This is a genomic window from Microbacterium neungamense (assembly GCF_024971095.1).
Taxonomy (GTDB): domain Bacteria; phylum Actinomycetota; class Actinomycetes; order Actinomycetales; family Microbacteriaceae; genus Microbacterium; species Microbacterium neungamense.
Genome location: NZ_CP069717.1, coordinates 283564 through 510772, shown reverse-complemented (window position 1 = coordinate 510772; position 227209 = coordinate 283564). Strand labels below are relative to the sequence as shown.

Annotated in this window: 207 protein-coding genes, 6 tRNA genes and 10 pseudogenes (2 of these 223 running past the window's edge); 67 read left to right on the top strand and 156 right to left on the bottom strand. The window is 71.8% G+C overall.

Annotated features, from left to right (window positions below; all coding sequences use genetic code 11):
• Nucleotides 1-364 carry the 3' portion of a pyridoxamine 5'-phosphate oxidase family protein gene (locus tag JSY13_RS02460; RefSeq protein WP_259607421.1) on the top strand. It extends 38 nt beyond the left edge of the window, so 364 of the gene's 402 nt are visible here — the last part of the coding sequence; the start codon falls outside the window, past its left edge; it ends in the stop codon at nt 362-364.
• Nucleotides 365-432: 68 nt separating this feature from the next.
• On the opposite strand, the gene JSY13_RS02455 is transcribed toward JSY13_RS02460, so the two are convergent.
• Nucleotides 433-1422 (bottom strand): glycerophosphodiester phosphodiesterase family protein, encoded by a 990-nt coding sequence (locus tag JSY13_RS02455; RefSeq protein WP_259607420.1) that lies wholly within the window; start codon nt 1420-1422, stop codon nt 433-435.
• An 87-nt stretch (nt 1423-1509) separates the two neighbouring features.
• Here JSY13_RS02455 and JSY13_RS02450 point away from each other — a divergent pair, with 87 nt between their 5' ends.
• Both JSY13_RS02450 and JSY13_RS02445 read left to right on the top strand, forming a co-directional pair.
• Complete coding sequence (locus tag JSY13_RS02450) at nt 1510-2409, top strand: Bax inhibitor-1/YccA family protein (RefSeq protein ID WP_259607419.1); 900 nt, start codon at nt 1510-1512, stop codon at nt 2407-2409.
• A 222-nt stretch (nt 2410-2631) separates the two neighbouring features.
• Complete coding sequence (locus tag JSY13_RS02445) at nt 2632-2904, top strand: GlsB/YeaQ/YmgE family stress response membrane protein (protein ID WP_259607418.1); 273 nt, start codon at nt 2632-2634, stop codon at nt 2902-2904.
• A gap of 8 nt (nt 2905-2912) precedes the next feature.
• Here the strand turns inward: JSY13_RS02445 and JSY13_RS02440 are convergent, their stop codons facing one another.
• The 8 genes from JSY13_RS02440 to JSY13_RS02405 all read right to left on the bottom strand — a co-directional run bounded on the left by JSY13_RS02440 (nt 2913) and on the right by JSY13_RS02405 (nt 15087).
• Nucleotides 2913-4196 carry an RNA polymerase sigma factor gene (locus JSY13_RS02440; RefSeq protein ID WP_259607417.1) on the bottom strand — a complete coding sequence of 428 codons (1284 nt, stop codon included), beginning with the start codon at nt 4194-4196 and terminating at the stop codon, nt 2913-2915.
• 1 nt (nt 4197) lies between these two features.
• Nucleotides 4198-4626, bottom strand: a complete 429-nt coding sequence (locus tag JSY13_RS02435; protein ID WP_259607416.1) for a YciI family protein — start codon at nt 4624-4626, stop codon at nt 4198-4200.
• Between the two features lie 220 nt (nt 4627-4846).
• Nucleotides 4847-6259 carry a glycosyltransferase gene (locus JSY13_RS02430; protein ID WP_259607415.1) on the bottom strand — a complete coding sequence of 471 codons (1413 nt, stop codon included), beginning with the start codon at nt 6257-6259 and terminating at the stop codon, nt 4847-4849.
• Between the two features lie 44 nt (nt 6260-6303).
• A complete protein-coding gene (guaA, locus tag JSY13_RS02425) occupies nt 6304-7905 on the bottom strand; it encodes a glutamine-hydrolyzing GMP synthase (RefSeq protein WP_259607414.1) in 1602 nt (533 codons plus the stop codon).
• Entirely contained in the window at nt 7902-8372 is a 471-nt protein-coding gene (locus JSY13_RS02420; protein ID WP_259607413.1) for a DUF3817 domain-containing protein, read from the bottom strand. The genes guaA and JSY13_RS02420 overlap by 4 nt, the downstream gene beginning before the upstream one ends.
• A 175-nt stretch (nt 8373-8547) precedes the next feature.
• A complete protein-coding gene (locus tag JSY13_RS02415; protein WP_259607412.1) occupies nt 8548-12966 on the bottom strand; it encodes an ExeM/NucH family extracellular endonuclease in 4419 nt (1472 codons plus the stop codon).
• Between the two features lie 187 nt (nt 12967-13153).
• Entirely contained in the window at nt 13154-13897 is a 744-nt protein-coding gene (locus JSY13_RS02410) for an SURF1 family protein (RefSeq protein ID WP_259608246.1), read from the bottom strand.
• Nucleotides 13898-13968: 71 nt separating this feature from the next.
• Nucleotides 13969-15087 carry a GuaB3 family IMP dehydrogenase-related protein gene (locus tag JSY13_RS02405; protein ID WP_259608245.1) on the bottom strand — a complete coding sequence of 373 codons (1119 nt, stop codon included), beginning with the start codon at nt 15085-15087 and terminating at the stop codon, nt 13969-13971.
• Between the two features lie 65 nt (nt 15088-15152).
• Between JSY13_RS02405 and JSY13_RS02400 the strand changes: the two are divergent.
• Nucleotides 15153-15440: pseudogene (locus JSY13_RS02400) on the top strand (FAD-dependent oxidoreductase); the annotation flags it as partial.
• Nucleotides 15441-15486: 46 nt separating this feature from the next.
• On the opposite strand, the pseudogene JSY13_RS02395 reads toward JSY13_RS02400, so the two are convergent.
• From JSY13_RS02395 to guaB, 3 genes and pseudogenes are all read right to left on the bottom strand, one after another.
• Nucleotides 15487-16197, bottom strand: a pseudogene (locus tag JSY13_RS02395) (ATP-binding cassette domain-containing protein); the annotation flags it as partial.
• Between the two features lie 222 nt (nt 16198-16419).
• Complete coding sequence (locus tag JSY13_RS02390; RefSeq protein ID WP_259607411.1) at nt 16420-16695, bottom strand: DUF2277 domain-containing protein; 276 nt, start codon at nt 16693-16695, stop codon at nt 16420-16422.
• A gap of 196 nt (nt 16696-16891) precedes the next feature.
• Nucleotides 16892-18394 carry an IMP dehydrogenase gene (gene guaB / locus JSY13_RS02385; protein WP_259607410.1) on the bottom strand — a complete coding sequence of 501 codons (1503 nt, stop codon included), beginning with the start codon at nt 18392-18394 and terminating at the stop codon, nt 16892-16894.
• 243 nt (nt 18395-18637) lie between these two features.
• On the opposite strand from guaB, the gene JSY13_RS02380 reads away from it, so the two are divergent.
• Genes JSY13_RS02380 through JSY13_RS02365 form a run of 4 tightly spaced genes read left to right on the top strand, consistent with a single transcriptional unit; the run spans nt 18638 to nt 22822 of the window.
• The gene (locus JSY13_RS02380; protein WP_259607409.1) at nt 18638-19987 is read left to right on the top strand and encodes a branched-chain amino acid ABC transporter permease; all 1350 of its coding nucleotides are present in this window, start codon (nt 18638-18640) and stop codon (nt 19985-19987) included.
• 6 nt (nt 19988-19993) lie between these two features.
• Nucleotides 19994-20971 (top strand): branched-chain amino acid ABC transporter permease, encoded by a 978-nt coding sequence (locus tag JSY13_RS02375; protein WP_259607408.1) that lies wholly within the window; start codon nt 19994-19996, stop codon nt 20969-20971.
• The gene (locus JSY13_RS02370) at nt 20961-21938 is read left to right on the top strand and encodes an ABC transporter ATP-binding protein (protein WP_432806431.1); all 978 of its coding nucleotides are present in this window, start codon (nt 20961-20963) and stop codon (nt 21936-21938) included. Before JSY13_RS02375 ends, JSY13_RS02370 begins: the two co-directional genes overlap by 11 nt.
• Entirely contained in the window at nt 21935-22822 is an 888-nt protein-coding gene (locus JSY13_RS02365; protein ID WP_259607407.1) for an ABC transporter ATP-binding protein, read from the top strand. The genes JSY13_RS02370 and JSY13_RS02365 overlap by 4 nt, the downstream gene beginning before the upstream one ends.
• A gap of 88 nt (nt 22823-22910) precedes the next feature.
• On the opposite strand, the gene JSY13_RS02360 is transcribed toward JSY13_RS02365, so the two are convergent.
• The 3 genes from JSY13_RS02360 to groES form a co-directional block, all read right to left on the bottom strand.
• The gene (locus JSY13_RS02360) at nt 22911-24179 is read right to left on the bottom strand and encodes an ABC transporter substrate-binding protein (RefSeq protein ID WP_259607406.1); all 1269 of its coding nucleotides are present in this window, start codon (nt 24177-24179) and stop codon (nt 22911-22913) included.
• Between the two features lie 266 nt (nt 24180-24445).
• Nucleotides 24446-25372 carry an EamA family transporter RarD gene (rarD, locus tag JSY13_RS02355; RefSeq protein WP_259607405.1) on the bottom strand — a complete coding sequence of 309 codons (927 nt, stop codon included), beginning with the start codon at nt 25370-25372 and terminating at the stop codon, nt 24446-24448.
• A 113-nt stretch (nt 25373-25485) separates the two neighbouring features.
• Nucleotides 25486-25782, bottom strand: coding sequence for a co-chaperone GroES (groES, locus tag JSY13_RS02350; RefSeq protein ID WP_259607404.1), 297 nt, complete (start codon nt 25780-25782; stop codon nt 25486-25488).
• Between the two features lie 474 nt (nt 25783-26256).
• Here groES and JSY13_RS02345 point away from each other — a divergent pair, with 474 nt between their 5' ends.
• Nucleotides 26257-27441 (top strand): THUMP-like domain-containing protein, encoded by a 1185-nt coding sequence (locus tag JSY13_RS02345; RefSeq protein ID WP_432806458.1) that lies wholly within the window; start codon nt 26257-26259, stop codon nt 27439-27441.
• Here JSY13_RS02345 and JSY13_RS02340 read toward each other — a convergent pair whose 3' ends face one another.
• From JSY13_RS02340 to JSY13_RS02290, 11 genes and pseudogenes are all read right to left on the bottom strand, one after another.
• Nucleotides 27442-28233: a hypothetical protein gene (locus JSY13_RS02340; protein WP_259607402.1), complete on the bottom strand. Its 792-nt coding sequence runs from the start codon at nt 28231-28233 to the stop codon at nt 27442-27444.
• 368 nt (nt 28234-28601) lie between these two features.
• Nucleotides 28602-29066, bottom strand: coding sequence for a hypothetical protein (locus JSY13_RS02335; protein WP_259607401.1), 465 nt, complete (start codon nt 29064-29066; stop codon nt 28602-28604).
• A complete protein-coding gene (gene tsaD / locus JSY13_RS02330; protein WP_259607400.1) occupies nt 29063-30121 on the bottom strand; it encodes a tRNA (adenosine(37)-N6)-threonylcarbamoyltransferase complex transferase subunit TsaD in 1059 nt (352 codons plus the stop codon). Before tsaD ends, JSY13_RS02335 begins: the two co-directional genes overlap by 4 nt.
• A complete protein-coding gene (gene rimI, locus JSY13_RS02325; RefSeq protein ID WP_259607399.1) occupies nt 30118-30966 on the bottom strand; it encodes a ribosomal protein S18-alanine N-acetyltransferase in 849 nt (282 codons plus the stop codon). The genes tsaD and rimI overlap by 4 nt, the downstream gene beginning before the upstream one ends.
• Nucleotides 30963-31559 carry a tRNA (adenosine(37)-N6)-threonylcarbamoyltransferase complex dimerization subunit type 1 TsaB gene (gene tsaB, locus JSY13_RS02320; RefSeq protein ID WP_259607398.1) on the bottom strand — a complete coding sequence of 199 codons (597 nt, stop codon included), beginning with the start codon at nt 31557-31559 and terminating at the stop codon, nt 30963-30965. The genes rimI and tsaB overlap by 4 nt, the downstream gene beginning before the upstream one ends.
• 243 nt (nt 31560-31802) lie before the next feature.
• Nucleotides 31803-32300, bottom strand: a complete 498-nt coding sequence (gene tsaE / locus JSY13_RS02315; RefSeq protein WP_259607397.1) for a tRNA (adenosine(37)-N6)-threonylcarbamoyltransferase complex ATPase subunit type 1 TsaE — start codon at nt 32298-32300, stop codon at nt 31803-31805.
• Nucleotides 32297-33403 (bottom strand): alanine racemase, encoded by a 1107-nt coding sequence (gene alr / locus JSY13_RS02310; RefSeq protein ID WP_259607396.1) that lies wholly within the window; start codon nt 33401-33403, stop codon nt 32297-32299. Before alr ends, tsaE begins: the two co-directional genes overlap by 4 nt.
• A gap of 146 nt (nt 33404-33549) precedes the next feature.
• Nucleotides 33550-33894, bottom strand: a pseudogene (locus JSY13_RS02305) (holo-ACP synthase); the annotation flags it as partial.
• A 282-nt stretch (nt 33895-34176) separates the two neighbouring features.
• The gene (gene glmS / locus JSY13_RS02300) at nt 34177-36024 is read right to left on the bottom strand and encodes a glutamine--fructose-6-phosphate transaminase (isomerizing) (protein WP_259607395.1); all 1848 of its coding nucleotides are present in this window, start codon (nt 36022-36024) and stop codon (nt 34177-34179) included.
• Nucleotides 36025-36153: 129 nt separating this feature from the next.
• Entirely contained in the window at nt 36154-37107 is a 954-nt protein-coding gene (gene coaA, locus JSY13_RS02295) for a type I pantothenate kinase (RefSeq protein ID WP_259607394.1), read from the bottom strand.
• 43 nt (nt 37108-37150) lie between these two features.
• On the bottom strand, nt 37151-38287 hold the full coding sequence (locus JSY13_RS02290) for a hypothetical protein (RefSeq protein WP_259607393.1): 1137 nt from the start codon (nt 38285-38287) through the stop codon (nt 37151-37153).
• A 214-nt stretch (nt 38288-38501) separates the two neighbouring features.
• Here JSY13_RS02290 and JSY13_RS02285 point away from each other — a divergent pair, with 214 nt between their 5' ends.
• Together JSY13_RS02285 and JSY13_RS02280 are read left to right on the top strand one after the other, a co-directional pair.
• Nucleotides 38502-39428: a Ppx/GppA phosphatase family protein gene (locus JSY13_RS02285; RefSeq protein ID WP_259607392.1), complete on the top strand. Its 927-nt coding sequence runs from the start codon at nt 38502-38504 to the stop codon at nt 39426-39428.
• 84 nt (nt 39429-39512) lie between these two features.
• A complete protein-coding gene (locus JSY13_RS02280) occupies nt 39513-40259 on the top strand; it encodes an arsenate reductase/protein-tyrosine-phosphatase family protein (RefSeq protein WP_272653580.1) in 747 nt (248 codons plus the stop codon).
• A gap of 192 nt (nt 40260-40451) precedes the next feature.
• Here JSY13_RS02280 and JSY13_RS02275 read toward each other — a convergent pair whose 3' ends face one another.
• The 4 genes from JSY13_RS02275 to JSY13_RS02260 are packed head-to-tail and all read right to left on the bottom strand — an operon-like array spanning nt 40452 to nt 43237.
• Nucleotides 40452-40730, bottom strand: a complete 279-nt coding sequence (locus tag JSY13_RS02275) for a PqqD family protein (protein ID WP_259607391.1) — start codon at nt 40728-40730, stop codon at nt 40452-40454.
• A complete protein-coding gene (locus tag JSY13_RS02270; RefSeq protein ID WP_259607390.1) occupies nt 40727-41776 on the bottom strand; it encodes a hypothetical protein in 1050 nt (349 codons plus the stop codon). Before JSY13_RS02270 ends, JSY13_RS02275 begins: the two co-directional genes overlap by 4 nt.
• Nucleotides 41777-41783: 7 nt before the next feature.
• Complete coding sequence (locus JSY13_RS02265) at nt 41784-42926, bottom strand: tyrosine-protein kinase domain-containing protein (protein ID WP_259607389.1); 1143 nt, start codon at nt 42924-42926, stop codon at nt 41784-41786.
• Nucleotides 42927-42928: 2 nt separating this feature from the next.
• Complete coding sequence (locus JSY13_RS02260; protein WP_259607388.1) at nt 42929-43237, bottom strand: YveK family protein; 309 nt, start codon at nt 43235-43237, stop codon at nt 42929-42931.
• 228 nt (nt 43238-43465) lie between these two features.
• Here JSY13_RS02260 and JSY13_RS02255 point away from each other — a divergent pair, with 228 nt between their 5' ends.
• The 3 genes from JSY13_RS02255 to JSY13_RS02245 all read left to right on the top strand — a co-directional run bounded on the left by JSY13_RS02255 (nt 43466) and on the right by JSY13_RS02245 (nt 47549).
• Nucleotides 43466-43792 carry a S26 family signal peptidase gene (locus JSY13_RS02255; RefSeq protein WP_259607387.1) on the top strand — a complete coding sequence of 109 codons (327 nt, stop codon included), beginning with the start codon at nt 43466-43468 and terminating at the stop codon, nt 43790-43792.
• A 442-nt stretch (nt 43793-44234) separates the two neighbouring features.
• Nucleotides 44235-45677 (top strand): sugar transferase, encoded by a 1443-nt coding sequence (locus JSY13_RS02250; protein ID WP_259607386.1) that lies wholly within the window; start codon nt 44235-44237, stop codon nt 45675-45677.
• A 54-nt stretch (nt 45678-45731) separates the two neighbouring features.
• Complete coding sequence (locus JSY13_RS02245) at nt 45732-47549, top strand: DUF4012 domain-containing protein (protein ID WP_259607385.1); 1818 nt, start codon at nt 45732-45734, stop codon at nt 47547-47549.
• Between the two features lie 5 nt (nt 47550-47554).
• Here the strand turns inward: JSY13_RS02245 and JSY13_RS02240 are convergent, their stop codons facing one another.
• Genes JSY13_RS02240 through JSY13_RS02225 form a run of 4 tightly spaced genes read right to left on the bottom strand, consistent with a single transcriptional unit; the run spans nt 47555 to nt 50824 of the window.
• Complete coding sequence (locus tag JSY13_RS02240) at nt 47555-48583, bottom strand: MauE/DoxX family redox-associated membrane protein (RefSeq protein WP_259607384.1); 1029 nt, start codon at nt 48581-48583, stop codon at nt 47555-47557.
• Nucleotides 48576-48821 (bottom strand): hypothetical protein, encoded by a 246-nt coding sequence (locus JSY13_RS02235; protein WP_259607383.1) that lies wholly within the window; start codon nt 48819-48821, stop codon nt 48576-48578. Before JSY13_RS02235 ends, JSY13_RS02240 begins: the two co-directional genes overlap by 8 nt.
• Complete coding sequence (locus tag JSY13_RS02230; RefSeq protein ID WP_259607382.1) at nt 48818-49672, bottom strand: nucleotidyltransferase family protein; 855 nt, start codon at nt 49670-49672, stop codon at nt 48818-48820. Before JSY13_RS02230 ends, JSY13_RS02235 begins: the two co-directional genes overlap by 4 nt.
• 9 nt (nt 49673-49681) lie before the next feature.
• The gene (locus tag JSY13_RS02225; RefSeq protein WP_259607381.1) at nt 49682-50824 is read right to left on the bottom strand and encodes a glycosyltransferase family 4 protein; all 1143 of its coding nucleotides are present in this window, start codon (nt 50822-50824) and stop codon (nt 49682-49684) included.
• A gap of 157 nt (nt 50825-50981) precedes the next feature.
• On the opposite strand from JSY13_RS02225, the gene JSY13_RS02220 reads away from it, so the two are divergent.
• Genes JSY13_RS02220 through JSY13_RS02205 form a run of 4 tightly spaced genes read left to right on the top strand, consistent with a single transcriptional unit; the run spans nt 50982 to nt 56270 of the window.
• Entirely contained in the window at nt 50982-53045 is a 2064-nt protein-coding gene (locus JSY13_RS02220) for a glycosyltransferase (protein WP_259607380.1), read from the top strand.
• Nucleotides 53045-54160, top strand: a complete 1116-nt coding sequence (locus JSY13_RS02215; protein ID WP_259607379.1) for a glycosyltransferase family 4 protein — start codon at nt 53045-53047, stop codon at nt 54158-54160. Before JSY13_RS02220 ends, JSY13_RS02215 begins: the two co-directional genes overlap by 1 nt.
• Entirely contained in the window at nt 54160-55185 is a 1026-nt protein-coding gene (locus JSY13_RS02210; protein WP_259607378.1) for a glycosyltransferase family 4 protein, read from the top strand. Before JSY13_RS02215 ends, JSY13_RS02210 begins: the two co-directional genes overlap by 1 nt.
• On the top strand, nt 55173-56270 hold the full coding sequence (locus tag JSY13_RS02205) for a glycosyltransferase (RefSeq protein ID WP_259607377.1): 1098 nt from the start codon (nt 55173-55175) through the stop codon (nt 56268-56270). The genes JSY13_RS02210 and JSY13_RS02205 overlap by 13 nt, the downstream gene beginning before the upstream one ends.
• Before the next feature lie 8 nt (nt 56271-56278).
• Here JSY13_RS02205 and JSY13_RS02200 read toward each other — a convergent pair whose 3' ends face one another.
• A complete protein-coding gene (locus JSY13_RS02200; RefSeq protein WP_259607376.1) occupies nt 56279-56806 on the bottom strand; it encodes a hypothetical protein in 528 nt (175 codons plus the stop codon).
• Nucleotides 56807-56942: 136 nt separating this feature from the next.
• On the opposite strand from JSY13_RS02200, the gene JSY13_RS02195 reads away from it, so the two are divergent.
• Nucleotides 56943-58748 carry an ABC transporter ATP-binding protein gene (locus JSY13_RS02195; RefSeq protein ID WP_259607375.1) on the top strand — a complete coding sequence of 602 codons (1806 nt, stop codon included), beginning with the start codon at nt 56943-56945 and terminating at the stop codon, nt 58746-58748.
• 30 nt (nt 58749-58778) lie between these two features.
• Nucleotides 58779-59618, top strand: coding sequence for an alpha-1,2-fucosyltransferase (locus JSY13_RS02190; protein WP_259607374.1), 840 nt, complete (start codon nt 58779-58781; stop codon nt 59616-59618).
• Here JSY13_RS02190 and JSY13_RS02185 read toward each other — a convergent pair.
• Nucleotides 59576-60517: a glycosyltransferase family 2 protein gene (locus JSY13_RS02185; RefSeq protein WP_259607373.1), complete on the bottom strand. Its 942-nt coding sequence runs from the start codon at nt 60515-60517 to the stop codon at nt 59576-59578. The genes JSY13_RS02190 and JSY13_RS02185 overlap by 43 nt on opposite strands.
• A gap of 348 nt (nt 60518-60865) precedes the next feature.
• Nucleotides 60866-61941 (bottom strand): annotated as a pseudogene (locus JSY13_RS02180) (IS110 family RNA-guided transposase).
• A 123-nt stretch (nt 61942-62064) separates the two neighbouring features.
• On the opposite strand from JSY13_RS02180, the gene JSY13_RS02175 reads away from it, so the two are divergent.
• The 4 genes from JSY13_RS02175 (at nt 62065) to JSY13_RS02160 (ending at nt 66257) form a co-directional block, all read left to right on the top strand.
• Nucleotides 62065-63036 (top strand): glycosyltransferase family 2 protein, encoded by a 972-nt coding sequence (locus JSY13_RS02175; RefSeq protein ID WP_259607371.1) that lies wholly within the window; start codon nt 62065-62067, stop codon nt 63034-63036.
• 73 nt (nt 63037-63109) lie between these two features.
• Nucleotides 63110-63961: a glycosyltransferase gene (locus JSY13_RS02170; protein ID WP_259607370.1), complete on the top strand. Its 852-nt coding sequence runs from the start codon at nt 63110-63112 to the stop codon at nt 63959-63961.
• Nucleotides 63958-65016 (top strand): glycosyltransferase family 4 protein, encoded by a 1059-nt coding sequence (locus tag JSY13_RS02165; RefSeq protein ID WP_259607369.1) that lies wholly within the window; start codon nt 63958-63960, stop codon nt 65014-65016. Before JSY13_RS02170 ends, JSY13_RS02165 begins: the two co-directional genes overlap by 4 nt.
• A 53-nt stretch (nt 65017-65069) precedes the next feature.
• The gene (locus JSY13_RS02160; RefSeq protein ID WP_259607368.1) at nt 65070-66257 is read left to right on the top strand and encodes a hypothetical protein; all 1188 of its coding nucleotides are present in this window, start codon (nt 65070-65072) and stop codon (nt 66255-66257) included.
• A gap of 50 nt (nt 66258-66307) precedes the next feature.
• On the opposite strand, the gene JSY13_RS02155 is transcribed toward JSY13_RS02160, so the two are convergent.
• The 4 genes from JSY13_RS02155 to JSY13_RS02140 all read right to left on the bottom strand — a co-directional run bounded on the left by JSY13_RS02155 (nt 66308) and on the right by JSY13_RS02140 (nt 71420).
• Nucleotides 66308-67222, bottom strand: a complete 915-nt coding sequence (locus JSY13_RS02155) for a polysaccharide pyruvyl transferase family protein (protein WP_259607367.1) — start codon at nt 67220-67222, stop codon at nt 66308-66310.
• Nucleotides 67219-68445 carry a glycosyltransferase family 4 protein gene (locus tag JSY13_RS02150; protein ID WP_259607366.1) on the bottom strand — a complete coding sequence of 409 codons (1227 nt, stop codon included), beginning with the start codon at nt 68443-68445 and terminating at the stop codon, nt 67219-67221. The genes JSY13_RS02155 and JSY13_RS02150 overlap by 4 nt, the downstream gene beginning before the upstream one ends.
• On the bottom strand, nt 68429-69364 hold the full coding sequence (locus JSY13_RS02145; protein WP_259608242.1) for a CpsD/CapB family tyrosine-protein kinase: 936 nt from the start codon (nt 69362-69364) through the stop codon (nt 68429-68431). The genes JSY13_RS02150 and JSY13_RS02145 overlap by 17 nt, the downstream gene beginning before the upstream one ends.
• Nucleotides 69365-69899: 535 nt before the next feature.
• Nucleotides 69900-71420 carry an O-antigen ligase family protein gene (locus JSY13_RS02140; protein ID WP_259607365.1) on the bottom strand — a complete coding sequence of 507 codons (1521 nt, stop codon included), beginning with the start codon at nt 71418-71420 and terminating at the stop codon, nt 69900-69902.
• Nucleotides 71421-71559: 139 nt separating this feature from the next.
• Here JSY13_RS02140 and JSY13_RS02135 point away from each other — a divergent pair, with 139 nt between their 5' ends.
• The 6 genes and pseudogenes from JSY13_RS02135 (at nt 71560) to JSY13_RS02115 (ending at nt 76290) form a co-directional block, all read left to right on the top strand.
• A complete protein-coding gene (locus JSY13_RS02135; RefSeq protein ID WP_259607364.1) occupies nt 71560-72870 on the top strand; it encodes a UDP-glucose dehydrogenase family protein in 1311 nt (436 codons plus the stop codon).
• Nucleotides 72870-73967, top strand: coding sequence for a glycosyltransferase (locus tag JSY13_RS02130; RefSeq protein ID WP_259607363.1), 1098 nt, complete (start codon nt 72870-72872; stop codon nt 73965-73967). The genes JSY13_RS02135 and JSY13_RS02130 overlap by 1 nt, the downstream gene beginning before the upstream one ends.
• Nucleotides 73964-74563 carry a VanZ family protein gene (locus tag JSY13_RS02125; RefSeq protein WP_259607362.1) on the top strand — a complete coding sequence of 200 codons (600 nt, stop codon included), beginning with the start codon at nt 73964-73966 and terminating at the stop codon, nt 74561-74563. The genes JSY13_RS02130 and JSY13_RS02125 overlap by 4 nt, the downstream gene beginning before the upstream one ends.
• Nucleotides 74560-74949 (top strand): annotated as a pseudogene (locus JSY13_RS12635) (arsenate reductase/protein-tyrosine-phosphatase family protein); the annotation flags it as partial. The gene JSY13_RS02125 and the pseudogene JSY13_RS12635, both read left to right, overlap by 4 nt.
• 88 nt (nt 74950-75037) lie before the next feature.
• A complete protein-coding gene (locus JSY13_RS02120; RefSeq protein WP_284439533.1) occupies nt 75038-75754 on the top strand; it encodes a hypothetical protein in 717 nt (238 codons plus the stop codon).
• Between the two features lie 248 nt (nt 75755-76002).
• Nucleotides 76003-76290 carry a hypothetical protein gene (locus JSY13_RS02115; protein ID WP_259607361.1) on the top strand — a complete coding sequence of 96 codons (288 nt, stop codon included), beginning with the start codon at nt 76003-76005 and terminating at the stop codon, nt 76288-76290.
• 302 nt (nt 76291-76592) lie between these two features.
• On the opposite strand, the gene glmM is transcribed toward JSY13_RS02115, so the two are convergent.
• The 13 genes from glmM to JSY13_RS02055 form a co-directional block, all read right to left on the bottom strand.
• A complete protein-coding gene (glmM, locus tag JSY13_RS02110) occupies nt 76593-77948 on the bottom strand; it encodes a phosphoglucosamine mutase (RefSeq protein ID WP_259607360.1) in 1356 nt (451 codons plus the stop codon).
• Between the two features lie 17 nt (nt 77949-77965).
• Nucleotides 77966-78451 (bottom strand): 30S ribosomal protein S9, encoded by a 486-nt coding sequence (gene rpsI / locus JSY13_RS02105; RefSeq protein WP_259607359.1) that lies wholly within the window; start codon nt 78449-78451, stop codon nt 77966-77968.
• Between the two features lie 26 nt (nt 78452-78477).
• Complete coding sequence (gene rplM / locus JSY13_RS02100) at nt 78478-78924, bottom strand: 50S ribosomal protein L13 (protein WP_259607358.1); 447 nt, start codon at nt 78922-78924, stop codon at nt 78478-78480.
• 193 nt (nt 78925-79117) lie between these two features.
• On the bottom strand, nt 79118-81043 hold the full coding sequence (locus JSY13_RS02095) for a DUF4012 domain-containing protein (protein ID WP_259607357.1): 1926 nt from the start codon (nt 81041-81043) through the stop codon (nt 79118-79120).
• A gap of 145 nt (nt 81044-81188) precedes the next feature.
• Nucleotides 81189-81857, bottom strand: coding sequence for an endonuclease/exonuclease/phosphatase family protein (locus JSY13_RS02090; protein WP_259607356.1), 669 nt, complete (start codon nt 81855-81857; stop codon nt 81189-81191).
• A gap of 255 nt (nt 81858-82112) precedes the next feature.
• Entirely contained in the window at nt 82113-82991 is an 879-nt protein-coding gene (truA, locus tag JSY13_RS02085) for a tRNA pseudouridine(38-40) synthase TruA (RefSeq protein ID WP_259607355.1), read from the bottom strand.
• A gap of 4 nt (nt 82992-82995) precedes the next feature.
• Entirely contained in the window at nt 82996-84021 is a 1026-nt protein-coding gene (locus JSY13_RS02080) for a HepT-like ribonuclease domain-containing protein (protein WP_259607354.1), read from the bottom strand.
• Between the two features lies 1 nt (nt 84022).
• Entirely contained in the window at nt 84023-84325 is a 303-nt protein-coding gene (locus JSY13_RS02075) for a nucleotidyltransferase family protein (RefSeq protein ID WP_259607353.1), read from the bottom strand.
• Nucleotides 84297-85142: a homocysteine S-methyltransferase gene (mmuM, locus tag JSY13_RS02070; protein WP_336297719.1), complete on the bottom strand. Its 846-nt coding sequence runs from the start codon at nt 85140-85142 to the stop codon at nt 84297-84299. The genes JSY13_RS02075 and mmuM overlap by 29 nt, the downstream gene beginning before the upstream one ends.
• 9 nt (nt 85143-85151) lie before the next feature.
• Complete coding sequence (locus JSY13_RS12515; RefSeq protein WP_336297699.1) at nt 85152-85292, bottom strand: hypothetical protein; 141 nt, start codon at nt 85290-85292, stop codon at nt 85152-85154.
• A 119-nt stretch (nt 85293-85411) separates the two neighbouring features.
• Nucleotides 85412-85485 (bottom strand) — tRNA-Met (locus JSY13_RS02065).
• A 33-nt stretch (nt 85486-85518) separates the two neighbouring features.
• Nucleotides 85519-85590, bottom strand: a tRNA-Thr gene (locus tag JSY13_RS02060).
• A 51-nt stretch (nt 85591-85641) separates the two neighbouring features.
• Complete coding sequence (locus tag JSY13_RS02055; protein ID WP_259607352.1) at nt 85642-86823, bottom strand: M23 family metallopeptidase; 1182 nt, start codon at nt 86821-86823, stop codon at nt 85642-85644.
• 304 nt (nt 86824-87127) lie between these two features.
• On the opposite strand from JSY13_RS02055, the gene JSY13_RS02050 reads away from it, so the two are divergent.
• Nucleotides 87128-87277, top strand: coding sequence for a hypothetical protein (locus tag JSY13_RS02050; protein ID WP_259607351.1), 150 nt, complete (start codon nt 87128-87130; stop codon nt 87275-87277).
• A 232-nt stretch (nt 87278-87509) separates the two neighbouring features.
• Here the strand turns inward: JSY13_RS02050 and JSY13_RS02045 are convergent, their stop codons facing one another.
• The 5 genes from JSY13_RS02045 to JSY13_RS02025 form a co-directional block, all read right to left on the bottom strand.
• Complete coding sequence (locus JSY13_RS02045) at nt 87510-88322, bottom strand: inositol monophosphatase family protein (protein ID WP_259607350.1); 813 nt, start codon at nt 88320-88322, stop codon at nt 87510-87512.
• The gene (locus JSY13_RS02040; RefSeq protein WP_259607349.1) at nt 88319-89440 is read right to left on the bottom strand and encodes a hypothetical protein; all 1122 of its coding nucleotides are present in this window, start codon (nt 89438-89440) and stop codon (nt 88319-88321) included. The genes JSY13_RS02045 and JSY13_RS02040 overlap by 4 nt, the downstream gene beginning before the upstream one ends.
• Nucleotides 89441-89555: 115 nt before the next feature.
• Complete coding sequence (locus JSY13_RS02035; RefSeq protein WP_259607348.1) at nt 89556-90353, bottom strand: enoyl-CoA hydratase/isomerase family protein; 798 nt, start codon at nt 90351-90353, stop codon at nt 89556-89558.
• A gap of 89 nt (nt 90354-90442) precedes the next feature.
• The gene (locus JSY13_RS02030) at nt 90443-90934 is read right to left on the bottom strand and encodes an FBP domain-containing protein (protein WP_259607347.1); all 492 of its coding nucleotides are present in this window, start codon (nt 90932-90934) and stop codon (nt 90443-90445) included.
• 34 nt (nt 90935-90968) lie between these two features.
• Complete coding sequence (locus JSY13_RS02025; RefSeq protein WP_259607345.1) at nt 90969-91478, bottom strand: nucleoside deaminase; 510 nt, start codon at nt 91476-91478, stop codon at nt 90969-90971.
• An 11-nt stretch (nt 91479-91489) separates the two neighbouring features.
• Here JSY13_RS02025 and JSY13_RS02020 point away from each other — a divergent pair.
• Nucleotides 91490-91852 (top strand): annotated as a pseudogene (locus JSY13_RS02020) (carbohydrate ABC transporter permease); the annotation flags it as partial.
• 227 nt (nt 91853-92079) lie between these two features.
• A complete protein-coding gene (locus JSY13_RS02015; protein WP_259607344.1) occupies nt 92080-93198 on the top strand; it encodes a PQQ-dependent sugar dehydrogenase in 1119 nt (372 codons plus the stop codon).
• A 7-nt stretch (nt 93199-93205) separates the two neighbouring features.
• Here JSY13_RS02015 and JSY13_RS02010 read toward each other — a convergent pair whose 3' ends face one another.
• From JSY13_RS02010 to JSY13_RS02000, 3 genes are all read right to left on the bottom strand, one after another.
• Nucleotides 93206-93655, bottom strand: coding sequence for a hypothetical protein (locus JSY13_RS02010; protein WP_259607343.1), 450 nt, complete (start codon nt 93653-93655; stop codon nt 93206-93208).
• Between the two features lie 217 nt (nt 93656-93872).
• Nucleotides 93873-93953 (bottom strand) — tRNA-Tyr (locus tag JSY13_RS02005).
• Nucleotides 93954-94039: 86 nt separating this feature from the next.
• Nucleotides 94040-94963 carry a carbohydrate kinase family protein gene (locus tag JSY13_RS02000; protein ID WP_259607342.1) on the bottom strand — a complete coding sequence of 308 codons (924 nt, stop codon included), beginning with the start codon at nt 94961-94963 and terminating at the stop codon, nt 94040-94042.
• Between the two features lie 98 nt (nt 94964-95061).
• On the opposite strand from JSY13_RS02000, the gene JSY13_RS01995 reads away from it, so the two are divergent.
• Nucleotides 95062-95370, top strand: coding sequence for a putative quinol monooxygenase (locus JSY13_RS01995; protein WP_259607341.1), 309 nt, complete (start codon nt 95062-95064; stop codon nt 95368-95370).
• A gap of 57 nt (nt 95371-95427) precedes the next feature.
• Here the strand turns inward: JSY13_RS01995 and rpoC are convergent, their stop codons facing one another.
• The 7 genes from rpoC to JSY13_RS01960 all read right to left on the bottom strand — a co-directional run bounded on the left by rpoC (nt 95428) and on the right by JSY13_RS01960 (nt 109133).
• Nucleotides 95428-99303 carry a DNA-directed RNA polymerase subunit beta' gene (gene rpoC / locus JSY13_RS01990; RefSeq protein ID WP_259607340.1) on the bottom strand — a complete coding sequence of 1292 codons (3876 nt, stop codon included), beginning with the start codon at nt 99301-99303 and terminating at the stop codon, nt 95428-95430.
• A gap of 38 nt (nt 99304-99341) precedes the next feature.
• Nucleotides 99342-102845 carry a DNA-directed RNA polymerase subunit beta gene (gene rpoB / locus JSY13_RS01985; RefSeq protein WP_259607339.1) on the bottom strand — a complete coding sequence of 1168 codons (3504 nt, stop codon included), beginning with the start codon at nt 102843-102845 and terminating at the stop codon, nt 99342-99344.
• Nucleotides 102846-103215: 370 nt separating this feature from the next.
• Entirely contained in the window at nt 103216-103518 is a 303-nt protein-coding gene (locus JSY13_RS01980; RefSeq protein WP_259607338.1) for a hypothetical protein, read from the bottom strand.
• Nucleotides 103519-103668: 150 nt separating this feature from the next.
• On the bottom strand, nt 103669-105390 hold the full coding sequence (locus JSY13_RS01975; protein WP_259607337.1) for an ABC transporter ATP-binding protein: 1722 nt from the start codon (nt 105388-105390) through the stop codon (nt 103669-103671).
• A 23-nt stretch (nt 105391-105413) separates the two neighbouring features.
• Nucleotides 105414-106376, bottom strand: coding sequence for an ABC transporter permease (locus tag JSY13_RS01970; protein WP_259607336.1), 963 nt, complete (start codon nt 106374-106376; stop codon nt 105414-105416).
• Nucleotides 106376-107380 carry an ABC transporter permease gene (locus JSY13_RS01965; protein WP_259607335.1) on the bottom strand — a complete coding sequence of 335 codons (1005 nt, stop codon included), beginning with the start codon at nt 107378-107380 and terminating at the stop codon, nt 106376-106378. Before JSY13_RS01965 ends, JSY13_RS01970 begins: the two co-directional genes overlap by 1 nt.
• Nucleotides 107381-107453: 73 nt before the next feature.
• Nucleotides 107454-109133: an ABC transporter substrate-binding protein gene (locus JSY13_RS01960; protein WP_259607334.1), complete on the bottom strand. Its 1680-nt coding sequence runs from the start codon at nt 109131-109133 to the stop codon at nt 107454-107456.
• A 255-nt stretch (nt 109134-109388) separates the two neighbouring features.
• Between JSY13_RS01960 and JSY13_RS01955 the strand changes: the two genes are divergently transcribed.
• The 3 genes from JSY13_RS01955 (at nt 109389) to JSY13_RS01945 (ending at nt 111713) form a co-directional block, all read left to right on the top strand.
• Complete coding sequence (locus JSY13_RS01955) at nt 109389-110255, top strand: spermidine synthase (protein ID WP_259607333.1); 867 nt, start codon at nt 109389-109391, stop codon at nt 110253-110255.
• Nucleotides 110256-110383: 128 nt separating this feature from the next.
• On the top strand, nt 110384-110911 hold the full coding sequence (locus tag JSY13_RS01950; protein ID WP_259607332.1) for a hypothetical protein: 528 nt from the start codon (nt 110384-110386) through the stop codon (nt 110909-110911).
• A gap of 313 nt (nt 110912-111224) precedes the next feature.
• Nucleotides 111225-111713: a SprT-like domain-containing protein gene (locus JSY13_RS01945; RefSeq protein WP_259607331.1), complete on the top strand. Its 489-nt coding sequence runs from the start codon at nt 111225-111227 to the stop codon at nt 111711-111713.
• Between the two features lie 120 nt (nt 111714-111833).
• On the opposite strand, the gene JSY13_RS01940 is transcribed toward JSY13_RS01945, so the two are convergent.
• From JSY13_RS01940 to JSY13_RS01890, 11 genes are all read right to left on the bottom strand, one after another.
• Complete coding sequence (locus JSY13_RS01940; protein ID WP_259607330.1) at nt 111834-112208, bottom strand: DUF3054 domain-containing protein; 375 nt, start codon at nt 112206-112208, stop codon at nt 111834-111836.
• Nucleotides 112209-112259: 51 nt separating this feature from the next.
• Nucleotides 112260-112916 carry a 2-phosphosulfolactate phosphatase gene (locus JSY13_RS01935; protein WP_259607329.1) on the bottom strand — a complete coding sequence of 219 codons (657 nt, stop codon included), beginning with the start codon at nt 112914-112916 and terminating at the stop codon, nt 112260-112262.
• 193 nt (nt 112917-113109) lie between these two features.
• Nucleotides 113110-114585, bottom strand: coding sequence for an ABC transporter permease (locus tag JSY13_RS01930; RefSeq protein WP_432806430.1), 1476 nt, complete (start codon nt 114583-114585; stop codon nt 113110-113112).
• Nucleotides 114582-115343: an ABC transporter ATP-binding protein gene (locus JSY13_RS01925; RefSeq protein ID WP_259607328.1), complete on the bottom strand. Its 762-nt coding sequence runs from the start codon at nt 115341-115343 to the stop codon at nt 114582-114584. Before JSY13_RS01925 ends, JSY13_RS01930 begins: the two co-directional genes overlap by 4 nt.
• A 292-nt stretch (nt 115344-115635) precedes the next feature.
• The gene (locus JSY13_RS01920) at nt 115636-116271 is read right to left on the bottom strand and encodes a response regulator (protein ID WP_259607327.1); all 636 of its coding nucleotides are present in this window, start codon (nt 116269-116271) and stop codon (nt 115636-115638) included.
• Nucleotides 116272-116374: 103 nt separating this feature from the next.
• Nucleotides 116375-117568 (bottom strand): histidine kinase, encoded by a 1194-nt coding sequence (locus tag JSY13_RS01915; protein WP_259607326.1) that lies wholly within the window; start codon nt 117566-117568, stop codon nt 116375-116377.
• A gap of 106 nt (nt 117569-117674) precedes the next feature.
• The gene (locus JSY13_RS01910) at nt 117675-118466 is read right to left on the bottom strand and encodes a class I SAM-dependent methyltransferase (protein ID WP_259607325.1); all 792 of its coding nucleotides are present in this window, start codon (nt 118464-118466) and stop codon (nt 117675-117677) included.
• A 50-nt stretch (nt 118467-118516) separates the two neighbouring features.
• Nucleotides 118517-119668 (bottom strand): AMP-binding protein, encoded by a 1152-nt coding sequence (locus tag JSY13_RS01905; RefSeq protein WP_259607324.1) that lies wholly within the window; start codon nt 119666-119668, stop codon nt 118517-118519.
• A 22-nt stretch (nt 119669-119690) separates the two neighbouring features.
• The gene (locus tag JSY13_RS01900) at nt 119691-120608 is read right to left on the bottom strand and encodes a 1,4-dihydroxy-2-naphthoyl-CoA synthase (RefSeq protein ID WP_259607323.1); all 918 of its coding nucleotides are present in this window, start codon (nt 120606-120608) and stop codon (nt 119691-119693) included.
• A gap of 10 nt (nt 120609-120618) precedes the next feature.
• Nucleotides 120619-121623: a permease prefix domain 1-containing protein gene (locus JSY13_RS01895; protein WP_259607322.1), complete on the bottom strand. Its 1005-nt coding sequence runs from the start codon at nt 121621-121623 to the stop codon at nt 120619-120621.
• A 2-nt stretch (nt 121624-121625) separates the two neighbouring features.
• The gene (locus JSY13_RS01890) at nt 121626-122030 is read right to left on the bottom strand and encodes a PadR family transcriptional regulator (protein ID WP_259607321.1); all 405 of its coding nucleotides are present in this window, start codon (nt 122028-122030) and stop codon (nt 121626-121628) included.
• A gap of 141 nt (nt 122031-122171) precedes the next feature.
• Between JSY13_RS01890 and JSY13_RS01885 the strand changes: the two genes are divergently transcribed.
• On the top strand, nt 122172-123152 hold the full coding sequence (locus JSY13_RS01885) for an o-succinylbenzoate synthase (RefSeq protein WP_259607320.1): 981 nt from the start codon (nt 122172-122174) through the stop codon (nt 123150-123152).
• A gap of 2 nt (nt 123153-123154) precedes the next feature.
• On the opposite strand, the gene JSY13_RS01880 is transcribed toward JSY13_RS01885, so the two are convergent.
• The gene (locus JSY13_RS01880; RefSeq protein WP_259607319.1) at nt 123155-123796 is read right to left on the bottom strand and encodes a TetR/AcrR family transcriptional regulator; all 642 of its coding nucleotides are present in this window, start codon (nt 123794-123796) and stop codon (nt 123155-123157) included.
• A 193-nt stretch (nt 123797-123989) separates the two neighbouring features.
• Between JSY13_RS01880 and JSY13_RS01875 the strand changes: the two genes are divergently transcribed.
• Complete coding sequence (locus tag JSY13_RS01875) at nt 123990-126902, top strand: efflux RND transporter permease subunit (protein WP_259607318.1); 2913 nt, start codon at nt 123990-123992, stop codon at nt 126900-126902.
• On the top strand, nt 126899-128872 hold the full coding sequence (locus JSY13_RS01870) for a YhgE/Pip domain-containing protein (protein WP_259607317.1): 1974 nt from the start codon (nt 126899-126901) through the stop codon (nt 128870-128872). Before JSY13_RS01875 ends, JSY13_RS01870 begins: the two co-directional genes overlap by 4 nt.
• An 88-nt stretch (nt 128873-128960) precedes the next feature.
• Here JSY13_RS01870 and ccsB read toward each other — a convergent pair whose 3' ends face one another.
• The 6 genes from ccsB to JSY13_RS01840 all read right to left on the bottom strand — a co-directional run bounded on the left by ccsB (nt 128961) and on the right by JSY13_RS01840 (nt 134214).
• Nucleotides 128961-129950: a c-type cytochrome biogenesis protein CcsB gene (gene ccsB, locus JSY13_RS01865; protein ID WP_259607316.1), complete on the bottom strand. Its 990-nt coding sequence runs from the start codon at nt 129948-129950 to the stop codon at nt 128961-128963.
• A gap of 1 nt (nt 129951) precedes the next feature.
• A complete protein-coding gene (resB, locus tag JSY13_RS01860) occupies nt 129952-131673 on the bottom strand; it encodes a cytochrome c biogenesis protein ResB (protein ID WP_259607315.1) in 1722 nt (573 codons plus the stop codon).
• Nucleotides 131654-132454 carry a cytochrome c biogenesis CcdA family protein gene (locus JSY13_RS01855; RefSeq protein WP_259607314.1) on the bottom strand — a complete coding sequence of 267 codons (801 nt, stop codon included), beginning with the start codon at nt 132452-132454 and terminating at the stop codon, nt 131654-131656. The genes resB and JSY13_RS01855 overlap by 20 nt, the downstream gene beginning before the upstream one ends.
• Complete coding sequence (locus JSY13_RS01850; protein WP_259607313.1) at nt 132451-133101, bottom strand: TlpA family protein disulfide reductase; 651 nt, start codon at nt 133099-133101, stop codon at nt 132451-132453. Before JSY13_RS01850 ends, JSY13_RS01855 begins: the two co-directional genes overlap by 4 nt.
• A 91-nt stretch (nt 133102-133192) precedes the next feature.
• Entirely contained in the window at nt 133193-133816 is a 624-nt protein-coding gene (locus JSY13_RS01845) for a histidine phosphatase family protein (RefSeq protein WP_259607312.1), read from the bottom strand.
• Between the two features lie 2 nt (nt 133817-133818).
• Complete coding sequence (locus JSY13_RS01840) at nt 133819-134214, bottom strand: DUF5684 domain-containing protein (RefSeq protein ID WP_259607311.1); 396 nt, start codon at nt 134212-134214, stop codon at nt 133819-133821.
• A gap of 137 nt (nt 134215-134351) precedes the next feature.
• Between JSY13_RS01840 and aspS the strand changes: the two genes are divergently transcribed.
• Nucleotides 134352-136139: an aspartate--tRNA ligase gene (gene aspS / locus JSY13_RS01835; RefSeq protein ID WP_259607310.1), complete on the top strand. Its 1788-nt coding sequence runs from the start codon at nt 134352-134354 to the stop codon at nt 136137-136139.
• A gap of 70 nt (nt 136140-136209) precedes the next feature.
• On the opposite strand, the gene JSY13_RS01830 is transcribed toward aspS, so the two are convergent.
• From JSY13_RS01830 to JSY13_RS01785, 10 genes are all read right to left on the bottom strand, one after another.
• Nucleotides 136210-137034, bottom strand: a complete 825-nt coding sequence (locus JSY13_RS01830; protein WP_259607309.1) for a sulfite exporter TauE/SafE family protein — start codon at nt 137032-137034, stop codon at nt 136210-136212.
• Nucleotides 137035-137181: 147 nt separating this feature from the next.
• Nucleotides 137182-137937, bottom strand: a complete 756-nt coding sequence (locus JSY13_RS01825; RefSeq protein WP_259607308.1) for an amino acid ABC transporter ATP-binding protein — start codon at nt 137935-137937, stop codon at nt 137182-137184.
• On the bottom strand, nt 137934-138731 hold the full coding sequence (locus JSY13_RS01820) for an amino acid ABC transporter permease (RefSeq protein WP_259607307.1): 798 nt from the start codon (nt 138729-138731) through the stop codon (nt 137934-137936). The genes JSY13_RS01825 and JSY13_RS01820 overlap by 4 nt, the downstream gene beginning before the upstream one ends.
• A 37-nt stretch (nt 138732-138768) precedes the next feature.
• On the bottom strand, nt 138769-139572 hold the full coding sequence (locus tag JSY13_RS01815) for a basic amino acid ABC transporter substrate-binding protein (protein WP_259607306.1): 804 nt from the start codon (nt 139570-139572) through the stop codon (nt 138769-138771).
• A 135-nt stretch (nt 139573-139707) separates the two neighbouring features.
• Entirely contained in the window at nt 139708-140010 is a 303-nt protein-coding gene (locus JSY13_RS01810; protein WP_259607305.1) for a Dabb family protein, read from the bottom strand.
• A complete protein-coding gene (locus tag JSY13_RS01805) occupies nt 140007-140318 on the bottom strand; it encodes a glutaredoxin family protein (RefSeq protein WP_259607304.1) in 312 nt (103 codons plus the stop codon). Before JSY13_RS01805 ends, JSY13_RS01810 begins: the two co-directional genes overlap by 4 nt.
• Nucleotides 140315-140611, bottom strand: coding sequence for a rhodanese-like domain-containing protein (locus JSY13_RS01800; RefSeq protein WP_259607303.1), 297 nt, complete (start codon nt 140609-140611; stop codon nt 140315-140317). Before JSY13_RS01800 ends, JSY13_RS01805 begins: the two co-directional genes overlap by 4 nt.
• A 71-nt stretch (nt 140612-140682) precedes the next feature.
• The gene (locus tag JSY13_RS01795) at nt 140683-140781 is read right to left on the bottom strand and encodes a 30S ribosomal protein bS22 (RefSeq protein WP_003792170.1); all 99 of its coding nucleotides are present in this window, start codon (nt 140779-140781) and stop codon (nt 140683-140685) included.
• 176 nt (nt 140782-140957) lie between these two features.
• Complete coding sequence (locus tag JSY13_RS01790; RefSeq protein ID WP_259607302.1) at nt 140958-141149, bottom strand: helix-turn-helix domain-containing protein; 192 nt, start codon at nt 141147-141149, stop codon at nt 140958-140960.
• Between the two features lie 103 nt (nt 141150-141252).
• Nucleotides 141253-141987: a TetR/AcrR family transcriptional regulator C-terminal domain-containing protein gene (locus tag JSY13_RS01785; protein ID WP_259607301.1), complete on the bottom strand. Its 735-nt coding sequence runs from the start codon at nt 141985-141987 to the stop codon at nt 141253-141255.
• A gap of 21 nt (nt 141988-142008) precedes the next feature.
• Here JSY13_RS01785 and JSY13_RS01780 point away from each other — a divergent pair.
• Both JSY13_RS01780 and JSY13_RS01775 read left to right on the top strand, forming a co-directional pair.
• A pseudogene (locus JSY13_RS01780) lies at nt 142009-142949 on the top strand (ATP-binding cassette domain-containing protein).
• Nucleotides 142946-143734 (top strand): ABC transporter permease, encoded by a 789-nt coding sequence (locus JSY13_RS01775; protein WP_259607300.1) that lies wholly within the window; start codon nt 142946-142948, stop codon nt 143732-143734. Before JSY13_RS01780 ends, JSY13_RS01775 begins: the two are co-directional and overlap by 4 nt.
• Before the next feature lie 227 nt (nt 143735-143961).
• Here JSY13_RS01775 and JSY13_RS01770 read toward each other — a convergent pair whose 3' ends face one another.
• Nucleotides 143962-144378, bottom strand: coding sequence for an ArsR/SmtB family transcription factor (locus JSY13_RS01770; protein WP_259607299.1), 417 nt, complete (start codon nt 144376-144378; stop codon nt 143962-143964).
• A gap of 85 nt (nt 144379-144463) precedes the next feature.
• Between JSY13_RS01770 and JSY13_RS01765 the strand changes: the two genes are divergently transcribed.
• Nucleotides 144464-145891: a TrkH family potassium uptake protein gene (locus JSY13_RS01765; protein ID WP_259607298.1), complete on the top strand. Its 1428-nt coding sequence runs from the start codon at nt 144464-144466 to the stop codon at nt 145889-145891.
• 1 nt (nt 145892) lies between these two features.
• Complete coding sequence (locus JSY13_RS01760) at nt 145893-146555, top strand: potassium channel family protein (RefSeq protein ID WP_432806428.1); 663 nt, start codon at nt 145893-145895, stop codon at nt 146553-146555.
• A gap of 137 nt (nt 146556-146692) precedes the next feature.
• On the opposite strand, the gene proC is transcribed toward JSY13_RS01760, so the two are convergent.
• Nucleotides 146693-147532 carry a pyrroline-5-carboxylate reductase gene (gene proC, locus JSY13_RS01755; protein WP_259607296.1) on the bottom strand — a complete coding sequence of 280 codons (840 nt, stop codon included), beginning with the start codon at nt 147530-147532 and terminating at the stop codon, nt 146693-146695.
• 44 nt (nt 147533-147576) lie between these two features.
• Here proC and JSY13_RS01750 point away from each other — a divergent pair, with 44 nt between their 5' ends.
• Entirely contained in the window at nt 147577-148548 is a 972-nt protein-coding gene (locus tag JSY13_RS01750; protein ID WP_259607295.1) for a cation diffusion facilitator family transporter, read from the top strand.
• Nucleotides 148549-148713: 165 nt separating this feature from the next.
• Here the strand turns inward: JSY13_RS01750 and tadA are convergent, their stop codons facing one another.
• Nucleotides 148714-149169 (bottom strand): tRNA adenosine(34) deaminase TadA, encoded by a 456-nt coding sequence (gene tadA / locus JSY13_RS01745; RefSeq protein ID WP_259607294.1) that lies wholly within the window; start codon nt 149167-149169, stop codon nt 148714-148716.
• 105 nt (nt 149170-149274) lie between these two features.
• On the opposite strand from tadA, the gene upp reads away from it, so the two are divergent.
• Nucleotides 149275-149907, top strand: coding sequence for a uracil phosphoribosyltransferase (upp, locus tag JSY13_RS01740; protein ID WP_259607293.1), 633 nt, complete (start codon nt 149275-149277; stop codon nt 149905-149907).
• A 48-nt stretch (nt 149908-149955) separates the two neighbouring features.
• Here the strand turns inward: upp and JSY13_RS01735 are convergent, their stop codons facing one another.
• The 3 genes from JSY13_RS01735 to nadE all read right to left on the bottom strand — a co-directional run bounded on the left by JSY13_RS01735 (nt 149956) and on the right by nadE (nt 155462).
• Entirely contained in the window at nt 149956-150735 is a 780-nt protein-coding gene (locus tag JSY13_RS01735; protein ID WP_259607292.1) for a hypothetical protein, read from the bottom strand.
• A gap of 249 nt (nt 150736-150984) precedes the next feature.
• Complete coding sequence (locus JSY13_RS01730; RefSeq protein ID WP_259607291.1) at nt 150985-154476, bottom strand: TM0106 family RecB-like putative nuclease; 3492 nt, start codon at nt 154474-154476, stop codon at nt 150985-150987.
• 173 nt (nt 154477-154649) lie between these two features.
• The gene (gene nadE, locus JSY13_RS01725) at nt 154650-155462 is read right to left on the bottom strand and encodes an NAD(+) synthase (protein WP_272653818.1); all 813 of its coding nucleotides are present in this window, start codon (nt 155460-155462) and stop codon (nt 154650-154652) included.
• A 53-nt stretch (nt 155463-155515) separates the two neighbouring features.
• Here nadE and JSY13_RS01720 point away from each other — a divergent pair, with 53 nt between their 5' ends.
• On the top strand, nt 155516-156109 hold the full coding sequence (locus tag JSY13_RS01720; RefSeq protein ID WP_259607289.1) for a phosphorylase family protein: 594 nt from the start codon (nt 155516-155518) through the stop codon (nt 156107-156109).
• Here the strand turns inward: JSY13_RS01720 and JSY13_RS01715 are convergent.
• The 3 genes from JSY13_RS01715 to JSY13_RS01705 all read right to left on the bottom strand — a co-directional run bounded on the left by JSY13_RS01715 (nt 156106) and on the right by JSY13_RS01705 (nt 160731).
• On the bottom strand, nt 156106-159144 hold the full coding sequence (locus JSY13_RS01715; RefSeq protein WP_259607288.1) for an AAA family ATPase: 3039 nt from the start codon (nt 159142-159144) through the stop codon (nt 156106-156108). The two genes, JSY13_RS01720 and JSY13_RS01715, sit on opposite strands and share 4 nt — an antisense overlap.
• 9 nt (nt 159145-159153) lie before the next feature.
• A complete protein-coding gene (locus JSY13_RS01710; protein ID WP_259607287.1) occupies nt 159154-160320 on the bottom strand; it encodes an exonuclease SbcCD subunit D in 1167 nt (388 codons plus the stop codon).
• Between the two features lie 102 nt (nt 160321-160422).
• A complete protein-coding gene (locus JSY13_RS01705; protein WP_336297698.1) occupies nt 160423-160731 on the bottom strand; it encodes a GNAT family N-acetyltransferase in 309 nt (102 codons plus the stop codon).
• Nucleotides 160732-161080: 349 nt separating this feature from the next.
• Between JSY13_RS01705 and JSY13_RS01700 the strand changes: the two genes are divergently transcribed.
• The gene (locus tag JSY13_RS01700) at nt 161081-161779 is read left to right on the top strand and encodes a winged helix-turn-helix domain-containing protein (RefSeq protein WP_259607286.1); all 699 of its coding nucleotides are present in this window, start codon (nt 161081-161083) and stop codon (nt 161777-161779) included.
• A 99-nt stretch (nt 161780-161878) separates the two neighbouring features.
• Entirely contained in the window at nt 161879-162859 is a 981-nt protein-coding gene (locus JSY13_RS01695) for a DNA-3-methyladenine glycosylase family protein (protein ID WP_259607285.1), read from the top strand.
• A gap of 7 nt (nt 162860-162866) precedes the next feature.
• On the opposite strand, the gene JSY13_RS01690 is transcribed toward JSY13_RS01695, so the two are convergent.
• The 4 genes from JSY13_RS01690 to JSY13_RS01675 are packed head-to-tail and all read right to left on the bottom strand — an operon-like array spanning nt 162867 to nt 166704.
• A complete protein-coding gene (locus tag JSY13_RS01690) occupies nt 162867-163622 on the bottom strand; it encodes an iron ABC transporter ATP-binding protein (RefSeq protein WP_259607284.1) in 756 nt (251 codons plus the stop codon).
• Nucleotides 163619-164644 (bottom strand): iron chelate uptake ABC transporter family permease subunit, encoded by a 1026-nt coding sequence (locus JSY13_RS01685; RefSeq protein ID WP_259608238.1) that lies wholly within the window; start codon nt 164642-164644, stop codon nt 163619-163621. Before JSY13_RS01685 ends, JSY13_RS01690 begins: the two co-directional genes overlap by 4 nt.
• A gap of 19 nt (nt 164645-164663) precedes the next feature.
• Entirely contained in the window at nt 164664-165647 is a 984-nt protein-coding gene (locus JSY13_RS01680; RefSeq protein WP_259607283.1) for an ABC transporter permease, read from the bottom strand.
• Nucleotides 165648-165705: 58 nt separating this feature from the next.
• Nucleotides 165706-166704 (bottom strand): siderophore ABC transporter substrate-binding protein, encoded by a 999-nt coding sequence (locus JSY13_RS01675; RefSeq protein ID WP_259607282.1) that lies wholly within the window; start codon nt 166702-166704, stop codon nt 165706-165708.
• A gap of 101 nt (nt 166705-166805) precedes the next feature.
• Here JSY13_RS01675 and JSY13_RS01670 point away from each other — a divergent pair, with 101 nt between their 5' ends.
• From JSY13_RS01670 to JSY13_RS01660, 3 genes are all read left to right on the top strand, one after another.
• Nucleotides 166806-167573, top strand: a complete 768-nt coding sequence (locus JSY13_RS01670) for a siderophore-interacting protein (protein WP_259607281.1) — start codon at nt 166806-166808, stop codon at nt 167571-167573.
• A 78-nt stretch (nt 167574-167651) separates the two neighbouring features.
• Nucleotides 167652-168062, top strand: coding sequence for a VOC family protein (locus tag JSY13_RS01665; protein WP_259607280.1), 411 nt, complete (start codon nt 167652-167654; stop codon nt 168060-168062).
• A 224-nt stretch (nt 168063-168286) separates the two neighbouring features.
• Nucleotides 168287-168694 carry a VOC family protein gene (locus JSY13_RS01660; protein WP_259607279.1) on the top strand — a complete coding sequence of 136 codons (408 nt, stop codon included), beginning with the start codon at nt 168287-168289 and terminating at the stop codon, nt 168692-168694.
• Nucleotides 168695-168731: 37 nt separating this feature from the next.
• Here JSY13_RS01660 and JSY13_RS01655 read toward each other — a convergent pair whose 3' ends face one another.
• Complete coding sequence (locus tag JSY13_RS01655) at nt 168732-169673, bottom strand: LysR family transcriptional regulator (RefSeq protein ID WP_259607278.1); 942 nt, start codon at nt 169671-169673, stop codon at nt 168732-168734.
• Between the two features lie 78 nt (nt 169674-169751).
• Here JSY13_RS01655 and JSY13_RS01650 point away from each other — a divergent pair.
• Nucleotides 169752-171153 (top strand): annotated as a pseudogene (locus tag JSY13_RS01650) (FAD-binding protein); the annotation flags it as partial.
• 19 nt (nt 171154-171172) lie between these two features.
• On the opposite strand, the gene JSY13_RS01645 reads toward JSY13_RS01650, so the two are convergent.
• From JSY13_RS01645 to JSY13_RS01610, 8 genes are all read right to left on the bottom strand, one after another.
• The gene (locus tag JSY13_RS01645; RefSeq protein WP_259607277.1) at nt 171173-171913 is read right to left on the bottom strand and encodes a pyrimidine reductase family protein; all 741 of its coding nucleotides are present in this window, start codon (nt 171911-171913) and stop codon (nt 171173-171175) included.
• A 97-nt stretch (nt 171914-172010) separates the two neighbouring features.
• Nucleotides 172011-172907, bottom strand: a complete 897-nt coding sequence (gene folP / locus JSY13_RS01640; RefSeq protein ID WP_432806427.1) for a dihydropteroate synthase — start codon at nt 172905-172907, stop codon at nt 172011-172013.
• Nucleotides 172904-174031, bottom strand: coding sequence for an NAD(P)/FAD-dependent oxidoreductase (locus JSY13_RS01635; protein ID WP_259607276.1), 1128 nt, complete (start codon nt 174029-174031; stop codon nt 172904-172906). The genes folP (JSY13_RS01640) and JSY13_RS01635 overlap by 4 nt, the downstream gene beginning before the upstream one ends.
• A gap of 25 nt (nt 174032-174056) precedes the next feature.
• Nucleotides 174057-174731, bottom strand: a complete 675-nt coding sequence (folE, locus tag JSY13_RS01630) for a GTP cyclohydrolase I (protein ID WP_259607275.1) — start codon at nt 174729-174731, stop codon at nt 174057-174059.
• Between the two features lie 113 nt (nt 174732-174844).
• Entirely contained in the window at nt 174845-175333 is a 489-nt protein-coding gene (locus JSY13_RS01625) for a metallophosphoesterase family protein (protein ID WP_259607274.1), read from the bottom strand.
• Nucleotides 175334-175351: 18 nt separating this feature from the next.
• A complete protein-coding gene (gene thrC, locus JSY13_RS01620; protein WP_259607273.1) occupies nt 175352-176770 on the bottom strand; it encodes a threonine synthase in 1419 nt (472 codons plus the stop codon).
• A 137-nt stretch (nt 176771-176907) separates the two neighbouring features.
• Nucleotides 176908-177189 (bottom strand): hypothetical protein, encoded by a 282-nt coding sequence (locus JSY13_RS01615; RefSeq protein ID WP_259607272.1) that lies wholly within the window; start codon nt 177187-177189, stop codon nt 176908-176910.
• A 366-nt stretch (nt 177190-177555) separates the two neighbouring features.
• Complete coding sequence (locus JSY13_RS01610; RefSeq protein WP_259607271.1) at nt 177556-178107, bottom strand: BCCT family transporter; 552 nt, start codon at nt 178105-178107, stop codon at nt 177556-177558.
• Nucleotides 178108-178175: 68 nt separating this feature from the next.
• Between JSY13_RS01610 and JSY13_RS01605 the strand changes: the two genes are divergently transcribed.
• The gene (locus JSY13_RS01605; protein ID WP_259607270.1) at nt 178176-178940 is read left to right on the top strand and encodes a transglycosylase SLT domain-containing protein; all 765 of its coding nucleotides are present in this window, start codon (nt 178176-178178) and stop codon (nt 178938-178940) included.
• Nucleotides 178941-179025: 85 nt separating this feature from the next.
• On the opposite strand, the gene JSY13_RS01600 is transcribed toward JSY13_RS01605, so the two are convergent.
• Entirely contained in the window at nt 179026-180348 is a 1323-nt protein-coding gene (locus JSY13_RS01600) for an MFS transporter (protein ID WP_259607269.1), read from the bottom strand.
• Between the two features lie 185 nt (nt 180349-180533).
• Here JSY13_RS01600 and JSY13_RS01595 point away from each other — a divergent pair, with 185 nt between their 5' ends.
• From JSY13_RS01595 to JSY13_RS01580, 4 genes are all read left to right on the top strand, one after another.
• Nucleotides 180534-180992 carry a DUF6153 family protein gene (locus JSY13_RS01595; protein ID WP_259607268.1) on the top strand — a complete coding sequence of 153 codons (459 nt, stop codon included), beginning with the start codon at nt 180534-180536 and terminating at the stop codon, nt 180990-180992.
• Between the two features lie 112 nt (nt 180993-181104).
• Nucleotides 181105-181698, top strand: coding sequence for a DUF305 domain-containing protein (locus tag JSY13_RS01590; RefSeq protein WP_259607267.1), 594 nt, complete (start codon nt 181105-181107; stop codon nt 181696-181698).
• A gap of 73 nt (nt 181699-181771) precedes the next feature.
• The gene (locus tag JSY13_RS01585; protein ID WP_259607266.1) at nt 181772-182395 is read left to right on the top strand and encodes a CueP family metal-binding protein; all 624 of its coding nucleotides are present in this window, start codon (nt 181772-181774) and stop codon (nt 182393-182395) included.
• Nucleotides 182396-182815: 420 nt separating this feature from the next.
• Entirely contained in the window at nt 182816-183871 is a 1056-nt protein-coding gene (locus JSY13_RS01580; protein ID WP_432806392.1) for an IS110 family RNA-guided transposase, read from the top strand.
• A 287-nt stretch (nt 183872-184158) separates the two neighbouring features.
• On the opposite strand, the gene JSY13_RS01575 is transcribed toward JSY13_RS01580, so the two are convergent.
• Nucleotides 184159-185226 carry an IS110 family RNA-guided transposase gene (locus JSY13_RS01575; protein ID WP_061873125.1) on the bottom strand — a complete coding sequence of 356 codons (1068 nt, stop codon included), beginning with the start codon at nt 185224-185226 and terminating at the stop codon, nt 184159-184161.
• A gap of 340 nt (nt 185227-185566) precedes the next feature.
• Between JSY13_RS01575 and JSY13_RS01570 the strand changes: the two genes are divergently transcribed.
• Nucleotides 185567-186963, top strand: a protein-coding gene (locus JSY13_RS01570) for an IS3 family transposase (RefSeq protein ID WP_370428832.1) whose coding sequence is annotated in 2 segments (ribosomal slippage) — nt 185567-185903 and nt 185903-186963 — 1398 coding nt in all. Because the reading frame shifts where the segments join, the coding sequence is not laid out codon by codon here.
• Nucleotides 186964-187320: 357 nt separating this feature from the next.
• Entirely contained in the window at nt 187321-187755 is a 435-nt protein-coding gene (locus JSY13_RS01565; protein WP_259607265.1) for a MarR family winged helix-turn-helix transcriptional regulator, read from the top strand.
• A 208-nt stretch (nt 187756-187963) separates the two neighbouring features.
• On the opposite strand, the gene JSY13_RS01560 is transcribed toward JSY13_RS01565, so the two are convergent.
• The 6 genes and pseudogenes from JSY13_RS01560 to JSY13_RS01535 all read right to left on the bottom strand — a co-directional run bounded on the left by JSY13_RS01560 (nt 187964) and on the right by JSY13_RS01535 (nt 191473).
• A complete protein-coding gene (locus JSY13_RS01560) occupies nt 187964-188698 on the bottom strand; it encodes an ABC transporter permease (RefSeq protein WP_259607264.1) in 735 nt (244 codons plus the stop codon).
• Nucleotides 188695-188940, bottom strand: coding sequence for a hypothetical protein (locus JSY13_RS01555; RefSeq protein WP_336297721.1), 246 nt, complete (start codon nt 188938-188940; stop codon nt 188695-188697). The genes JSY13_RS01560 and JSY13_RS01555 overlap by 4 nt, the downstream gene beginning before the upstream one ends.
• A 31-nt stretch (nt 188941-188971) precedes the next feature.
• Nucleotides 188972-189112, bottom strand: a pseudogene (locus JSY13_RS01550) (TetR family transcriptional regulator); the annotation flags it as partial.
• Between the two features lie 33 nt (nt 189113-189145).
• On the bottom strand, nt 189146-190639 hold the full coding sequence (locus tag JSY13_RS01545) for an L-serine ammonia-lyase, iron-sulfur-dependent, subunit alpha (protein WP_259607263.1): 1494 nt from the start codon (nt 190637-190639) through the stop codon (nt 189146-189148).
• Between the two features lie 52 nt (nt 190640-190691).
• A complete protein-coding gene (locus tag JSY13_RS01540; RefSeq protein WP_259607262.1) occupies nt 190692-191099 on the bottom strand; it encodes a rhodanese-like domain-containing protein in 408 nt (135 codons plus the stop codon).
• Nucleotides 191096-191473: a bifunctional 4-hydroxy-2-oxoglutarate aldolase/2-dehydro-3-deoxy-phosphogluconate aldolase gene (locus JSY13_RS01535; RefSeq protein WP_259607261.1), complete on the bottom strand. Its 378-nt coding sequence runs from the start codon at nt 191471-191473 to the stop codon at nt 191096-191098. The genes JSY13_RS01540 and JSY13_RS01535 overlap by 4 nt, the downstream gene beginning before the upstream one ends.
• Here JSY13_RS01535 and JSY13_RS01530 point away from each other — a divergent pair.
• Nucleotides 191467-191736, top strand: coding sequence for a RidA family protein (locus JSY13_RS01530; protein WP_259607260.1), 270 nt, complete (start codon nt 191467-191469; stop codon nt 191734-191736). The genes JSY13_RS01535 and JSY13_RS01530 overlap by 7 nt on opposite strands.
• A gap of 172 nt (nt 191737-191908) precedes the next feature.
• Here the strand turns inward: JSY13_RS01530 and JSY13_RS01525 are convergent.
• The 9 genes from JSY13_RS01525 to JSY13_RS01485 form a co-directional block, all read right to left on the bottom strand.
• Nucleotides 191909-191981 (bottom strand) — tRNA-Arg (locus JSY13_RS01525).
• Between the two features lie 77 nt (nt 191982-192058).
• Complete coding sequence (locus JSY13_RS01520; RefSeq protein ID WP_259607259.1) at nt 192059-192652, bottom strand: asparagine synthase; 594 nt, start codon at nt 192650-192652, stop codon at nt 192059-192061.
• 314 nt (nt 192653-192966) lie between these two features.
• Nucleotides 192967-193413 carry an OmpA family protein gene (locus JSY13_RS01515; protein ID WP_259607258.1) on the bottom strand — a complete coding sequence of 149 codons (447 nt, stop codon included), beginning with the start codon at nt 193411-193413 and terminating at the stop codon, nt 192967-192969.
• Between the two features lie 47 nt (nt 193414-193460).
• Nucleotides 193461-196457, bottom strand: a complete 2997-nt coding sequence (locus tag JSY13_RS01510; RefSeq protein WP_259607257.1) for a hypothetical protein — start codon at nt 196455-196457, stop codon at nt 193461-193463.
• On the bottom strand, nt 196454-200311 hold the full coding sequence (locus JSY13_RS01505; protein ID WP_259607256.1) for a hypothetical protein: 3858 nt from the start codon (nt 200309-200311) through the stop codon (nt 196454-196456). The genes JSY13_RS01510 and JSY13_RS01505 overlap by 4 nt, the downstream gene beginning before the upstream one ends.
• The gene (locus tag JSY13_RS01500) at nt 200197-201636 is read right to left on the bottom strand and encodes a serine/threonine-protein kinase (RefSeq protein ID WP_259607255.1); all 1440 of its coding nucleotides are present in this window, start codon (nt 201634-201636) and stop codon (nt 200197-200199) included. Before JSY13_RS01500 ends, JSY13_RS01505 begins: the two co-directional genes overlap by 115 nt.
• A gap of 217 nt (nt 201637-201853) precedes the next feature.
• A complete protein-coding gene (locus JSY13_RS01495; protein ID WP_259607254.1) occupies nt 201854-202774 on the bottom strand; it encodes an alpha/beta hydrolase in 921 nt (306 codons plus the stop codon).
• 153 nt (nt 202775-202927) lie between these two features.
• Nucleotides 202928-203017, bottom strand: a tRNA-Ser gene (locus JSY13_RS01490).
• Between the two features lie 78 nt (nt 203018-203095).
• Entirely contained in the window at nt 203096-204121 is a 1026-nt protein-coding gene (locus JSY13_RS01485) for a xylulokinase (RefSeq protein WP_259607253.1), read from the bottom strand.
• Here JSY13_RS01485 and JSY13_RS01480 point away from each other — a divergent pair.
• Nucleotides 204058-205284 (top strand): mannitol dehydrogenase family protein, encoded by a 1227-nt coding sequence (locus tag JSY13_RS01480; protein ID WP_349773864.1) that lies wholly within the window; start codon nt 204058-204060, stop codon nt 205282-205284. The genes JSY13_RS01485 and JSY13_RS01480 overlap by 64 nt on opposite strands.
• A gap of 101 nt (nt 205285-205385) precedes the next feature.
• Here the strand turns inward: JSY13_RS01480 and JSY13_RS01475 are convergent, their stop codons facing one another.
• The 4 genes from JSY13_RS01475 to serS form a co-directional block, all read right to left on the bottom strand.
• Nucleotides 205386-206663, bottom strand: a complete 1278-nt coding sequence (locus tag JSY13_RS01475) for an LCP family protein (protein ID WP_259607252.1) — start codon at nt 206661-206663, stop codon at nt 205386-205388.
• A 19-nt stretch (nt 206664-206682) separates the two neighbouring features.
• Nucleotides 206683-206767, bottom strand: a tRNA-Ser gene (locus JSY13_RS01470).
• A gap of 123 nt (nt 206768-206890) precedes the next feature.
• Complete coding sequence (locus JSY13_RS01465) at nt 206891-207697, bottom strand: HAD family hydrolase (protein ID WP_259607251.1); 807 nt, start codon at nt 207695-207697, stop codon at nt 206891-206893.
• The gene (gene serS / locus JSY13_RS01460) at nt 207694-209001 is read right to left on the bottom strand and encodes a serine--tRNA ligase (protein WP_259607250.1); all 1308 of its coding nucleotides are present in this window, start codon (nt 208999-209001) and stop codon (nt 207694-207696) included. The genes JSY13_RS01465 and serS overlap by 4 nt, the downstream gene beginning before the upstream one ends.
• A gap of 64 nt (nt 209002-209065) precedes the next feature.
• Here serS and JSY13_RS01455 point away from each other — a divergent pair, with 64 nt between their 5' ends.
• Nucleotides 209066-210064, top strand: coding sequence for a diacylglycerol/lipid kinase family protein (locus JSY13_RS01455; protein ID WP_259607249.1), 999 nt, complete (start codon nt 209066-209068; stop codon nt 210062-210064).
• Between the two features lie 226 nt (nt 210065-210290).
• Here the strand turns inward: JSY13_RS01455 and JSY13_RS01450 are convergent, their stop codons facing one another.
• The 3 genes from JSY13_RS01450 to JSY13_RS01440 form a co-directional block, all read right to left on the bottom strand.
• A complete protein-coding gene (locus JSY13_RS01450) occupies nt 210291-211025 on the bottom strand; it encodes a hypothetical protein (protein WP_259607247.1) in 735 nt (244 codons plus the stop codon).
• A 119-nt stretch (nt 211026-211144) separates the two neighbouring features.
• Nucleotides 211145-212599 (bottom strand): cardiolipin synthase, encoded by a 1455-nt coding sequence (gene cls, locus JSY13_RS01445; protein ID WP_259608236.1) that lies wholly within the window; start codon nt 212597-212599, stop codon nt 211145-211147.
• 99 nt (nt 212600-212698) lie between these two features.
• A complete protein-coding gene (locus tag JSY13_RS01440; RefSeq protein ID WP_259607246.1) occupies nt 212699-212875 on the bottom strand; it encodes a hypothetical protein in 177 nt (58 codons plus the stop codon).
• A 141-nt stretch (nt 212876-213016) separates the two neighbouring features.
• Here JSY13_RS01440 and JSY13_RS01435 point away from each other — a divergent pair, with 141 nt between their 5' ends.
• Complete coding sequence (locus JSY13_RS01435; RefSeq protein ID WP_259607245.1) at nt 213017-214132, top strand: DUF4192 domain-containing protein; 1116 nt, start codon at nt 213017-213019, stop codon at nt 214130-214132.
• 116 nt (nt 214133-214248) lie between these two features.
• Here JSY13_RS01435 and lysS read toward each other — a convergent pair whose 3' ends face one another.
• Nucleotides 214249-215793, bottom strand: coding sequence for a lysine--tRNA ligase (gene lysS / locus JSY13_RS01430; RefSeq protein ID WP_259607244.1), 1545 nt, complete (start codon nt 215791-215793; stop codon nt 214249-214251).
• A gap of 210 nt (nt 215794-216003) precedes the next feature.
• Here lysS and JSY13_RS12630 point away from each other — a divergent pair, with 210 nt between their 5' ends.
• Nucleotides 216004-216117: a hypothetical protein gene (locus JSY13_RS12630; RefSeq protein WP_432806426.1), complete on the top strand. Its 114-nt coding sequence runs from the start codon at nt 216004-216006 to the stop codon at nt 216115-216117.
• 61 nt (nt 216118-216178) lie between these two features.
• Here the strand turns inward: JSY13_RS12630 and JSY13_RS01420 are convergent, their stop codons facing one another.
• The 10 genes and pseudogenes from JSY13_RS01420 to hpt form a co-directional block, all read right to left on the bottom strand.
• A complete protein-coding gene (locus tag JSY13_RS01420; RefSeq protein ID WP_259607243.1) occupies nt 216179-216880 on the bottom strand; it encodes a DUF2520 domain-containing protein in 702 nt (233 codons plus the stop codon).
• A gap of 1 nt (nt 216881) precedes the next feature.
• On the bottom strand, nt 216882-218651 hold the full coding sequence (locus tag JSY13_RS01415; protein ID WP_259607242.1) for a PH domain-containing protein: 1770 nt from the start codon (nt 218649-218651) through the stop codon (nt 216882-216884).
• On the bottom strand, nt 218648-219259 hold the full coding sequence (locus tag JSY13_RS01410; RefSeq protein WP_432806457.1) for a PH domain-containing protein: 612 nt from the start codon (nt 219257-219259) through the stop codon (nt 218648-218650). The genes JSY13_RS01415 and JSY13_RS01410 overlap by 4 nt, the downstream gene beginning before the upstream one ends.
• Before the next feature lie 22 nt (nt 219260-219281).
• On the bottom strand, nt 219282-219746 hold the full coding sequence (locus tag JSY13_RS01405; protein WP_259607241.1) for a DUF3180 domain-containing protein: 465 nt from the start codon (nt 219744-219746) through the stop codon (nt 219282-219284).
• Nucleotides 219743-220321, bottom strand: a complete 579-nt coding sequence (gene folK, locus JSY13_RS01400) for a 2-amino-4-hydroxy-6-hydroxymethyldihydropteridine diphosphokinase (protein ID WP_259607240.1) — start codon at nt 220319-220321, stop codon at nt 219743-219745. The genes JSY13_RS01405 and folK overlap by 4 nt, the downstream gene beginning before the upstream one ends.
• Entirely contained in the window at nt 220321-220689 is a 369-nt protein-coding gene (gene folB / locus JSY13_RS01395) for a dihydroneopterin aldolase (protein WP_259607239.1), read from the bottom strand. Before folB ends, folK begins: the two co-directional genes overlap by 1 nt.
• Nucleotides 220689-221537 (bottom strand): dihydropteroate synthase, encoded by an 849-nt coding sequence (folP, locus tag JSY13_RS01390; RefSeq protein WP_259607238.1) that lies wholly within the window; start codon nt 221535-221537, stop codon nt 220689-220691. Before folP (JSY13_RS01390) ends, folB begins: the two co-directional genes overlap by 1 nt.
• Nucleotides 221534-222175 (bottom strand): GTP cyclohydrolase I, encoded by a 642-nt coding sequence (folE, locus tag JSY13_RS01385; RefSeq protein WP_259607237.1) that lies wholly within the window; start codon nt 222173-222175, stop codon nt 221534-221536. Before folE (JSY13_RS01385) ends, folP (JSY13_RS01390) begins: the two co-directional genes overlap by 4 nt.
• A gap of 1 nt (nt 222176) precedes the next feature.
• Complete coding sequence (gene ftsH, locus JSY13_RS01380) at nt 222177-224192, bottom strand: ATP-dependent zinc metalloprotease FtsH (RefSeq protein ID WP_259607236.1); 2016 nt, start codon at nt 224190-224192, stop codon at nt 222177-222179.
• Between the two features lie 191 nt (nt 224193-224383).
• Nucleotides 224384-224920 (bottom strand): annotated as a pseudogene (gene hpt / locus JSY13_RS01375) (hypoxanthine phosphoribosyltransferase); the annotation flags it as partial.
• A gap of 157 nt (nt 224921-225077) precedes the next feature.
• Here hpt and JSY13_RS01370 point away from each other — a divergent pair.
• Complete coding sequence (locus JSY13_RS01370) at nt 225078-225650, top strand: DUF937 domain-containing protein (protein ID WP_259607235.1); 573 nt, start codon at nt 225078-225080, stop codon at nt 225648-225650.
• Between the two features lie 55 nt (nt 225651-225705).
• On the opposite strand, the gene tilS is transcribed toward JSY13_RS01370, so the two are convergent.
• Together tilS and JSY13_RS01360 are read right to left on the bottom strand one after the other, a co-directional pair.
• Nucleotides 225706-226692, bottom strand: a complete 987-nt coding sequence (gene tilS / locus JSY13_RS01365; RefSeq protein ID WP_259607234.1) for a tRNA lysidine(34) synthetase TilS — start codon at nt 226690-226692, stop codon at nt 225706-225708.
• Between the two features lie 37 nt (nt 226693-226729).
• Nucleotides 226730-227209 carry the 3' portion of a 3-hydroxybutyrate dehydrogenase gene (locus JSY13_RS01360; RefSeq protein ID WP_259607233.1) on the bottom strand. Its footprint extends 330 nt past the window's final position, so the window shows 480 of its 810 coding nt (coding positions 331-810); its start codon lies off the right edge, out of view; it ends in the stop codon at nt 226730-226732.

Here is a 227209-nt window from a genome sequence, read left to right as displayed (position 1 = left end):
GCTGGGCACCACGACCGTGGGCCGGCTGGGCTTCGTCCATGAGGGCCGGGTGCATGTGATCCCGGTGAACTTCCTCCTCGACGGCCATGACATCGTCGTGCGGACCTCGCCGGAGGGGCCGATCAGCGAACTGCCCGACAGCACCGAGCTCGTCGCGTTCGAGATCGACCATCACGACGACCTGAGCGGCGGCGGCTGGAGCGTGCTGCTGAACGGCCCGGTCACCGTGATGTCGGACGAGGAGCTGGCGGCCGTCCCCGGCACGCGTCGCGTGCAGCCCTGGGCCGGCGGCGAGAGGTCGCTGGCGCTGCGGCTGCGGCCGGAGCTGGTGTCCGGCCGCCGGGTGCAGCGCCCGCGCCGCTGACGCCGCCGCCGCGCGCGTCCCTCCCCGCGGCCGCGCGGACCCTCGACCCTGCCGCCGCCTCCGCCCGGTCACTCCCCGCGGAAGAACGCGACCCCGAGATCCGGGTGGTCCACGAACACCCCGTCCACGCCCGCCCTGGCGATGGCCGCCCACTCCGCCTCGTAGTCCCCGAACGCCGACTTCTTCCCGGTGCTGCGGAACTCCGGGGCGAGGAACGCGTTCTCGGGCCGGCAGGTCCACGTGAACACCCGCAGGCCGCGGGCGTGCGCATCGGCGGCGATCGTGCTGCCCTTCGCGAGCAGCATCCGCTTGTTGACGCTGATCCCGTCGACCGAGCCGGCGAGCTCGTCCAGGCCCTGCGGCGTCACCGCGTCGCGGTACGCGGGCGCGGCGCGGCCGAGCGCGGCGACCATGTCGAAGGGGCGCCCGGTGGCCTCGACGAGGTACACGTACGAGGCGGCGATGCCGCGCTCGCGCAGCCGGTGCAGCACCGTGGACTCGAACGCCTCGACGATGAGCGGGAGCTCGCCGTCCGCCCAGCCCGTCGCCCGCAGGTCGCGTTCGATCATCGGCACGAGGTCGAGCCCGATCCGCTCGAAGTAGGTGGCGTGCTTGATCTCGAGCACGACGCCGATCTCGCGACCGTGCTCCTGCGATCCGCGGCGCACCAGGTCGAGCACGTCGGTCAGCCGCAGCACCGGCTGGGTGTCGTCGAAGCTGGCGCTCGAGGCGCGCAGCTTCGGCAGCCGCTCCCGGCTGCGCAGGGTGGAGAGCTCGGCCCAGGTGAAGTCCTCGGTGAACCACCCGGTCAGCGCGACGCCGTCCACCTTCTTCGTGGTGCGCCGGTCGGCGAACTCGGGCCGGTGGGCGACGTCCGTGGTGCCGGAGATCTCGTTCTCGTGCCGGACGACGAGGACGCCGTCCTTGCTGGCGACGATGTCCGGCTCGACCGCATCCACCCCCATCGCCAGGGCCAGCTCGTACGAGGACCGGCTGTGCTCCGGGCGGTATCCCGGCGCCCCGCGATGACCGATGACGAGCGGGGATCTCCTGGGCACGCTCACAGCGTAAAGCACCCCCCTGCGAACCCCAAGCGGGTATCGTTGAAGAAAGCGTTGACCGATCCCTCGGGAGTAGAGGCCACCATGAGCAACTTCGCATTCAACAACCCGGCGTTCCAGCAGCAGGATCCGCGCAACGTCGCGACGTACCCGGGTGGGCCGCAGGCGGGCGCGCAGACCGCCTCGTTCCAGCACGCGGCGACGGATGCGGCGGTGAACGCGCAGCTCGAGGGCATGTACGCCGCCCCGCCGGCGGGTGCCATCGAGACCGACCGGATGACGGTCGAGGACACCGTCTGGAAGACCGCGGGCCTGTTCGGCATCCTCCTCGCCACCGCGGCCATCGGCTGGGTGTGGACCGCGTCCAGCGCGATGACCACCGGGCAGCCGAACCTGCTGCCGTGGATGGTGGGCGCCCTCGGCGGCTTCGTGCTCGCCATGGTCATCACCTTCACCTCGCGCAAGAAGGTCCGCCCCGGCCTGATCTGGGCGTACGCGGCGTTCGAGGGCCTCTTCGTCGGCGCCATCTCGGCCTTCTTCGAGTTCATCTGGCCCGGCGTCGTGATGCAGGCCACCCTGGCCACCGTCGCCGTCGTCGGCGTGACCCTCGCCCTGTTCGCGAGCGGCAAGATCCGCGCCTCCGCGAAGATGACGAAGATCGTCATGATCGCGATGTTCGGCTACCTCGCCTTCTCGGTGCTGAACCTCATCCTGATGTGGACGAACGTGCTCCCGCAGGACGCCGCGTTCGGGCTGCACAGCATGGAGGTCGCGGGCATCCCGCTCGGCCTGATCATCGGCGTCCTCGTCGTGTTCATGGCGGCGTACTCGCTGGTGATGGACTTCGACCAGATCCAGCAGGGCGTGCGCAACGGTGCTCCGCGCGTGTACGGCTGGCTGGGCGCGTTCGGCATCATGGTCACCGTGGTCTGGCTTTACGTCGAGATCCTGCGCATCATCGCCATCCTGCGCGGCAACGACTGACACACCGCTTCGACGGACCTACCGCTTCACGAAAGGCGGCCGCTCTCCCCGGAGGGCGGCCGCCTTTTCGCTGCGCGCCAGGGATCCTCGGACGCGCACCGGCGCCGCACTCTGGCACAACGGACGGGCTCAGCGCAAGGGCCTACGCCGCGAGGGCCCGCCACGGGCATCCTGAGAGCCGGGACGACAACCCGTCGTCTGCGGAACAGAACGGAGACTCCCATGGGATTCCTCGCTTTTCTCCTCCTCGGCCTCATCGCCGGTGCGATCGCAAAACTGATCCTGCCCGGCAAGCAGGGCGGCGGATGGATCGTCACGCTTCTGCTCGGCGTCGTCGGCGCACTCCTCGGCGGATGGCTGGGCTCTGTGCTCTTCAACGCGCCCCTCGAGGAGTTCTGGAGCCTGCAGACCTGGCTGCTTGCGATCGGCGGTTCGATCGTCGTCCTGCTGATCTACGGCCTCATCGTCGGACGCGGAGATCGCAGCCGCGCCTGACCCGGCCGTCAGCCTCGGGCCTTGAGCTCGAGCAGAGCACGTTCGCGGTCGTTGCCCGCCAGTCGGGCAGCGGCCGCGAACTCTGTGCGGGCCTCATCCACCCGTCCCAGCCGCAGCAGCAGCTCCCCGCGCGTCGCCGGCAGCAGGTGGTAGCCGCGCAGCTTTCCGCCGGTGACGATCTCGTCGACGATGCGGAGAGCGGATGCCGGGCCGGTGGCCATCGCCACCGCCGCGGCCCGGTTCAGGTCGATCACCGGTGACGGCGTGAGCCGCCCCAGTGCCTCGTAGAGGATGACGATGCGGTCCCAGTCGGTGTCCTCGACGGATGCGGCCACCGCGTGGCATTCCGCGATCGAGGCCTGCAGGGCGTAGCCGCCGCGCCCCCGGCCCAGGGCATCGGCCCGCGCCAGCGCCGCCCGGCCACGAGCGATCGCGCCGCGGTCCCAGCGGGTGCGGTCCTGGTCGGCCAGCAGGACGGGGTCGCCGTTGGCATCCGTCCGTGCCGGGAAGCGCGCCGCGGTGATCTCCATCAGCGCGAGCAGGCCGTGCACCTCGGGCTCCCGCGGGACCAGGCCCGCCAGCACCCGGGTCAGCCGGATCGCCTCCCGGGCGAGGTCCGGCCGCATCCACTCCTCGCCGCTGCTGGCGGCGTGCGCCTCGTTGAAGATCAGGTACAGCACCGAGAGCACCGCGCTCAGCCGCTTCGGGAACTCTTCGCGCGGGGGCAGTTCGAACGGCGCGCGGGCGGCGCCGAGCGTCTTCTTCGCCCGGACGATGCGCTGCTGCACCGTCGCGACCGGCACCAGGAAGGCCCGGCCGATCTCCTCGCTGGTGAGACCGCCCACCACTCGCAGCGTCAGCGCGACCTGCGCCTCACGCGAGAGCACGGGGTGGCAGGCGATGAAGATGAGGCGGAGGACGTCGTCGTCCACGGCATCCGGATCCCACGGCGCAGCATCCGTCGCCTCCGCCTGCTCGCGCTCGAGGTCGTGCGCGAGCACGGCGAGGCGCTCGTCGTGACGCTCGCGCCGGCGCCAGGCGTCGATCGCCTTGCGCTTCGCGACCGCGGTGAGCCACGCGGCGGGGTTGCGCGGCACGCCCTCCGCCGGCCACTGCTGCAGGGCGTCCACGAGCGCCTCCTGCGCGAGGTCCTCGGCGAGGCCGAAGTCGCCGACGGTGCGGGTCAGGGTCGCGACGATCTTCGCCGACTCGATGCGCCACACGGCCGCGACGGCGCGCTCCGCGAAACCCGGACCGGATGCCGCGGGGCGCGCCGCCTCGTCGGGGGACATGTCAGACCGTCTCTCCGCGCGCAGCGGCCTCCTCGAGCCACTGCTTCTCCTTCTGCACCCACTCGTTGTCCTCGGGGAACTCGTCGATGCCGGGGATGCGGCGGATCTCGAGCTTCGAACCCGGGCCCAGCGGGCAGCGCTTCGCCCACTCGACGGCCTCCTCCTTGGACGAGACCTCGAGGATCCAGAAGCCGTTGAACAGCTCCTTCGTCTCGCCGTAAGGGCCGTCGGTGACCAGCGGCGGGTCGCTGGAGAAGTCGACGACGACACCCTCTTCGGCGGGGGCGAGCCCGTCGCCGCCGGCCATCACGCCGGCCTTGATGAGCGACTCGTTGTAGCGGCCCATCGCCTCGAGCATCTCCTCGAACGGGATCTCCTTCGACGCCTCGAGGGCCTCGTCGGTGGCGCGCATGATCAGCATGAACTTCATGGTCTCTTCTCCTCGATATGACGGGGTCGCCTCTCGACCCTCTCACTGAAGACGTCGAACGGGAAGACGCCGGATCGACATCCGCCGCAGAAAAAGTTCCGCGCCTCCCCCGTCAGGGGGACGGGGCGACTAGACGCAGAGGGCGGGGCGGTGGTCGCCCGTCGGGACGGGCGGCGCCCGGGCGGTGGCGGGGCGGGGTCAGCGGCGGGGCGGGGCGGGGTCAGCGGCGGGGCGGGGCGGAGAGGGCGGCGCGGACGGCGGCGGCGAGAGCGGTCATCGCGGCGTCCGCGGACCAGGCGGATGCCGCGGGGCGGGCCTCGCCGGACAGGCGGGCGCGCAGCCCGGCATCCGTCAGCACCGCGTGCAGGGCCTCTGCGAGCGCGCGCGCGTCGCCGTCGGGGACGAGCACTCCCCCGCCATCGCGCAGGATGTCACCCGGGCCGTAGCGGATGTCGTACGCGATCACGGGGCATCCGACGCGCAGCGCCTCGACGATCGACAGCCCCTGCCCCTCGAAAGCCGAGGACGACAGCAGCACGGATGCCCGGCGCAGCACCGCGTCCGGGTCGGTCGTCGCGCCCATGAGGCGCACCCGGTCCGCCGCGGACCGCTCCCGGATCAGCCCCTCGAGCCGCTCCCGCTCCGGCCCATCGCCCCAGATCTCCAGCACCGCGCCCGGAACGTCGGCGGCGAGGAACGCACGGATGCCATGGTCGATGCGCTTGCCCGGAGCGAGCCGCGACAGGCTGACGACCAGACCCGCCTCGCGTGCCGCGTCGTCCGCAGCGGCGTCGGGCATCGGGACGCCGTTCGGCACGACCAGGTGCCGCCCGCTCCCGTCGAAGCGGGCCACGACGTCGTCGCGCTGCGCCCGGGTCGGCCACAGCACCGCGTCGAACCGGTCGGCGATCGCGAACCAGCGGGTCCACAGCGGGTTCAGCGGCGCGTCCGGGGTGAACGGCGGCTCCAGGTGGATGGTGTGGATCGTGTGCAGCAGCCGCACCCGCTCGCTCCCCCACCCGGCGAGCAGCTCCCCCAGCTGCCGGGATTCGCAGACCACGACGACGGGCCCGGTCAGCCGTGCCACGACGTGCTCCAGCCATGCCCGGTACAGCGCCCCGAACCCGGGAAGCTCGCCGATCGCATCCCCCTCCGGCCCGTGCACGCGCACGGCGGCCGTGCTGAGGTGCCAGTCCGGGTTGCCGCGGATCACCGGCAGCGACACGAACGGCCGGCCCGCGGCATCCGTCAGCACACGGTGCTCGTCCGCCTGCGCGCCCGGGGTCGGCGCGGATGCCGCGGCGGCGCGCACCCACTCGGCGGCACCGCCGTCCGGAGCGACGGCCTCATCGAACAGGTTGCGCAGCGGGGTGTCGGGGCGGAGGGCGCCGCGGGCGGCGAACTCCGCGCGGTGCGCGGCGTGGGCCTCGGCATCCGCCGGGTCGACCGTGAGCAGCTGCACCCGCGCGCCGCGCTCGGCCATCTGCCCGGCGCGCGCGAGGGTCGCGATCGTGTACCCACCGTCGAGGTCGGGGATCAGCCGGCTCGACAGGATCAGATAGTCCGCGTCGGGGAACGGTCCCTGCGCGGCATCCGTCACTCCCACCGCACCGCCCGCGCGGCGCGGTGCCACGCAGTGCCCGTCGCGAGTGTCCGTGCCGGATGCTGACGCATCCGTCACTCCCACTCGATGGTCGCCGGCGGCTTCGAGGTGACGTCGAGCACCACGCGGTTGACCTCGCGGACCTCGTTGGTGATGCGGTTCGAGATGCGGGCGAGGACGTCGTAGGGCAGGCGCGTCCAGTCCGCGGTCATGGCGTCTTCACTGGAGACCGGGCGCAGCACGATCGGGTGACCGTAGGTGCGGCCGTCGCCCTGCACGCCCACCGAGCGGACGTCGGCGAGCAGCACCACCGGGCACTGCCAGATCTGCTGGTCGAGGCCGGCCTTGGTGAGCTCCTCGCGCGCGATCGCGTCGGCTTCGCGGAGCACGTCCAGGCGCTCGCGGGTGACCTCGCCGATGATGCGGATGCCCAGGCCGGGGCCGGGGAACGGCTGGCGGGAGACGATCGCCTCCGGGATGCCGAGCTCACGGCCGATCGCGCGCACCTCGTCCTTGAACAGGGCGCGCAGCGGCTCGACGAGCTCGAAGTCCAGGTCGTCGGGCAGACCGCCGACGTTGTGGTGCGACTTGATGTTCGCGGTGCCGGCGCCGCCGCCGGATTCGACCACGTCCGGGTACAGGGTGCCCTGCACGAGGAACTTCACCGGCGCGCCGCCCTCGGCCTTCGCCTCCTCGACGAGTTCGCGCTGCACGCGCTCGAAGGCGCGGATGAACTCGCGGCCGATGATCTTGCGCTTCTCCTCGGGGTCGGTGACGCCCTTGAGGTGTTCGAGGAACACGTCCGCGGCATCCACCGTGATCAGCCGCACGCCGGTGGACTCGACGTAGTCCTTCTCCACCTGCTCCCGCTCCCCCTTGCGCAGCAGGCCGTGGTCGACGAAGACGGCGGTGAGCTGGTCGCCGATCGCCTTGTGCACGAGCGCCGTGGACACGGCCGAGTCGACGCCGCCGGACAGCGCGGAGATCACGCGGGCGTCGCCGACCTGGGCGCGGATGCGCTCCACCTGCTCGGCGATGACGTTGCCGCTGTTCCAGTCGGCGGGCAGGCCCGCGCCCTTGTGCAGGAAGTTCTCGATCACACGCTGACCGTGGTCGGAGTGCTTCACCTCGGGGTGCCACTGCACGCCGTAGAGGCGGCGCTGCTCGTCGGCGAACGCGGCGACCTTGGTCGCCTCCGTGGTGGCGAGCACCTCGAAGCCCTCCGGCGCCTTCGCGACCTGGTCGCCGTGGCTCATCCACACGTTCTGCTCGGCGGGCTGATCGGCGAGCAGGGTGCCGCCGTCGCCCGAGATCCGGGCATCCGTCGCACCGTACTCGCGCAGACCGGTGTGCGCCACCTCGCCGCCGAGGGTCTGCGCCATGTACTGGAACCCGTAGCAGATGCCCAGAGTCGGGATGCCGAGGTCGAAGACCTTCGGGTCGAGCTGGGGGGCGCCCTCCTCATACACCGACGAGGGACCGCCGGAGAGGATGAGTGCGACCGGGTTGCGCGCCGCGATCTCCTCAGCGGATGCCGTGTGGGGCACGATCTCGCTGTAGACGCCGGCCTCGCGCACGCGACGGGCGATCAGCTGCGCGTACTGCGCGCCGAAGTCGACGACGAGCGCGGGACGCTGCTGGGTCTCGGACTGGGCAGTCTCGGACTGTTCGGTCAACGGGCACCTTCCGTGGCGGGAACGGAGGCGGCGGCCGCCTCGCGGGAGTCGAGGTAGCTCTTCACGTCACGCGCGACGCGGGTCTCCATGAAGAACGACAGGAACGGGATCACACCGCCGAGCGCGAGCATGATGAAACGCAGGAACGGCCAGCGCATCAGGCTCCACACCCGGAAGCAGGCGAACAGGTAGACGACGTAGAACCAGCCGTGCGCGATGAGGATGCCCAGGGAGAGGTTCACGCCGTCGCCGGTCGACTCCAGGCCCTCGGGCCCTTCCACGACCTCGGCGAGCCAGAGGAAGCCGCCGGATCCGCCGAGGAACAGCTCGCGGTGGATCGGCGTGTACTTCAGCACCATCTCGGCGACCAGGAGCAGCAGCATGACTCCGGTGATGATCGACGCGATCTGGTAGAACTTCAGCGCTCCGCGGATCGCCGGGAAGCTGGCGACTCTGGGCTCGGGCATGCGTCCAGTCTAGTCGGACGCTCTCTCACCGGTCGCTGAGCCGGGGAGCGCCCCGGTCGTTGACCGAGGAGCGCAGCGACGAGACGAAACGCACCACCCCTCCCGAAGAGGCACCGCGTTTCGTCTCGCTCCGCCTGCGGCGGTGCTCGCTCAACGACCGGAAAAGGCCCGGATGCTAGGCGCGACGGCGGGCGGCGACGATGGCGAGGCCGAGCGTCAGCAGCAGCGCGCTCAACACCGCGTACGGCACCGGGTCGGCGCCGGTCGATGCCAGATCGCCGGAGCCCGAGCCCGAACCGGCACCCGCCCCCGGCTTGCCGTTCCCGCCGCCGCTCTGCGCGGCGGTGACGACGAGCGGTGCGGTCGCCTCGGCGCCGTCTGGCTGGACGGCCGCCAGCGTGTGCCTCCCGGGAGCGGTGTCCTTCGGGATCGCGACAGTGACCGAGAACCGGCCGTCCTCACCGGTCGTCACCGTTGCCAGCCGCACCGGGTCAGAGCGCAGCTCGAGCACCAGCTCGATGCCGGCGTCGAAGCCCTCGCCGGTGACCGTCACGGATCCGCCGGCCGCGACCGTGAGGCGGTCCAGCGAGATCGTCCCGGCCGCGGCCGGGGCATCCGCGAACACGATCGGCACCCTCGCGGCGGTGCCGGTGCCGGCGACCGCGACCTCCAGGGTCTGCGGGCCGTGCACGCCCTCCGGAACCGTGAACGTCAGCGACGCCCGCCCGACCTCGTCCGTGGCGTCCACCACGGTCGGGTCGATCTCGGCCGACGCGAGCTCGGTGCCGTTCAGCGACAGCGTCACCGGGCCCGGCGCCGGCTCCCCGGCGCTGAAGGCCAGCGACGACAGCGAGACCGTGACCTGGTCGCCGGCGCTGTAGCCGTCGGCATCCGCCGGGCTCAGCACCACCCCGACGGCGCGCTGCGCGTAATCGGGCGAGGCGGTCTTGTTCTCGGCGAACCAGTCGACCATCGACTGCAGGTCGACCTTGCCGGTGTCCTTCTTGTTCTCGCCTTCGGCGAGGGTGACGAAGTTGTCGCCGCCGGCTGCGAGGAACGAGTTCGCCGCGACCAGGTACGTCGCCTCCGGGTCGACCGGGGTGCCGTCGAGCGTGATCGCGGTGATCCGCGAGCCCTGCGCTGCGGTGGGGTCGTAGGTGTACTCCAGCCCCTTCGAGACGCCGAGCTTCAGGAACGGACGGCTCGCGCCCTCCGGCTGCCACTGCTCCTCGAGCACCGCCTTCAGCTGGGCGCCGGTGAGCTCGAGCGTGACGAGCGTGTTGGCGAACGGCTGCACCGTCGCCGCCTCGCGGTAGGTCACGTTGCCGTCGGGGTCGCCCTCGGCGCTGGACGCGTAGCTGAGGTTGGCTCGCAGCCCGCCCGGGTTCATCAGCGCGATCTGCGCCCCGGTCGCCCACTTCTGCACGTCGGCGACGAAGTTGCCGATGGTCGACTCCCCGCCCCGGTTCTCCGTCTTCCCGTCGCTCTGCCGGGCCCGGTTGAAGTCGGCCGTGATCTCGCCCACCGCACCGAGCTCGTCGGCTTCGGCCTTCGCCGCGTCGACGATCGCCTGCACCTCGGGGACGGCCGGGTACAGCGGCTTCCCGCCGGCGGTGAGCGGCTTGATCTCGTTGACGATGGACAGGATCTCCTTCGTCTCCGGGTCGACCTGGATGTTCATCAGACCGAGGTTCTCGCCATACTGCCCGGCCGAGACGACCGGGCGGCCGTCGATGACGTGGTTGTAGGCCAGGTGCGTGTGCGCCGAGACGATCGCGTTCACGTCGTCGTCCACGCCGTAGACGATCTCGCCCAGTGGCGAGTCCGGCGTGATGCTGGACAGCTCGACCGTCTCCGCCCCCTCGTGCACCAGGAGGATGATCACATCCGCTTCACCGTTGGCGGTGTCGCCGTCGCGCAGATCGTCGGCCACGGCGTTCACCGAGTCGACGATGCTGCGCACCTCGAGTTCCCGGATGCCGTCCGGGGAGACCAGCGTGGGCAGGTCCTCGGTGACGGCGCCGACGAAGCCGACCCGCACGCCCTGCAGCTCCTTCACCCAGGCGGGGGCGAGCGCGGGCTCGCCGGTCTCGGTGAGGAAGACGTTCGCGGAGATGTACTCCCAGTCCGCCCGGTCCTGCACGCGGTCGCGGAGGTCGGCCCAGCCCTGGTCGAACTCGTGGTTGCCGGCGGCGCTCACGTCGAGGCCGGCGGCGTTCAGCGCGTCGATGGTCGGGTTGTCGTCCTGGATGAACGAGGTGAACGTCGACGCGCCGATGAGGTCGCCCGCGGCCGCGAAGATCGTGTTCGGGTTCGCCTCGCGGAACTGCTGCACCGCGCCCGCCATGACGGCGGCGCCGGCGGATGCCCGGTCGGCCTCGATCCGCCCGTGGAAGTCGTTCATCGTGACGACGTCGATGCTCACCGGCGACTGCGCCGCGGACACCCCGACCACGATCGGGTCGTGGTCGCTGGAGCGGTACGGCGTGCCCGACTCGGTGGCCGCGTACGCATACCCGCGGTCGCTCCACTCCGGCGAGTTGATGCTCCACACCCCGGCGCCGGTGACGGATGCCGCGAGCGACGGCGAGGCGATCACGTGGTCGAGCGAGCCGAGCTCGCCGTCGAACGTGTACGTGTACTGGCCGTCGGTGCGGTCGGCGACGAGATCGCTCCAGCCGGCCGAGGTGAACACCTCGATCGGGTCCTCCTCGCTGTACGCGTTGAAGTCCCCGATCAGCAGCAGGTCGGAGCTGCCGGATGCCTCGGTGAGCTGCTCGGTGAAGCCGAGCAGCGACTGCGCCTGCGCGACCCGGTCGGCGTTGAAGAAGCCCTGGCCGTCCGTGGGCTCCGGCGTGCCGTCCTTCGGGTCGGACTTGGACTTGAAGTGGTTGGCCACCACGGTGATGACGCGGCCGTCGATGTCGAACGCCTGTGCGATCGGCTCGCGCGCGTTGTCCCACACGGCCTCGTCGGTGATGGTCGCGCTGTCGCCCTTCGGCGTGACCGCGTCCTTCTTGTAGATGATCGCGTTCGTGATGACGTCGGTGGTGGCCGGGTCGTGCAGCGCGGCGGGCGTGGGCACGTACGCCCACACCTCGGCGCCGGCCGCGGCGTTCAGCCCCGACACCAGGTCGGCGAGGGCCGCGTCGACCGGCTTGCCGAACTCGAGCGAGTTCTCGATCTCCATCAGCGCGACGATCTCGGCGTCCAGCCCGTTGATCGCGGCGACGATCTTCGACTTCTGGATCGCGAACTGCGCCGCATCCGCCGCACCGCGGGCATCCGGGTTCTCACTGCGCAGCGTCGTGAAGTAGTTGTAGACGTTGAACGACGCCACCTGCACGTCGCCGCCCACGGCGGGCACCGCCGGGCGCGGATTGCGCGATTCGAAGGCGACCTTGGCTTCGGCGGGGCTGGTGTCGTCGATCGGGGTCACCGGCTGCAGGCGCCAGTCCTCGAAACCGTACTGCAGCACGTAGCCCTTGCCGCCGAAGTCGACGACGTCGCCGTTGCGGACGACGGCGTCCTTGGTGAAGTACGGCTGGCCGTTGGGGTGGTTCTTGTTGCCGACCTGGATCGACCAGCCGTCGTCGAGCAGGATGCGGTCGGCGCGGTTGGCGGCGGCGATCGCGTCGGCCTCGGCGCCGGGACGCGTCGTCTCGGTGCTCTTGACGTTCAGCTCCTCCGGGTTCAGCCACAGCGTGCCGAAGTTGTAGAGCTGGTGGCTGGATGCCAGCGCGTAGCTGCCGGTCGGCGCGACGAGCATGCTCTCGAACGCCTCGCGGTCCGCGCCGACGACGGAGGTCGGCAGGGGGGTGAGCGGCGGCGCGCCGGCACCGGGCGTGACGACCTCCACGTCGGCGAGCGCGGCCGGGGACACCTGGGTCTGGCCGAAGTACTCGCTCACGGTGCCGGTCACGGAGACGAGGTCGCCGATCGCGAGGGTCGGGGCGAGCGCATCGAGGTACACGAAGACGCCGTCGGATGCCCCTGGCGTGGCGTCCTCGGCTCCGCCGGACCCCTGCGTCTGGATGACGACGCCCTTGTACCCGCCGGTGCGGTAGTCCGCGGTGACGACGCCCTCGACGGTGACGACCTGGCCGTTCACCGGCGACACGTCGCCGGTGCCCTGCACCTCGGCGATGGTGTGCGTGGCGGGGCGGGACGCCACGGTGGCCTCGGCGGCCGCCGGTGCCGTCGTCTCCTCGGCGGTGCCGGTCGCGGCGGAGTCCGCGCCCGCGGCGTCGGCGCCCGCGTGGCCCGTCGCCCCGGCATCCGTCTCGGCGCCATCCGCGTCTGCGGGAGCAGCGGTCTCGGCCGGCGCTTCTGGCGCGACGGTCTCCTCCGTCGCCGGGTCCTCCGGTGCGGCGGTGCCGGTCGGCGCCGGCGTCTCCGCGCCGGTGGAGGTGGCCGCGGCCGGGGTCTCCACCGCCTGCGGCTCGGCGGTCTCCTCAGCGCCGGCGGGCGCCGCGGCCAGGGAGCCGAAGCTCAGGGCGACGGCGGTGGTCATGGCGAGGGCGCCGATGCGTCCCCTCGTGCGACGGTGCGGGACGGGAACCGGGCGGTTCCCGTCCTCGGGGGCGGACATCATCGGTGCTGTCTCCTCGGTCAGGTGAACGACGGCCCTCGTGAAACCGTCGCCGAGCGCGCGCCGAGCCCGGTCGGGCATCGGGCACACGCATCTGCAAGTGACCCTAGAGGGGGCCGGCGACGTTCCTCAAGGGCGTTCGCCGATCGGTCACCGGATGGTCACCGCCCGTGCCGTCGCGGATGCCGCTTCACTCGTCGGCGACGGCGAGTTCCTCGAGTTCCCGCTCCCAGGCGTCCTTCGCGAGGCGGTACCAGAGGTAGAAGGCGAAGCCGGCGAACACGGCCCATTCCGCGGCGTAGAAGATGTTCAGCCAGTTGACCGGGGACTTCTGCTCGGGTGCGGGCGAGACGATGTCGACCAGGCCCGGCGGCGCCGCGGCCGAGGCGAGGTACGGCCGGTACACCGACAGCTGCTCCACGTCGTGCCAGCGTCCCAGCAGCGCAGCCGGCGACATCCGGGTGAGCTCGTCGGGGTCGGACCGCGGCGGCACGGTCACGCCCTCGTCGTCGATGAGGCGGCCGGTGATCCGGGTCTCGGCGGCACCGGCATCCGTGAGCCGCGCGGCCGCGGCATCCGCCTGCTCCCGCGTCGGCGCCCAGCCGAGCGCGACGGCGATCGAGGTGCGCTCGGCGACGCGCAGCTGCCCGGTCACCCAGTATCCCTCGGCGCCGTCGTTGAACCGGGAGGAGACGACGATGAAGTCCTCCGGCACCCAGGTGCCCGAGACGGACACGCGCTGCCCGCCCGATGCCTCGCCGAGGTACTCGCCGGGCTGAACGACGTCCTCCAGGGGACGCACCTGCTCGGTCGCGCCGGGCGGCGGCGGGTCGGTGTCGACGGCGCGGCCGAGCTGCCACTGGCCGAGGAACGCGAACACGCCGGCGACGATGAGGCACAGCGCGAGCATCCCCAGCCAGCGCGGACGGAGCATCACCTCGCGCAGCGTCGGCGGAAACGGCACGGTGTCGCTCACGCCGGCCGTCTCGTCAGGTCCGGATGCGGTCATCCCTGCTCGTAGGGTGCGAGCACCACCTCGACGCGCTGGAACTCCTTGAGGTCGGAGTAGCCGGTCGTGGCCATCGACTTGCGCAGCGCGCCGATGAGGTTGGCGGTGCCGTCGGCGACCGGCGCCGGACCGTACAGGATCTCCTCGAGCGTGCCGATGCCCTGCACCGCCACGCGGCGGCCCCGGGGCAGCTGCGGGTGGTGCGCCTCGGGACCCCAGTGGTAGCCCCGGCCCGGGGCATCCGTCGCCCGCGCCAGCGCGACGCCGAGCATCACCGCGTCCGCGCCCATCGCGAGGGCCTTCACGATGTCGCCGGAGGTGCCGACGCCGCCGTCCGCGATCACGTGGACGTAGCGGCCGCCGGACTCGTCGAGGTAGTCGCGGCGCGCGGCGGCGACGTCGGAGACCGCGGTCGCCATGGGGGCGTGGATGCCGAGCGTGGCGCGCGTGGTCGACGCCGCTCCCCCGCCGAAGCCGACGAGCACGCCGGCCGCGCCGGTGCGCATCAGGTGCAGGGCCGCGGTGTAGGTGGCGGCGCCGCCGACGATCACGGGGACGTCGAGATCGTAGATGAACCGCTTGAGATTCAGCGGCTCGGCGACGCTGGAGACGTGCTCGGCCGACACCGTGGTGCCGCGGATCACGAACAGGTCGACCCCGGCGGCGACGACGGTCTCGTACAGCTCCTGGGTGCGCTGCGGGGTGAGCGAGCCGGCGACGGTGACGCCGGCCTCGCGGATCTCGGCCAGGCGCTGCTTGATCAGCTCGGGCTTGATCGGCTCCGCGTACAGCTGCTGCATCCGGGCCGTCGCGCGGTCGTCGGGCAGCGAGGCGATCTCGTCGAGCAGCGGCTCCGGGTTCTCGTACCGGGTCCACAGGCCCTCGAGGTCGAGCACGCCGAGCCCGCCGAGTCGGCCGAGCATGATGGCGGTCCGCGGGCTCACCACGGAATCCATCGGGGCGCCGATCACCGGGATGTCGAAGGGGAACGCGTCGATCGTCCACGACGTGGACACGTCCTCCGGGTTGCGGGTGCGACGCGAGGGCACCACCGCGATGTCGTCGAACGTGTAGGCACGACGGGCGCGCTTGCCCCGGCCGATCTCGATCTCCATGGTCACCGCTCCAGACTACCCGCACGGTCCGACGCTGACAGACTGGGCGCCAGGAGGAGGCGTGGATGATCGAGGAGCCGGTGGAGATCGCCGTGGTGGGCGGCGGCGCGATGGGAGTTGCGGCGGCGTGGGAGCTGACCCGGCGCGGGCGGCGCCCGGTGGTGCTGGAGCGTTTCGGACGCGGGCACACGCACGGCGCGTCGCACGGGGCCACCCGCAACTTCAACAACGCGTACGCCGAGGACCACTACCTCGACCTGCTGATGCGCTCCCGCGAGGGCTGGGACGCGCTGGGGGCGCGGGGCGGCGAGCCGCTGCTGCGCCTGCACGGCCTGGTCACGCACGGCGGGCTGGGTGGGGCGGGTGCACAGGCGGCGGGTGCGATGGATGGGGCCGGTGCGCGCCGCCCGGCTCGAGCGTGACGATGCGGTCGGCGGCGCGGGCGAGCAGCTCGCGGTCGTGTGAGACCAGCAGCACGGTCTTCGGCGTCTCGCGCAGCCGCTCCTCCAGCCAGCGCTTCGCGGGCACGTCGAGGTAGTTGTCGGGCTCGTCGAGAAGCAGCACATCGTCCGGGCCGCGCAGCAGAGCCTCCAGCGCCAGGCGCTTCTGCTCCCCGCCGGACAGGGTGTCGAGGTCGCGGAAACGGGCGCGCTCGTACGGGATGCCGAGGGCGGCGATCGTGCACTGGTCCCACACCGTCTCGTGCTCGTAGCCGCCGGCGTCGGCGTACTCGGCGATCGCCGTGGCGTACGCCATCTGGGTGCGCTCGGTGTCTTCCTCGATGAGGGCGTTCTCCGCCGCCTCGAGCGCCTCGGCGGCGGCACGGATGCGGCGAGGGGCGACGCCGACCAGCAGGTCGTGGACGGTCGCGCCGGGCCGGCCGTGGCCGACGAACTGGTCCATCACCCAGAGCGCGCCGTCGATCGTGACCGCGCCGTCGTCGGGCGTCAGCTCGCCGCGGATGATCCGCAGCAGGGTCGACTTGCCGGCCCCGTTCGGCCCGATCAGCGCGCTCGTCGACCCGGCGCCGACGCGGAACGTCACCTCGTCCAGCAGCGGGCGGCCGTCCGGCAGGCTGAGCGTGACGGCATTGATGTCGATATGGCCCACGGTGGCGCATCCTTCCGCCCGCTGCGCGGCGAGCCGACCAGGCTATCAGCATCCTCAGCGCCGGGTTCTCGTCGGCACCCCCGGCATCCGTCGTGCCGGTATCCGTCCCCACCCGGCGTCCGCCCGCGCCCGGCATGCGTCCGCACCTGGCATCCGTCCGCGCGTCGACGCGCACCGAAGACGGCGCCGCCGGATGTCGGCGAGGCGACGGACCGCCTCGGATCAGGCGGCGTAGCGGCCCGAGGCGACCGCGCGGGCGCGGGCCTTCGCGGCCTCCTCCTCGCGATTCTTCGGCGGGCGGGTGGCGACGAGGTCGTTCAGCAGGTGCTGCGTGGCGTGCGCGATCTCGGCGACGGCGCGGTCGAAGGCCTCCTGGTTGGCCTTGGACGGCTTCGTCGTCCCGGCGATCTTGCGCACGTACTGTAGCGCGGCGGCGTGCACCTCCTCGGAGGTCGCGGCCGGCTCGAAATTGTGGAGGGTGTGGATGCTGCGGCACATACTGGCACGGTACGCCGCGTCACCGGCATCCGGAACCCTCCCCTCACCCTCCCCACCCGTTTGGGGCGCATTCTCGCGTTCGGGGCGGAGGATACCCGCCCCGAACGCAGGAATCCGCCCCAAACCCGGAAAAGGAACCCGGAATGGACCCGGAAAGGAACCCCGAAAAGGCAGCCGGGAGGGACCCGGGCCGGGGTCAGCGCTTGTAGTTGGGGGCCTCGACGACGATCTGCACGTCGTGCGGGTGCGACTCCTTCAGCCCGGCCGGCGTGATCCGGACGAACTTGCCGCGCTGCTTGAGCTCCTCGATGGTACGCGCGCCGACGTAGAACATCGACTGCCGCAGACCGCCCACCAGCTGGTAGGCGACCGCGGACAGCGGGCCGCGGTACGGCACCTGTCCCTCGATGCCCTCCGGGATCAGCTTGTCGTCGCTGGGGACGTCGGCCTGGAAGTAGCGGTCCTTCGAATAGGACGTCTGCTTGCCCCGGGTCTGCATGGCGCCCAGCGAGCCCATGCCGCGGTACTGCTTGAACTGCTTGCCCGACTGGAAGACGATCTCGCCCGGCGACTCGTCCGTGCCGGCGAGCAGCGAGCCCAGCATCACGGCATCCGCACCGGCGACCAGCGCCTTGGCGATGTCGCCCGAGTACTGCAGCCCGCCGTCGGCGATCACGGGGACGCCGGCCGGCCCGGCCGCCAGAGACGCCTCGTACACGGCGGTGATCTGCGGCACGCCCACGCCCGCGACCACGCGCGTGGTGCAGATCGAGCCGGGGCCGACGCCGACCTTCACGGCGTCCACGCCCGCGTCCACCAGCGCCTGGGCGCCCTCACGGGTCGCGACGTTGCCGCCGATGACGTCGATGCCGTCGAAGGAGGAGTCCGCCTTCAGCCGCTTCACCAGGTCGATGACGCCCTGCGACTGGCCGTTCGCCGTGTCCACGACGAGCACGTCCACACCGGCATCCCGCAGCGCCTCGGCGCGCTCCCACGCGTCGCCGAAGAACCCGATCGCGGCGCCCACACGCAGGCGGCCCTGCTCGTCCTTGGTGGCGAGCGGGTACTTCTCGCTCTTGTCGAAGTCCTTGATCGTGATCAGCCCGGCGAGCTTGCCGTTGTCGTCGATGAGCGGCAGCTTCTCCACGCGGTGCTTCGCGAACAGCGCGATCACCTCGCCCGCGGCCAATCCGACCGGGGCGGTGACCAGGTTCTCGCTGGTCATGACGTCCTTGACCAGGGTGGACTGGCGCTCGAACCCGGAGACGAAGCGCATGTCGCGGTTGGTGACGATGCCCACCAGGCGTCCGTCGGCGTCGACGACCGGCAGGCCCGAGATGCGGTAGCGGGAGCAGAGCGCATCGACCTGCTCGATGGTGGCGTCCGGCGTGGTGGTGATCGGGTCGGTGATCATGCCCGACTCGCTGCGCTTGACGCGGTCGACCTGCGACGCCTGATCGGCGATCGACAGGTTGCGGTGCAGGATGCCGAGGCCCCCCTCACGCGCCATCGCGATCGCCATCCGCGCCTCGGTGACGGTGTCCATCGCGCTGGAGAGCAGGGGCGTGGCGACCGAGATGCGCTTGGTCACCCGCGACGACGTGTCGGCCTCGCTCGGGATGACGTCGGTGTGCCCCGGAAGCAGCAGCACGTCATCGTAGGTGAGTCCGACGAAACCGAACGGGTCGTGCTGCTCCATGGGAGGCTCCTCTGCGCCCGGAGGCGCGGTCGAGTGGCGGATGCGCGGGGACGGCGGGTGGCCGGAGGACGGGGCGGGGGCTTCCGTCTGTACCGATTCTAAACGTCGTGACGTACCTGTTATTCCGCAGAACCTGTGCGGATGGTGCGAACCGCGGGACCGCGGGATACGCTCAGTGCGACGTCCATCACCCGAACGGCGCCACCCGGGCCGGCTCGGCATTGCACTCGAAGTGGAGGATGCGTGGGACCCAGATCGACGACGCTTCGGCGTCCCCGAAGCGGGCTGATCGCCCTGCTCGCCGTGCTCGCGACCCTGTTCCTGCTGCTCCTGCAGCCGGCCGGGGCCGCGTTCGCCGAGACCACCGACGACGGGCAGGAGGTCACGGACTACTACTTCGGCGGCAACATCACCTTCGAGGGTGAGCCGGTCGAGGGCGTCACCATGCAGATCGAGGGCGGCGGATTCGAGGCCGAGACCGAGACGGATGCCGAGGGCAAGTGGCGTCTGTACGTGCCCGAGAAGGACACCTACACGCTCACCGTCGACGAGGACACCCTTCCCGAGGGTGTGATCGTCGACGCCACGCAGCTGCCCGAGGGCACGCAGCCGATCGCCGGCACGACCGCCTCGTTCGAGGTGGAGTTCGGCCTGACCGGCACGAAGATCGTGAACCTCTTCCTCGGCGAGGGCGAGCGCATCACCACCTCGTTCATCGACCAGCTGCTCTCGCGCCTGGTCGGCGGCGTGAACTTCGGCCTGCTGCTGGCGCTGGCGTCGATGGGCGCCGCCCTGATCTACGGCACCACCCGGCTGTCCAACTTCGCGCACGCCGAGATGGTCACCTGGGGCGGGCTCGTCGTGATGGTGATGAGCTCGTTCTGGCACCAGCCGCTGTGGCTCGGCATCGCCGCCGCGGTGATCGGCGGCGGCCTGTTCGGGTGGGCGATGGATGCCGGGCTGTGGCGCCCGCTCCGCCATCGCGGACTCGGCGTCGTGCAGCTCATGATCGTCAGCATCGGCCTGTCCCTGGCGCTGCGCTACGTGTTCCAGTACTTCATCGGCGGCGCGACTCGTCAGCTGCCCGGCGCAAGCCCCACGCCGATCCGGTTCGGTCCGGTGGCGCTGTCGTACATCGACCTGATCGGCATCGGCGTCAGCGTCGTCGTCATCCTGGGCGTGGCGTACTTCCTCACCCGCACCCGCATCGGCAAGGCGACCCGGGCCATCTCCGACAACCCGCAGCTCGCGGCCGCCTCCGGCATCGACGTGGACCGGGTGATCCGCTACGTGTGGATCCTCTCCGGCGTGCTCGCGGCGATCTCGGGCATCCTGTGGGCGTACTTCCGTCCCGGCGTGAAGTGGGACATGGGTGGGCAGATGCTGCTGCTGATCTTCGCCGCGATCACGCTCGGCGGTCTCGGCACCGCGTTCGGCGCCCTGGTCGGTTCGCTCATCGTGGGCATCGCGGTGGAGATCTCGACGCTGTGGATCCCGTCGGATCTGAAGTACGCGAGCGCACTCGTCGTCCTCATCGTCATCCTTCTCGTCAGACCGCAGGGACTGCTCGGACGCAGGGAAAGGCTGGGCTGATTCACCATGGACTTCGGAAGCATCTTCTCCAACACGGCCGTCTACCTGTTCAGCCCGGTCACCCTGGCGTACGCCCTGGCGGCCACCGGCCTGGCCGTGCACTTCGGCTACGCGGGGCTGCTGAACTTCGGCATGGCGGCGTTCATGGCGCTCGGCGGCTACGGATACGCGATCTCGGTGCTCACGTTCGGGGCGGCCTGGTGGGTGGGCATGCTCATCGGCCTCGCCGGCGGGGCGCTGTTCGCGATCCTGCTCGGCATCCCGACCCTGCGGCTGCGCGCCGACTATCTCGCGATCGCGACGATCGCCGCCGGCGAGATCGTGCGGCTGCTGTTCACCACGCAGCTGTTCGACGAGTGGACGAACTCGGCCGACGGCCTCGCGCAGTACAACGGCGGCTTCCGCGACGCCAACCCGTTCCCGGTGGGCACGTACGGGTTCGGCCCGTGGACGTACACCGCGAACGACCTCTGGAACCGGGTGTTCGGGCTGATCGTCCTCGTCCTGGCGATCCTGCTGGTGTGGGCGCTGATGCGCAGCCCCTGGGGCCGCGTGCTCAAGGGCATCCGTGAGGATGAGGACGCCGTGCGGTCGCTGGGCAAGAACGTCTTCGCGTACAAGATGCAGGCGCTGATCGTGGGCGGCGTCATCGGCGCCGCGGGCGGCATCGTCTTCGTGCTGCCCAGCGCCGTCGTCCCGAGCAGCTACACCACCTCGCTCACCTTCTTCCTGTGGACGATCCTCCTGCTCGGCGGTGCGGCGACCGTGCTCGGCCCGACGCTCGGCGCCGTGCTGTTCTGGCTCGTGTTCGCGTTCCTGGCGAACCTCCTGCCGCAGATGGCGCAGAACGGCTACCTGCCCATGTCCGACAGCCAGGCGGCGACGCTGGTGAACGTCTTCATCGGCATCGCGCTGATGCTGCTCGTGATCTTCCGCCCCCAGGGCATCCTCGGCGACAAGAGGGAGATGACCTTTGTCAAGTGAGAGCACCCCCACCCCGAGCGCGCGCCGGCCGAAGACGACGGGGCTGGCCAAGGGACCCGGCGCGCCCGGCGTCGCCAAGGTCGACCCGATCCTCGTCATCGACGGCGTCCAGCGCCGCTTCGGCGGCCTGACCGCGGTCGACGTCGACCATCTCGAGATCCCGCGCGGCGCGATCACGGCCCTGATCGGGCCGAACGGCGCCGGGAAGACCACGCTGTTCAACCTGCTGTGCGGCTTCGACAAGCCCAACAGCGGCTCGTGGACCTACGACGGCACCCAGCTCGCCGGCATCCCCTCGTTCAAGGTTGCCCGCATGGGGCAGGTGCGCACCTTCCAGCTGACGAAGTCGCTGTCGCTGCTCACCGTTCTCGAGAACATGAAGCTCGGCGCGAAGGATCAGCTCGGCGAGAAGTTCTGGCCGAGCCTGCTGCCCTTCCTCTGGCGCAGGCGCGAGGCAGCGATCGAGCAGCGTGCCCGCGAGCTGCTGAAGCGGTTCAAGCTGGACGCGAAGGAGCAGGACTTCGCCGCCTCGCTCTCGGGCGGTCAGCGCAAGCTGCTCGAGATGGCCCGCGCCCTGATGAGCGAGCCGACGCTGGTGATGCTCGACGAGCCGATGGCCGGCGTCAACCCCGCCCTCTCCCAGTCGCTGCTGGACCACATCCTCGACCTGAAGGAGCACGGCATGACCGTGCTGTTCGTCGAGCACGACATGCACATGGTGCGGCACATCGCCGACTGGGTGGTCGTGATGGCCGAGGGCCGCGTGGTCGCCGAGGGTCCGCCGGAGACGGTGATGGAGGACCCGGCCGTGGTCGACGCGTACCTGGGTGCGCACCAGGACGTCGACCTCGGTGCCGTGACCGGCCGGATCCCGGTGGTGTCGGATGCCACGGCGACGAAGCTGCGCGAGAAGATCGAGACCGAGGCGGAGGCCGAGCTCGAGGCCTCGAAGGAGGACGAGTCATGACGGATGCCACAAACCCGAGCGTCCCCGCCGGGGGCGGGGACGTCGTCCCTTCGACAGGCTCAGGGCAGGCGACGCCGAGCGTCCCCGCCGAGGGCGGGGACGTCGTCCCTTCGACAGGCTCAGGGCAGGCGACGCCGAGCGTCCCCGCCGAGGGCGGGGACGTCGTCGTCGAGCTCACCGACGTCCACGCCGGGTACCTCCCCGGCGTGAACATCCTCAACGGCGCGAACCTCGTCGCCCGCAAGGGCGAGCTGATCGGCATCATCGGCCCGAACGGCGCCGGCAAGTCGACGCTGCTGAAGGCGATCTTCGGCCTGGTGCAGGTGCGCGCGGGCGACATCACCGTGAACGGCGAGAGCATCGTCGGGCTGAAGGCCGACAAGCTGGTCAAGCGCGGCGTCGCCTTCGTGCCTCAGACGAACAACGTGTTCCCGTCGCTGACGATCGCCGAGAACCTGCAGATGGGGCTGTACCAGAATCCGAAGATCTATGCCGAGCGGCTGGAGTTCGTCACCGGCATCTTCGCCGAGCTCGGCAAGCGGCTGAACCAGCGCGCCGGCTCGCTGTCCGGTGGCGAGCGCCAGATGGTCGCGATGTCCCGGGCGCTGATGATGGACCCGTCCGTGCTGCTGCTCGACGAGCCGTCGGCGGGGCTGTCCCCGGTGCGTCAGGATGACGCGTTCATCCGCGTCTCCGACATCAACAAGGCAGGCGTGACGACGATCATGGTGGAGCAGAACGCCCGCCGCTGCCTGCAGATCTGCGATCGGGGCTACGTCCTCGACCAGGGCCGCGACGCCTATGAGGGCTCCGGCCGCGATCTGCTGAACGACCCGAAGGTGATCGGCCTGTACCTCGGGACGCTCGGCACCGACGCCGCCTGAGCCACGAACGGCGGCGCCTGAGCCACGAACCGCGCACACGACGAGGGCCTCCGGATGCGGCATCCGGAGGCCCTCGTCGTGAGTGGGATCAGTTGATCCGCTCGTAGGTGTTGTCGGCGCCGTACTGGAACACGCCGATCGCCGCGCCCTTCGGGTCGCCGTTCTCATCGAACGTGATCTCACCGGAGTAGCCGTCGTAATCGGCGGTGCCGCCCTCGTTGATGATCTTCGCGCAGTCGGCGAAGCTGGTGCACTTCTCGCCGTCGCCGGAACCGCCGGAGACCTCCTGCATCTTCTCGGCGATGTCGACGCCCTCGGTCGAACCCGCCGCGAGCGACGCCAGGGCCATCAGCACGACCGCGTCGTAGGCCTCGGCCGCGTAGGTGAAGTCCTCCACCTCGCTGTTGCCCTCACCGGTCCAGTACTCCTGGAGTCGATCGGTGAAGTCGTCCTCGAGCGCGGGGCCGGGCTTGGTGCCCTTGGCGCCCTCGAGCTTGACCGCCGGGAGCTCGGTGTCGTACGTGTTCGACAGGTTGCCGTCGACGAGGTAGAACTTGCTCGGGTCGAAACCGGCGTTCACCAGCAGCGGCGCGATCGTCTTGAACTCGTCGTAGGAGACCACCGCGATCGCGTCGGGGTTGGCCGCCATGATGGTCGACACCTGGGCGTCGAACTGCGCGTCGCCGATGTTGAACGACGCGTCCGCGACGACCTCGCCGCCGGTGCCCTCGAACGTCGTCTTGATGGCGTCGAACAGACCGGTGCCGTAGGCGTTGTTCTGGTAGATGATGCCGAGCGACTTGTGCCCGTCCTCGGCGATCAGGTTGCCCAGCACCTCCCCCTGGAGCAGGTCGCTCGGCGCGGTGCGGAAGTAGAGGCCGTTGTCGTCCCAGGCGGTGAAGTCCGGCGAGGTGTTCGACGGCGAGATCGTGATGATGCCGGCGCCGACGTTGCCGTCGAGGATCAGCTTCGACACCGCCGACGAGGCGGCGCCGACGATGCCGGCCACGCCCTCGCTCTGCAGCTTGGTGATCGAGGTCTCGTAGGCCTTGGTGTCGGTGTCGCCCTCGTCCTCGGAGTGCATCTCGATGGTGACGCCCGCGTCGGCCTCGTTGATCTCCTGCACGGCGAGCCCGACGCCGGACTCCATCGGCGGGCCCAAGAATGCCAGGGATCCGGTCTGCGGAAGCAGTGAGCCCAGCTTCAGGGTGAGGTCCGCGGCCGGCTTCTCGCCGCCGCCCTCGTTCGGCTCCTCGGCCGGCGTGTTGCTGCAGCCGGCGATCACCAGTGCGGAGGCGCTGATCATCGCTGCCCCGGCGAAGATCCTCGCGGTGCGCGAGCTTTTCAGTGCGTTCATGTTGCTCCCTTGCATATACGAACGGGGTCATGCCCCACCGATGCCTCTTACCCTAGGCGGAAGACACGCCGGAGCGAGGGCATTTCTGTCTCGGTCGCCTAACGATCCGGCAGGCCGGTTCCGCGGCTGCAGCGCGGGTGAGCGGATGCCGCGGACAGGGGCGAGCGGAAGCCTCGGACAGGGGCGAGCGGAAGCCTCGGACAGGGGCGAGCGGATGCCTCGGGCAGGGGCGAGCGGATGCCTGTCGATGCGTCCGGCCGGGGCGCTCAGACGAGTTCGGCGGGCGCCTCGCGGCGGCCGCGTCGCGCCTGCGCGATGAGGTCGGCGACGAAGACCGCGATCGCGATCCAGACGAGCAGGAAGCCCGCCCAGCGCTCCGGCGGCATCGGCTCACCCAGCAGCGCCCAGCCGACGAGGAACTGCATGATCGGCGTGATGAACTGGATCATGCCGACCAGGCTCAGATCGACCCGGCGAGTGCCCGCGGCGAACAGCAGCAGCGGCACGGCCGTGGCCACGCCGGCGAACGCGACCAGCGCGGTGTGCGCGGGCCCGACCGCGCCGAAAGTGACATCGGTGGTCTGTGCCACGACGATGAGGGTCACGACGGCGATCGGGATCAGCCAGAACGACTCGAGCGTGAGCCCGCTGACGGCGTCGACCGCCGGGCCGATCTTCTTCTTGACCAGGCCGTACACGCCGAAGGACGCCGTGAGCGACAGCGCGATCCACGGGAACGCGCCGTACGCGACGATGATCACGACGACGGCCACCACGGCGATGGCGATCGCGGTCCACTGCAGGCGCGTGATCCGTTCGCGCAGCACGAAGACCCCGAGCAGCACGGTGAAGATGGGGTTGATGAAGTAGCCGAGGCTGGTCTCCACGATGTGCCCGGTCAGGGTGCCGATCAGGAACACCTGCCAGTTGACGTAGATGAGCAGGCCCGCGAGGGCGGTCCAGCCGAGCAGCCGGGGCTGACGCACGATCGCCCCGAACGCCGCCCAGCCGCGCGTGACGGCGAGCAGCAGCAGGCAGAATGCGAACGACAGCAGCACCCGCCACGCCACGACCTCCCACGGGCCGGTCGGCGTCAGAATGAGGAAGTAGAGCGGCAGCACGCCCCAGATCAGGTAGGCCGTGACGGTGAAGACGATGCCGCTGGTCTTCGTCCGATCAGGCACTGTGCTCACCGATCAACCCTACTCCTCGGGATGTTTCTGCTCGGGCGGCGGGGCCCGCCGCGGACGACGCAGGGCCCGGATGCCGTGGCATCCGGGCCCTGCGGGCCGACATGTCGGAAGGATCAGCGGACGACGACCGCCAGGACGTCGCGGGCCGACAGCACGAGGTACTCCTCGGTGCCGAACTTCACCTCGGTGCCGCCGTACTTGCTGTAGAGCACGCGGTCGCCGACGGCGACGTCGAGCGGAACACGGTTGCCGTTGTCGTCGATGCGGCCGGGGCCCACGGCCACGACCTCGCCCTCCTGGGGCTTCTCCTTGGCGGTGTCGGGGATGACCAGACCGCTGGCGGTGGTCTGCTCGGCCTCGACCTGCTTGATGACGATGCGGTCCTCGAGCGGCTTGATGGAAACCGACACGGTGTACCTCTTCTTTCTGTACGGAGATCAGAAGACTCGTTAGCACTCTCGCACCGAGGGTGCTAACGCCAGTCTAGGCGGTCGGCTGGCACTCACGCAATGCGAGTGCCAGCGCCTCCCCTCCGGTTGTCGAGCGCCCTTCGACAGGCTCAGGAACCGCACCGCCCAGGCGGAGCGAGACGAAACGCCCCAGCCCGCCAGCTGCCCCCGCGTCGATGGGAGCTTTCCGCACCCCGAACCGCCCCGCGCGATGCGCTTCTCTCCCAGCGACGCCGACGATGACGGCGGACGGGAGATTCCCGCATCCCCCAGCGCCCCAGAGATGCGCTTTCCTCCCGGCGACCGCGACGGCGACGCGGACGGCGACGCCCCTCCCTGCCGTTGAGCGCCCTTCGACAGGCTCAGGAACCGCACCGCCGCAGGCGGAGCGAGACGAAACGCATCGCGCGGGCCGCATAGGCTTGCCGGGTGCAGATGTCCGAGCTCAGCGCCCTGCTCACCCGTGAGGGCCTCGCCCTCCTCGACGAGCTCGGCCCCGTCGGCTCCGCGTCCGACGTCGCCAGGGCGGTGTCGCGGCTGCGTGCGGCCGGCCACTCCCCCGACCTCGTCTCCGCCGTCGTCGGCCAGGCGCACCTGCGCGTCAAGGCTCGCGACAAGTTCGGCGAGTTCGCCGAGCGCATGCTGTTCACCCGCGCTGGTCTGGAACAGGCCACCCGTCTCGGCGTGGCGGCCCTGCACGCGGTCCGGATGCGGCAGGCCGGCATCGCCCGCGTCGCCGACCTGGGCTGCGGCATCGGCGGGGACAGCCTCGCGTTCGCGGCCGCCGGCCTGCGGGTCGATGCCGTCGATGCCGACGAGGTCACCGCCGCGATCGCCGCCTACAACCTCGCCCCGTTCGGTGACGCGGTCACGGTGCGGCACGCGGCGGCGGACGCGGCGCCCGCCGGCGACTCGGCATCCGCCGTGTGGCTCGACCCGGCCCGACGCACCGCCGGCCACAGCGAGACCCGGCGGGTCGCGGCATCAGACTACTCCCCCGCCCTGGACTGGTGTCTCGACCTCGCCACACGGATGCCGACCGGCATCAAGCTCGGCCCCGGCCTCGACCGCGACCTCGTCCCCTCGGACGTCGAAGCCCAGTGGGTCAGCGCCGACGGCAGCGTCGTCGAGCTGGTGCTGTGGAGCCGGGAGCTCGCGCGCGAGGGCATCCGTCGCGCGGCGCTGGTCGTGCACGGCGATCGCACCGACGAGATCACGGCACCCGCGGATGCCGAGGACGAGCCCGTGCGCCCGCTGGGCGCGTACCTGCACGAGCCGGACGGCGCCGTCATCCGCGCCCGGCTCATCGGCGAGGCGGCACGGATGCTGGATGCCGGCATGCTCGACGAGAGCATCGCCTACCTCACCGGTGACGCCGCCCTGACGAGCCCGTTCGTGCAGTCGTTCCGCGTGCGCGAGACGATGCCCGCCCACGTCAAGACCATCAACGCGGCTCTGCGCGCCCACGATATCGGGCGGCTCGAGATCAAGAAGCGCGGCATGGATGTCGACCCCGCCGCGTTCCGGAAGAAGCTCTCCCTGCGGGGATCGCAGCAGGCGACGCTGATCCTCACCCGGACGTCCGGCGGGCGCGTCGCGATCCTCGCGGACCGCGTCTGATCACTGGTACTCGCCGGTGGTGTCGTCGATCGTGGCGCACTCACCGGTCTCGGGGCTGCACACCTCGGTCGGGGCGCCGCGCACGACGGTGAGCATCCGCCCGCGGTTGGGCGTCTGCCGCAGCTCGTAGGTCGTGCTCCCGACGGTCAGGTTCAGGTCTGCGGTGGGCCCGGAGCCATCGCAGCTCTGATGAACCGCTGTGCCGCTCACGACCGCAAGGCACCACTGGCCGTCGCGGAAGCCGAACCACACCGGCGACGCGTCGTCGTATCCGACCAGCTGAAGCCCGGGCCCGTCGAAGCCCGCCGCCACGAGGATGCGGGCGTGCACCAGCTCGTCCTGGCTGTACATCGACTCCCATCCCGTGTCCGGCCCGTCGGTGATGACGTGCCGCTGCATGATCAGCCGCTGCCGTCCGTCGACGTCCGTGACGAGGGCGGCCCAGAGGTCGACGAGCTCGCCGTCCTGGCCGAGCTGCAGCCCCGTGCTGAGGCCGAAGGACTCGTCCACCTGCTCACTGCGGAGGCACTGGGACTCGCGCTGCCCGCCGGCGTCGATGACGAGACACTGCTGCGTTCCGTCCTGGGTCGTCGCCTGCCAGACGGTCGCGCCGTGCTTCTCGCCGCGATACACCACCGACCCGGGGTCGAAGTTCTCGGAGTTCTCCAGCTGCGCCCAGACCTCCTCGTGCTCCGCGGGCATCGAGGGAGGGGCGTCGCCCCCGCCGAACAGCAGCCGGCCGGCGCCGAGACCCAGCACGAGGGCGAGGGTCGCGACGGCGGCGAGGATCATCGGCAGCCGGCTGCGGGTCGGCGCCTCGGGATCGGGACGCTCAGAGACCGGGACGGAGGTGTCCGCGGATGCGGAAGGCGTTTCGTCTCGCTCCGCTCGCTCAACGACCGGTGCGGGGCCGACCGGGGAGGGGCCGACCGGGACGGGTGCATCCGCGGATGCGGAGGGCGTTTCGTCTCGCTCCGCTCGCTCAACGACCGGTGAGGGGCCGACCGGCGAGAGGTCGACCGGGGAGGGGCCGACCGGGGAGGCCCCGGCCTCGAGCCGGCGGAGCTCCTCCGCCTCGGCGGCGTCGAGACCCCCGCCGCGCCCCCAGGCGCGTCGTCGGAGCTCCCTCAGCCGATCCGGGTCGGCGGGCCCGGGCATCCCTACCCCATGCTCTCGAACTGCATGGCGGCCCAGATGAGCCAGCCGAGGCTGAACACGGTCGCGGCGATGCCGAGCACCAGCGCCCACATCGCGATCGCGCGGTTCTCGACCGGGCGCCGCAGCGACATGATCGCCGCGATCACCGAGACGACGGCGACCGGGATGCCCCACCCGACGAACATCGAGGTCGCCAGCGCGACGATGGCCGCGAAGAGCGCCCACGGGGCGAGCTTCGCGTCGTCGACAGGCTCGTCCTGCGGCGCACCCTCGACGGAGCGGAACGCGTCGGCGTCGGTCTGAGGTCCACGGGCGATCAGCGCCTCCGGGAGGCGGTACTCCGGCATCCGCCGATACGCGTCACCGGATGCGCGCCGCTCATCGCCGGCCCCGGACCGCGCGACCGGATCCCCCGGCGCGTCCACCTCGGGGCTGACGCCGTCGATGTGCGGCGACGGCTCGGTCATGCGGCACTCACCTGGATCTCGGTGACCGGCAGCGTGGAGTCGGCGCCGAACCCGAGGGTCGACGGCCCGCGGCCCGCGGCGATGAGCTGCGCGGCGAGCGCCGCGATCATGGCCCCGTTGTCGGTGCACAGCGACAGCGGCGGGATGCGCACGGCGACGCCCGCGGCCTCGGCACGCTCGAGCACGACCTCGCGCAACCGGCGGTTGGCGATCACGCCGCCGCCCAGCAGCAGCCTCGGCACGCCCAGGTCGGCGCAGGCGGCGAGCGCCTTCGTGGCGAGCACGTCGACGACCGCCTCGCGGAAGCTCGCGGCGACGTCGGCCACGGGCACCGGATCGCCGTGTGCTTCGGCCCGCTCGATCCAGCGGGCGACGGCGGTCTTCAGGCCCGAGAACGAGAAGTCGTAGCGGTGCTTCGCCATGTCGGATGCCCGGGACAGGCCCCGCGGGAACCGGATCGCGTCCGGGTCGCCCTCGGCGGCCGCGCGGTCGATCTGCGGACCACCCGGATACGGCAGCCCGAGGATGCGGGCGACCTTGTCGAACGCCTCCCCCGCGGCGTCGTCCACCGTCTCGCCGAGGAGCTCGACATCGGTGGTGAGGTCGCGCACGTGCAGGAGCGAGGTGTGCCCGCCGGAGACGAGGAGCGCGATCGTCGGATACTCCAGCGGCGGGGCATCCGGGTCGAGGATGTCCGCAGCGATGTGCCCGACGAGGTGGTTCACGGCGTACAGCGGCTTGCCGAGCGACACCGCCAGGCCCTTCGCCGCGCCGACGCCGACCATCAGGGCGCCGGCCAGTCCTGGACCGCTGGTGACCGCGACGGCGTCCAGGTCTTCCAGCCGCACCTGAGCCTCATCGAGGGCCCGCTCGATCGCGGGCTGGAGTGCCTCCAGGTGGGCGCGCGCGGCGACCTCGGGCACGACGCCGCCGTAGCGGGCGTGCTCGTCCATGCTGGACGCGATCGTGTTGGACAGCAGCGTGCGTCCGCGGACGATGCCGATCCCGGTCTCGTCGCAGCTCGTCTCGATGCCGAGCACCAGGGGTCCGGTCATGCCGTCGCCTCCTCGCGCGAGGTGCCGCCGTCGGACGTGCCCGCCGCGACGGTGCCCGCCGGGTTCCTGTCCGCCGCGACGGTGCCCGCCGGGTTCCTGTCCGCCGCGACGGTGCCCGCCGGGTTCCCGTCCGCCGGGACGGTGCCCGCCGGACTCCTGTCCACCGGAACCTCGTCCGCCCGGGAGGAGTTCTCTCCCTCGGGAGGGGAATCCTGGCGGATCGTTCCTCCCGAGCGTGAGTTCTCCTCCCGAGCGCGAGCGGGGACAGCGTGGCCAGCGGCGTCAACGGTGCCGGCGGGGTCAACGGTGCCAGCGGCAACGGCGCGGTCAACGGTGCCGGCGGGAACGGCGGGGTCAGCGCCGGTGACGGTCGTGCCCTCCCGGGCACGAGCGGCCCACGCCCTCAGGTCGAGCTTCATCACGATCGCGTCGACGTCGTCGGGCTGGTAGTACCGGGGCCGGCGCGCCAGCTCGGCGAAACCCTCGGAGAGGTACAGTCCCTCGGCCCCCGGGTTGTCTGCCCGCACCTCCAGGAACACCTCGCGCGCGCCGCGCTCCGCCGCCTCGGCGAGAAGGGCGCGCAGCAGTGCCCTGCCGCGCCCGGCACCCCGGTGCTCGGCGTCGAACGCGATGGTCTGGATGTCGGCATCCGCCGCGCCCCGCAGCGCGCGCAGGCCGCCGTAGCCGATGACGACGCCGTCCTCCTCGTCCACGAGGTAGTGGTTGTGGGCGCTCGTCAGCTCGGTCGCCATGGTGTCCTCGCTCCACGCGTCGGTCGGGAACGAGCGCCGCTCGATGCGCATGATCGCGTCGAGGTCGTCGATGGTGGCGGTGCGCAGGGTCATGCGCTCACCTTCTTCGGCGCGCCCGGCTGCACGACGTCGGGCGAGCGCAGATACAGCGGCTCGCCATCGGTGAGGATGCGGCCGGCGGCGATCGCCCGTGCGCCCACGCGCGCCAGGTCCACCGCGGACAGCTGCGCAGCCTCGACGACCGGGAGGTCGAGGCCGGTTCCCTGAGCCACGAGGTGCGCCGGTTCGGTCAGACGAGGGATGCCGTCGGCGTCCGTGCCGTCGAAGACACTGACCGCGAGCTCCCGGCGGCGGGCATCCGTCACCACGGCGAAACGCGTGGCACCGCCGTCGAGCGCGGCCAGCGCCGGGGCGAAATGGCTGGGGACGGCGACGACCGGGATGCCGCGGCCGAGCGCGACCGCGCGCGCGGCGGCGATCCCGATGCGCAGCCCGGTGAAGGGACCGGGCCCCATGCCGGCGACGACGTGGGTGAGGGATGCGTCGCGGACGACTTCGGCGAGGAGGTCGCCGATCACCTCGGCGTGGCCGAGCGGGTCGGGGCTGGACGCCTCGGCGACGACGCGGCCGTCGTGATCGATGACGGCGGCGGCCGTCCCGAGTGAAGTGTCGACGGCGAGGATCACACCTCAAGGGTAGTCGGCGCAGGGGCGGCCGGCCGCCGGACGGGTCCGCCGGCGCCGAGGACCCTGAGCTCGTCGAGGACCCTGAGCTCGTCGAGGACCCTGAGCTCGTCGAAGGGTCCGGATGTCAAGGGGGACGCTTCGACGGGCTCAGCGTCCGCAGGGCTCAGCGTCCGCGGGGCTCAGCGTCCGCGGGGCTCAGCGTCCGCAGGGCTCAGCGTGCGGCGCGCTCAGCGTGCGGCGCGCTCAGCGTGCGGGGGAGCGCTCCACGCGGGTGATCGTGACGATGCGGGGCGCGTCGGTGTCCAGGTCCTCGTCGCCGAGGTCGTCGTCCCCTCCCCCGACCGGGCGTTCGAGCTCGATGTCCCACCAGTCGTCGGCCACGGCATCCGCCATCGGCCGACCCCACTCGATGACGACCACCGACCGGTCGAAAGCGATGTCGAGGTCGTCCAGCTCGGCGGCCGACGACAGCCGGTACGCGTCCACGTGCACGAGCGGGGCGCCGCCGACGAGCGACGGATGGGTGCGGGCGATCACGAACGTGGGGCTCTGCACCGGTCCGCGCACACCGAGCCCTTTCGCGAGACCGCGCGTGAACGTGGTCTTCCCCGCGCCCAGCGGACCGGTGAGCACGAGCAGATCGCCGGGACCGAGCGACGCGCCGATCCTCCGGCCCAGCTCCTCCATGTCGGCCGCGGTCGCGATCTCGTGGCGTCCGGCCAGCTCCGCATCCAGCGTCATGACACGCTCCGCCGCGGCACGCGCGCCCCGATGCGCGTGACGATCTCGTAGTTGACGGTGCCCGCGGCATCCCCCCACTCCGTCGCCGACGGATGCCCCAGTGTCGGGTCGCCGAACACGATCACCTCGTCACCCACCGCGACCTCCTGGTCGCCGACGTCCACGACGAACTGGTCCATCGCCACGCGACCGGCGATGGTGTGGCGGCGCCCGCCGATGAGCACCGGCCCGCGCCCCGAGGCTTGCCGCGGGATGCCGTCGGCGTACCCCAGCGGAACGAGCGCGAGCGTGCTCTCCCGCTCGGTGCGGTGGTCGTAGCCGTACGACACGCCGGCCCCTGCCGGCACCCGGCGCACGGCCGCAACGGCGGCGCGCAGCGTCATCGCCGGCCGCAGCCCGAGATCCGCCGAGCTGCGGTCATCGAACGGCGACAACCCGTAGAGGCCGATGCCGATCCGGACCGCGTCCAGGCGCGTCTCCGGCAGGTCTATCGCGGCGGCGGTGGCGGCGAGGTGCCGGATCTCCGGGCGGATGCCGGCCGCCTCCGCGGCATCCGTCCCCTCGAGGAACCGTGCGAGAGCGGCCCGGTCGTCCCCGGGGCTGGTGTTGGAGAGGTGGCTGAAGAGGCCCACGATGCGGATGCGGCCGATCCGCTCGAGCCGCGCGGCCTCGGCGAGCACGCGCGGCCAGTCCTGCGGCGGGACGCCGTTGCGCGACAGCCCGGTCTCGAGCTTGAGGTGCACCGCGGTCGGGGCGGCCACGGATGCCGCATCCGCCGCGGCGAGCAGCTGCGCGAAGGAGGAGATGCCGAGTTCGATGCCGGCCTCGGCGGCGTCGTCGAACCGCCGGCCGGGCTCGTGCAGCCACGCCATCAGCGGCGCGGTCACGCCGGCGCGGCGCAGCGCCAACGACTCCTCGATCGTCGCCGTCGCGAGCCGCGACGCGCCGCCGGCGAGCGCCGCCGTGGCGGCCGCCGCCGCGCCGTGCCCGTAGCCGTCCGCCTTGACGACCGCGATGACCGGCACCCCGGTGAGCCGGCGCAGGTGGCGGACGTTGTCGGCGATCGCGTCGAGGTCGATCGTCGCCTCGCGGAACGGGGTCATGCCCGCCCCTCCCCCGGCCGAGACCCCGTGCCGTCGTAGAGACCCCGCCCTGCGGACGTCTGCAGCACGGGGTGTCGACGCGAAGACGGGGTGTCGGCGGATGCGGCGGCGGCGGGTGCTTGGGCGGCAGCGGGGGCATCCGTCCGCTCCGCGACGACGAACGCGGCGGCGAGACCGGCATCGTGCGTCAGTGTGAGATGCAGCGTGGTGATGCCGCGCTCCGCGACGACGGCGGCGGTCGACCCCGACAGCACGAAGCGGGGGCGGCCGGATGCCTCGGACGCGATCTCGATCTCGGACCAGTGCACCCCGTCGCTGCCGCCGAGCGCCTTGATCAGCGCCTCCTTCGCGGCGTACCGCGCGGCGAGGGAGCGCAGCCGCAGCGTCCGCTCCGACGGCGTGAACAGACGCTCGAGCAGTCGCGGCGTGCGGGCGACGCTCCGCTCGAACCGCGCGATGTCGACGAGGTCGATGCCGGTCCCGATGATCACCGGATCAGCCTACCCGCGGCATCCGCGCGCATCCGCGCGCATCCGCTCGCATCCGCTCGTGCGTCGGTCTCCCCGGCGCAGGAGAACTCCCCGGAACAGGAGAACTCCCCGGAACAGGACGATTCCGCCGCATCCGTCCTGTCCCGGCGAGACTTCCTGTCCTCGGGAGGCGCGGATGCCCGGCTGCGGGCGTGTGCGATCCCCCCACCGCTCCGACCGCCCCGAAGACGCGGATCGCCCCGAGGCACGCGGCCCCGGGGCGATCCGGACGGACGGAACCCGTCACTCCACGGTGACGGACTTCGCGAGGTTGCGGGGCTGGTCGACGTCCAGGCCCTTCGCGGTGGCGAGCGCCATGGCGAAGATCTGCAGCGGGACGACTGCGAGCACCGGCTCGAACATGGCCCCGGCGAGCGGGATGTGGATGACCTCGTCCGCGTACGGCAGCACCGCGGCGTCGCCCTCCTCGGCGACCACGATCACGCGGGCGCCGCGGGCGCGGATCTCCTGGATGTTCGAGACGACCTTGGAGTGCACCAGTGCCGAGTGGCGCGGCGACGGGACGATCACGAACACCGGCTGTCCCGGCTCGATCAGGGCGATCGGGCCGTGCTTGAGCTCACCGGCGGCGAAGCCCTCGGCGTGGATGTACGAGATCTCCTTGAGCTTGAGCGCGCCCTCGAGGGCGATCGGGTACCCGACGTGACGCCCGAGGAACAGCACCGAGCGGGTGTCGGCCATCCAGTGCGCGAGCTGGCTGACGTGCTCCTGCTCACCCTCGATGACCTTCGCGACCTTCTCCGGCAGGGCCTGCAGGTCGGCGATCTCGGCGGATGCGTGCGCGAACGTCCCGCGGACGCGGCCCATGTGCAGACCGAGCAGCAGCAGCGCGGTGATCTGCGCCGAGAACGCCTTCGTCGAGGCGACGGCGACCTCCGGGCCGGCGTGCGTGTAGACGACCGCGTCGGACTCGCGCGGGATCGTGGCGCCCTGGGTGTTGCAGATCGACAGCGTCCGCGCGCCGCGCTCGCGCGCGTACTTGACGGCCATCAGCGTGTCCATGGTCTCGCCGGACTGGCTGATCGACACGACGAGCGTGTCGCCGCCGATCACCGGGTCGCGGTAGCGGAACTCGTGCGCGAGCTCCACGTCCACCGGCACGCGCGCCCACTGCTCGATCGCGTACTTGCCGACGAGCGCGGCGTACGAGGCCGTGCCGCACGCGGTGATGATGACGCGACGGATGCCGGTGAACAGCTCGTCCATGCCGTCGAGCTCGGGGATGACGACCTGACCGTCGCTGATGCGGCCGCGGATGGTGTTCGCCACGGCTTCCGGCTGCTCGGCGACCTCCTTGGCCATGAAGCTCGACCAGCCGCCCTTCTCGGCGGCGGCGGCGTCCCAGGACACGTCGAACGGCGCGGCCTCGACGGAGTTGCCGTCGAAGTCGGTGACGGTGACGGCATCCGGCGTGATCGCGACGATCTGGTCCTGGCCGATCGCGAGCGCCTTGCGGGTGTGCTCGACGAAGGCGGCGACGTCGGAGCCGAGGAAGTTCTCGCCCTCGCCGAGGCCGATCACCAGGGGGGAGTTGCGGCGGGCGCCGACGACGAGGCCCGGGTGGTCCTGGTGCATGGCGAGCAGGGTGAACGCGCCCTCGAGGCGGTTCACGACCTTGCGGAACGCCTCCTGCAGATCGCCGCCGGTGGCGCGGTACTCGCGTCCGAGGAGCACCGCGGCGACCTCGGTGTCGGTCTCGCTGCGGAAGGTGTACCCCTCGGCGGCGAGCTCGTCGCGGAGGGCGGCGAAGTTCTCGATGATGCCGTTGTGGATGAGGGCCAGCTTGTCGTCATCCGCCAGGTGCGGATGCGCATTGACGTCGGTCGGTCCGCCGTGGGTGGCCCACCGCGTGTGGCCGATGCCCGTGGTGCCGTCGCCGAGGGCGGCGTCCTTGAGGGACTCGCGGAGCATGCCGAGCTTTCCGGCCTTCTTGCGCATGCCGAGGGTGCCGTTCTCATCGATCACGGCGATGCCCGCGGAGTCGTAGCCGCGGTATTCGAGACGGGCGAGCCCTGCGAGCAGGATGTCCTGGCTGGGGCGAGGGCCCACGTATCCGACGATTCCACACATGGGTTCAAGGGTACGGGGACCCATTTGCTAGGCATCCGTACGAATCGCCTCTCTCCGTTTCGAATCGCTTGATCGGTCGCCAACCGGGCCGGATCACAGCCAGTCGCGCGATTCGAAAGCGGCGGGGTGTCAGAGCTTGCGGAGCAGCACGCTCTCCACGGCGTGGTCGGCGCCCTTGCGCAGCACCAGGGTGGCTCGGTGCTTCGTGGGCAGCACGTTCTCGAGCAGGTTGGGCATGTTGATCTCGCGCCAGTAGCCGAGCGCCGTGGTGACCGCCTCCTCGTCGGTGAGGTGCGCGAACACGTTGAAGTACGACGACGGGTTGCTGAACGCGCCCTGCCGCAGCGCCAGGAACCGGTCGACGTACCAGCGCTCGATGTGCTCGGCGTCGGCGTCGACGTAGATCGAGAAGTCGAACAGATCGCTGACCGCCACGTCGTTGGGCGCCGGCGGCGGCTGCAGCACGTTCAGCCCCTCGACGATGACGACGTCGGGCCTGCGGACCACGATGTGCGCGTCGGGCACGATGTCGTAGCGCATGTGCGAGTAGAACGGCGCCCGCACCTCCTCGGCCCCGCTCTTCACCTCGGTGAGGAACGTCAGCAGCGCGCGCCGGTCGTACGACTCCGGAAAGCCCTTGCGGTCCATCAGCCCGCGCCGCTCGAGCTCGGCGTTCGGATACAGGAAGCCGTCCGTCGTCACGAGCTCCACGCGCGGCGTGCCCGGCCAGCGGCTCATCAGCTCGCGCAGCAGGCGCGCGATCGTCGACTTCCCGACGGCCACGGATCCGGCCACACCGACGACGAACGGCGTGGTGGTGTCCTCCTCCTGCAGGAACTCGCTCGTCGCCGCCCCCAGCCGCTTCGTCGCCGTCGCGTACAGGCTGAGCAGGCGGCTGAGCGGCAGGTACACCTCGCGCACCTCGGCGAGGTCGAGTCGGTCGCCGATGCCGCGGATGCCGACGACCTCGGTCTCGCTGAGCGGCTGATCCAGGTCGGCCGCCAGCCGCGCCCAGTCGGCGCGGTCGATCTCCCGGTACGGCGAGAGCGGCAGGGTCGGGTCGACGGCGGTCACGGCTCCCATGGTATCCGCGGGCGGGATGCCGTCGTCCTCGTGCCCACGGCGGTCACGGCGCCGGCTCGAGCGGCAACGGCAGCGGCAAGGGCAGCGGCAGCGGCAGCGTGGGTTCGGGGCTCGGCTCCGGCGTCGGCTCGGGAGACGGCTCCGGATCCGGAGACGGCTCGGGCTCGGGCTCGGGCTCGGGTTGCGGCTGCGGATGGGGATTGGGATTGGGCGCCGGAGCAGGCGGGGGTGCCGGCGAGGAACTCCGACCGTGCCGTGCGGAACGTCCGGTCGAGTTCGAGCAGCTCGGATTCCGCCCGATATCCCCGAGAAGCTCCTCGGCGCGCTCCTGCCGGTCGCGGACGTTCCGCCGGGCGGCGGCGACGGCATCGGGAGCGAGGTCGCCGGCCCTCGCGACGTACGGGGCGGGCACCTCGGGCAGCTCGACGCCCTGCACGTCGTCCCGGTACGTCGCGACGGCCGCGAGTGCCGCGGTGCGGGCGGGCTCGTCGGCGAAGCCGGCCAGCGACGCGAGCATCGCCTCCGTGCGGTCCGCGTCCGCGATCCCGCGCTCGATCGCTTCGGCGACGCGGGTATGCGCGCCGTCCAGCGTCCGCTCCGCGCTGATGAGCTCCCGCTCCGCGGAGGCGAGGGCCGCCGCGGGCTCCGAGCGGGAAGACCCCTGTCCCATCACGACGCCGACGGCGACCACCAGCAGCAGGACCGCGACACCGATCGCGCGGACCATCGGCCGGCGCAGGGGCGACCGCGACGCACGTGCACCCGCGGCCGCATCCCCAGTCCCATCCTCAGCGTCAGGCACCTCCGCAGTCGCGCGCGTGTCCGCCGCCAAGAGCACGTCCGCATCGGCAGACCCGTCAGCATCCGCAGCCCCGTCAGCTTCCGCATCGGATGCCGGACCCGTCCCGCCGGCATCGCCGCGTCCCACGGACTCGCCGCGCCCCACGGACTCGCCGCGCCTTTCGGACTCACCCCGGTCCCCCGACTCGCCACGTCCCTCGGACCCGCCCCGGTCCTCGGGCTCGTCACGGTCCTCGGGCTCGTCGAGACGGAACAGCTCGGCGATATCCCGGCGGCCCCCGTCCTCCCGGCCGGCCCCGTCGCCGTCGTCGCCCGCACCGGGCGCCGGGTGCTCGGGCACGCCGAACAGATCGGCGAGCGACCTCTTCGACTCGCTCATCGCCCCCTCGGCAGCCTCCGCCGGGGCAGCCCAGTGCGTCATCGCCGGTGCGCCGCCCCAGCAGGCGAACCGGCCGGACCGGACGGTGTCCGGCACCGATCCGGCACTATCTCGCACGCATACCGGATGCCGAGGGCAGGCGACGGAGAATATCGGCACACCGGATCCGGGCCGGCGCGTCGAGCGCCACCGCGAGCGCGAGTAGTCTCGTCCCGTGCGCCTCGGAGTCCTCGACATCGGCTCGAACACCGTCCACCTGCTCGTCGCGGATGCCCGGCCCGGCGGCCGCCCGCTCGGCACCACGAGCGATCGCACGGTCGTCCGCCTGATGCGCTACCTCACGCCCGACGGAGCGATCGCCGAGGACGGGATCCGCGCCCTGGAGGACGCCGCACGCCGCGCGCGCACGATCGCGGATGCCGAGCGCATCGACACCCTGCTCGCCACCGCGACCAGCGCCGTGCGCGAGGCCCGCAACGGCGACGAGGTGATCGCCCGCATCGAGGCCGCACTGGGGCAGCCGCTGCAGGTGCTCGACGGCGAGGAGGAGGCCGCGCTGACGTTCCTCGCCGTACGCCGATGGTTCGGCTGGTCGGCGGGTCGCCTCGTGCTGCTGGACATCGGCGGCGGCTCGTTCGAGTTCGCGGGCGGATCGGAGGAACTGCCCGAGGTCGCCGCATCCGCTCCCCTCGGCGCCGGCCGGATGACCGTGCAGTTCCTCCCCGACGACCCGCCCGGCGAGGCCGCGGTGGCGCGGCTCCGCGCGCACGCGGCGACGACCCTGCAGCCGATCGCCGAGCGCTTCGCCGCCCTCCCCAGCCCCGATCACGTCGTCGGCTCATCGAAGGCGATCCGCTCCCTCGCCCAGCTCGTCGGCTATCCGGCCCCGGGGTGGCCGGGCAGCGATCGGATGCTGCTGCCGCGCGCCTCCCTCGGCTCGTGGATCCCCCGGCTCGCGCGCATCCCGGCATCCGCACGGCAGGAGCTGCCCGGCATCACCCCCGACCGCTCGCTGCAGATCGTCGGGGCCGCGGTGGTGCTGCACGTCGCGATGGAGCTGCTGGGCGTCGACGAGCTCGAGGTGTCGCCGTGGGCGCTGCGCGAGGGCGTGCTGCTCCGCTACATCGAGCAGCACGGCTGACGGCCGGCGCAGAGCCGACCGACCGCGAAGACGACGCACGAGAACGCTGGACCGCGCGGCCCGCCGGAGTCCTAGGCTGTCCCCATGCACGAATCGCATCGCTATGCGGCGCGGCTGGGGATGACGCGCCGACAGCGACGAACGGCTCATGCAGGGACGGCACCGGATGCCGCTCCGCAGCCGCGATCCCCGCTCTCCTCGCTGTTCGAAACCGCGCCGTCACCGGACCGTGCGCTCGGCGGCGCGCCGTCGCTGCTGGTCATGTGCACGGGCAACGTGTGCCGATCGCCGCTGGCCGCGCTGCTGCTGCGCTCCTCGCTGCGCGACCTGGGCGTGGTCGTGCACAGCGCCGGCACGCACGCACTGGTGGACGAGGCGATGACCCCGGAGGCCCTGCAGCTGGCCCTCGCGAACGGTGCGGATGCCGACGACGCCGCCCGACATCGCGGCCGTCTCGTGCAGGAGCGGATGCTGATCGAGGCCGACCTCACGCTCACGATGACCCGCGAGCACCGGGCCTTCGCGGTGCAGCTGGCGCCGAGCCGCCTGCATCGGGTCTTCCCGGTGCGGGAGTTCGCCCGGCTCGCCGCGACGATGACCGATGACGAGCTGCTCGACGCCGCCGAGGGCGACGGCGACAACACCCGCGCTCGCCTGGGGTCGACCGTGATCGCGATCTCGCACCGCCGCGGGCTGACCGCCGGCGGCACGGACGAGGACGACGTCATCGACCCGTACCGGCGCTCCGCCGAGGTGTACGAGCGGTCGGCGCGCGAGCTCGTGCCCGCGCTCGCGCAGGTGGAGCGGGTGGTCAGGCTCGCCCTGTCCTGAGCACGCCGTCATCCGAACACCACCGTCTTTCACCCGTTTGGGGCGCGTTTTCGCGTTCGGGGCGGGCGTGTACCGCCCCGAACGCGAGAATCCGCCCCAAACCCGGTTGAGAGCCCGGGTTGGACGGGGCGGGACGTTGGGCGGGGCGGGACGTTGGGCGGGGTGGGATGCCGGGCGGTGTGACGTCGGCGGTCAGGAGATCAGCGACAGCTCCCGCAGCCGGCGCAGCACGGCGTCCACGTCGTCGGCGATGTCGCCGGCCTGGACCGCGAAGCTCTCGGCGAGCACCCGCAGCAGCTCGTCGCGGGTGATGCCGTCCGCGTCGGCGATGGTGTGCCAGATCGCCGCGGCCGACCCCTCCAGCGCCGTCGGGGTGGCCGCCGGGTCGGCGAGGTCGAGCACGACGACCCGCTCCGGGCCGCTGGACACCCAGGCGACGTCGCCCCCGATCCGGTGCGCCTCGGCGGTCATCGCTCCCCCACCACGAACCCGGCCTCGGCGAGCTCCTGCATCGCGTGCCGCACCAGCGCGGCCGGGTCGCCCGACGGCGGCGCCCCGTGCGCGGCCACCACGGCCGCGACGATCGCCTCCTCGCCCTCGCCGGCGTGTCGCAGGATCGTGGGGGCGATGCCGTCCATCACGCGCAGCGTCCGCCCCGCGAGCACCACGATCCGGTCGCCGTCGTCGACGGCATCCGCCGATGTCACCTCGCCCTCGGGGCCGAGCACGGGCAGCTGCCGCGCCGTCCCCGCATCGGATGCCGGGCCGGGCGCGAGGATCCGTTCGATCGCGGCCGGCACCTCGGACGCCTCCGCGTACCGCAGCCGCCGGACGCCGCCGGCGCGGGCGCACAGGTCGGCGAGCGCGCTCACCGTCCCCGGCAGCTCGGTGAGGTAGCTGGTCTGCGCGACGAGATCCGGCGCCGCGTCGGCGAACGGCACGTGCTCGACGGTCACTCCGGAGGCGCCGGGATCGCGGTCGAGGACGACGATCGCCGCGAGCCGCAGCGGGACGCCCGGCAGGTCGCGCAGCCCCGCGTCGGCGGGGGCGATCTGGTCCTTCGGCATCCCGTGCCGGATCACGGAGAGCGGCTTCCGGTACGGCAGCACCCGCAGCTCGTCGTCGAAGGCGATGGTCTCGTCCGAGACGTAGCCGAAGTGCCGCGCCAAGTGCCGGCTCAGCGTGGTCTTGCCGCGCCCGGACGGTCCGACGAAGGCGATCACCCGCCCGTCCTCGAGTGCCACGCCCGCGGCGTGCAGCATCAACAGGCGGCCGCGGTTGTGCGCGAGCGCCTCGAGGGTCACGTCGGTGGACAGCTGCTGCAGGAACGCCTCGGGGTCGGACACGGCCGGCACGTCGATGCGGGCGTCCTCCGCCGCATCCTCCTCCGCCGCATCCACGCTCGCCCCGCCCCACGCGTGCGCAGTCCTGGCGACGACGTCGGCCGGGACGTCGTCCCCGAAGACGATGCGGATGCGGGCGCCCAGGGCCCCGACCGTCACCGAGCGCGCGGTCACGGCGCGCTCACGCCGCCGACTCGCTGCGCCGCCGCGGGCCCTCGACCCGTTCGGCCTCCTCGGCCTCCGACCGGTAGTAGTCGCCGTGGTACTGGTAGCCGTAGTACGCAGCCCCGCTGCCGCGGCGCGGCACCCGGTTCAGCACCACGCCGAGCGCCCGGGCGCTGGCGCGCTCCAGGTTGCTGAGCGCCTTGCTGAGCACCTCGAAGGTGGTCCGGCCGACGGTGGCGACGACGATCGCCCCGTCCGCGTGCTGGGTGAGCACCGCGGCATCCGTCACCGGGATCAGCGGCGGAGCGTCGACGATGATGACGGCTTCGCGCGAGACGGCGGCGAGCATGTCGCGCATGCGCGCCGAGCCGAGCACCTCGCTCGGGTTCGGCGGCAGCTTGCCGGCGGCGACGACGACGAGGTTCGGATGCCCGGGCACGCGCTGCGCGATCTCGGCGATCTCGGCGCGGCCGACGAGCACGTCGGACAGGCCCACGTCCTCGACGAGGCCGAAGATGGTGGCGATCATCGGGCGGCGCAGGTCGCCGTCGATGAGTACGACGCGCTCCCCGTTGGCGGCGAGCGTGATGGCGAGGTTCGACGCGGTGGTCGACTTGCCGTCGCCGGGGAGCGGGCTGGTGACGATGATCACGCGCGGCGGGTTGTCGACGTCCATGAACTGGATGTTGGTGCGCAGCTCGCGCATCGCCTCCGCCACGGCGAAGAGGTGGGCATTGCTGCTGCGGGTCGAGGTGGCGCCGTCGCTCGGGATCAGCCGGTTGTCCGCGGTGCAGCTCCTCTCCTCCGGGATGGTGCCGACCACGGCGATGCCGAGCTCCCGCTCGACCGAGTCCACCGAGCGGATGCGGCGATCGAGCGTGTAGCGCAGCATGGCGTACCCGAAGGCGAGGGCCACGCCGATCAGCCCGCCGATCGCGAGCGCGAGCCGGGTGTTCGGCGATGCCGGCGCGCTCGGCAGCAGCGCGGAGTCGATCGGCGCGAGGTACACCGACCCGGGGGTCTCCTCGTCGCCGGTCTCCAGCAGGTTGACCTCCGCGGCCATGCCGCGCACCCACGCCTCGGCGATGTCGCGGGCCTGCTCCGGGCTGGACGCGTGGGCGGTCACCTTCAGCGACACGGTGTCCAGCGGGTTCGTCACGGTCACCTGCGAGACCAGCCGCTCGGGCTGGTGTCCAGTCCGAGCTCCTCGATCACGCGCTCGGCGACGGAGCGCGAGGTGCCCAGGTTCACGAAGGTCTTCACGCGGGAGTTGGCGAGCTGGTTGCCCAGCGTCTTGGCGCCGAGGTCGTCGCCGGATGCCGTGGCCTGCACGATCGCCGTGGTGTCGGCCGCGTAGATCTTGGGCTGCAGCAGCGTCCAGCCGAAGGCGACCGCCAGCGCGCTCACGACGAGGATCAGCATCCCCAGCCAGTGCGCACGGAAGATACGCAGGTAATGGCGCAGATCCATTGAGTCGCTCTCTGTTCCCGGTCGCGGCACCCCAGGCCCCCCGATGCTGCTGAATATCCTCACCAAACTACTACAGTGCGCCTGCGCCCCCGGGCCGTCCGAGTAGGGTGAGACGCGTGAGCGCCGAAGAGTCCGGGAGCGCCGAGGCGCGGCCGCTGCGCGCGCGGATCACCGGGAGCGTGTGGTTCCACCTGGTGCTCGCGTTCGTCACCGCCGGGCTGGCAGACCGTGAGCTGCTGCACCGAGGACGGGCGCATCCTGGTGGACGGCGAGCCGCTGGACGAGCCGTACGTGTTCGAGGACCTGCCGTTCGACGCCGCCGTCCTGAACTGCACCACGCAGCCCGCCTCGAGCCGCTGCTTCGCGGAGGTGGTGGTGCCCGAGGACTCGTACCTCGTGCTGGGCGACCACCGCTCGTCGTCCTCGGATTCCGCCGCCGAATGCCGTCACGACGGCGGCGCGGATGCCGGATGCTGGCGCTGGGCGAAGCGCGACCAGATCGTCGGCCCCGCCGTCGCGATCCTCTGGCCGATCCCCCGCTGGTCGGGCCCCTGATCCCTTCGGACCCTTCGACGCGCTCAGGGTCCGGACGCCCTGCGGATGCTGAGCCTGTCGAAGCGTCCGCACACCCCGCGCACGCTGAGCCCGTCGAAGCGTCCGCACACCCGCGGACGCTGAGCCCGTCGAAGCGTCCGGACCGCCCCTACCGGAAACGCCGGTTCGGGGTTAGACTCCCCACAGTTCCTTCGTCTGGGGACGGAGGGAGTCAGCGCCTTCGTCTGGGGACGGAGGACACATCTGGGGACGGGGATGACGCACCGCCTGTGGGAGGCGGTGAGGGGACCCTGCGACTGCAGGAATTACTGGGGTGCTCGTCCTCTGGGGAGGGAACGTGGCGTTATCTGGGGACCTTGTCCTGCCGGGCCGGCGGGGCAGGACGATTCGGGCTGTCCGCCCGACGACGGAACGGCTCTCGCCGGCATCCGTCCCGCTGTCCGTGCCGACGCCCGCCGGGATCGTCCGCTGGCAGCGCGGCTATGCGCGCCGCCTGATGCTCACCGACACCGTCATCGTCGTGGCGGCCGTGTTCGGCGCGCAGGCGCTGCGCTTCGGTCAGACATCCGCCGATCTGCACATCCCGGGCGTCTCCGGCGACGGGTTCGGCGTGGCGTACACGGTCGTCTCGGCCGTCTTCATCGTGGCGTGGCTGCTCGCCCTGCGCGTGCACGGCACCCGCGACGAGAAGACCATCGGCAGCGGATGGCAGGAGTACCGGCAGGTGGCGGATGCCAGCATCCGCGTGTTCGGCGTGCTCGCCATCGCCGCGTTCCTGCTGCACATCGAGGTCGCCCGCGGCTACCTCCTCCTCGCTCTCCCGGCAGGGGCGGGGATGCTCGTCGCCGGTCGCTGGGCCTGGCGGCAGTGGCTGGGCGCGCAGCGCGCGCAGGGGCGGTGCCTGGCGCGCACGATCGTCGTGGGCGAGCACGGCAAGGCGCAGCACATCGCGCGGGAGCTCCAGCGCGACCGCACCGCGGGCATGGTGATCACCGGTGCGGTGACCGAGTTCGGCACCGGGCGGATGCTGCTGCCCGGCATCCCCGTGATCGGTGATCTGAGCGACGTGGTCGAGAGCCTCGAGCGCGCGGACGCGGATGCCGTCGTCTACGCAGGCTCCGACCTGATCACCCCCGCCAAGCTGCGGCAGTTCGGCTGGGATCTGCAGACCCGCAGCATCGACCTCATCGTCGCCGCGGCGCTCACCGACGTGGCCGGGCCGCGCATCCACGCCCGCCCGGTCGCTGGCCTCTCCCTCATCCACGTGGACTATCCGCAGTTCACCGGCTCGCGCTACGTCACCAAGCGGGCGTTCGACATCGTGGTGTCCGCGCTCGCCCTCCTGGTGCTCGCCCCGGCGATGCTGATGATCGCCGCGATGGTGCGCACCGACGGCGGGCCGGCGCTGTTCCGGCAGTCCCGGGTCGGGCAGGACGGCCGCGTGTTCTCGATGCTGAAGTTCCGCTCCATGGTGGTCGGCGCCGAGGACATGCTGCCGCAGCTGCTGCCGACCTCGGACGGCAACGGGGTGCTGTTCAAGATGCGCGACGACCCGCGGGTCACCCGGCTCGGCCGCATCCTGCGCCGGCTCAGCATCGACGAGCTGCCGCAGCTGCTGAACGTGCTCCGCGGCGAGATGTCGCTGGTCGGACCGCGCCCGCCGCTGATGAGCGAGGTGGAGACGTACGAGGAGTGGGTGGAGCGCCGGCTGCTCGTCAAGCCCGGCATCACCGGCCTGTGGCAGGTCAGCGGCCGCTCCGACCTGTCCTGGGAGGACAGCGTCCGCCTCGACCTGTACTACGTCGAGAACTGGTCCCTCACCAGCGACCTGGTGATCCTCTGGCGCACGGCGCGCGCGGTCCTCAAGCGCCACGGAGCGTACTGAGCGCGCCTGGGGCGTCCGCCCGCTCTCGGGGAGTCCACGGAGTGCTTCCCTACGATGGGGGGCACCCTCCTTCGCAGCTTCCGGTTCTGGGTCCCGGTCGGGATCGTGCTGGTTCTGCTGGCGGTCGCCGTCGTCGGATGCGTGGTCGGCAAGGGCGTCTACGACCGGGCGATGGCGGCGCGCAGCGCACTCGTGCAGGCCGTCCCGCTCGCGTCGACGGCCAAGGAGCAGATCCTCGCGGGCGACTCCGAGGGCGCGAAGGCGACGGCCGCGCAGCTGGCCGAGCTGACCGGTGAGGCGCGCGCGCAGACGGACGACGAGACCTGGAAGAACCTGGAGTGGCTGCCGGTCGTCGGCCCGAACCTGCACGCCGTCCGCACCGCGGCCGCCGTCACGGACGACCTCGCCACCCAGGCACTCGCCCCGGCGACGGCGCTGTCGCTGGAGGCGCTGAAGCCGAAGGACGGCGCGATCGACATCGCGGCGATCACGGCGATGCAGGGCACGGTCGGCCAGGCGGCGGATGCCGTCGCGAAGGCCTCCTCCGACCTCGAGGGCATCGACCGCGAGGGGTTGATCCCGCAGGTCGACTCGGCAGTGACGACGCTGACGGATGCCGTGGACGAGATCGAGCCGATGCTGGCTCCCGCCAAGGAGATCCTCGGCATCCTGCCGACGGCGCTCGGCGCGGAGGCGCCGCGCAACTACCTGATGATCTTCCAGAACAACGCCGAGTCCCGTGGCACGGGCGGCAACCCGGCGGCGCTGGTGCTTCTCACGGTGGACAAGGGCAGGATCAGCATCACGCAGCAGGCCTCCAGTACGGACTTCAAGAACGGGCGCCCCGACCCGGTCATCCCGCTGAACCCCGAGACCGAGGCGCTGTACGGCGACAAGGTCGGGCGTTGGATCTCGGATGCCACGATGACGCCGGACTTCATCGAGAGCGCCGCCCTCGTCCGCGCCTGGTGGGCGGAGGAGTTCGACACGCGCGTGGATGCCGTGGTGTCCTTCGATCCGGTGGCACTCAGCTACCTGCTCGCGGCCACCGGACCGACGGTGGTCCCCGCGGAGCCCGTGGAGTTCCGCGGTGAGATGGTCCGCGTGCTCGACGAGCCGGTCACGATCACGAGCGAGAACGCGGTTCCGCTTCTTCTGAACGAGGCGTACTGGCGCTTCCCGGACGGGCGGCTTCAGGATGCGTTCTTCGCGGCCGCGGCCCGCTCGGTGTTCGACGCGCTGACCCGCGGCGATGCACAGCCGAAGCCCCTGCTCGACGCCCTCCTCCGCGCGGTGGATGAGGACCGCCTCCTCTACGCGCCGGCGACCGAAGCCGAGGCGGCGCTCGTGGCGGAGTCGGCGTTGTCCGGCCGGCTCCCCAGCACCAACGAGGCGTCGACGGTCCTCGGCGTCTATGTCAACGACGACACCCAGAGCAAGCTCGACTACTACATGCAGCTCGACGTGGCGGGCAGCTCCACGCAGTGCACGGCACCGGACAGCCCGACCTTCACGGCGACGGCGACACTGACCAACACCGTCACGCCCGAGCAGGCGCCGGACCTCCCGTATCACATCGCCCCCGCGCGCTACTACCCGAAGGGCGACATCTCGACGCACCTCGTGCTGTACGGCCCGGTCGGCTCCACTCTGACCTCGGTGACGATCGACGGCCAGCCTGTGAGCGTCTCGGGGACGCAGCATCTGGGTCGCGGGGCGGTCAAGGTGCCGATCATCAACAAGCCGGGTCAGACCCACACCGTGGTCGCGCAGTTCAGCGCCCCCGCCGGGGAGTTCGGCCCGCTCGAGGTGCGGCACACGCCGATGGTGCGTCCGGTGCCGGCCACGGTCGAGACGCCCGGCTGCGGCTGACGTGCCTACGCCCCGGCCGGGGACTGCGGCGGCCGCGCCCCGTGCAGGATCTCGTAGATGTCGCCGATGAACGCCTCGATCTCGTCGTATCCGCTCACCGGACCCCCGGCCAGGTAGCCGTCGGCACCGACGAGCACCGCGGCCGGGGTTGCCCAGTCGGCGATCGAGCTGCGGACGTACCCCGGTCGGTCGTGCAGCGTCTGGGGTTCGGTGGTGTCAGCGAGCCGGCTCACGGCGGGGTCGTGCGTGAGCAGGAAGCGCACGCTGACCTCAGGCAGCAGAGCCCGCCACCGCGGCATCGCCTCGATCGCGGGCACGCACGATCCGCACGTCTCGCTGACCGCAAGCAGCAGCAGCGGGCCGCGAGCGGCGAGGTCGCGCAGGTTCACGGTGCGGCCGTCGGCGAGCGTCACCGGCACCGCGGGAGTGCGGGTGCGGATGTAGTCGGCCGGGTCGTCGGCATCCGTCCTCACCCCGGCATCCGCAGACGTCGGCATGATCGGCACGCCCGCCCCGACGCCGGCCGTGGCGGGCTCCCCCACCGACAGCCAGACGGTGAGCGCCGCAGCCGCGAGCGCGGGCATCCACACCCAGGAGGCGCCGAGCGCGACGACCGCCCCGCCGAGCAGCGGCGCCGCCCCGACGACGCCCAGGGCCGCGAGCGCCAGCAGCAGGAACCAGGCGTTCCGCACCACGGTGACGGCGGTGATCGGGCGTCGGCTGCCGAAGCAGCTGCACGACGCCCCGGGGCTCTGCCGGAAGCTGCGCACCACCAGCACGAGATACGCGACGAAGAGCAGCACGGCCGCGGCCGCCGCGAGCACGCCCAGCCACGCACCCGTGCCCAGGAGAAGGGCCGCGAGCAGGATCTCGCCGACCGGATGCAGTCGACGCAGCCATTCGCGGCGGAGGAAGTCGGGCACGCCGAGCTCCGCCCAGCCGGCGAGCGTGTCCGGGGTGCGCAGCTTCGCGATCGCCGCGGCGAGCAGCACGCCCGCCAGGATCAGCGGCGCCGCCATCAGAACCTCACGCACGGGCATCCTCCTCGACGATGAATCCGGCTTCGGCGAGCGCGGCGGTGTAGCGCTGGATCTCCGCCGCGTCCGCCACGACCGCCGCGGCATCCGCCGGCTGTGATCCGACGGCAGCCCGCCAGGCGGTCACTGCCGGCCCGTCCAAGATCACGACGGGTCCCTCGGGAAGCCCGGCGACGTACACCCTCTCCCCCGCGTCGAGCACGCCGACGTCGCGCGCGATCCGGTAGCGCCTCATCCGCGCCTCCCGACCAGCGAGCGGATGCCGGCGCCGAACCGCCGGAGCGTCGCCGTGGCCATCTCGAGGGCGGTCGGATCGCGGCCCAGCTTGTGGGCGAGCATCGACCGGTTGGCCAGAGGCGCCCGCAGAAGGGTCTGCATCGCTTCGAGCGGGTTGCGCGCGGCGAGGACGCGCCCCCACCATTCCGCACCCCGGCTGCCGCCCTCCGCGATCGTCTTCCACAGCAGGTGCTCACGTCGTCCGCGTAAACGGTCCAGCTCCCCCATCGTGACGGCGAAGGGCACCTCCGCGCGCAGTTCCCGGATCAGGGCCTGCCTGCGGGCGCGCTCCTCGGGCGACTGCGCCTGCCAGACGCGTCGCCCTTCCGCCCCCACTGCACGCACGTCGCGCGCGGCATTGAGCATGAGCAGCACCACCTGGACGTCCAGGGAGGGCACCGCGCAGGGCACACCGACGGCGTCGTGCACGCCGTGACCCGCCCACAGCACCTCGAACGCCCGGCGATCGGGCAGGCGGATGCCGGGGAACCGGCGGTGCAGATCGAGGTAGCCCCAGTCCGGGTGATGGTAGGTCTGCGCGTGCCCGAACGGCGAGCCGTCCAGGAAGGTGCTGTACACCCGCCAGCCGTGCCGCACGAGTTCGGCGTGCATCCGCGGGACCGCGACCGGGTCGATGAGCACGTCCACGTCCGACCCTGCGCGGACGTGCGAGCGGATGCTCGGGTCGACGGTGTCGCCCTTGATGTGCAGCAGCCGGATGCCGGAGCGCTCGGCGATCACCTGGACGGAGGCCCGGGCGAACTGCAGGCGCACGCCCAGGGGGATCGCAGACGTCCCCGGTGCTTCCACGAGGTCAGCCTATGCCTTGACGGGCATCCGCCGGCGGGTCGCGATTTCCCGGTAGATCTCCGCGTGGGCGCGGGCGACCGCCGCGTCGTCCAGCAGTCCCGGGGTCCCCGGAGCGGCGGATGCCAGGCGCTCGCGCGCCGCGGCATCCTCGACCAGCTCGCGCAGCACCTCGGCGAGCGCCCGCGGGTCGCGCGGCGCCACCCGCCTCCCGTTCTCCCCGTCGGTCACCCACTCCCGCGGCCCGCCCTCGTCCGCCACCACGGTGACCAATCCTGCCGCGAGGTACTGCAGCACGTTCTGTCCGAGCGGCTCGGCGCGCGTGGAGTACTGCACCCCGACGTCCCAGCGCGCCAAGGCCTCGGGCACGTCGTCGACGTGCCCGAGCAGGCGCACCCGGTCGGCGATGCCCAGTTCGGCCGCGCGCGCGGCGAGCCGCGCGGCGAAATCCTCGTGCTCGAACGGCGCGCCGCCGGCGAACTCGAGTTCGGCGTCCCCGTGCCGACAGGCGACGGCGAACGCCTCGAGCAGCTCGGCCTGCCCCTTCCATGGGTCGATGCGGGCGAGCATCCCGATCCGCAGCGGTCCGGTCCGCGGCGGCCGTGCAGCGGCGCGGGTGAGGCCCGCCGCGCTCGGGATGACGGCGGTGATCGCGTCGTCGCGCAGGAACGGCCGCGCGGTCGACAGCGTGGTGTGCGAATTGGCGATCACGCCGTCCGCCCGCGGCAGCACGAGCCGCGTCATCACCCGGTGGCCGAAGCCGCCCAGGCTCTCCTCGTCCACCATGTCGCGCAGGTGGACCACGAGCGGCGTGCGCGAGCCGAGCAGCGCCACAGCGGCGTACGCGGCGGCCCGCGTGCTGTTCGCCGCGACGACGTCACACGTCCGCACCAGCGGGTTCAGCCGGGTCGCCACCGCCTGCACGACCAGCCGCGCGGCGAGGACCGCGAGCCGCAGCGGTGAACCCGCGCTGCCGCCCGGGCCCTGCGCGACCCCGGCGGTGCGACGCAGCACGGTCGGCGGCAGCGCCGCGAAGGCATCCGCCTCGTCGACCGCCGGCACGAGCACGGCCGGCAGCCAGTCGCCGCCTGCTCGCAGCAGGCGCACCAGCGCGAGCTCCGCGCCCCCGCGCGCCGTCGTGTGATCGAGATGCACGACACGAGGTGCACTCGTCCCCAGATATACCGCTCCCACAGCGTCTCCCCAGACCCGTCGCCGGGGCCTCCCCAGGCCTGTGTCCGGCGACTATGGTTGGTCACAGCATATCTGGGGAGGCCGCGTGCAGGTGCTGCGGATTTCGCACAGCGCCACCGTGTCCGCTTGGCGGGGCCGGGAGCAGGCGCTGCGCGGCGAGGGCGTGGATGTCACGCTCGCCGCAGCCCGGAACTGGCACGCGGGCGGGGTGCCGGTGAGCCTCTCCGCCGCGGCGGACGACCCGGTCACCGGCGTCGCGACCATCGGCCGCCATCCCGCCCTGTTCCTCTACGATCCGCGGCCGCTCTGGCGTCTGCTCGGCGAGCGCTGGGACCTCATCGACGTGCACGAGGAGCCGTTCGCGCTGTGCACCGCCGAGATCCTGCTGCTGCGGGCGCTGCGCCGCAACCGCGCGCCGTACGCGCTCTACACCGCGCAGAACCTGCGCAAGCGCTACCCGTTCCCGTTCGGCCTGCTCGAGCGGCGGGCGCTGCGCGGCGCGGCCGCCGTTTCGGCGTGCAACCGCGAGGCCGCGGCGATCGCGGAGGCGAAGGGCTTCCCGGGCCGGGCGCGCGTGATCCCGCTCGGTGTCGAGCTGCCGGGCACCGTGCCGGAGCGGCGGGCGGATGCCGGCACGATCACCGTCGGGCTGCTGGGCCGCCTGGTGCCGGAGAAGGGCGTGCATATGCTGCTGGACGCTCTCGCACGGGATGAGCGGCTGCATGCCCGCATCGCGGGGGCGGGTCCGCTTGCGGAGACGCTGCAGACGGATGCCGCGGCGCGCGCGGTCGCCGACCGCGTGAGCTTCCTCGGCGCGATCCCGCCGGACGAAGTCGCGGAGTTCTACCGCGGGATCGACGTGCTCGCGGTGCCGTCGATCCCGACGGCGCGGTGGACGGAGCAGTTCGGCCGCGTCGCGGTCGAGGCGATGGCGCACGCAGTGCCGGTCGTGTCGAGCGATGCGGGGGCGCTGCCGGACGTCGTCGGCGATGCGGGCATCGTCGTGCCGCACGGCGACGCGGCGGCGCTGGCGGATGCCCTGGTGAGGGCGCACGAGCGCCGCGAGGAGCTGCGGGACGCCGGCCTCCGGCGCGCCCGGGAGTGCTCCTGGCCGGCGGTCGCCCGGCAGTACCTGGCCATGTACCGCACCGCTCTCGCCAACCGGACGGACGCTGAGCACACGGACGCTGAGCACACGGACGCTGAGCCCGCGGACGCTGAGCACACGGACGCTGAGCCCGCGGACGCTGAGCCCGCGGACGCTGAGCCCGTCGAAGCGTCCCCCCGCACACCCGGCCCTTCGACACGCTCAGGGTCCGGCGGTTCGACAGGCTCAGGGCCCGTGGAGGTCGTCGTCGTCGCGTACGGCGCCCCAGAGCTCGTCGAGCGCGCCCTCGCCCCGGTGGTCGCCCTGCCGGTCACCGTCGTGGACAACTCCTCGATGCCGGAGATCGCAGCCCTCTGCCAGCGCCTCGGCGTGCGCTATCTCGACCCGGGTGCGAACCTGGGCTTCGGCGCCGCGGTGAACCGCGCCCTCGCCGACCGGCTCGCGCCCGGCGCCGACGTGCTGCTGCTCAACCCGGACGCCCGCATCGACCCGGCCGGCATCTCCGCCCTGCACCGGGCGCTGCACGCGGAACCGCGCCTCGCCAGCGTCGGCCCGGCACAGGTCGACGAGCGGGGACGCGAAGCGCGCGTGGAATGGGTGTTCCCGTCCCCCGGCCGCGCCTGGCTGGAGGCCCTCGGCCTCGCCCGGCTGAACCGCGGGCCGCGCTATGTGATCGGCTCGGTGCTGCTGCTGCGCGCGGAGGCGGTCGCCCAGGTCGGCGGGTTCGACGAACGCTTCTTCCTGTACGCCGAGGAGGCCGACTGGGCCTACCGCGCCCACCTGCTGGGCTGGCAGCATCGGGCCGTCCCCGCCGTGCGCGCCGTGCACACCGGCGCGGGCACCAGCACCGACCCGCGACGCCGTGAGGCGCACTTCCACGCCGGCCAGGAGCGCTACTACCGCAAGCACTTCGGCGCGACGGGCTGGGCTGCCGCCCGGGCCGCGCAGTGGATCGGGGCGACCGCACGCGGCTGCGTCCTCCGCGGTGATCGCGCACGCGACGCCCGACGCCGCGCGGCCCTCTACCGCCTCGGCCCGATGCGGGTCGAGCAGCAGTGGGCGCGGAGCCGCTGATGCACATCGTCCAGATCGTCTCCCGCATCGGGCCGGGCACCGGCATCGGCGGCGTGGCGTGGAACCTGGAGCGGGAGTTCCTCGCCCAGGGCCACACCGTGGAGCGGTTCTCCGCCGTCGACGCGCTCGGCCCCGCGCGCAGGGCGCGAACGAGGTTCCGCCACCTTCTGCGCACCGCGTGGAGGGAGGTTCTGCTCACGGTCGTCGGCACCAAGCGGGCCCGCCGCTTCCTCGCCGACCGCCCGGATGCCGTCGCGCTGAGCCACAACGCCGTGATCGCCGGCGCCGTCTACGTGGATCACGGCATCCCCCTCGCCGCCGTCCTCGCACGCGGATCCGGCGTGCTGCGGGTCCTGCGCAATCCCACCCTCTGGTTCGGGTGGCTTCGCGACAGCATCCGGTTCCGGCTGCCGACGCATCGCGCGATCGTCGTCCCCTCGCAGCAGGAGTCGTCGACGCTGCGCCGCGTGTACGGGCGGGTCCGGCCCGAGATCCGGGTGATCCCGAACGGCGTCGATCTCGACGCCTTCCGCCCTCCGGATGGCGACGAGCGGGCCCGGGCACGCGCGGCGCTGGGCCTGGAGCAGCATCACCGCGTGGCGCTGTTCATCGGTCACGAGCTGCGCTGGAAGGGGGTGCCGCTGCTCATCGACGCGCTCGGGCGGGCACCGGATGTGCTGCTCCTCGTCGTGGGCGGCGACGGCACGACGATCGCGATGATGCGGAGCCGTGCGGAACGGCAGGGCGTGGCGGAGCGCGTGCACTTCGCCGGGCCGACGCCCCACGTCCTGCCGCTCTATCACGCGGCCGACATGTTCGTGCTGCCCAGCGGGTACGAGTCCTTCTCGCTCGTCATCGCCGAGGCGCTCGCCTGCGGCCTGCCGGTCATCGCGACCGCCGTCGGCTGCGCGCCGGATCTCATCTCCGAGGGCGTCTCCGGCTACATCGTGACGCGCGACCCGGCCGAGATCGCGGATCGGATGCAGCGCGTGGCCGGCACGCAGGTGGACGCCTGGCGCACCGCATGCCGGGAGTCCGTGACGTCCCTGGCCTGGCCGGTCGTCGCCGCGCGCTATCTCGACCTCCTGGCGGAGCAGCCGGGAACGGCGCGCTGATGCGTATCGTCCACCTGGTCTGCTCCTCGAACTACGCGGGGGTGGAACGCTACGTGCAGCGCCTGGCCCTGGCCCAGGCCGGCGACGGGCACGACGTCACCGTCCTGGGCGGCTCACCCGCCGGGATGGAGCCTCCGCTGCGCTCGGCGGGGGTCCGGTGGGCGCCGGCCGAGCGGGCGGCGCCGGCGGCGCGGATGCTCAGCCGGCTCCGCCACGTGGATGTCGTGAACTCGCACATGACCGCGGCGGATGTGGCAGCGGCCGTCTCCGGCATCCGCACCCGCGTGCCGGTCGTCTCGACACGGCACTTCGCGCAGCCGCGCGGCCGGATCGGCCCGGTCCGGATCGACACGCTGCTCCACGGTCGCATCGCCGCCGAGATCGCCATCGGCCAGGCGGTCGCCGCCACCATCCGGCGCCCGAGCACGGTCGTGCACACCGGCGTCGAGGATGCTCCGGCCGCCGCTCCCGGCGACAGCCGCACGATCCTGATGGCTCAGCGCCTGCAGCCCGAGAAGCACTCCTGGCTCGGGGTGCTCGCGTTCGCGGCATCCGGGCTGGCGGAGCAGGGGTGGCGGCTGCGCATCGCCGGCGACGGGCCGGAGCGCCCCCAGCTGGACGCGCTGCGGCGCGACCTGGATGTGGCGGACGCCGTCGAACTGCTCGGCTTCCGCCCGGACGTGGGAGAGCTGCTCGCCTCCTCCGCCGTGCTGCTGGCCACGTGCCCCCGGGAGGGCCTCGGGCTGACCGTCCTCGAGGCGATGTCCCGCGCCGTGCCCGTGGTCGCCGCCGCGGCAGCCGGTCACCTCGACCTGCTGGACGGCGCCGACCCGCTCCTGCTGTTCCGCCCCGACGACGAGGCGCAGGCCGCGGCCCGGCTGCGCGCCCTGGCCGATGACCCCTCGGCTCGCACGGATCTGGGCCGGGAGCTGCAGCGACGACAGCGGCAGCGCTTCACCGTCGCCGCCCAGGCCGCGGAGACCGAAGCCGTGTACCGGGAGGCGGTGGCGCGATGGCGGACCTGATCGTGATGTCCCTGGAGCGCTGGGACGATGTCTGGCGGCGCAACCAGTACCTCGTCGCGGGCCTGCTCGACACCGACCCCGACCTGCGCGTGCTCTTCGTCGAACCCGCCGACGATCCGGTGCACGCGCTGCGCTCGCGGAAGCGCCCGGAGTTCGGTCAGCGGCTCCGCCGCAGCCGCGATCGACTGTGGACGTTCCGTCCGGTCAAGGCGCTCCCGCGACGACTGGACCCGCGCGCCGACGAACGCCTGGCGCGATCGGTGATCCGCACCGCGCGGACGCTGGGCATGCGGCACCCCGCCCTGTGGATCAACGACCCCGGGGCGGTCGCCGTGGCGCGGATCACCGGCTGGCCGACGCTGTACGACATGACGGACGACTGGCTCGCGGCCGACCGTCCGGCGGCGGAGCGTGCCCGGATCGCCTCCGCCGAGGAATGGCTGCTGGCGCATGCGCGCACGGTGGTCGCCTGCTCGCCCGAGCTGGTCCGGCGCAAGCGGGCGGGGCGCGCCGACATCCGGCTGGTGCGCAACGCCGTCGACGCGACGCGGTACACGACCCCGCTCCCCCGCCCCGCCGACCTGCCCGACGAGCCGGTCGCCGTGTACGTGGGGACGCTGCATCGTGACCGGCTGGACGTCGACCTCTGCATCCGCACCGCGGAGAGGCTGCGGCGACGCGCTCGGCTGGTGCTCGTCGGTCCCGACCTGCTGCCCGAGCGCGACGCTCAGGCGCTCACGGACGCGGGCGTGCTCCTGCTCGGCGGGCGCCCGCACGAGACGGTGCCCGCCTATCTGCAGCACGCCGACGTGCTGGTGGTGCCGCACGTCGTGTCGGAGTTCACCGATAGCCTCGACCCGATCAAGCTGTACGAGTATCAGGCGGTGGGACGGCCCGTCGTCTCGACTCCGGTGGCAGGGTTCCGCGACGCGGCAGGGGTCACCGTCGCGTCAGGCGCGGCGTTCGCGGATGCCGTCGCGCACGGCGTACCCAGCGCGACGGCCTTCCCCGCGGGGGCGAACCCGGATGCCGCGGACTGGTCGGCTCGGGTGATCGAGTTCCGTGCGGCGCTGCCGCTGTCGTGACGGTCGGATCAGCCTTTCGGCGGGCAGTTCGTCCCGAACATCTGCTTGCAGGGGTTCGTGCTGTTGAAGCTGAACGGGATGTCGTAGATCCAACCGTTCTCAGCCGGGTTGTCGACGTTCTCCCAGTAGGCGTCGACCAGTCCGCTGCCGGAGGTCTGCTGGCTGGTGCGGTTGTTGTCGAGGCCGATGCCCACCCGCTCCGTCCCGTTGGCGCTGACCACGACGACGTCGTTGAACAGCGTCCAGGTGCCCGTGATCCCTGCCGTCATGCGCAGGTTCGAGAAGGTGACCCGGATGGCGTAGGTGTGCGTGTTGCCGATGTCGAAACCGACGACGTAGCCCTTGTTCCAGGCCTGACAGTTCTTGCCCGAGCCGGGCGACTTGCACGCCCCCGCGTTCGAGATCGTGATGGTGCCGGAGCTGGCGTAGGCCGGCACCGGTGCGGCGACGGCGATCGCCGGCACGGCCCATGCCATCGCCTTCGTGACGGTCCTGCGGGTGACGCCCGTGTTCTGGCTCTCGCCGATGTCGACCATGATTGAACCCCCAAAGTTCACGTCTGTCCACCAGCTCGCTCTCCCACAGAGCTCTTATGGACTGGTGTGACCCGGCCAATGCTAGCGTATGAGCACCCCGAGCGATTGACCGGGTTGAGCCCGGGGGGAGGGGCCGATGTCACGCGAGAGAACGGGTCGCATCCCGGGCCTCCGCCGCCTGCTCGAGACGACCGGCGCGGCGCCGGGCCGCTGGATCGCGACGACCGTGCTCGTGTCCCTCCTGCTGGCCGGCCTCGACATGCTCGGCGTGTTCGCGATGCTGCCGCTCATGCAGCTGATCACCGACGGCGGCGTGCGGGGGCCGTTCCTGGAATGGGTCGCCGGACTCGTCGGCTCCCGCGATGTCGCCACCGTGCTGCCCGTGGTCGCCGCCATGGTCGTGCTGACGTTCCTGGTGAAGAGCATCGGCGCCCTCGCCTTCCGCTGGTGGCTGCTCGGCCGCACCACCCGGGTCTCCGCGCTGGCGGCCGCCGAGCTCATGCGACGGTACGTGCTCGCCCCGTACGGCGCACATCGCAAGCGCAGCGCGAGCGAGATCTACCGCAACGTGAACGACGCGACGGGGCAGGCCTCCAGCGTGCTGCTGGCGGTCATCGGCATCTGCACGGACGTGGTGACGATGGCGGGGATCATCGTCGTCCTCGCCTGGAGCTCGCCCCTGGCCACCCTGTTCGCCGCCATCCTGTTCGGCGTGATCGTCTTCGGCGTCCAGCGCCTGCTGCGGCGGCGCCAGATCGGGCTCGGCGAGTTCACCGCGACCGCATCCCTGAAGGCGTGGCAGGCGCTGATGCCGGGCATCGAGGGCTTCCGCGAGACGCGCCTGACCGGCAGCGCCGAGCTCTTCGTGAACCGGTTCCGGGCGGCGAAGCTGGAGGCCGCGCACGCGCAGCGTCTGATGGCGATCCTGAGCGACATCCCGCGGTACATGCTCGAGATCGCGTTCATCCTCGCCATCGCCGGGATCGCCGCGATCCTCGCGCTCACCGGCGAACGCGACCAGATCCTCGTCGTCCTCGGCGTGTTCGCGGCGGCATCCGTGCGCCTGCTGCCGACGCTGAACCGCATCACCGCGAACGTCGCGACGATGCGCGCCGGCAACGCGGGGCTGCGGATCATGGTGGAGGCGCTCGATCAGCTCGAGGCCGAGGGGCAGCACAACCACGCCCCGGCGCCGGGCCGCCTGCCGATGGGCGACATCACGGTCAGCGACGTGTCCTTCCGGTTCCCCGACTCGAGCGAGGATGTGCTGCGCGGGGTCACCCTGACGATCCCGCGCAACCGGACCACCGCCTTCGTCGGGGCGAGCGGCGCCGGAAAGAGCACCCTGCTCGACCTCCTTCTCGGGCTCCTGTCGCCGACGAGCGGCGAGATCCGGTGCGGCTCCACCCCGATCGCGACCGACCTCGCCGGCTGGCACGCGGGCATCGGCGTCGTGCCCCAGGAGGTCTTCCTCTCGAACACCACGCTCATCGAGAACATCGCGTTCGGGCGCCGCAGGGAGGAGATCGATCGCGAGCGGGTCGAGGACGTGGTGCGGATGTCGCTGCTCGAGGAGCTGGTGGGCGAACTGCCCGAAGGGCTGGACACGGTCGTGGGCGACCGCGGGGTGCGGCTCTCCGGCGGTCAGCGCCAGCGGGTGGGCCTCGCGCGAGCGCTCTACCGGCAGCCGAACGTGCTCGTGCTGGACGAGGCGACCTCGGCCCTCGACAACGCGACGGAGTACGAGATCGCGCAGACCCTGCAGCGGCTGCAGGGTTCGATGACGATCATCGTCGTCGCCCATCGGCTCTCGACCGTGCGGCACGTCGACCAGCTCGTCTTCCTGCATCGCGGACAGGTGGCCGCCACGGGGACGTTCGACGAGGTGCGCGCCGCCGACGCCGAGTTCGCCCGGCTGGTCGAGCTCGGATCGCTGGATTGACAGCCGCGGCCTGAGGCTATGCTTTCGCTCGTGCCGACCACGCCCGCCCTGGCCACTCGCGTCGTGCGCCACCTCGCCTGGCGCGCCCGCCGGATGCGCATCGCGATGGTCGATCTGCTGCGCCGCGGCGACCGGACGGTGATCCTGACGCCCCCGGCCGGGCTGCGGTTCGGGAACTGGCTGTACCTCTGGCTCGACGCCCATCAGGAGACGGCGCTGGGCAGGCCCACCTTCGTGCGCGAAGTCCCCGGCATGGCGGAGTGGTTCGACGTGTTCCCCCGGCTGCGGGAGCTGACCGTCTCGGAGCCGGAGATGCGCTTCCACGACCGGCGGGTGTGGGAGCCGAAGGGGTTCCGCCAGCGCTTCGGCATCGACTACTCCCGCGAGGCGCTGCACGCCTTCGCGCGCGACGTGCTCGCGCCGAGCATCCCGCCGGGGCCGCCGGATCGGCTCGTGATCAACGTGCGCCGCGGCGACTACTACTCCACCGCGCAGAAGCGCGAGGCGTACGGCTTCGACCAGGTCGGATACGTCCGCGCCGCCCTCGCGCTCCTCGACGACGTCGACGACGTGCTCGTCGTCTCGGACGACGACGTGTGGTGCCGCGAGAACGTGGACGCCGTGATCCGCGATCGCACCTCCCGCGTCGAGTACGCGCGCCCGGACCCGGCCGCGAACTTCCTCGCCGTGGCCGGCGCGCGCCGCATCATCGGCATGAACTCGACCTTCACGTACTGGGCGGCGTACGTCGCGGATGCCACGCACGACGCCACCGAGATCATCATGCCGAGGTTCCACGCGCGCCTGGGCGGCAGCTCGGCCGCGGATCAGCTCGACCCGTCGTGGACCGCCCTGGACGGGTTCGCCTGACCCGACCGAACCCGCTGCCGCGCGCGGCGGGCCCGTGCGAACACCGCGCGCACCGAGTCCAGGGGCACGTGCCGGATGCCCCACCAGGAGATCCGCAGGGCGTAGCCGCGCTCACGGCGCCGGGTCGCGCTGAGGAACTCGCCGAGGTTCTCCGCCGCGGCGTACCGCCGGAACGCGCGGCGATGGCGGCGCAGCAGGGCCGCCAGGCGCGGGTCCTCGGCGGTGGCCAGCAGGTCGGTCAGGACGCGGCGGTTCGCCTCCCGCCCGGCGAGGCCGCGCTGGGTGACGTTGCCCCGATGACGGCGGTAGCCGACCAGCTGCCGGTCCACGCACGCGAACTCACCGATCTGCAGGAGGCGCTGGATGAGGTCGTTGTCCTCCGCGGGCTCCATCGCCGTGCGGCATCCGCCCACCCGGCGGTACGCGTCGCGACGGATCAGCAGCGTGGTGATCCGCGGCGGCACCGCGTCGTACGCGATCATCCGCTCCGCTGTCGCCTGCGGCGCTCCCCAGCCGTCGCCGAACCGCACCCCGTCGGCATCCATGTACCAGCCGCCGGTGCACGAGGCGATCGCCTCCGGCATCGCGTCGAGCGCCCGCTGCTGGGCCGCGATCCGCTCCGGATGCCAGACGTCGTCGTCGTCCAGGTAGGCGATCCACTCCCCCTCTGCGTGCTCGGCGCCGTTGTTGCGCGCGACCGACAGCCCGGAGGCCTCCTGCCGCAGGTACCGCAGGCCGAGCCGGGCGGCGGTGTGCGCGAGACCGGGCGCGGGTGAGCCGTCGTCGACGAGAAGGATCTCGTGCACGGGCGAGGTCTGCGCGCGCACGGATGCGACCGCCTCCTCGAGGTAGGCGCCGCCGCGGTTGGTCGGGATGATCACGGTCACCGAACGGTCCATCCTGCCCCGCACCTCCCCAGGCCGATCCTGCGGCGAGCCTACAGCTGATATGTGACTGATCCCTGTCAAGTGGCAGGGGAAAGAGCACCCGGAGTGATCGAGCTCCGGGTGCTCTTTCGTTGGGCCGGCGGCGTCGCGTTCGAGGGTGACGAGCGTGTCGTTGGCGACGCGCGGTCAGACTGATATGCGCGGGTTGGTTACCGCAGGACGTGCTTTTCGGCTGGAGCGGGACCGCTTGTCTAGAGTCGAGCGTCGCCTGTCGGGGGCTGCTCATAGCTGTATCGCGGGTCGCTCCTCGCGGTGCCGTCATCGTCGTCCACGGCCGCCGCCGACCGGTCGGGTCGGCTGTCAGTCGGGCATGACGGCCAAGGACCAGCACCAGCCTGCGAGTTCGCGGGCGACGGCGACGTTCGCGATCACGGGACGCTTCTTGCGGGTGGTGAACTGTTGCCACTTTCGATGCAGCCGATGGTTGCCGGCGTCCCCGCGAGCGACGGCGATGCTGGGGGCTTGGGCCCATCGGGTCTGCATGACCGCGCCCGGACGATACGGTTTGCGGTGATGCCAGGCCGCTTCGACGAGCAGCCGGCGGGCGTGGGTGTTGCCGGTCTTGGTGATCGAGCCCTGCACCCGAGACTGCCCGGAGGAGTACTCGGACGGCACCAGTCCGAGGAACGCGCCGATCGTTGAGCCGGTGAATCTGTCCCAGTCGCCGATCTCGACCGCCAACGCGAACGCGGTCAGCGTGGATATCCCGCGCAAGCAACCCAGTCGTCGCACCACGCCCGAATACTCGCTGCTGGCCGCCATCTGCTCGATCAGCCTGTCCAAGCGATCCTTGCGCGCTCCGACCTGCTGGACGGCCTCGTAGTCCGCGTCGAACGCCGCCTGCAGACCGGGGTGCTCGAACCGGTGTCGACGCAACCATGCGTCGTGCGCGCCCGTCCACGCTTTGCCGTCGTAGATGATCCCGTGACGCAGCAACAGCTTCGAGAGCCGGTGTCGAGCAGCCATCAGCTCGCCGCGGTTGTCCTCACGGGCGCGGACCAGATCTCGCGCGGTCTCTTGCTCGATCGAGGGCACGCGGACCGCGACGATCTCGTCCAACCGCAGCAGCCGCGCCAGATGCAACGCGTCCCGCGCGTCCGTCTTGACCCGGTCACCGGTCGGTCGTTGCAGCTTCGACGGCGCCGCGACCAGGCATGTGATCCCGGCCGCCTCGAACAGCCGCGCCAACGCGAACCCGTCGGACCGGCCTCGTAGGTCACCGTCGTCGGCTGCGGCAAGGAGCGCACCCAGGCCACAACGCCGGCAGGGTCGTACCCGAATCGTCGCCGGATCACCTCACCAGTCCGCTCATCGATCGCGGCTGCGAACACGCTCCGCGCGTGCACATCCAGCCCGACGCTCGTACGCTGAGAAATCAACTGGGGCCTCCATTCGCCTGTCGGATAGGCCAGCCCCCACAGGCTGGCAACCCACGCTTACGCGAATCGAGGCCCCAGCCTCAAGAGGACCGAAGGCTCATATCGTCTAGGCTGAGCCTCATGTCGGCCCCGTGTGCTCTCAGCGTCTGCGTCGTCACCTACGAGCGGCCGGCCTTCCTGGTGCGCTGCCTGGCGTCGCTGGCCGCCGCCCTCGGCGACGGCCACGAGGTGATCGTCGTCGACGCCTCGGCCCACCACGACGGCGCTGCGGCCGAGGCGGCGTTCCCGGGGGCGACCTATCTGCACCGGCCCGGGCTCGCAGGATGGATGACCCGCTCCCGCAACGAGGCGCTGCTGCACGCCCGGGGGGACGTGATCGCCTTCCTCGACGACGACGTCGTCGTCGCGCCCGGCTGGGCCACCGCGCTGCTGGCGGCCTATGCGACCACGCCCAGGCCGGATGCCGTCGCCGGCCGCACCCGCAACCTGCTGCCCGGCGAGGAGCGGTACGACGCCCCGATCGGGCGGCTCCGGGACGACGGCACGCTGACCGCCGGGTTCGCGGCCCTCTCCGACGGCATCGTCGAGGTCGACCACGGCATCGGGGCGAACATGTCGTTCCGCCGCGAGATGCTGGCCCGGCTCGGCGGGTTCCGCGACGACTACCCGGGCACCGCGATGCGGGAGGACACCGACATGTTCCTGCGGGTCAAGCGCGCAGGCGGGCGGACCGTGTTCGTCCCGGACGCCGTCGTCGATCACCTCCCCGCCCCGCACGTGAAGGGCCGCCGCTTCGACACGCGCTACAAGCTGTACGGCCGCCGCAACCACATGGTCATGCTCGCCCGGCACGACGGTCTGCGCTCCCCTCTGCTGCGCCGCTGGATCGGCGCCGAGCTGCGCGCGATCGGCGACGCCGGGGGCGTCGTGCGCCGCCTGCAGAGGCTGGGAGTCACGCTCCTCGGCATCGCGTGGGGAGCGGGCGCCGCGATCCGGCAGGCGCGGTTCGGTCCTCTCCCGCCGGAGCGGAGCGGGCGGGAGGCCGACCGCATCCGTGCCGCGCTCGGCGGCGGCTCCGCGCCCTCTCGCTGACCCCGCGCAGCGGTTCGCGCACCCCTTGCCGGCCGGTGCGCTGGACATAGACTGTGCCCGGGGAGGAGCATCGATGACCGGAACGCTGGGGTTCGTCATCCCGGTCTATCAGACCGACGGCGCCTACATCGACGAGTGCCTCGCCTCGGTCCGGTCGCAGAGCGTGGCCTGCCCGATCGTCGTGGTCGACGACGGGTCGACGGATGCGGGGACGCTCGCCGCCCTGAAGCGGTGGGCGGAGCGCGGCGTGCGGGTGATCCGGCATCCCGAGAACCGCGGTGTCAGCGCGGCGATGAACACCGGCATCGAGGCGCTCGAGACCGAGTACGTGATGCCGGTCGGCAGCGACGACCGCATCCTGCCCGGCCTGGCTGCCGAGGTCGTCCGGGTGCTCGACTCCGACCCCGGGATCGGGGTCGTCTCGATCGACCTGCGCTTCTTCGGACGTCTGGAGGCGGTCCAGCGGCTGCCGGAGGTCGACGGCGTCGTCGACCTCCTGTTCGGCAACGTCATCCCCGGGGCATCCGCCTTCCGCAAGGAGGACTGGGCCGCTCTCGGGGGATTCGACACCGACATACCCTTCGGGGAGGACTGGGAGTTCTGGGTGCGCCTGCTCGCCGCCGGCCGGCGGGCCGCAGTCGTGCACCAGCCGCTCTACGAGTACCGCCGCCACCGGGGGCAGGTCACCGCACGCACCTCCCCCGAGGACAGGATCGCGCGCGATCTCGATGTGGTGCGCCGGAACGCCGGCATCTGGGGCGCGCACGTCGAGGAGATCATGGCGAGGTACTGGCGGGTCCGGGCGGAGCGCGACCAGCACGCCGCCCGGCTCGATGTGCTGGAACGCCGCTTCGGCGGGCTGAACCGGCTGCTCGGTCGCGCGGCGCGGATGCTGCGACGGCTGCGGCCCGGCCGGCGATCATGAGCACCCCGCGGCTGAGCATCGCCACGATCGCCACGCCGACGCCGATGGGCGCGCAGGCGTACGAGCGTCGGATCATCGCCCACGCCGCGGACGCTCTCCGCGAGACGTCCACGGCGTCCTGGCGGGTGCGGGAGCTCGTGGTCCGATCGCTGCGCTCCCCTCTGCCCGGTACACGGCGCCTGCCGATGCGTGTCGTCGCCCGCGCCCCGGTCGCCGTGCGCCGCGAGATCGGGCGGATGCTGTTCGCCGGCGACGCCGTCTCGCACCGGATGGGGCTCGAGCTGCCACCCTCGCCGCACGCCGACGTGGTGACGCTGCACGACGTCGTGGCGTGGCGGTTCTCCGACGAGTCCACGCCGGTGCCCGCCGCCGTCGAGGAGCTCCGTCGGGCCGCCGCCGTCATCTGCGTCTCGGAGTTCAGCGCCCGCGAGGCCGTGGAGGTGATCGGCATCCGGCATCCGCATGTCGTGCACAACGGCGTCGATGCGCGCTACTTCGATGCGGCTCCGCTCGACGACGACGCGCTGGCGCGACTGGGCGTGCGGCGGCCGTACGTCCTGCACGCGGGCGGCGCCGCCGAGCGGAAGAACCTCGGCGCGCTCGCGGAGGCGTGGCCGCGCGTGCACCGGGAGCGCCCCGAGCACACCCTGGTGCTGGCCGGGCCGCCGCACCCGCGCCGCACCGCGCTCTTCGAGGGCATGCCAGGGGCCGTCCTGCTCGGCCGCGTGCCGGACGACCTGATGCCAGGGCTGGTCGCCGCGGCGAGCGCGGTCGTGGTGCCCTCCCTGTATGAGGGATTCGGCCTGCCCGTGCTCGAGGCGATGGCGGCGAACGTCCCGGCGGTCGTGGCGAACACGAGCAGCCTCCCCGAGGTGGCATCGGGTCACGCCGTCATGGTCGAGCCGGATGCCGCATCGATCGCGGCCGGCCTGATCGACGCCACCGCGGACCGCGCATCGCTGGCGGGGATGCTGCGGGATGCCAGGGAGCACGCGGGCGCCTTCACGTGGGAGCGCAGCGCCCTCGCCCACGCCCGCATCTGGGACTCCGTCTGAGCACGAACCCGCGACCGGCCCGACGAGCCCGCCGCCGGCCGCATAATGAGTGCATGGACGCCATGATCACCTCCGCCCCGCGCACGGAGCACACCGGCGACCGGGTGCGGGTGATCGCGGATGTGAGTGGCCGCGCACCGCTGTGGTTCGCGGTGGACGAGGTGCATGCCCCTCTGCTGGGCGATCGCGCCGACCACGTCGCCATCGGACTGCTGATGACGGCGATGAAGGAGGGGCGCGACCTGCACGTCGGCGGCACGATGACCGACAGCCTGCTGCATCAGATGAACGGCGACCTGCAGCGGCTGCTCGCGCTCGTGCACCCCGGGCTGCACCGCATCCGCGTCGCCGCCGACGAGACGGCCCCGCCGGCCGCGCCGGCCCCGGGGGTGGCCGCCGGGTTCTCGGGCGGAGTGGACTCGTTCGCCACGCTCGCGGAGTACCACTGGGCCGACGACGTGGCGCCGTCCCTGAGGCTCACCCACCTGCTGAACAACAGCGTCGGGGCGCACGGCCGCGACGGCGATGCGCTCTGGCGCGCCCGGTGCGCGCCGCTCGCCCGCGCGGCGGCCGAGATCGGGCTGCCGTTTCTCACCGTGGACAGCAACCTCGACGAGCACTACCCCCGGATCGGGTTCATCCAGTCCGTGACGATGCGCAACGCCACCGTGCCGCACCTGCTCGGCGCCGGCATCGGCCGGCTGCACCTGTCGTCGGCGGTGGCGTTCCCGGACGTGCGCCTGGATGAGAAGATCGAGATCATCAACGTCATGCTCGTGCCGCTGCTGTCCACCACGGCGGTGACGATCGGCTCGGCGGGATCCGGACTCACCCGTGTGGAGAAGACGCTGGCGCTCGTGGGCAGGCCCGAGGCCCGCTACCTCGACGTCTGCACCGACGACGACCCGGAGCGGGTGCGCAACTGCTCGGCGTGCCCGAAGTGCGTGCGCACGATGCTCACGCTCGAGATGGCGGGGCATCTGCACGAGTTCGTGCCGGCGACGTTCGCCCTCGAGCCGTACTTCGCGCACCGCGACGCCTACATCGCGAAGGCGCTGGTGTCGGATGACGCGTTCGACCGCGAGATCCGCGAGTACGCGGCGCGCATCGGCTGGCACTGGACCGCGTCGGACCGCGCCCGGTCGGTGGTGGCGCGAGCGCGTGCGGCGGGAGCGCAGCTGCGCCGGGCCGCGTCCAGGAACCCGGTGGCGCGGGCGGCTTGGCGCGCTCTGCATCGCTGACCGCGGTGCGCTGCTGACCGCGGTGCACTGTGGACGCTGGCGCGTCGGCGTCAGCGGCTGCGCAGTGCAGCGGGGATGCCGGCGGGGAACGGCCTCTGGCCGAGCGGCAGTCCGCGCACCCGGGTGATCGCCGCCTCCAGGCCGTCCGACAGGGCCGCCACGGCGGCGGGGTCCACGGGCTCCGCGCCGTCGAGCGTATCCTCCAGGGAGCCGCCCAGCGGCCGGTACCGCGTCCGCCCCGGGGTGAGGGCGGCCTCGTAGTCGCGGAACTTGAAGTCCCCGCCGCCGAGCGGCGGGTCGAGGGTGGTCCACACCGCGGGGATGCCGTAGGCGTCGGCGGTAACCAGGCCGTGCAGCGAGGTCGTCACGACGCCGCGGGAGGCCGCGATCTCCCGCACGGCGGGTGCGGCGCGCTGGTGCACGTTCACGACCCTCGCGCCGTCCCCGGCCGCGGCGACGAGCGCCGCGAGCCCCGGGTGCGCGCGGTGATGCCCGTGCGGCACGACGGCGATGCGGCCGTCGCCGGGCGGGCGCGGCAGGAGGCGGCCGACCAGCAGCCCGGGATCGCCGTAGGCGGGTGCGGAGCTCAGGCCGATCCGTTCGGCGGTCAGCGGCCCGCGGACGGCGAGCACGGTGGCGTGCGGCAGCGGATGCCGGACGTCACCCATCAGTCCCGAGCCCCAGATCGCCCCGCTGTAGCCGCCCGGGAGGAATTCGAGCAGACTGCCCACTCCCACCAGGCGGGCGGTGCGCGGTTCGCGGTAGAGAGGCACGATGCCGTAGCGCGGCAGCAGCCACGGCGTGAGGTCGTCGCCGAAGTTCGGGTGCCCGTCCCACCAGAACGTCGGCACGATGACACCGCCGGATCGTGCCGACGGCTGCCCCAGCGCCTCGGCGAGCCGGCGCAGCTGACGCCCCCTCCGCCGCAGGCCGCCGTGGTAGGGCGGCGTCCACGGGCGCGTCACGCGCGGCCGCCGACGACTGCCGCACGCCCGCCCGGGGAGCCGACGTGCGCGCGCACCTGCAGCATGATCCGCTCGTACTCCTCGGCGATCCGGTCCCAGCCGAACGCGCCGACACGCTCCGCCCCGCGCCGGGCGAGGGAGAGCCGGCGCTCCTCGTCCGTCATCACCGAGCGGATCGCCGCGGCGAGCGCCGCCGTGTCCGTGGGGTCGACGAGGACGGCGTCCTCGCCGTCGCGGACGAGCTCGGCTCCCCCGCCGCGAGAGGTCATCACCAAGGCGGCGCCGCCGCGCCAGGCCTCCAGCGCCGCGATCCCGAACGCCTCCGAGCGGCTGGGCACGACCACCGCCGCCGCCTCGCCGATGCGGCGGGCCACACCGGCGGCATCCCGCTCGCCGACGAGACGCACACGGTCGCCGAGGCCCGCCGCCTCGATCCGCCGGTGCAGCGCGTCGCGTTCGGGGCCGCCGCCGATGATCTCCAGGCGCACGCCGGCGAGACCGGCCTGCGCGAAGGCGTCGATGAGCAGGTCGAACCCCTTCATCCGCCCGAGCCGGCCGACCGCCAGCACGAGCCGCTCGCGCGGGGCGTCGGGTGAGCGCACGCCGAGGGCGGGATCGACGCCGTTCGCGACGATCCGTCCGAGCCCCGGGGCCAGGCCGAACCGGGCGCGGAGGTCGTCGAGCACGTAGCGGCTCGGGGCCGTCACGGCCGCGGCCCGGCCGAGTGCGACGGTGAGGCTGCGTCGCAGGAACGCCGATCGGTAGGCGTTGTTGTCGTCGCCCAGCGTCTCGCCGTGCGAGCTGATCATCAGCGGCGTCCCGGTCGAGCGGTGCAGCGCCGACGCGTAGACGCCGTTCGGTCCGAAGCACTGGACGGCGAGCACCTCGGGCGCGAAGGCCCGGCACACGTGTCGCCACTCGCGCCACGCGCGGGGCATCGACCACACCGTGCGGACCGCCCCGTCGAGACTGCGCGCGGGTAACGGCGCGGGCAGGTAGTGCACCGGCACCGGGAACGGCCGTGAGGAGCGCATGCCGCGGTCCACCGTCCAGACCTCGACGGCGTGCCCACGGTCCTGCAGGCGCTGCGCCACCTGGGCGACGTGGGTCTCCACGCCCCCCACGTGCGGGATGAACGACGACGCGATCAGCGCGACGCGCAGCGGCGCACGCGGATCGACGCCGGCCCTCGGACCGGCGATCGACTCAGTGCGCGACGTCACGCCGGCCGCCCGTGGTCCGTTCCGGTGCCGTCGTGGGGACGGGCTCGTCACCGAACAGCTCATCGAGCGTCGACTCGTCGTCCAGGTGCTCGATGGCGGGCAGCTCCTGTCCCACGGTGCGGGGACGTTTCGGCGGGGTGCGCTTCGCACCGCGACCTCCCCTCGCCTTCGGCTTGGCGGGCGCCGGCGTCTCGGTCTCGGATGCTGCGGCCGATTCCGGCTCGTCGTGGCGGGAACGGTACTCGTACGCGTAGTACTTGGCGCCGGCGCTGGTGAGGGGCACCCGGTTGAGGACGAGGCCGAGCACGCGGCCGTTCACCTTCTCCAGCGCGGCGGTGGCCTTGTCGACGAGGTCGTAGGTGGTCTTGCCGACCGTGACGACGATGATCGCGCCATCGGCCTGGTGCGTGAGGATGACTCCGTCGGTCACCGGCAGCAGCGGCGGGGCGTCGATGATGACGATGGCGTGCTGCGCGAGCTCGTCGAGGACGGCGCGCATCCGGTCCGACCCGAGCAGCTCGCTCGGGTTGGGCGGGATCGTACCGGCGCCCAGCACGATCAGCCCCGGGGTGTGCGGCGCTCGCTGAAGCACCTCGATCAGCTCGGCCCGGCCGGCCAGCACGTCGGTGAGTCCCGCGCCGGGCACGAGCCCCATCGTCGCAGCGACCGTGGGGCGGCGCAGGTCGCCGTCGATGAGCGCGACGTGCTCGCCGTTCGCGGCGAGCATCGCGGCGAGGTTCGCGGCCACCGTCGACTTCCCGTCCCCCGGCAGCGCGCTGGTGACGACGATCCGCCGGGGCGGATGGTCGACGTCCATGAACTGCAGGTTGGTGCGCAGCGTGCGCAGAGCCTCGGTGATGGCGAAGCCGGCCTTGGTGTGCCTCGCGCTGTCGTCGATCAGCTGGGTACCGGGGTCCATGCCGCTCACCTGCGGGATGCTGCCGAGCACGGGGATCCCGATGCGCTGCTCGACGTCGTCGTTCGGCCGGATGCGGCGGTCGGAGAGCGCCCGCAGCACGGCGAACGCGATGCCCGCGCCCAGGCCGAGGAGGCCGCCGACCAGCAGTGAGGTCTCGGTGTCGGGGAAGACCGGCTCGGTCGGCAGCGACGCCGACTCACCGAGGAGGATCGTCACCGGGGCGGACCCCTCGGTGCCGTCGCCGTCGCTCGCGTCGATGGTGGCGATGAGGCCCTTCGCCCACGCCTCGGCGAGGCTGCGAGCGGATTCGGGCGTCGGGCCCTGCGCGGTGATCCGGAGGATGGGCGTGCCCGGGGGATTCGTGACCTCGATCCGGCGCACCAGATCCTCCGGCCGAGCCTCGATGCCCATCTCCTCGGCGGCGTACTCGGCGACCGTGCGCCAGGTCGCCATGTCGAGGAACGACTGCACCTTCGAGCGGGCCAGGCTGTCGTTGCCGGCGGGGGAGATCTGGTCGCCGGTCTCGGTGATGGTGTCACGGGCCTTCGCGAAGCCGCTGGCCGACGCCTGGTAGACCGGCGTCTGCAGCTGAACCCAGCCGTACCCGGCCCCGAGCCCGACGAGCACCAGCAGCACGATCGCAATTCCGTGGCGCCGCAGCGCCAGGAAGTAGTCGCGGATCTCCATCTCCACCCCCGTGTGTATTGCGGTTGATCTTACGCCCGCGCGTGTTCCGGTAGTCGCTCGATTCGCCGCGAGAGACGGCGAGCGCCTGCGCTCCGAGGCAGATGCCGGCGATCACGAAGGGGATCGACACCTGCGCCGACACCCAGAACAGGTCGAACTGCGCCTGCACGATGCGGGCGAGAACGGATCCGAGCGCGAGCATCCCGAACCGCGGGTCGAGTCGCCAGAGGACCACGACGATTCCCAGCCACATGATGCCGAAGCCGAGCAGCCCCACCAGGCCGGCCGAGGCCACCACCTCGAGCTCGGCCTGCGGCGGCTGGAAGGGCGAGGTGGGGGTGACGTACCAGTAGCGCAGTCCGTGCCCGAACAGGGGCGACTCCTTCCAGAGCGCGTACACCTGGCGGATCCACTCCAGGCGCTGGTTCGCCGAATTGAAGCGGTTCTGCGATTCGATCTGCTCGACCACGCTCTGCACGATGAGGACGACGCCCGGCACTGTGATCGCGCTGATGAGCACCCAGTGCTTCGCCGCGCCCTGCCGGACGACGTGGATCAGCAGGGCGACGAGGAGGCCGATCATGGCCTGACGCGACTGGGTGAGCAGCAGCCCGACCGCGGCGAGGATCATCGACGCGCGCGCCCAGCGCTTCGGCAGCGCCGCCCAGTCCGGGTTGAGGTACGCGAGGAAGGCCACGAACGCGAGGGCGCCGCCGGCGAAGTTCTTGTGCATCGGCCAGGGCCACTGCGGATACACCCCGGTGAACTCCCAGGCCGCGACCATCGGCACGGCCGCGATCAGCACGCCGACGGCGATCGTCGCCGCAACCAGGTGCATCAGCACGAACGCGATTCGCGCCTTGCCCGCCCGGCCGATCGCCCAGCCGGTGATCAGCGCGCCGGAGATCAGCAGCCACGCGTGGACCCATTCGATCGTGTTCTGGACGAACGGGTTCACGATCACCGTGAACAGCGTCGCGAACTGGTAGACGAGGTTCAGCCGCAGCAGCGCCTTCATCGGGGGGCTGAGATCGCGGTCGCCGAGGAACACGGCTGTGGCGCAGGCGGCCGCGAGCGCGGCATCCGACACGGTGAGGTCCCCGCCGCCCAGCCCCATCCGCTCGACGACGAACAGCGCGGGCGTGGCGATCAGCGGGATGGCCATCGGCTGCGCTCCGGTCAGCACCAGGCCGATCAGCAGCACCCCGATCGCGGCGGCGGTGACGGCGCCGTTCGCGATGCCGCGATCGAGCAGCAGGTAGGCGCCGGCCGCGACGCCGCCGGCGAAGAGCGTCCACTGCCACACGTGCGACCAGGCATCCGCGAGGCGCGGCGAAAGGGACGTGCGCGTACCCAGCCCCATCCCCATGTCCGCCCCCTCAAGCGTGAGTTCAGTATGACACCCGCACGCTCGCCACGAACAGGAGAGGGGTCCAGATCGTTCACCTCCGCGTCGCACGCATGCGCCATGATGAGACTACGGTGTCCCTGGGGGAAGAGGAACGATCGTGCGGCTCTCTGTCATCGGGTGCGGCTATCTCGGGGCCGTGCACGCCGCGGCCATGGCCTCCATCGGGCACGACGTGGTCGGCATCGACATCGACGAGGGCAAGATCGCCGCGCTCTCCCGCGGCGAGGCGCCGTTCTTCGAGCCCCGCCTGCAGGAGCTGCTCGCCGAGGGCATCCGCTCGGGCCGGCTGACCTTCACCACCGGCATCGCCGCCGCCGCGGGCGCCGACGTGCACTTCGTCGGGGTCGGCACCCCGCAGCAGCAGAGCGGCCACGCGGCCGACCTCAGCCACGTCGATGAGGCCTTCGACTCCCTGCTGCCGCATCTGCGCCCGGGCGACGTCGTCGCCGGCAAGTCCACGGTGCCCGTCGGCACCGCCGCGGTGCTCGCCGAGCGCGTCGCGGTCACGGGCGCCACCCTGGTCTGGAACCCGGAGTTCCTGCGCGAGGGCTGGGCCGTGCAGGACACGATCGACCCCGACCGCATCGTCGTGGGCGTCCCCGACGGCGACGAGGGCGAGCGCGCGGCATCCGTCCTGCGCGAGGTGTACCACCCCGCGATCGCGAAGGACACCCCGTTCATCGTCACCGACTACGCCACCGCCGAACTCGTCAAGGTCGCCGCCAACGCGTTCCTGGCCACGAAGATCTCGTTCATCAACGCGATGGCGGAGATCGCGGAGGTCACCGGGGCGGATGTCACGCTGCTCGCCGAGGCGATCGGGCACGACGCCCGGATCGGCCGCAAGTTCCTCGGCGCCGGCATCGGGTTCGGCGGCGGATGCCTGCCGAAGGACATCCGCGCCTTCGCTGCACGGGCCGAGGAGCTCGGCCGGCGCGAGTCGGTCAGCTTCCTGCGGGAGGTGGATGCCATCAATCTGCGCCGCCGCGATCGCGCCGTGCAGCTCGTGATCGACGGCCTGGGGGGAAGCGTGTTCGGCAAGAAGGTGGCGGTGCTGGGTGCGGCGTTCAAGCCGTTCAGCGACGACGTGCGCGACTCCCCCGCTCTGGATGCGGCGGTGCGGCTGCGCGGCCTCGGCGCCGACGTCGTCGTCACCGACCCGCAGGCGATCGAGAACGCGCGGCGCCTGCATCCGCAGCTGACGTACGTGACGGAGCGCGACGAGGCGCTGCGCGACGCGGATGCGGTGCTGCTGGTGACCGAGTGGGACGAGTACCGCCGACAGCTCACCCCCGAGCACGCGGCGTCCCTCGCGCGCGGTCGGGTCGTGGTCGACGGCCGCAACTCGTACGACCCGAAGGCCTGGCGGGCCGCAGGCTGGACGTACTTCGGCATGGGGCGCCCGTAGTGCCCGGACTCCTCGTCCACGAATGGATCGAACCGTCGGGCGGCGCCGAGCAGGTGCTCGAGGCGATGGCGCGGGCGTTCCCGGATGCCGGCATCCGCTGCCTGTGGGACGACGCGCCGGAGCGCTTCGGGGGTCGCGCCCGGGAGAGCTGGCTGGCGCGCACGCCGTTGCGCCGGCACAAGGCGCTCGCGCTGCCGTTCATGGTCCCGACGTGGCGCCGGCTGGCCGCCGACCCGGAGGCGGAGTGGATGCTGGTCAGCTCGCACCTCTTCGCCCACCACGCCCGGATGCCGGGCCGCGACGTGCCGAAGTACGTGTACGCGCACACTCCCGCCCGGTACATCTGGAATCCCGAGCTCGACGAGCGCGGCGACCGGCCCCTGGTGCGGGCGGCGGCGCCGGCGCTGCGACGGCTCGACCGCCGCCGGGCGCAGGAGGCGACACGGATCGCGGCGAACAGCGCGTTCGTGCGCGACCGCATCCGTCGCGCCTGGGGGCGGGGCGCCGAGGTGATCCACCCGCCGGTGGCGGTGGACCGCATCCTCGCGCGGGACGACTGGCGCGCCGAGGTGAGCGCCGACGCCGAACGGCGGGTGCTCGACGAGCTGCCCGAGGCCTTCGTGCTGGGCGCCTCGCGGTTCGTGCCGTACAAGCGGCTCGATCTCGTGATCGCGGCGGGGGCCAGGGCAGGGCTGCCGGTCGTGATCGCCGGCAGCGGTCCGGACGAGCCGCGGCTGCGCGCGCTCGCCGAGACGGCGGGCACGCCGGTGCGGTTCATCATCGCACCGTCGGACGCTCTGCTGTATGCGCTGCTGCAGCGGGCCTCCGCATTCGTGTTCCCGGCGGTGGAGGACTTCGGGATCCTGCCGGTGGAGGCACAGGCCGCCGGCACCCCGGTCGTCACCGGACCGGTGGGCGGCCAGACCGAGACGTACACTGCCGGGGTGAGCGGGGTGACGGCAGACGCATCGGATGCCGGGGCCCTCGCCGCCGCCATCACCGCCGCGATCGCCCTGCCGTGTTTCGACGCGGAGGCCGCCGTGGGCCGCTTCCGCGAGTCCGTCTTCACCGCCCGCATCCGCGAGTTCGTCCGATGACCCCGGCCCCTGAGCCCGCCCCGGACCCTGAGCCTATCTCGGACCCTGAGCCTGTCGAAGGGTCCGACTTCCCGGACGCTGAGCCCGTCGAAGCGTCCCGCCCGCACCCGGACGCTGAGCCCGTCGAAGCGTCGTCCCCTCCCCGCCGCTCCGCCACCCTCGACCCCCTCCGCTTCCTCCCCCGCCTCGTGCTCGCCCCGTACTCCGTGGTGCTCCTCCTGCTCACCTGGCTGCCCGGCGAGCAGGCCGCCGTGGCCACCGGCATCGTGAACCGTCTGGCGCGCTTCCTGGCCGCCCGCGACATCGTCCCCTACGCGCTCGGCTACCCCGTGCTCGAGTTCCTCGCGAACATCGCCCTGTTCGTGCCGCTCGGGCTGCTGCTCGCCGCCGGCTGGCCGCGACTGTCGGGCTGGGCCATCGCCGCCACCGGGCTCGCCACCACCGTGACGATCGAGGCGGTGCAGATCCTCCTCCCGAGCCGGTATCCGTCCTTCTCCGACCTCGTCGCCAACACGCTCGGCGCCGTCGGCGGCTGGGGGCTGGTGGCCGGCGCCCGTGCACTCCGCGACGAGACTCGCCGTACCCTGGAGGGATGAGTGACCCCGACGGCGACACCCTGCCCCGCCTGAGCCGCCGCGAGCTGCGGCAGCTGCGCGAAGCCCTGCCGGACGCTCCCCCGCTGCCGCCTCAGCCGACCGGTCTGTTCCCGCCCGCCCAGCCGGCATCCGTCGCGCCTGCGACCGCGGTCGCCGAGGCGACCATCCTTACCGTCTGCACCGGGAACATCTGCCGCTCGCCGATGGCCGAGGTCCTGCTGCGCGCCCGCCTGCAGGGGCTGGGCGTGCGCGTGCACAGCGCCGGCACGCACGCGCTCGTCGGCCACGGCATGACCGAGCCGGCGGCCGCGCTGGCCACGCGCTTCGGCGCGCTCGAGACGGATGCCGCGGGCCACGCCGCCCGGCTGCTCACCGAGGGCATCCTCGGCGAGAGCGACCTGGTGCTGACGATGACGCGCGAGCACCGCTCGCCCGGCCGGCTACTACGTCCACCTGCGCGACATCAAGAACTTCATGTTCGGGAACACGTACACGTACCCGCCGAACACGCCGATCGAGAAGTTCCGCACCATGCTCGACGCGTGGTTCCTGCCGTGGTGGATGCCGCTGCTCGCCGTGCTGGCGGCGCTGCTGCTGATCGTCGGCGGATTCTGGGCCGGGCGGCGCAACGGCGCCGGCATTCCGGTGCGGGTGCGGGCGACGACCGCGGCGACGGTGGCGGGCCTGGCGAACTACCTGGGCTGGTGGTCCCTGTCGTCCGATCTGCCGCTCTGGGTGCGGCATCCGGCACCGGGGATCTTCGCGTTCGTCCCGATCCTCGCGGCGGTCGCGGTGTGGGGGGCACGGATGCTGTGGCGCGCCGACCTGCGGCCGGCCGGGGCGGCGGTGCGCGGCGGTGTCGCCGTCGCGGTCGGCGTGATCGGGCTGACCGCCGCGGCGGGCGACGTACTGCACGCGCAGCGCCCGTTCATGCCGCAGGAGACGCTGGCGGCGCAGCGCGCGGTGGTGGAGCCGATCCGCGAGTGGGTCGAGGAGTCCGACACCGAGTGGCTGGCGGCACAGCCCTGGGGCGCGCCGGTGTCGGCCGTGTTCCTGTCTGGCGCGCACATCGGCCTGTTCGACGCCCCCGGTATGGCCGAGACGCCGCGCCTGACGCACGACCCCTGCACCACCGAGATCCTCGTCGACGGGCCCGTCTTCCGCGTCTGCGCCGCCCCTCCCGGTCCCTGAACCGCCCGTCACCTCCCGGTCGTTGAGCGAGCGGAGCGCCCTCCCGGTCGTTGAGTGAGCGCAGCCGCCCCTCCCGGTCGTTGAGCGAGCGCAGCCGCAGGCGAAACGAGACGAAACGCCTCTCCTCCACACAGAGCCGCTGTGGCGAGTCCTCCACAGCGGCCAGCGGAGAGGCCGACGCGCCTCGGCACGGGCGTTACCGTGGGCTGACAACCCCGATCAGGCCGCGTCACAATGGAGGCATGTACATGTCCGAGGAGCTCGTCACGATCATCAGCGCGCTCGTGACACTCGGAGTCGGTATGTTCGCGGGCTTCGCATGGGTGATCCACCGGATGGACGCCAGGTTCGCGTCGTTCAATGACAAGTTCACTGCCGAGATCAAGTCCGTCGACGAGAAGCTCACCGGAGAGATCCGGGCACTCGACGAGAAGTTCACCGGACGCTTCGACGCAGTGAAGGACGAACTCACCGAGGTGAAGATCGCCGTGGCGCGCATCGAAGGGCCGCCGCGACATCTGATCACGGCGCGCTGAACCGGCGAGCTCGTTTCGTCTCGCTTCGCTCGCTCAACGACCGGGAAGGGGCCGACCCGGGAGGAGCGCGCGTTTCGTCTCGCTCCGCTCGCTCAACGACCGGGAAGGGGCCGACCCGGGAGGAGCGCGCGTTTCGTCTCGCTTCGCTCGCTCAACGACCGGGAAGGGGCCGACCCGGGAGGAGCGCGCGTTTCGTCTCGCTCCGCTCGCTCAACGACCGGGAAGGGGCCGACCCGGGAGGAGCGCGCGTTTCGTCTCGCTCCGCCTGCGGCGGTGCTCGCTCTACGACCGGCGGGCGAGGGTCAGAGGGCGAGGCGTTCCTTGACGATCGTGGCCAGCCGGTCGACGTGCAGCTGTGCGGTCTCGGCATCCGCTGCCTCGACCATGACGCGCACGAGCGACTCCGTGCCCGACGCGCGCAGCAGCACCCGGCCGGTCTCGCCGAGCTCCTGCTCGCACTCCCGCACGGCCGCCATGACGAACTCGTCGTTCACGCGGGTCTTGTCGACGTCCTTCACGTTCACCAGCAGCTGCGGGTACACGGTCATGATCGACGCGAGCTCGGCGAGCGTCTTCTTTTGCCGCGCCATCTCGGCGACCAGGTGCAGGCCGGTCAGCAGCCCGTCACCGGTGGTCGCGTAGTCGCTCATGATCACGTGCCCGGACTGCTCGCCGCCGAGCGAGTATCCGCCGGCGTTCATGTCCTCGAGCACGTACCGGTCGCCGACCGCGGTCTGGCGCACAGTGATGCCGTGCTCGCGCATCGCGACGTGCAGGCCCAGGTTGCTCATCACGGTCGCCACGAGGGTGTCGTGCTTGAGCTTGCCGCGCTCCTTCATCGCGACCGCGAGGATCGCCATGATCTGGTCGCCGTCGACGACGTTGCCATCGGCATCCACCGCGAGGCAGCGGTCCGCGTCGCCGTCGTGGGCGATGCCGACGTCAGCGCCTACGCGCACGACCTCGGCCGCGAGCTTGTCGAGGTGGGTCGAACCGACGCCGTCGTTGATGTTCAGGCCGTCCGGATCGGCGCCGATGACGGTCACCTTCGCGCCCGCGTTGCGGAACACCTCGGGGGACGCTCCGGATGCCGCGCCGTTGGCGCAGTCGAGCACCACGTGGATGCCCTCCAGCCGGTGCGGCAGCGAGGCCAGCAGGTGCATGACGTAGCGGTCCTCGGCATCCGAGAAGCGCTGCACGCGGCCGACGTCACCGCCGGTGGGCTGCAGCTTCGGGCCGGACATCGCCTGCTCGATGCGCTGCTCGACGATGTCGGGCAGCTTCACGCCGCCGCGGGCGAAGATCTTGATCCCGTTGTCGGGCGCGGGGTTGTGGGACGCCGAGATCATCACGCCGAAGTCGGCGTCGATGTCCGAGATGAGGAACGCCGCCGCGGGGGTCGGCAGCGTACCGGCATCCAGCACGTCCACTCCCGACGATGCGAGACCCGCCTCGACGGCCGCGCTGAGGAAGTGACCGGAGATCCGCGGGTCGCGAGCGACGACCGCGGTGAGCCGCTTGCCGGCGGCGCGACGCGCCTCGGCGATACGGCCCTGGCCCAGGACGACAGCAGTCGCCTGGGCCAGGTTGAGCGCAAGCTCGGCGGTGAGGGTGCCGTTCGCCAGCCCCCGCACCCCGTCCGTACCGAACAGTGCCATGTATGGAACGGCGTCGATCAGCGCTTCGAGTACTGCGGGGCCTTGCGGGCCTTCTTGAGACCGGCCTTCTTGCGCTCCCTGACGCGAGCGTCACGGGAGAGGAAGCCGGCCTTCTTCAGGGTCGGGCGGTTGTTCTCGGCGTCGATGTTGTTCAGCGCGCGGGCGATGCCGAGGCGCAGAGCGCCTGCCTGGCCCGAGTCGCCGCCGCCCGAGATGCGGGCGATGACGTCGTACGCGCCGACGAGGTTCAGCGCGGTGAACGGGTCGGTGATCAGCTGCTGGTGCAGCTTGTTCGGGAAGTAGTCCTCGAGGGTACGGCCGTTGACCGTGATGACGCCCGAGCCGGGGATCAGACGCACGCGGGCGATGGCCTGCTTGCGACGGCCCACGGCGGCGCCGGGAACGCTCAGCACGGGGCGGGGAGCGTTCTCCACGACCTCTGCCTCAGGGGTCGCGGTGGAGTAGTTCTGCGGGAATTCGGTGGTGTCCTGGATGTCGGCCACGAGTATGTCCTTAGTCTGAGCGGCGCTTACTGGGCGACCTGGTCGAGCGTGTACGGCGTGGGCTGCTGAGCGGCGTGCGGGTGCTCGGCACCGGCGTACACCTTCAGCTTCGACAGCTGCTGGCGGCCCAGGCTGTTCTTCGGGAGCATGCCGCGGACGGCCTTCTCCACGGCGCGGACCGGGTTCTTCTCGAGGAGCTCGGCGTAGTTCACCGACTTGAGGCCGCCCGGGTAGCCGGAGTGGCGGTAGGCCAGCTTCTTCTGGAGCTTCTGACCGGTGAGCGCGACCTTGTCGGCGTTCACGATGATGACGAAGTCACCGGTGTCGATGTGGTTGGCGAAGGTCGGCTTGTGCTTGCCGCGCAGGAGTGCGGCGGCGTGCGAAGCCAGACGGCCGAGGACGACGTCAGTGGCGTCGATGACGACCCAGTCACGCTGGACCTGCCCGGCCTTCGGGGTGTAAGTGCGCGTCACGATAGTGCTGCTTTCTTGTCGAACGGAGGTGTTCGTGAATCCCACTCCGGGGTGGTTCCCGATCATGACCCTTCGACAAGCTCAGGGTCCGAGCGGGAACAGCGCCAGTGGAGGGCTCACGTTCGCGGCACCCGGCAGCCGGGCACCAAAGGTCAAGCTTACGGCATCCGGCATCCGCGGCGCAAAGCGAGGGTCACTGCGCGGCGTCCGCCCGCGGGAACAGCGCGTCGCACGACGGATCGATCGTCACCGGAGTCTGAGTGACGGTGGGCGTGTACCGCACTGCGAGCGGAGCGGCGGCGTCGGCCGGCACGGTCGAGGTGAACGAGACCGTGCGCGACTCGCCCTTGGGCACGGCGATGAACAGGCTGCGGGTCTCGCGGCCGTTGTACACGCCGCTGCGGTCCCACCCGTCGCGGTCGCCGCTGGCCGGATCGACACCGACGAGCTGCCCGCCCGGCAGCGCCATGCCGATCACATCGAGCAGCATCGTCGTGCGCGGGAAGCCCCAGCTCGGGTTCCGGTGGCCGAGGGTGTAGGTGCTCAGGTCGCCGGTGGGCACGGAGTTCTGCATGGTGAGGGCGGTGGTGACGGTCCGGTTCTCGGCGGAACACGTCACGGTGACGGCGTTGGACAGGTAGTACTCGAGCTTCGAGTACGACGAGTCGTTGAGGTAGACGCCCACCTGCGTCTCCTCCGCGTTCGTCGAGGCGACGTGCCCGTCGATGCCGAGTTCGACCGCCATCGCCTGCTGGGCGGGGTCCGCGAACCACGCGTAGATGCGCTGCTCGGACGCCGCCTTCTTCAGCTGCTCGAGCATCGCCAGCGGATCCCAGCCGCCGCTCATCACGGTGGAGAAAACCGCCGACGACACCTTCGCGAAGTACGCGTCCGCGGCCGGACCGTCGTTCCCGAAGCGCTCGTAGGTGTCACTCAACAGCAGCTTGACCGCATTGTCGGCGGTCACGGGCGTCGCCTCCCCCGGTACGGTCACCGGACCGGCGACGCTGAGCATGTACGACAGCACGACGGGGTCGAGTGCGATGATGCCGTCGGGGCGGCCGCCGATGGTCTGCGCCCACAGACCGTTCACCATCGTCGCGGCATCCGCGAAGTCCGGGGGCCGGGTGTAGTTCTGCGAGTAGAACCAGGTGTCCTCCTCGAACAGCGCCATCTTCTCCGGGGAGTCCAGCCCCACCCGGTAGCGCCCGGTCGGGCCCTCGTTGACGAAGATGCGCGCCTGCGGGTCGTCGCGCATCGTCACCCTGCCGTTGTCGACGAGCAGGATGGTGCCCGCGCCCGGGTTGCCGCCGGTGGCGCGGATCTCGGCGTTGTTCTGGAACAGCAGGGCGTACGTGCGGGGGCCGTCCGCGCCGAGCACGGACAGGACGAGGGGCAGGTGCTTCTCCGCGAAGGCGAGAGCGGGCGCCGCATCGTCGATCACGTCGACGATCTGCCCGATGTTCTCCTCGATCATCGGGTGGATGGCGTCCCGGTCGATCCGGTCGACGTGCGACTTCGCCTCGTCGAACACCGCGCGCAGTGCCGGGATCTGCGGTTGCGCGGCACGGAACGGCTCGAGGTTGATGCCGCCGCCCTCGACCTTGATGTTGCCGATGTCGGCGACCTTCATCAGGTCGAGCATGATCGGCATGGCGTCGCGCACCAGGATGTGCGTGGCCTGGGTCGTCTCGCTGACGGCGGTGACGTTCGCGCCCACCCAGGGCACCCGGCTGGCGAACGTCCACAGATCGTTGCTCGCGGTGCGGTCGGCGGATGCCGTCAGCTCGAGCACCTCCGCGGAGACCTGGTCGATCTTCGCGGTGTCGCCGGCGCGCACGAGCGGCACCAGCTGGGACATCTTCGACTTCGCCGCCTGCAGATCGTCGCGCACCTGCATCGCCTGGTTGACGAAGACCGCACCCGCGATCGCGGCGGCGATGGCGAGCAGGATCAGGACGAGGAGGGTCCACAGGATCGCGGCGCGCACCGGATGCCGGCGCTTACGGCGCGGCGGGCTCTCGTCGCCGGAGTCGGCGGCGAACAGCTGCTCGACATCGTCGACCCCGTCCGCGCGTCCGTCGTCATCGCCCCTACGAGATGCGGACCGCACACCCATGGCATCCTCCCCCGACGCTGGACTGTTCGCACAAGGATACTGCCGGGCGTGCTCGCGTCCTATGGCTGATCGCGAACTTCGTCACGCGGGACCGGGAGGCGTTCACGGGTCTGGACGGCCTGGTCCGCATCGAGGTGCGCCGCGGCTACGCCGCCTCCGCCGTCACGAGGATCGGCCGGTGGTCGCTGGTGCCCTGCGGCAGGGTGCGGATGCTGTCGATGTGGAACCCGACCGAAGTCGCGAAGTCGTAGTGACCGCGGAACACCCGGTAGCGCGTGTAGGTGTGGTCGTCGCTGAGCGTGAGCGCGTAGCCGTGCTCGCGCACGGTCTGCCCGAGGTTCTCCTTGAAGACGGGGTAGTTGTAGTCGCCGACCATGAGCACCGGGAGCCCCGGGCCCATCGCCTCGAGCTCGTTCAGGGCGGCCCGGATCTGGTTGCGGCGCAGGGAGTTCAGCGCGGTGAGCGGCGCGGCGTGAAAGGAGGCCACGATCAGCCCGCGCCCGCTGTCGATCTCGTGCATCCGGGCGCCGAGGACGCGTTCATGGGCGGGTTTCAGCATCCGGTCGTGCAGCGACTTCTTCAGGCCGATGGTGCGCACGTCGTCGATGCGGAAGGTGTTGGCGCGGGCGTACATCGCCAGCCCCAGGCGGTTGCCGGCGGTGGCGCGCACGAGCGTGAGGCCGTCGACGGCGTCCGGGAGGGCGGTGGTGTCGCATTCCTGCAGGCAGAGGATGTCGGGGGCCTGCGCGGCGACCAGCTGCGCGAGTTCGCTCGCGGCCCGGTGCTTACGCAGGTTGTACGAGATGACCCTCATGGCGCCCACGCTAGTAGCCCGTCCCGCGGATGACGCAAGGGGCTGGACGGTGTTACGACGAATCACCACCGGCGAGTTGCTTCGGAAAATCCGGACGAACCGGCGCCCGCCCGGCGTGTCCCGGCCCGACACGCCGGCGGCACACCGACTGATCTCCGTTTTCCGGATGCCGGGCGGGCAGGGGTTCCGGATGCCGGGCGGGCACAGGTTCCGGATGCCGGGCGGGCAGGGGTTCCGGATGCCGGGGAGTGCCGGTCACTCGTCGTCGACGGGGTCCATCCCGGGCACCGAGCCGTCGCGGTCGCGGCGGGCCCTGGTCTGCTCGGCGCGGGCGGAGAGCAGCTCGTCGGCCGGGTAGCCGACCTCGGTCAGGGTGAGGCCGCGGGCGGCGAGCACCTTGAACTCGCTGGTGCGGGTGAGCGCGTCGCGCAGGGTCACCAGGTCGTCGACGTCGAGGCGCCCCTCCCCCACCGCCGCGCACGCGCCGACGAGGGCGCGGACCATGCTGTGGCAGAACGCGTCGGCCTTGACCTCGGCGACGAGCACGCCCTCCTCGTCGCGGTGCCAGCGGTAGTCGAGCAGCGTGCGGATCGTGGTGGCGCCCTCGCGCCCCTTGCAGTAGGCGGCGAAATCGTGCAGGCCGATGAGCGTGCGGGCGGCGGCGTCCATCGCGTCGACGTCGAGTTCGCCACGGATGCTGGTGGTGTCGTTCCGGCGCAGCGGGTCGTAGCCGCTCACGGCGTCGGCGAGCCGGTACCGGTACCGCCGCCAGACGGCGGAGAAGCGGGCGTCGAACCCCTCCGGGGCGAGGGAGCTCGCGGTGACGGTGGCGTCCGCGTAGGCGCCGAGCACACCCCGCATCCGTCCCGCGATCGATCCGGCGGGATCGTGCGCGGCGCGACCGTGCCGCGATTCCACGCGGGCCCACTGCGCGTCGTCGAGGTCGACGTGCGCGACCTGCCCGGTGGCGTGCACCCCGGCATCCGTGCGCCCGGCGACGACGAACTGCACCTCGGAGCCGACGATGCGGGCCAGCGCCGCCTCGAGCACCCCCTGCACGGTGCGCAGGCCCGGCTGCTTCGCCCAGCCGCGGAAGTGCGTGCCGTCGTAGGCGATGTCCAACCGAATGCGCACGGATTCAGCCTATCGGCGCGGCCCCTTCGCGCCGGGCCGCCGCCAGTGCAGCGATGTCGGCGGGGTCAGTTGCTGCGTGAGTCGCTCCACGTTTCGGGGTTACTGGAGATCTTCTCGAAGCCCAGAGTCCGTAGCAACCGAGATCCAGTGGCTCGATCCAGACCAAAAACCGGTCGAACTCCGCACGCGTCCACTCTCGCTCAGAGCAGACGGCTTGCCGAAGTTCCATCGGGGGCTGATCGTCGGCTCCGCCATCTACCCATGCCTGGGCAGCGAGACGCTGCCTCTTTGTGCGCGCGCGATCAAGTGCGCGCGTGACTGCACGCCCGCCCTGTACGAGTGTCGCGATTGTCAGACCCGCCTGCACCACGTCCCACACCAGCGGAATGAAGTCACCGCCGCGGCCATGCACATCGACCTGCAGGACCTCACCGTCGGCCAGCCGGGCTGCATCTGCGAGCGTCACATCGTCCGTGATCACTCCCACCCAATAGCGCGTCGCGCGGCCTTCCCGGACGACCACCGACGGACTCTGAGACAGCGGACCGAACGTCCTTGTCAACGCGTGTATCAGCGCCTCGGTGGGTTCACCCGCGATGAGCGCTTCGCGAGGTTCAACCCCGTCCTCCGTACCCGTGTCGCCGTCGAACCAGACCCGAACCTCTACAGTGTCGCCCAGGACAGAGCCGTCCCTTCGGCGTTGCTCCGCGGTGATCAAGAATCGCACGATCGCACGAAGTTCCGGAACACGGGTTGATGCCGCTGTCCAGACGACGTCATCGTCGACCGTCGCGTATCCATGGGCGAGAATGTTGCGGAGTCCGATGATGCGATTGATCTCCGGAATCTGGTCAGCCATCTCGGGATCGAGTCTTCGAAGACGGTTCAAAGCTTCCCCGATGATCTCGAGCTGGCGTTCCACGGCCGACCGCCGGAGGCCATCCGCGAGGTATGCGACCTGATCAAGCCCTTCGATGAACTCCGCGATCTGCTCAGACGCCGCCCGCACATCCCACAGCAGCGCGAGCAAGTCAGGCCGCATAGATCTCCTGAGCTTCGCCCGCCGCTCGGGCGCGGAAATACGGATTCCGGACAGCACTCGCCATCACGAGGTCGACAGGCCTTCCGAGCACCTTCTCAAGGTCTTCCTTCAAGCCGAAGTAGGCGTCGAACGGATCCTGGACGCCGGCGTGGAACTCAACGAGGACATCCACATCGCTCTCCTCGCGGAACCGTGACGTGGTCGCGGATCCGAAGACGTGCAAGCGTTGAACAGCGTGCGAACGCGCGATACGCGCGATCACTTCACGATCCAGGTCGACCTGCAGTCCCATGGCCCGAGTTTAGCCCTGCAGCGCTCCTGCCGGAGCCGGAACGCAGGGCCGCCGCCAGTGCAGCGATGTCGGCGGGCGTGGTGCGGCAGCATCCGCCGATGAGTTTCGCGCCGCGCTCGCGCCACTGCGGTGCGAGGTCGGCGAGCGAGGCGGATGCACCGCCACCGGCCCAGCGTTTGGCGACGGGGTCGTAGCTCTCCCCGGAGTTCGGGTAGACGATCAGCGGCAGCCAGGTGTGCCCGGCGAGCTCCTCGAGCGCGGGAGTGACGAGGTCGGCGGGGACGCAGTTCACCCCGATCGCGACCACGCTGGGGCGGCCCTCGAAGGCGCGCGCGACGTCGGCGAGGGGCGTGCCGTCGCTGAGGTGACGCGCGTCGCGCAGGGAGAACGAGTACCAGGCGGGGATGCCGAGTTCGTCGGCGAGCGTGGCCACGGCGAGCGCCTCGGTCAGCTTCGGCAGCGTCTCCACGGCGAGGACGTCGGCGCCGGCCTCTGCCAGCGCGGTCGCGCGCGGACGGTGGAACGCGATGAACTCGTCCCGGGTCAGGTCGTAGTCGCCGCGGTACTCCGAGCCGTCCGCCCGGTAGGCGCCGTACGGGCCGACGGACCCGGCGACGAACAGCGGCGGGCCGTCGGGGTTCGCGTCGAGGGCCGCCTCACGCGCCGCCTCCGCGAGGAGCACGCTGCGCGCGATGAGGTCGAGCGCGGTCTGGCCGTCGATGCCGCGAGCCGAGAATCCCTCCACGCTGGCCTGGTAGCTGGCGGTGGTGGCGCACTGGGCGCCGACCTCGAAGTAGTCGCGGTGCACCTCCGCGATGACCTCGGGCTACTCGACGAGCACCTTGGCGGACCAGAGCGGGTCGGCGAGGTCGCAGCCGCGACGCTCCAGCTCGGTGGCAAGAGCGCCGTCGAGGAAGATCTCGTTCCCGTTCGCCAGGTGCTGGATCAGGTCGTGACGGGCGGGCATCGGGTTCCTTCGGGTCGGGCTCCGGCAGCCTATCGGGCGGTTCGACGGGGTCCGGGGATGTGACACGGGATCGACCCGGGAACGACGAAGCCCCCGGCGAACCGAGGGCTTGATCTGCGTAGCGGAGGCGGGACTCGAACCCGCGACCTCACGATTATGAGTCGTGCGCTCTCACCAACTGAGCTACTCCGCCGCGATGCAACCGGCTCGCGAGAGCGGATGCCAGAGCCCCGAGTCAGGATTGAACTGACGACCCCTTCCTTACCATGGAAGTGCTCTGCCACTGAGCTATCGGGGCGTTGCTGCCCTGTCCGGGCAACCAGTCGAGAATAGCATCTCGACGGCCGAGTTACGAAACCGGGGCGACCCCGTCGTAACGACCGGCGTTCTCCTTGAGCCACGGCATCGGGTCGATGGTGCTTCCGTTGACGATGAGCTCGAAGTGCAGGTGGGCGCCGAACGAGCGGCCGGTGTTCCCGACCAGTCCGACGGTGTCGCCGACCTTGACCTTGTCGCCGGCCTGGACGCGCAGCGAGCCGTACTGCATGTGCGCGTAGTGGCTGGTGATCACCTGGCCGTCGATGACGTGGTCGATGTACACGCTGACGCCGTACGCGCCGTCGGACTCCGTCGCGGTGCGGACCGTGCCGTCGGCGATCGCCTGGATCGGGGCGCCGGAGCCGGGGGTGAAGTCGATGCCCTCGTGCAGGCGGCCGTCGCGCATGCCGTAGCCGTAGCTCATCGACGTGCCGACGATGAACGGCCACTGGATCGCGGCGTCCGGGTCGTTGGTGAAGACGTCGGTGGAGTAGTTGATGCCCTCCTGGGCGGCCACCTCGGCGAGCGAGACGGTCGAGTAGTTCTCGGACCGCGCCAGCTGCTCGGTCTGCACGTCGGAGGAGGCCACGAACGCCTGGATCTCGTCCTCGTCGACGGCGTTCGCGCCGGTGCCCTCCTTCTGCGGGGCGACCAGGCTGGTGACCGTCTGGGCACCCGGGCCCTGCGCCGCGGCGACGGCGCCGGCCGGCAGCGTCATCGAGACGGTGAGGAGGCAGGCGACGCCCATCACGCCGACGCTTGCGCCGCCGGCGAGGATGTTGCGCAGCACGCGCGGCCGACGGGAAGCGGCGGGGGTCGACGCGGCGGATGTGGCGGCGGCAGGTGCGGCCGTGACGGTCTGCCGCGCTGCGCCGGTCTCCCGCGCTGCGCCGGTCGCCGTCTCGGAGTCCGCGTCGGCGTCGAAGCCGAAGGCCTGGGCGGCCGCGGTGAAGGCGTCGCCCTCGAGGACGACCGTTGCGTCGTCGTTCACGCGGGAAAGACGCTCGGCCGCGCGGGGAAGCTCGCTCGCGCGGGGGAGGTCGTGCGGTGCGGCGGTGTCGCACGAGGGCATCGGGTCGTCGACCCCGTGGGATTCCTCCACCGCGGATGCCGCGACGCGGGACACCGGGATCGTGTCCTCAAGGTCCGGGAGGCGGGAGGACATCACCGTGCGGAGCGCGTCGTCTGCGTCGCCGGCCGGCTCGGCGAACATCTCGGCCAGGGAGGCCTCGGCCGCGGGGCGGGTCGGGTCGGCGTCGACCGACTCGACGCCGGCCGGGGCGTGCGCGTCGTGACGAGCGGGGGCGTGACCGTCGTGACGGCGGGCTTCGACAGGGGTCGGCAGGTGCGCTTCGTGCCGGCGGGTCTCGACGCGAGCCTCGGTGCGACCGGGCGCGGGGGCGTCGTGACGGGACGGCGCAGACTGGGCCGACTGGCGGCGGGCGCGGCGGGTGAGCGGGGCCGGCGCGGGGGCGGAGGCCGTCGCGGCGGACGCCGGAGCAGCAGACCGTGCCGAAGTGGAAGACGGTGCCGGAGCCGAGGCGGACGGTGCCGAGGCGGACGGTGCCGGAGCCGAGGCGGAGGGCGAGTCGGCTGCAGAAGACGGTGCGGAAGTCGTCGCCCCGGCGTCGTTCGTGACGAAGAACGAGGAGCCGGAGGGGGTCTGACGCGGGTCGGCGTCGGTGACGGGCGTCGACGTGCCCCCGACCGCGGGCGCGGTGCGGAGACGGTTGGAGCGTCGCGTGAGCGCGGGCGCAACCGGGGGGAGTTCAGCGGGCAAGTCGGGGTTCTCTCGGGTTGTTCAAGCTGGGGAGGGCTTGGTCACTTCGGTTGTTCGGGCAACGAAAGTAACGATCGGGTAAACACTACCGGTTCAGACCTGGGAATGCCATGAACCGGTCACCCTCCGTCATCCGGAGGAGGGTCGCCGGCGACGAGTTCGCGCAGCCGGTCGTGCACGGCGCGGCCGCCCGCGACGAACAGGGGCCGCCGGGAGTCGGTGTCGAAGCGGCTGACGACGCCGCCCGCCTCCTCGATGAGCAGCGCCCCGGCGGCGAAATCCCAGGGCTGCAGACCGCGCTCGAAGAAGCCGTCCAGGCGTCCGGCGGCGACGTAGGCGAGGTCGATGGCCGCCGACCCCATCCGGCGCAGGTCCCGAGCCATCGTCATCGCGCGGCGCACGGTCCGCAGGTCGCCGTCGTGGGTGGCCGGGTCGTAGCCGAATCCGGTGCCGAGGAGGGCGCCGGCGGGCTGCTCGGTGGTGACGGCGAGACGGATGCCGTCGAGCCACGCACCCTCGCCGGCGACGGCGGTGAAAAGCTCGTCCAGGCGGGGAGCGCAGACGGCCGCGGCGACACCGCGCCACTGCTCGGGCGTCGGCTCGCCGGCGACGACCGCGATGCTCACCGAGTAACCGGGGATGCCGTACGCGTAGTTGACCGTGCCGTCGATGGGGTCGACGACCCAGGTGTACTCCGTGGCGCCGCGCTCCGCTCCGGACTCCTCGCCGAGGAACCCGTCGCCGGGGCGCTCCCGGCGCAGGCGTCCGCGGATCAGCTCCTCCACCTCGCGGTCGGCTTCGGTGACGATGTCGGCCAGGGTGGACTTCGTCGCGGCGAGGGGGACGCCGGCCTCGCGTCGGCGGCGGGCGAGGTCGCCCGCTTCAGCGGCGATGTCCGCGGCGAGCGCGCCGAGCTCTGCAGCCGTGGTCATCGCGGAGCCTGCGGGGCCTGCGGCGCGGTCGACGGATCCTGCGGCGGTTGAGGCGGCTGTGGCGCCTGCGGCGCGGTCGACGGATCCTGCGGCGCGGTCAAGGGATCCTGCGGCGCTTGAGGCGGCTGTGGCGTCTGCGGCGCGGTCAAGGGATCCTGCGGTGCGGCGGGCGGCTCCGGCGCCGCAGCGGGCGGGGACTGCGGCGCCGCGGGCGGGGGCGGCGGGAATCCGGGCGACGGCGGCCCGGCGTACGCCGACGAGGCACCGGCGAAGGTCTGCGCTTGCGGGTGCCCCGCGGTCTCGGCCGCCGGCGTCGCCGCCGGGGCGGGCGACTGCAGCGGCTGCTGCACAGCCGGGTAGGTGGGGTAGCCGGTGTAGTAGGCGTTCCAGTCCGGCGACCCGTCCGGCATCACCGGAAGCGGCGTCCGACCGTCGGCATATGTGGGCCAGGCGGCCACCGTGGGTGCCGCGGCCGGCGCGGGCTGCCGCTTGGGGGCGAACAGCGCGTTCAGCAGCGGGATCAGCGTCGTGCCGACCGCGACGAGGATCGTCACGGCGACGACGATGCGCCAGTAGAACTCGCCGTACTCGAAGGTGTGCGGGAAGGTCAGGGCGAACACCAGCAGCGCCACCAGCACGCCCAGCAGCACCAGGGTGCCGATGACGATCCCGCGCGTGAACGCGGTCACATGCCGCCGCGCGGCCTTGAGGTAGAGGCGCACGTGCAGCAGCGCCAGCTGCAGGATGCCGACCACGAGCAGGAACTGCAGGAAGCGCGCGGCCTCCAGCCCGTAGTACTCCTCCTCCGACTCCGGAAGCCAGATCTTCACCGCCCCGACGAGGAGCGCGATGATCCAGGTGATCATGCTGGTCAGCGCCAGCCAGTCCGGCCGGTTGGGCGCCAGACCGGTCTCGGCGATTGCGACACCGGCGAACGCCGCGAGCAGGAAGATGGTGAGGAACGCCCGGCCGACCAGGCCGTCCTGGTCGCCGATGAGCACCCACACCACGCACACGAACGCGGCCGCGATGAGGGCGCCGATGGCGATCCAGATCGCGCCGCGAAGCAGCAGCGAGGTGTTCGGCCGATTCGGCGCAGTGGTGGGGGCGTCAGACATGATGATCCTCTCGTCGGCGTCGTGGTCTCATCCTGCCATGCGCCGCATCCGCCGCCCGCTCGGGGCCCGGGAGCGGTGGACAACTCCGCGGAGGGCGTCGGCTAGGGAGAGCGAGTCAGCGCGCGGCGCGCTCCGAGGCCGCGGCGAACGCGGCGATGCCCGCCTTGGCGTCCTCGGTGTCGAAGGCGGCGCCGATCGTGCGGGCCTCCTCCTCCAGCTGCTCGGCGAAGCCGCGCGCCGGCTGCGACCGCACCAGACGCTTCGCCTGGCCGTAGGCATCCGTCGCCCCGGCGAGCCAGAACCGGGCGATCTCCTCGGCACGTGCGCGCACCGCATCCGCCTCGGCCGCGGCATCCGCTCCCTCCACGACCTCGGCGACGAGCCCCCACTCGCGGGCCTCGGCGGCGGTGAGCAGCCGGTCCTGCAGCACGAGCTGCAGCGCGCGGCGCTCCCCGATCGCGCGGGCGAGCTGCGCCGAGACGGACAGGTCGGGGGTGAGCCCGATGTTCGCGTAGAGGCTGCCCAGCCGCGAGCGGGCGCCCACGACGGCGTAGTCGCTGCAGAGCAGGATGCCCAGCCCTCCCCCGGCGGTCGTACCGTGGGCGGCCGCGACGACGGGGATCGCCGACGACGTCAGCGCGAGGATGCCCTCGTTGATCACGCGGGCGAAGGCCGTGATCTCCTCCCCCGAGCCCATCGTGCGCGCCATGTCGATGACGTCGCCGCCGGCGCAGAAGGCCGGGCCCGCAGCGTCGAGCAGGATGGCCTTCACGTCCGCGCGGGCGACGGCCTCGGTGGTGACGTCCCGCCACGCGTGCGCGAGCTCGGCGTTGAACGCGTTCAGCCGTGCCGGACGGTTCAGCGTGAGCCGCGCCAGTCCCTCGTCGACCGTGAACAGGATGGCGTCGCTCATGGCTCTCCCTCGATGCCGGATGCTCGAATGCCGCCGCGCGACGGGCTCGCGCGCTTCGGTGAATCCATCCTAACCGAGCGCGACGTGGCTCAGGACTCCCCGACGACCCGCGCCACGAACGCCTCCATGCGCCGACGGGTGCCGTCCAGCCGCATGTCGGCCTGCCCCGGGGCGCGCACCTCGTTCGGGGCGAGCGGGTGCGCGAGGCGCACGTTCTCGTGGCAGGACAGATCGGCGCAGATGTAGGTGCCTGCGCTGTCGCCGCGGGCCCCGCGGGCTCCGGTGCGGCGCGCGGTGAAGAGCGCCACCTGGTTGCCCGGCTGCAGCGTGTGGCAGATGTTGCACATGCCGGAGCGGGCACGGCCAGGGTCGGTGGAGCGCAGCAGGATGCCCACGGGATGCCCCTCGTGCTGCACGACCACGCACCCGCGGCGGCTGGAGACGGTGTCGCGCCAGGCGAGGAAGTCGAGGTAGTCCCAGTCGATCAGGAGGAAGTCGTGCGGCATCCCGAGCTGGGCGATCTCCTCCGGCTCGGCGTTGACGATCGACGCGCGGACGTCGGCCTCGGTGAGCGGTCGCATCGTCCCAGTCTAGGAAGGCGCGGCCGGCGCGGGTTCATCGCGCTCGCTGACGGTCGATGAACGCACGGTGCAGCGCTTCGATCTCGTCGGCGAGCTCGAGGGCGGGTCCGGTGACAGCGATCCCGGGAGCGATGACGCCGATCGGCAGCCCCGCGACCGGCCCGGGAGCCACGCCCCACGCGGCGTGCCATTCCGCGAGCTGCGCCGAACTCGCCGCGTACACGATCCGGCCGAGCCCGACCCAGGCGTGCGCCGCGCTGCACATCGGACAGTGCTCGCCGGAGGTGTAGACGGTGGCGTCTCGCCGCTCCTCGGGCGTCAGGTGCGCGGCGGCCCAGCGCGCGATCTCGAACTCCGGATGCCGGGTGCGGTCGCCGCCGGCGACCCGGTTCCGATCCTCGAAGCGGACCGTGCCGTCCGCGTCGACGAGCAGCGATCCGAACGGTTCGTCACCGGCCTCCAGCGCCTCGCGGGCGAGCTCCAGGCAGCGGCGCAGGCGCAGCAGGTCCTCGGGATCGGTGACGGGCGCGGGTGCATCGGCCATGACGGGCTCCTCTCTACTCCGCGTACATCCGCTCGATCCCGCTGGAGCTCGAGGAGGCGGCGCGCGTGGACGGGGCGTCCACATGGCGGGTGTTCTGGCAGATCATCTTCCCGCTGCTGGCGCCGATGAACGCGACGGTCGGCATCCTCACCTGCGTGTGGGCGTGGAACGACTTCATCCTGCCGCTGGTGGTGCTCACCGATCCCGGTGCGCGCACGCTGCCGCTCGCGCAGTACGTGCTGCAGGGGCAGTACAACACCGATTACACGGTCGCGTTCGCCTCGCATCTGATGGCGATGGCCCCGCTGCTGATCGTGTACATCTTCTCGCAGCGCTGGGTGATCTCCGGCGTTACGCGCGGCTCGATCAAGTAGGACGGATGCCCGGCCGGGCGCCGGCGCTGCGGGGGCCGCGGTGCCGGCGCTCGGGCGTGCGGCGACGGGCGGCGCGGGCTGTCACGGGCGGGGCCGCGGGGCGGCGCGGGCTGTCGGGGCGCGGCGGCGGGAGGTGAGGGCTGTCAGGGGCGCGGGCGGCTGGAGGTGAGGGGTGCCGCGGCGAGCAAGGGGTGCCGCGGCGGGTGCGCGGAGCCTACCGTGGTCGCATGGCACTGTTCCGGGTCGGCCGCGCCGCGGCATCCGTCGCCCTCGTCGCGGCGCTGGTGGTGCTCGCCGGATGCACGGCCGCGACGGATGCCCGGCCGCCGAGCCCCTCGCGGCCGGCCGTTCCGAGCGCGAGCGCGGAGCCGGCGCCGCCCGGCCCCACCGGCCCCACCGGCCCGGCGACGGTGATCGCGGAGGGGCTGGACGCGCCGTGGTCGATCGCGTTCCACGACGGGACGGCGCTGATCAGCGAACGCGACACGGCGCGGATCCTGGAGCTCGGCGGCGACGGCGCGGTCCGCGAGGTCGCCGTGATCGACGGCGTCGCGCCGCGGGGCGAGGGCGGACTGCTCGGCATCGCCGCGCACGAGGGCCGGCTGTACGTGTACTCCACCGGCGAGGACGGCAACCGCGTGCAGCGGTTCGAGATCCGGGGCGCGCCGGGCGCGCTGGCGCTCGGACCGGCGGAGACGCTCATCGACGGCATCCCGTCGGCGGGCATCCACAACGGCGGGCGCATCGCGTTCGGTCCCGACGGGATGCTGTACGCGACCACCGGCGATGCGGGCGACACCGGCAACGCGCAGGACCTCGACAGCGTCGCCGGGAAGATCCTGCGGCTGCGGGCGGATGGCGGCATCCCCGAGGACAACCCGTTCCCCGGGTCACCGGTGTTCAGCTACGGGCACCGGAACGCGCAGGGCATCGCGTGGAGCGCGGACGGCACGATGTACGCGAGCGAGTTCGGCCAGAACACCTGGGACGAGCTCAACGTGATCGAGGCGGGCGGGAACTACGGCTGGCCGGAGGTCGAGGGCATCGCCGGCCGGGACGGCTTCATCGACCCGGTGCAGCAGTGGACGCCGTCGGATGCCAGCCCGAGCGGGATCGCCGTCGCGGGCGGCGCGATCTACATCGCCAACCTGCGCGGCGAGCGGCTGCGGCAGGTGCCTCTGGCGGATCTGTCGACCGCGACCGAGCACCTGGTGGGCGAGCACGGCCGGCTGCGCGACGTGGTCCCGGCGCCGGACGGGTCGCTGTGGATCCTCACGAACAACACCGACGGGCGGGGCGACCCGCGGGAGGGCGACGACCGCCTGCTGCGGCTTCCGCTCGGGTGAGCGGCGGTCAGGACCGGATGCCGCGGAGCTCGGCCTGCCGCAGAGCGCGCAGCTGCTCCGCCGGCGGACGGTGGCGGCCAGGGATCGTGGAGAAGCGTCCGATCGCGCCGATCCCGGCGATGGTCGGTCGGACGAACTCGCCCTCGAACCGGACCAGGTTCATGTCGGCGAGGGCGTCCAGCCGGTGGCGCAGCCGCCGCATCCGGAACGGGCCGATCAGGGGCTCCTCGGCGAGGAGCGCCTCCGTGGTGAGCGGCTCGAGGCGGGCCAGCTCGTGATCGACCAGCACGGAGAGCACGTCGCTGAGCGCCTCCGGGAGCTCGGCGGCCCGCGCCTCGCCGCGACCGAGCTCCTCGTCGATGCTGAGATCCAGAGCCACGCGCCGCTCGAGCCGGCTGTGTGCCTGCGGGGCGCGCGTGGACGCACGCTCGTTCTCGAGCCTGTCGCTGGCCGTCATACCTGTGAGACGCGGCAGGCGCCCGTTCATTACGCGAGAACGCCCACTCCCTCCCCGGTCGTTGAGCGAGCGCAGCGAGACGAAACGCCCCGGCGGAGGGCGTTTCGTCTCGCTCCGGCGGTGCGGTTCCTGAGCCTGTCGAAGGGCGCTCGACGACCGGAAAGAGGGGCGGGAACGGCTGAAGGCCCCCGCTGGGCGGAGGCCTTCAGACATTCGGTGGCGAGTGAGGGATTCGAACCCCCGAAGCTTACGCGGCTGATTTACAGTCAGCTCCCTTTGGCCGCTCGGGCAACTCGCCAGTGCACACCCGTCCAGCTTGTTCAGCCAACCGGGGGCGCGAAGTACAAGCATACCCTCCGCGACCGGGGCGCGAGAAATCGGCGGTCAGCTGCCACGGACGCCGCGATCCGCATCCACCAGCGACTCCGGCGTGCGCAGCAGACCGCCCTCCGCACGGCATGTCGCGGCGGCGATCGCCATGGCGCGATCCAGCAGCGCCTGCCACTCGGCATCCGATCCGGGATCCCCTTCCGCGAGCCCCGCAGCGACAGCGGCGAGCGTCGCATCCCCGGCCCCGACGGTGTCCACGATCGACCCCGGGAGCTCCGCGATCGGCGCCGTGAAGACGCCGGCATCCGACTCCAGCACCGCACCCCGCGAGCCGGCGGTCGCCAGCACCGCCGAAACCCCGAGACCCCGCAGCCGCTGCCGCAGGGCGTCCAGGTCGCCGTCGTAGAGCAGCGACGCGTCGTCGGCGCCGACCTTCACCAGCGCGGCCCGGGCGGCGAGCCGCTCGAAGCCGCGGACGAACTCGTCCCGGTCGCTGAGCATGCCCGAGCGCGGGTTCGAGTCGATCGCGACGCGCGCCTCGCCGAGGGCGTCCGCCAGGGCGTCCACCTCGGCCGGGACGTCGAACGGGAAGCAGCTGATCGCGACCACACCGGCATCCGCGATCGCGGCACGCGCCTCGTCGTCGTACCGGATGCTGCGCCGCTGCGCCGCCTCGTTGAAGACGTACTCCGGTTCGCCGCTCGCCGATCGCGTGACGATCGCGCGCGACGACCCGTGCGGCGCCGGGCTCGAGATCAGCGCGACGCCGTGGTCCTTCAGGTACTCGCGGATGTGCGCGCCCGGCTCGTCGTCGCCGACCATGGCGATGAGGGTCGTCGGGACCCCGAGCCGGCGCAGGCCGACGGCGACGTTCAGCGCCGCACCGCCCACCAGCTCCCGGATGCCCGTCGCGTCGCGGATCTCGTCGATCAGGGCGTCGCCGATCACGACGGCGCTCTTCGGCTTCTCAGCGGTCATTCGCCCATTCTCGCGCAGCATCCGACCTGCGCATAACGGATGACACGGCGGCCGCCGCCCTCGCTATCCTGTTCCCACTCTGATGACGGGAGGGACCCATGTCCGACGAAGCAGTCACCCTCTTCGCCGAGTTCACGGCTCTGCGCGGCTGCACCGAGGAGGTCGACGCACTGCTGAGAGGCCTCGTCGCCGATGTGCGGCAGGAGCCGGGCAACCTGGTGTTCGACGCCTACCGCCGCACCGAGGAGCCGGACAGGTTCTTCGTGTTCGAGGTGTACCGCGATCGCGCCGCGTTCGAGGAGCACCTCGCGGCACCGTACGGCGTCCCGTTCAACAAGCGGCTGCAGGAGCTCATCATGGAGGATGCCTCGCAGCTGACCTTCCTGTCCCGCACCGCCGAGCCGTAGAACAGGGTGAGGCCCCGGATTCCGAAGAATCCGGGGCCTCACCTCACCGAAGGCGCGTCAGTTGTACGAGCCCGGGGTGATGTCGTCCGTCGAGAACGCGTCGAAGTCGACGTAGCCGAAGTCGCCCTCGGCGTACGCGCCGTCGGATGCGAAGATCCGGTTCGGGTAGCGCTCGCTCTTGGCCTCCTCGGTCGCCTCCACCGTGATGTTGCGGTACTTGGCGAGACCGGTTCCGGCCGGGATGAGCTTACCGATGATGACGTTCTCCTTGAGACCGACCAGCGGGTCGCGCTTGCCCTCCATGGCGGCCTGCGTGAGCACGCGGGTCGTCTCCTGGAAGGACGCGGCCGACAGCCAGGACTCGGTCGCCAGCGAAGCCTTGGTGATACCCATCAGCTCCGGACGGCCCGAGGCGGGGCGCTTGCCCTCGGCCACGGCCTCGCGGTTGATCTGCTGGTAGCGCTTCAGGTCGACCATCTCACCCGGCAGCAGGTTCGTGTCGCCGTGGTCGACGACCGTGACCTTGCGCAGCATCTGGCGCACGATGACCTCGATGTGCTTGTCGTGGATCGGCACACCCTGCGAGCGGTACACGCCCTGCACGCCGCCGACGAGGTACTTCTGCACCTCGCGGGCACCCATGACGCGCATGACCTCCTTCGGGTCGAGCGTGCCGACCTGGAGCGGCTGACCGACGGTGACGTGCTGGCCGTCCTCAACGAGGAGCGTCGCACGCTTCAGCACCGGGTAGACCACCTCCTCGTCGCCGTTGTCGGGCGTCAGGATGACCTTCTTCGACTTCTCGGTCTCCTCGATCGTGATGCGGCCGTCGGCCTCGGCGATCGGGGAGGCGCCCTTCGGGGTACGCGCCTCGAAGAGCTCCTGCACACGGGGCAGACCCTGGGTGATGTCGTCCGCCGACGCGGAACCACCGGTGTGGAAGGTACGCATCGTCAGCTGGGTGCCGGGCTCACCGATCGACTGGGCGGCGATGATGCCGACGGCCTCGCCGATGTCCACGGTCTTGCCAGTGGCGAGCGAGCGGCCGTAGCACTGCGCGCAGACGCCGACGGCCGAGTCGCAGGTCAGCACCGAGCGGACCTTGATGTTCTCGACACCCAGCGCGACCAGCTTGTCGATGAGCACGTCGCCCACATCGTCGCCGGCGGATGCCAGCACCTCGCCGGCCTCGTTCACCACGTCCGCGGCGAGCGTCCGGGCGAACACCGAGTTCTCCACGTTCGCGTCGCGCACCAGCTCGCCCTGCGAGTTCGGCGCGGCGATCGACAGCTCGAGGCCCTTGGTCGTGCCGCAGTCCTCCTCGCGGATGATGACATCCTGCGAGACGTCCACCAGACGACGGGTCAGGTAACCCGAGTCGGCGGTGCGCAGAGCGGTGTCGGCCAGACCCTTGCGGGTACCGTGCGTCGCGATGAAGTACTCCGCCACCGACAGACCCTCGCGGTACGAGGAGATGATCGGACGCGGGATGATCTCACCCTTCGGGTTGTTCACCAGACCGCGCATACCCGCGATGTTGCGGATCTGCAGCCAGTTACCACGGGCGCCCGAGGACACCATGCGGTTGATGGTGTTGTCAGCCGGGAAGTAGGCCTTCATCGCGGCCTGGACCTCGTCGGTCGCCTCGGTCCAGATCTTGATGAGCTCCTGACGACGCTCAGCGTCGGTGGTGAGACCCTTCTCGTACTGCGCCTGGACCTTCGCGGCCTGCTTCTCGTAGCCGGCGACGATCTCGGCCTTGTTCGGCGGGGTGAGGATGTCGCTGAGCGCGACGGTCACACCGGAACGGGTGGCCCAGTAGAAGCCGGCGTCCTTGATGCGGTCCAGCGTGGCGGCGGTCTCGACCTTCGGGTACTCCTCGGCGAGCTTGTTCACGATCTGCGACAGCTTGCTCTTGTCGGCGACGCCGCGCACGAACGGGTAGCCCTTCGGCAGCGCGTCGTTGAAGATCGCCTGGCCGAGCGAGGTGTCCACGAGGCCGTGGCGCTCGTAGCCCTCGGGGGCCTCGCCCTCGAGGAACGTCAGACCCGGGATGCGGATGCGGACCTTCGCCTGCAGGTCGAGGGTGCCCTCGTCCTTGGCGAGGATCGCCTCGGACACCGAGCCGAACACGCGGCCCTCGCCCTTCGCACCCTCCTTCAGGGTGGTCAGGTGGTGCAGGCCGATGATCATGTCCTGCGAGGGCAGGGTCACCGGGCGGCCGTCGGACGGCTTCAGGATGTTGTTCGAGGCGAGCATCAGGATGCGGGCCTCGGCCTGCGCCTCCACCGACAGCGGCAGGTGCACGGCCATCTGGTCGCCGTCGAAGTCCGCGTTGAACGCCGCGCAGACGAGCGGGTGCAGCTGGATGGCCTTGCCCTCGACGAGCTGCGGCTCGAAGGCCTGGATGCCCAGGCGGTGCAGGGTGGGGGCGCGGTTCAGCAGCACCGGGCGCTCGCGGATGATCTCCTCGAGCACGTCCCACACCTCGGGACGGGTGCGCTCGACGGCGCGCTTGGCGGCCTTGATGTTCTGCGAGTGACCGAGGTCGATGAGGCGCTTGATCACGAACGGCTTGAACAGCTCCAGCGCCATCTGCTTGGGCAGACCGCACTGGTGCAGCTTCAGCTGCGGACCCACGACGATGACCGAACGGCCCGAGTAGTCCACGCGCTTTCCGAGCAGGTTCTGACGGAAACGGCCCTGCTTGCCCTTGAGCATGTCGCTGAGCGACTTCAGGGCGCGGTTGCCGGTGCCGGTGACCGGTCGGCCGCGACGGCCGTTGTCGAACAGCGCGTCGACGGCCTCCTGCAGCATCCGCTTCTCGTTGTTCACGATGATCTCGGGGGCGCCGAGGTCGATCAGGCGACGCAGACGGTTGTTGCGGTTGATCACGCGACGGTACAGGTCGTTCAGGTCGGAGGTGGCGAAGCGGCCACCGTCCAGCTGCACCATGGGACGCAGCTCCGGCGGGATCACCGGGACGACGTCGAGCACCATGGCGGCCGGGCTCATGCCGGTCTCCAGGAACGAGTTCACGACCTTCAGGCGCTTGATCGCGCGGATCTTGCGCTGACCCTTGCCCTCGGCGATCTGCAGGCGCAGCGACTCGGCCTCGCCGGCCAGGTCGAAGGACTCGAGGCGCTTCTTGATCGCCTCGGCGCCCATGTGCGCCTCGAAGTACTGGCCGAAGCGGTCCTGCAGCTCGTGGAAGACGTCGTCCTCGGGACGCAGCGCGCCGACCTCGAGCGTGCGGAAGTCCTCCCACACGCGCTCGAGCTTGGCGATCGCCTCGTCGGCGCCCTTGCGGATCTGCGCCATCTCCTTCTCGGCGGCGTCCTTGACCTTCTTCTTCGCGTCGGCCTTGGCGCCCTCCGCCTCGAGAGCGGCGAGCTCCTCCTCCAGCTTGGCCAGGCGGGCAGCGATCTTCGCGTCGCGGCGGTCGCCGAGCGTCTTCAGCTCGAGGCGGATGTTGTTCTCCTGGGTGGCGAGGTCGCGGTGACGCGCCTCCTCGTCCACCGAGATCACCATGTAGGCGGCGAAGTAGATGACCTTCTCGAGGTCCTTCGGCGCCATGTCCAACAGGTACCCCAGGCGCGACGGGACGCCCTTGAAGTACCAGATGTGGGTGACCGGGGCGGCGAGCTCGATGTGGCCCATGCGCTCACGGCGGACGGAGCTCTTGGTGACCTCCACGCCGCAGCGCTCGCACACGATGCCCTTGAAGCGGACGCGCTTGTACTTGCCGCAGGCGCACTCCCAGTCGCGGGAGGGGCCGAAGATCTGCTCGCCGAAGAGCCCGTCCTTCTCGGGCTTCAGCGTGCGGTAGTTGATCGTCTCGGGCTTCTTGACCTCGCCGTACGACCATCCGCGGATGTCGTCAGCAGTGGCAAGGCCGATTCGAAGCTCATCGAAAGTGGTTGCGTCGAGCACTGGTTCTCCTGGGTAGAAAGTTCTCTTGAGGCCGAGGGTCAGATCTCGTCGATCGACGCGGCTTCGAAACGGCTGGAGATGTTGATGCCGAGCTCCTCCGCGGCGCGGTAGGCCTCGTCGTCGGTGTCACGGAGGTTGACCGCCGTGCCGTCGGCCGAGAGCACCTCGACGTTCAGGCAGAGCGACTGCATCTCCTTCATGAGCACCTTGAACGACTCGGGGATGCCCGGCTCCTGGATGTTCTCGCCCTTGACGATGGCCTCGTACACCTTGACGCGACCGAGGATGTCGTCGGACTTGATGGTGAGGAGCTCCTGCAGCGCGTACGCGGCACCGTAGGCCTCGAGGGCCCACACCTCCATCTCACCGAAGCGCTGGCCACCGAACTGGGCCTTACCGCCGAGCGGCTGCTGGGTGATCATCGAGTACGGGCCGGTGGAGCGCGCGTGGATCTTGTCGTCGACCAGGTGGTGGAGCTTCAGGATGTACATGTAGCCCACCGAGATCGGCGCCGGGAACGGCTCGCCGGAGCGGCCGTCGAACAGCGTCGTCTTACCGGACGAGTCGATCAGGCGCTCGCCGTCGCGGGTCGGCAGCGTGGAGTCGAGGAGACCGGCGATCTCCTCCTCGCGGGCGCCGTCGAACACCGGGGTCGCGACCTTCGTGTTGGGGGCGACGTCGTACGCCTCCTTCGGGAGCTTTTCAGCCCACTCCGGGTTGCCCTCGATCTTCCAGCCCTGCTTGGCGGCCCATCCGAGGTGGGTCTCCAGCACCTGACCGAAGTTCATGCGGCCCGGGATGCCGAGCGGGTTGAGGACCACGTCGACCGGGGTGCCGTCGGCGAGGAACGGCATGTCCTCGACCGGCAGGATCTTCGCGATGACGCCCTTGTTGCCGTGACGGCCGGCGAGCTTGTCGCCCTCGGTGATCTTGCGCTTCTGGGCGATGTAGACCACGACGCGGCGGTTCACGCCGGAGCCGAGCTCGTCGTCGCCGTCCTCGGCGTTGAACTCCTTGACCGCGATGATCGTGCCCTGCTCGCCGTGCGGCACCTTGAGGGAGGTGTCGCGCACCTCGCGGCTCTTCTCGTTGAAGATCGCGCGGAGCAGGCGCTCCTCGGCCGACAGCTCGGTCTCGCCCTTCGGCGTGACCTTGCCGACGAGGATGTCACCAGGGCGGACCTCGGCGCCGATGCGGATGATGCCGCGCTCGTCCAGGTCCTTCAGCAGCTCGGGGCTGACGTTGGGGAGGTCACGGGTGATCTCCTCCGCGCCCAGCTTGGTGTCGCGGGCGTCGACCTCGTACTCCTCGATGTGGATCGAGGAGAGGGTGTCGTCCTTCACCAGCTCCTGGCTGAGGATGATCGCGTCCTCGAAGTTGTGGCCCTCCCACGGCATGAACGCCACGAGCAGGTTCTTGCCGAGAGCGAGCTCGCCGTTCTCGGTGGCGGGGCCGTCGGCGATGACCTCGCCGACCTCGACCCGCTCGCCGGCGGAGACGATCACGCGCTGGTTGTAGGAGGTGCCCTGGTTGGAGCGGTCGAACTTGCGCAGGTGGTACTCCTGCGTGCCGCCCTCGTCGAGCATGACGACGACGCGGTCGGCGGAGACCTCGCTGACCACACCGGCCTTCTCGGCGGCGATCACGTCACCGGCGTCGATCGCGGTGTAGCCCTCCATGCCGGTTCCGACCAGCGGGGACTCCGAGCGCAGCAGCGGCACGGCCTGACGCTGCATGTTCGCGCCCATGAGCGCGCGCTGCGCGTCGTCGTGCTCGAGGAACGGCACGAGCGAGGTCGCCACCGACACCATCTGGCGCGGGGAGACGTCGATGTAGCCGATCTCCTCGGGGAGGAACAGGTCCACCTCACCGCTGCCGCCCTTGGGGCGCGCGAGCACGTGGCTCTCGCGGAAGCGGCCGTCCGCGTCGAGCGGGGCGTTCGCCTGCGCGATGTTGAACTCGACCTCCTCCGCCGCGGTCAGGTAGTCGATCTGGTCGGTGACCCGGCCGTCGACGACCTTGCGGTACGGCGTCTCGATGAAGCCGAAGGAGTTGATGCGCGCGAAGGTCGCGAGCGCACCGATCAGACCGATGTTCGGGCCTTCCGGCGTCTCGATCGGGCACATGCGGCCGTAGTGCGACGGGTGCACGTCACGGACCTCGACGCCGGCGCGGTCACGGCTCAGACCACCGGGGCCGAGGGCCGAGAGGCGGCGCTTGTTGGTCAGACCCGCGAGCGGGTTGTTCTGGTCCATGAACTGGGACAGCTGCGAGGTGCCGAAGAACTCCTTGATCGCGGCCACGACGGGGCGCACGTTGATCAGGGTCTGCGGGGTGATCGCCTCGATGTCCTGCGTGGTCATGCGCTCGCGGACGACGCGCTCCATACGGGACAGACCGGTGCGGACCTGGTTCTGGATCAGCTCGCCGACGGCGCGGATGCGGCGGTTGCCGAAGTTGTCGATGTCGTCGGTGGCGAGGCGGATCTCGGTCTTCTTGCCGCCGCGGATGCCCTCGAAGGTCTCGTCGCCGCGGTGCAGGCGCACCAGGTACTTGATGGTCGCGACGATGTCCTCGACCGTGAGCACCGACTCGGTGAGCGGGGTGTCCAGGCCCAGCTTGTGGTTGATCTTGTAGCGACCCACCTTGGCCAGGTCGTAGCGCTTCGGGTTGAAGTAGAAGTTGTCCAGCAGCGCGCGGGCGGCCTCGGCGGCGACCTGCTCACCCGGACGCAGCTTGCGGTAGATGTCGCGGAGCGCGTCATCCTTGGTGAGGATGGTGTCCTTCGCGAGGGTCTCCTCGATCGACGGGAACCCGGCGAACTCGGCGAGGATCTCCTCGCTGGTCATGCCGAGCGCCTTGAGGAAGACGGTCACGGACTGCTTGCGCTTGCGGTCGATGCGCACGCCGACCTGGTCGCGCTTGTCGATCTCGAACTCGAGCCAGGCGCCGCGGCTGGGGATGACGCGGGCGGACACGATGTCCTTGTCGCTGGTCTTGTCCGGGGTCTTGTCGAAGTAGACGCCGGGCGAGCGCACCAGCTGCGAGACGACGACGCGCTCGGAGCCGTTGATGATGAACGTGCCCTTGTCGGTCTGCAGCGGGAAGTCGCCCATGAAGACCGTCTGCGTCTTGATCTCACCGGTCTGGTGGTTCATGAACTCGGCCTCGACGTACAGCGGGGCGGCGTACGTCTTGCCGCGCTCCTTGCACTCCTCGATGGAGTACTTCTCCGGCTCGAGGTACGGGTTCGTGAACGAGAGCTGCATCGTCTCGCCGAGGTCCTCGATCGGGGAGATCTCCTCGAAGACCTCACCCAGACCGGAGATCTCGGAGACGTCGGTGCGGCCGGCGGCCTTGGCCTCGGCCACGCGCGCCTTCCAGGCGTCGTTGCCGACGAGCCAGCCGAAGGACTCGGTCTGCAGGGCGAGGAGGTCGGGGACCGTCAGCGTGTCGGAGATCTTGGCGAACGAGAGGCGGGATGCTCCGCGTCCGTTCTTGGGGGTGGTGGTGGATGTGGATGCGTTGCGAGCAGCAGCCAAGGGAATAACCTCCGTGAGCCCGGGCGGGGCTCTTCGATTCCGTGTCGTCGGTGGAGCGCGCGCTCGAATCCACCTCGCATGCACGCATCGCTCGGAGAGCGGGGCACACGACGACTGCCGACCACCATATGAGGGCAGGGAGAAACGAACGCAAAGTATCACTATAGACGCTCCGACGCGCCATGTCCACCTGGGTTCTTGACGCCGACGCCAGGTTGCGGTAACGGGCCCTCAGCCCATCGAAAGACCCTGAGCCCGTCGAAGGGTCCGACGCTTCGACAGGCTCAGCGTCCGGGCGGGGCGACGCTTCGACAGGCTCAGTGTCCGGGCGGGGCGACGCTTCGACGGGCTCAGCGTCCGATCGGACCCCTCAGTGCATCACGTTGCCGCGGCAGGCGTCGCCGGGGCTCGGCATCACGGCCTTCATGCCGGCCCGCACGTACTGTCCGTAGCTCTGCACGTGACCCTCGGTGATCATGTCGTCGTCGAATCCCGGCGGGTTCATCTCCACGTCGTCCGGCACGTCCTGACCGGAGAAGTGGCACGCCGAGTGCGCCTTGTCCCCGCCGCGGACGTCGCCGCCCTGCCCGGTGTACTCCCCCGCCATCGCCGTGCCGCTGCTGCCGAGCACGAACACCAGCGCGAGCGCAGCACCGATCGCTGTCTTGTTCATGTCGCTTCCCATCCCCAGAGGAATCCCGGGCGCGTCCCACGGCGCCCGCGCGCGGCCGATTGCCGCACAGCACCGTTCTAGACCTGCGGATGCCCAGGCACAAGGGCTTCCCGATCCCGGCCGTGCCGGCCGCTGGGCCCGTCGACGCCGTCAGGACGCGATGCCGAGTTCGTTGCCGGGGATGGACGCGAGGAGCCGGCGCGTGTACGGGTCGCGGGGGTTCGTGAAGATCTCCTCAGAGCTCGCCGCCTCCACCAGCGCGCCGTCCTTCATCACGCAGACGTAGTCGCTGATCAGACGCACCACGGCGAGGTCGTGCGAGATGAACAGGTAGCTCAGCCCGTACTCGCGCTGGAGGTCGCCGAGGAGGGTGAGGATCTGCGCCTGCACCAGCACGTCCAGCGCCGACACCGGCTCGTCGCAGACCACCAGGTCGGGCGAGAGCGCCAGCGCCCGGGCGATCGCCACCCGCTGACGCTGCCCGCCGGACAGCTCGGACGGGTACCGCTGCAGCATCGACTGCGGCAGCGCGACGTCGTCGAGCAGCTGCCGCACGCGCGCACGCCGCTCGGCCCGGCTGCCCCGCTTGTAGAACTCCAGCGGCTCGGCGATCAGCCGCTCGATCGTGAACATCGGGTTCAGGCTGGAGTACGGGTCCTGGAACACCGGCTGCACGCGCTGGCGGAAGTCGCGGGTCTGCGCCCGGTCGAGGGCGAAGATGTCGCGGCCCTCGAAACGGATGCTGCCGGCGGTCGGCTCGATCAGCTTCAGCAGCATCCGTGCCGTGGTGGTCTTCCCGGAGCCGGACTCCCCCACGATCGCCACCGTCTCGCCGCGCGGGATCGCGAGCGAGACGTCGTCGACGGCCACGAAGTCCTCGCCGCGGCCGCGGACCGGGTACACCTTGCGGAGGTTCTCGATCTCGACGATGTTGTCCGAACTGCCGGACGCCGAGCCGCCGGACGCCGAGCCGCCGGACGCTGTGCCGTCGGACGCTGAGCCCGTCGAAGCGTCCCCCGCGTCTGCGGGGCGCCGGTACGCCTCCGGCCGCAGGCGCACGGCGGCGATCGACGGGGCGGCCTTCACCAGGCTCTGGGTGTACGGATGCTGCGGGTCGTCGAGGATCCGCCGCGCCGGGCCCTGCTCGACCACGCGGCCGCGGTGCATCACCACCACGCGCTGGGCGCGTTCGGCGGCGAGGCCGAGGTCGTGCGTGATCAGCAGCACCGCCGTGCCGAGGTCGCGGGTCATCGTCGCGAGCTGGTCGAGGATGGTGCGCTGCACGGTGACGTCCAGGGCGCTGGTCGGCTCGTCGGCGATGAGCAGCCGCGGCCGGCAGGCCAGGCCGATCGCGATCAGCGCCCGCTGCCGCAGACCGCCGGACAGCTCGTGCGGGTACTGCTTCGCCCGCCGCTCCGGGTCGGGCAGGCCCGCGGCGGCGAGCGCCTCGATCACCTTCTCGTGCACGTTCTGCCGGTTCGCGAGGCCGTGCGCCAGCAGCGTCTCGGCGACCTGCGTGCCGATCTTCGCCACCGGGTTGAGGTTCGACATCGGGTCCTGCGGGACCATCCCGATGTCGCGGCCGCGGATGCTGCGCAGCTCGCTCTCCGGAATGCCGACGAGCTCGCGCCCGTCCAGACGGATGCTGCCGCCGGCGACCCGCCCGCCCGAGGCGAGCAGTCCGATCACGGCCATCGCGGTGGTGGACTTGCCCGACCCGGACTCGCCCACGATCGCGACCGTCTCGCCGGGGGCGATCTCCAGATCGACGCCCTCGACGGCGTGCACCACGCCGTCGATCGTGGTGAAGTCCACGGCCAGATCGCTCACCTGCAGCAGCGGCTGCGCGGTCACGGTGTCGCGCTCGCTCATCTCTGCGCCTCCTCCTCGCGCGCTCATCGCGCCCTCGTCCGCGGGTCCATCGCCTCGCGCAGCGCCTCGCCGAACAGGGTGAAGCCCAGGGCGGTGACCGCGATGCAGATGCCGGGCAGGAACGCCAGCCACGGGGCGATCGCCAGCTCGCTCTGGGCGTAGGTCAGCATCCGTCCCCACTCCGCCGTCTCGGGACGCCCGCCGCCGAGACCGAGGAACGACAGCGCCGCCGCGTCGATGACCGCGGTGGCGAGGGTCAGCGTGCCCTGCACGATGACCGGGCCGATCGCGTTCGGCAGCACGTGCGTCATCGTGATCGCGCCGCGGCCGAGACCCAGGGTCTGCGCCGACAGCACGTACTCGGAGGTGCGCTGCTGCAGCATCGACGCGCGCAGCAGGCGGGCGAAGATCGGCACCTGCGAGGCGCCGATCGCGATCATCACCGCGGACGGCGTCTGGCCGAGGATCGCCGCGATCGACACCGCGAGCAGCAGGTTCGGCACCGACAGGATGATGTCCACGAGGCGCATGATGAGGGTGTCCACCCAGCCGCCGAACGTGCCGGCGAGCAGGCCCAGCAGCATCCCGCCGACGAGGCCGAAGGCGGTCGAGACGACGCCGACCATGAGCGACGCCTGCGCGCCCCAGATGAGCTTGGAGAGCACGTCGCCGCCGAAGCGGTCGAGGCCGAGGGGGAACTCCGGCAGCTCCCCGGGCCCGGGGATGTGCGTCGGGGTGATGTCGCTGGCGCCGGGCAGCGCGGTCTCCGGGTACGGGGCGATCAGCGGCGCGAGCGCCGCGACCAGCAGGAACACGCCGACGATGGCGGCTCCGATCCACGCGGTGGGGTTGCGGCGGATGCGGCGGAACACGTCCCGCCAGAAGCCGCCCGGTCCCTTCTTCAGGCCGGCCTGCGCCACCGCGACGGTGTCGACGACCTCGCCCTCGGCCATGGGCCCCTGGGCCGGTGGGAGGACTGCGCTCATCACTGCACCCTCACTCTCGGGTCGATCAGGCTGTACGAGATGTCCACCGCGAGGTTGATCAGCGCGTACGCGATCGCGATGAAGATGATGAAGCCCTGCAGCACCGGGAAGTCGCGCGCGAAGATCGCCCGCGCCAGGAACGATCCGATGCCGGGGAAGGCGAACACCGTCTCGGTGAGCACCGCCCCCGAGATCAGCAGGCCGGTCTGCAGGCCGATCGTGGTGATCACCGGCAGCATGGCGTTGCGCAGGATGAACCGGCTGCGCAGGGTGCTCTGGGTCACGCCCTTGGCCTTGCCGGTGCGGACGTAGTCGGCGTTCTGCACCTCCAGCACGCTGGCGCGCGTGATCCGCACGATGATCGCCAGCGGGATGGTGCCGAGGGCGAGCGCCGGCAGGACGAGGTGCAGGATCGCGTCCCACGCGGCGTCGAACTCTCCGGTGATGATGCCGTCCCAGACGTAGAACCCGGTGACGTGCGTGGCGTCGATGCGCGGGTTCTGCCGGCCGTCCGACGGCAGCCAGCCCAGCTCCACCGCGAACACGTACTTCAGGATGAACGCCAGGAAGAACACCGGGATCGTGATGCCGACCAGGCTCAGCACCACCGCGGAGTGGTCGCTGAACCTGCCGTGCCGGCGCGCGGCCCAGTATCCGAGGGGGATGCCCACGCCGACGGCGAAGATCAGCGCGAGCACGCTGAGCTCGATCGTCGCCGGGAAGCGGCGGAAGAACTCCTCCACGACGGGGCGCGAGGTCACGATCGACGCGCCGAAGTCGCCCTGCAGCAGCCGTCCGATCCACGTGACGTACTGCTCGATCAGGGGCCGGTCGAAGCCGTAGAGCCGATTGACCCGCTCCACGGCATCCGGCGTCGCCTTCTCGCCGAGAAGCGCGACCGCGGGGCCGCCGGGCAGGGCCCTGACCCACGCGAACAGGAGGATGCTCAGGCCGAAGAGGGTGGGGATGAGGAACAGCAGTCGCCTGCCGATGGTGCGCAGCACGAAGTATCTCCGATCGTCGCCACGGTCCCCTCTCCCGGCCGGAAGGCGACCGGGAGAGGGACGCGGCCGGGCATCACTCGGTCAGGACGATGTCCGTGAACACCTCGTCGTTCACCGGGCTCGCCGGGTAGCTCTTCACCCGCGGCGAGAACGCCAGGGTCGGAGCCGGGTGGGCGAGCGGAACGCCCGGGATGAACTGCGCGACGTCCTCGTTGATCTCCTCGTACAGCGGGGTCTGCTCCTCCAGGCTCGAGATGCCCCGGGCCTCGGTCAGCTTCTGGAACAGCTCCGGGTTGTCGAAGCCCCACTCGGAGCTGGGCTGCCCGAAGAAGACGCCGACGAAGTTGTCGGTGTCGTTGTAGTCGCCGGTCCAGCCGAGCAGGTGGATGCCGTGGTCGGGGGTGCCGGTGATCTTGTCCAGGTAGTCCGGGCTCCAGGCATCCGTCTCCGGCGTGATCTGCACCCCGACCTCCTCGAGCTGCTTCGAGAGGACGGTGAAGATCTGCTCCGGGTTCGGCATGTACGGACGCGACACGTTGACCGGGTAGTTGAAGGTCAGGCTGAGCGGGTTCTCGGCGGTGAAGCCGGCCTCCGCGAGGAGAGCCTTGGCCTTCTCCGGGTCGTACTCGTACGTGGTCACGTCGGGGTTGTAGCCGTTGACGACCTCGGGGACGAACTGCGTCGCCTTCTGCGTGCCCTCAGGGAGCACCTGCTTGATCAGCGCGTCCTTGTCGATCGCGTGCGACAGCGCCTGCCGGACGCGGATGTCCTGCAGCTCCGGGACGGCCTGGTTGAAGCCGAGGTACAGGATCGTGAACGGCGGGCGGGACACCATCGTGAACCCGGCCTCCTCGAGCGCCTTGGTGTCGGCCGGGCCGACCAGGTCGTAGCCGTCGATGTCGCCGGCCTCGAGCGCCTGCCGGCGGGCGGTGGGCTCGCCGATCACCCGGAAGATGATCTCCTCGATCTGGCCCTGCTCGCCCCAGTAGTCCTCGTAGGCGGTCAGCGTGACGTTCTCGCCCGTGCTCCACGACTCGAACTTGAACGGGCCGGTGCCGACCGGGTGCGCCTTGGCGTACTCGGAGAGCACGGGCGCCTCGGCGGTGCCGCCCACCTCGTCGGCGCCGAACTCCTTCAGCGCGGACGGGCTCTGCATGCCGAACGCCGGCAGCGACAGGGAGGCCACGAACCCCGCGAACGGCTTGTTCAGCTCGATCGTCACCGAGTGCTCGCCGTCGGGCGTACAGGACTTGTAGACGGCGTCGGCCGGGTTGGAGGCGTAGCCCTTGAACAGCTTGTTGTAGTAGTAGCCGAGCGCCTCGGAGGCCAGCAGCCCGGTCCAGTTGTACCAGCGGTCGAAGTTGTAGCAGACGGCCTCGGCGTTGAACGGGGTGCCGTCGTGGAAGGTGACGCCCTCTTTCAGGGTGAAGGTGTGGGTCATGCCGTCCTCGGACGACTCCCACTCCTCGGCGAGCAGCGGGGCCGGGTCGGCCGTGCCGGGCTTGGTGCCGACCAGGCCCTCGAAGATCTGGCGGGAGACGCGGAACGTCTCGCCGTCCTGGGCGATGGCGGGGTCGAGGCTGGCCGGGTCCGCGGATGCCGCGAACACGAAGGTCGTGTCGACCTCGGCGGCGCCCTCGTCGCCGTTGTCGTCGTCGCGCTGGCTCGCGACGCATCCGGACAGCAGCATCGCCGCGACGGCGGCTCCGGCGACGGCGATCAGCCGTCCCCGACGCGTGGGTGAGTAGTGCATGGTGTGCCTTCCCTTGAACGCTTCATTGCGCGCATCGGATGCGGCGTCGCATCCGCACACGTGATGAAATCGACGCTACCCACGACCGCGTGACATTCCAACTCACCACGGTTGCGATCCGGTATCGGCTTCCGCGCTCCCCGGTCCCTCCCCGGCCGTCCCGGGCACTCCCGGTCGTTGAGCGAGGACGGCGAAGCCGACCGAGACGAAACGCCCCGCCCCCGCCGACCCCGCCCTTCCGCGTACCCTCATCTCATGGGACGAGCACGCGGCCGGGACGCCGAGCACCCCCGCATCCGCCTCGATCATGGCGGCGTCGTCGAGATCGCCCCGTCCGAGTTCACCCGCGGCTTCGAGCTGATCGTCGACGGCACGCCCCAGTCGCACGTCGACCTCGACGACCCGACGCACCTGCATTTCGAGTACATCGTCCGGATGGGCGCGGTGATCGACCAGCTCGGCGAGCCCGGGCAACCGCTCACCGCGGTGCACCTCGGCGCCGGAGCGCTCACGCTCCCCCGTTACATCGAGGCGACCCGCCCCGGTTCGCGGCAGCAGGTGATCGAGCTCGAGGCCCCGCTCGTGCAGCTGGTGCGCGAGGAGCTCCCCCTGCCGCGGGGCGCGGCCATCCGCACCCGCATCGGCGACGCCCGCGAGGGTTTGAAGCGCCTGCCGCCCGCGCTGAAGGGGCGGTGCGATCTCGTCGTCTCGGACGTCTACTCCGGGGCGCGGACACCCGCGCACCTGACCAGCGTCGAGTTCTACCGCGAGCTGTCCGCGCTCCTCGCGCCGCCCGGCGTGCTGCTCGTGAACGTCGCCGACGGACCCGGCCTCGCCTTCGCGCGCCGCCAGGTCGCGACCGTGGCGGCGGTGTTCTCCGACGTGGCGCTGCTCGCCGACACCCAGGTCCTCAAGGGGCGTCGGTTCGGGAACCTCGTCATCGCGGCATCCGCCACATCGCTGCCGACCGCGTGGCTGCCGCGGATGCTCGCCGCCGGGCCGCACCCGGCGAAGATCGCGCAGGGTGACGAGATCGCGGCGTTCGCCGAGGGAGCGCGCATCGTCACGGATGCGGATGCCGTGGACTCGCCGCGACCGGACGCCTCGGTGTTCCTGCGCTGAGCCGCCGGAGCGCCCGGGGGCGTGACGCGGGAGACGGCGGATGCGGCACGCGCCGGGCGTGCCTCAGAGGGTTCCCGGGTCGGCCAGGCAGACTGGAAAGGACGTCGCGGAGAGAGGAGCCACCGGTCATGGGTTTCATCAAGGGTTACGACCCCGAGACGCTTCGTGAACTGGTGGACCCCCGGGAGTGCGCCGACCGGCTGGCCGAGATCGAGCAGCAGCGCAGCATCCCCGCCCTGCTGGAGCGCGTCTGGCTGCTGAAGGTGCTCGGCCGCCTGGACGACGCGCTCGTGCTGGCCGAGGAGACCGTGCGGCAGGCGCGCATGGCCGGCACCCGGAAGGATGTGCTCCGGGCCAGGGTGCTGCACGCGACCGTGCTGCAGTACCGCGGCGCCCACGCCGCCGCCGAGCAGGAGCTGGCGACGTGCGCGAACGAGGCCGAGGGACAGCGCTGGGCCGGCATCGCCGCGTTCGCCCACCAGCACCATGGCAAGAACGCGTACGACGCCGGCGACTACGAGCAGGCGCGCGAGAGCTTCAAGCGCTGGCTGTTCCTGCGCCGCGAGTCCGGTGCGGACGACAGCGAGCTGGAGACCGCGCTGCTCGCGATCGAGGCCGTGGAGCGGCGCCGCACGTCCGAGCCCGTCAGCGTCTGACACCCTTTGCCCCCGCTCGCTTCCCCGGTCGCCGAGCGAGCAGCGTTTCCCGGTCGTTGAGCGAGCACCGCCGCCGGGAGAATCCCGCATTCCCCAGCACCCTCCGCGGTGCGATTTCCTCCTCGCGACGCCGAGCGCGATCACCGCCAGGAGAATCCTGCGCCCCACAGCCCCCTCCGCCGTGCGGTTTCCTCCCGGCGGCATCCGCTCCGCCGCGCACCCGGGCCTCTCCTCGCCGTCGTTGAGCAAGCGCGCCGCAGGCGGAGCGAGACGAAACGCGCCCGATGTCGGAGATCCGTTCTAGTCTGAGCGCATGGCAGATCTGGACCGGGTGCGCGTCTGGGGCGAGGCACTGATCAGGCTCCACCTCGACGAGTCCTGGTCGTTCGGCTTCGACCACGCCAAGCGCCGGGCCGGTGCCTGCCACTACCAGACCAAGACGATCACCGTCTCCCGCTACCTCGCCGCCCGGTTCGACGACGACGAGATCCACCAGGTGCTGCTGCACGAGGTCGCCCATGCGCTCGCCGGTCATGCCGCCGCACACGGTCCCGCGTGGAGGCGGGTGGCCCGCGAGCTGGGCTACGTCGGCGGAACGACCCACACCGGGGAGACGGCGGTGGAGCTCGCGCCGTGGATCGGTCGCTGCCCGGCGGGCCACATCGCGTACCGGCATCGCCGTCCCACGCGTGCCACGTCGTGCGCCAAGTGCTCGCGGCGCTTCGACCAGCGCTACCTGTTCGAGTGGACCCGCCGCGAGATCACGCCGGCCGACCGACTCGCCGCCATGCGTCCACGCTGACCTTCTCCCCGAGGCGGCACCGCCGCCCGCCCGCAGCCACAATGTGTCACGTCCGACCACTGCGGACAGCCGAAACCGACCGATGGCGCCACAATGTGGCGGGGAACCGGCCGCGCGCCGTCAGGGCGTGGGAGCGGTGGCCGACCTGCGGCGGACGACGGATGCCAGGGCCCGCCACCCGAGCAGGAGCACCGCGAGCGTGAGCGTCGCCACGATGACGAACGGCAACTGCGCCGTGGCGCCGGATGCCAGCCGCAGCAGCATCCCGCCGACGACGGTGACGACCCACACGACGGCGCCCCACCTCAACGACCAGGGTCGGCGCGGGCGCCCCGGCAGGAGCGCGGCCAGGAGGTGCCCCGCGGCGAGCGCGGCCAGGAACGGCCAGGCGGTGAGGAGGAATCCCGACGGATCCTCGGCGTGAGATGCTCGCCCGATCACGGCGAACACGAGGACGAGGGCGGCGTCGACGATGAGCGCGGGGAGGTACCTCATAGCGCTGACCCTACGCCGCGGCATCCGGGAACGTCGGCGGCGCGCGAGCGATCAGGCGAAAGCGACGAAGACGCCGTCCCGCAGCACGGGTACCGCGTCGACCGCGTCCAGTTCCGCCGCCTGCGCGACGGTGACGGGATGGATGCCGGCGTCCGCCATCCGCTCCGTGGACGGAACGCCCTCGGCGAGCTCCCTGCCGGAGCCGCCGGCTGACAGCAGGTGCCGCAGCGCGCGCCGCAGTGCCCGGAACGACTCGGATGCGGCGGCGGCCTCCGGCGAGCTGTGGTCGATGCCGAGATCCGACAGCGCGGCGATCACCGCTCCAGCGCCGAGCTGGTCCTCCACCGCGAAGCGGAGCGTGTCGTCCGGTGCGCGTTCTCCGGCCGCGATGACGGCGACCGATGTGCGGGCACCGCGGCGCTCCTGCTCGGCCATCACCGCGCGAGCCGTCGCCGCCGCGTTGCGGAGCGAGCCGAGCAGCACCGTCCCGGCATCCGCTGCGGCCGCGACGGCGGCACCGTTGATCGACCACGGGATCGCAGCCTCGAGCTCGACGGTGCCGCCTGCGGCGACGAGGTCGGCGACCGTCGACGAGAACCGCAGCACGTCGACGACCACGACGACGTCGGCCGGAGCGAGCCGGGCGAGGCCCTCGGCGCCCCATTCGAAGCGCACCTGATACGTGGACTGGTCGAACGGGGACGGCATCCGTCCAGCCTATGCGCGGATCCCCGCGAGGAAGGGAACCCGCCCGGGCATGCGCGTCGGGGCGGATGCGGGAATCTCCCCGCGACCAGGACGTCCCCCGCCGCAGGGAGAAGAACGCACCCCGCCGGGCATCCGCAGGTGCGGGAACCTCCCCGCGACGAGGGAACCCGGCCCCGCCCGCGGCCCACCCGCCTCAGTCCGCGGCGAGCGCCTCCACCGGCGATACCCGCGTGGCGAGGCGGGTCGGGGTGACCGCGGCGACCACGGTGAGCACGGCGGTCGCGGCGACGATCACCGCCACCGGAATCCAGGGCACCGCCGGCAGCACGAGTCCGGCGGGCTGGAACTCCGGCAGCGTCGGCACCGACCCGAGCAGCGACTGCGCCGCGATCCAGCCGTACGCGATTCCGAGCACGAGCCCGGTGAGGGTCGACGCCAGGGTGATGTGCAGCGCCTCGAGCAGCACCATCCGGCGCACCTGCCCCGCGGTGAGGCCGATCGCCCGCAGCAGCCCGAGCTCCCGCTTGCGCTGCACCACCCCGATGGTGAGCAGGTTCACCAGCCCGACCGAGGCGATCACGGCCGACACCGCGACGAGCACCATCATCACCGAGGCGAACCCGTCCATCGGCGCGATGAACGCCTGTGCCATCTCGTCGGACGACATCTGCCCCTCCATCTGCCCCATCATCAGCGCCTTCGTCGTCTCCAGCGCCACCGCGAACATCGTGACGAGCGTGACGCCCATCACGACGCCGATGGCCATCCGGCTCGAGCGCTCGGGGTGACGCAGGGCGTTCTCGGCAGCCAGGCGCGCGGTCGCGCTGTCGCCGAGCATCCGTCCGACCAGGCGCAGCACCGGCGGCATCACGAGCACCGCGCCGGTCGCCAGGCCGGTGAACGACAGGATGCCGCCGAAGAACGCGACCACGACGCCGAGCGGCGTCACAAGGCCGAGCGCCATCCCCGCCGCGAGCAGGCCGATGCCCAGCAGCAGCAGGATGAGGGCACCGACGTGACGGGCCGGGCGGGTGGCGACCTCCTCGTGCGAGCGCTCCACCGAGCCGCCCAGCGCCTGCAGCGGCGTGACCGTCAGCACGCGGCGCGACCCGACCCAGGCCGCCAGCCAGGTGGTGACGGCGACGCCGACGACGGGCAGCACGAGCGCCGGCTGGGCGAGGGTGAACGTATCCGGGGTCCGCTCGAGCAGCCGCTCCCCCACGAGCACCCCGAGGGCCGAGAGGCCGAGACCGGATGCCAGCCCGACGGCTGCGCCGATGATCCCGACGACGAAGCCCTGCCCGGCGACCTCGCTGCGCTGCGACCGTGCGGATGCCCCGATCAGGCGCATCAGCGCGATGCGGCGCGTCCGTCCGGCGATGATCGTGGAGAAGGTGTTCGCGGTGACGATCGCCGCGACGTACATCGCGACTCCGGTGAGCAGCACGGACAGGATCGCGACGACCGCGGCGAGCGTCCCGCTGTCGCCGATGAACGGGTCGGACTTCAGCAGGTCGCCCGTGTAGACGGTGACCTCGACGAGGAACACGCCGAACGCGGAGGCCAGCGCGGCGACGAGGATGCTGGCACCCATGCCGCGATCACGCAGCCACGCCAGCCGCGCCGGCCGGGGGCGCTCGAGGATCGCCTCGGCCACCAGCGCGGTCACGCCGCCACCTCCGCCGCGAGCATGTACGAGGCGATCTGCTCCGCGGTCTGCCGCGGGTGGTCGGCCACGATCCGGCCGTCGCCGAGGAACAGCACGCGGTCCGCGTGACTCGCGGCGATGGCGTCGTGGGTGACCATCGCGATCGACTGCCCGTGGTCACGGCTGGCCGCGGCGAGGAGCTTCAGCACCTCGCGTCCGGTCGCGGAGTCGAGGTTGCCGGTGGGCTCGTCGGCGAAGACGAGGTCGGGCGCGGTGGCGAGGGCGCGGGCGATCGCGACCCGCTGCTGCTGCCCGCCGGACAGCTGGTGCGGGCGGTGCCTCAGCCGGGCGCCCAGGCCGAGCGTATCGACGAGGTCGTCGATCCGCGCCCGCTCGATCGCGCTCGGTCGGCGGCCGTCGAGCTCGAACGGCAGCAGGATGTTCCCCAGCACGTCGAGGGTCGGCACGAGGTTGAAGGCCTGGAAGATGAACCCCACGCGGCGGCGGCGAAGGATCGTCATGTCCAGGTCGCCGAGGCCGGTGATCTCGGTGTCGCCGATCCACACCCGCCCCTCGGTGGGGGCGTCGAGCCCGGCCATGATGTGCATGAGCGTGGACTTGCCCGAACCGGACGGCCCCATGATCGCGGTGAACTGGCCCCGGCGGATGCCGACGCTGACGTCGTCGAGCGCCCGCACCCCCGCATCGCCGGTGCCGTAGGTCTTGGTGAGGTGCTGGACGCGGGCGGCGAGCCCGAGGCCCGAGGTCGTGATCTCCATGCCTCCGACGCTATTTTCCAGGCCCCGCCCGACACATCGCCCCGGGGATGCATCCGTCGTACATCCGCAGGATGATCATCCCCCTCGTGACGCCGCCCCGCATCCACATGAACAGCCACATCGTGTCGCGTTCCGCAGGTGCCCGCCACGGCAACCCACCCGAACGGACACATTGTGTCCCGATCGGCGGGTGACCTTCGCAACCCACCCGAAGCGACACATTGTGTCCCGATCGGCGGGTGCCGGGCGTGACAACCAGCAGGAAGGGACACAATGTGTCGTGTCTGGGGGGTCAGGCCAGTCCGTGCTCGAAGGCGAAGACGACCAGCTGCACGCGGTCGCGCAGTGCCAGCTTGGTGAGGATGCGGGAGATGTGGGTCTTCACGGTCGCCTCGCTGAGGAACTCGCGCGCCGCGATCTCGGCGTTCGACAGGCCGCGCGCCGCGAGGGCGAAGATCTCGCGCTCCCGATCGGTGAGGTCGGCGTACTCCGGCGGAACCGGCGTCGTCTGCGCCGTGAAGTGCGCGAACAGCTCGCGGGTGGCGGATGCCGCGATCACGCTCGATCCGGCGTGCACCGTGCGGATCGCGGCGAGCAGGAACTCCGGGTCGGCGTCCTTGAGCAGGAAGCCGCTCGCACCCTGCTGGATCGCCCGCGCCGCCGACTCGTCGAGGTCGAAGGTCGTGAGCATCACGATCCGGGGCGCATCGGGGGCGGCGAGGATGCGGGAGGTCGCGGTGAGGCCGTCCATCACCGGCATCCGGATGTCCATGAGCACCACATCCGGCCGGGTCGCCGCGACCACGCCGAGCGCCTCCTGCCCGTCCCCGGCCTCGCCGACGACGTCCATGTCGGGTTGGGACGCCACGAGCATCCGGACGCCGGCACGGAACAGCGCCTGGTCGTCCACGAGCACGACCCTGATCATGCGTTCCTCCTGCTGCGGCGCGGCAGCGCCCTCGATGGTGTATCCCGGCGCGACAGTGCGCGCGGTGCGGCTCGACGGCGCCGCGGACGGTCGACGGCCGCGGTCATGGCCCGACCGGCGGCACGATGGGTAGCGTGGCGCGGACGATGAACCGCCCGGCATCCCTCCCCGCCGTCAGCGTACCGCCCACGAGCTGCGCGCGTTCCCGCATGCCGATCAGCCCGTGGCCGCCCGGCGCCGGCGCGGCGGATCCGGCCACCCCGTTCGCCACCTCCAGGTCCACCCGGTCCGGCCACCACGACAGTCGCACGTCGACGTCGCCGGTCCCGTGCCGGAGGGCGTTCGTCAGCGCCTCCTGCAGGATGCGGTACACCGCCAGCTGGATCGCCCCGGGCGGCTCGCCGGGAGGGGTCGGGGCGACCGTGACCCGCGGCTCGACGCCGGCTTGCCGCACCTGCGCGAACAGCGCCTCGAGGTCGGCCAGCGTCGGCTGCGGGCCGTCGCCCTGGCGGTGGCGGAGCTGGGTGAGCAGCATCCGCACGTCCGACAGCGCCCCGCGCGCCGTCTGTGCGATGGTGCCGAGCGCTTCGGACGCGACGGCGGGGTCGGATGCCGCGGCGTACCGCGCCCCGTCGGCCTGGGCGATCACGGCGGCGAGCGAGTGCGCCACGACGTCGTGCATGTCGCGGGCGATGCGCACCCGCTCCTGCTCCTCGGCGGCGACCGTCTCCGCGCGCAGCTGGGCCTCGCGGGTGGCGCGGCCGCGCAGCACGACGCGCCAGAGCACGCCGGCTCCCCAGGACAGCACCAGTGCGAGGACGGCGCTGGTGCCGATCAGCCCGCCGACGGTCACCAGGCGCAGCCCGGTCGTGGTGTCGACCACCGTCGGCCCGAACTGCAGCAGCGCGATGTAGAAGCCGGCGATCACGCCGCCGGCGACCGCCGACCCGGCACCGACCCACATCAGCGTGCGGCTGCCCCAGGCGGCCGTGGCGAAGAGCACGCCGAACACGGCGATGTCGAACACGGCGGCGGGGAAACCGCAGGCCATCTGCACGATCGCCGCACCCCAGGCGATGAGCAGCGCCAGGCTCGGCGAGGTCCGGCTGATCGCCGCGGCGCCCCACATCACAGCGCCGACGAGCACGAACAGGGCGATCGCGACGCTCTCCGGCGCGACCCATGCGCTGGGCGAGCCGACGGCGAAGGCGAACGACAGCGGCATCGTGATCGCGAAGCCGAGCACGCTGCCGACGATGTCGAGCACGAGCCAGACGCGGGGGACGGAGCGGATCACTCCCCCACGCTACGGGAGCGTCGCGCGGCCCGGCATCCGTCGCGAGATGTATCCCGGTCCGCGGATCCGCACCCGCGGCGGGCCCGAGCGGATCAGCCCCGGCGATTCAGACCCGGGCGAGGATCTCCCCGTGCGGCAGCAGGAACCAGCCGTCGTCGTGCCCCGCCCAGGCGCGCCAGCCGGCGCTGATCCGCCGCAGATCGGCGGTGCCGGCCAGTCCGGTGTCGACCAGCTGCCGCGCCAGCGCCGACTCCAGGATGCGGTCGGCCCACATCCCGCCCCACCACGCCCGCTCCTCCGGCGTGGCGTACAGCCAGGTGGAGGCGGATGCCGTGACGTCGGCGAGCCCGGCGGCGTGCGCCGGGGAGAGCAGCCGGCGCCCGGCATCCGGCTCCCCGCCGTTGGCGCGTGCCGCCGCCTGGTAGAGCCGCATCCACTCGTCGAGTTCGGGCAGCAGCGGGTACCAGAGGAAGCCGGCGTAGTCGGCGTCGCGCGCGGCGACGAGCCCGCCGGGGCGGACGACGCGGGCCATCTCCCGCAGCGCCTGCACCGGATCGCCGACGTGCTGCAGCACCTGGTGCGCGTGGGCGATGTCGAAGGCGTCATCGGGGAAGCCGAGCGCGTGCACGTCCGCCACGGCGAACGCGATGTTGGTCGTGCCGGTCCGGGCGGCGAGCGCCTGCGACAGCGACAGCGCCTGGGCGTCGATCTCGGTCGCGGTGACGTGCGCCACGCGGGAGGCGAAGTCGATCGTGATCGTGCCGGGACCGGCGCCGACGTCGAGCAGCCGCTGGTCGGGGGCGAGGTGCGGCGCGAGATAGGCCGCGGAGTTCGCGATCGTCCGATTGCTGTGCGAGCGGAGCACCGAGTCGTGGTGTCCGTGGGTGTAGACGGCCATGCGGCCAGTCTGTCAGGCGGCGTGGCCTGCGGATGCGGACGGGCAGCGGTTCAGTCCGTCCGGCGCAGCTCCGACACCAGCCGGCGGACGGCCTCCCGGTCGGGCTTGCCGGAGGGCAGGGCCGCCAGCTCGTCGACGAGGATGAGCCGGGCGGGCCGGGCGTGCCGGCCGATCTCGGCCGCCACGGCGTCGCGGGCGCGTTCGAGCTGCTCGGCCTCGCTGCGCCGGAGCTCCTCGCCGCGCGCGGCGACGATCACGGACGCCTCGCCCCACCGCGGATCCGGGATGCCGACGACGACCGCGCCGGCGAACCCGGGGATGCGCCGGACGATCCGCTCCACCCGGTCGAGGGAGACGTTGATGCCACCGGAGACGATGACGTTGTCGGCGCGGCCGTGTACACGGACGACGCCGTCCTCGACGAGTCCGAGGTCGCCGGTGCGGTACCACCGGGTGCCGTCCGCGTCGCGGAGGAAGACGCGCGCGGTCAGCTCCTCGTCGCCGAGGTATCCGTCCGCGAGCATCGGCCCGCTGATCCGCAGTTCGCCGTCGACCGCCCGCACGGTGACGCCGTCCAGCGGGAGGCCGTCGTACACGCATCCGCCGCTCGTCTCGCTCGACCCGTACGTGCGCACCAGGCGGATGCCGGCGTCCGCCGCCCGATCGCGCAACGGCTCCGGCAGCGCCTGCCCGCCGACGAGCACGGCCCGGTACGCCCGCAGGGCGTCGAGGACGCCGGTATCCTCATCCGCCGCGTCGAGCAGCGTCGCCAGCTGCGCCGGGACCAGGGAGGTGTAGAGCCCGTCGCCCCCGCCGGCCGCGGCCCGGGTGGCCTCGGCGAACGCCTCGGGGCGGAACCTGCCCTCCAGCATCACCGGGTCGGTGCCGGCGAGGAGGGAGCGGACGAGCACCTGGAGGCCGGCGACGTAGCCGGCCGGCAGCGCGAGCAGCCAGCGTCCCTGCCCGATCCGGGCGGCCGTGGCGCGCGCACTGGCCCGCAGCGCACCGGCGCTGAGGACGACGCGCTTGGGGATGCCGCTCGACCCGGACGTCGCGATCACCGCGGCGGTTCCGTCCGGCGCCTCCGCCCGCACGTCGTCGAGCATGCCCAGCCCGAGGGCAGGTCCGCCGTCGAGGGCGTGACGGATGCCGTCGAGCACCGCCCTCGGGTCGTCCCCGGAGAGCCCGATCAGCCGCGGCATCCGTTCCTCCCTCGGGTGCGGCTCAGAAGTGCCAGGGGAACGGCGACCAGTCCGGCGCGCGCTTCTCGAGGAAGGCGTCGCGCCCCTCGAGGGCTTCGTCGGTGCCGTACGCGAGGCGCGTGGCCTCCCCGGCGAACACCTGCTGGCCGACCAGTCCGTCGTCGACGGCGTTGAAGGCGAACTTCAGCATCCGGATCGCGGTGGGCGACTTCGTCAGCACCGTCCGCGCCATCCTCAGCGCCTCGCGTTCGAGGTCGGCGTGCGGGACGACCCGGTTGACGGCGCCCATCTCGTACGCCCGCTGAGCCGAGTACTCCTCGGCGAGGAAGAACACCTCGCGGGCGATCTTCTGCCCGGTCTGGCGCGCCATGTACGCGGATCCGTATCCGGCGTCGAAGCTGCCGACGTCGGCATCCGTCTGCTTGAACCGGCCGTGCTCGGCCGAGGCGATCGTCAGGTCGCACACCACGTGCAGGGAATGCCCGCCGCCGGCCGCCCAGCCCGGGACGACGGCGATGACCACCTTCGGCATGAACCGGATCAGCCGCTGCACCTCGAGGATGTGCAGCCGGCCCGCCCTGGCCTGCGCCTCGGCGGGAACGGCGGTCTCGTCGTCGGAGTACTTGTACCCGTCCCGGCCGCGGATGCGCTGGTCGCCGCCGGAGCAGAACGCCCACCCGCCGTCCTTCGGACTGGGGCCGTTGCCGGTGAGCAGCACGGCGCCGATCCGCGGATCCTGGCGGGCGATGTCGAGCGCCCGGTACAGCTCGTCGACCGTGTGCGGCCGGAACGCGTTCCGCACCTCCGGGCGGTCGAACGCGATCCGCGCGACGCCGCCGTCGCGCGAGACGTGCGCGGTGATGTCGGTGTAGTCCTCCGCACCGGGGGCGAGCACCCACTCGGCCGGGTCGAACAGGTCGGAGACGAAGGCGTCGGTCACGGCGTCCAGCCTAGTTCGGCACGGCCTCGCGGCGGGGAGCCGCCGGCGCCGGCGACCGGGCGGACAGCGCCTTCCGCCACCCGTCCACGATGTCCCACAGCGCACCGCCGACGATCACGACGCCGACGATGACGGCGACCGTCGCGACGATCCCGCCGGCGGACGCTCCGGCATCCTCCGCACCGCTCTCGACGAGGTACCGGACGAACTCCGGGTTCACGATCCGGCCCTGCAGCAGCAGCACCATCACGGGGACAGCGAAGGCGACCGCCAGGACCGTGTTGACCACGGCCAGCGGAACCGTCCAGCGACCGGCGAGATACACGCGGACCGCGAGTGCGGCCTCCGCCACGAGCAACACGAGCAGAGCCGTCACGCCCCACGGCCACAGCGCCGGGTCGAGGATCGGCATCGCCTCGCCGTCGACGCGCACGAAGCCGCGGACCGCGTCCCACAGCACCGCGCCGGCGGCGATGGCGAGGAACACCAGCGAGCCGATCAGGTCCGTCCGGCCGCTCGCGTTCTGCGGCGGCTCCGGCAGCCGGTCGATGTCCCACGTGACGCCCGTCTCCGCGCCGCGGCGTTCCAGGAGGACGAACACCAGCGTCGTCCAGAAGGCGATGTGCACGATGACGCCGATGCCGGTCGTCACCGAGGCGGCGATGGCCTCCCCCGCGGTGGCGTCGGTGAGCAGCCGCGCCAGCAGCACGGCGCCCATCGCCAGCGGGGTGACGATCCACAGCAGCAGCCTCAGCAGACGCCACCACACCAGGTAGTACCGGGGTCCGATGAGGTGCAGCGGCCGGTCGGCGTAGCCGGCGGCGAGGACGGCCGGGTCGCCGAGTCCGCTCAGCACCGCGCGCTCGGCGTCGGCGGGGCTCTCCCCCTGCTCCACACGCGCCTCCACGGCGTCGGCGATGGACGCCTCGAGCTCGGCGCGCACGTCGTCCTGGGCGGACGGCGGCAGGCTGCGGATGGTGGCGGCGATGTACCGCTCGGTGAGGGTCGTGGGCATGATCACTTCTCCTTCTCGGCGCGGGTCTTCTCGGCGCCGATCGCGTCGGCACCGGTGTTGTCGGCACCCCGGCGGCGGGTCGTCTCGGCGAGCGCGGCGGATGCCGATGCGATGGCCGCAAGCTCCCGGGTCAGGGTCTCGGCGAGGCGGATTCCGGACGCCGAGGTGCGGTAGAACTTGCGGGGTCTCGCCTCGTCCGTGTTCCAGGCGCTGTCGAGGTACCCCTGCTTCTCGAGCCGGCGCAGCAGCGGGTAGAGCGTGTTCGCGTCGGTGGGGAAACCCGCCGCGCTGAGCTGCTCCAGCAGCCCGTAGCCGTACCCCGGCTCGCGCAGCAGCTGGAGGCTGGCCAGCACGATCGTGCCCCGCCGCAGCTCCTGCAGGTGTCCGTCGAAATCCGCCTCTTCCATGTTCGTCACTATAGTGTGCGTCACACACTATTGTCAACGACGCATGCGACCGGGGTATCGGCGGGCCCGGTCGGGCGACGCGCAGGACTCCAGACGCGGCTGGCTCCCGGGGGAGCGCACACGGCGGGGCATGATGGACGCATGACGCCCCCGCTCGCCGACCTCCTCGCCACGGCGCACGTCGTCGCGCTCCCGCTGCACACCCGGTTCCGCGGCGTCGACGTCCGCGAGGCGCTGCTGTTCGAGGGCCCGCAGGGCTGGGCGGAGTTCTCGCCGTTCCCCGAGTACGAGGACGCCGAGGCGGCGACCTGGCTGGCGGCGGCGATCGACTTCGCCTGGAACCCGCAGCCGGCGCCGCTGCGCGACCGCATCCCGGTGAACGCCACGGTCCCGGCCGTCGACGCGTCGCGCGTACCCGAGGTGCTCGCCCGCTTCGAGGGATGCCGCACCGCCAAGGTCAAGGTCGCCGAGCGCGGCCAGACGCTCGCCGACGACATCACCCGGGTGCGCGCCGTGCGCGCCGCGATGGGCCCGGAGGGCCGCATCCGCCTCGACGCGAACGGCGCGTGGAACGTCGACGAGGCCGAGCACGCCACGCACGCCCTCGCCGAGTTCGACCTGGAATACCTGGAGCAGCCGTGCGCGACGGTGCCCGAACTCGCCGAGCTGCGCGCCCGCATCCGCTACATGGGCATCCCGGTCGCCGCCGACGAGAGCGTGCGCAAGGCGACCGACCCGCTCGCGGTGGCGGATGCGGATGCCGCCGACCTGCTCGTCGTCAAGGCGCAGCCGCTGGGCGGCGCCCGCCGGGCCCTGGAGATCGTCTCCGCCGCGGGTCTGCCGGCGGTCGTCTCCAGCGCGCTGGACACCGCGGTCGGCCTGGCGCAGGGTGCGGCCCTGGCCGCCGCACTGCCCGAGCTCGAGTACGACTGTGGGCTCGGCACGGCCTCCCTCTTCGCGGACGATGTCGCCGATGCGCACGCGGTCGCCGGCGCGATCCCCGTGCAGCGGGTGGTCCCGGATGCCGCGGCGCTCGACCGCCTGGCCGCGACGGACGACCGCCGGGACTGGTGGCTGGGCCGCCTGCGCCGCTGCCACGCCGCGCTCACCGCGGCCGGCTGAGACTACGGGCGGGACGTCGCCGGGCCCTCGGCGACCATGAGCTCGACCATCCGGCCGAGCTCCTCGCTGCCGGAGCGCCGCAGCGCGTCGGCATCCATCCCCGCCATCGCGCCGCGCACGGTCATCCCCTCCCACACGATCATGAGCGTGCGCGCGGCGGTCTCCGGGTCCAGGCGCAGGGAGAGCTGCCCCGAGGCGACGATGTCGGAGATGATCTCGGCGATGCTCGCCACCATCTCACGCTCCTGGGCGAGATACGCGGCCCCGAACGCGGGGTCGCGGAGCGCCCGGATGCGGATCTCGCTCATCAGCAGGACGCCCAGTCGGTCGTCCCCCGCCGAGTCCATCACCTGCTGCACGAGGTCGACCGGATCGCAGTCCTCGAGGGCGCCGTCGCCGACCATCTGATGCACCCGCTCGCGCACCGCGGCCACGCGTGCCGAGCCGACCCGCGCGGCCAGCATGAGGAACAGCTCGTCCTTGGAGTCGAAGTTGGAGTAGAACGCGCCGCGCGTGAAGCCGGCCCGCTCGCACACCGCCTCGACGGTCGCCCCCTCCAGGCCGAGCTCGGCGAACACCTGCGCGGCGGCGTCCAGCAGCCGCGTGCGCGTGTTCTCCCGGCGCCGGGTCGCGGGTGTCGTCATCGAAGCCTCCTCCTCCACTCTTCCAGATCGGATGCCGGGCCGCTCCTCCCGACCCGATCGGGTGCCCGCCGTACTGTCCGTGCGGATGCGGTGACCGCCGGTTCCCACCAAGCACACAGCATCCGTGCGGTGCCGTCCGATTACGATACATCTACGTATCCGATACATCTGTGTATCCAAATGGGGAGGCCGCGTGTCCACTCTGCTCTCGTCGCTCGGGCGCTGGTCCTTCCGGCATCCGTGGCGCGTGCTCGTCTCCTGGCTGCTCGTGCTCGGGATCGCCGGCAGCGGGGCCGTGCTGCTCGGCACCGGCACGGACAACACCTTCTCGATCCCCGGCACCGAGTCCGAAGCCGGGCTCGAGCAGCTGTCGCGCACCTTCCCGCAGGTGAGCGGGACCAGCGCGCAGTTCATCGTCGTGGCCGCCTCCGGCGCGGAGGTCTCCGACGCCGCCTACCGCGACGAGATCGAGGACGCCGTGGACGCGCTCGGCCGACTCGACGGCGTGCTCGCGGTGACCTCCCCGTTCGACGAGAGCGTGGACGGGATGGTGAACGATGACGCCACCGCCGCCATCGTCCAGATGCAGTTCGACGGGCAGGCCAGCGACGTGCCGGACGCGGTGAAGGAGCAGCTGCAGGACACCGTGGACGACCTCGCCGCGGCGCTCCCCGAGGGCGCGCAGACCGCGCTGGGCGGCGACCTGTTCGCGATGTCGATCCCGACGGTGACCCCCACCGAGGCGGTGGGCCTCGCGATCGCGCTGCTCGTGCTGATCGTCACCTTCCGCTCCTTCGTCGTGGCGGGGCTGCCGCTGCTCACGGCGGTGCTCGGCGTCGGGATCTCGATGGCCGGGATCTTCGCCGCCACGGCCGTCGCCACCGTGTCATCCACCACGCCGCTGCTCGCCCTCATGCTCGGCCTCGCGGTGGGTATCGACTACGCGCTCTTCATCGTCGCCCGCCACCAGGATCAGGTGCGCGACGGCGTCGACCCCGAGGAGTCCGCCGCCCGTGCGGTCGGCACCGCCGGGTCGGCGGTCGTGTTCGCCGGGGTCACCGTGCTGATCGCGCTGATCGGGCTCGGCTTCGCCGGCATCCCGTTCCTGACCACGATGGGCATCGCCGCCTCCGTGGCCGTGGCGATCGCGGTGGCGGTCGCCGTGACGCTCACCCCCGCGCTGCTCGGGTTCGTGAAGGGCCGGGTCGCGGGTCGCGTCCGCCTCCCCTCCCGCGCCGAGACCCCGAGCCCTCACCGAGACCCCGTCTCAGCGACGCCCGCACCACGGGGTGTCGGCGACAGCACGGGGTCTCGACGCACCGCGCCGGCTCGGCGACCGGGGTTCGCGCGGCGCTGGGTCGACGGCGTCACGCGGCGCCCGGTGCTGGCGACCGTCGCCGTCGTGCTCGGCCTCGGCGTCACCGCGATCCCGGCGCTCAGCCTCGACCTCGCTCTGCCGAACGCCGGCGTGCTGCCGAAGGGCAGCGAGGCGCGGCAGGGTTACGACCTCACCGCCGAGCACTTCGGTCCCGGCTTCAACGGACCGCTCATCCTCACCGGCACCATCGTCACCTCGACCGACCCGCTCGCCCTGATGCAGGACCTCGGCGAGGAGGTGGAGGCGCTCCCGGGCGTCCGGGAGGTCGCCCTGGCCACGCCGAACGAGGCCGCCGACACCGGGATCGTGCAGATCATCCCGGAGACCGCGCCGGACGACCCCGCCACCGCGGACCTGGTCCGCGAGCTGCGCGCCCACCACGACGAGTGGCAGGAGGAGTACGGCATCGACCTCCGCGTGACCGGCTTCACCGCGGTCGCGATCGACATCTCCGACCGTCTCGGCGCCGCGCTGCTGCCGTTCGGGATCTTCGTGATCGGCCTGTCGCTGATCCTGCTCACGATCGTGTTCCGCTCGGTCTGGGTGCCGGTGACCGCTGCGGTCGGCTACCTGCTGTCGATCGTCGCCGCCTTCGGCGTGGTCGCCGCGGTCTTCGAGTGGGGATGGTTCGCGGACGCCCTGCACGTCGCCCGCACCGGCCCGGTGATCAGCTTCATGCCGATCGTGCTGATGGGGGTGCTGTTCGGCCTGGCGATGGACTACCAGGTCTTCCTCGTCTCGCGGATGCGGGAGGACTACGTCCACGACCCGGCATCCGGCCGGGAGGCCGCGGTCCGCGCGGTGCGCACCGGTTTCGCCGGCACCGCGCGCGTGGTGACGGCCGCCGCGCTGATCATGTTCGCGGTGTTCGTCGCGTTCGTGCCGGAGGGCGACTCCTCGCTCAAGCCGATCGCGCTGGGGCTGGCGGCGGGCATCGCGATCGACGCGTTCCTGGTGCGGATGACGCTGATCCCGGCCGTGATGGCGATCCTCGGCGAGCGCGCGTGGCGGATCCCCCGCGGGCTGGAGCGGAAGCTGCCGCACGTCGATATCGAGGGTGAAGCGGTCGAGCGGGAGCGGGCACTGGCCGAGTGGCCTGGTGACGGAAGCGTCGTCGCGGCCGACGGGCTGGCACTGACGGATGCCGGCATCCACGACCTCCGGCTGCGGGTGGCGCCCGGTGCGGCGGTGATCGCCACCGGGGCGGCGTCGGGCGCGCTCCGCGCCCTGGCCCTCGCGATCGCCGGCCGTCTGACCCCGGATGCCGGGCGCCTGCGCGTCGCCGGGCACCTGCTGCCCGGTCGTGCCGCGTGGGTGCGAGGACACGTCGGGGTGGTGCGGGCGGAAGCCGTGTCCGCGGACGGCCTGGACGCGGAGCTCGCCGAGGCTCTGCGCGGCGCTCCGCAGCTCGTCGTGATCGACGGCGTCGACCGGCTGTCCGGACCGGGACGCGAGGCGGTCCTCGCGCGGCTCCGCAACGACAGGGAGCGGCGCGGCGACGCCCCCGTCGCGGTGTTCGCGACGGCCGCGGACGCGGGCGCCGCGGAGGCGGTGCTCACGGATGCCGGGTACGCGGCATCCGTCCTCGACCTCGCCGACGCCCCGCCCTCCCGTCCATACCCCGCTGAATCGACGCCCGCAGCCCGGGGTGTCGACGCCGACCCGGGATCTCAGCCCGACGACTCCCCCGCCACCCTCCCCGCCGAACCCGCCGAGGTGAACGCATGACCCTCCCCATCGAACCCCGCCGATCGCGCCGCCTGCTGTCGATCCTGGGCGTACTGCTCCTGCCCGCGGTGATCGGCGGCATCCTGGTCGCGGCGCTGCAGAACCCGACCCAGCGGCTGGACGCGATGACCGCGGCCGTCGTCAACCTGGACGAGCCGGTCACGATCGACGGACAGTACACTCCGCTCGGCCGGCAGCTCGCCGCCGGGCTGGTCGAGGGCGCCGACGAGCTCGACTCCAACCTCACCTGGGTGATCTCGAACGAGGACGACGCCCGCGAGGGGCTCGCCGACGGCACCTACCAGGCGATCGTGACGATCCCGGCGGACTTCTCCGCCGCCGCGACCTCGGCCGGCACGGCGCTCACCGGCGGCGACGCCGACGACGCCGAGCGCGCGGAGATCACGGTGACCACGCCGCCGGACGGACGCGTGGCGGACGACCTCATCACGCAGCAGATCGCGTCGGCGGCGGCATCCGCTCTGGGCACCGCCGTGTCGGAGGCGACCGTCGACAACGTGCTCGTCGGCTTCGCGACGATCGGCGATCAGATCGGCGCGGCGGCGGACGGCGCCGCCCGGCTCGCGGACGGCGCGGATGAGGCCGCGGCCGGGGCGGGTGAGATCCCCGACGGCGCGGCGCAGCTCGCCGAGGGCGCCGCTTCGCTCCGCGACGGCGGCGGACAGCTCGCCGGCGGGCTGGACACGATCGCGGGCAAGGCGCGCGAGGCCTCCGGCGGAGCCGGCGCGCTCGGCGACGGACTGAGCGGCGGGGCCGCCACCCTGGAGCAGGACGGGCTGGTGCCCGAGGAGCTGTTCGCCGCCGCCCGCGGAGCGGCGGACGCCACGAGCGGCGTGGCGTCCGGCGTGGGAGAGCTGGCCACCGGCGTCGACGGGCTGGTGGCGCTCTGCCAGACCCGCACGCCCGGTGTCGACCCCACTGGCGACCAGGTCTGCGCAGGCCTCGGGGGGCTGCAGCAGGGACTGCCCGACCTTCGCGCCGGCGCAGATCTGGCGGCACAGGCCGCCGCAGGCACGTCGGACGGCCTGACCCGGTTCGACCAGGCCGCGCCGGGTCGGATCGCCGGGCAGATGCGGACGGCCGCGGACGCCGCGCATCAGCTCGGCGCCGGGCTCGGACAGCTGGCCGACGGCGTGGACCAGTCCGCCACCGGTGCGCGCGAGCTGTCCGGCGGGGCGGGCCGTCTCGCGGACGGCGCCGCCGAGCTCGGCGACGGGGCATCCGCTCTCGCCGACGGCCTCGACGGCCTCGCGACGGGCGCGGACGAGCTCGCCTCCGGCCTCGACACGGCGGCCACCTCGCTGCCGTCGTTCAGCGACGAGGAGTCCACCTCGCTCGCGTCGGTCATCGCGGATCCCGTGGCGGCGGATGCCGGGCCGGCGACCCTCTTCGGGCCCACCGCCATCCCGCTGCTGGCCGCCGTCGTGCTCTGGTTCGGCGCGCTGGCCACGTTCCTCACGCGCCGCGCGATGCCGGGGTCGGTGCTCACATCCCGGAGGTCGGCGGCCGGTCTCGCGGTCCGGGCGTTCTGGCCGGGCGCGGTGCTCGGTGCCGGGCAGGGGCTTCTCGTCGCGCTGGTGGTGCAGCTCGTCGCCGGCTACGACGCGGCCGCATGGTGGGGCTTCGCCGGCGTCGCCGCCCTGGCCGGGATCGCCTTCGCCGCGGTGAACCAGACGCTCGTCGCGGCACTGGGCGGCGCCGGTCGCTGGGTGAGCGCCCTGGTCGGCGTGTTGGCGCTCGCGACGGGTGTCATCTCCACGGTGCCGGGCTGGCTGGCCGGTCTCGGCGCGGCGATGCCGACCGCCCCGGCGCTCAGCGGACTGATCGCGCCGAGCGGCGCCGCCGTCGCCGGGCTGGTGGTCTGGACGGTGCTGTCGCTGGGGGTCACGACGGTCGCGGTGGCGCGGCGGCGGACCACGTCGGTCCGGGCGGTGCTCGCCGCGGCGTGACCGCCGGGCGGCATCCGTCGCGCGCGCCGGAGGAATCTCCTGTTCCCCGGAGACAGCCGTGGCGGTCGTGCGCGCCGCGCGGTGGGGGTCAGCTCAGGCCGGAGTACGCGTGCAGGCCCTTGAAGAAGACGTTGACGATCGTGAAGTTGAACAGCACGGCCGCGAATCCGGTGATCGACAGCCAGGCCGACGGGGTGCCGCGCCAGCCGCGCGTGGCGCGCGCGTGGATGTAGCCGGCGTAGAGCACCCAGATGATGAACGTCCAGGTCTCCTTGACGTCGAAGCCCCAGTACCGGCCCCACGCGTCCTGCGCCCAGATCGCGCCGGCGATGAGGGTGAAGGTCCAGAAGATGAACCCGACCACGGTGAACCGGTAGGCGAGGTTCTCCAGCCGGGCGGCATCCGGGATCGTCCGCAGGAATCCGGGCCCGGTCTTCGCGGCGCCCTCGGCGATCAGCCGCTCGCGCCGGGTCTGCATGAGCTGCATCACCGACAGCGCGAACGCCAGGGCGAGCAGCGCCGTCGACAGCGAGGCGACGAAGACGTGGATGATCAGCCACACCGACTTCAGCGGGTCCATCAGCGGCACGATCGGCACGTAGAAGTTGGTGGACGACAGGCCCAGCAGCACGACGATGAGCCCGACGATGAAGGTGCCGAGGTAGCGCAGGTCGAGGCGGGTCAGCACGGCGAGGAACACCGCGACGACCAGCAGCGTGCCGATCATCGCGAACTCGTACAGGTTCGCCCACGGCACCCGGCCGGCCGCGATCCCGCGGGTCACGGTCGCTCCCAGGTGGAACAGGAACCCGAGCACGGTGAGCGAGGTGCCGATGCGCGCCATCACGAGGCGCGGCCTGGGCTGGTCTCCGGATGCCGGGGCGTCGCCACCGGCCTCCGCGCCACCGCTCGCGGCCGTCGCACCCGCGGCGACCCCGGCGCCCACGAGCGCGTCCGCGCGCGCGGTCTGCGCGGCGGAGCGAGAGGCCAGGTCGAAGGCGAAGGCGACGAACGCGGCGGCGTAGATCGCGATCGCCGTCCACAGCAGCAGGACGGAGAGAGAGTCGAGTTCGGGCATGTCATGCTCCCTTCGCGGGGGTGTCGCGGCGCGGCGCCACCCCGTCGAGCAGCCGCTCGTGCCCGCGGACGAGATCGTCCACGGCGGCGGCCAGGGTCGGGTCCTCGCCGCGCGCGAGGCCGGCGTACTCCAGGCGGATGCCGTCGTCGGATGCCGTGGCCTTCACCCACATCCGGCGACGGGGCACGAACAGCGCCAGCCCCAGCCCGGCGAGCGCGAGCAGCGCGAAGCCGAGCACCCACGGGGCGGAGGCGTCGTGGTGGATCTGCAGCGACACGTAGCGCTTCACGGACTGCCGCAGATCGGTGGCGCCCTCGGGCGACTCGTCCTCGAAGGTGACCGTGCCGCGGCCGCCCGGCAGCTCTGCGGTCTCCCCCGGCTCCAGTTCGAGGGAGTCCACCTCGGTGCCACGGCCGGTGAGCTTCGTCAGCGATCCGGTGTCGAGCACGTAGACCGACCGGGGCGTGCCGTCGTCGATCCCGAGGTCGCCCTCGTACACGTCCAGGGTGAGCAGCGGGCCGTACAGGTCGCCGTAGGCGGAGGTGTAGGCGCCGGATTCCAGCTGCGCCGCCGTCGGGTAGAAGAAGCCGGTGAGGCCGAGCTGCTCCGGCATCCCGTCGGTGATCTTCACCACGCCGAGCGAGGTCATGTTGTTGTCCTGCGGCAGGAACTCCACCGGCTGCCGGAAGACGACCTCGCCGTCGGGGTTGCGCACCGTGATGGTCGGGGCGTAGCCGTTGCCGAGCAGGTAGATCTGGTCGCCGCCGACGCGCAGCGGGTGGTTCACCCGCACGGCGCCCTCCCACTCGGAGCCGTCGACGTCGCGGACGGTGACGTTCGCGGAGAAGTTCCCGGCCTGCCCGGCGCCGGCGCTGCCGATGTCCTCGTAGGTGACGTCGAAGGAGTCCAGGGTGAGCGCGTAGGGGGCCAGGGCCGTGTCGGAGACGAAGCGGCCCCGGTTGATCGAGTTGTAGTCGATCAGCGTGTTCACGAAGGTCGAGCCCTCGACCACGACCTTCTGCCCGGTGTAGGCGAAGCCCCCGCCGACGCCGACGGTGACGAGCACGCCGACGAGCGCGATGTGGAAGAGGAGGTTGCCGGTCTCGCGCCAGTAGCCGCGCTCGGCCGACACCGACCAGGTGCGGCCGCGGTCGTAGCGGGCGACCCGGTAGCCGAGCGCCTTGAGCTGCTTCTCCGCGACGTCGACGGCCTGCGCGGCTTCGGCCGCAGCATCCGTCGAAGCAGCGTCCGTCAGCGGCCGCACCAGCTCGCGGTGGTCCTCCAGCCGCGACAGCCGGGCCGGCGTCCGCGGCGGCTGGGCGCGCAGCGCCTTCAGGTGGTGCCGGATCCGCGGGACGATGCAGCCGATCAGCGACACGAACAGCAGCAGGTACACCGCCGAGAACCACGGCGACAGGTACACGTCGAACATGCTCAGCGCGTCGAGCGCCGGGAACAGGTCGGGGTTGTCGGCCTTGAACTGGGTGACGCCGTTCGGGTCCGCCATCCGCTGCGGGAAGATCGAGCCCGGGATCGCCGCGATGGCGAGCACGAGCAGCAGGATCAGCGCCACCCGCATCGAGGTCAGCTGTCGCCAGCCCCAGCGCAGCCACCCGGCGAACCCGAGCTTCGGCTGGTTCGGCTCGAGGTCGTCGGCCGCGTCGACGTGGTCGGAGGGGCGGAGCGGGTCGGTCGCCGAGAGATCAGAGCGGGAGTTCGACACTCTGCATCACCGCCCCCACCGTCGACATGAGCTGCGTCCACAGGCCCGTGACCATGAGCACGCCGAGCAGGATCAGCAGCGCCCCGCCGACGATGTTCACCACCCGGATGTGCCGGCGCAGGAACGCGATCGCGCGCGAGGCCCAGCCGAAGCCGAGCGCGACGAGCAGGAACGGGATGCCGAGCCCGAGCGAGTACGCCACGCCGAGCAGACCGGCGCGCCACGGGTCGCCGAGCGTCCAGCTCACCGCCGTGATCGCGGCCAGGGTCGGGCCGATGCACGGCGCCCAGCCGATGCCGAGGGCGAATCCGAGCAGGGGCGCGCCGATCAGGCCGGTGGCCGAGTTCACGTGCATCCGCATCTCGCGCTGCGCGAAGCCGAACAGGCCCAGGAACACGAGCCCCATCGCGATGATGACGAGACCGAGGACGCGGGTGATCAGGTCGCCCCATTCGAGGAAGAAGACGGATGCCGCGCCGCCGATCACCGTGTACGCCACGAACACCACGGTGAACCCGGCGATGAACAGCAGCACCCCGAGCACCAGTCGGCCGCGGGTCGCCGTGGCCACGGGCGCTGAGCCCGCCGAAGCGCCCGCCGTTCCGGACGCTGAGCCCGTCGAAGCGCCCGCCTTCGGCGCCACCGCTCCCCCGATGAAGCCGAGGTACCCCGGCACGAGGGGCAGCACGCACGGGGACAGGAAGGAGACCAGGCCCGCCAGCATCGCCAGCGGGATCGCGACCCAGAGAGCCCCGAAGCCGATGACGTCCTGGGGGCTCACGCGCTCTCCGCGAGCGCGTCCCGGACGAGCGTGGAGAGGATCGACGTCCCGTCGATCGGGCCGATGATGCGCGCGGCGACGCGGCCGTCGCGGTCGAGCACCAGGGTGACCGGAGGCGCCTGGATGGGGGTGACCTTCGCGAAGGCGAGCTTGGCCTCGCCGCTGTTCGCGTCGATCAGGCTGGGATAGGTGACCCCGTAGCGCTCGGCGAACGCCTTGGCGGTGTCGGCCTGGTCGTAGATGTTCACGCCGATGAAGGCGACCTCGTCGTCCTGGTGCTCCTGCCAGACCGCCTCGAGGTCCTCCGCCTCGATGCGGCACGGTCCGCACGCCGCGTACCAGAAGTTGACCACGGTCACCTTGCCGCGGACGTCGTCGCTGGAGAACTGCGCGCCGTCCTCGGTGACGCCGCCGAACTCGACCGGCTCGCCGCGCTCGTCGGCGGGGATCTCCGTCACCCGGAAGTCGTCGGCCGTGTACGCCTTCTGCTCGCCGTTGCGGTACGACTCGGTGAGCGGGTCGGGTGCGCAGGCGGCGAGGCCGACGGCGAGCACCGCGGCGAGCGCGGCTCCGGCCGCACGCAGAGAGCGGATGCGGCGTCGGGGGCGCCCGCTGCGGACAGGGCGAACCGTCGACGCGAGAGGCACGGTTGCCAGTGTACGTCCGGGTTCCTATGCGTCCGCCGGAAGATGCCGCCCGGCCGATGCAGCGGATCCGGCATCCACCGGGCGGCGATCGTCACACCGCGCCGAGGTCGACGCCCCCGGCGGCGGGCTCCGCGTAGCCGACCTCGTGCCAGCCGTCGTCGTCGCGCACGAACGAGGTGACGCTGGAGAGCGCGCAGCGCCGGGTGCGGGGGTCGTGCCGCAGCGGCAGACCGGCGACCGCCAGGTGGGTGATCCAGATCGGCGCCTGGTGGGACACGAAGACCAGATCGCCCGAGGGCACGGCATCCCACCGCTCGTCCATCACCGCCCGCATCCGCGCCACGATCGACGCGTACGGCTCGCCCCAGCTGGGGATCGACGGGCGCCGCAGGTGGCGCCAGTTCCGCGGATCGCGCAGCGCGCGCCGCATCCGCGTGCCCTCGAACACGTTCGTGGGCTCAAGCAGACGCGGGTCGAGCACCGCCTCCATGTGCAGCGCATCCATGAACGGCTGCACCGATTCGCGGGTGCGCTCCAGCGGGGAGGTGCGCAGCTCGGCGATCGGCCGGCCGAGCCCGAGCACGTACTCCGCCGCGGCCTTCGCCATCAGCTGCCCGGCGGCGCTGAGGTGGTAGTCCGGCAGGCGGCCGTAGAGCACCCGGTCGGGGTTGTGCACCTCGCCGTGGCGGACCAGATGCAGGCGGGATGCCGGCACGCTCAGGCCTGACGGTAGCGGGCGTCGCCGAAGCCGAGGATCAGGTATCCGATGAACGGCAGCAGCCAGAGCAGGAAGAACGAGAACACGCCGCCCTTGCCGAAGCGGGCGCCGAGCTTGAAGGCGACCACGATCGAGAACACGATGTTGATGATCGGGATGAGGTACAGCAGCGCGGCCCACCCGGTCATGCCGGCCACCTTGACCAGGAAGACGACGTTCACGATCGGGATGATCGCGAGGATGCCCGGGTACCCGGCCTTCGTGAACACCTTCCACAGCGCGATGGCGACGACCACGTAGAAGAGGAAGGCGATCACACCGCTGGTGCCGGTGAAGAGGCCCCGGTAGAGGTCTTCGAGTCCGTTGGTCGCGGAGGGGACGAGTGCGGTGTTCATCGGGATGCCTTCCGGGATCGTGTCTGTGGGCGGCCATCGCGAGTCTACTGAGGGCCGCGAGGACGGCGGCGGAGGCGCCGCAGGTGCGCCCGTAGAATGGCCGGGTCCGTCTTTCCCCCGATCAGAAGGAATCCTCCGTGCTCCGCACACACACGGCAGGCTCGCTCGATGCCTCGCACATCGGTCAGACCGTCACCCTCACGGGCTGGGTCGACCGCCGCCGCGATCACGGGGGCGTCGCGTTCATCGACCTGCGGGACGCGTCGGGCATCGCGCAGGTCGTCATCCGTGACGAGGAGGTGGCCCACCCGCTGCGCAGCGAGTTCGTGCTCAAGGTCACCGGCGAGGTCTCCCGCCGCCCCGCGGGCAACGAGAACCCGAACCTGCCCACCGGGGAGATCGAGCTCATCGCGGCCGACGTCGAGGTGCTGAACGAGTCGGCTCCGCTGCCGTTCCCGGTCTCCTCGGGACTCGCCGACAGCGACCCGGTCGGCGAGGAGGCGCGCCTGAAGCACCGCTACCTCGACCTGCGCCGCCCCGGTCCCGCGGCGGCCATGCGGCTGCGCTCGCAGGTGTACAAGGCGATCCGCGACGTGCTGCATGCCCGCGACTTCGTCGAGGTGGAGACCCCGACGCTCACCCGCTCCACGCCGGAGGGCGCCCGTGACTTCCTGGTGCCTGCCCGCCTGCATCCCGGCAGCTGGTACGCGCTACCGCAGTCGCCGCAGCTGTTCAAGCAGCTGCTGATGGTGGGCGGCATCGAGAAGTACTTCCAGATCGCGCGCTGCTACCGCGACGAGGACTTCCGCGCCGACCGTCAGCCCGAGTTCACCCAGCTCGACATCGAGATGAGCTTCGTGGACCAGGAGGACGTCATCGAGATGATGGAGGACGTCGTCACGGCGATGTGGGCGACGATCGGCGTCGAGGTGGACACCCCGCTGCCGCGGATGACCTACGCCGACGCCATGGCGAAGTACGGCTCCGACAAGCCCGACCTGCGCTTCGGCCTCGAGCTGGTCGAGGCGACCGAGTACTTCAAGGACACCCCGTTCCGCGTGTTCCAGTCGGAGTACGTGGGAGCGGTGCGGATGCCCGGCGGCGCCTCGCAGCCGCGAAAGACCCTGGACGCCTGGCAGGACTGGGCGAAGCAGCGCGGCGCCCGCGGCCTCGCGTACGTCCTGTTCAACGAGGACGGCACGCTGGGCGGGCCGGTCGCCAAGAACCTGTCCGAGGCGGAGCAGGCCGGCCTCGCCGAGCTCGTCGGCGCGGAGCCGGGAGACTGCGCGTTCTTCGCCGCCGGCGAGACGAGGGCCAGCCGCGCCCTGCTGGGCGCCGCCCGCGTGGAGATCGGACGCCGGCTGGGCCTGCTCGACCCGGACGTGTTCGCCTTCACCTGGATCGTGGACGCGCCGATGTTCGAGCCGGCGTCGGATGCCGTGGCCTCCGGCGACGTCGCGGTCGGCGCGGGTGCGTGGACCGCGGTGCATCACGCGTTCACCGGCCCCAAGCCGGAGTTCGAGGACACCTTCGACACCGACCCGGGCTCGGCGCTGGCTTACGCGTACGATCTGGTCTGCAACGGGTCGGAGCTCGGCGGCGGATCCATCCGCATCCACCGCGAGGACATCCAGAAGCGCGTCTTCACCGTGATGGGGATCACCGAAGAGGAGGCCGAGGAGAAGTTCGGCTTCCTGCTCGAGGCGTTCAAGTTCGGCGCTCCCCCGCACGGCGGGATCGCGCTCGGCATGGACCGCGTGCTGCAGCACCTCACGAAGACGGACTCGATCCGCGAGGTCATCGCCTTCCCGAAGTCTGGCGGCGGCTTCGACCCGCTCACCGAGGCGCCCGCCCCGATCACCCCGGAGCAGCGCGCCGAGGCGGGCGTCGACGCCCCGGCCCCTGACCTCGTCGAAGGCTCCTGAGCCCGTCGGACCCTGAACCGGTCGGACTTGAGCCCGTCGGACCCTGAGCCCGTCGAAGGGTCCGACGGGCTCAGGGTCCGGAGAACAGCGGCACCACGTTCTCGGCCCAGACGTCGACGCCGAGCTTGCCGATCAGGGCGATCACGATCACCAGGAACACCACCCGGATGAACGTCGATCCCCGGGCGATCGCCATCCGCGACCCCAGGTAACTGCCCGCGACGTTCGCCACCGCGAGGATCCCGCCGAGCAGCCAGAGCACCGCCCCGTGCGGGATGAACAGCAGCAGCGCCCCGGTGTTCGTGGCGAAGTTCACGATCTTCGCCTTCGCGCTGGACTGCAGAAAGTCGTAGCCCATCAGGGCCACCAGGCCGATCACCAGGAACGTGCCGGTCCCCGGTCCGATCAGCCCGTCGTAGAAGCCGATCACGAGCCCGGCCGCCCCGGCCATGATGTGGTGCCGGCGCCCGGAGAAGCGCAGCCGCGTGGCCGCTCCCATCTCGGGCCGGAAGGCGGTGAACAGGGCGACGGCCAGGAGCGCGACGACGATGATCGGCTTGAACGCGGCGGCGGGCAGCAGCGTGGCCACGGCCGCCCCGCCGAAGGACCCGGCGAGCGCGATTCCCGCCATCGGCAGCGCGGTACGGATGTCGGGCTTGGCACGGCGGTAGTAGGTGATGCTGCTGGTCGCGGTGCCGAACACCGAGGCGAGCTTGTTGGTGGCCAGCGCCTGCACGGGCGCGATGCCCGGGATGAGGAGCAGGGCGGGCAGCTGCAGCAGGCCGCCGCCGCCGACCACGGCGTCGATCCATCCGGCCGCGAACGCGGCAAGGACGATGAGGATGAGCGTTCCCCAGGTGAGCTGTTCCAGACCGAGGAGCGCGCCGATGTCCATCCCCTCAAGGATGCCAGACGCCGACGTGCGATCCGCGACGACGACGATCCTGTGCCCCACCCCATGGCGCGACCCCGGGCAGATGCCGAGACCCCGTACTGCCGGCGTCGGCAGCACGGGGTCTCGGTGATGAAGCGGGTGTCGGGGTCAGAGCACGCGGGACAGGAAGTCCTGCGTGCGCTGGTGCTGCGGGTTGGCGAGCACCTCGCGCGGGTCGCCCTGCTCGAGGATGTGCCCGCCGTCCATGAAGATCAGGCGCGACCCGACTTCGCGGGCGAAGCCCATCTCGTGCGTGACGACCAGCATGGTCATCCCCTCGTCGGCGAGCTTCCGCATCACCTGCAGCACCTCGCCCACCAGCTCCGGGTCCAGCGCCGAGGTCGGCTCGTCGAACAGCATCATGTCGGGGTTCATGCACAGCGCCCGCGCGATCGCCACGCGCTGCTGCTGACCTCCGGACAGGTGCCCCGGATAGGCATCCGCCTTGTGCGCCATGCCGACCCGTGCCAGCATCTCGTGCGCGATCCGCTCGGACTCCTCCTTGGAGCGCTTCTTGACCCGGCGCTGCGCGATGGTGAGGTTGCCCAGCACGCTCATGTGCGGGAACAGGTTGAAGCTCTGGAACACCATGCCGATGCGCGTGCGCACCCGGTCGATGTCGGTCTCCGGGTCGGTGATGTCGATCCCCTCGATGAGGATCTTCCCGTCCGTCGGCTCCTCGAGCAGGTTCACCGACCGCAGCAGCGTCGACTTCCCCGAGCCCGACGGGCCGATGATGCAGACCACCTCGCCGGCGGTGACGGTGAGGTCGATGCCCTTGAGCACCTCGTTGTCGCCGTACGTCTTCACCAGACCCCGGACCTCGATGGCCGGGGCATGGACATCGATCAGATCGGTGATCATCGCTGCCTCGCCATCCGACGCTCCAGCCACGCGGTGTAGCGCGTGAGCGGGATCGTCACGATCAGGTACAGGATCGCCGCCATGATCAGCGGCGTCGCGTTCGTGTTCTGCGTCGTCGCGTCGCGGGCGAACGTCGTGAGCTCCTTCGACCAGATGAAGGTTCCCGCGACGAACAGCAGCGACGTGTCCTTCAGCAGCAGCACGAACTCGTTCGTGAGCGGCGGGATGATGATCCGGAACCCCTGCGGCACCACGATCCAGAAGGTCGTCTTCATCGGCGACATGCCGAGCGAACGCGCCGCCTCGGTCTGCCCCTTCGGCACGGCCTGAAGGCCGGCGCGGATCGTCTCCGCCATGTACGCGGATGCGACGAGGATGAGACCGATCAGCCCGAGCACCACCGGACCGCCGAGCGCCTGCCCGCGGACGCCGGTGGCGATCGGCACGATGAAGGCCACGCCGAAGATCGTGAGCACCGCAGGAAGACCGCGGAACAGCTCGATCCAGGCCGTCGCGATCCACCGGAACGGCCCGATGCTCGACATCTTCAGCAGGGCCAGCACGATGCCCAGCAGCAGGCCGCCGAGGAAGGCGACCGCCGTGAACCACAGCGTGTTCACGAGCGCGGTGGTGATGATCCCGGGGAACAGCTTCGCCGCCACCGCCGGGTTGAAGAACAGCGGCCCGATCCTCGCCCAGTTGGTGCTGAACACGATCCAGACCAGGAGCGCGATCAGCAGCGCGTAGACGGTGTACCGGTAGAGCTTGGTTTTGGTGCTGCGCCTCAGCGCCATGGTGAAGGTCCTTCCGACCGCTCTGCGTGTCTCCGGCTCACTTCGCGGTGAAGTACTCGTTGTAGATCTTCTCGTACTCGCCGCTCTCGCGGAGCTCTGCGAGCGCCTCGTTCACCGCCTCGAGCAGGGCGTCCTTCTCGCCCTTGGCGAAGGCGAAGCCGTAGGACTCGCCGGTCTCGTACGTCTCGACGATCGTGTAGGCGGAGTCGGCCTTCTCGTGCTCGAGGTTCACCGGCTGGTCCTGCAGGATCGCGTCGATCTGCCCGGCCTGCAGCGCCGGCCACAGCTCGCCGTCGGACGGGTACTGCACCAGCTGCGCGTCCGGGGCGTGCTCCTGCGCGTAGGCCTCACCGGTCGTGCCCTGCTGCACGCCGACGTTCTTGCCGGCCAGGTCCTCGATGCTCTCGATGCCGGAGTCGGCGCGGACGAGCAGCGACTGCAGCGAGTCGTAGTACGGGTCGGAGAAGTCCAGGTTCTCCTTGCGCTCGTCGGTGATCGTCATGGCCGACGCGCCGATGTCGCAGGTGCCGGACTGCAGGGTGGTGCCGGACTGCAGCGCCTCGAAGCCGACGTCCTGAACCGCGAGCTCGAGGTCGAGCTTCTCGGCGATCGCGTCGAGGAGGTCGATGTCGAAGCCGGTGTAGCCCGTGCCGTTGTCGCCGCCCTCGAACTCGAACGGCGGGTACGGGATGTCGGAGCACGCGGTGAGCGTGCCCGGCGTGACCAGCCCGTACTCGTCTCCGGCGTCGCCGCCGGACGTGTCGCCGCCGGAGCATCCGGCCAGGGCGAGCGTGGCAGCGGCCGCGACAGCGGCGAGGGGGAAGAAGTTGCGACGTTGCATTTTCACTCCAGGTTCTGACGGGGTACGGGCGGCCCCGGGTCGATTCAGGAACTCATCCTGACACGGGACCCGCTGTCGCGACGAACCGAGGCGGTCTCAGACCGGTCACGGTTTCGTTGCAAGTGCGTGAACGGCTCAGATCTCGAAATCGACGGCGACGCGGGAGGCCACCACCGAGCGGATGTAGATCGCGACCTCCTCGTGCGCGGGATGCACCTGGTACGCGGCGAGGTCGTCGAGCGAGTCGACGTCGGCGACGAGCGCGACGTCCCAGTTCACGTCCGGGTGGGCGACGTTCGCGCCGGCCGACACCGACCGCAGCTGCGGGACGACCCCGTCCAGGGCGTTCAGCCGGCGGGCGACCTCGGCGGCCTGCTCGGCGCGCACGGCGGCGTCCTCGGCGGCGAGCTTCCACATCACGAGATGGCGGATGGTCATGCCGGCTCCTTCTCCTCGTCCGCGACGGCGGGGCGCGCAGCATCCGTGCGCAGGGACTCCTCGAGAGCGGCGCGGAGCCGCTCGGGGGCGACGCGCCAGTGCGCGTGCAGCCTGCCGTCGATGAGGATCACCGGGATCTTCTCCCACCACAGCTCGTGCAGGGCGGGATCGTCGGCGATGGACGCCTCGACGACCTCGATCCGCTCGGCAGCGGCGTCCGGCAGCTCGGCGACCACCGCGTCGACGACCTCGCCGGCGACCTCGCACAGGTGGCAGTCCGGCTTGCCGATGATCGTCAGCGTCGTCACGGACGCTCCACCGGATGCCCCTGGGCGACCCATTCCGCGGTGCCGCCCTCGACGTTGGTGACGTCGTAGCCGCGCGCTTCGAGCGCCTCGGCGACACGGGCCGAGCGCCCGCCGACCTGGCAGATCACATCGAACGCCTCCGCGGGAAGCTCGCCGAGCCGGTCACCGAGCTCGGACATCGGGAGGTTCACCGCGCCGGGGACGTGCCCCGCCGCGAACTCGTCGCGCTCGCGCACGTCGATGAGCGGAACGCCCTGGCGCTGCGCGAGCTGGGCGACGGTGATCGACTTCATGTCATTCCTCCTGCGGCGCAGACACGAAGCGCCCCGTCGACCGCAGTCGGGGGCGCTCGGTGTCGTGCCGCTTACTTCTTGTTGCGGCGCTGGTGGCGAGTCTTGCGAAGCAGCTTGCGGTGCTTCTTCTTCGCCATGCGCTTGCGGCGCTTCTTGATGACAGAACCCACGGAAACCTCACTACGTCAGGGGCTGGGTGCCACCGGAACGGGCACCCGGGTACGGGCAGGAAAAATGCCTCGGACGAGTCTAGCAAACCGCCGAGGCGCGACCGTCACGGGGCGACGAAGGGCACGGAGTCGGCTCAGCGCGCGAGCGGCTCTGCGTGCGACCGCGCGGCCGCCCGTCAGCCGGCGTCGGCGATCGGCCGCTGCAGGGCCTCCGCCACGGCGGACTCCGGCACGCGATAGCTGCGCCCGAATCGAATGGCCGGCAGCTCCCCGGAGTGCACCAGACGGTACACGGTCATCTTGGACACGCGCATCAGCTCGGCGACCTCGGCCACCGTCAGGAATCGGACGTCTTGGACATCGGGCATCCCCCGTCCCCCTTTCTGCTGATGCACACTCTAGGGGTTGCGTGCGACACGTGTAAATCTCTGTGGCGTGTGTGAGCGCTGTGACTCACAGCGCCGCGGATGTTCAGGCCTCGCGCCGTCCTCGCGCCAGGCGCTCCCCGGCCTCCCTGCGGGCCTGACGCTCGAGCCTGCGCGCGTCCCGCAGGGCCTTCTGCGCCTCCCGCACCGCCTTCTGCGCTTCGCGGTAGCGCTTGTCGGCGAGCAGGGCGAGGTCCTCGGTCGCCGCCCACTCGGCCGGCTCTGCATGCGGAGCTCCGCCGTCGAGCTCCGCGACGTACGCGGCCACACCGTCCAGACACCGCTCCAGGCCGAAGCGGAACGGATCCGCATCCGACGCGAACACGCCGGCGTCGACGGCCCGGCGCAGGGCCGGGAACTCCTCGGCGGAGATGAGGGCGTCGTAGAGCCCGGCCTCCTCGGCGGTGATGGCATCCGGATGCTGCCCGCTGCGCCGGACGCGGTCGGAGTAGCCGGCCAGCACCATGCCGCAGAACCGGGCCTGTCCGGCGATCAGCAGCGCGACAGCCACCTGCTCCTGCTCGCTGAGCGCGGTCGGCGCCAGCGCCTCCAGTGCGGCGTCCAGCCACGCCGAGCTGTTCGGGGTGACCGGCGTGCCCTGGATCGGCAGGGAGAGCACCCACGGATGCGCGACGAACATGGCCACCTGCGCCGTGAACAGCTGCACCAGCCGTGCACGCCAGTCGGCATCCGGCTCCGGCTCGGGCGGCAGCCCGATCGCCTGCTCCTGCATCAGCAGCAGCAGGTCGTCCTTGGCGCTGACGTAACGGTAGAGCGACAACGTATACAGAAAGGATCACGGATGCCTCTCGCCATCGACGTCCGCGGGCTCTGCAAGAGCTACCGCGGCCGCCCCGTGCTCGACGGTCTCGATCTCGCCGTCGAGGAAGGCCGCATCTTCGCCCTGCTCGGCGCCAACGGCGCCGGGAAGACCACGACGATCGGCATCCTCACCACGCTGGTCCGCCCGACGGCGGCCGCGCCCGCGTGGCCGGTCACGACGTCGCCGGCGCGCCGGAGGAGGTGCGGCGCCGGATCAGCCTCACCGGTCAGTCCGCCGCGGTGGACGATGTGCTCACCGGCGCCGAGAACCTCGTGATGTTCGGACGCCTGGCGGGTCTCGGCCGCCGTGCCGCCGCCGAACGTGCGGACCAGCTGCTCGAGCGCTTCGACCTCGCCGACGCCGCCGCCCGCCGGGTCGGCACGTTCTCCGGGGGCATGCGCCGCCGGCTCGACCTCGCGCTCAGCTTCGTCACCGCGCCCGAGGTGCTGTTCCTGGATGAACCGACCACGGGGCTCGACACCCGCAGCCGCCGAGCCCTGTGGGACGTGATCCGCGGACTGGCGTCATCCGGCACCACGGTGTTCCTCACCACCCAGTACCTCGAGGAGGCCGACGAGCTCGCGGACCGGATCGCGGTGCTGGACGGCGGCCGGGTGGTCGCCGAAGGCACCGCCGCCGCGCTGAAGGATCGCATCGGCGGGACGGCGGTGCAGCTGGTCGACGAGGCGGGCGGCGTGCGACGCAGCATCCCGACCGACGGCAGTCTCGCCGGCATCCGTCGCGCGCTCGACGAGATCGACGCAGCCGGTGCGGACGCGCCCGGTGCGGGCGAGGTGCGCCTGCACCGGCCGACCCTCGACGACGTCTTCCTCGCCCTCACCTCCGGCCCGGCGCCCGCCTCCGCCGCATCCGCCGCACCCGCCACCGCATACGCAACCCACGCGAAGGAGCTCGCATGACCGACCCGACCCTCGTCCGCCCGCGCCTGCGGGGGCTCACCGCCGAATCCGTCTTCCTCGGGCGGAACCTGCGCCATTCGTTCCGCGACGGCGAATCGCTGCTGATGGCCGTGATGCTACCGGTGATGCTGATGCTCATGTTCACCTGGATCTTCGGCGGGGCGATCGACCCGACCGGGGGCTACGTCGACTACGTGGTGCCCGGCATCATCCTCACCTGCGCCGGCTTCGGCGCCTCCTCCACCGCCCTCTATGTCGCCGGCGACATGGCCTCCGGCATCGTGGACCGCTTCCGCACCATGCCGCTGCGTCCGAGCGCGGTGCTCACCGGTCACGTCGGTGCGAGCCTGGTCCGCAGCCTGTGCGCGACCGCGCTGGTCGTCGGCGTCGCCCTGCTGGTCGGCTTCCGCCCGTCCGCCGGCGTCGGCGCGTGGCTGGCGGCAGCGGGCCTGATCGCCCTCTACATCCTCGCGCTGACGTACCTGTTCGCGGCGATCGGCATGGCGGCCGGCAGCGCCGAGGCGGCAGCCGGCTACGGCTTCATCCTGCTGTTCCTGCCGTACCTGTCCAGCGGCTTCGTGCCCGTCGACACCATGCCGGAGTGGCTGCGCCCGGTCGCGGAGCACCAGCCGCTGACCCCGATCATCGACAGCATCCGTGCGCTGCTGCTCGGCAGAGACCCGGGGACGGCGCCGCTGTGGGCGGTGTGCTGGTGCGTCGGCATCCTCGCCGTCGCCGTCCTGTGGGGATCCGTGCTGTTCCGGCGCCGCTCCGCGCGCCGCTGAGCCGGGCCGGGCGGAATCGGCTCAGTGGTGCGGGCACCACTGAGCCGGGCCGGGCGGGAGCGGGTTCGCGGCGCGGGCGGGAGGAGCGGATGCGGGATGCCATGTCCGGTTCCCCCGCCCGCGATGCGCACCGCGGCCGGGCCGTCGGGCATCCGGCATCGTGCTCGGCATCCTGATCGTCCGCACCGCGACGGCTGAGCGCGGGCCTCGCCCGCCCGGATCGGGTCTCAGGCGCCGAGGCGCTTGAGGGCGGTCGCGACGACGTGCTTCGCGGATGCCGCGGCGCGGCCGACGACCTCGGCCGCGTGCGCCGCGCCGTCGGGCAGCGGGATGTGCGGGTGCTCGGCGCCCTCGTCCTCGTCGCCGAACGCGTCGACAAGGAACGGGAACAGCCAGTCGTCGACCTCTTCCAGGGGCGCCACGGCGAGGCTGTAGTAGCGGCGCTGACCGTCTTCGCGGACCGTGACCAGCGACGCCTCGCGGAGCACCTTCAGGTGCTTCGAGACCGTGGGCTGGCTGATCCCGAGCTCGCTGACGATCTCGGTGACGCTCGTGCCGGCGGCTCCTTCGTTGCCCCGGCGCAGGAGGAACTGCAGGATGTCCCGCCGCGTGCCGTCCGCGATCACGTCGAAGATGTCGGTCATGACATCAGGGTAGTCGCCGCGCGAGCGGAGTACCATGACGGAGCGTCGCCGAACGCCGGCGGCCGCGGGACTGCGAGGGAGGGCGATGTCGGGCATCCTCGCCGCCGCTCCCCGCCGTGGACTGCTTCGGGTCGGCGGGTTCTTCAAGCGCCTGATCACCTCCTCGCCATCACGCCTCGCGATCGTGGTGTTCGCCGCCCTGATCCTGCTGTTCACCGGCATCCTGTCACTGCCGATCTCCTCCGCCGACCGCACCGTGACGCCCCTCAGCGACGCGCTGTTCACGGCGATGTCGACCATCTGCGTCACCGGCCTGACCACGGTGGACATGGCCACGCACTGGTCGCCGTTCGGGAACGTCGTGATCTTCATCGGCGTGAACATCGGCGGCATGGGCGTGCTCACGCTGGCGTCCCTGCTCGGCATGGTGATCTCGCGCCGCCTGGGACTGCGCGCCAAGCTTCTCGCCGCCGGCGACACGAACCCGCTGCGCGCGCACGGCGGGCCGGTCAACGAGAGCCAGACCGTGCGCCTCGGCGAGGTGGGTCAGCTGCTCACCACGGTCGCGTTCTCGACCCTGCTCATCGAGACCGTGGTGGCGCTGCTGCTCTATCCGGGTCTGGTGATGGCGGGCATCGACCCGCTCGTGGCGCTGTGGGAGGCGCCGTACTACGCGGCGATGTCGTTCACGAACACCGGCTTCACCCCGAACGCCGGCGGCGTGACGATCTTCGCCGACGACTACTTCGTGCTCACCGTGCTGATGATCAGCGTGTTCCTCGGCAGCATCGGCTTCCCGGTGATCTACGCGCTCGCCAAGCACACCTGGCACGTCAAGCGGTGGTCGCTGCACACCAAGCTCACGCTGATCACCACGGTGCTGCTGTTCTTCGCCGGGGCGGCGGTGATCCTCGTGCTCGAGTACGACAACATGCGCACGTTCGGCTCGATGGACGCGGTCGACACGACGGTGCAGGCGCTGTTCCTGTCGTCGATGACCCGCTCCGGCGGATTCAACGTGATCGACATGGCCGACCTGAACGGGTCGACGATGCTCGCGGTCTGCATGCTCATGTTCGTCGGCGGCGGCTCGGCGTCCACCGCCGGCGGCATCAAGGTCACCACGCTCGCCGTGCTCGCACTCGCGGTGTGGTCGGAGGCGAAGGGGCGCCCGTCGGTCGAGGCGTTCGGCCGCCGCATCCCGAGCGACGTGCAGCGTGTGGCGCTGTCGGTGGTGGCGTGGGGTGCGACGATCGTCGCCGTCTCGACGATCATCATCGCCCAGATCACGAAGGCCGACATCATCGACGTGCTCTTCGACGTCATCTCCGCATTCGCGACCGTGGGGCTGAGTTCGGGGCTCACCGCCGAGCTGCCCGACTCCGCCTCCTACGTGCTGGCGGCCACCATCTTCATGGGGCGCGTTGGTACAGTGACACTCGCCGCGGCGGTCGCCGCGACGTCCCGATCGCAGCTGTATTCGCTGCCCGTGGAAAGGCCGATCGTTGGTTGAGATGGTCAGGGGCGACGCCCCGGTGCTCGTCATCGGACTCGGACGCTTCGGCGCGGCATGCGCCGGTGAGCTGGACCGGCTCGACCGCGAGGTGCTCGCCATCGACGACAACCTGGAGCTCGTCCAGAAGTGGTCGGAGCGCGTCACGCACACGGTGCAGGCGGATGCCCGCAACATCGACGCCCTGCGCCAGATCGGCGCGCAGGACTTCCAGGTCGCGGTCGTCGCGGTCGGGTCGCTGATCGAGGCATCCGTGCTCATCACCGCGAACCTCGTCGACCTGAAGGTGCCGCAGATCTGGGCGAAGGCCGTGTCGCAGTCGCACGGCAAGATCCTCGCCCGGGTCGGCGCGAACCACGTGATCTACCCGGAGCGCGAGGCGGGTGAGCGTGTCGCGCACCTCGTCAGCGGCCGGATGCTGGACTTCATCCGCTTCGACGACGACTTCGTGCTGGCGAAGATGTACCCGCCGAAGTTCATCCGCGGCGTCGGCCTGAACGAGTCCGGCGTGCGCACCAAGTACAACGTCACGGTCGTCGGTGTGAAGAGCCCCGGCAAGCCGTTCCGGTACGCCGAGGCGAACACGGTCGTCACCAACCACGACCTGATCATCGTGTCCGGGACGAACAGCGACATCGAGCGCTTCGCGGCTCTGGACCGCTGACCCGCCCTCCCGTCCCTCCCTCCCCGTCTATTTGTGCCAGACTGCGGTTTCCGGCCCCGGGTTCCAGCAGTTCGCGACAAATAGACGGGTGCCGGAGGATCGACGGATGCCGGCGGATGGACGGATGCCGGCGGAGCTCAGCTTCCGGCGGCGAGCTCCTTCGCGCGTGCCAGCGCGGCCGCCGTGGCACGCGCGAACACGTCGTCGAGACGCGCCTCCTGCAGCACCGCGATCGCGCGCTCGGTGGTGCCCTTCGGGCTGGTGACGCGGCGGCGCAGCTCGGCCGGGTCCTCGCCGGAGGCCTCCAGCAGCGCGGTCGCCCCGATGAAGGTCTGTTCGGCCATCAGCCGGGCATCCGCTTCGCTGAAGCCCATCCCGATCGCCGCCTTCGTCAGCTCCTCGATGAGTAGGAACACGTACGCCGGCCCGGAGCCCGACACGGTCGACAGCGCGTCGATCTGCTCCTCGGGCACCTCGATCACCGCGCCCACCGTCTCGAACAGGGCGCGCACGACCGCCATGTCCTCGGCGCTCGCGCTCGGCCCCGCGGCGAGCCCGGTGACCGCCTTGCCGACCATCGCGGGCGTGTTCGGCATGGAGCGGATGGTCCGGACGTCGCCGCCGAGGGCATCCGCGAACGTGGCGAGGGTGACGCCGGCGGCGAGGCTTACGACGATCGCGTCCTCACGCAGCACCGGAGCGATCTCGCGCAGCAGATCCGGCACCATGGCCGGCTTCACGCCGATCAGCACGATGCGCGCGGATGCCGCGGCATCCCGGTTCCCGTCGGGCCGGTCCTCCAGCGCGATGCTGGTCACGCCGTCGATGCCGGCGAGGGCATCCGCCTTCTCCCGGCTGCGGTTGGTGGCGACGATGCCGCCGTCGACGGTCGCACCCGAGTCGACGACGCCGTGCAGGATCGCGCCGCCCATCGAGCCGGCGCCGAGGAACGCGAGAGCGGGAAGAGTGTCAGCCATGCCGTCATCCTACGAGCGCCGGAGGGCCGACGTAGACTCGTGCCATGAGTGCATCCGGTGGCGGCAAGGCGATCATCGCGGCGTTCCTCGCCAATGTGGGCATCGCGATCGCGAAGTTCATCGCGGCCGCGCTCTCCGGCTCCGCCTCGATGCTCGCCGAGGCGATCCACTCCGTCGCCGACTCCGGCAACCAGCTGCTCCTGCTGCTCGGCGGGCGCAAGGCGCGCAGGGCCGCGGACCGTTCGCATCCGTTCGGCTACGGGCGCGAGCGCTACGTGTCGGCGTTCGTGGTGTCGATCATCCTGTTCTCCGTCGGCGGCCTGTTCGCCATCTACGAGGGCATCGGCAAGCTGCGCGACCCGCACGAACTGGACCCGGTGTGGTGGTGGCTGCCGCTCGTGGTGCTGGTGATCGCGATCGCGCTCGAGTCGTTCTCGCTGCGCACCGCGGTGAAGGAGAGCAACCTGGTGCGCGAGAAGGGGCAGTCGTGGACGTCGTTCATCCGGCGCGCCAAAGCGCCCGAGCTGCCCGTCGTGCTGCTGGAGGATGCCGGTGCGCTGACCGGCCTGATGTTCGCACTGGTCGGCGTGGGGCTGACCGTGATCACCGGGAACACGGTGTTCGACGCGATCGGGACGCTCGCGATCGGCGTCCTCCTGATCCTGATCGCCGTGGTGCTGGGCGTGGAGACCAAGAGCCTGCTCGTCGGTGAGGGCGCGAACCCGGCGGACGTGGACCGGATCGTCGACGCCATCGGCGAGGGCGACGAGGTGGAGAAGCTCATCCACATCAAGACGCTGCACCTCGGCCCGGACGAGCTCATGGTCGCCGCGAAGATCGCGCTGCGCTCGGACAAGACCGTGCGTCAGGCCGCGGACGACATCGACGCGATCGAGAAGCGGATCCGCGCGGCCGTGCCCGCGGCGAGGGTGATCTACCTCGAACCGGACATCTACCGTCCGGCCCTGGACCCGGAGCCGTCGACGGACGCCTTCGTGCTCAAGTCCTCCGACTGACCCTCACTTCCCGACACACCCTCACTTCCCGACACACCCTCACTTCCCGACACACCCTCACTTCCCGACACATTGTGTCGCCACGTGAGGGTAGTGCGCCGGCCGACCCGCAGTTCCGGACACAATGTGTCCATTCGGGTCAGGGTCCATACGGGCCAGTCCGGGTCAGCGGCGCTGCTCGAAGAAGTCGCGGAGCAGCGCGATCGCGGCATCCGACTGGATGCCCGCGACGACCTCGGCGCGATATGGCAGGCGACGATCGCGGAGCACGTCGTACATGGAGCCGGCGGCGCCGGCCTTGTCGTCCCACGCGCCGAAGACGACACGGCTCACCCGCGACTGCAGCACCGCCCCGGCGCACATCACGCACGGCTCCAGCGTGACGACGAGAGTATGCCCCTGCAGGTTCCACGACCCCAGCGCGTCGGCCGCCTGGCGCAACGCGACGACCTCCGCATGGGCGGTCGGGTCGTGCGTGGCCTCGCGGAGGTTGCGGCCCTCGCCCGCCATCCGCCCGTCCGGATCGAGCACCACGGCGCCGACCGGGATCTCCCCGGCCGCGGCCGCCTCGGCGGCGAGCGCGAGCGCCCGCTGCATGGCGCGTTCGTCGGCGGCTGTCATGCGTCCTCCCGTCGGTCGAGCCTAGTCTCCGGCATCCGTCCCCGCCGGATCCCGGATGGAACGGGCCCGTCCTCGCGAGACGACGCGGACAAGTAGCCTGTACGCATGCGCGTTCACGTGGCCGACCACCCCCTGATCACCCACAAGCTCACCGTGCTGCGTGACGAGCGCACGCCGTCGCCGGTGTTCCGCCAGCTCACCGAGGAGCTGGTCACCCTCCTGGCGTACGAGGCGACCCGCAATGTCAAGGTGAGCCCGATCGAGATCCAGACGCCGGTCACGAAGACCACCGGCGTGAAGATCTCCGAGCCGCGGCCGATCGTCGTGCCGATCCTGCGCGCGGGGCTCGGGATGCTCGAGGGCATGGTCAAGCTGCTGCCGACCGCGGAGGTCGGCTTCCTCGGCATGGTCCGCGACGAGACGACGTTCGAGCCCACGACGTATGCGGAGCGGCTGCCCGATGACCTCAGCGACCGCCAGTGCTTCGCGATCGACCCCATGCTCGCGACCGGGGGATCGCTCGGTGCGGCGATCCAGTTCCTCTTCGACCGTGGGGCCAGGGACGTCACCGCGATCTGCCTGCTCGGCACCCCGGAAGGCCTGGCCGCCATCGAGCAGCTCGTCGGCGACCGCGACGTGACCATCGTGCTGGGCGCTCTGGACGAGGGGCTCAACGAGAAGGGCTACATCGTCCCCGGGCTCGGCGACGCCGGCGACCGGCTGTACGGCACGGTCTGACCGGACGGTCCCTGGGCGCGCGTTCGCACCGCCCGTGCCGCTCGCGCGTCAGGCGACGTCGAGGACGTAGCCGCGCTCGTCGCCGTAGTGCGCGAAGCCGGCGCGGGCGAGGATCGGGGCGGAGGTGCCGATCCGTCCCTTCACGAGCGCGGTGATCGCCCCGAACTCGGCGCCGATCCGCATCCGTTCGGCGAGCACGGCCCGGTAGGCCCCGCGGCCGCGGGCGTGCGGCAGGGTCGCCGCGCCCCAGAGGCGGACGAAGCCGTCCACGATCGTGCATCCGCCGGTGCTCACCGCATCACCGTCGAGCCGCGCGATCACCCGGGCGTGGATGCGGGCCGCCAGCGCCGCGGAGATCTCGTCGAGCTCGGCCCGCAGGCCGTCCTCGTCGAGGGGCTCCTGCTCCCACACCGGAACGTTCACGGCGTCCATCTCGCGCACCTGCTGGAGGGTGCGCACGACCTCGACCGAGACGTCCTCGGGGGCGGCGACGGGCTCGCCGGCGACGGGCCGGGCGAGGACGGCGACCGTGTCGATGTGCTCGGCGCCGCGAGCGCGCAGCTCCGCCTCGAGGTCGGGGCGGTCGGACTCGTTGGTCCAGAACGTGAGCTTCGTCTCGCCCCAGGCGCGCGTGCGCTCGATCGCATGGTCGAGCACGGATGCCGCGTCGAGGATCGAATCGACCTGGGAGGCCCGCACTCCCCCGCCGAAGCGCGACGGGTACCGGACGAGTTGCAGTTCCGTCTTCTCCTCGTCGCTGTCACGCGGGAACCAGACCCAGGATGCCGAGGCGCGCAGGATGTCGTCGACGGAATGCCTGCTCGCCACGCTAGCAAGAGGATCCGACCCGGGGGCGCGGCGGCCACGCCGTTGGCGCCCGCCTCCGCCAGAAGAGAAACGCATCGCGGAACACCCCGGCGGATGCGCGAACCTCCCCGCGACGGGAACGACGCGGGGCCTCCGCGGCGCGGCGTCGCTCGAGCGCGGGGCGCCGAACAGCCGGGGCGCCGAACAGCCAGCGCCCGCGCCACGCCGAACCGCCAGCGCGCCCGGCGCGGCGGGCGGCGCCGGTGGGCCTCAGTCGCGGTCGGCGCCGACGAGGCGGGCGAAAGCGCTGAGGCGGGCGACGCCTTCCGGGGTGTGCGGCAGGTCGTCGAGCAGGGCCGGGGAGTGCACCAGGTAGGCGACGCTCTTGGCTCGTGAGATCGCGACGTTCAGGCGGTTCTGCAGCAGCAGGAACTCCGGGCCTCGCGGGGCGTCGCGTCCGCTGGAGGCGGCGAGCGAGGTGATCGACACGACCGCCTCCTTGCCCTGGAAGTTGTCCACCGTGCCCACCGCGACCTCACCGAATCCGGCGGCGGCGAGCTCGTCGTGGATGAGCTGCTTCTGCGCGTTGTACGGCGCGACGACGATGATGTCCGCCTGCTCGAGCGGGCGCGGCGCGGCATCCGTCCCGCATCCGTCGACGTAACGGCGACCGACGAGGTCCCGCACGATCGCCACGACCGCGGCGGCTTCCTCCGGCGACTGCGTCGCGTTGCCGCGGTGCCGCACCGGCACGATGTGCAGGCCGGGCTCGACGCCCTCCACCACGCGGGTCTCGGTGCCCGGGGCGGATGCCAGCTTGCCCGCGTACGCGAGCCGTGAGACCGGTGCCGCGACAGCGGGATGCATCCGCCACGACGCGTCCAGGAAGTAGCCGTAGGCCGGATCGATGACCGCGTCGCCATCCATCACCCAGCCGAGCGCCGAGGTGTCCACGGGTTCCGGGTGCGCCCCCTGGCTGACCTGCGGCAGCTGCTGCGGGTCGCCGAGCAGCAGCAGGCGCTGCGCGCCGGCGGCCACCGCGATGGTCGAGGCGAGCGAGAACTGCCCGGCCTCGTCGATCACGAGCAGGTCGAGGCCGCGCCGGTCGACGCGCCGCGTGTTGCTGAAGTCCCACGCCGTGCCGCCCACCACGAACCCCTGGTCCGCGTGCTCGGCGATGAAGCCCGCCATGCCGTCCTTGCGGATGACGGTGAAGCACGGATCGGCATCCGGGTCCTTCGGCGCCTTCGCGACCTGCGAAGCCGGCACGCCGTCGGCGACGACCCGCTCCAGCAGGTTCTCCACGATCGCGTGCGACTGCGCGACCACGCCGATCCGGAATCGGTGCTCGCGCACCAGCCGCGCGATCACCTGCGAGCCGGTGTACGTCTTGCCGGTCCCGGGCGGGCCCTGCACCGCCAGATAGCTGCGGTCGAGGTCGAGGACCGCCCGCACGATGGCGTCGATCCGTTCTTCACCGGCGGCCGGGATCGGGCCGCCGGAGCGGGTGCGCGGCGGGATGCGGCAGAGGATGTCCGAGGCCGGATCCTCCGGGAACTCCGGTGCGGCGCGGTGCACGGCATCCGCCCATTCCTCGATCGCGGACTGCTGCGAGGCGACGTTCGGGGGCGCGGCCGGGGTGAGTGCGAGCGGCAGCTCGTCCCAGGTCTGCCCCTGCACGGCCCGTTCGCGCACGAGGTAGCCGTCGTCGAGCACCTCGAGCACCTCGACCTCGTGCGGGATGTGGATGACCCGCGAGGGCGCGTCCACGTCGAACGGGGCGGGTGCGGCGTACAGCGCGAACGGCCGCGCGCCCGCCCCGACCGTGCTCCCCGGCGCGACCTCGCCGCGCAGCCGCACGACCCGCGTCTGGATGCGCCGGCCCTCGTCCACCGCCCACGGCTCGTCGACGCCGCTGCGGTCGGCATCCACCCGCAGCACATCGCGGGTCGACTCCCACAGCGACACCGGTTCGCGCAGCCGCTGGAAGTGCGCGACCCAGAAGCTCTTCGCCTCGCGCGGGTAGTAGTCGATCGCGGCGGCCGCCACCCGGTGGCACTCTCCGTTCCCGCCCTCGCGCTCGACCCGCAGCGCCTCGGCCTGCAGCGCCAGCGACAGCGGCGACGGCTCGTACACCCGGGTCTCGGGATCGTCCGGTGGCGCCGGAAGCACCCCGGTCTCGCGGGCCAGGCCGATCAGCCAGTCGCGCAGCCGCCGCGTGGAGACGCAGTCGTACCGGTTGTAGTCGGCGAGGTCGTCGAGGATCGCCTGCGCCTCGGCATCCCGCCCGGCCGCGGCGAGCGCGCGCGCCTCGACGTACTGGACGATCGACTCGTCGCCCTTCTGCACGTCGCTCTCGCGCACCTCGTCGCCCATGTACAGCGGCTCGAGCTTCTTGATCGAGTAGGACCGGGAGCCGACCCGCACCGAGCGCAGCACGATCGGGTACAGGTCGACGAACACGCCCTCCCGCAGCAGCCGGTCGACGTCGGCCTCGCCGACGCCGTGCCGCGCGGCCATCGCCGCGAGATGCGCGGTCTCGTACGGCGCGTAGTGGTAGATGTGCATGTCGGGATGGGTCTGCCGGCGCAGCTTCACGAACTCGAGGAAGTCGAGCAGCGCCTGCTTCTCCTCGGCGAACGTGTGCGCCCACAGCGCGGAGTACTGCTCCGCGTTGTCGATCCATCCGAACAGGTAGTCCAGTCCCCAGTGCGGGTTCTCGGCCTGCTCGGTGTACAGCGGGTCGCCCTCGAAGTCGAAGAAGATGTCGCCGTGGCTGGGCCTGGGCATCATGCCGATCGCGTGCGGCGACACCAGCTCGAAGGGCGGCGCGGCCCCCGGCTCCGCCGACGCACCGGCCTGGAGGCGCGCCTGGGCGCGCAATGCGGTGAAGGTGTCACCGTTCATTCCCTCGGGCGCATCCGTCGCGACCGCCAGCTCGTCGATGGTGCGGATGCCGGCGGCGCGCAGGCGCTGCCGCTGCACCGGACGCATCCGGGCGACCAGCAGCAGATCGCGGTGCGCATCCACCTGCTCTTCGCAGGTGGCGCAGCGCCCGCACGCCGTGATCTGAAGGTCGCCGCGATCATCACCCCAGGCGAGCGGCTCGCCGGCGGCGCCGGTGTCGATGCGGCGGTCCGCGATGAGCGCACGGAGGCGGGCACGGCGCACGTGGAACAGCGGCAGCAGGTCGTCGACGGCGTGGGTGCTGATGGTGCCGTCGCCGAGGATCAGATCGACTTCGTCGGCGCGAGGGATGCCGAGCCGGTCGAGCTGGTCGACGTATGCCGCCAGCTGCATGAGCGCGGTCACCCGGGCGGTGCGGGCGAGCTTGGTGTCCTGGACGCGCCAGCGCCCGTCGGGGTCGCGGAGCAGGAAGTCGGCGAAGCCCACGAACTCGGGCGTGGCGAAGGCGGCCTGGAAGATGACGGATGCCGCGGAGCGCAGCGCGCGTCCGGTCTCGGCGACGGCGGCGCCGAGGGCATCCGCATCCGCAGAGGAGACCTTCGGCAACGCGACGACGCCGGCCTCGCCGCCCTCGCCGAAGCGGGCGATGTACTGTTCGAGGACCGCGCGCTCGTGCACGTCGCCGAGCTCGGCCGCCCGTGCGAGCGTGGCGTCCTCAGGTTCCTCGACCGCGGCCACCCGCCCGAGTTTGGCGTCGAGCGCCCGCGCCCACGCGAACTCGCACTCGGCGGCGAGCTTCAGATCGCTCGCGCTCCAGACGACGCGGGGCGGGCTGTCGGTGGTGACGACGCGCACGGATGCTCCTTCTCCGCGGCCTTCGGGAGCCGCTCACTCGAGACTATCCGTGGCCTCCGACACCCCCTCCGCCCTGCCCCTGCCCCCCAGCGGAGCGCGGGGATGCCGCGAGCGAGCTGGCACCGGGCCGTGCGAGGGCATGCTCGCACGCGGCATCCCCGCGCGGAGCGTCCCTACCGCCACCACCCGTCCTGCGGTGTGACCGGCAGGTGCCGCTTGTGTCGGGTGGCGAGGTACTTCGCCTCGATGCGCTCGGCGACGGCGGGATCGACCTCCTTGCCCTCCAGGTAGTCGTCGATCTGCTCGTAGGTGAGGCCGAGCTCGTCCTCGTCCGGGCGGCCGGGCTGCCCGTCGAGCAGGTCGGCGGTCGGCACCTTCAGGTACAGCCGCTCCGGGGCGCCCAGCGCGCGCAGCATGGCGCGCCCCTGCCGCTTGGTGAGGCCCGACAGCGGCAGGATGTCGGCCGCCCCGTCGCCGAACTTCGTGTAGAAGCCGGTCACGGCCTCGGCGGCGTGGTCCGTGCCGATCACGAGCATCCCGTCGTGCCCGGCGATCGCGTACTGCGTGACCATGCGGATCCGCGCTTTGATGTTGCCGCGGTTGAAGTCCGAGATGTCCGAGCCGAAGGCCTCCTCGATGTCGGCCTCGATCCCGTCCACCCCGTGCTGGATGTTCACCTCGACGGAGCGGTCGGGGGCGATGAACTCCAGGGCGGCCCGGGCGTCCGCGGCATCCGCCTGCACGCGATACGGCAGCCGGACGGCGAAGAACGACGCCTCGCCCCCGTACTCGCGCACGCGCTCCACCGCGAGCTGCGCGAGCCGGCCCGCCAGCGTCGAGTCCTGACCGCCGGAGATGCCGAGCACGTAGCCCTTGGTGCCGGTGGCGGTCAGGTAGTCGACGAGGAACTGCACGCGTGCCTCGGTCTCGGTGGTCGGGTCGATGTCGGCCTGGACTCCCAGGGCCTCGGCGATCTCCTGCTGCATCGTCACGGTGTCCTCCTTCGCTGGTACCAGTGTCTACCTGACAGGATGGATGCGTGAAACTCCTCGTCGCCGCCCTCGAATCCGAGCTGCAGGCGTTCCCCGCAGAGATCCCCGGTTTCGACCGGCTGGTCACCGGTCCCGGCAAGCTCAAGGCGGCGTACGGGCTCACCCGCGCCCTCGACGCCGGCGACTACGAGGAGGTTCTCGTGGTCGGCACCGCGGGCGCGGTGGAGGAGGACCTGCCCGCGGACGTGTACGAGGTGAGCGCGGCGATCCAGCACGACGTGCAGGACCTGGACGGGATCGTCGGTCAGCACGTCTCGCTGCCGCCGCGCGTGGAGACGGGACGCGAGGGGCTGACGATCGCGACCGGCGACATCTTCGTCGACGACGCGGATGCCGTGGCCCGCATCCGCTCGCTCGGCGGCGTGCTCGTCGACATGGAGACCTTCGCGTTCGTCTGGGTGGCACAGCAGTTCGGGGTGCCGATCCGGGTGCTCCGGGCGGTGTCGGACCGTGCGAAGGACGGCGCGACCACGATCTGGGACGACATGGTCGCGGCGTGCAGCGCCCAGCTGTGGGCCTACGTGAAGCGCGAGTACGGCCTCGAGGACGCCCCGGAGGTCTCGAACACGCGAGAGCGCTAGGACGTTCGGAACGCCGCTTCGACCACGCTCGGCCCGTCCGGCAGGGTGCGCACCGTCAGCTGAGCGGGGATCTGCTCCTGCATGGCCTCGACGTGGCTGATCACTCCGACGGTGCGCCCGCCCTGCCGTAGCTCGTCGAGGGTGCGCATCGCGATCTCGAGGGTGTCGGCGTCGAGGGAGCCGAAGCCCTCGTCGATGAACAGCGTGTCCAGCCGGATGCCGCCGGCCCGCGCCGTGACGACCTCGGCGAGTCCGAGGGCGAGTGCGAGCGAGCTGAGGAAGGTCTCGCCGCCGGACAGCGACCTGGCGGGGCGGGTCTGCCCGGTGTACGCGTCGTGCACGACGATGCCGAGGCCGGAGGCGGCGCCGCGGGCCGCGAGGGCGTCCGAGTGCTGCAGCCGGTACCTCCCCGACGACATCTCGCGCAGGCGCAGGTTCGCCGCATCGACGATCTCCTCGAGCTCCGCGGCCAGGACGAAGGTCTCCAGGTTCATGCGGTGCGTGTTGCCGGAGCGGCCGGCGACGGCATCCGCGAGTCCGCGGATCGTCTCGTAGTCGGCCGTGTCGGCCGCCGAGACGCGGTGTTCGGATGCCGCGCCGTCGATGGCCGCGGCGAGGGCGGCGTTCACGCCGTCGATGCGGCCGGCGGCCTCCACCGCTGCGATCCAGGCGGCGCGGGCCTCCGCGGCTGCGGCCGTCGCCGGCGCCAGGTCGATCGGCTCCTCGGGCAGGGTGAGCAGCTCCAGTTCGAGGAGGATGCCGCGTTCCTTCTCGCGCTGGACGGCGTGCTGGGTGATGCGGTCGTCCAGCCGGGCGATCTCCGCCGCAGGCAGCAGTGCGGCCTCGACCTCGGCGGTGTCCCCGAACGGGGACGTCTCCAGGGCCGCCGCGAGATCGGCGTCCGCGTCGGCGGCGGCGGTCTCACGGACGAGCCGGTCCTCGATGGCGTCCGCGGCGCGGGTCGCGGCGTGGATGTGCGCGCCGGCCTCGGCGAGGCGGTCGGCGACGGTGGCGTGCGCGCCGCGCGCGGCGGCGATCGCCCGCTGGGCATCCTCGGCCGTCTGCCGGAGGAGGGCGAGCCGCTCCCGCGCCGCGGCCTGCTCCTGGGCGGCCTCCGTCTGCCGGCGCTCCACGTCCTCGGCCTGAGCGGTGCACCGGGCCAGGGCGGCGTCCAGGGCGAGGGCGCGTTCGGCCGCGGCTTCGGCCTCGGCGTGCGCGGCGGATGCCGTCTCGAGCACGGCCTCCGCCGCGGACGGGCTGAGGCCCCGTGAGCGCTCCGCGGCGGCCGCGCGCTCGGCGCGCCGCTCGCCGAGCCTGCTCTCCGCCTGCCGTTCGGCCCGGGCGGCGTCGTCGCGGCGCGCCTCGGCGTCCGCGATGTCCTCGGCGGAGACGGGATCGGCGTGCTCGGCCGGGGACGGATGCTCGGTCGCCCCGCACACGGCGCAGGGCTCACCGGGGACGAGCGCGGTGGCGAGCTCGCCGGCGAATCCGTCCAGCCGCCGCTGGCGCAGGCGGGCGAGCGCGGTCTGCGCCTCGGCATGGGCGGTGGTGAGCTCGGCGAGCCGTCGCTCGGCCGCCGCGATCTCGTCGTCCAGGCGCGCCACCTCGGCCGCGGCCGCCCGGCAGGTGCGGGCGTCCTCGACCGCCCGGGCGAGGTCTTCGGCACGATCTCCGGCGCGCCGGGCGGCGTCGCGCTCCGCGGTCAGCTCGGCGATGCGGCCGGGGAGTTCGGCACGCTCGGCCTGCAGAGCGGTGATCCGCTCCCCCGCCGCCGCGGCCTCCTGCTCGGCCTCGGCGAGCTCGCGCTCACGGTCGGCGCTCCGCTGCTCCAGTTCGGCGGCGCGCTGCCACGCTCCGCTCTCCCGTGTCAGGTCCGAAGCGAAGGCGCGCAGCCGGGTGACGTCCCCGCTCCCCTCGGCCGCCGGCGGGAGGTCGCCGTCGGTCTCCGTCTGCCGGCACGCCGCCGCCACCGCGGCAGGCAGAGCGTCGCGGGCCTCCGACTCGCCGCGCTCGGCGTCGGCGAGCGCGGCCTGCGCCCTCCGCGCGGCGGCGATCACACCGCGCAGCGCCTCGGCGGCCCGGCCGAGGTCGCGGCGCCGCCGGTCCGCGGCGATCTCGTCGGCCTGGGCGTCGAGCGCGGCGAGAGCCGCGCGCGCCCGGTCGCGCTCGGTCTGCGCCTCCCGCTGCCGGGTGAGCTCGGTGAGCGCGGCATCCGCGGCCTCCAGCCGCTTCTCGGCGTCGGCGCGCTCGGCGGCGAGCCGCTCCGCCCGGTACTCCGCCCGGGCGAGGGCACGCTGCAGCGTTTCGAGCCGTTCCTCGGTCGTCGCACCGCCCGCCGCGGGGCCGGAGTCGCCCCACAGCTCAGCATCCGTCGCGATCCGCTCCGCCTCCTCGAGCCGGGCCTCGATCGTTGCGCGCCGGGCGGCGAGGCTCTGCTCGGCGAGGCGCCGCCGCTCGTCGAACCGCTGCTGGTAGTCCTCGAAGCGCTCGGTGCCGAACAGCCGGCGCAGCAGCTTCTGCCGCTCCCTGCTGTCGGCGAGGAGGAAGTCGGCGAAGCGGTTCTGCGCCAGCAGGATCACCTGCAGGAACTGCTCCTGCGACAGCTGCAGGATGTCGGCGAGCTCGTTGGCGACGTCGACGACGCGCGCGGCCCGGCCCACCCACCCGGCATCCGTGAGCTCCTCCAGCGAGGCGGACGGCGCCTGCGTCGTCATGCCGCCCCCGCGCTTGGCGGGCCGCTCGTAGGAGGGCGAGCGCGTCACCCGGAACCGGCCGGCGACGGTGCTGAACTCGACTGCGACCGAGGTCGGGTCGTCCGGTTCGCAGTGGTCGCTGCGCAGCCGCTTCTCGCCGCCGTCGTAACGCGGGACGCCGCCGTACAGGCCGAAGCAGACCGCGTCCAGGATGCTGGACTTGCCGGCGCCGGTGCGACCGCCGATGAGGAAGATGCCGTCGTCGGCGAACGCGTCGAAGTCCACCACCTGCCGGGACCGGAACGGGCCGAACCCCTCGACCTCGAGTCTGTGCAGTCGCATCCGCGTCCCTCAGATGAGCGCCTCGGCGCGCACCCGGTCGTCCAGCACGTCGCGGATGAGCTCCGCCTCCCGCTCGGTCGGCCCGGCGCCGTCGCGCACGTGCACCAGGAACGCCTCGATCCGCTCGGTGTCGGTCACGGCGGTGCGCAGGCGCTGCGCATACGACCGCTCGTCCGCCGCCGGCCGGGCCGACGGCTGGTGCTGCACCATGGCGCAGTACGGGAACCGTTCGCGCAGCCGGCGCATGGGCTCGTGCTGCGGCAGCGCGTCGGTGTAGACCGCGCACACCCAGCTCTCCGCGTGCGCGTCCGCGTTCGCCGCGGTGAGGATCTCGTCCAGCGTGCCGGTGAGCGTCACCAGCGCCCGCGGCACGGGCAGCGGAAGCCACTCGACGCCGGCCAGGCCGTCCGCGTCGAGCTCGACCAGCCACGACCCGCGCTCCTTGTGCTGTTCGCCGAAGCTGTAGTGCAGCGGAGCCCCGCAGTAGCGGACCCGGTCACTGACCTGCTGTCGGCCGTGGATGTGCCCCAGAGCGACATAGTCGGGGCCATCGAAGGCCGCGAGCGGGACGACGTCCAGCCCGCCCTGCCGCACCTCGCGCTCCAGCCCGGCGGTGGCGTCCACCCCCGCCGCGAAGCAGTGCGCGATCGCGACGGCACGCCCCGGATGCGCGTCCATGCCGGCCCGGACCAGGTCCATGGCGTGCGACATCGTCTGCGCCTGTGTGCGCAGGACGGGGCCGTCCTCGCCGTGCGCCCAGTGCTGGCGCACGATCGACGGCTCCAGATACGGGATGCCGAAGAAGTGCACCGGCCCGTGCTCGTCGGCCACGGTGACCGGGGTGGCGATGGTGCGGGGATCGGTGAGGACGTGGATGCCGTCGCGCAGCAGTCGCGAACGGAAGCCGAGCCGCGCAGCGGAGTCGTGGTTCCCGCTCGTGACGATCACGGTCGCCCCGGTCTCGTGCAGCGAGGCCATCGCCTCGTCGAGCAGCGTGTAGGCGGCCGCCGCGGGCGTGGCCGAGTCGAACACGTCGCCGGCGACGACGACCACGTCCACGGCGTGCTCGCGCACCTGCTGCACCAGCGCCTCCAGCACGACGGCGAGCGCGTCGAGCGTGGAGTGCCCGTGGAACGTGCGGCCGATGTGCCAGTCGGAGGTGTGCAGGATTCGCATGCCCTCACGGTACGGACCGCCTCCGACATCGCCGCCGAGGCGTGCCGCGAAGGCCGGACACCGGGCATCCGTCACCCCCGCGACGGCGCCGACGGAGATCCTTCAGCCGCGACGGAGCAGGTGCCGGTATTCGGGGTGATCGGCGAACCACTCGGCGACGTACCAGCACACCGCATCCACCGTGCGGTCCCCGCGCGCCGCGATGTCGGCGACCGCCCCGGCGACCACCTGCGCGGCATACCCCTTGCCGCGGTAGGCGGGGATCGTGAACGCGCGCGTCAGGGCTACCGTGCGGCCGTCGTCGCGGTAGTCGAGCACGCTGACCAGGACGCCGTTGCGCATCAGCGTGTAGCGCGAGGCGTCCTTCTCGTCGGTGACCACGAATCTGGTGTCGTCGGCGGGCAGGCTCACGCGACTACGTTACGCCGGGTTGCGGCGGCAGGGCCCGCGCCGGGCCGTCACGTTTTGACACGGCGGGTCACGATCCGACATAATCCCACCCATGACCACCAACGCACGCCCCATGTCCGCCCAGGAGGCGAACGGGACTGCCGGCATGATGATGGCCGGCCGCGTTGGCATGTGTTGCCGAATGTGTTGCTAAGGCGCAACCTCCCCGCCCGACTCATCCCTCCCCGCATCTCTGGGGAGTGAGTCCCGAGCACCCACCCTGTGCTCCTCTCCCACCGGCTCCGCCCGGTCATTCGTGCAACGCATTCAGAGCCCGACGGCTCGACCTCCCCTCCAAGGACCCATCATCATGTCGAACACCGCTCTCCTCGACCGCCCCGCCACCGCTCCCGTCCGCGCCGTCCCGGTCCGCCAGGTCACCGACCCGCAGAGCGCGGATCTGCCCTCGGTCCGCTCGCCGCGAGGCTTCGCCCTGTACGTCGGCATCGACGAGATCAAGGCCGCCGAGGCCGGCGTGAGCCTCCCGCTTCTCGTCGACGCCCTGCGCCGCACGCTCGCCGAGCTCGCGCCGAAGGCCGAGACGCACGCGACCGTCGCCCTCGCCCCGCACGGCTCGGGTGGCCGCGACCTCGACGTCGTGCGCCTCGCCCTGCAGGAGCCCGGCGCGATCGCCCGCGCCAAGGCCGCCACCGTCGAGGAGAAGGACGAGGAGTCCGGCGTCGTCGTCGACATCTCCCGCAAGCGCGTGCTGCTGGACGGCGAGTCCGCGTCGTTCACCTACAAGGAGTTCGAACTGCTGCAGTACCTGGTGCTGCGCGAGGGCCGCACCATCGAGCGCTCCGAGCTGGTCGCCGCCCTGTGGCAGGCGTCCGACGAGGAGGCCCCCGGCGAGCGCACCATCGACGTGCACGTGCGCCGGCTGCGCGCGAAGCTCGGGCGCTACGAGGACATCGTCCGCACCGTGCGCGGCGTCGGCTACCGCTTCGACCGTCACGCGGACGTCGTGATCCGCTACGGCCACGGCACCCCCTCGCCCGACCGGTTCTGATCCCGCGGCGACGGCAGCACGGGGTGTCGACGTCGCCCGGCAGGCGATGCCCGCGCGGACGATGCACGGGATGTCGCTCGCGGCGCGTAGGGTGAGCGCATGACGTTGATGGCGGATGCTGCGCCCCAGGCAGCTGCGCCCTCGGATGCTGCGCCGCGGGCCGTGACGCCCGCACGCCACGCCGTCTACCGCCCGCCACATCCGGTCGATCTGATCAGCACCGTCGGGAGACTGCGACGCGGCGGCACCGACCCCACGATGGTGATCGACGGCCCCGCGATCTGGATGGCGTTCCGCACCGCCGCCGGCATCGCCACCCTCCAACTGCGCGCCGCGCGCGGCGAGATCCGCGCCATCGCCTGGGGTCCCGGCGCCGGCGAGGCGCTGGATCGCGTGCCGCGCCTGTGCGGCGCCGACGACGATCCGACCGGATTCGACGTGTCCCGGCATCCGCTTCTCGCTGACGCGGCACGGCGGAACCCGGGGATGCGGCTGGGCCGGACCGACCGTGTCTTCGACGCGCTGGCCTGCTCGATCCTCGAGCAGAAGGTCACCACCATGCAGGCGTTCGGCGCGTGGCGCCGGCTCGTCTCCAGCTACGGGGAGCGCGCCCCTGGGCCGACGCCGCGGCCCCTGTTCGCCGCACCGGCACCCGAGGTCTGGTACCGCATCCCGTCCTGGGCGTGGCATCGCGCCGGGGTGCAGCCGCCGCAGTCGCGCACCCTGACCGCCGCCGCGATGCGCGGACCCAGCATCGAGCGCGCGGTCCGCGCGGCCGCGACCGGCGAGGAGCGCGACCGCGTGCTGACCAGCCTGCACGGCATCGGCCCGTGGACCTCGGCGGAGACGCGGGTGCGCGCTCTGGGCGACCCGGATGCGGTGAGCGTCGGCGACTTCCATCTCGCGCACCAGGTGGGCTACGCCCTCACCGGGCAGCGCACCGACGACGCCGGGATGCTCGAGCTGCTCGCCCCGTGGAAGGGCCACCGTCAGCGGGTGATCCGGCTCATCCTGGCATCCGGCGTCTCCGAGCCCCGGCGCGCGCCCCGGCTGGCTCCGGAGGACCACCGCCGCCGCTGAGCGCGACTCAGTAGTACACCGCGAGCGGCCCCGACGGCCCCTCGACGACCCGCACCTCGGTGTCGAAGACGCGGGTGAGCACGGCATCCGTCATGATCTCCTCCGGCCGCCCGAACTCGACCACCCCGCCGTCCTTCATGGCGCAGATGTGATCGGCGTAGTGCCCGGCGAAGTTGATGTCGTGCAGCACGATGACGATGGTGCGCCCGAGCTCCTCGGCGGCCCGGCGCAGGTGCTTCATCATCTGCACAGCGTGCTTCATGTCGAGGTTGTTCAGCGGCTCGTCCAGCAGCACGAACTCGGTGTCCTGCGCGAGCACCATCGCGACGTACGCCCGCTGCCGCTGCCCGCCGGAGAGCTCGTCCAGGTAGCGGTCCTCCAGCTCACGCAGGTCGAGGAAGTCGATCGCGCGGCTGATGATCTCCTCGTCGGCCCGGTTCAGCCGCCCCTTCGAATACGGGAAGCGCCCGAAGCCGACGAGCTGGCGCACGGTGAGGCGGGTGATGAAGTGGTTCTCCTGTCGCAGGATCGAGACGATCTTCGCCAGGTCCGCCGACTTCGTCGAGGTCACGTCGTAGCCGGCGATCTCGATGCTGCCGGCGTCCATCCCCATCAGCCGGCCGATCATGGTCAGCAGCGTCGACTTGCCGGCGCCGTTGGGCCCGATCAGCGCGGTGATGCCGCCGGTCGGGATCCTCAGGTCCACGGGACCGATCGCGACCTCGGTGCTGTAGTTGCGGCGCACGCCGTCGATGGTGATCACAGTCGCCCCTTCCGGAGGATGACGATGAGGAACACGAGGCCGCCGACGAGCTCGATGACGATCGAGACGACGCCCTGCGCGGAGAAGATGGTGCGCATCACGACGTACGCGCCGGCGATGATCGTGAACGCGATGAGCACCGCGACCGGGAACACCAGCCGATGGTCGTAGGTGTCGGCGACCTGGTAGGCGAGCGTCGCGACCAGGAAGCCGAGGAAGGTCATCGGGCCGACCAGGGCGGTGGAGGTCGCCATCAGCACCGCCACGAGGAACAGCACGATCATGAGCTCCCTGCGGTGGTCGACGCCGAGGGCCCGGGCGGTGTCGGCCCCCAGCGCCATGATGTTCAGACGCCGCGCACGCATCCACAGCAGAGCGGATGCCCCCGCGCAGAGCGGGACGGCCAGCGGCAGGAGGGAGGCGTCGGCGTTGGAGATGTTCCCGAACAGGCGCGCCGCGAGCACGTCGAACTCGCTGGGCGTGAGCAGCCGCTGCATGAACGTGGCCACCGCGCCCAGGCCCCCGCCGAGGACGATGCCGATCAGCAGCATGATCTGCAGGTTCGCGTAGCGGCCGGACAGCAGCCAGCCGTAGAGCAGCATGGCCAGACCCACCATGAGCGCGATCTGCAGCCCGAACTGCCACAGGCCCTGGATGGCCACGAGGCCGGCGACCCCGAAGAAGTACACCGACGAGGTCTGCACCGCCCGGTAGAGGGACTCGAAGCCCATGATCGACGGCGTGATGATGCGGTTCGTCGTCACGGTCTGGAAGCTGACCGTCGCCACCGCCTGGCAGACGGCGACGATCGCCATCACCGTCACGTTCGTGAGCCGGCGATGCGCGATGCGCCAGAAGCCCTCCGAGCCGACCGGCATCGGATTGTCCCCGGCGAGCAGCGCGAACGCGAAGCCGGCGGCGGCCAGGATGAGCACGGTGAGCACGAGGGCGTAGCGCCGTCGCGCTCCGGGCGCGGAGAGCGGGCCGGATGCCCGCGCGAGGACGCCGGACGGAGCGAGCATGCCGGTGGCGGTGACGGGCCTAGGCACGACGACGCTGCCTCAGCAGGAGCAGGATGAACACGGCGGCGCCGACGACGCCGAGGATCAGGGACACGGGCACCTCGAACGGCATGATGATCGTGCGGCCGATCAGGTCGCACACGGTGACGATCGCGATGCCGAGCAGGCAGACCCAGGGCAGGTTGCTGCGCAGGTCGTCGCCGCGGACCATCGAGACGATGTTCGGCACGATCAGCCCGAGGAAGGGCAGGTTGCCGACGACGACGGTGACCACCCCGGTCGCCACCGCGATGAGCACGGTGCCGAGCAGGATGATCCGGTCGTAGTTCAGCCCGATGCTGGTCGCGATCTCCTCGCCGAGGCCGGCGACGGTGAGCCGGTCGGCGACGACGAAGACGACCGCGCCGGCGGCGGCCACGATCCACAGCAGCTCGTACTGACCTCGCAGCACCGAGGTGAAGCTGCCGGCGAACCAGATGCCCAGGCTCTGCAGCGTGTTGGTGGCCAGGGCGAGGTAGGTGGAGACCGCGCCGACGACGGCGCCGAGCATGATGCCGACGATCGGGACGATCAGGGAGGAGCGCAGCGACACCCGGCGCAGGAACAGGAAGAACACCATGGTTCCGAGGAAGGCCGCCAGCACGGCGCCCGCCATCCGGAGCGGGATCGACGGCTGCGGGACGAGCACCATGACGGCGAGCAGCCCGAGGCCCGCCCACTCGGTGGTGCCGGTCGTCGTCGGCTCGACGAAGCGGTTCTGCGTGAGCAGCTGCATCACGAGCCCCGACATCGCCATGGCGGCTCCGGCGAGGACGAGGGCGATCGTGCGCGGGACGCGGGTGATCTGGAACATCTCCGCGCCGTCCGCGGCCCCGGCGATGTCGTACACGCCGGTGAACAGGGAGAGGACGAGGAGCGCGGCGACGACGAGGACCCCGACGAGGAGCCGGGCGTCGACGAGCCGCCCGGTGCGGCGGGACGGCGATGCGGTGGTGGCGGTCATGCTGAGGACGCCGCGGCGGCGGCATCCGGGGCTGTGCCGGATGCCGCCGCCGGCGGGATCACTTCTTCTTCGCGGCCTTCTCGAGGGCGTCGGCGAAGTCGTTGAGGAACGTCGTGTAGGTCTGGATGCCCTCGTTGAGGTAGGTGTCCGTCGGCATGTACACGATCTGGCTCTCCTGCACGGCGGTGACGGATGCGAGTGCCTCGGTGCCTTCCAGGATCTCGGCGGCCTGCACGTAGTCGGGGGTCTCATCGGCGAAGACCGCGTCGCGGTCCATCACCAGGATCCAGTCCGGGTTCGCCTCGGCGATGGCTTCCACGGAGATGTCGTCGCCCTGGTGGTCGTCGGTCGCTTCCGGCACCTCGAGCGCCGGGGTGAGACCGAGGATGTCGAACACGGGGCCGAGGGTGCGGCCGACCGCGGGGGCGATGTAGCCGATCTGCCCGCCGGAGGTGGTGACGGCCATGACCGTGTCGGCGTCGTCGTACGCCTTCTTCGCACGCTCGATGGCGGCCTCGAAGTCGTCGACGAGCCTCTTCGCCTCGTCCTGCTTGCCGAAGATCTCACCGAGCACGGTGACCTGCCGCTTCAGCTCGGCGTCGAACGGCTCGCCCTCGCGGGGGTCGAGCTCGAGCACGGTCGCGTCCGGCACGAGCTCCTCGAAGTCGGCGTGGTACTGGGCGAAGCGCTGCCCGTTGATGATGAGGTCGGGGTCGGCGGCGACGACGGCCTCGAGGTCGGGCTCGTTATGCGTGCCCAGGTCGACGATGCCCTCGTCGTCGACGTAGCCGACGGTGTCCGGCATCAGCGAGACGGCGGCTGCCGAGAGCTCGATGCCCCAGTCGGACAGGGTCTGGAAGGTGCGGTTGTCGGTGGCGACGACGGATGCCGGGGGCGCCGCGATCTTCTGCGTGCCGTTGTTGTCCTCCACCGTGACCGTGCCCGCCGCGGGCGTGCTCTCTTCGGGTTCGGTGGCCGCCTGACCGGAGCAGCCGGCGAGGGCGAGAACGGTCACGAGACCGAGACCGGTGGCGGTGAGGATTCTGGGCACGGACATGGAGAGACTCCTGTTCTGCTGTGTGTTGGTGCGCGAAGAGCGCCGATCGAGCCGGTGCGAGGCGACCCCGCCGCGACTCGAATGTAGGTTAGCCTTACTTTATGAGATCCACGAAATCCGGCTTCTCGCTCGAGCGCCGCGGCCTCGATCTCCGCTTCCGCTCCGTGGCACTGGGCGCACGGGAGTGGCTCGCGCCCAACTACGTGCGCGTCCAACTGACCGGACCGGAGCTGGCGGGCTTCGCCTCGCTGGGCGCGGACGACCACATGCGGCTGTTCTTCCCGGAGGGCCCGGTGTCCTCGATCGAGGAGATGCGGGCCGCGCCGAGCCGCGAGTACACCCCGCTCGCGTGGGGCGAGGACTGGCTCGACGTCGAATTCGCGGTGCACGGCGACGAGGGCGTGGCCGCACGCTGGGCGGCCACGGCGGAGATCGGCTCCGTGATCGGCGTGGGCGGCCCGCGCGGCTCTGCGGTGCTGACCGGCACGCCCTCATCGTGGCTGCTCGTCGGCGACGAGACGGCGATCCCGGCGATCCGGCGCTTCGCCGCGCTCATCCCCGCGGATGCCCCCGCGCGCATCGTCGTGGAGACGGCGACTCCCGCGGACGAGGTCGACATCGACGCCCCGGTCGCGATCGAGTGGCTGCACCGCGGCGACGCGCCGGCCGGCTCGGCGCTGATCGCCTTCCTCGAGGGGCTCGGCGCGACGGATGCCGTCGGCGCGGACCCGTTCTGCTTCATCGCCGCCGAGCAGCAGATCGTCAAGCCGGGGCGTGCACTGCTGGAGCGCTGGGGCGTCGACCCGGCGAATGCGGTCGTGAAGGGCTACTGGAAGCGCGGCGAGGCGGAGTACCACGCCCCGCACTGAGACCCGCTGCCCGCGCCAGGCGAGACCGCCAGGCGCGGCGGTTCCTCCCGCGCCCGGGGGATCGCGCAGACTGGATGCATGGCGCTTGTGGATCATCTGGGCATCACGGTGGACGACATCGAGCGGGGACACGCGCAGTTCGGCCCGGTGATCGAGGCTCTCGGGTACACGCTCGGCACCGAGGAGGAGGGCGGGATCTCGTGGCACTGCGGCGACGAGACCGAGATCATCATCTACGCCCCGCGCGAGACAGACTCCGGACCGCACCGGCACGGACGGGTCGGCTGGCAGCACCTCGCGTTCGCGATGGACTCCCGCGACGAGGTGGACCGTCTGCACCGGGTCGCGGTCGACGCCGGCTGGCACGTGGTGCGCGAGCCGAAGCCGTACCCCCGGTTCTCGGACCGGTACTACGCCTCGTTCGTCGAGGACGACAACGGCATCCGCATCGAGTTCATGCACAACCCGCCGGCCGAACTCCGCGAGTAGCCCGCGCACCGCCCCGCCGACGAGACTTATCTTTCAGCACGAAACCTCACGGCTGTCGTGCAGTCTCATGCCAGGACAGTAGTCTCGATGGATGGCGGCGTGAACAACGGCTCCGCCGGACCCGGATGCGGCGGCGACGAAGGGTTGCGCCGCCCCGCCCCCGGGATGAGACTGAGCGTGCCGCGACGGCCTGCCGCGGCATCCGTTCGTCGAAGGAGCCCGACGTGCCCACCCTCAACCCCTACCTCACGTTCCGCGACAACGCCCGCGTGGCCCTCGAGTACTACCAGAACGTGCTCGGCGGCTCGCTCGACATCATGACCTTCGGCTCCATGCCCGACATGGGCTACGACCCGAGCGAGAGCGAGCTCGTCATGCACGGACAGCTCACCACCGACGACGGCATGGTGCTGATGGCGTCCGACACGCCGGGCGGCATGGAGTATCGGGAGCCGCAGGGCGTCTCGGTGTCGGTCAGCGGATCCGAGAGCGACCGGCTGCACGCGATCTGGACCGGGCTCAGCGACGGCGCGACGGTGACCCTGCCCCTGGAGCCCGCACCGTGGGGCGGCGAGTTCGGCATGCTCGTCGATCGGTTCGGGATCGCGTGGATGATCGCGATCGACAACTGACGCGAGAGAACCTGCGCCTGACGCCCGACGCTCCGGTTCAGGCGTGCGCCTCCGCCGCTCGCATCCGCTCCGGGGCCCGCTCGGCGAGCTCCCGCGCGGTGCTGACGAGGACGCGGTGCATCGCGGCGGCGGCCCGCGTGGAGGTGATGTCCGACCGGTGCGCGAGGCTCACGGTGCGGGTCAGCGTCGGCTCCACCAGCCGCACCGACCGGAGCCCGGGCCGGTCGAGGAGCACCATCGCCGGCACCACCGCGACGCCGAGACCGCGCTCGACGAACCGCAGCACGGTGTCCATCTCCGCACCCTCGACGACGATCGACGGGGTCAGCGCGGCCGCCCGGAAGACGGCATCCGTCACGGCGCGCAGCGCGTAACTTCCGGGGAACGCGATCAGCGGCAGCCCGGCCAGGCGCCGGAGGTCGACGGTCTCGCCCTCGGCCACGGGCGGCTGGGCCGCGGACGAGACGACCACGAGCTCCTCGGTGAGCAGCGGCACGCGCACCAGCGCCGTCCCGGATGCCGGCATCCCTGCCGACGCGGTGATGAGCGCCAGGTCCAGCACGCCGCCGGCGAGCTGTTCGATCAGCAGATTCGACCCGCCCTCGGTCAGCTGCAGATCCACGCCCGGATGCGCCGCACGGAACGTGCTCATCGCCTCGGCGACCAGGCTCACGCACAGCGTCGGCGGGGCGCCCAGCCGCACGCGGCCGCGCTGCAGCCCGGCGAGCTCCGCCATCTCCGCGCGGATCGCGTCGGCATCCGCGAGCATCCGCTTCGCCCGCGGCAGCAGCGCCTCGCCTGCGGCGGTCAGCCGGATGTTGCCGCGCGCCCGGTGGAACAGCTCCGAGCCGAGCTCCTGCTCCAGGGTCGAGATCTGTCGGCTCAGGGAGGGCTGTGTCACATGCAGCAGTTCGGCGGCCCGGGTGAAGTGCCCGAGGTGCGCGACCTCGACGAAGCTCCGCAGCTGCTCCAGGTTCATGTCGATACCATAGCCGTATCGTCACCAGTGGCACAATTCATTGGAGTTATCGAAACGCGGTTCCTAGCTATTCTTCCCCGCGAGGACGACGGGCGCATCTCGCAGCGCTTCTTCGGGGCGCACACCTACCGCCGCACCGCGTTCGCCGGCGACTACACCGGGCTCGAGATCCAGCGCACCCTGGTGCGCCGGGCCGAGCACCTGGGGGTGCCGATCCTCGACGGCGTCTACATCACCCGCATCCTGGTGCGCGACAACGTGGTCTTCGGGGCGTACGGCTTCGACCAGAGCGACGGCACCCGCCTCCTCATCCACGCGGATGCCGTGATCCTCGCCGCGGGAGGGCACAACCGGATCTGGCGGCGCACGTCGTCGCGCCGCGACGAGAACACCGGCGATTCCTTCCGCCTCGCGGTCGACGCCGGCGCCGGGCTGCGCGACCCGGAACTGGTGCAGTTCCACCCGTCCGGGATCATCGAGCCGGAGAACGCGGCGGGCACGCTGATCTCCGAGGCCGCCCGCGGCGAGGGCGGGATCCTGCGCAACGCGCTCGGCGAGCGCTTCATGGAGCGCTACGACCCCGAGCGGATGGAGCTGTCCACCCGCGACCGCGTGGCCCTCGCCGCGTACACCGAGATCAGCGAGGGGCGCGGCACCGAGAAGGGGGGCGTGTGGCTCGACGTCTCGCACCTGCGGCGCGAGACGATCATGAACCGGCTGCCGCGCGTCTACCAGACCATGCTCGAGCTGCAGATGCTCGACATCACCGCCGAGCCGATCGAGGTCGCCCCGACGGCGCACTACTCCATGGGCGGGGTGTGGGGTGCGCTCCGAGGACCACGGCACCGACGTCGACGGGCTCTACGCGATCGGAGAGGCCTCCAGCGGGCTGCACGGTGCGAACCGGCTCGGCGGCAACTCTCTCATCGAGCTGCTCGTCTACGGCCGGCTCGTCGGCCGGGCGGCGATCGAGCATGCGGCCTCCCTCGACGCGCAGCGCCGCTCGCCCGCAGCCGTCGCCCAGGCGCGGCGGGAGATCGACGACCTCCTCGCCGCCGACGGCCGCGAGAACGTGCGGGCGCTGCAGCGCGCGATCCGCAACACGATGACCGCGCACGCCGGCGTGGTCCGGTCCGAGGAGGGCCTGCGGGCGGGGCTCGCCGAACTGGACGCGATCGAGGAGCGGATGCACGACATCGGCATCCATCCCGACATCGCGGGCTTCCAGGACCTCGCCCACGCGTTCGACCTGAAAGCGTCCGCGCTGGCCGCTCGCGCGACGCTCGCGGCCGCGCGGGAGCGGCGGGAGACCCGCGGATGCCACAACCGCAGCGACTTCCCCGACCTCGACCCGCAGCTGCAGGTGAACCTCGTCTGGTCGCCCGCCACCGGCGTCACCCGTGAGGAGATCCCCGCGGTGCCGGAGGAGGTCGCCCGGCTGGTCCGCGAGGTGGACACGGCGGGGAAGCTCGTCGAGTGATCCGCTCCCCCGCGCCGGCTCACTCCCTGACGTAATGCAGCAGCAGCTCGCTCCCGGCCCGCAGCACGGATTCCAGCCGCATGCCCACCGGGGCCGCGGGGCCGTGGTCGGTGATCCGGCGCGTGGTGGCACCCTCAAGCCGGGGCGCGAGGGTGAGGTGCAGCGCGTCGACGACGCCGGCGTCGAGGAAGGAGCCGAACAGGCTCGGCCCGCCCTCGCTGTGCACGTGGCGCAGGCCACGATCGGCCAGCTCGTCGAGCAGCCGCCGGGGGTCGACGTCGTGCTCGCCGGTCTCGATGAGGTCCGCGACCTCCGCGAGCGCCTCCCGCCGGTCGGCCGGCGCGGTCGGCACCGTGCACACGATCGGGCGCACCGGGGCGTCGGCGAAGACCGCCGAATCCGGGTCGAGGTCGAGCCGGCGCGAGACGAGGGCCAGCACCGGATGCGGCGGCATGCCGCGCTCCCGCCGCCAGCGCACCGCGGGCTCGTCGAGCCGCAGGCCGCCGTATCCCTCGATGCGTGCCGTCCCGGCCCCGAGGAGCACGACGTCGGCGGGCCGGCGCAGCAGGTCGAAGAGCCGGCGGTCGGCCGGGTCGCCGAGCCCGCCGGAACGTCCCTCGTGGGTCGCGGCGCCGTCCAGGCTGGAAATGAAGTTCATCCGCACCCAGCGCCGCCCCTCCGGCATGCGGGTCTGTGCGAGGAGGTCGTCGTCGCTCAGGTCGGATGCCGGGTCGGGCCAGATGCGGTCGATGTGCGTCATGTCGCTCCTCTGCGGGACGGTTCGGTTCTGCGGGACGGTTCGGTTCTGCGGGGCGGTTCGGACGTTGCGCTCGGGATCGTTCCGAGGTCCCCGGCCTTCAGACGTTGCGCGTCGGATGCGTGTTGTGCTCGAGCCGCACCGGCGGGCGCAGCCCGAGGATGGCCTCTGCCATGCGCGCCGCGTCGACGGCCTCGGCGACGTCGTGCATCCGCACGATCCGCGCACCCTTGAGGATGCACGCCGTCATCGCGGCCAGCGACCCGGCCAGCCGCTGACCCTGCGGGCGGTCGATGGACTCGCCGATGAAGTCCTTGTTCGACACCGCGACGAGCAGCGGGAGCCCGATGTCCGCGATCTCGTCGAGCCGGCGGGTGAGTTCGAGGGAGTGCAGCGTGTTCTTGTCGAGGTCGTGCCCGGGATCGATGATGAGGCGCTCGCGCGGGATGCCGGCAGCCTCGGCGCGGGCGACCCGGTCGGTGAGGAAGGCTCGGACCTCGGCGACGACGTCGCCGTAGTGCGCGGCGGGCTTCTCCACCCGCGGCGGGCCGACGCTGTGCGTGATCACGACGTGCGCCCCACCGTGGGCGACGACGCCCGCCATCTCCGGGTCGCCGAGTCCGCTGGTGTCGTTGATCACGCCGGCTCCGGCCGCGATCGCGTGCCGCGCCACCTCCGCCCGGTTGGTGTCGACGGAGACGACCAGGTCCGGCCGCTCCCGCGCGATGGCCTCCACCACGGGCACGACCCGGTCGATCTCCTCCGGCACCGACACCGCGGGGCCGCGTCCGAACGGCACCCCGCCGACGTCGACCCAGTCGGCGCCGAGGTCCGCGGCGCGCAGCGCGCTGCCGACGGCCCGGTCCAGCGCGAAGGTCGCGCCGCGGTCGTAGAACGAGTCCGGCGTGCGGTTGACGACCGCCATCACCGCCACCTGACGCGCGAAGTCGAAGTCGCGCCCGCCGATGCGGGTCGCGCTGACCGGGCCCGTCGTCACCGGTGCGTCCCGATGCTCTCGCGGATGGCGTCGGAGGCGTCCCAGTCGTTGGCGTGCATGGCCGCGCACACCGTCCCGTCGGCGATCCAGTACGCGCGGAAAGCGCCGCCGTGGGCCACGTCGGTGTCCCCCTCGATGTCCACGCGGTCGTATCCGGACGGCGGGACGCTGCCGACGTACTCCATGCCGAGATCGTACTGGTCGGTGAAGAAGTACGGCTGCCGCGTGTACGGCTCCGCGCCGCCGAGCAGGTTGCGCGCCGCCACTTTGCCCTGTTCGATCGCGGTGTCCCAGTGCTCGACCCGGATGCGGCGGCCGAGCACCGGGTGGTCATGGTTCGCGACGTCGCCGATGGCGTAGATGTCGGGGTCGGAGGTGCGCAGGGTGGCGTCCACGAGCACGCCGCCTGCCACCGCGAGCCCGGCCGCCTCGGCGAGCGTGGTGTCGGGGACGGCCCCCACGCCGACGACGACGAGGTCGCCGCCGGCGAGATCGGATGCCGTGACCTTGCTGCTCAGGCGCAGGTCGACCCCGTGGTGCCGGTGCAGGTCGGCGAACACGGCGGCCACCTCCGGCCCCAGCACGCGCACCAGCGGGAGCTCCGCAGCCTCGAACACGGTCACGTCGGCGCCGGCGTGCCGGGCTGCGGAGGCGACCTCGAGCCCGATCCAGCCGGCGCCCACGATCACGACGCGGACGCCGGGACGCAGGCTCTCCTTCAGCCGGATGCTGTCCTCCATGGTGCGCAGGTACACCGGGTCGCCGGTCTCGTCGGCCAGGGCGAAGCGGCGTGGTGCGGACCCGGTCGCGAGGAGCAGGCGGTCGTACCGCTGCTCGCGGTCGTCCGGCCCTGCGGTGAGGGTGTGCGCCGCCGGATCCAGGCGCGTCACCCGGGTGCCGAGTTCCAGGCGCACGTCGTGGTCGCGGTACCAGGCGGCGTCGTGCACGCTCGCGGCGTGCAGGTCGGCGTCGCCGAGGAGGTAGCCCTTCGACAGCGGCGGGCGCTCGTAGGGCAGGTGGTTCTCCGCGGCGTAGAGCACCAGCTCCCCCTGATACCCCTGCTCCCGCAGCTCGGTGACGGCGGTGGCGGCGGCGAGCCCGCCGCCGACGATGGCGATGGTCATGTCCTGTCCCTTCTCGAGCACGGCCTCAGCGCGTGCGTCCGTCGACGAGCGCGAAGAACTCCGCCCGCGAACGGGCGTCCTCGCGCAGGGCGCCTCGCACCGCGGAGGTGCTGGTCGCGGTGCCCGCGGCTCGGGCGCCGCGCAGCGTCATGCAGCTGTGCACGGCCTCGACGATCACCCCGACGCCGCGCGGCTGCAGGTGGCCGGCGAGGGCCTCCGCGATCTCCACGGTCAGCCGCTCCTGCGTCTGCGGGCGGCACGCGCAGTGGTCGACGAGCCGGGGGATCTTGGAGAGCCCGACCACGCGATCGGCGGGGAGGTAGGCGACGTGCGCGATGCCGGTGAAGGGCAGCAGGTGGTGCTCGCAGAGCGAGCGCACCGGGATGTCGCGGACGAGCACCATCTCGTCGTAGCCCTCCCGGTTCGGGAACGTGGTGAAGTCGAACGGCTCCGGGCTGAGCAGCTCCGCGTAGGCGGCGGCGAAGCGGTGCGGCGTGCGGGCCAGGTCTGGCGCGTCCGCGGCATCCGTCTCGATGCCGAGCGCGCGCAGGAACGCGCGGCCCGCACGCTCGGCGGCGGGGAGGTCCACCGGATGCGGCGCCGCATGGATCCGGACCCGGTCCGGGCCGTCGGGGAGCGCCCTGAGCGGTCCGTCCTCGTCGTCGATCCCGTTCTCGTCGAAGGCCAGTGGCATCGTCATGGCGACCTCCTCGCGTCCGCTTCCATTACAGGCCTGGCCGCGTTCTAAAGTCAAGGGTTATCTCTTTTAGACCTGAATGCGGATGCCGGACGCGATGCGGGCGGGGCGCGGGATCAGGCGATCGCCGCTCCCAGCCCGGCGAGCCAGGCGTCGACCGTCGCCATCGGCACGGGCGCGAAGTCCCAGGCGTCGACCCCGACGTGGAACTGGCGCAGGTTCGGGCCGTGGTCGCGCGCGTGGATGTGCCCGTGCAGCAGCGGGGTGCCGTCGTCGACCGGGCGGCACCGGCGGAACCGGTCCTCGCCGTGCGAGTCGCCGTAGTACGGGTAGTGGCTCGCCGCGAGACGGATGCCGCGGCGCCCGCCGCGCAGGGTCTCGGGCAGCACCGTCCACCCGGCCGCCTGGTACACCGGCGTGAAGCGGGCGATCGCGGCCCTGGTCTGGGTCGCGGTGGAGACCCGGTCGTGGTTGCCGGGCACGAGCAGCTCGGCGTCCATCTCCTCGACGGAGCCGAACGGCCGGTCGCACAGCTCGATGATCCGCGCGTGCCCGAAGTGGTGATCGGAGGTGACGAACCCGACGTCGTCGAAGTCGAAGTCCATCGCGCCCTCCGCTCGCCGTCAGTGCCGAGCGTGCGTCTCGATGTATCCGCGCAGCGCCGCGGCGTCGTCCGGCATCTCCACCACGCGCTGTGGAGCCTCCAGCATCCGCTGCAGCTCGGGCGAGAACTCGAGATCGACGCCGATGGCTTCGCGGATGGTGTCTGCGAATTTCTGCGGCTTGGCGGTCTCGAGGACGAGCATCGGCACGTCCTGCTCCACGAACGACCGCGCCACGTGCACGCCGTCGGCGGTGTGCGGGTCGATGATCTCGCCGGAGGCCTCGTGCACGGCGCGGATCGTGGCGAGCCGGTCGGCGTGCGTGCTGGTGCCGCTGACGATGCCGAACTCGGAGGCGAAGCGCGGCTGCTCGGCGGAGAAGTCGACGTGGCCGCGGGCCTCCAGGTCGTCCCAGACGGCGACCATCCGCTCGGGGTCGCGGCCGACGAGCTCGAACAGGAACCGCTCCAGGTTGGACGCCTTGGAGATGTCCATCGACGGGCTGGAGGTCGCGAGGGTCTGCGCGGCGCTGCGCGGCCGGTACACGCCGGTGCGGAAGAACTCGTCGAGCACGTTGTTCTCGTTCGCGGCGAGCACGAGCCGGCGGATCGGCAGGCCCATGCCCTTGGCGAAGAAGCCGGAGAGGATGTTGCCGAAGTTGCCGGACGGTACGGTGAAGGAGACCTCGAAGCCGGCGCGGAAGTCGGGCTCCACGGCATCCGTCACCCGCAGCCAGGCCCAGAAGTAGTACACGATCTGGGCGGTGATGCGGGCGAGGTTGATCGAGTTCACGGCGCCCAGGTGCTGACTGCGCTTGAACTCGAGGTCGCCGGCGAGGCGCTTGACGAGGTTCTGGCAGTCGTCGAAGACCCCGTCGACGGCGATGTTGTGGATGTTCTCGTCCTGCAGCGAGTACATCTGCGCACGCTGGAACGCGCTCATCCGGCCCTGCGGCGAGAGCATGAACACCGAGACCCGGTCCTTGCCGCGCAGCGCGTGCTCGGCGGCGGACCCGGTGTCGCCGGACGTCGCGCCGAGGATGTTCAGCACCCCGTCGTTGCGCTCGAGCACGTACTCGAGAACCTGGCCGAGGAACTGCATGGCCATGTCCTTGAACGCGAGGGTCGGCCCCTCGGACAGCCCGACGAGGGTGATCCCGTCCCCGATGGACCGCAGCGGCACGACCTGCTCGGGGAAGCCCGCGTACGCCTCCGCGCACATCCGCGCCAGGTCGTCGCGCGGGATGTCGGTGGCGAACAGGGCGAGCACCTCGGTCGCCAGCTGCGGATAGCTCAGGCCGCGCCACGACTCGAGGGTCTCCGCGTCGACGCGCGGCAGCTGCTCGGGGACGGCCAGGCCGCCGTCGGGCGCCAGTCCCTCGAGCAGCGTCTCGCTGAACGGCTGCGGCTGCATGCCGCCGCGGGTGGAGATGTACTGCACGTGGCTCCTCCGGGGGTCAGGACTCTCCATTCTCGCAGGCTCGCCGCGTCGGGGTGGCGCGGATGACGGATGCCGCGGGGCAGGGGATCCGGGCGCGGCGGCCACCCGCGTGTGCCGCAGCCCCGCGCCGGCGCTGCTCAGCGGGTGAGCGCGGCGACCGCGTCGGCGAAGACGAGCGTCTGCCCGATCTCGGTCGCCCGGTCGTACCGCTCGCCGTGCAGCACGACGAAGACCGCGCCGACGACGTCGACGAAGCCGGCGATCCGGTCGCCGTCGCACACGACGTAGCGTTCGGATGCCACGCGCTCCCAGCGCACGACCCGGCCGGGGTCGGGCTCGCGGCGCGTGATGCGGGTGGGGAGCTGCTGCAGTGCGGGCAGCGCCTCGGCCGCCACCTGGTGAAGATCGGCGAGAACCACGGCCCCTCCTTGACGTCAGAATCCCCCACAGCCCACCATGCCCCCTGCGCGGGTGTCCGTCTCGGGGGTTGACGCGGGGCGCCGCGACCCACTAAGAGGACGGGGGGCCGGCGTCATCGCGGCGGTCGCCGTCGTGGCCGTGGTCGTCGGCGTGGTCGTCGTGGCCGTGGTCGTCGCCGTCGCGGTGCCGGCGGGCCCGGCGCAACTCGCGGCGCTCCTCGCCGACGGTGAGGGAGGCGTCGCCCGAGGCGGTGTGGTGCGGGTCCTCGGGACCTCGGTGCTGGATGCGTCCCGGCTCCAGCGTGCGGGTGACGTCGGTGGCGGTGACGACCGGCGCCTGCTCGGTGGCGGTCTCGTACCACTCGGTCAGGGCGGGTCGTCGGTGTCGATGCCGGCGCCGGCGCCCTCCTCCGTGGCGACCTCGGTCGCCCCGAACACGAAGTCGTCGCCGTGCTCGCTGATTCCCCGGCGCACGCCCTGCGCGATCGCGGCCCGGGCGAACCGGCGTCGCAGCATGTAGGGGTCGGTGTGCAGCTCCGTGGCCCACGCGAACATGATGCCGATCACGACGAGGGCGAACGGCAGCGCCGAGACCACCATGATCGACTGCAGCCCCGACAGCGCCGTCTCACCGCCCGCCAGCAGCAGCGCCAGGGCGGCCGCGCCCAGCAGCACGCCCCAGGTGATGGTCACCCACGTGGACGGCTCGGGCTTGCCGCGCTGGCTCATCGAGGCCATCACGATCGACGCGGAGTCGGCGGAGGTGACGAAGAACAGCACGATGGAGATCATCGCCAGCACCGACAGCACGGTCCCGAACGGCAGCTCGTGCAGCACGGCGAACAGCACGGCCTCGGGCGGTCCGGCCTCGCTGATCGCCCGCCCGGCGTGCTCGAAGAACATCGTCGTGCCGCCCATGATCCCGAACCAGACGACGCAGACGGCGGACGGGACGCGCCCGCGCCGGAAACGGGATGCTGGGGCACGTGAGCACGCTCTTCGCCTCCTTCCGCCGGGCCTCCGGGGCGCCCGCCCGGGCATCCGCGGGGGCCACGCCGGCATCCGCCGACGCCACCCGGGCCGCCGCCGGAGCCGGCAGACGCCGCGGGCCCCGCCACCTGCTCGCGGGGCTCGTCGGCCTGGTCCTCAGCGCGGCACTGGCCGGCTGCGGCCTCTCGATCCCCACCGACCCCGACGGCACCCTGGACCGCGTGCGCGGCGGCGAGCTGCGCGTGGGCGCCTCCCCCGAGAAGGGGCTCCTCGAGATCGACGACGGCACGCCGACCGGCAGCCTCGCCGAGCTCGTGACCGGCTTCGCGGAGTCGATCGATGCCGAGGTCGAGTGGACGCCGGGCAGCGAGGAGACCCTGGTCGGGATGCTCGAGCACGGCGAGCTCGACCTCGTCGTCGGGGCCTTCACCGATCAGACCCCGTACCGGATCGATCACTGCGACGACTCGGTCGCCCAGGGAGCCCATGCGGCCAAGACTCTGTTGCACGACCTCGGCCTGGAGGACGATCCCGGCATCTACCTGCCGTCTTCGCCGTTCTCCGCACGCGTCCACGGACACACCCTGGTCGGAGCGGGGTATCCCGCTTTGGGGTCCAGTACGCAAATCGTCTCCGCCGACCCCTTGCTCACGGCGCACTACCTCGGAGATACCCTCGTCGCTCTCACAGGGATTGACGCCACCGGCCTCGTCCGCGACTGGATACCTCGGCTGCACCGGCGAGCACCGACTCGCCCCTGATCGACAAGCCGGATCGCGGGCGCCTCGGCAAGCACGACGCGCCGGTGGCGGGCGGAAGCATTCGTTCCGCCCGCCACCTGCGCGCTTATGCGGTGCGCACACAGGCGCACTGGGACGCCGCGAGGGTGCCTTCGGCGGCTTCGGTCTCCTCACGGAGCACCAGGTCACCGACCGCGCCTTCTCCGGTGGCATCGGCGGCCTCGATAGTCTCAGTTTCCTTCTCGCGGGGCCAGAGCATCTGCGCTGTGACGGCACCGCCGATGGCGAGAGCGGCAAGGATCGACCAGGCGAGAGTGAAGCCGGACGCTGTGCCTACCCATCCCGCGATCGGGTAGGTGACAAGCCAGGCCAAGTGAGACAGTGAGAATTGTGCCGCGAAGGCCGCCGGGAGCTCGCGCTTCGCGACCGAACCTCGGATGACGCGTCCGGTGGGCGTGACGATCAAGGCCATGCCGCCGCCGATGACCACCCAGATCGGTGCCGTGATCATCCAGGAAGCCGCCTGGATGGCGGTCATCGCGACGGCCGCCAGCACGCCAGCAAGCAGAACTGCGGCACCGGTCATCATCACGACCCGCTCGGCGATCCGATCGAGCACGCGTGGCAGGAACAAAGCGACCAGCAGTGTGCCGCCGCCGGAGGCTGCAAGCATCCAGGCGACGTCGGCCTGCGTGCCGCCCAGTTGATCTCGGACATAGTTGACCGTATTGACCACCACGATCGATCCGGCTGCGGCGACCACCACGTTCAGGGCCATGACGCCGCGCAGACGAGGAGTCGCGAAGAAGACCTTCACGCCCGAGGTGACCCGGTTCCACGCATCCGCGTGCCCGCTTGGTGCCGCATTGGGGATGCGAGTCGAGAGCACCAGGACGGCGGAGAGCACGAAACCTACCGACGTGCCGACGAACAACCAGTTGAACGTCATGAACGTCAGAGCGACCGCCGCGAGCACCGGGCTGAGCAGGCTCTCCATCGTGTAGGCCACCTGCGACGCGGACAGCGCCCGCGTGTAGTCGGACTCCTCGACCACGATATCGGGGATGACCGCCTGGAACGTCGGCGTGAACGCAGCAGAAGCCGCCTGCAGTACCCCGATGAGAACGTAGATCTGCCAGATCTCCGTGACGAACGGCAGAGCGAGCACCACGGCCGCGCGCGCCACGTCGAGCAGGGTCAGGAACATCCGCCTCGGGAGCCGGTCGGCATAGGCCGCAGCCAACGGCGCGATCAAGACGTACATGACCATCTTGATCGTCAGCGCCGTCGCAAGCACCGCCCCCGCGCTCGGACCGGCGAGCTCGTAAGCGAGCAGACCGAGGGCGACGGTCGCCAACCCCGTCCCGAACAGGGCGATGATCTGCGCACTGAACAGGTGACGGAAGTCGCGGATCGCGAACACACGCATAGGGCTCTCCTGACCTTCGTGGAAACTCTCCACCATCAATCTAATACCCCATAGGGGTATTCCCGTCAGTCTGGGCACGGCCGAGTGGGAAGCTGCTCGGCCGGACGCGGAGCCAGTCGACCTCGGCCGCGCCGATCGCTCCCGCCGTCGGCAGATGCACATCGGGGGCCGGTAAACTGCGGTGTATGGCGGTGACGGCGGCAGCGCAACCCGGGAGGGGTCTTCAGGGCTTCCTCCGGCGTGTGATGCTCGGAGGGTTGCTGGTGGCAGCGATCGTCCTCGGGCTACTGGCCATGCATACGCTGAACCTGCACGGCACCCCGGCCGCCCACGCGCCCGCCACAGTCTCGGTCGCCGCCAGCGACGCCGTGGGCGCCCATCACAGCGCGGCGGGCGCCCATGAGTCCGGTGGCACGGCCAGTGACCTCGGTGGTACGTGTGCGGACTGCGGGGGTAGTGACCATCTGGGCATGGCGATGGCATGTGTGCTCGCACTGCTGCTCGTCCTTCTCATCCTGGCGCCGCCTCAACTTCTGCCGGGATGGATGCACACCGCGCCCCGGCCGCTCCTCGTGGCGCGGTTCATCGACCAGCTCCGATCTCGGGCGCCGTCGCTGCACGTTCTCTGCATCAGTCGCACGTGATGGATCGGTGAACCAGGCGCACATCAGCGTCGACGGTTCCCCTCTCCCATTCACGCGGTGCCCTCTCGGGGTGCCGCGCCACTGAAGCGACTGTTGATATTGGAGAACACTCATGAAGTTTCGTACCGCGGCGACCGCCGCACTCGCCCTCACTGCTGCCCTGGTCCTGGCCGGCTGCTCGGCCGGAAGCGACAACGAGGGCTCGATGCCGGGCATGGACCACGGCTCGTCCGAACAGACAGCCGACGCCAACGACGCGGACGTGATGTTCGCCTCGATGATGATCGTGCACCACGAACAGGCCATCGAGATGAGCGACATCGTCCTCGCCAAGGAGGATGTCAACCCCGAGGTGATCGAACTGGCCGAAGCGATCAAGGCCGCCCAGGCGCCCGAGATCGAACAGCTCCAGGGGTGGCTGGACGACTGGGGCGTCGATTCCGAGGAGCAGCAGATGGACGGCATGGACCACGGCGACGGCATGATGACCGAGGACGACCTGGCCGCCCTCGAATCGGCCGACGGACCCGAAGCATCGCGCCTGTTCCTGGAACAGATGATCGCCCATCACGAGGGAGCGGTCGAGATGGCCCAGACGCAAGTCGATGACGGCAGCAACCCCGACGCCATCGAGCTCGCGCAGACCATCATCGACGCGCAGACCACCGAGATCCAGCAGATGCAGGACCTCCTGGCCACCCTCTGATCGACCATCAGGGTCGGTGCCGCGGCGAAAGCGCCCGGCACCGACCCTTCCGACACTCTTGAAGGATCGCACCATGCCCCACCCCGCCGCGCCTCACCGGCGAAAACCGATCGTCGCCGCCGCCGCGACGCTCGCCGCCGCCCTCGTCCTCACCGGATGCGCCACTGCACCCTCGCACGAACCCGCGTCGCCCTCGACCAACAGTCAGGCCGTCGACACCGGCTTCCTGGCGGACCACGACCTTGACGGCCTGGACGCCGCACAGGTCATCGAACGGCTCGACACGATGCCCGTCGCCGACCGACCCACTGATCTGATCGCATCCGTGCAGCCGGATGCGCTCGTGCTCACCGACGACCACAAGCGCGAGACACGTCTGCCGATGCCCGAAGACGAGGTGTACATCTCGGTCGCCCCCTACCGGGAACAGACCCACGACTGCTACTTCCACAGCCTCACCACCTGCCTCGGCGAACTCGCCAACACAGCAGTCCAGGTCACCCTCACCGGCGAAGACGGAGACGTGCTCCTCGACGAGGTTCGGCAAACCTACGACAACGGGTTCGTTGGCATCTGGGTGCCCCGCGGCATCAAGGCAACGCTCACGATCGAACATGAGGGTCGGACGGGCACCGTGACCATTTCAACGATGAACGAGGATGATGCGACCTGCATCACCACGCTGCAGCTGACCTGACAGCTCGACGGCCCGAATGTCCGGAGACACCCAGTCCTTCGTAATGTTTCAGAAGGTGAACGTCCCCCACGGAGCCGTAGTTAGAGGCTAGAGCGCAGTGGGCATTCTCGGAGCTGCACCGACAGTAGAACGCTGCCAACGTCGCTGCGATGTGGTCCCTACGCGGTGGTCCCTCGCATAGAGACTGACAGTGATGATGGTGGTGGGAGCCCCGCAGCGGTTGTCCTGACTCAGCGACTGACTGACTACGGGTCTTGAACGCGATCTGTCGTTCGATCGCTGCGGGGCTGCCATGCACTCACCGTGCGAGGGTTGTGACCTCATAGGAGCCTGTGCCAGCAGGCACCCATCACTGTCTTGTCCGCTCGCTCTCGGATGGTGCGTGCCGTCCGATCGGAGAGTTGAGAGGAAGGGACGGCGATGACCACCATCGCACGAGAAGAGCAGCAGGACCAGGTCATGATCGTGGCGGGTATCGACACGCATGGCGATTCCCACACCGCGGCGGTCATCGACACCACCGGCCGGCTGCTCGGGAGCGCGCAGTTCCCCGCGAATCGTTCCGGTTATGCCGCGTTGCTGAGTTGGGCGTGTGCGTTCGGTGTGCTCGTGATCGCGGGGATCGAGGGCACCGGCGCATACGGTGCCGGTCTTGCCCGTCACCTGCGCGCTGCGGGTGTCGAGCTGCGGGAAGTGGACCGACCGGACCGGAAGTCGCGGCGCTTTGCCGGTAAGTCCGACCCGCTGGACGCGGAAGCTGCCGCCCGGGCAGCGTTGGCAGGCACACGATCGGGGATCCCGAAGGACCGAGCAGGGAAGGTGGAAGCGCTCCGCAATCTGCGGATCGCCAGGCGCAGCGCCGTGACCCAGCGCGCCGACTGTCAACGCCGGATGAAGGCGATCATCGTCACCGCACCCGACGCGCTCCGCGAACGGTTGCGGGGGCTGTCAGACCGGGAGCTGATCGAGGTATGTGCCGCTGCACGTCCCGACACCACACGCGCCGACGAACCCGAGCAGGCATCGAAGATCGCGCTGCGCGCTCTCGCACGCCGCCACCAGTCGCTGACCGCCGAGATCGCCGAACTCGACGCACTCATCGACCCTCTCGTCGCGGACATCAACCCGCGGCTGCTCGCCCTCAACGGGGTCGGCGCCGATGTCGCCGGGCAACTGCTCGTCACCGCTGGCGAGAACCCCGGCCGGCTCCGTTCCGAAGCCGCATTCGCGATGCTCTGCGGCGTCGCGCCCATCCCCGCCTCATCAGGCAAAACCCACCGACACCGCCTCAACCGCGGCGGCGACCGCCACGCGAACGCCGCGCTCTACCGCATCGTGCTCTGCCGGCTCCGCTGGGATCCCAGAACCCGCGCTTACGCCGCCCGACGCACCACCGAGGGCCTCTCGAAGAAGGACATCATCCGCTGCCTCAAACGCCTCATCGCCCGCGAGATCTACACCGCCCTCACCACTTGACATCCATAGGAGCATCACCCACCACTGAGTGCTGCGTCGCTGCCCGTTCCGGCTCTGCCGTTATGACAACTCGATCGAGACCGCTGTTCCCAGACCGCTGCTTCTCCACACGGTTGGCACTAAGAGTGCGAGCCGCGCGCTGCGCGCGCACCTGACCCCCGAGATCGCCCCTCCCGTGACGATCTCGGGGAGGGGCCATCGTGGTAATGACCATCCGGGTCATGTCGTCCGGCAAGGCTACGAATACCGGACACGCCGGGGCGAGTCAAACGAAACCCAGGATGCTTCTATGTGTTGTCAAGTCCGCTCTGCTCGCTGAGGCGGCGGTAGAGCTGGCGGGCTATGTATCGCTTGAGTGAGCGGCGGATTTCCTTGGTGGTGCGTCCTTCGGCTCGTCGGCGTTCGACGTAGGCGCGGGTCGGCGGGTGGTGCGACATTCGGGTCAGCGCGATCGACGATAAGGCTCTGTTCAGACGCCTGTCGCCTCCTCGGTTGAGGCGATGACGGGTGGTGTTTCCGCTCGAGGCGGGCACGGGACTGACGCCGGCGAGCACGGCGAACGCTGCTTCGGAGCGGACCCGGCCGGGGTGTGACCAGGCGGCGATGATCACGGCCGCGTTGATCGCGCCGATCCCGGGCTCGTCGAGCAGGATTGCGGCGTCGCTGGCGGCGACCAGCGCGGTGATCTCGTCACGGTTAGCAGCGAGGTCCTCATCGCAGACGGCAACCCGTCGGGCCAGCCGGATCGCTTCCCGGCGGGCTGTCGCGGTCGCGAGGTCCTCCTGTCGCGTGCGCCAGGACTCGATCGCCGCGAGCTGCTTCTTGGTGAGCGAGGCGCGGGCGTCGATGCCGAGGTCGACCGTTCGAAGCAGCGCGGTCAAGGCGTTGATCGACCTGGTGCGTTCGAGGTTGATGAGGTCGCGGGCGCCGATCAGCACCCGCAGCGCCGCGCGGACTCCCGCGTCCTGACGCGGATCACGGAGGTTGTCGGCATCGACGCCGAGCACGGAGCGGGCGATCAGTTCCGCGTCGATCTCGTCGCTCTTGCCTCGTCCGCGACGTTCACGTGCCGCTGTCGGGAACGACTCCACGACCCGGTAGCCGGCGTCCTGGCATGCTCTCGCGAGCCGGGCGCCATACGAGCCGACGCCCTCGATCGTTACGAGCACATCGGCCAGCCCGCTGGTGCGCCGAGCGATCCACGCGACCGCGCGTGATAATCCCGCCGGCGTCGTCGGGAAGGTCCGAGTGTCCACTCTGGCGCCAGTGCGCGCGTCGAGCACGGCGAGAGTGTGTGTTCTGGAATGGGTGTCCGCGCCGATGACATACGCGAACGTGTTTGCGACGATGGTCATGGTGACCGTGATCCTCTCCACTGGGTTGACGTCACTGCTGGCGTCGACCCGGGAATGGTCACTTCGAGGCAGGCCTGTAATGGGCCACGACCGCCGTGAACGGTCGGGCAAGCTTCTGATCAAGCCATCGGAGTGGGCAGGGTCGGCGCCGGCACCCACCCGGCCGGACAGATCCTGGGAAAGGCACCCCGCCGAAGCGGGAGGCCAGGCGATTCAAGAGTCACGACCAGACGGAGCACCAGCACCCACCCTGCCCCCCGTGCGTCAGGATGGGGTGAGACACCAGCACTGCTGACCTTCGCACTGCACGGGGCGAGAACGGACCAATACTGAGATGACGATGACGGTTGCTGACGTCGGCACCGATGATGGGGCTATGGCTCCTCGTGCTGACCGGCCCAAGAGGCGGACGTTCACCGCCGAGTTCAAAGCGGCGATCCTGGCCGAGTACGACGCCGCGGACCGCTCTGGGCGTGGGGAGATCCTGCGCCGGGAGGGCCTGTACACCTCCCACATCATCGAGTGGCGCAAGGCCGCGGCCGCCGGCTCGCTGTCCGGGCTGGGCAGCAAGCCGCGGGACCGGCGCGAGCGGGAGCTGCAGGCGCTACGGGCCCGGGCGGAGAAGGCCGAGGCCGAGCTGGCCAAGACCAGGGCGGCGCTGGACCTGATGGGAAAAGCACACGCGCTCTTGGAGACGCTCTCCGAGAGCGCGGACAAGCCGCCGCGGTCGCCGCGGTGATCAACCCGGCCGTCGACGGGCTGGCCGAGCACGTCGGCACCGCGGCTGCGTGCGCGCTGCTGGGTCGCTCCCGCGCCAGTCACTACCGGGCCAAGAACCCGCCACCGCCACGTCCACGGACACCGCGGCCGGCACCGGCGAACAAGCTGTCCGCCGCCGAGCGGGCCCACGTGCTGGCCGTGTTGACCAGCCAGCGGTTCGCGGACAAGTCGGTCGCCCAGGTCTGGGCCACGCTGCTGGACGAGGGCACCTACCTGTGCTCGATGTCCACGATGCACCGGATCCTGCGCGAGCACGACATGGCCGGGGAACGGCGCCGGCAGGCGAGCCACCCGCCCCGGACCCGGCCCGAGCTCGTCGCGACGGCGCCGGGGCAGGTGTGGAGTTGGGACATCACAAAGCTCAAGGGGCCGGAGCGGGGCGTGTACTACGACCTGTACGTCGTGCTCGACATCTTCTCCAGGTTCGTCGTGGGCTGGACCATCGCGGCCCGCGAGGACGCCGAGATCGCCAAGAACCTGCTCGAGCACGCCATGGGCATCCATGGCGTGCCGGAGGCGATCCACGCCGACCGCGGGACCTCGATGACCTCCAAACCGGTCGCTCAGCTGCTCGTCGACCTCGGGGTGGCCAGGTCGCACTCCCGCCCGCACGTGTCGAACGACAACCCTTACAGCGAGGCGGCGTTCAAGACGCTGAAGTACGCCCCGGTCTTCCCCGAGCGCTTCGGGTCCCTGGCCGACGCCGGCGCGTTCGCCGAGCAGTTCTTCGCCTACTACAACCACGAGCACCGCCACTGCGGGATCGGGCTGCACACCCCCGCCAGCGTCCACTTCGGCACCGCCGGGCAGGTCCGCGCCCAGCGCCAGGCCACCCTGGACGCGGCCTACGCCGCCCGTCCCGAGCGCTTCGGCCACCGCCGACCCCAGGCGCCCAAGCTGCCCGAGGCCGCCTGGATCAACCAGCCCTCACAGGAGGCCCTCATACAGACCGCCTGACGGAATCTGTCTCACCCGCCTTGACACTTTCCGAAGCGGGAGGCCAGGCGATTCAAGAGTCACGACCAGACGGAGCACCAGCACCCACCCTGCCAGCCGACCCCAGGCCAGCCACTTCAGAGACTTACAGCCGATTCAGACGGATTCCGTGACCAAACCGTTGCATTCGTTACCTCGTCGTTATACAGTGATCGCACGGTGAATGTTTGCTGTGGCATCCACCGCATGTGATTGCAGGACACTCTTGGTGCAAGGGACAAGGGCCGGTCGGGAGCCTCTCCGACCGGCCCTTACTGTGCGCCGACCACTGACGGTGCGTCGGACCGCCGGCGCTCCCCCGCCGTTACGCTGGGATCCATGACCGACCGCGAGCTCGCGCTGCAGGCGTGGGAGAGCCTCTTCCGCGCTCAGCACGAGCTGTTCACCGCGATGATGAGCGACTTCGACGGCGCCGAGGTCAGCCAGGCGGAGTACGACGTGCTGCTCACCGTCACGCGCGCGCCCGAGATGACCGCCCGGCTCCGCGACATCACGGCCAGAGCCCTGATCAGCCAGCCCAGCGTGTCGCGTCTGGTGGACCGGATGGTGGCGCGCGGCCTGCTCACGAAGTGCCCGGATCCGCAGGACGGGCGCGGCGCGCTCGTCAGGGCGACGGATGCCGGAGCGCGCGCCTTCCGCGCGGTCGCCACCGTGCACGGCCGCTCGATCGCCAAGCGGATGTCGCGGCTCACCGACGACGAGCTGCGGGCGCTGCGCGACCTCGCCGAGAAGCTCCGCAGTCCGGGGCACTGACGATCGGACGCCGCGGAGCGCACCGTCCGTGGCATCCGTCTGAGAGGTGCGGTCGGTGCCACGGCCGGCGGCATCCGGTCACGGCATCCGGTCACGGCATCCGGTCACGGCATCCGGTCACGGCATCCGGTCACGGCATCCGTTCTCAGCGTCCGGTCGCGGCATCCGGTCGCGGCATCCGGTCGCGGCATCCGGTCGCGGCATCCGGCTACGGCGTCCGCCGCCGCAGCGTGAGCGGCGCGAGCACGAGGAAGACGACGGCGAATGCGCCGACGATGAGGAGCGGTTCACCGACCTCCCACCCCTCGTCGCCCGCGGCGACCGCCTGGATGGCGTCGATCGCGTGGCTGAGCGGCAGCCAGTCCGAGACGGCGTGCAGCACGTCGGGCATGTCCTCGCGCGGCACGGAGAGTCCGCCGAGGATGATCTGCGGGAACACGAGCAGCGGCATGAACTGCACCGCCTGGAACTCGGTCTGCGCGAAGGCGCTCGCCAGCAGGCCGAGTGCCGTGCCGAGCAGGGCGTCGACGACGGCGACGAGCCCGAGCTGCCAGATCGGGCCGTCCACCTCGAGGCCGCACACGCCGACGGCGAACGCCACCGTGACCACGGCCTGCAGGATCGCCATCATCCCGAACGCGAGGGCGTAGCCGAGGATGAAGTCCGCCTTGCCCAGCGGCGTGGTCATCAGCCGCTCCAGCGTGCCGGAGCGGCGCTCGCGCAGGGTCGTGATCGAGGTGAGCAGGAACATCACGATGAAGGGGAACAGTGCCAGGATCGGCCCGCCGAACCGGTCGAACACGCCCTCCTGATCCGCGAACAGCCAGGCGAACAGGCCCACCAGCAGGCTCGGTGCGACGAGCATCAGGGCGATCGAGCGCGGGTCGTGGCGCAGCTGGTGCAGCACGCGTCCCGCCGTGGCGAGCGTGCGTCGCGGGTTCATCGCTCCTCCCTCCCTGCGCGAGCGGCGCGTTCACGCCGGGGCTGTGCATCGCGAGGCCGGGGCGCGTCGCGGCCGGTGAGGGCGTCGCGGCCGGTGAGGGCGCTGCGGCCGGTGGGGGCGCTGCGTTGCGCGGCCGTGTCCCGGGCGATCAGGGCGAGGCACGCCGCCTCCGCGTCCCGCTCCCCCGTCTCCTCGAGCATCGCCTGCGGGGTGATGTCCGCGATGATCCGGCCCTCGCGCATGAGCAGCAGCCGGTCGCACCAGCGCCGGGTCGACGCCGGCGCGGGCGGCGATCGCGCGGATGGTGGCGGGCTCGTAGCCGTGCTCGCCGAACTCGTGCACGGCCGCCGCGGCGATCCGCTGGCGCGCGTCGGACTCCCCGCGGGGCCGCCCTCGTCCGCGCCTGGTGGTCATGACGTCAGCCTACGGCGCGGCCGGCCGGGCGGGTCAGCACTCGATGACGTTGACGGCGAGGCCGCCCTCGCTCGTCTCCTTGTACTTGGTCGACATGTCCAGGCCGGTCTGGCGCATCGTCTCCACGACGGCGTCCAGCGAGACGTAGTGATGGCCGTCGCCGCGCAGCGCGAGCCGGGCAGCGGTCACCGCCGTGGACGCCGCGATCGCGTTGCGCTCGATGCACGGGATCTGGACCAGTCCGCCGATCGGGTCGCAGGTGAGGCCGAGGTGATGCTCCATCGCGATCTCGGCCGCGTTCTCGATCTGCCGGTTCGTGCCGCCCATCACCGCGGTCAGCCCGCCCGCCGCCATCGCGCAGGCGGAGCCGACCTCGGCCTGGCATCCGCCCTCCGCCCCCGAGATCGAGGCGTTCGCCTTGAACAGCGAGCCGAGCGCGGTCGCGGTGAGCAGGAAGCGGCGGATGCCCCGCCGGCGATTCGCCTCGGCCCGCTCCTGCGCCGAGAGCGCGGCGTCGGCGACCTCGGCCGCGCTGCCGCGGAACCCGAGCAGGGCGCTGCCGACCAGCTCGCCGTAGGGGGTCACCGCGTTGCCGGCCCCGAGGCCGGAATCGGCGAGGAACCGCCACCAGTACATCGCCACCGCGGGCAGGATTCCGGCCGCGCCATTGGTCGGGGCGGTGACCACCCGCCCGCCCGCCGCGTTCTCCTCGTTCACGGCGAGCGCGAACGCGCCCAGCCACTCGCCCGGCAGCTCGCGGTGCCCCTCCGACTCGGACGCCTCCAGCTGCGCGCGGATGTCGGATGCCCGCCGCTTGACCTTCAGGATGCCGGGCAGCGTGCCCTCGGTGTGCAGGCCCGCCTCGACGCAGGCCGCCATCGCGTCCCAGATCGCGTCCAGCCCGGCGGCGACCTCCTCCTCGCTGCGGAAGGCGGTCTCGTTCTTCCGCGCGAGCTCGGCGATGGACAGCCCGTGCTCGTCGCAGAGGGCCAGCAGCGACGCCGCGTCGTCGTAGGGGTAGGGCAGCTCGGCGCGGGCCAGCTGCGGCTCCTCGCCCTCGCGCCGGATGAACCCGCCGCCGATGGAGTAGTACGTCTCCTCGGCCAGGGTCGCGCCGTCGGCATCCGTCGCGCGCAGCGTCATCGCGTTCGGATGCCCGGGGAGCCGCGTGCGCGGCGCGAACACGATGTCGTCCTTCGCGAAGGCGATGGGGCGGATGCCGGCGAGCCGCAGCGGCTGCCCCTCCGGCCAGTCCGTCCAGGCGGCGCGCACGTCGGCGGGGTCGCAGGTCTCGGGCGCGAGCCCCTGCAGGCCGGCGACGACGGCATCCGGGGTGCCGTGGCCGATCCCGGTCGCACCGAGCGAGCCGTACAGGTCGCACGTGACACGGGCGACCCGGTCGAGGACGCCGCTCGCGCCGAGGCGCGCGGCGAAGTCCAGGCCGGCCCGCATCGGGCCGACGGTGTGGGAACTCGACGGTCCTACCCCGATGGAGAACAGGTCGAAAGCCGAGACGTACACTGTCACCTCACCAGCCTACGGCCGCGTCCGCGCGGCGGGCGCGCCGAGGAGCAACCCGTCAGCCCTCCGCGGTGACCAGCGGGTCGGGCGCCTGCCGGACGACGCCGTCTCCGGTCTCGAACGGGAACCCGTTGCGGACCCAGTACTCGTAGCCTCCGAGCAGCTCCCGCACGTCGAGTCCCGCCGCCAGCAGCACCCGCGCCGTCGCCGTCCCCCCGTTGCAGCCGGGCCCCCACCCGTACACGATCAGGGTGCGGTCGCGCGGCAGCGTCGGGATGCGCTCCTCGAGCGCGCTCTGGGGCAGATGCAGGGCCCCGGCGATGTGGCCGTGGTCCCACGACTCGCGCCGGCGGGTGTCCACGAGCACCGCGGCGCCGGCGGCGACCGCCTCGGCCGCGGCGACCACGTCGATCTCGTAGGCCAGGCGCGCATCGACGTGAGCGAGCCGCGCGGCGATCGTGCTCATCGGGCGTCCGCCCGGCGCAGGAGCGCGGCGAGCCGGGGCAGCTGCGCGGGATCCTCCAGCGCCGATCCCACGGCGACGACGCGGGCACCCGCGTCGAGGTACTCGGTGGCATTGGCGGCGCTCATGCCGCCGGTCGCGACGAAGCGCACCTCAGGGAACGGGCCGCGCATCGCGTGCAGCCACGACGAGCCGAGCACGGATGCCGGGAAAGCCTTCAGCCACGTCAGGCCGGCCTTCCGTGCGAGCTGCACCTCGGATGCGGTGCCCACGCCCGGGAGACCGGACAGCCCGGCGTCGTGCGAGGCGCGGACGACCTCGAGGTCGAGGCCGGGGCTGACCGTGAAGCCCGCTCCCGCGGCGGCGGCCTGTGCCACGTGCTCCGCGGAGACGACGGTGCCCGCCCCGACGACCTTGCCGCGCGCGGCCGGCGGCGGCCACGACGCGCAGCGCCTCCACGTCCTCGGCGGTCTGGATCGGCAGCTCGACGACGTCGATACCGAGGTCCCACTTCGCCGAGTTCAACGAGGCGTACCAGGAGTTCTTCACGCCGCCGTACCCGGTCCGTACCACGGTCGGCTCGCAGCTGGCGGACATCCTCGTCGAGATCGACGTGGTCGCCGCGCTGCCGCAGCGCTGATCCGCCGGCCGTCGCAGGGCCCGTGATCCCGGCACCGCCCGGGGCCACGGGCCCTCGTGGTCCGCTGGTCACGACCGCGCACGGCCACGCGCGCCACACACGACGGCCAACACGACGACGCCCGCCGCACACGACGAAACCCCCGCCGCTTCCGCGACGGGGGTTTCATCTGCGCGCCCCGAGGGACTCGAACCCCCAACCTTCTGATCCGTAGTCAGATGCTCTATCCATTGAGCTAGGGGCGCACGACCCGCTCAGCGGGCCGACGACCAGCCTACAACACGATCGGCGAGGACGCGAATCGAGCGGACGGCGACCGCGATCAGCCCTTCCCGGCCGCTTTCGCGGCGGCCTTCTCGGCCGCCTTCTGGCGCTTGCGGCGGGCGCGGCGGTCGGAGGCCAGGGCCTGCAGATCGACGAGCTTGAGGGCCTGCATCCGCGCCTCGCGCATCGTCTCGTAGTCCGGATCCTGGTCGGGGCGCATGCCCTCGACCCGCAGGCGGCGATCGAGGTTGGAGCGGACGTCCTCCCAGGCCGCCTGGCGCGCCGACTCGACCAGCTCGCGCAGGGCCTCGGGATCCTCCGTCATCTCGCGCAGGCGGCTGGCGACGCCCTGCGACTGCTTGGCCCGCTTCTTCAGATTGCGCACGTCGCGGTCGCGGTAGTCGTGCGTGCCGGAGGGGTCGGAGTGCCGGCCTCGGGCTCGCTTCCGCAGCTGCTCCAGGTGCTGGGCGGCCTCGTCGGATTCCTTCGCCATCGCGAGGAGCGCCTGCCGGGCGTCCTCGGCGTACTTCTCCATGTCGAAGACGCCGCCCTGGGCGATGGTGCCCACGAGGATGTGGTTCTTGACGGCGAGGCGCGCCGCGGACGTCGCGATGGCCACGCCTTCCGCGATGGCGTCCGCTGTCCGTCCCACGCTGACCTCCCTCATCGAGAGTACCGGGAGGGTGCGGCCGAGCGCACGGCGTACCCGCGTGTGCAGCGCGGTCATCCGGCTGTTCCCGAGGCGGCGCCGGGAGGCCCGTGATCGGCATCCGGAACCGCCCCGCGGGGACCGGAGCGCAGACGGCGCTCGGCGGCGACCCGCCCCGCCCGCAGATGCCGCGGGAGGAGATCCCGAAGGGCGTCCAGGCCCCGCGCCGGGCCGCCGTCCGCGGATGCCGCGCGCAGGGCGCGGACGGATGCCGCGCGCGGGGCCGCGGACGCATGCTGCGTACGGGCCTGCGGAGGTCAGGGGATGAAGCGGCACACCGCCAGGTACACCCGGCGGTTGCGCAGGCGCCCGGCCTCCGTGCCGCTCTCGTCGACACGCATCGACGCGCCGTGCGGCGACACCACGACGGCGATGTGCGGGAGCTCCTCCCAGCTCGCCGGCCCCGGGTCGAGCCAGTCGCGGCGGATCATCGCCAGGATCTCATCGAACGCGCTGTTGGCCCGGGCCTTGCTGATGTCGCTCTCCTGCTCGAGCGCGACGGCGTGGCTCTCGCCCGAGTCGATGCGATCGGCATGGCCCTGGATCACCAGCACCGCGCCATCGGTGCCGTTGACGAGCGGGCTCATGATCTTCTCATCCACCTCGTCGCGCACCGACTGGTCCGACTCCGCGAGCCGGCGCGCGAAGTCCACCTCGCCCGTGGCGTAGCCGTCCACGACCGCGAACGTCCATTCGTGTTCCATGCTCCCCGCTCCTTCCCTATGGTCCGCCGGCCGCCCCCGCGGCCAGGTCACGTCGGCCCGACCCGCACGGGGGGACGGGCCGCGCCGAACGGATCGCGCAGCGCGACCGCGGCCGCCGCCCCGCCCGGCACGTCGAATTCGGCCGTCTCGCCGCTGACCTCCCGCTGCTCGTACTCGATGAGCGCGGCATCCGCCCCCTCGCGGTACACGACGGCGGTGAACGCGCTCGATCCCTGCGCGATGAGCGGCAGCCCGTCGACGCTGACGCGGATGCCCGCGGCGGATGCCTCCGAGCGGATGCTCGGCTCGGCGCCCGGCACGTCCAGGGTCACCGGCGCGGACAGCGGTCCCCACGGCGAGACGACGTCATCGGGCGCGCCGCCGGACGCGGTGAGGTCGGGCGTGAGCACGATGTCGGCATCCGGCACGACCATGTCCTCGGCGGCGTACCGGGCAGACGCGGCGAGGCGGATGCGCGCCCACCGCGGAGCCGACAGCGGTGCGGAACCCGAGAACACGCCGCTCCCGGCGTCGACGAGCGTGAGCGTCTTCACCTCGGGCCAGTAGAACGGCTCCGTGCCCGGGATCGCCTCGACCAGCCGCGCCTCCAGCGCCCCGGGCAGCCGCGCGAGCGTGTTCGCGGGCACGCCGCTCACCTCGACCCGCACCGTGACCGTGCCGCCGTCGTCCACCTCGGCCGCGACGCGCGGCACGGGCGGCACCTCGACCGAAGGCACCACGATGTAGGCCGGTGCGACCGTATGCGGCGGAGCTTCGACGCCCTCCGCGATCTTCCCGTAGGCGTCCAGCGCACCGGTGACCGGCACCGCGCGCACGAGCACGAGGTCGCTGCTCGCGCTCGGCAGCAGCAGAGTCGCGGTCGCCGTGCCCGCGACCACCGGCACCGCCTGGGCGAGCGTGAACCCCTCGCGCGGCGGGAGCCCCCGCGCGAGCAGCTCCTGGGCGCGCACGGCCCGCGGTCGATTCCGGAACGCCGTGCTGTCGAGGCCGGGGAACTGTGCCCGGACGGTTCCCTCCGATGCCGTGTAGAACCGGTACAGCGCGGCACCCTCGACGGCCCGGATGCTGAGCGTGACGGCCACCTCGGGTGCCGGACCCGGGCGGCCGGCCGGCAGCAGACGCGGCGAGACGGTCGGCACCGGCACCGGCCGGGCATCCGAAGCGGTGATCACGGCGGGGTCCGCGTGCGGCGAGTCAGCGGAGGAGGCATCCGTGATCCACCCCTCGACCCGGATCGTGCGCGATTGACCCGGCAGCGTCGCCGGTACGACGTGCTCGTGCACCGCGATGCCCGTGCCCGCGGACAGGTCGGGCAGGGTCAGCGCGACCGGTGCCCCGTCGATGCGTACGGATGCGGCCGTGACGGGCAGCGCGCCGGGAGCCGAGGGCGGGGCGATCACGAGTTCCACCCGCACGACGCCGGGCGACGCGGCCGCCTCACCGGTCACCGGCGTCCGGACGAACGTCGCGCGCAGGACCGGCTTCGCCGGGAGCGCGGGCGACGGCGGGGCCACCTCGATCTCGGCGGGGTCGCCCCACCGTCCCATCCAGTCCTCCAGGCGCACCTCCCAGCGCGCCGGAACCGCCTCGCCGGGGGATGCCACGGCCTGCCGTCCCCGCACGGTGGCGTCGCCGGCCGGCGGCACGCCGGGTGCGGCCGGCTGCGGCCACGCGGGAAGCAGCGGGCTGGCGACGGGGCCCTCGGCGTCATGCATCGTGGTGCGCTCGGGGTCGGCGAGGGCGCGGCGGAGTCGAACGAGCGAGACCGGGCCGAAGGGAGCCGTGCCGCCGAGGGCGATGGACTGCTCCCATCCGGTGGTGCGCGCCAGTTCCGCACATGCGGCGCGCTCGACCGTCCATTCCGCGCGTCCGAACACGCGCAGCTGCGGCGTGAGCGGCAGCGCCGGCGGCGCACCGAGGACGAGCGGCATCGGCAGCGCGAGGACCTCGACGCTCAGCGGTGCCTCCGGGCTCGCTCGTCGGGCGAGCTCGTCGCGAAGGCTCGACAGTCCGCCGCCGAGCACCTCGTCGTACACCTCCGCGAGCTCCGTGCGCTCCGGCGCCTGCCCCGGCACGATGACCGGCATCAGCGCCATCGCCAGCGACGGCCGATCCTCCTGCCATCGTGCCGGCGGGGCCGGGAGCATCCCCTGCCGTGCGAGCCAGCGTGCGACGCCGGGGTCCGCTGCCGCGACGCCCAGCGCCGCAGCGGGCGAGTAGCGCAGCTCCTGGTCCGCCCCCACCGCCTCGGCCAGGTACCGCGAGCTCTCGTCGCCGAGGGCGGCGGCCAGCGCCTTGTGCAGCCAGTCGAGCACGATACCCTCGCGTTCGACGAGCTCGGCGACCCGGCGGAGCTCGTCGTCGGCGGTGTACTCGGGCCACGGATGCCGCGGGGCGTACGGCAGCGGGACCAGCGGAGCACCGGCGAGAACCCGCTCGGTACTGGTGTCCGCACCCGCCTGCGGGTAGGCGTAGCATCCGTCCAGCCGGTCGATCACCGCGGTGTCGAGCGAGGCGATCTGCAGGACCTCGAGCGGCCGGCCGGTGTCGCGCGGGATGTGCAGCGCCTCCGCCTCGTGCACGCGCCCCTCCCCCGTCACCCGCACCCGGGCGATGTCGGAGGAGGCCACGATCCAGGGCTCCTCGTCGCGCGCGGTGATCTCGATGTCGGCGCCGTTCGGTGCGAGGCGATCGGCGATCACGGCGACCCGCAGCCGCCCCTCGCCGCGGATGCGCACCCAGCCCGCCATCCGATCCGGCGGGACGTCGATCAGGAGGAGCAGGGCGCGGCCGGGGGCGACGTCGCCGAGGGCGTCGCCCGGCCGGTCGGTGCGGATGCCGGTCATGCTCGGGTCGGCGGCGGCGTCGCAGACGACGATCGGCCCGGCCGGCACCGTGCCGGATGCCGGGATCACCCGCCAGTGCACGCCTTCGGGCACCCGGTCGTCACCGTGCGACGGCAGGCCGGCGACCAGGTGCGCGGCTTCCGCGTAGCCGCGGGTGTGGTCGGCGAGGACGCTCATGTCGTGCTCCTTCCCACGATCGCGGAGCGCGCGAAGGCAGGCTCGACGGGGAGGGTCATCCGCATCCAGAACGGCGCGCCGCGGTCGGTGACGCGGATGCGCAGGCGCATCGGCGCCGTCGGTCTCAGCGGCTGCGGCAGCAGCCAGAGCGCGCGCGTGCCGCTGCGGTCGCGCCGGCGGATGCTCAGGTCGCGGCCGGCGACCCGCCCGTCGCCGATGTCCATCCGGCGTCCGCCGTCGCGCACCAGCGGCTCGCTCGCCTCGAGCAGGATGCCGAGGACGGACCAGCCTCCGTCGGCGGCCCGCGTCCACAGGGCGCTGCTGCGGCCGGCGCCGCCGGTGGGCGGGACCGGCAGCGGCGGCAGGGGCGGCAGGCCGAGCGCGGCCAGCGCCGCTTCGAGCGCGTCGTCGACCGCGAGCAGACCGGATGCCAGACCGGGTGCGGCGGTGACCCGCAGGTGCCCGGTCGGTACGGCGGCGGCGATGTTCCCGGCGAACACCGAGCGGGTGAAGCCCAGCGAGGCCACGAGCGCTTCGGGATCCGGGAACGCGCTCGTGCTGAACGTGATGCCGTGCAGCTGCGGCGAGGAGCGGGTGGCCTTGGTGCCCTTCCGTGGCAGCGCCACCGCGAGCTCGTACGGGGTGCGCGGGCGCAGCCGCAGGGGCCAGCGGATGCCGGCGCTGCGCGGCGGCATCGGGCATCCGTACTCCTCGGCCGCGGTGGCGATGGCATCCGGGATCCCGAGCGGGCCGGACAGCGCGACGAGGCGGAGGTGGCGCCAGATCGGGTCCTCCACGATGTCGGTGCGGCCGAGCAGCAGGCCGAGGTCGCGTCTGTAGGCGGCGGCGAGCGCGGCCAGGTGCGGCGCCGTGAATCGAGCCCACGGCCGGTCGCCGGTGAAGACGAAGGATTCGTGGTCGTCGATCGAATAGTCCAGGAAGTAGCGCTCGAGGTACTCGGGCCGGAAGGTGTCGACGGTCAGCGTCATCTCGGGCACACCCAGCAGGGACGCCTCCTTCCACGGCGCCCCGCCCGTGGCGGCAGGCGGTCGCGGCGCGACGCGGAAGAACCACGTCGCGGTGCGGGTGGTGCCCGCCGTCCTGGTGATCGTGCCCGTGCCCTCGTCGGTCCACCGTTCCCACTGCAGCGACACCGTGATCCGATACGAGCTCCCGGGTTTGAGGATGGTCCGCTGCGCGGCCGGGTCGGCGGATGCCTTGGTGCTGGCCTCATCCGCGGCGACGGCGGCCTGACGACCGGCCTCCGCGGCCGCCGCCGCCGCGGCATCCGCCGTCGCCATCGCGTGGAGACCGAGCACGTCGACGGTCGCCTGCCAGGGCAAGCCCCACGCGATCGCGGTCGCGCCCTTGCCGGCCGGCACGGTCACGCGCACGAGCGCATCACCCGGCCCGGCATCCGGCGCGGGCGACGGCCCCACCTCGACCGCGTCGATCGGCTCGCTGCCGCCCGGCCACTCGACGCGGAAGGACCGCCGCGCAGTGACCGCGAAGTTCTCGATGCCGTGGTGCTCCATCTTCCCCTGCAGGCGCATCCGCAGCAGCAGATCCCCTGCCTCGACCGGCTCGTCGAATTCGACCCGGCAGCGCAGGTACGCGCCCTCGTGATCCCACAAGACGCTCTGCGGCGACCGCAGGCGCAGGGCACCGGCGAACTCCTCCTCCTCGACGGCGCCGTCGACGGGAAACGACGTCGGCACCGAGGAGGCGTAGGCGATCGGACCGCTCGGCCAGTCCACGCCGGCCACCCTCGGCTGCCGCTCGATGCGCACGGGCGCCGGCACGCGGAAGCCCACCCCGCGGGCGTACGAGCGGAGCGGCGAAAACGAGAGCGCGTCGGAGCGGCGGGCGACGTGCCAGTCGTCGGCGGTGCCGGGAACGCGCTGGGCATCCATGCCGTAGGTCCAGCTCCGCCCGGCGGTGAACTTCAGGCCGCAGAGGCCCGCGACATCGCGCAGCGGCTCGTCGGGCGCGGATGCCCCGCCGTCGGCGTGCACCTTGGTCAGCCAGCGGTTGCGGGTGAGCAGGGCGAGCTGGCGCGATGTGGACACGGCTCCGGCCGTCGCGGACACGCCGGCGGGCGGCTGCCAGGCCGCTCGGCTGAGTTCGACCTCCGCCACATCGGTCCCGTCCGGCTTCACCTCGTGCAACTGCAGCGCGGTCATGGCCCACTGGAACCGGGTCTTCCCGGCGCCGGACATGCCGTCGTTGTTCTGGCCGTTCTCGGGGGTGAGGTCCTCGCCGGTGGGCGAGGGCGGGATCTTCTGCACCGGCGCGACCGGGAAGGTGAGCAGGGGGATCGCATCGGCCCAGACACGGGGCGTCTTCGCCCAGGATTCCGGCGCCGCGATGCCTGATTCCCCGTCGCCGCTCGTGCGCTGCGGCGGTGTGAAGGTGGCGTCGTCGTTCACGGGCAGCATGCGCCCGAGCCCGTCGGCGAGGACGACGGTGGGCCACGGCCAGTCCTCGTCCCGCGGCACGATCGCCGGCGCGGCGGCGGGGTCGATCGCGCCGAGCTCGATGCATCCCTCAAGCGTGGTGAACCACAGGTCGACGGACGCGCAGACCTTCAGGTGGAAGTCGAGCCGGCTCTGCTCGGGGACGAACTGGATCTTCAGCAGCGCGTCGAGGCCGAGGCGGAAGGGGCCGATGCCGACCTCCCCGGCGAGACGGCCCTGCGCCCAGACGACGAACGGGGACGTGCCGATCGCGGCGACCAGGCTGGTCGTCGCGCGCGCCCAGAGCACGCCGACGACCCCGAACGTCTTCGTGAACCCGACGCCCAGGGCGACCGAGAACCCGGTCGGTGAGATGCCGAGACCGGCGACGTCCGGGATGCCGTTGCCGGCGATCATCAGGAAGGCCCAGCCGCCGCTCTCGAGCGCCGGGATGCCGGGGAAGACGGTCGCCTGCAGAGGACCCGGTGGTCGCTTCACCGGGCTCAGGTCGCCGTCGCTGCCGGCGTTCAGCCACCAGGAGTGGTCCGCGAACGGGAAGTGCCCGCTGACGGGGATGCGCACGGTCACCACCGACGGGATCTCGTACCGCCCCTCGATCCCCAGGTCGATCGCCGCCGAGGTCGCCGACAGCCCGCCGAGGAGAGACAGGGTGTTCTCGGTCGCGGCGCCGTCCCGGACCAGGTCGGCGAGCAGGAGTCGCTGGGTACGGAAGAGGGAGGCGTTGATCCCCACCCGCAGCGTGAAGTCCGGGACCGTGAGCCCCAGCACGCCGAGCGCGCTGAAGGTGAGGCCGGCGTCGGGGACGGTGCCGATGATCACACCGGCCCCGATCGTGATGTCGCCGCGGCTGACCTCCAGCCCCTCCCAGGGCTCCTGTCTGCGCAGCGAGCCGAGCGGATCGGCCGGGTCCAGCGGCTTCAGCGCGGCGTTCGAGCCGAAGGAGGCGGCGACCGAGTAGAGCCCGAGCCCGGTCGGGCCGAGCGGCACCGCGACCGGCAGGTCGAGCCCCAGGCCGAAGGAGTGCATCGTCACGCCGCCCACGGTCTTCAGTTCGAAGCGGAGGAACCCGCCGACGCTCAGCGGGATGAGCGTGCCCCACAGGGCGATGTCGATGCCCTGGCCGCCCGCGGTGGAGCCGAGTTGGAACCGCCCGCCGCCGGAGACCACGCCCGGCAGGTCGATCCGCGCATCGAATCCTCGGATGCCGAAGGTGGGCGTCGCCCCGCCGTCCCAGGTGCCGCGGACGGTGGCGCCGGAGATCTTCACCGGTCCGAGGTCCATCGTGAACCGCAGGTCCACCTCGATCCAGGTGGAACCGGCGCCCGACCGGGTGCCGACGATCTGCAGCACGTCCTTCGGGATGCCGGTGGTCTCCACCTGCCACCCCCGGGGTCGACGACCTCGGCGTGCGACGACCGGAAGTCGAGGTCGAGGGCATCCGCGGGGTCATCGCCGGCGGCGAGGCGGGAGAGGTCGACGGTCGCGGCGATGTCGCGCCAGCGCACCCGCAGCGGGCGGTCGTCGTCCATCGTGATGGTGGCGAGCCCGAGGTCGATGTCGGCGATGCCGACGGCGGCCGACACGTCGAGCCGCGCCAGGAGCGTGCCGTCGTCGCCCGAGGCCTGCAGCGTCACCCCGTGCACGGTGTAGTCGCCCATAGTCGCGAAGAGGTCGGCGAACGCCCAGGCCGCCCCGAACAGCGCGCCGAGCGCGACGGGGCCGCCGTCCCCGGCCCGCGCGGTGAGTGCCGGACCGACTGCGACGGTCATGGCGAGCGCGCGCTCGCCGCGGGACGTCCCGCCGCCGCCGAGGAGCCCGTCCGGATGGCCGGATTCCGCGCTGACGGCGACGGCGAGGTCGCCCGGTGCGCCGGGTGGACGGGTGATCACGGCACGGATGGTGACCGCCTCGTCGATCACCGGCCCGTCCGCGCCGAGCGGCGCGGTGCCGGACGGCAGGGCGAGCGCGACATCCGCCGCGACCGGGACGAGGTCGGCGAGGGCAGCGCCGTCGGGGAGCTGGAAGGCGAGCGCCCCGGAGACCCGCGGGTCGGCTCCGGCGGGCGGCAGCGTGACGCGGAAGGCCGCCGCCTCGCGCCGGATCGTCACGGCGGCCGACAGCGGCAGTCCGCCCAGGAGCGGCACGGTCGCGGGCAGGACGAAGCGCACGGTGCCGAGCTCGGCCACGTCGTCCGCGACGGTGAAGCCGGCGGGGAGTCCGAGGGCGAACCCGCCGGCGAGGACGACGTCGGAGGCGCCGGGGGCGACGGTGAGCTGCTCCAGGGTCACGCGGGCGCCGGTCGCGCCGAGGTGCACGGCGACGGTGCCGGAGACGCCGAGGGACACCGGGGCGCCGGTCGGCGTGACGCGGAGCCGCCTGTTCGCGCCGGCGCCGGTCTCGGAGACGGCCCCCGCGGCGGCATCCGGCACGGGCGCGGTCGTCGTCCCGGCGGGGAGCGTGAGACGCAGCACGGCGCCGTCCGGGGCAGCTTCCAGGCGCCAGCCGACCGTCGTCCCCGACGGCAGTGCCGCACCGAGCACGACCGGGACGCCCGTGTTCGTGGTGAGGGTCCCCGACACCGGGAGAGGACCGGCGGGCGCCGGCCCGATCGGGTCGAGGGCGGCGAGGAAGGCGGCGGTGCCGTCCAGCAGCACGACACCGTTCAGCACCCCGAGCGTGTTCAGCAGCGGAAGCATTGACATGGCAGTCCCCGGTCGTGTCGAGGTCGATGCCGCCGCTCCCGTCCCCCGCGTCGGACCGGCCTGAAACCGTCACGCACACGGAGAAACCATCCACCGAAACACGCTGGCCGCCCGCTGTGAGGGCGGTCCCACTCACCCCTTGCCCATGCGCGTGGACTCATTATCGACCCGGCTCCTCGGTGGCGCAAGGCCGACTTGCGGCGCACGGCGGCTCCGGTCAGGAGACGGAGCCGTGCAGTGATCCCGGTTCGGCGCCCCGGCCGATCGCCCGGTCGAGGAAACCGGTCACCGCAGCGGCGACCTCCTCAGGGGCCTCCTCCGCCATGTGATGACCGGAGTCGATGGCCCGTCCTTCGACGACGTCCGCCCATTCCCGCCAGATCTCCCGCGGGTCGCCGACGAGCTCCTCGAGATCGTCCCGCTGCGACCACAGAGACAGCACGGGCATGGTGAGCCGGCGGCCGGCGGCGCGATCGGCACGTTCGAGTTCGGCGTCCACGGTCACCCCGGCGCGGTAGTCCTCGAGCATGGCCCGGATCACCTCCGGGCGATGCGTGGCGGCCCGCCATTCCGCATGGTTCTCCTCGCCCATGATCGCCGGGTCGCCGTGATGCCTGCTCTGATACCAGGCATCCGGGTCCCGGCCGATCACCCGCTCGGGGATCTCGGGCTGCGCGAAGAAGAACCAGTGCCACCAGCGCAGCACGAAGCGCGTGCCGCCTCGGTCCAGGTGCTCGGTGAGAGGAACGCCGTCGAACACGCCCAGCGCGATGACCCGGTCGGGGTGGTCGAGGGCCAGCCGGAACGCGACGTAGCTGCCGCGGTCGTGCCCCATCACGGCGAAGCACTCGTGGCCGAGGTGCGACATCACCCGCACCATGTCGAGCGCGACCGCGCGTTTGGAATGCGGACGGTGATCCGCCGCCGGTGCCGGGCCGACGGATCGGCCGTAGCCGCGGAGGTCGGCGCACACGACCGTGAAGCCGGCCTCGACCAGCAGGGGTGCCGCCCGGTGCCAGGTGGCCGAGGTCCGCGGATGCCCGTGCAGCAGAAGCACGGCCGGCCCCTCGCCGCCGTGACGCGCGAAGATGCGGGCGCCGCCGGTGTCGATCGTCTCCTCGGCGAATCCTTCGAACACGGGCACCTCCCCGGATGCTGGCGAGCCCCGGTACCGACGATGAGCCCCGTGCCGACGTTACCCACACGCCCGCTGAGCCACCAGCAACGCAAAACGGCTGAACCCCGGAGACCGGGGGTTCAGCCGTTCACGATGTCGTGCGACATCACAGGGCGGAGACGGAGGGATTCGAACCCTCGGTCCCCTTAAAGGGGACTCCACCTTAGCAGGGTGGTGCACTAGGCCTGACTATGCGACGTCTCCAGGCGTCCAGCCGAGACATGGACGCGTTCACTCATCATAACCTTCCCCGGCAGCCGCGCCTAACCGCGGTCGATGCGCTCAGTCGAGCAGGGCGCGCTCGAGCTCGCGTCGATAGAGGTCGTAGCGCTCGTCCACGGAGCGCGAAGGCCGCAGCAGCGCGAGCGAGCCGACTCGGCGCTTCGGGGCCCGTCCGAGCGTCCGCAGCGCCAGGTGCGCCGCCCCCAGCGCCGTCGCGTCCCGCGCCTCGGAGACGAGGAGCGGCCTGTCCAGTGCATCCGCCAGGAACTGCCGCACGCGCGGGTCGGCCGTTCCGCCTCCCGCGACCTGCACCGGCCCCCGCCCGACGGGCAGCGCCTCGAGCGCCCGCCGGACACCGAACAGCACAGCCTCGACCGCCGACGCCGCAAGCAGTTCCCGTCCGCCGTGGGAGGACAGCCGTCGCCACGAGGCACGTCCGCCGGGCAGCGGGTCGGGAAGCCGCTCCGCCGCGAAGAACGGCAGGAACACCGGGTCGTCGGGGCCGAGCGCATCGAACGGCGAGGCGTAGAGCTCCGGCCATTCGATGCCGAGGAGCGTGCAGACCCGGGTGAGGGCGAGACCCGCGTTCGTCGACGCGACCATCGCGTAGCGACGGTCGTCGGTGGCGCGGTAGGTGTGGTGGCGGGGCGCGGACGATCGCTGCGGCACCACGCCCATCGCGACTGCCTGAGCGCCGGTGCCGAGGACGACCGCCGCGACGGCATCCGGGTCCTCCACGGCGAGCATCGTCGCGGCCACGTCGGCGCATCCCACCGCGACGGGGATCCCCTCCGGCAGCCCCCAGCTGCGCGCCACGTCACCGGGGATCCGCCCCGCCTCCGCGTCGGACGGCCGCACCTCCGGGAGGAGCTCGACCGGAAGCCCTGCCTCCTCGAGGAGACCGGTGCACCAGTCGTCCGCGAAGACGTCCCACATCAGCGTGGCGGAGGCGTCGGATGCATCCGTCACGAGCGATCCCGGAACGAGTCGCGAACGCAGCCAGTCCTTCGGCGAGAGCGCCCGTGCCGCGCGCGCGACAGCATCCGGCCGGTGCACCTGCAGCCATCCGAGAACGGGCCCCGCCATCCCGGCGGCACGACGACGGTGCCGGGGCGGTCCTCGACCTCCTCACCGCGCCGACCACGCGGATCGTGTCGCTGACGGTCACCGAGGGCGGCTACAACATCAACCAGGCGACCGGGGAGTTCCTGCTCACCTCCCCCGACGTCGCCGCCGACCTGGAGGACGGCGCCGAGCCGCGCACCGTGTTCGGGCTCATCGTCGAGGCGCTGCGCCGGCGCCGCGATGCCGGCGCCCCGGCCTTCACGGTCATGAGCTGCGACAACCTTCAGGACAACGGCCGCATCGCCCGGCGCGCGATCCTCACCTTCGCCGAGGCCAAGGATCCCGAGCTGGCGCGGTGGATCGACGCACAGGTGCGGTTCCCGAACTCGATGGTGGACCGGATCACCCCGGCCACCACCGCCGAGGACGTGGCCGACACGGCGCGGCTGACGGGGCTCTCGGACGAATGGCCGGTCGTGTGCGAGCCGTTCTTCCAGTGGGTGCTGGAGGACACCTTCAGCGCGGGCCGGCCGCCGTACGAGCGGACGCGGGTGCAGGTCGTGGACGACGTCGAACCGTACGAGCTGATGAAGCTGCGTCTGCTGAACGCCTCGCACCAGGCGCTGTGCTACTTCGGGCACCTCCTCGGCTACCGGCTCGTGCACGACGCGACGCGCGATCCGCTGATCGCCGATCTGCTGCGCCGGTACATGGCGGAGGAGGCGACCCCCACGCTGCGACCGGTTCCGGGCATCGACCTCGCCGCCTACCGGGACGAGCTGATCCGCCGTTTCTCGAACCCGGAGGTGCGGGACACGATCGCACGGCTGTGCGCCGAGTCCAGCGACCGGATCCCGAAGTGGCTGGTGCCGGTGATCCGGGAGCGGCTGGACGCCGGCGGCGACGTGCGCCGGGCCGCCGCCGTCGTCGCATCCTGGGCGCGCTACGCCACCGGCGTCGACGAGCAGGGTGAGCCGATCGAGGTCGTCGACAACCGCAGGGAGCAGGTGATGGCCGCCGCGAGGGACGACAGCGATCCGCTCGCGTTCGTCCGCGATCCAGACCTGTTCGGCGACCTCGCCACCCGTCCCGGTTTCACCGAGCCGTACCTGCACGCCCTGCGCGTGCTGCGCAGCGACGGCGCGCGGGCACTGCTGACGCAGCTCGCCGGGGACGCTTCCTGACCGTCGCCACCGTGAGCATCCGCCCCGCCGAAGCGCGAGAACGCTGACGTCGCGGGCCGGGCCGCGCCGACGGCGTCAGCGCACGTTGCCGTTGGACGGCGTCAGCGCACGTTGCCGTTGGAGCAGGTCAGCTGCGCCGCGGAGTTGCCGCGGATCGTCGACGGCAGCGCGACCGCGTCGTCCGGAGTGGCGCTGGCGTCGGGCGCGGGCGTCTCGGTGGGGGCGCCGGCATCGGGCGCCTCGCCGTCCGGCGCAGGCACGGCCGGGTCGGCGGTCCCCTCCTCGAGCACGACGCCGTCGTTCTCGGTCGCCTCGTGGGTGATCTGCAGCTGCTTGTTCGCCTTCACCGCATCCCACAGCGCGGTCGCGGCCTCCTCGTCCGGCACCACCTTGTTCGGGTCGTCCGGGTCGGTGTAGGTCGGGTACTGCACGAAGACGATGTCCTCGAACGGCACGTCCTTGACGGCGAGAGCGATCTGCACGATCTTCATCGGGTCGGCGAGCGACGTGCTCGGCTCGACGTTCTTGATGCCGGTGTCGGCGAGCTTGAGCATCGTCGGCACGTTGCCGAGCACCTCGTCGCTGATGAGCTTGCGCACCAGGCGCGTCATGTACTGCTGCTGGTTGCCGATGCGGCCGAGGTCGCTGCCGTCGCCGACGCCGTGGCGGGTCCGCAGGAACTGCAGCGCCTGGTAGCCCTGGATGGTGTGAGTCCCGGCGGCCATGTCGAGGCCGGTATGGTAGTCCTTGATCGGCGAGGCGAGGCACACCTCGACACCGCCGATCGCGTCCGTGATCTGGATCACGCCGCCGAAGGTGACGGATGCCGCGAACTCGATGTCCTCGCCGGTGAGCTCGGAGATCGTCTTGGTGACGCAGTTCAGCCCGCCGTAGCCGTACGCGGTGTTCAGCGGCTGCTTGCGCATCGGGCCGCTGGTGTTGCCCTCCTCGTCGGTGCACTCCGGGATCGGCAGCATCAGGTCGCGCGGGAAGCTCACCGCCGTCACCCGGCGCGGCTCCTCGGAGACGTGCACGAGCAGGTTCACGTCGTTGAGGGTGCCGTTGGCGTCGGGGCCGCTGCAGCGATCGCCGAAGAGATGCGCGATCTCTGCCTCGCAGGTGTCGACGCCGCTGAGAAGGATGTCGAATCCGCCCTTGTACGCGCCGATGTCCGGCGGCAGGTCCTTCTGCCCCTCCAGCTCCACCGCGTTCGCGTTGACCGTGTTCGACCATCCGGCCACCACGAACCCGACGACGCCCAGACCGCTCACGAGCAGCACGGCCAGGCCGATGCCGATGAGCTTCATCAGCTGGGATGCGGCGCTCGGAGTGCGCTGCTGGCCGTGACGGGCGACGGGATGCCTGGTCGACTCGCTCACTCGGTGCCTTTCGGATCTGCGGAGGGTGTGGGATTCGAACCCACGGGACATCTCTGCCCACTGGTTTTCAAGACCAGCTCCATCGGCCGCTCGGACAACCCTCCTCGGCCGGCATGCGCCGGACGATCAGTGGTCGAGTCTATCCGGTCCCCTGCGGACGCCCGATGTCCCTGCCATTCTCCCGGATGCACCTGGGCAAGCCCTGGAGGGCGGCGCCGGCACCGCCGTCAGCGGGCCGCGGCGACGAGTCCGGTGAGCACGGTGGCCAGCCCGCCCTCCTCGACGTGGCCGGTGATCTCGCCGGCCGCATCCCGCACCTCGTCCGGGGCCTGCCCCATCGCGATCGCGCGGCCGCCGTTGCGCAGCGCCCAGCCGAACATGCCGATGTCGTTGCGTCCGTCGCCGGCGACGAGCACCTGGTCCGCAGCGATGCCGAGCTCCGCACGCACCCGCTCCAGCGCGGTGCCCTTGTCGACGCCGTCCGGGGCGATGTCGAGCCACGCCGTCCAGCCGATCGCGTAGGTGACCTCGTTCAGGCCCACCTCCGACACCAGGCGCTTGAAGTCCTCCTCGTCGTGCTGCGGCGACACGACCACCACGCGCGACACCTGCTGCGCGATGAGCTCCTCGAACGGCACCTGGCGGCCGCCGTCGAGCGTCCAGTCGTCCAGCATCGCGGTGTACAGCCGCTGGCCGGTGCCGAGCTCCACCATGTACCGGGCCTCGGGCAGCCGCTCCCGCAGCATCGACAGCACCGGACCCGGGTCGAAGGTCTCCACGTGCCAGTGCTCCCATTCGCCGCCGCGGCGGTGGAGCGTGACCGCGCCGTTCGAGCACACCGTGAAGTCGCTGGTGATGCCCAGCAGGTCGACGAACTGCGCGGTCGCCGCCCAGCTGCGCCCGGTCGCGAGCAGCACCTCGTAGCCGGCGTCCCGCACCTGCGCCACGGCGTCGGCCGCGCCCGGGCTCAGCGTCTCGTCCGGCAGGATCAGCGTGCCGTCGATGTCCAAGGCGACCAGGCCGCGCGCCGTCATGCCGCCGACACCGGCCGGAGGACCTCGAGCCCGCCGAGGTAGGGCCGCAGCACCTCGGGCACCGTCACCGAGCCGTCCTCGCGCTGGTGCGTCTCGAGCAGGGCGACGATCCAGCGCGTGGTCGCCAGCGTGCCGTTCAGCGTGGCGACGTGCTGCGTCTTCGCCGGCGCGGCGGATGCCTCCTCACCGGCATCCGCCACCTCTGGCCGGTACCGGATGTCGAGCCGGCGGGCCTGGAAGGTGGTGCAGTTCGACGTGGAGGTGAGCTCGCGGAACGCGTTCTGCGTCGGCACCCATGCCTCGATGTCGTACTTGCGCGCGGCGCTCGAGCCGAGGTCGCCGGCCGCCACATCGATCACGCGGTAGGCGAGGCCGAGCGACGTCAGCATCTCCTCCTGCAGGGCGACGAGGCGCTCGTGCTCGGCCTCGGCGTCCTCCTGCGTGGTGTAGACGAACATCTCCAGCTTGTTGAACTGGTGCACCCGGATGATGCCCCGGGTGTCCTTGCCGTACGAGCCGGCCTCGCGGCGGTAGCAGGTCGACCAGCCGGCGTAGCGGAGGGGCCCCGCGGACAGGTCGAGGATCTCGTCCTTGTGGTACCCCGCCAGCGGCACTTCGCTGGTGCCGACGAGGTACAGGTCGTCGTCCTTGTCGAGGTGGTACACCTCGTCGGCGTGCTCGCCGAGGAAGCCGGTGCCCTGCATGATCTCCGGCCGCACCAGGGTGGGGGTGATCAGGGGCTCGAAGCCGTTGCGCAGCGCGGTGTCGAGCGCGAGGTTCATCAACGCGATCTCCAGGCGCGCGCCGACGCCGCGCAGGAAGTAGAAGCGGGAGCCGGAGACCTTCGCCCCGCGCTCCATGTCGATCGCCCCGAGCAGCTCGCCCAGCTCGAGGTGGTCGCGCGGCTCGAACGGGAAGGCCGGGATCTCCCCCACCCGGCGCAGCTCGACGAAGTCCTCCTCGCCGCCGGCGGGTACGCCCTCGATCACCACGTTCTCGATCCGGGCGAGGGCGGATGCCGCGGCATCCGCCGCCTCGTTCGCGGCGTGCTGCGCCTGCTTCACCTTCTCGGCGAGCACCTTGGCCTGAGCGACCAGGGCGGGCTTGTCCTCCTTGGGCGCCTTCGCCACGACGCGGCCGAACGCGTTCTGCTCGGCCCGCAGCTCCTCGTAGCGGGTCAGCGCGGCGCGCCGCGATCGGTCGGCCTCGATCGCCGCATCGACGGTCTCGGGCGCGTTCCCGCGCGCGATCTGTGAGCGTCGGACGAGCTCGGGCTCGTCGCGGAGAAGGGCGAGATCGATCATTGGTCAAGTCTATCGACGGCCCGTGACACGCCCTGCCGGCGGCGGCCGCCGTAGAGTTGCGGGCATGGAGAGCACCGGGCACGAGGGGTCGCACGCGGCCCTCGTGTACAACCCGATCAAGGTGGAGCAGATGCGCCTGCGGGCCGCCCTGCTCGCGCACTCGAAGCAGCACGGCTGGGCGCCGCCGCGGTTCTACGAGACGAGCGTGGAGGATCCCGGGCAGGAGGCGACGCGCGCGGCGCTCCGCGACAGCGCGGCCGCGGTGCTGGTCGCCGGCGGGGACGGCACGGTGCGGGCGGTGTCGGAGGCGATGGCGGGAACGGGGATCCCCCTCGCGGTGGTGCCGAGCGGCACCGGCAATCTCTTCGCCCGCAACCTCGGCCTCCCGCTCGCCGGCCCGGAGGCGATGATCGAGGCCGTCTTCAGCGGCTTCCGCCACCCCGTCGACATCGGCTGGGTGACCCTGGTCCGCCCGGACGGCTCCTCCTCCGAGCACGCGTTCGTCGTGCTCGCGGGGGTCGGCCTGGACGCCGACATGATCGCGAACACGAAGGCCGAGTTGAAGCGCTCGGTGGGCTGGGTGGCGTACATCGACGGGGCGGCGCGGTCGCTGCCCGGTGCGCGCCCGTTCCGCATCCTGTACCAGGTGGACGACGGGCGGCTGCACTCCACCAAGGTGCACAGCGTGCTGTTCGCCAACTGCGGGTCGCTGCCGGCGGGCATCGCCCTCGTGCCGGACGCCTCGCTCGACGACGGCACCCTCGACATCGCGGTGATCCAGCCGACCGGACCGCTGGGCTGGCTGGGCCTGTGGCGCAAGATCTGGTGGGACAACTCGGTGCTGCTGCGCACCCGGGCCGGCCGGCGCGTGCTGGAGCGGCGCGGCCGGGACGCCTCGATCCACTACCTGCGCGGGCGGACGGCCGAGGCGGCGATGCCCACGCCGGCGTCGATCGAGCTCGACGGCGACGAGTTCGGCGAGGCGGTGCGGATGCTGTGCCGCATCCAGCAGGGCGGCCTGACCATCGTGCTGCCGCCCGGCCACGACACCACCCGCTTCTGACCCCGAGGCACCCCGCCCCGTCCTCCCCCCGACCCGTCCCGACTCGTCCCCCGACCCGTCCTCCCCCGACCCGTCCTCCCCGACCCGTCCTCCCCGGGTTTGGGGCGGATTCTCCCGTTCGGGGCGGTGCTGTGCCGCCCCGAACGTGGAAATCCGCCCCAAACGAGTGAGGTGAGGAGGGGGAGGGGGAGGGGGAGGGTGAGGTGAGGGGAGGGTGGGGGTGGGGTCAGGGGAGGACGGGGACCTGGCCCTCGAGGCCGCCGCCGCGCAGGGCGAGGGCGAAGGGACGGTCGTCGTCGGTCTCGAAGGGGATGGTGAGGATCGTGGTGCGCGGGGCGTAGTCCATCGTGCAGACGCCGTCGATCTCGGCGAAGACGACCGCGGCCCCGGCATCCGTCTGCTCGATGCTCTCGACGACGGGCGTGCACGAGGAGGACCCCCAGGTGAGCAGCACGATGCCGCGGTCGTCGAACCGGCCCGCGGACGGCTCGTGACCCGCCGGGCCGGACGGGGCCTCGGCGAGCGCCTCGAGGTCGGCGTCATCCGCGACGTCGCCGTAGGTCACGCGCAGCTCGACGTCCTGCGTCGGGTCGACGCCCTCGGGCAGGGCGGCCGGCGTCGCGCGCGGCGCGAAGTCGGCGGTGCAGACCTGGTCGGTCGCGGCATCCGCCAGCACGACGTGCACGGTCTGCCCCTCCGCCCGGACATCCTCCGCGTGCGGCACGCATCCGGACGATCCCCACGTCACCACCGCGAACTGCCGGCCGCCGGCGAGCCAGGCGGCCTCGACGTCCCCGGCGTCACGGTCCTCGGGAGCAGCGGAGCCGGCGCCGTCCGTCGGCGCTGCCGACGGTTCGGCCGTGCTCGTCGGCGACGGGGATGCCGGGCCCGACGAGCATCCGGCGGCGAGCAGCGCCACCGCCGCGAGCGCGAACGCAGAGCGAAGAGGTCGGAATCGCATACTCGATAGTGTCACGGCGGCGCCGTCCGTCTCAGCCGGCCCGGACCCCCGGAGTCGGCACGCCGGCCCCGATGCCCGGAGGCCGGCGCTCCGGCTCGGATGCCCGGAGGCCGGCGCTGCTACTGCAGCGCGGAGGTGAGCCGGGCAAGGTTGTCCAGCACCGTGGAGCGCAGCGGCTGCTTCAGCCACTCCTCCAGGGTGAGCTCGCGACTGAGCGCGCGGTACTCGTCCTCGACCGCGCGCACCTCCCGCACGAACTCCTCCCCGCGGACGAGCATCGAGATCTCCATGTTCAGGCCGAAGGAGCGCATGTCCATGTTGCTGGAGCCGATCACCGCGACCTGGTCGTCGATCGTGAGGCTCTTGGTGTGCAGGATGTACGGCTTGCGGTACATCCAGATGCGCACGCCGGCGCGCAGCAGCGCCTCGTAGTAGCTGCGCTGCGCGTGGAAGACCATCGCCTGGTCGCCCTCCTCCGAGACGAACAGCTCCACCTGCACACCCCGGTCGCAGGCGGCCGTGACCGCCTGCAGCAGCGCCTCGTCGGGCACGAAGTACGGACTCACGATCATGATCTTCGACCGCGCCGCATACAGCAGGGTGAGGAACAGCCGCAGGTTGTTCTCCACCTCGAATCCGGGGCCGGACGGCACGATCTGGCAGTCCAGGTCGCCGCTGCCGGTCTCCACGCGGGTGATGTCGATCCCCTCGGGCACCCGGTCGGTCTCGGCGTAGTAGTCCGACAGGAACACCGCGTTGATGCTGGACACGACCGGCCCGTCCACGCGCACCATCAGGTCCACCCAGTGCAGGCCCCTGCGGATGTTCTTCGGCAGGTTGTAGGAGGAGTCGGTGATGTTCTGCGAACCCAGGAAGCCGACCCTCCCGTCCACGACGAGGAGCTTGCGGTGGTTGCGCAGGTCGGGGCGCTGGATGCGGCCGCGCAGCGGCTGCACCGGAAGCATCAGATGCCAGTCGGCACCCATCGCCTCGAGGCGGCGGACGGTCTGTCGGTACTTCGGCTTCCAGCGGTTGGCCCAGTAGTCCAGCAGCACCCGCACCGGGATGCCGCGGGCCGCGGCGTCCTCCAGCGCCTGGAAGAAGCCGTCGGTGGAGGCGTCCGCCTGCAGGATGTAGAACTCGACGTGCACGTACTCCCGGGCGCGGCGGATCTCCTCGGCCATCGCGTCGATGGACGCCTGGTAGTCGGAGATGAGGTGGGCGCCGTTGTCGCCGGAGAGCGGCAGGGCGCCCATCGACTGGTTCATGTGCACGAGCGGCGGGAACCACTCCGGGGCGTCCGGGCGCAGGGTGCCGAAGTGCAGGTGGCGGGCGGTGTCGGCGATGTAATCGTTGATCCGCTCCTGCTTGCGGCGGCGGGCGCGGGGCAGCTTCGGATTGCCGATGAGCAGGAACAGCAGCACCCCGAACACCGGGATGAAGAAGATCGCCAGCAGCCAGGCCATCGCGGCGGTGGGGCGGCGGTTGCGCGGGATGGTGACGATCGCGACGATGCGGACCGTGATGTCGACCACGGCGTAGGCGAGGACGACCCACCAGGGCCAGGTCGAGATGTCGAACACCGTCGCCCCCTCCCCCGCGTCGCGGTTGCCTCACCTGGGTTCAGCGTAGCCGGATGCCCGGACAGCGCCGTTCGGGCGGGGCGGATGCCGTCAGGAGGACTTCGGGGGCAGGCCGCGGGCCGCGCGCTCCTCGGCCTCGATCCGCGCGTGCGCCTTGCGCTCGGTGCGGTCGAACCGGAGGATGCCGCGGAGCACGAACACGAACACGACCGAGACGACGAGCGTCGGCAGAATCGACCAGAGCGCCGCGACCCAGAAGTTGTCCACGCCTCCATGGTACGCGGCCCGGCTGAGCGGCGGCCCTGCGCCGACCCGATCGTTCTGCACCGACCGGCATCTGCCCCGAAGTCATCCACAACGGCCCTTTCCGGGCCCGCGGGCCGGGCGGCTCCGGCACACTCTCCGGGCATGAGCACGATTCTGCACGCCACCGATGCCGCCGAGCTCCTCGGCCTCGTCCCCTCCCTCGCCGGGTTCACGCCCCGGCAGAGCCTCATCCTGCTGCCGTTCCGCGGCCGGCGGACGCACGGCGCCCTGCGCGTCGACCTTCCCGATCCCGACGTCGACCCGGACGAGTTCGCGGATGCCGCGATCGAGCTCGTCGACCGCATCGGCGGCGTGGACGCCCTCGCGCTCGTCGTGTACACCGACGAGGAGCCGCTGAGCACGCCGGACGGACCGCTGCTGCCGCAGCTCGCACTGGCGGAGTCGCTGCTGGATGCGGCCGACGACGCGGCGCTGCGGATCGTCGAAGCCCTGTGCGTCACACCCGGCGGCTGGGGCGACTACCGCGACGACGAGCCCGAGCTCCACCCGCTCGACGGGATCCCGACCGCCCCGGCCGTACCCGGCGTCGGCGACGTCTCCGGCGACCAGCTCGCCGGAGCCGCGCTCCCGCCGAGCGACCTGGCCGAGACGGAGCGCGTCGGGCGGGCTCTCGCCGACCTGTGCACGGTGCTGCAGCGCGAACGGCGCGGCGCCTGGGTCCCCGGCCCGGAGGAGAATCCGCAGGCGCTGGCAGCCGCGGTGATGCTCGACGACGTGCCGGCCTTCGCCGAGGCGGTGCTGGAGAGTCCGGACGATCTGCCGCCGTTCACGTGCGCCGCCCTGCTGTGGTGTCTGAACCGGCCGGTGTTCCGGGACGCCATCATCGTGCAGTGGGCGACCGACGCGGCCTTCGGCACCCGCGCCCTCGCCGCGCAGCTGGCCTTCGCCGACGCGGGCTCCACGGTGCCCGACGACGTCGGCGAGGTGTTCCTCGGGCGCGGAGCGCGCCCCGACCCCGACCGCCTCGGGTGTGCGCTGTCGGTGGCGCGGCGGGCGGCTGCCTGCGCGCCGCGCGCGGCCCGGCCCGGCGCGCTCGTGGCGGCCGCCTGGCTGGCGTGGGCGCTGGGCCGTTCCTCTCACGCCGCCGAGTACCTGCGCCAGGCGCTGGAGATCGACCCGCAGCACAGCATGGCCTCGCTGCTGCGCACCGTGCTCGCCGCGGCGATGCTGCCGGAATGGACGCTGAGGCGGGCGTGAGCCCGGTGCGGGAACGCGCGGGCGTGAGCCCGGTGCGGGAACGCGCGGGCGTGAGCCCGGTGCGGCAACGCCGGGGCGCGCGGGGACCCACGCCCGGTCGCCGGGCCGGTCCGCGGTTACTTCACCAGCGGGAACAGGATCGTCTCGCGGATGCCGAGGCCCGTGATCGCCATCAGCAGCCGGTCGATCCCCATGCCCATCCCGCCCGACGGCGGCATGCCGTGCTCGAGCGCGCGCAGGAACTCCTCGTCCACGCGCATCGCCTCGACATCGCCCTTCGCCGCCAGCTTGGCCTGCTCGACGAACCGCTCGCGCTGGATGACCGGGTCCACCAGCTCGGAGTATCCGGTGGCGAGCTCGAAGCCGCGCACGTACAGGTCCCACTTCTCGACGACCCCGTCGATGGAGCGGTGCTCGCGCACCAGCGGCGAGGTGTCGACCGGGAAGTCCATCACGAAGGTCGGCCGCTCCAGGCCACCCTTGACGAAGTGCTCCCACAGCTCCTCGACGAGCTTGCCGTGGTTGACGTGCTGCGGGATCTCCACGCCGTGCTCCTCGGCGAAGGCGATCAGGTCCTCCACCGGGTCCTGCGGCGTGACGGTGCGGCCGGACGCCTCGGACAGCGAGTCGTACATCGAGATGCGGTCCCACTCGCCGCCCAGGTCGTACTCGGTGCCGTCGGCCCACGTCACCGTGGTGGACCCCGCCACCGCGATCGCGGCGTTCTGCACCAGCTCCTGCGTCAGCTCCGCCATCTGGTGGTAGTCGCCGTACGCCTGGTAGGCCTCCAGCATCGCGAACTCGGGGCTGTGCGTGGAGTCGGCACCCTCGTTGCGGAAGTTCCGGTTGATCTCGAACACCCGCTCGATGCCGCCGACGACGGCGCGCTTCAGGTACAGCTCCGGCGCGATCCGCAGGTACAGCTCGGTGTCGAACGCGTTCGAGTGCGTGATGAAGGGACGAGCGGATGCCCCGCCGGGCTGCACCTGCAGCATCGGCGTCTCCACCTCGAGATAGTCGTGCGCCGCGAACGTCGACCGGAGGCTGGCGTTCACCGCGGCACGGGCGCGCACCGTGGTGCGGGCCTGCTCGCGGACGATGAGGTCGAGGAAGCGGCTGCGCACCCGCGTCTCCTCGTTCAGCTCGGCGTACACGTTCGGCAGCGGCAGGATCGCCTTCGACGCGATCCGCCAGTCGTCGGCCATGATCGACAGCTCGCCGCGCCGGCTGGAGATCACCTCTCCGTGGACGAAGACGTGGTCGCCGAGGTCGACCAGCTCCTTCCACGCCGCCAGGGACTCCTCGCCGACGTTCGCGAGCGAGATCATCGCCTGGATGCGAGAGCCGTCGCCGGCCTGCAGGGTGGCGAAGCACAGCTTCCCGGTGTTCCGGCTGAACACGACGCGGCCCGCGACGCCGACGATCTCGCCGGTCTCGGCCCCGGCCTCGAGGTCGCCGTACTTCTCGCGCAGCTGCGGGATGCCGTGCGTCACGGGCACCCCGACCGGGAAGGCGCCGCCACCGGCATCCGTGCGGCTCGCGATGAGCTTCTCGCGCTTGGCCAACCGCACCGCCTTCTGCTCGAAGACGTCCTCCTCGGCGGAGGCGGAGGGCGTCGAAGGGTCGGCGGGGGCGGCGGTCTGCGCAGGCGCGTCAGTCATGAGTGGGGGCTCCTCGGAAGTCCCGTCCAGTCTACCGACCGCCGCTCCCCCGCCTGCGGCTGGTCACGGGGCGGCCAGGGCCTCGGTCGGCGAGAGGCGGGCGGCGCGCGCGGCCGGATACAGGCCGGCGACGATACCCACCAGCACGGTGGCGGCCAGGACGGGGAGCGCACGGCCGGCGCGCCGGGCGTCGGGCTGGGGCTGTCGATCGTGCGCGCGATCGTGCAGGCGCACGGCGGCGAGGTCGCGCTCGCGTCCCGGCCCGAGGGCGGCCTCGTCGTGACGGTGACCCTGCCCGGCGAACGGTATGACCGCGCCGGCTAGCCTCGAACGCGGAGGCCCCGGATCTGCACGCCTCCGCGGCTGGGCGCCGCTGCCCGTGGCCTCAGAGCCCGGTCGGAGGGCCCAGCGGGTCGGAGGCGTCCCGGAGCGCCTGCTCGACGGTGGACGAGACGAGCGCCGAAAGGTAACCGCCGGGGTTGTCGATCCCGATGCCGCGGAGCAGCCCGGTCGCCTGCCCGATGATGGAGCGGGAGAACGTCGTCGCCGTGGTGATCGCCTCGGCATAGGCGGCGCGGTCCGCCTCCGCGATCACGACCGGCTCGCAGCCGAGCTCCACGGCGAGCGCCTGCGCGATCGGCAGCACCGGGGCGGACGCGGTGACCGCCGCGAACGCCGCCCTCAGCTGCCGGAGGTCGATCGACGTGCCGGTGAACGCGATCGCCGGGTGCACAGCGAGCGGGATCGCGCCTTTCTCCGCGGCCGCCCGGAGCACGTCCGTGCCGAACGCCGGGTCGGTGTGCAGCACGAGCTGCCCGATCTGCCAGCCTCCGGCATCCGCGATCCCCCTGACCAGCCCCGGCAGCTCGTCGTGCGGCACCGCGATCACGACGAGCTCGCTGCGGCGGACCACCTCGAGCGCGTCGAGCACGGGCACCTCGGGCAGGATCGCGGAGGCGCGCTCGTCGTCGGAGCCGCTCGTGATGCCGGTGATCGCGTGCCCGGCACCGGCGAGCGCGGCACCGATCACCGGCCCCACCCGACCCGCGCCGATGATGCCGACGCCGAGGCGCGCACCCGCCGCCACGTCAGGACCCCTCGGGACTCGAGGCCGGCGACTCCCCGCTCAGGTCGCGAAAAGTGCCGCTTTCCCCGCCGGATACCGGCACATTCTGCGACCCGAACGCGGCAACCGCGTCCCCGTTCGCGCGCCAGCGGTGGGTCTGATCGCGGGATGCCGCGGCGACGGCGGCCCGGCTCACGCCGTCCAGCAGCGCGATCGCGTCCTCGCGCTCCAGCCCGGAGACGACGCCCGACACCGGTCCTGGCACGGTGTGCGCCTGCCCCTCGGCGACTCGCTGCGCGCGGTCGATCGGTCCCTGCGAGATCGAGACGCCCTGCAGGCGCGCGAGCGGGAAGATCGCGAGCTTGCGCCACACCGTGCCGCGCCGCAGCAGCAGGCCGTACTGAGTGAGCGCGTAGCCGTGCCGCTTCCACGACACCGGCCGGCGCCACCAGGCCCGCGGCGGGATGGTCCGATACGGGTCGCCCGGCACCGGGCCGAGGATCCCGTGCTCCCAGATCAGCGGGATGTCGGCGGCCGGCACGTCCGGCAGGATCAGCCCGAGCACCCGCTCCACGTCCGCACGGTTACCCACCGGCAGCACGACGTTGAACTGCTGGGCGCTGCTGGACTGCTGCTGCGCGGCGCTCTTGCCGCTCATCCGGTTGATCCGGATCGTCCACCAGCCGAACGGCCGCCACAGCAGCGACTGCGACACCTCGACCGCGAAGATCCGGCCCGGCGGCAGCGTCTCGGTCACGGTGGTGAGCAGGCCGTAGGTGATGCGCACCCCGTCGGGGGTCGGCGCGATCGCGTACCGCAGCGACTTCGAGATCTGCGCCCAGGCGATGGCGATGCTCGCCAGCAGCAGCGGGATGCCCATGCCGAGCCCGGCGGTGAGCACGATGAGCCCGATGGCGGTCTCCCCGTCACTGACGGCGCCGATCACGATGCCGCCCAGCGCCAGCGCGAAGATCACCGCGAAGAACAGCAGCCACAGCGCGCCGACGATCAGCTGCGAGCCGATCAGGCGCCCGGTCGGGATCTTGACCACGCTCTCCGGGGCGACGTCGGCGAGGTCGACGCCCTCGATCAGACCGGCGACCCCGGCGTTCACCGTCTCCAGCAGCGGCGTCGTGCCGGCGGGCGCCCCCGGCCGCATCCCCTCGGCCCGCGCCTGAGCCTCGCTGCGCGCGGCCCGGGCTCCGGAGGCGAGACGGAGGATGTCGGCCCGCACGGATTCGGCCGTCCCGGTGGACAGGTACTCGAGGGCGACGTTGGCGTCGGTGCCGGCGCCGACGACCTCGAGCTTGCCCAGCCCGATCAGCCGGGCCGGGAAGGGCCTGGTCAAGTTCACCCCCTGCACCCGGTCGAGCGGTGCGCGCCGGTGGGCGCGGAACACGATGCCCTTGCGCACCTCGACGTGGTCGCCGGTGATGCGGAACTGGTGGAAGCGCCAGACCAGCCAGAACGCGATCACCAGCACGACGACGACGGCGAGCAGGATGCCGAGGGCGAGCAGGATGAGGTCGTTCGCGAGGACCCAGTCGAACGGGTCGCCGCCGTACTCGTACTGCGCCTCCTCCGGCGCGAAGAGGTTGACGAACCAGGCGATCAGGCGGTCGCGCATGTTCGCGATCGCGATGCCGCCGACGATAAGGAGCACCAGACCGCCCTTGAACAGCGGGGTGAGCGGATGCATCCGGTGCCATTCGCCGTCCGCCAGCGACGACGAACCGCCCTCGGGCAGGCCGGCCGGCGCCGCGAGGGTTCCGGGCTGCCGCTGGTCGCTCACAGTCCGGTCCGGCGGGTCTCGGCGACCTCGATCAGGGTGTCGCGCAGCGCCTCCGCGGCGGTCTGGGTGAGCCCGGGGATCTGCACGCCCGTGGTCGCGGCCGCGGTCACCATCTTCAGCTGCGAGATCCCGAAGGCGCGGTCGAGCGGCCCCTGGGTGATGTCGACCAGCTGCATCCGCCCGTACGGCACCGCGACCATCCGCTGCCACAGGATGCCCTTGCGGAAGACGATGTCGTCCTCGCGCAGCATGTACCCGATGGCCTTCGCCTGCCGCGGCAGGATCGCCAGGGTGACCAGCGTGATCACGACCAGCGCGGCGCCGGGCAGCCACGCCCAGGTCTGCGCGAAGAAGACGTGCAGCACCGCCGCGGCGGCCACGACCGCGACGAGGAACAGGATGTTCTGCACGACCTGCGACACCACGTAGCGCGGGGAGATCTGGTGCCAGGTGCCGTCCAGCGCGATGGCGCCGGGGCTGCGCGGCGTGCGCAGCTGCGTGTAGGTGCCCTCGTCGAGTCCTGCGGGCGCGGGTGCGGCGGGGACGGATGCTCCGGGGGCGGGCGCCTCGGGGACGGATGTGGCCCGGCCGGGCGGCGGAGGCGGCACCGGGGTGCCGAAGCCGTTCGGATCACTCGGAGGGGTCGTCGGGCTCTCGGTCATCGGAATCCTTCGGCAGCGTGCAGAACTGTTCGGCGACGAGTGCGGCCCCGATCAGCACCAGCGCGCTGACGATGAGGGCGAGCATCGCCACCGTCGACCCTACCGGCGGTGGGACGGGCCGGGTCAAGAGGAAGCCCAGCAGGCCGCCGGCGAACCCGGCGAGGATCGCGCCGAGCAGGCTGGACGCCCGCGCCAGGGTGGCCGCCCGGAGGGCGCGGAACGGGTCGATGCGGATGCCGTCGCGCACGCTGCGCCGCACCGGCCAGGCCAGGCCGACCACGACTCCGGCGAGCAGCAGGAGCAGCACCGGCAGGAACACCGAGGGCGTGAACGTCGCCCGACCGGTGATGGTGAGCAGGTGGTCGAAGCCGAAGCCCGCGACGGCGCCCAGCAGCGCGAGCACGAGCAGGACGCCGGGGCCGGTGCGTTTCATCGGCGCCGCTCCCCGTCGGCATCCGACCCGGCATCCGCATCGGGCGAACCCGTCCGCAGCGACCGCACGAGGTCGGCGACCCGCCCGTGTCCCGGGAGCACCGCGTGGGGGTCGAGGCTCAGCCACGGCTCGAGCACGAACAGCCGTTCGGCCGCTCGAGGATGCGGCACCTGCAGATGCTCCGCATCGCTGCGGAAGTCGCCGTAGGCGATGAGGTCGAGGTCGAGGGTCCGGTCGCCCCACCGCTCGCGGCGCACCCGGCCCTGCTCCTCCTCGACGGTGTGCAGCATGCCGAGCAGCACCGAGGGTGCCAGCCGCGTCGTCATCAGCGCGACGGCGTTGAGATAGCGCGGGGCATCCGGATCGGGACCGTCCACGCGCACCGCGATCGTCTCGACGGGCTCGGACATGCGCAGCTCGTCCACGAGGGGCAGCCGGCGCAGACGCTCGGCGGCGGCGCGCAGCATCTCCCCGCGGTCGCCCTCGTTCGAGCCCAGGGCGATCACCGCCACCTCCGGGTCTCGGCCCGGCCGCGGGTCGGGGAAGGCCGGTGGGTGGGTGAGCCGGCGGTCCATCACGACCGTCCCCGGTGGATCGTGACCGACACGTCCGAGAAGGTCAGCGGGATCGGCGCGTGCGGCTTGTGCACGGTGACCGTCACGCCCTCGACCCGGGAGTCCTGCAGCACGACGTCGGCGATGCGCTCGGCGAGGGTCTCGATGAGGTTCACCGGCTCCCCCGCGACGACCGCGGCGACGCGCTCGGCCAGTTCGCCGTAGTGCACGGTGTCGGCGACGTCATCGGATGCCGCAGCGGCGCGGAGCGACAGCCGGAGCGTCAGGTCGATGCGGAACTCCTGGCCGTCGCGGCGCTCGTGCTCGTAGACGCCGTGGTGCCCGCGGACGGTCAGTCCGGTGAGGGTGATCTCGTCGAGGAGGTCCATCAGGCTCCGTCCCAGGCTCTCTGCACCGCGAGGGCGTCGCGGGTGGAGGCGACGTCGTGGACCCGGACCGCCCACGCGCCGGCGCGCGCGGCCAGGACGCTGGTCACGGCGGTGGCGAGATCACGGCGGGCGAGGGGGATGCCGGCCTCGGACGCTGAGCCTGTCGAAGCGTCCGCGCCGTCGTTCGACGACGGGGCGGCGGCGAGGATCTCGCCGAGGAACCGCTTGCGCGACGTTCCGACGAGCACTCGGTGCCCGAGCCCGACGATCTCGTCCAGCCCGCGCAGCACCTCCCAGTTCTGCGTCCCGGACTTCGCGAAGCCGATCCCCGGATCCAGGATGACGCGGGCCGGGGCGATGCCCGCAGCTGCGGCCGCCGCGATCCGGTCGTGCAGCTCCGCGGCGACCTCCCGCGCGGCGCGGGTGTACTGGGCCCGCGCGTACATGTCGCTGGACGGTCCGCGCCAGTGGCCGAGCACCACGTCGGCATCGGTGTCCGCGACGGCGGCCAGCATCCGCTCGTCCGCGAGCCCGCCGGACACGTCGTTCACGTACCGCGCCCCGGCGCGCACGGCGGCGACGGCCGTGGACGCGTTCAGGGTGTCGATCGAGACCGGGATGCCGGCATCCGTCAGCGCCTCGATCACCGGCAGCACCCGACGCTGCTCCTCCGCCTCCGGCACCCGCTCCGCGCCGGGGCGCGTGGACTCGCCGCCGACGTCGACGACCGCCGCGCCCTGGGCGCGCAGCATCCGGGCGTGCGCGACCGCGATCCCGGGATCGAGGTAGCGGCCGCCGTCGCTGAACGAGTCGGGGGTGATGTTCAGGATGCCCCAGATGCCGGTCACCACGCGCCTCCGGAGGGGCCCGCTGCGGCATCGCCCTGCCCGGCGCCGCCGGGCCGCGACCCGCCGATGAGCGCGATGAGCTCGGCGCGGGCGGCCGGCTCGGCGAACGCGCCGCGGGCGGCGATGGTGAGCGTGGACGCCTCGGGCTGGCGACCGCCGCGCATGGTGACGCAGCCGTGCGTGGCGTCGAGCACGACGAGGACGCCGCGGGTGTCGAGGTTCTCGGCGATGGTGTCGGCGATCTGCTCGCCGAGGCGCTCCTGCACCTGCGGTCGCGCGGCCAGGATCTCGACCACCTTGACCAGGGCGCCCAGGCCGACGACCTGCTCGCCGGGCAGGTAGGCGAGGTGCGCGTGGCCGGCGAACGGCAGCAGGTGGTGCTCGCACACCGAGCGGAACCGGATGTCGCGCATCAGCACCGCCCCCGACGGCAGCGTCTCCGGCGCCGGGCCGCGGGCGACGCTGATGGTGCGCGCCAGCGGCGCGGCGGGGTCCTCGTGCACGCCGGCGAAGTACTCCGCGTACAGCTCCGCCATCCGCGCCGGGGTCTGCTTCAGGCCCGGACGCTCCGGGTCCTCGCCGATCGCCTCGAGGAGCTCACGGGTGAGCCGCTCGACGCGCGCCCTGTCGACAGCCACGTCAGGCCGTCGCCGGCCGGGCCCGTCCGCCGCTGGGCTGCGCGGTCGGCCGGGAGCCGGTGCCGGTGCTGGTCGTGGCATCCGCAGCGGTCTGCGCGGCGACGCCGGCATCCGTCCGCTTCGGGATCTCCACCGGAGGACGCAGCGAGACCGGACGGTCCTCGCTGGAGAGCCACTGCGGCCGCTCGGGCAGCTTGCGGACATCCGTGAAGATCTCGGCGATCTGGTGGTGATCGAGGGTCTCGTGCTCGAGCAGGGCGAGGGCGAGGCGGTCGAGGATGTCCCGGTTCTCGGTGAGCACCTGGTAGGCCTCGTTGTGGGCCTGCTCGATGAGGGCGCGCACCTGCTCGTCGACGGTCTCGGCGACCTTGTCGGAGTAGTCGCGGCCTCGGTGCATGTCGCGGGGCACGAACATCTCCCCGCTCTCGGAGCCGAGCTTGACCGGGCCGACCTCGGTGGTCATGCCGTACTCGGTGACCATCTTCCGGGCGATGCTCGTGGCCTTCTCGATGTCGTTCGAGGCGCCGGTCGTGGGGTCGTGGAACACGATCTCCTCGGCCACGCGCCCGCCCATCGCGTAGGTGAGCTGATCCTGCAGCTCGTTGCGGGTGACGGAGTACTTGTCCTCCAGCGGCAGCACCATGGTGTAGCCGAGGGCCTTGCCGCGGGGGAGGATCGTGATCTTGGTGACCGGATCGCTGTGGTTCATCGCCGCGGCGGCGAGAGCGTGACCGCCCTCGTGGTACGCGGTGATCAGCTTCTCCTTGTCCTTCATCACGCGGGTCCGGCGCTGCGGACCGGCGATGACCCGGTCGATGGCCTCGTCGAGGGCGCGGTTGTCGATCAGCTGGGCGTTGCTGCGCGCGGTGAGCAGCGCGGCCTCGTTCAGCACGTTCGCCAGGTCGGCGCCGGTGAAGCCCGGCGTCTTCCGGGCGACGACCTCGAGGTCGACCGACTGCGACAGCGGCTTGCCGCGGGCGTGCACCTCGAGGATGCGCTGGCGGCCCTTCAGGTCGGGGGCGTCGACGCCGATCTGGCGGTCGAAGCGGCCCGGGCGCAGCAGGGCGGGGTCGAGGATGTCGGGACGGTTGGTCGCCGCGATCACGATGACGTTCGCGTTCGGGTCGAAGCCGTCCATCTCGACGAGCATCTGGTTCAGGGTCTGCTCGCGCTCGTCGTTGCCGCCGCCGAGGCCGGCGCCGCGGTGACGTCCGACGGCGTCGATCTCGTCGATGAAGATGATCGCCGGGGCGTGCTCCTTGGCCTGGGTGAACAGGTCGCGCACGCGGGAGGCGCCGACGCCGACGAACATCTCGACGAAGTCGGATCCGGAGATCGAGTAGAACGGGGCGCCCGCCTCGCCGGCCACGGCGCGGGCGAGCAGCGTCTTGCCGGTTCCGGGAGGGCCGTAGAGCAGCACACCCTTGGGGATGCGGGCGCCGATGGCCTGGAACTTCGCCGGATCCTGCAGGAACTCCTTGATCTCCTGCAGCTCCTCGATCGCCTCGTCCGCGCCGGCGACGTCGGCGAAGGTGACCGTCGGGGTCTCCTTGTTGACGAGCTTCGCCTTGGACTTGCCGAACTGCATGACCTTGCTGCCGCCGCCCTGCATGGACGACAGCAGCCACCAGAACAGCAGGCCGAGGAGGACGAGCGGCAGCAGCAGCGACAGTAAGCCGTCGAACCAGGTGGGACGCGGGACGCTGTCGTTGAAGCCGTCCTTCGGGTTCGCGGCGTCGATCGCCTGCACGACCTCGTCGGCGCGGGCTTCGACGTAGTAGAACTGGACGGCCTTCGCGCCCTCGAACTCCTTGGAGAGCACCATGTCGACGCGCTGGTCGCCGTCGGTGGTGACGACCTTGGTCACGGTGTCGCCGGCGAGCAGCTCCAGGCCCTCCTGAGTGGTGACCTGCTTGGGTGCACCGAGGTTCGAGATCAGCAGGAAGCCGCCGAACAGCAGGAGCCCGATCAGCGCCACATAGATCAGCGGATTCCGGGAGATCTTCTTGACATCCATGATGCGTTCAGCGTACCGCCCGGTCCCGAGGCGTCTCCTGTGCGTTCACCCACGGCGTACCGCCCCTCCCGCCCGCTCCTCCCGCCCCCGCTCCGCCGGCCGCCCCCGCTCTCTGTCCCCCGATCCCCGGCGTCTGTTTGTGGGGCGGGCGCGGGCGCCGGCGGGCGGGCGGAGGCGTCAGGTGTAGACGTGGGGGCGAGGACGGCGACGTCGCGGAGGTTGCGGTAGCGCTCGGCGTAGTCCAGGCCGTAGCCGACGACGAAGTCGGTCGGGATGTCGAAGCCCACGTACTTGCAGTCGATCTCGACCTTCGCCGCCTCCGGCTTGCGCAGCAGCGCCAGAACCTCGATCGACTCGGCGCCGCGGGAGGCGAAGTTCTCCAGCAGCCAGCTGAGGGTCAGGCCCGAGTCGATGACGTCCTCGACGATGAGCACGTGCTTGCCCTCGAGCGCCGTGTCGAGGTCCTTCCGGATCTGCACGACACCGCTCGACTTCGTGCTCGCGCCGTAGCTCGACACCGCCATCCAGTCCATCGGCGCGTGGAACGGCAGCGCCCGCGCGAAGTCCGCCATGACCATCACCGCGCCCTTGAGCACGCCGACCAGCAGCAGGTCCTTGCCCGCGTAATCTTCGGCGACGCGCTGGGCGAGCTCGTCGAGCTTGGCGCGGATCTCCTCCTCGGTGACGAGGATCTTCTCGATGTCGTCCTGGATGTCCGCAGCGCGCATGGGTCGATTTTAGGCGAGCGTCCGGATGCCCCCGTGACAGACCCTCGTGCCCGTGACGGTATGCCACAGACGAATGCCCCCTGTCCCCCTCCCCCGCGCACCCCCTGCGCGCTACTGTGAGCGGAGAGGCGGGCGGGTGCCCGCGGAGGGAGAGCCCATGAACCTCGACGAGATCCTGAAGCAGGTCCCGATCGACGACATCGCCCAGCGGTTCGGCGTCAGCCAGGACGTGGCGCGCCAGGCCGTGGCGGAGGGCAGCGCCGCCCTGCTCGGCGGTCTGCAGAAGAACGCCGAGACGCCCGAGGGATCCTCGGCGATCGAGCAGGCGCTGAACCGGCACGAAGGCTTCTCCGGCGCCTCGAGCGTCGACGACGTCGACCGCGAGGACGGCGAGAAGATCGTGAAGCACGTCTTCGGCGACAAGAAGAAGGACGTCGAGGAGACCCTCACCACCTCCGAGAAGACCGCGGGCGGCATCGACTTCGGCAAGCTGCTGCCGATCCTCGCACCGATCATCCTCGGCCTGATCGCGAACGCGACCAAGGGCAAGGGCGGCTCCACCGCCGGCTCTTCGTCCGAGGCCGGCAGCGGCGGCGGGCTCGGCGACATCCTGGGCGGTCTCGGCGGTCTGCTCGGCGGCGGCTCCGGATCGACCGGGTCCGGCAGTTCGGGCGGCATCGGCGGTGTCGTGGGCGACATCCTCGGGGGCCTGTTCGGCGGCCGCCGCTGAGCACCCCGCGCCGCCGCTGAGCACCCGCACCGCCGCGGAGCACCCCCACCGCCGCTCAGCGCGCCGTGAACACCACCCGCCCGCCGCGGCGCTCGGCGACGCAGCCGGGCAGGTCGATCGGCCCTTGACCGGACCAGTCGGTGACGAGCCGGGCCACCTCCAGCGTCTGCCGCCGGGTCAGGCTCACCCCGAACTCGCTGTGCACGACGAGCCGGATGATGCGGTTCCGCAGCGCCGCCGGGTTGGCCGCCAGCGCCGCCGCGCTCACCGAGATCCCCGCCTCGGCGTGCTCGACGATGTCCTCGATCGTCTCGTGGATCATCTCGTCGAACGCCTCGGCGTCCTCGCGCAGCTGCTCGGCGGTGCGGGCGAGCGCCTCGGCGATCCCCGGCCCGAGCTCGGCCTCGAGCACCGGCATCACCCGCTCCCGCACCCGCACGCGCGCGAAGCGCGGATCGGCGTTGTGCGGGTCCTCCCACGACTCGAGTCCGGATGCCGCGCAGAACGCCCGGGTCACCGCGCGGCGCACCGACAGCAGCGGACGCAGCCAGCGCACCCCGTCCTCGTCCTCGCGCACCGGCGCCATCCCCTGCAGGCTCGCCGCACCCGATCCGCGCGCCAGCCCGAGCAGCACGGTCTCCGCTTGGTCGTCGAGGGTGTGCCCGAGCAGCACCGGGGCTCGGTCCGCGGATGCCGCGCGCCGCAGCGCCGCATACCGAGCATCCCGTGCCGCAGCCTCGAGCCCGTCCGCACCCGCGACGACCTCGACCCGCTCCACGCGGGAACGGATGCCGAGGGCGGCGGCGTTCCGGGCGGCGGTGGCCGCGGCATCCGCCGACCCCGGCTGCAGCCCGTGGTCGACCGTGACACTCACGACCTCGAGACCGAGACCCCGCGCCTCGAACGCGGTCGCCGCGGCGAGCGCCAGCGAGTCGGCGCCGCCGGACAGCGCGACGATCACGGTCGAGCCGGCCGGCAACGTGCGGAGCGGACCGCGGACGGCGCGGCGCACCTCGGCGATGGCAGGATTCAGCGACGGCACCCCACCACGGTAGGGCACGCACCGCCCCGGCCGCCGGTCACCGGGCCGACCAGCCGCCGTCCATCGTGTAGCTGGCGCCGGTCACCATGGCCGCCTCGTCGCTCGCCAGCCACGCCACCAGCGAGGCGACCTCGGCCGGTTCGATCAGCCGCTTGATCGCACTCTCGGTCAGCATGATCCGGTCGAGCACCTCGGCCTCCGGGATGCCGTGGATGCGCGCCTGGTCAGCGAGCTGCTTCTCCACCAGCGGCGTGCGCACGTAGCCGGGGTTGACGCAGTTGCTGGTGACTCCGCGCCCGCCGCCCTCCAGCGCGGTGACCTTGGACAGTCCCTCCAGCCCGTGCTTGGCGGTCACGTATGCGGACTTGTACGGCGAGGCGCGCAGCCCGTGCACGGAGGAGACGTTGACGATCCGGCCGAACCCGCGGGCGTACATGCCGGGCAGCGCGGCGCGGACGAGCAGGAACGGCACCTCGACCATCAGCCTGAGGATGCGGCGGAAGTCCTGCGGGTCGAA

Bases quoted from the DNA above. Each gene is read 5' to 3' on its own strand.
- nadE (WP_272653818.1), bottom strand. From the start codon at position 155,462: ATGCAGCAGGAGATCGCCGAGGCCCTGGGAGTCCAGGCCGACATCGAC.
- JSY13_RS01975 (WP_259607337.1), bottom strand. From the start codon at position 105,390: ATGAGCGAGCGCGACACCGTGACCGCGCAGCCGCTGCTGCAGGTGAGC.
- JSY13_RS01825 (WP_259607308.1), bottom strand. From the start codon at position 137,937: ATGATCACCGATCTGATCGATGTCCATGCCCCGGCCATCGAGGTCCGG.
- rimI (WP_259607399.1), bottom strand. From the start codon at position 30,966: ATGACCCTGCGCACCGCCACCATCGACGACCTCGACGCGATCATGCGC.
- JSY13_RS01610 (WP_259607271.1), bottom strand. From the start codon at position 178,107: ATGGGCGGCACGACGATGTTCTTCGAGCACGCCGGGCGGGCGATCAGC.
- JSY13_RS01895 (WP_259607322.1), bottom strand. From the start codon at position 121,623: ATGCCCACGACCCTCACCGAGCGGTACATCGCCGCCACCATCCGCAGC.
- proC (WP_259607296.1), bottom strand. From the start codon at position 147,532: ATGGCTGACACTCTTCCCGCTCTCGCGTTCCTCGGCGCCGGCTCGATG.
- alr (WP_259607396.1), bottom strand. From the start codon at position 33,403: ATGACCCCGTTCCGCGAGGCGACGATCGACCTCGACGCGATCGCCGAC.
- JSY13_RS02420 (WP_259607413.1), bottom strand. From the start codon at position 8,372: ATGCCCGAGCCCAGAGTCGCCAGCTTCCCGGCGATCCGCGGAGCGCTG.
- JSY13_RS01830 (WP_259607309.1), bottom strand. From the start codon at position 137,034: ATGGACATCGGCGCGCTCCTCGGTCTGGAACAGCTCACCTGGGGAACG.
- JSY13_RS01465 (WP_259607251.1), bottom strand. From the start codon at position 207,697: ATGACGGCGCGCGGCCTGGTCGCCTTGGACATCGACGGCACGCTGATC.
- JSY13_RS01710 (WP_259607287.1), bottom strand. From the start codon at position 160,320: ATGCGAATCCTGCACACCTCCGACTGGCACATCGGCCGCACGTTCCAC.
- JSY13_RS02210 (WP_259607378.1), top strand. From the start codon at position 54,160: ATGCGTATCGTCCACCTGGTCTGCTCCTCGAACTACGCGGGGGTGGAA.
- JSY13_RS02360 (WP_259607406.1), bottom strand. From the start codon at position 24,179: ATGAACGCACTGAAAAGCTCGCGCACCGCGAGGATCTTCGCCGGGGCA.
- JSY13_RS01885 (WP_259607320.1), top strand. From the start codon at position 122,172: ATGACGCCCCCGCTCGCCGACCTCCTCGCCACGGCGCACGTCGTCGCG.
- JSY13_RS01810 (WP_259607305.1), bottom strand. From the start codon at position 140,010: ATGACCATCCGCCATCTCGTGATGTGGAAGCTCGCCGCCGAGGACGCC.
- JSY13_RS01905 (WP_259607324.1), bottom strand. From the start codon at position 119,668: ATGCCGCGGCTGATCGGGCTCTCCGGGGACGACCCGAGGGCGGTGCTC.
- JSY13_RS02215 (WP_259607379.1), top strand. From the start codon at position 53,045: ATGCACATCGTCCAGATCGTCTCCCGCATCGGGCCGGGCACCGGCATC.
- JSY13_RS01715 (WP_259607288.1), bottom strand. From the start codon at position 159,144: ATGCGACTGCACAGACTCGAGGTCGAGGGGTTCGGCCCGTTCCGGTCC.
- JSY13_RS02345 (WP_432806458.1), top strand. From the start codon at position 26,257: ATGTCCGAGCTCAGCGCCCTGCTCACCCGTGAGGGCCTCGCCCTCCTC.
- tsaD (WP_259607400.1), bottom strand. From the start codon at position 30,121: ATGACCGGACCCCTGGTGCTCGGCATCGAGACGAGCTGCGACGAGACC.
- glmS (WP_259607395.1), bottom strand. From the start codon at position 36,024: ATGTGTGGAATCGTCGGATACGTGGGCCCTCGCCCCAGCCAGGACATC.
- JSY13_RS01790 (WP_259607302.1), bottom strand. From the start codon at position 141,149: ATGCCCGATGTCCAAGACGTCCGATTCCTGACGGTGGCCGAGGTCGCC.
- JSY13_RS01595 (WP_259607268.1), top strand. From the start codon at position 180,534: ATGGCGGTGACGGCGGCAGCGCAACCCGGGAGGGGTCTTCAGGGCTTC.
- JSY13_RS02035 (WP_259607348.1), bottom strand. From the start codon at position 90,353: ATGAGCGACGCCATCCTGTTCACGGTCGACGAGGGACTGGCGCGGCTC.
- JSY13_RS01970 (WP_259607336.1), bottom strand. From the start codon at position 106,376: ATGAGCGCAGTCCTCCCACCGGCCCAGGGGCCCATGGCCGAGGGCGAG.
- JSY13_RS02010 (WP_259607343.1), bottom strand. From the start codon at position 93,655: ATGACGGCCAGCGACAGGCTCGAGAACGAGCGTGCGTCCACGCGCGCC.
- JSY13_RS02440 (WP_259607417.1), bottom strand. From the start codon at position 4,196: ATGTCCCCCGACGAGGCGGCGCGCCCCGCGGCATCCGGTCCGGGTTTC.
- tadA (WP_259607294.1), bottom strand. From the start codon at position 149,169: ATGACAGCCGCCGACGAACGCGCCATGCAGCGGGCGCTCGCGCTCGCC.
- JSY13_RS02280 (WP_272653580.1), top strand. From the start codon at position 39,513: ATGCACGAATCGCATCGCTATGCGGCGCGGCTGGGGATGACGCGCCGA.
- JSY13_RS01600 (WP_259607269.1), bottom strand. From the start codon at position 180,348: ATGCGTGTGTTCGCGATCCGCGACTTCCGTCACCTGTTCAGTGCGCAG.
- JSY13_RS01645 (WP_259607277.1), bottom strand. From the start codon at position 171,913: ATGACGCACATCGACCGCATCTGGCCCGACCCGGCATCCGACCTGAGC.
- JSY13_RS02195 (WP_259607375.1), top strand. From the start codon at position 56,943: ATGTCACGCGAGAGAACGGGTCGCATCCCGGGCCTCCGCCGCCTGCTC.
- folE (WP_259607275.1), bottom strand. From the start codon at position 174,731: ATGACGATGCCACTGGCCTTCGACGAGAACGGGATCGACGACGAGGAC.
- ccsB (WP_259607316.1), bottom strand. From the start codon at position 129,950: ATGCCCGAACTCGACTCTCTCTCCGTCCTGCTGCTGTGGACGGCGATC.
- JSY13_RS02340 (WP_259607402.1), bottom strand. From the start codon at position 28,233: ATGATCCTCGCCGCCGTCGCGACCCTCGCCCTCGTGCTGGGTCTCGGC.
- JSY13_RS02235 (WP_259607383.1), bottom strand. From the start codon at position 48,821: ATGAGGCGCTACCGGATCGCGCGCGACGTCGGCGTGCTCGACGCGGGG.
- ftsH (WP_259607236.1), bottom strand. From the start codon at position 224,192: ATGGATGTCAAGAAGATCTCCCGGAATCCGCTGATCTATGTGGCGCTG.
- JSY13_RS02245 (WP_259607385.1), top strand. From the start codon at position 45,732: ATGGGGGGCACCCTCCTTCGCAGCTTCCGGTTCTGGGTCCCGGTCGGG.
- JSY13_RS01635 (WP_259607276.1), bottom strand. From the start codon at position 174,031: ATGACCATCGCCATCGTCGGCGGCGGGCTCGCCGCCGCCACCGCCGTC.
- JSY13_RS02170 (WP_259607370.1), top strand. From the start codon at position 63,110: ATGACCGGAACGCTGGGGTTCGTCATCCCGGTCTATCAGACCGACGGC.
- folB (WP_259607239.1), bottom strand. From the start codon at position 220,689: ATGGACCTCCTCGACGAGATCACCCTCACCGGACTGACCGTCCGCGGG.
- JSY13_RS01500 (WP_259607255.1), bottom strand. From the start codon at position 201,636: ATGTCAATGCTTCCGCTGCTGAACACGCTCGGGGTGCTGAACGGTGTC.
- glmM (WP_259607360.1), bottom strand. From the start codon at position 77,948: ATGGCACTGTTCGGTACGGACGGGGTGCGGGGGCTGGCGAACGGCACC.
- JSY13_RS01405 (WP_259607241.1), bottom strand. From the start codon at position 219,746: ATGAAACGCACCGGCCCCGGCGTCCTGCTCGTGCTCGCGCTGCTGGGC.
- JSY13_RS01485 (WP_259607253.1), bottom strand. From the start codon at position 204,121: ATGGCGGGGCCCGTTCTCGGATGGCTGCAGGTGCACCGGCCGGATGCT.
- folK (WP_259607240.1), bottom strand. From the start codon at position 220,321: ATGGACCGCCGGCTCACCCACCCACCGGCCTTCCCCGACCCGCGGCCG.
- JSY13_RS01450 (WP_259607247.1), bottom strand. From the start codon at position 211,025: ATGCGATTCCGACCTCTTCGCTCTGCGTTCGCGCTCGCGGCGGTGGCG.
- JSY13_RS02200 (WP_259607376.1), bottom strand. From the start codon at position 56,806: ATGGTCGACATCGGCGAGAGCCAGAACACGGGCGTCACCCGCAGGACC.
- JSY13_RS02415 (WP_259607412.1), bottom strand. From the start codon at position 12,966: ATGATGTCCGCCCCCGAGGACGGGAACCGCCCGGTTCCCGTCCCGCAC.
- JSY13_RS02390 (WP_259607411.1), bottom strand. From the start codon at position 16,695: ATGTGCCGCAGCATCCACACCCTCCACAATTTCGAGCCGGCCGCGACC.
- JSY13_RS01955 (WP_259607333.1), top strand. From the start codon at position 109,389: ATGGGACGAGCACGCGGCCGGGACGCCGAGCACCCCCGCATCCGCCTC.
- JSY13_RS01575 (WP_061873125.1), bottom strand. From the start codon at position 185,226: ATGACCATCGTCGCAAACACGTTCGCGTATGTCATCGGCGCGGACACC.
- JSY13_RS02365 (WP_259607407.1), top strand. From the start codon at position 21,935: ATGACGGATGCCACAAACCCGAGCGTCCCCGCCGGGGGCGGGGACGTC.
- JSY13_RS01945 (WP_259607331.1), top strand. From the start codon at position 111,225: ATGGCAGATCTGGACCGGGTGCGCGTCTGGGGCGAGGCACTGATCAGG.
- JSY13_RS02185 (WP_259607373.1), bottom strand. From the start codon at position 60,517: ATGGACCGTTCGGTGACCGTGATCATCCCGACCAACCGCGGCGGCGCC.
- JSY13_RS01920 (WP_259607327.1), bottom strand. From the start codon at position 116,271: ATGATCAGGGTCGTGCTCGTGGACGACCAGGCGCTGTTCCGTGCCGGC.
- JSY13_RS02450 (WP_259607419.1), top strand. From the start codon at position 1,510: ATGAGCAACTTCGCATTCAACAACCCGGCGTTCCAGCAGCAGGATCCG.
- JSY13_RS02015 (WP_259607344.1), top strand. From the start codon at position 92,080: ATGGCACTGTTCCGGGTCGGCCGCGCCGCGGCATCCGTCGCCCTCGTC.
- JSY13_RS01925 (WP_259607328.1), bottom strand. From the start codon at position 115,343: ATGGAGATCACGACCTCGGGCCTCGGGCTCGCCGCCCGCGTCCAGCAC.
- JSY13_RS01670 (WP_259607281.1), top strand. From the start codon at position 166,806: ATGAGATCCACGAAATCCGGCTTCTCGCTCGAGCGCCGCGGCCTCGAT.
- JSY13_RS01590 (WP_259607267.1), top strand. From the start codon at position 181,105: ATGAAGTTTCGTACCGCGGCGACCGCCGCACTCGCCCTCACTGCTGCC.
- upp (WP_259607293.1), top strand. From the start codon at position 149,275: ATGCGCGTTCACGTGGCCGACCACCCCCTGATCACCCACAAGCTCACC.
- JSY13_RS01680 (WP_259607283.1), bottom strand. From the start codon at position 165,647: ATGACCGCCACCACCGCATCGCCGTCCCGCCGCACCGGGCGGCTCGTC.
- JSY13_RS01555 (WP_336297721.1), bottom strand. From the start codon at position 188,940: ATGCGCGAGGGCCGGATCATCGCGGACATCACCCCGCAGGCGATGCTC.
- JSY13_RS01675 (WP_259607282.1), bottom strand. From the start codon at position 166,704: ATGTCCGTGCCCAGAATCCTCACCGCCACCGGTCTCGGTCTCGTGACC.
- JSY13_RS01510 (WP_259607257.1), bottom strand. From the start codon at position 196,457: ATGAGCGTCCTCGCCGACCACACCCGCGGCTACGCGGAAGCCGCGCAC.
- JSY13_RS01580 (WP_432806392.1), top strand. From the start codon at position 182,816: ATGACCACCATCGCACGAGAAGAGCAGCAGGACCAGGTCATGATCGTG.
- JSY13_RS02335 (WP_259607401.1), bottom strand. From the start codon at position 29,066: ATGACCGAGCCGTCGCCGCACATCGACGGCGTCAGCCCCGAGGTGGAC.
- JSY13_RS02205 (WP_259607377.1), top strand. From the start codon at position 55,173: ATGGCGGACCTGATCGTGATGTCCCTGGAGCGCTGGGACGATGTCTGG.
- JSY13_RS01685 (WP_259608238.1), bottom strand. From the start codon at position 164,644: ATGCTCGCTCCGTCCGGCGTCCTCGCGCGGGCATCCGGCCCGCTCTCC.
- JSY13_RS01775 (WP_259607300.1), top strand. From the start codon at position 142,946: ATGACCGACCCGACCCTCGTCCGCCCGCGCCTGCGGGGGCTCACCGCC.
- JSY13_RS01750 (WP_259607295.1), top strand. From the start codon at position 147,577: ATGAGTGCATCCGGTGGCGGCAAGGCGATCATCGCGGCGTTCCTCGCC.
- JSY13_RS02120 (WP_284439533.1), top strand. From the start codon at position 75,038: ATGTTCGGGAACACGTACACGTACCCGCCGAACACGCCGATCGAGAAG.
- JSY13_RS01625 (WP_259607274.1), bottom strand. From the start codon at position 175,333: ATGGACTTCGACTTCGACGACGTCGGGTTCGTCACCTCCGATCACCAC.
- JSY13_RS02145 (WP_259608242.1), bottom strand. From the start codon at position 69,364: ATGGACCCCGGTACCCAGCTGATCGACGACAGCGCGAGGCACACCAAG.
- JSY13_RS01560 (WP_259607264.1), bottom strand. From the start codon at position 188,698: ATGAACCCGCGACGCACGCTCGCCACGGCGGGACGCGTGCTGCACCAG.
- JSY13_RS02000 (WP_259607342.1), bottom strand. From the start codon at position 94,963: ATGACCGCTGAGAAGCCGAAGAGCGCCGTCGTGATCGGCGACGCCCTG.
- JSY13_RS02160 (WP_259607368.1), top strand. From the start codon at position 65,070: ATGGACGCCATGATCACCTCCGCCCCGCGCACGGAGCACACCGGCGAC.
- JSY13_RS02275 (WP_259607391.1), bottom strand. From the start codon at position 40,730: ATGACCGCCGAGGCGCACCGGATCGGGGGCGACGTCGCCTGGGTGTCC.
- serS (WP_259607250.1), bottom strand. From the start codon at position 209,001: ATGATCGATCTCGCCCTTCTCCGCGACGAGCCCGAGCTCGTCCGACGC.
- JSY13_RS01435 (WP_259607245.1), top strand. From the start codon at position 213,017: ATGAGCACGATTCTGCACGCCACCGATGCCGCCGAGCTCCTCGGCCTC.
- JSY13_RS02165 (WP_259607369.1), top strand. From the start codon at position 63,958: ATGAGCACCCCGCGGCTGAGCATCGCCACGATCGCCACGCCGACGCCG.
- JSY13_RS02045 (WP_259607350.1), bottom strand. From the start codon at position 88,322: ATGACCACGGCTGCAGAGCTCGGCGCGCTCGCCGCGGACATCGCCGCT.
- JSY13_RS01760 (WP_432806428.1), top strand. From the start codon at position 145,893: ATGGTCAGGGGCGACGCCCCGGTGCTCGTCATCGGACTCGGACGCTTC.
- JSY13_RS02055 (WP_259607352.1), bottom strand. From the start codon at position 86,823: ATGTTCGCCGAGCCGGCCGGCGACGCAGACGACGCGCTCCGCACGGTG.
- guaB (WP_259607410.1), bottom strand. From the start codon at position 18,394: ATGGAGCAGCACGACCCGTTCGGTTTCGTCGGACTCACCTACGATGAC.
- JSY13_RS02115 (WP_259607361.1), top strand. From the start codon at position 76,003: ATGTCCGAGGAGCTCGTCACGATCATCAGCGCGCTCGTGACACTCGGA.
- JSY13_RS01565 (WP_259607265.1), top strand. From the start codon at position 187,321: ATGACCGACCGCGAGCTCGCGCTGCAGGCGTGGGAGAGCCTCTTCCGC.
- JSY13_RS01890 (WP_259607321.1), bottom strand. From the start codon at position 122,030: ATGGAAGAGGCGGATTTCGACGGACACCTGCAGGAGCTGCGGCGGGGC.
- JSY13_RS01995 (WP_259607341.1), top strand. From the start codon at position 95,062: ATGTCCGACGAAGCAGTCACCCTCTTCGCCGAGTTCACGGCTCTGCGC.
- JSY13_RS02025 (WP_259607345.1), bottom strand. From the start codon at position 91,478: ATGGCCGATGCACCCGCGCCCGTCACCGATCCCGAGGACCTGCTGCGC.
- JSY13_RS02140 (WP_259607365.1), bottom strand. From the start codon at position 71,420: ATGGGGATGGGGCTGGGTACGCGCACGTCCCTTTCGCCGCGCCTCGCG.
- JSY13_RS01840 (WP_259607311.1), bottom strand. From the start codon at position 134,214: ATGAACACCGCACTCGTCCCCTCCGCGACCAACGGACTCGAAGACCTC.
- tsaE (WP_259607397.1), bottom strand. From the start codon at position 32,300: ATGACGCTGGATGCGGAGCTGGCCGGACGCCACGAGATCGCGACCGCG.
- JSY13_RS12515 (WP_336297699.1), bottom strand. From the start codon at position 85,292: ATGCCCGCCCGTCACGACCTGATCCAGCACCTGGCGAACGGGAACGAG.
- JSY13_RS01960 (WP_259607334.1), bottom strand. From the start codon at position 109,133: ATGCACTACTCACCCACGCGTCGGGGACGGCTGATCGCCGTCGCCGGA.
- JSY13_RS01540 (WP_259607262.1), bottom strand. From the start codon at position 191,099: ATGAGCACGATCGCCGCGCGGCTCGCTCACGTCGATGCGCGCCTGGCC.
- JSY13_RS02410 (WP_259608246.1), bottom strand. From the start codon at position 13,897: ATGCTCCGTCCGCGCTGGCTGGGGATGCTCGCGCTGTGCCTCATCGTC.
- JSY13_RS01695 (WP_259607285.1), top strand. From the start codon at position 161,879: ATGACGTTGATGGCGGATGCTGCGCCCCAGGCAGCTGCGCCCTCGGAT.
- JSY13_RS01700 (WP_259607286.1), top strand. From the start codon at position 161,081: ATGTCGAACACCGCTCTCCTCGACCGCCCCGCCACCGCTCCCGTCCGC.
- JSY13_RS02090 (WP_259607356.1), bottom strand. From the start codon at position 81,857: ATGAGGGTCATCTCGTACAACCTGCGTAAGCACCGGGCCGCGAGCGAA.
- JSY13_RS01880 (WP_259607319.1), bottom strand. From the start codon at position 123,796: ATGACGACACCCGCGACCCGGCGCCGGGAGAACACGCGCACGCGGCTG.
- JSY13_RS01765 (WP_259607298.1), top strand. From the start codon at position 144,464: ATGTCGGGCATCCTCGCCGCCGCTCCCCGCCGTGGACTGCTTCGGGTC.
- JSY13_RS01800 (WP_259607303.1), bottom strand. From the start codon at position 140,611: ATGAAGTCGATCACCGTCGCCCAGCTCGCGCAGCGCCAGGGCGTTCCG.
- JSY13_RS01910 (WP_259607325.1), bottom strand. From the start codon at position 118,466: ATGGCCGTCTACACCCACGGACACCACGACTCGGTGCTCCGCTCGCAC.
- JSY13_RS02260 (WP_259607388.1), bottom strand. From the start codon at position 43,237: ATGGATCTGCGCCATTACCTGCGTATCTTCCGTGCGCACTGGCTGGGG.
- JSY13_RS01655 (WP_259607278.1), bottom strand. From the start codon at position 169,673: ATGAACCTGGAGCAGCTGCGGAGCTTCGTCGAGGTCGCGCACCTCGGG.
- JSY13_RS02175 (WP_259607371.1), top strand. From the start codon at position 62,065: ATGTCGGCCCCGTGTGCTCTCAGCGTCTGCGTCGTCACCTACGAGCGG.
- JSY13_RS01770 (WP_259607299.1), bottom strand. From the start codon at position 144,378: ATGACCGACATCTTCGACGTGATCGCGGACGGCACGCGGCGGGACATC.
- JSY13_RS01950 (WP_259607332.1), top strand. From the start codon at position 110,384: ATGGGTTTCATCAAGGGTTACGACCCCGAGACGCTTCGTGAACTGGTG.
- JSY13_RS02030 (WP_259607347.1), bottom strand. From the start codon at position 90,934: ATGCGACCGCTCACCGAGGCCGACGTCCGCGCGTCGATCGTCAACGCC.
- JSY13_RS01820 (WP_259607307.1), bottom strand. From the start codon at position 138,731: ATGGCGCTGAGGCGCAGCACCAAAACCAAGCTCTACCGGTACACCGTC.
- JSY13_RS01455 (WP_259607249.1), top strand. From the start codon at position 209,066: ATGGAGAGCACCGGGCACGAGGGGTCGCACGCGGCCCTCGTGTACAAC.
- JSY13_RS02095 (WP_259607357.1), bottom strand. From the start codon at position 81,043: ATGGGTGTGCGGTCCGCATCTCGTAGGGGCGATGACGACGGACGCGCG.
- JSY13_RS01815 (WP_259607306.1), bottom strand. From the start codon at position 139,572: ATGCAACGTCGCAACTTCTTCCCCCTCGCCGCTGTCGCGGCCGCTGCC.
- JSY13_RS01370 (WP_259607235.1), top strand. From the start codon at position 225,078: ATGAACCTCGACGAGATCCTGAAGCAGGTCCCGATCGACGACATCGCC.
- JSY13_RS02125 (WP_259607362.1), top strand. From the start codon at position 73,964: ATGACCCCGGCCCCTGAGCCCGCCCCGGACCCTGAGCCTATCTCGGAC.
- JSY13_RS01585 (WP_259607266.1), top strand. From the start codon at position 181,772: ATGCCCCACCCCGCCGCGCCTCACCGGCGAAAACCGATCGTCGCCGCC.
- JSY13_RS01935 (WP_259607329.1), bottom strand. From the start codon at position 112,916: ATGCCGTCCCCGTTCGACCAGTCCACGTATCAGGTGCGCTTCGAATGG.
- JSY13_RS01515 (WP_259607258.1), bottom strand. From the start codon at position 193,413: ATGGAACACGAATGGACGTTCGCGGTCGTGGACGGCTACGCCACGGGC.
- JSY13_RS02290 (WP_259607393.1), bottom strand. From the start codon at position 38,287: ATGAGCGAGTCGAAGAGGTCGCTCGCCGATCTGTTCGGCGTGCCCGAG.
- JSY13_RS01870 (WP_259607317.1), top strand. From the start codon at position 126,899: ATGACCCTCCCCATCGAACCCCGCCGATCGCGCCGCCTGCTGTCGATC.
- coaA (WP_259607394.1), bottom strand. From the start codon at position 37,107: ATGGGAGCCGTGACCGCCGTCGACCCGACCCTGCCGCTCTCGCCGTAC.
- JSY13_RS01665 (WP_259607280.1), top strand. From the start codon at position 167,652: ATGGCGCTTGTGGATCATCTGGGCATCACGGTGGACGACATCGAGCGG.
- JSY13_RS02405 (WP_259608245.1), bottom strand. From the start codon at position 15,087: ATGGAGATCGAGATCGGCCGGGGCAAGCGCGCCCGTCGTGCCTACACG.
- JSY13_RS02075 (WP_259607353.1), bottom strand. From the start codon at position 84,325: ATGGGACTGCAGGTCGACCTGGATCGTGAAGTGATCGCGCGTATCGCG.
- JSY13_RS02375 (WP_259607408.1), top strand. From the start codon at position 19,994: ATGGACTTCGGAAGCATCTTCTCCAACACGGCCGTCTACCTGTTCAGC.
- JSY13_RS02435 (WP_259607416.1), bottom strand. From the start codon at position 4,626: ATGAAGTTCATGCTGATCATGCGCGCCACCGACGAGGCCCTCGAGGCG.
- JSY13_RS01940 (WP_259607330.1), bottom strand. From the start codon at position 112,208: ATGAGGTACCTCCCCGCGCTCATCGTCGACGCCGCCCTCGTCCTCGTG.
- JSY13_RS02445 (WP_259607418.1), top strand. From the start codon at position 2,632: ATGGGATTCCTCGCTTTTCTCCTCCTCGGCCTCATCGCCGGTGCGATC.
- lysS (WP_259607244.1), bottom strand. From the start codon at position 215,793: ATGACTGACGCGCCTGCGCAGACCGCCGCCCCCGCCGACCCTTCGACG.
- JSY13_RS02040 (WP_259607349.1), bottom strand. From the start codon at position 89,440: ATGTCTGACGCCCCCACCACTGCGCCGAATCGGCCGAACACCTCGCTG.
- JSY13_RS01980 (WP_259607338.1), bottom strand. From the start codon at position 103,518: ATGAACAAGACAGCGATCGGTGCTGCGCTCGCGCTGGTGTTCGTGCTC.